This is a genomic window from Oribacterium sp. P6A1, assembly GCF_000702885.1.
Taxonomy (GTDB): domain Bacteria; phylum Bacillota; class Clostridia; order Lachnospirales; family Lachnospiraceae; genus Oribacterium.
Window position 1 is genome coordinate 57,672 of sequence record NZ_JNKO01000004.1, and the last position, 175,589, is coordinate 233,260.

The window sequence follows — 175,589 nt, forward strand, 5'->3', positions numbered from 1 at the left end:
TATCGCTGCCAAGTACATAGATTACATTTGTGACAATACAGATATCAAGGTCATCTATTTCGGTCATGACTTACATTCACTCCGTCTTATGCGTGAGTATGAGATCGATCATGATGAGAAGACCAGAGAGGATGCAGAGTACTGGCATAATGTTGAGTACGGTGTAATGCGTAAGGCTGATGCCAGCTACTTCCCTTCAGAGGTAGAAGCTGAGATTGTTCGCAAGGAGGATCCTACAATCAATGTCAAGGGTATCACTGCCTATGTATATGATGAGCCGGCGGTTCTTGACGAGGACTATGCTCACAAACAGGGCCTCCTGTTTGTAGGCGGTTTCGGACACCCGCCAAACAAGGACGGACTTCTCTGGTTCGTAAACAATATACTTCCAAAGATCAAGGCGCAGATTCCTGATATCGTGCTCAATGTAGCCGGTTCTAAGGCTGATGAGGAAGTTCTTGCACTGAATGAGCGTCCTGATGTAAATGTCCTTGGGTTTGTATCCATTGAGGAACTGGATGAGCTTTACCGTAAGAACAGGGTGGTTGTTGTACCTCTCCGTTACGGTGCAGGTGTAAAGGGCAAGGTTGTAGAGGCACTTCATGCAGGCGGAGCCATAGTCACTACCTCCTGCGGTGCAGAGGGTATACCTGAGGCATCAACAGCTCTCCGGATCCAGGATACAGAGGATGGTTTTGCAGGTGAAGTAATTAATCTTTATAACGACACTTACGAGGTGGAAAGGATGTCGCACAGAGCGGTTCAGTTCATCAGTGAATTCTACTCCCCTGAGGGAGCGTGGAACAAGATCCGTGAGGATTTTGAGACAGATTACAGAAGATAAGTGGTATATATCCGGAGAAATCCGGATATATTGATTTACAGTGTTTTAGGGGGATGGTTTTGAAAGGATATAAGCATTGCTTTGCGGTAGCTGCATACGGAGAATCAAAGTACCTTCCATATCTATTGAACTCGTTGAAGGCTCAGAGTGTGGAAAGCAAGGTTATCATATGCACTTCTACACCCAATAAATTCATAACAGCATGCAGCGCAAAGTTTGGTTATCCGGTCTATGTGAGAAATGGAAAGCACGGCCTTAAGGATGACTGGAATTTCGCCTATGAAGAGGGAAGTAAGCTGGCGCCGCTCGTGACCATCGCCCATCAGGATGATCTGTATTTTCCTGACTATACAAAGGCCCTGCTGCATGCCTACAAGAGATTCCCGGATATGTCCCTTTTCTGCTGCCGATATGACACCATAGACGGGGATGGCAATACCATCGACGGAAGTTCCGAAAGGGTAAAGCGGATTCTCAGGCTCAGGCTTCGAAATCATGAGAGAGCCCACAGGACGGATGTAAAGATGTCGGCATTGAAATACGGAAACGGTATAGGCTGTCCGACCTGCACATACAATGTGAATTACTGTCCTGTTCCTCTTTTCAGAAATGACTATAAATTTGTTATCGACTGGGCAACGCTCATCAGGCTTGCCGGAGAGCCCGGAAGATTTATATGTCTGGAAAAGTCTCTTATGGCATATCGTGTTCATGAGGGTGCTGAGACCATGAAGAACATTGAGAATAACAACAGAGAGAAGGAAGAAGCGGAAATTTTCGGACAGATGCATTCTGCTCCTGTGAAGAGTCTGCTCATGCACTTCTATAAAAAGGCCTATGGAGCGTATGAAAATAAAAAAAGTAACTAAAAATAAAGTGCAAATGGTGCTTCCTGCACTTTTTGCACTTATTTTAATTGGATTTTTTGTAAACCGGAATATTCAGATTAGAGGGCTGTATGGAGATGATCTGTATCTCTGGTCCTTTTATGGAGAAGACAGCTTCTGGAAGTTTACCTTTCCTGAGAGTACAAAGGGTAATTTCAGACCCTTCTACTGGGCCATGAGCTATCTTGAATTTATGCTAGTGGGGCGGCATGTGAATTTTTATTCTGCCTTTAACACAGCATTCAATATCCTTATTTCATTTGTGGTATATTTTTTTGCTTTGGATCTCACAAAGGTCAATGAAAGAAGGAACGGAAATAGTTTTTCTGCGGAACTGATTTCGTTTTTAGCTGCCGGCATGTATCTGGGATCCCATTTTGCGGCTTATCAGATAGGACAGGTGCTGGGACTTCTGGAATCCCTTGGACTGCTTCTTGCGATCATCGTTCTGTGGCTTCTTTACAGATTTTCCGAATGCGGAGAGAACAGGTACTATTATGGTGCTGCTTTTGCATATTTCCTTGTGATGTTCACTCATGAGAGATACATCGCACTTTTCCCGCTTTTCTGTCTTGTATTGATTTTCAGAGGTTTACAGTCAAGAGCTGATGGGATAAAAGGAAGGTGTCTTCTTAAACTGATGATACCGGTTTCGGAACTTCTGTTTTTCTTTGGCGTGCGTGTTATGGTTGCGGGACAGGCTATGCCGGCAGGTACTGCGGGAACAGACGTAACGGATACCTTCAGTATCGGCCAGGCCTTCATGTATGCTCTGCAGCAGGTGCAGTATGTTTTTGGTGTGAATGTTGGAGAAAGCTATCTTAACGGAATAACCTGGGGGGAAACACCTTTGTGGCTTCATATCTGTGTGTACCTGAGCTGGGCTGTAATTCTTGCAATGCTTTGTATATATGCTTCACAGATCAGGAAACATCCCGGGGATTTGCGGGAGATATTCCAAAATCTTCTGTTTATTGCATTCATAGCCTTATGCATAGGATGCAGTTCAATCACCATCAGATTGGAAATAAGATGGGTGTATGTGAGCTATACCGCAGCACTTCTCTATATATGCTTTATATCTGGAAAACTTGAGAAAAGACCTGTCGGGGAAATGAAAAAAGGTACTGTGAGAAGTACAGGAACCTGGAATATTTCAGCCCTTTTTGCTCTCTTGTTTTTACTTTACTGCTGTCTTATGATCCCTGTTGAACAGCTTTACAGAAGCAATTTCAGGAATATTTTCTTTATGACTGAGCTCGACAGAGTCAATTCTCTTGCGGACGAGACCATAGGAAAATACAGGGATTTTCTGGGGGTACGTCAGACATATATTTTCTATAACAGCTTCGGAATGACAGAGTTTTACGGAGAGTATTTCTATAAACCCTACGATCCCCAAAAAACGGGTCAGGGCTCTCGGCTTCATTATATTAATGATATATCTGAACTTCCGGATAGTGCGGTATATGAGAATTCCGTGGTTCTGTTGGAGACCTCCGACAGAAGAGGATATATTGATATAACAGACCAGGTATTTGGAAAGGCAGACTGGAGTGCCGTAAATGAAAAGGAAAGATAAAGTTTGAAAGTATACTTTCAAATCTGTTTGGTGGATCAGATGCGGGTTCGGATAGATCCGGCCCGGGCCTGACTCATGGAGGGAATCAATGGAAACTAATATAAAACAGGATAGAATACACATTGATAAAAGAATATGGGATCTTTTGATGTTTTGCCCTGTTTTAGGTACGTTTTTTCTTATTTTCTACGTGAAAACAGCCTCAGAAGACATAGTTTATTCTGACTATATCAGACTCATAAACAGTTATCTTCCGGATACGCTTTCACCGGAAAGCTTTTTTGTTTCCGATATACTTACCCGTATCCCGATAACCTATCCGCTGAGATGGATCAATGTTCATTTATTCGGGTATTCAGTGGATTTTGACCGTATGCTTGGACTTATGGGTATCTTTTTCACCATGCTGGTGCTGTTCCGGTACACGAAAAGAATCCGTCCGGGGTATCTGTCTATTGCCGCTCTTATGCTTGTGGGATTCAGTCTTAACAAATGGGAACTGTTGATAAACGGTTCGGGATATCCTCATTTCATAAGTTACGGACTTTTCTTCTATAATTATCTGGTAATTGAGAGAGTATTCACGGGCACAATGAACCCCCGGGATGAAATAAAACTGTTTATCTTACCTTATACAGCTCTTCTTGTTGCGGGACCGTATATAGTACAGTACTGTCTCAGTCTGATGGCTGCATTTATATATATGGGAATAATAAAGAAAGGGAATCTTTCATGGAAGCGTATAGCGGTTTATCTGCTTTCTTCCGCAATTCCCATGCTTCTTTTTCTTATAAGCAACAGCACGGCAGAGTATGAGCATAATGTAAAGGAGCAGCTTACACTTATGCAGGTTCTCTTGGGAGAAACAGGTTTTACGATACACTTCATCCTGAATGGTTTTGCATCGGAAGTGCTTTGCGGAGATGTGTGGGAAGCATTGCTTGGTTCCGGAAAGACCGGTTATGGAGTTGTTTATATGACAGGTGCTCTTGTGATTCTTTGCTATGCCTATGCACTTATACTGTACTTTATAAATGGAATCTACAGAAAAACACTGTTTCCTCTGCTGCTTATAATGAGCGGTGTATTGAGCCATCTCTTGGTATTTTGCTCAAGATATCTGTATCTTGTGGAGACCTATGCATGGCAGAGCAGATATTCCTTACAATATCTGCCGGGAACTTTCGGTATACTGATAATTTACGGTATAGTTATAAGAAGATTCTGTGAAGAGAGGAAAAGCAGAAAAATAAAGAGTACAGTTTCTGTCATTTCCTTTGGTATATCTCTGGCTGTGATCTGCATATTCATGGCAGGAAGCTTTGTTTCAACAAAAAGAGAACTCCAAAATGCGCCATATCGTAAAACATATTTTCAGTCCATGATGGATACGGCTCTTCACATTGAAGATTACACGGATGATGAACTGAACAGGATTTTTGAGTATAATCATGGTGCCGGTAAGGTCAGAGGAGCTTTTTCTATACTGAAGGAAAACGGACTCAACATATACAGCAAATGATAGGATGGTTTTTCCTTACAATTAAGTACATTTTCAGCGGAATTCCTGTATATGAATCAAGTAAATTGAAGCGGACAAAAAGATACAGAGACTCTCGCTTTGGAGGTTATATTAATGAAGGTTTTAATTTTAGCAGGTGGATTCGGAACACGTATCTCGGAAGAGTCACATCTTAAACCAAAGCCAATGATAGAAATAGGCGAGATGCCTATACTCTGGCATATCATGAAATACTATTCCAGCTACGGATACAATGATTTCATCATACTGGCAGGTTACAAGCAGTATGTTATAAAAGAGTTTTTTGCAAACTATTTCCTGCATAATTCCGATGTCACCTTCGATTTGAGCAATAATCAGATGGAAGTTCATAACAATATGAATGAGCCATGGAAGGTTACCATAGTGGATACAGGTCTCAATACCATGACCGGAGGTCGTATCAAGCGGGTACAGAAGTACGTGGGAGATGAGCCCTTTATGCTTACCTACGGTGACGGAGTTTCTGATGTGAATCTGTCTTCCCTTGTTGAGTTCCATAAATCTCATGGAAAGACAGCGACAATAACCACGGTTTCTCTTGCGCAGCAAAAGGGAGTTCTTGATATAGACGGAAACAACTGCATTAAGTCTTTCAGAGAGAAAGAGAATGAGGATGGTGCTATCATTAATGGTGGATTCATGGTATTCCAGCCCTCGGTTTTCGATTATCTTTCCGGAGATAAATGTGTACTTGAACAGGAACCTATGCACAGGCTTGCGGCAGACGGACAGCTTATGAGTTTCTATCATCCGGGATTCTGGCAGTGTATGGATACCCAGAGAGAAAAGAAGCTTTTGGAGACATTGTGGGAAGAAAACAGGGCGCCCTGGAAGAGATGGAGCTGAGTGATATCAGCATTAAGTAAATACCTCAGGGATTCTATGAAACAGTTACTGTGAATCCTAAGGGTAGTTTGTGATAAAGGAAAAAGAAATGTCTAAATTTACAGAGCTTAAAGAGTTCTATAGCGGGAAGCGGGTTCTTGTTACAGGACACACAGGTTTTAAAGGAAGCTGGCTTTCACTTATGTTGAAGCTTCTTGATGCAGATGTCTATGGCTATTCCCTGGAGGCGCCTACAGAGCCATCACTTTTTGATATTCTCGGATTAAAAGAACAGATACATTCGGAAACAGGTGATATAAGGGATTATGAACATCTGAAAAGATTTTTTGATGAAGCCAAGCCTCAGGTGGTGCTTCACCTTGCAGCACAGCCCATAGTCAGAACATCCTATGAGTTTCCGAGAGAGACCTATGAGACCAATGTCATGGGAACCGTAAATCTTCTTGAATGTATAAGAAATTATAACCTGAGTCATGAGGAAAAGGTTATTTCATGCCTTAATGTCACCACAGACAAGGTTTATGAGAACAATGATCTCGAGAATCATGCCTTCAGAGAGGATGAAAAGCTTGACGGATATGATCCCTACAGTAATTCAAAGTCCTGTTCTGAGCTGGTGACTCACAGCTACAAGAAATCATTTTTTGATCATGAATCAGGAAATGTTACCTGCATTTCCACGGCAAGAGCCGGAAATGTTATAGGAGGCGGTGATTTTGCAAAGGACCGTATCATTCCTGATTGCGTAAGGGATACTGTGGCCGGGAAAATGATACATGTGAGAAATCCGTACAGTACGAGACCCTATCAGCATGTGCTGGAGCCGTTGTATGTATATCTTCTCATAGCTATGAAGCAGGTTTCGGAGCCGGTTCTTTCAGATTGCTATAATGTCGGACCTGATGAGGAAGATGCCATAACAACAGGTGAGCTTGCGGATAAGTTTACATCCTTCTGGGGAGGTGCTTCAAAGTGGCATACTGAGGCTGAGTTAAATGCCCCCCACGAGGCAGCCTTCCTGAAGCTCGACACAGCAAAGATCAAAAAGAAATTCGGTTGGGAGCCTGTGTGGCATGTGGATGATGCAGTGGCTCAGACTGTGAAGTGGTACAGAGCATGGTATGATAAAGAGGATATGCTTTTGTTCACAAGGAATCAGATACAGGAATTTCTTTCAGAGTGATTATCCGGTTGAAATCATTGCTAAAACCTTTCCGAAGATTCGCATCGGGTGAAAAACTCCGGAAAGACAGCATTGCACAGATTAAATATAAAAGCTTGGGAGAAAAATGATGGATAATGGAATGCCTAAGCGCATGATTTGGCTTGATTCCGTACGTGGTCTCGCTATTCTTATAGTGCTGGCGGTTCATATCATACAGGCAGTGCCGAAATATCATGATGCTGTATCGGGATGCGGTAAAATGGGCGTATGGCTTCTGTTTCTGCTTACCGGTTTTTTTACATTTCGTCCATATCTTATTGATAATAAGATAAATACTGATATAAATAGCGTCAATCCGGAAGATAAAACCTTCGTGAAACAATATGTGATGGCTTCTTTAAGGTTTTATCTTAAAAGAATAATCCGCATCTACCCGGCATTTTCAGTGGTTCTGGTGTTAAGTGTTTTAATCGGATATCTTGGGATTCCGGAAGCTGTGAAGAATTTTCTGCTTCTGGAAGGAACAGGTCATTTTTGGACTTTACCGGTGGAACTTAAGTTCTATCTGGTGACACCGCTTTTCGGATTTGTATTTTCGGTGTTTAAGAAAAGAGAATATAGGATAAGTCTGCTTGTATTTACAGCTGTTATGTTTTCATTTCTTTTCTTCTATAAAAACTGTCCCGAAAACAGCATACAGCTTGGATGGTACCTTCCGGTGCTTTTGTCAGGAGCCTTACTTAACTATGTTATATGTAATGGTCATAAGACTACAGATGGTGAAAATGCTTCATTCAAGAGAAATAAAACAAGGCTTTCCATATATGATGCAGCAGCAGTAAGTATCCTTGTTTTGCTTTTTCTTATGGTTCCGGGAATAAGACATGTGATTTTCGGGATACCGGTGAGCAGATACCTGTCGGATAAATATCTGTTTTTGAGTTTGCTTTGGATGGCGTTCCTTTTTTCGATTGACAGATCTTCGTATATACTTTCATTTCTTGAAAAAAGCAGAATTCTTCCATTTTTCGGAAAAATAAGCTATTCTTTATATCTTGTTCACTATATAGTGATACAACATTTAGGATTATTCATAGAGAATCAAAAACTGAAAAGTGTAATGGCATTGATCCTGAGTCTTATTCTTTCTCTTCTTCTGGAGAGGATAATCGAAAGACCGGTCATAAGATTATCAAAGAAACTATTCAGCTGACTTAACAGACTGAACTTTTAAACTTTGTTGGCGGGTCAGATGGGAGCCAGGATGATCCCGGCCCCTGCCTGAACCAAGGAGGTAATAATGGATAAAACAGAACAGCAGGCAAGACAGGAAATACTTGATCTTGTATCTGAGTATGCAAAAAAATATAAGATGCCGGCAAAACCCTACGAGGAAGGTGACCGTATACCTTACGCAAGCCGTGTATTTGATGATAAGGAAATGGTGAATCTCGTTGACAGTGCTCTTGAGTTTTGGCTTACTGCAGGAAGATTTACAGATGAGTTTGAGAAGAAATTCGGAGAGTACCTTGGTGTAAGGTATGTGAGCCTTGTCAATTCAGGCTCAAGTGCAAATCTTCTTGCCTTCAGTACTCTTACAAGTCCGCTTTTGAAGGATAGGCAGATAAGAAGAGGCGATGAGGTCATCACTGTGGCAGCGGGCTTCCCGACTACGGTAAATCCTATCATACAGTATGGTGCGGTTCCTGTATTCGTGGATGTAACATTTCCGACCTGTGATATAGATGTGAGTAGGCTGGAAGAGGCTTACAGCCCTAAAACCAAGGCTGTTATGATAGCCCATACTCTCGGAAATCCGTTTAACTTAAAGGCGGTAAAGGAGTTCTGTGATAAGCATGGTCTCTGGCTTGTGGAAGATAATTGTGACTCTCTGGGAACCACCTATGAGATTGACGGGGAGACAAAGCTTACAGGTACCATAGGTGATATAGGAACCTCAAGTTTCTATCCGCCTCATCATATGACCATGGGAGAAGGAGGAGCCTGCTATACCAACAATCCCCTTCTTCACCGTATCATGAGAAGCTTCAGAGACTGGGGACGTGATTGCTGGTGCGCACCGGGCAGGGACAATACCTGCGGACATCGTTTTGACGGACAGTATGGGGAGCTTCCAAAGGGTTACGACCATAAATATGTTTATTCACATTTCGGATACAATCTTAAGGCTACCGATATGCAGGCTGCAGTCGGTGTTGCACAGCTTGAGAAGTTCCCTTCATTTGTTGAAAGAAGAAAACATAATTTCAGCTTCCTTAAGAAGCTTCTGGTTGAGGGCGGAGCAGAGGACAAGCTCATACTTCCGGAGGCTGAGCCCGGTTCAGATCCAAGCTGGTTCGGTTTTCTTATGACCTGCAGGGAAGGTGTGGACAGAGAGCATGTAGTCAGATATGTGGAGGACCACGGAGTACAGACAAGAATGCTGTTTGCAGGAAATTTCATTAAGCATCCATGCTTCGATGAGATGCGTAAGTCGGGAGAAGGATATCGTGTTGTGGGAAGTCTGGAAAATACAGACAGGATCATGAGAGATACTTTCTGGGTAGGTCTTTATCCCGGAATGACTGACGAGAAGCTGAGCTATATGGCTAAAGTTCTGATAGAGGCATTAAAATAATCATATGAACAATACTATAGAAAAAAATGACTGGGATTTTGACCTTGAAAAGATACACAGGGCCAATCTCGAGATACTTAAAGCCATACGGGATATATGTGAGAAACACAATATCTCTTATCTTATTGATTCCGGAACCCTTCTTGGTGCTGTAAGGCACAAGGGATTCATCCCATGGGATGATGATGTGGATCTTTGCTTCAGACGAGAAGAATTTGAAAAGTTCAAGGCCATAGCAAATCTTGAGCTTCCGGCTGAGATGGAACTGGTGATGCCTTATGAATACAGAAACGGTGAATCCTTCTATGATTTCGTTCCGAGAGTGGTTTATCTTAATTCGAGAAGACATTCGGAAGATGATGAGGATATGGAGTTTTATGAGGGTAAACTCAATCATCTGTGGGTTGACCTTTTTATAATAGACAGACTTCCTTCTGATAAGACTGAGGCAAAGCTCATGAAGCTTAAGCAGCAGATATATTTTGGACTCGGAATGGCTCACAGAAGAAAACTTGACTGGTCAAAGTATAAAGGATTACAGAAGCTGGAGGTTATGGTTCTTGTGGGACTCGGAAAGCTGATTTCCATGAATACCATATTCAAGTGGCAGGATCAGAGTGCAAGAAAGTACACAGATCTTTATAACGGGAATGAGCTTAAGGAAGAAGGACAGTCGTTTTTTTCAAATTATCAGCCTGATTTCCAGTACTGTACCGTAAAGGATTCCTGGGAGGAACCTATTCACTTTGAGTTCGAAGGAGAAAAGTTCACAGGACCGAAGGAGTGGGATAAGGTTTTAAAAATGCTCTATGGGGATTATATGAAGCTTCCTCCAGTGGAAAAGAGGCAGCCATCCCATAGCGGACGTGAACTTGAGATACTGGAAAACAGGGATTAACTTTCCGATATGGACTTTTGGAACTCACGTCATATATCGGATAATGAACAGGAGATATCATGAAACTGTTGAGCATCGTTGTTTCTGCCTACAATGAAGAGGCGGGGATAAATGAGTTTTACAGAGTTACAAGAGAATACGCAAAGTACCTGAGGGATAAGAACTGGGATTATGAATTTATCTTTGTGAATGACGGATCAAAAGATGCAACCGGGGAAATACTTCTTGAACTGTCTGAAAAGGATCCGGAGCACGTGAAGTTTATAAGTTTTTCCAGAAATTTCGGGCATGAAGCGGCTATGATAGCCGGACTTGATTATGCGGAAGGTGACGGGATGGTATTTATGGATGCTGATCTTCAGCATCCTCCCGAGAATCTTGAAAAGATAATTGATGCCTTTGATTCCGGATTTAAGGTTGTTTCCATGGTCAGAACAAGAAATGAAACAGCGGGTATCATAAAAAAGATCACCAGCGGTGGATTTTACTGGTTCATTAATAAGGTATCGGATATATACCTTGAACCCAATGCCTCGGATTTCTTTGCCATAACCCGATCTGTACAGGATATTCTGAAAAAGAATTACCGTGAGAAGGTGAGGTTTCTTCGCGGTTACGTACAGAATGTCGGGTTCAGAAAGACTACCATAGAGTATGAGGCGGCTCCGAGAGTTGCCGGAAGCAGTCATTACTCCATAAAGAAACTTTTTACCTTTGCCATGAATACCATCATGTGCTTTTCCAATGTTCCGTTGAAGCTTGGAATATTTGCCGGCTTTTTCAGCGGTTTCCTGGGCATGGTTCTTCTTATATATACTCTATGTACCCATGACGGGGCTCCGTCAGGCTATGCCACCATAGTGGTACTGTTATGTTTTATGTTTGCGGTACTGTTCATAGTCATAGGAATCATCGGAGAATATATTGCGGTTCTGTTTGAAGAGCTTAAGGACAGACCTCTGTATATTATTGAAGATATGAAGAACTTTGATAAAGAGAATGGTTTGAGCTGAACTTGCAGGCAGGTATATGGGTTTTTTAAGATGCGATATCACATATCGCATCTTTTTTTTATTAAATTAATAACATTTAATATATCAATTTAATATTCCCTGATTGCTTTCGAAAATCATCATAAAAATTCTATGGTCATCAATATATGAAAGGATTTTCAAGATTCAAAGAAGAATAATCTATTCTATCCCTTGCAGTGGATGGATATAATCTACTCAAGAAACACGGGAGAACCCGTAAACACAGAAAATCTAGGAGGATTGGATTATTATGAAGAAAGCACTTAGCATTCTCACAGTTTCAGCAATGGCAGTATCTATGCTTGCAGGTTGTGGTTCATCTAACACAGCAGCTACAACAGCAGCAGCTACAGAGGCTGCAAAGACAGAGGTAGCTGCAACAGAGGCTGCAAAGACAGAGACAGCAGCAGCTACAGAGGCAGCAACAGCCGCAGCAGCAGAGGCAGGAGCAACTGACCTTGCAGACAAGAAGGTAGGCGTTTGTATTTATCAGTTCTCAGATAACTTCATGACACTTTTCAGAACAGAGCTTCAGTCATATCTTGAGTCACTTGGATTTAAGCCTGAGAACATTTCAATCGTTGACGGTGCTAACGATCAGGCAACTCAGACAAACCAGATTCAGAACTTCATCACATCAGGTGTAGATGTTCTTATCATCAATCCTGTAAACTCTTCATCAGCAGCTACAATCACAGATATGGTTACAGCAGCTAACATCCCTCTCGTATACATCAACAGAGAGCCTGATGAGCAGGAAGAGAAGAGATGGGCAGACGAGAACATGAACGTAACATATGTTGGCTGTGATGCTCGTCAGTCAGGAACAATGCAGGGTGAAATCGTTGCAGACCTTGAGAACAAGGGTGATATCAACGGCGATGGCAAGGTTTCTTACATCATGATCGAAGGTGACCCTGAGAACGTTGATGCTCAGTACAGAACAGAGTTCTCAGTTAAGGCACTTAAGGATGCAGGCATCGAGGTTGAGGAGCTTGATGATCAGGTTGGTAACTGGGATCAGGCACAGGCTCAGTCACTTGTTGCTAACTCACTTGCTCAGCATGGTAAGGATATCGAAGTAGTATTCTGTAACAACGACGCTATGGCACTTGGTGCTCTTCAGGCTATCGAGGCTGCAGGCGAGACAGTTGGAACAGATGTATATCTTCTTGGTGTAGATGCTCTTCAGGAGGCTTGCGAGAACGTTAAGTCAGGAAAGCAGACAGGTACAGTATTTAATGACCACATCTCACAGTCACACTCAGCAGCAGATGCAGCTGTTAAGTACCTTAAGGGTGAGACAAATGATCACTACATCGGCTGTGATTATGTAAAGGTTACAACATCTAATGTTGATGACATCCTTGCTTCACTTGGCTGATTAACAAAACAGAAGTAACTAATTTAATTAAGATTATTAGACAGGAGTGCGGGTGCGAAAACGCACCTGTGCTCCTGCTTTGTAAAAAAGTAAAGATTACTGGAGGACAAAATGGCGGAATATAAACTGGAACTTAGAGGGGTATCTAAGTCATTCCCGGGTGTAAAAGCGCTGGATAAAGTCAATCTTGCTGTTCGTCCAGGTACAGTTCTCGCACTCATGGGAGAAAACGGTGCCGGAAAGTCAACACTTATGAAGTGCCTTTTTGGTATCTATCACATGGATGAAGGAGAAATATATCTGGATGGTGAGAAAGTTGAGATCGCTAACCCGGATGAAGCAGCAAAGCGAGGAGTAGCGATGGTACACCAGGAGCTTCAGCCTATCCCGGCAAGAAGTATCGGTGAAAACATGTATCTGGGCCGTTTCCCGGTTAAGAAGTACGGACCGATACAGATGATAGACCATGCTACCATGTTCGCTGAAACGGAGAAGTGGTTAAAGGAGCTGGGTCTTGAGTACAATCCAAAGGCTCTTCTCGGATCCTTATCCATAGGTCAGATGCAGCTGGTAGAAATTGCCAAGGCGGTTTCCCGTGAGGCAAAGGTAATCATCTTCGATGAGCCTACATCTTCACTTTCAGACAATGAAGTAGATTTCCTTTTTAAGGTAATGAATCAGCTCAGAGACCGTGGCGTTTCCATGATCTATATTTCCCACAAAATGGATGAGATCAAGAGAATAGCCGATGATATTCAGGTAATGCGTGACGGTACATATGTAGGAACATGGCCTGCAGCAGAGCTTACAACAGATCAGATCATCGCAAAGATGGTAGGTCGTGAACTCACTCAGATCTATCCTGAACATCAGCATGAGATCGGTGAAGTTGTCCTTGAAGTGGAAAATGTAAGTTCCATCCATGCAAAGTCCTTCCAGAATTGTTCCTTTAATATCCGTAAGGGAGAAATCCTCGGATTTGGCGGACTTGTTGGTGCACAGAGAACAGAGCTTATGGAAGGTATCTTCGGAATAAGACATCTTTCAGAAGGAACAATAAAGATTCACGGCAAGGAAGTAAAGATCACAAAACCTAAGGATGCCATGGATGCCGGTATCGGTATGATCACAGAGGATCGTAGAGGAAACGGTATCTTCGGATGTCTTTCCATCAAGGATAATGTAGGCATTTCCATTTATAACAAGCATCTTAAGGGTGGATTTGTTCTTGATCATCCGACAATAAACAAAATCGTTGATGATAGCATCAAGCAGCTTTCTATCAAAACACCAAGCATGAACCAGCATATCGAGAATCTTTCCGGTGGTAACCAGCAGAAGGTAATCGTATCAAGATGGCTGGCAAATGATCCTGACATCCTTATCATGGATGAGCCTACAAGAGGTATCGACGTAGGAGCCAAGCATGAGATCTATGAGATCATGGAGGATCTTGCAAAGCAGGGCAAAGCCATCATAATGATCTCTTCAGAAATGCCTGAGCTTCTCGGTATGGCGGATCGAGTTTATGTAATGTGTAACGGTAAAATCACCGGTCAGATAGATCAGCAGGAAGACATGACTCAGGAAAAGGTCATGACCTTTGCAACCAAGTTCTGATTGAGTATTTGAGATTAAGGGGAAAGTAAAATGCAGAAGACACAAAAACAGAAAATCACGGATTTTCTTATCAATAACGGTGTTATCATCGTAATGTTCATACTCGTAATTTATACGGGATTAACAACCAAGAATTTCTTGACACCAAACAACTTCCTGAACCTTCTTGCTAACATGTCCTACAGACTTGTTATAGCTCTTGGTATTTCAGGTGCTGTTATCACCGGCGGATGTGATCTTTCCGGTGGACGTATGGTAGGTTTTGGCGCATGTATCGCAGGTACACTTCTTCAGAAGCAGGAGTATGGCGGACGTTTCTTCCAGGAAGGCTTCCTTGCAAGCATCACACCGCTTAATCCGTTCCTGGTACTTATTATAGCAATGCTTATCTGCGGATGCTTCGGTGCAGTCACAGGCTGGTTCATAGCATTTCTTCATGTTCCACCATTCATTTCCACACTTGCAATGATGGAGATCATCTATGGTCTTGGTCTTATCTACACAGGTGCAACACCTCTTGGAGGATATGTAACCTCATACACAGGTTTCTCAACAGGCAGATTCCTGGGACTCAGCTGGCTCATCTGGATGGCAATTGCCATGGCAGGAATCACATGGTTCATTTATAACATGACCCGTCATGGTAAGTACATGTATGCTATCGGTGGCAACCCACAGGCAGCAGAGGTTGCCGGTGTACCTGTTAAGCTTACAATGGTACTCATCTATGCAAAGGCATCTGCATTCTTCGCAATGGCAGGCTTCATGCTCGGAGCAAAGGCAGGTGGTGCATCCATCAATACCGGTCTTTCATACGAGATGGAAGGTATCGCAGCCTGCGCCCTCGGCGGTGTATCTGTAACAGGTGGACGTGGTAAGGTTTCATCAGCTATCATCGGTGTAGCCGTACTTGAACTTCTGAAGGTTGCACTCCAGTTCCTCGGAGTAGATGCAAACTCTCAGTACATAGCAATCGGTATCGTAATTTTCGTAGCTATCTCACTGGATATCAGAAAGTACGTACAGAAGAAGTAATTGAGCGAAGTAAATCGATAGATTATAATGAGGTCTGTGACTTATGCCACAGACCTTTTTTATTAGTTTATGTGAGGTATTTATATGGTGATACTTGCGGAAAACCAGACAGTCATAACACAGTTTTTATCTGCCCATGCAATGCAGCTTTTTATGGGCGCGATTTTCATATACTACGCTGTAAAGCTTTTGGTATTTAAGGACGTGGATGCAGTAAGACCAAAGGAATGGGGCAAGCTTAAGGAAGAAAATGTTGAGCCTTATGCAAAAGAGATGGGAATACTTATCCTGTGCTTTGCAGCCTGTGTTTTTGTGATGGAGGTTGTGTCACAGTATGACGGACTTATGGGGATGCTGTTCCTTCTTCTGTCTATAGCTGTGGTATTTTTCAGATTTAAGAAGATAGAAGAAAAGTACGGAAACAGGAATCATATGGGAATGTGATCTAAAATAATATAAAGATATACAGATATTAAGTGAGGCAGATAGTGAGGAACGGCGAGACTAAGAATTATTCGGTTATGCTGGTGGATGATGAAGAGACAGTAATACAGGTCATCATCAATAAAATTGATTGGGAGAGTCTGGGATTTTCTGTTCAGGGATATGCCCATAACGGACTGGAGGCTCTGGAGATGGCGGAGGAAAATCAGCCTGATGTGGTCATGACTGATATCAAGATGCCGTATATGGACGGTCTTGAGCTGGCAAGAAGACTTAAGGAACAGTATCCTACCATCAAGATCATCATTTTCTCCGGTTTCGATGAGTTTGAATATGCAAAGGAAGCCATAAGACTGGAGGCTGAGGAATACATTCTGAAGCCTATAGATTCCACAGAGCTGAGTGAGGTCTTCAAAAGGATCAAAGGATCCCTTGATAAGGAATTTAACGAGAAGCAGAACATAAATATGCTCAAGAAATACTATCAGGAAAGTCTTCCCATACTTCAGGAAAATTTCTATACAGCACTTATAGAAGGGCGTGCTGATGAAGAGACATTGGCAAGAGACATGATGGATTATCAGGTCAGTCTCGATGGTCCGTACTATGATGTGGTGATACTTCACAACAGTACCTCACTTGCTCCGGAAGGAATAAACCCTCTTCTCATAACCATGTCTGTAAGAAAGTTATGGGAGGAGCATATAAGCAGGAAATGGGATGCCAGATTTTTCTCTTATCTCGGTAATGTCATAATACTTGTGAGGATGGAATCGGAAAGTGAAGTAAGGCAGCTGACGGATGAATGCCAGGTTCTGTGCAGGCTCAGCAAGCATATTTCAAAGGCTACGATAACAGCAGGAATAGGAAAGCCGGTTTCAAATATCATGAATCTTCCGAAAGCCTATACGGGAGCCAGGGAAGCTACATCCTACAGAGTGATTTACGGCCGCGGGCAGGCTATAAATATCGCAGAGATAGTTCCTGAGGATAACAGGACGGCTGACAGCATAAAGTCGGATAATACAGAAGATAAGCTCTATTCTGTATTTAAGGCCATAAAGATGGATACAGAGGAAAAGCTTGATGAGGAAATAGATAGCTTCATAACTGATGAAGCACCGGTCAATCCTTCCATCCAGGACTATAAGTTCTTTGTTATGGATCTCGTAACTGAGATATACAGATTTATGAAGGCAAATCATGTGGAACCTTCAGCAATATTCGGAAAGGATGAGGATCCCTTTGATAAGGTACAGCACTTAGATATCAGCGAACTCAAAAAATGGCTGAAAAAGACCACTCATGATATCAGGGAGACACTTCGTCTAAACCGTTCCGATACCACCAGAAGTTTTGTGTCAAAGGCTATTGACTATGTAAGAGAGAATTATGGAAACAAAGATCTTACGGTTGAGAGTATCTGTTCATATCTTGTTATAAGTTCAGCATATTTCTCCACTGTGTTTAAGAAGGAGACCGGCAAGACCTTTATAAATTATCTGACAGATATAAGGATGGAAAAGGCTGTCCGCATGCTTCTCGAAGAAAATGAGAAGACCTATGTTATAGCCGAGGCTGTGGGTTACAGTGATCCAAATTACTTCAGTTATGTTTTTAAAAAGAAATTCGGAGTATCACCTTCAAGGTATAAGATGCAGCAAAATGGATGATAATGTTCACATTAAATCAAATGAAATGAATGCGGGTGCGCCGAGGGATCAGCAGGAAGCCCGTGAGAGGGACAGACTGGTAAAGGAGAGTTTCAGAAAGACCAAAAGTGTTTTTTACAAATATATGCCCCATGATATTCAGGGCACCATACTTTTGACCTTTACCATAGTCTCCTTCACACTGCTCATGATCCTCGGAATTGTGCTGTACACCCTGTTTGCCCGGCGTATGAGCACGAGCTCCATTGAGACTACGGAACAGCTTATGAAACAGTCTGTGGTAAATCTTGAGGATTATCTTCTCAGTATGAGGCGTATTTCCGATGCCATGTACTATGACGTTATCAAGAATACAGATGTAGCCGAAGATTCCGTGGATAATGAGATGAATCTGATTTATGAGGCTCATAAGGATAATCTGGTGAGCTTTTCACTGTTTCTTAATGACGGAAGACTCGTTTCAGCCACTCCCATAGCCAAGGTCAAGGAGGACCTGGATGTAACAAGTCAGGTATGGTTCACATCAGCTCTTGAAAAGATGGAAAACCTGCATTTTTCAACGCCGCATGTGGAAAATCTGTTTCTGGATCCTACCTTCAGGTACAGCTGGGTGGTATCCCTGAGCCGGGCGGTGGAGCTTACGGAGGGCAGTAATCCTACACTTGGAGTGCTGCTTGTTGATATGAACTATTCTACCATCAAACAGATGATGGACAGAATCAACAAGGACAGTACCGGGCAGTATGTTTATCTTACTGATTCCAGCGGAAATATCATCTATCATCCCAGACAGATGCAGCTGAACTATGAGATAATCAGGGAAAACAATATTAATGAAGCCCACTATACCGACGGTCTCCATGAGGAAGTATTTCAGGGGGAGCACAGACAGGTGATAGTGGAAAGCATTTCCTATACCGGATGGAAATTAATAGCTGTTTTGCCTGAAAGTGCCTACCAGCTTGATATAAGCAATATGCGTTTTCTTGTCATACTTCTTCTTGCCTGTGTGCTTCTTATAATGATCTTTATTAACCGGATGATATCAAGCAGACTTTCTCTTCCCCTTAATCTTTTAAACAAATCCATCAGAAATATGGAAAATGGTGATATGTATCCGGAAGACATCTATGTAGGAGGTACCCGGGAGGTAGAGCATCTGGGAAGAACTCTGAGACATTCCATAGAGCGGATCAATCAGCTTATGGATGACATAGTCATAAAACAGGAGGAAAAGAGAAAATCAGAAATGGACGCTCTCCAGTCCCAGATAAACCCGCACTTCCTTTATAATACCCTGGATTCCATAGTCTGGATGATAGAAGGTGGCCATAACAAAGATGCGGTTTTCATGGTTACACAGCTGGCAAGTCTATTCCGGATCAGTCTTAGCAGGGGGAAAAACATCATTTCCCTTGAACAGGAGATACGACATGCCGAGAACTACATGAATATACAGAAAGTAAGATACAAGAATGTCTTCAATGTAGTGTTCGATATCGATGAGAAGATAAAGAACTATTCCACTATAAAACTCATTATCCAACCAATTCTGGAAAATGCCATATATTACGGTGTCGGTGATATGGATCCGGATGATGGCGGAGAAATCAGGATATCCGCAAAATTTGTCCCCGACATAGCTGGTTTTCTCACCATAAGTAATGAGAATAATGAAGTTGAATCAGGTGATGCTGAGTTTTCCCATGAGAGTAAAGGATTATCCGAAGGGGATATTTACATCGATGTCACAGATAACGGATTCGGTATGCCTCCCGAGGTGTGTGAAAATCTTCTTAATGAGGATTATGAACAAAAGAGCAGTACGGTTAAGCACGGTTCCGGTGTGGGACTAGTGAATGTAAATAATCGTATCAGACTGCGATTCGGTGAGCAGTACGGACTCAGTGCAGAATCGGAGCCTGACGAGGGAACCAGGATCACCATACATATTCCGGCGATTCCGTTTAACGAAGAGAATCAGAAGATCCTGGAAAGCGGACATTACAGAACATTGAGAAGTAAAGAAAAGAACGGTGATAAAGCATGAATGATGATCATGAAATAATTCTGCCTTTGGTTATCGGCATATTTATAGTTATCCTGTTCTGTGTGGTAATGCTTATTAAGGGTACAAATACTGAGGTATACAAGGTTTCTGTTATTGTAAGTAATTCCGCATCAGACAGATGGGTGAACTTTAAAGCAGGGGTGGAGCAGGCAGCCAAAGATAACAATATAAGACTGGATTATGTTTATACAGATTATATAGACAATATCTATACAGAAGCCTCAATTATTAATGACGAGATCAGCCAGGGTGCTCATGGTATCATAGCGGATTTTTGCCTGAGTGAAGGTGTGGAGGATGTGATTGATTCCATAAGTGCAAGAGTTCCCATTATGCTGGTGGAAACAAGTGTCAAAGCCGATGCGGATATAAGAGGTAATCACGCAACTGTGATGCCTGACAACTATGCTATTGGAAGGGCCATAGGAAATGAAATCGTCATAGACTATGGCGAAGGTCTCAAAGGAATGAAGATAGGTATAGTTGCGGGAAACCAGAATCAGTATGCCATGCAGGACAGACTTAAGGGCTTTTTGGATGCAACCGGGAAAATGAGCCCTGATGTGGTATGGTGCATTTCCGAGAACAGATATACTGAAGATGAGCTTATAAAGAGCAATGAGAAAAAATCTGCAGATATAGTGGTAGGTCTCGATAACAACAGTATGGAGACTGCAGTGGACTATTTTGTAGGTGAAAAAAGCTCCAATGTCAGATTATACGGTTCCGGATGTAGTAAAAAACTTATTTATTATATAGATGCCGGTGAAGTGGAATCCATGATAGTACCCGATGATTTCAGCATGGGTTATCAAAGTATGTCTGATCTGGCCATTAAGCTTCAGAACCGTACCTCGGCGCTAATGGACAGGGAAGTCGGCTTCAGCATAGTAAACAGGGAAAATCTGTTTGCGGGAGATAATCAGCAGATACTGTTCCCTATAGTTCAGTGATATGGTGAGATGGTATGAGGAAAACATTTATTGTTTTATTTATTATGGGAATTATGGCAGCCTGTTCCGGGTGCAGTGCGGAAGCGGCTTCGGAACAGGAGACTGACAGAGAGATCAAGATCGGTGTCACGGTTTATGACCGTTACGATACATTCATCTCCTCCATACTTGAGGATCTTAATGAAGACGTCCTGAAGGCAAGAACCGAAAAAGGACGGGGAATCGTCCTTGAAACATACAACTCCGCCCAGAGTCAGGCTACCCAGGATGATCAGGTGGAGGAAATGATCAAGGATGGATGTGATGTTATATGTGTGAATCTTGTGGATCGTACGGCTCCATCCAATATTATAGATGCTGCAAGAAACGCCAATGTTCCCATAGTATTTTTCAACAGGGAGCTTGTGGATGAGGACATGCACAGATGGGACAGGCTCTACTATGTTGGTGCAGACGCATTTTTATCAGGTGTCATGCAGGGAGAGCTGGCAGTGGATGTCATCAAAGAAAAAAATGTTGATAAGAATCATGACGGAGAGATCCAGTATGTGATGCTGGAGGGAGAGGCCGGACATCAGGATGCCATAGTGCGTTCAGAGAACTGTGTCAAAAGGATGCTGGAGCTTGGGGTAAAGCTTGATAAGCTTGGATACGCCATAGCCAACTGGAACAGAGCTCAGGCAGCGACACAGATGGAAAAAATGATAAAAAATCATGGATCAGAGATAGAATTTGTATTTGCCAACAACGATGATATGGCACTCGGGGCAATTGATGCATATACAGCCTCAGGGATAAACCGCAGCAAGTGGCCATGTATAATAGGAATCGACGGAACAGAGCCCGGACTTTCAGCGGTAAAAGACGGTACAATGGATGCTACAGTCTACAATGATGCCAGGGGACAGGCAGAAGCGATATTTCAGCTTGCCTACAGGCTTTCATGCGGTGAGAGTCTTTCGGGACTTCAGCTTCAGGGAGACAAGTATATACGTCTCCCGTATCAGAAGATAACACAGGAAAATGTGGATAAGTTCAGATAACAAACATTTGAAAAATACCATCAAAAAAACTGCCGGCCGGATTGATAATCTGACCGGTGGTTCTTTTTTATGATGGTTCCATCTCATTCCAGTATTTCACGCCGTTATCTATCATACCGGTATATGTTTTTTTCAGGACAGATCTGAAAGCTTTACAGTCATTTTCATAACCGAATTTTGAAGGTATGAAATAGCTTATGTCCAGTATATCTCCGGCTATTTTAGAGGCAAGATTTTTGTCGTTCAGTCTGATGAGACCGAAGATGGTTGAATCATAAGTCTTGTCCTCCACACAGCTTTTTATCCAAAACTTTGCGAAATCCTCCCATTCCTTAATAAGAATCTCATCCGTTGGAAAATCAAGGACACAGAGATCTTTCAAATATTGAGTGACTTCTTTCCTGATGCGCCCCTTATTTAAGAAATTGATTCCCAGACGACCGGTTATAAGAAGATTCATCCATGCCGCAATGAAATTATCCACTCGCACACCGTTTACTTTTTTTTCGGGATATCGCTTCAAAAGTATCTCCAGGCGTCTTTCATTTTGAGACAGGACCTCATTAAGACTCTGGCTGCCGGAGTCTGTTTCTTTACGTAAGTCTGATATGATTTTTTTCAGTATACGTTCTCTTTCATCTATATCAGTGATCTCATAGTAGTGCAGCGGCCAGTTCTCTTCGTAATCTGTATGTTCTTTATTATCAGTGCGTAAAAGCATTATCTACCTCCGGTATGCAAAGGAAATCCAATTTAGATCCTTTTTTTATCAGACAGCATTTATTCTATCATAAGCGCATGGAAAAATATAAATCAAATAGTCTGACATGCTTGACAGGAGAAGAACATGATGCTATCATGTTCAAAATTTGAGAGGAGAAAGAAAAAATGAACAAGAAAATCTTCGAAAATAAAGACAGAATCGACTGGATGATAACTTTGGTTCCGTTTCTTCTTATAGTGTTTCTATGTATATTGTTTTTTGTTTTCCCGGATGATTCCAATGTGGTACTTAACGGTATAAGAAATTTTCTCGGAGACAGCTTCGGAGTTTATTATCTCCTCATAGGACTTGGCACGGCCATAGCTTCAATTTATATTTCCTTTTCAAAGTACGGAAGCATTGTACTTGGAGAACAGGATGAAAAACCAAAATACAGCTTTTTTGCCTGGGGTTCCATGATGTTCACCTGCGGACTTGCGGCAGATATACTGTTCTATTCCCTCTGCGAATGGATACTGTACTGGGAGGACCCCCATACTGCGGAGCTTGGAAATCTGATGGACTGGTCATCAACCTTTACCCTTTTTCACTGGGGACCCATACCCTGGGGATTTTATCTGGTACTTGCTGTGGCATTCGGATTTATGCTCCATGTCAGGAAACGTAAGCGCCAGAAGTATTCAGAGGCCTGCAGACCGCTGCTTGGAAAGTATACGGATCTTCTTCCGGGCAGATTAATAGACCTTCTGGCGGTATTTGCCCTTCTTGCAGGAACCGCAACCACATTTTCAGTTGCGACACCGCTTTTGAGTCAGGCTATCAAATCCCTTATAGGTTTGGAAATTTCTGACAGGATCATAACCATAGTCATACTTGTGACAACCTGCATTATTTATACTTATTCCGTAATGAAGGGAATGATAGGAGTTTCCATACTTGCCAATGTCTGCACCTACCTTTTCTATGGCCTGCTCCTTTACGTGCTTCTGTTCGGCGGACAGTGCAGGTTCATAATCGAGTGCGGAGTTTCCGCCATGGGAAGACTGGCGCAGAATTTCATAGGTCTTTCAACCTATACAGATCCCACAAGATCCACAGGCTTTGCACAGAACTGGACCATATTCTACTGGGCATACTGGATGGTTTGGTGTGTTGCGGCACCTTTCTTTATCGGAAGTATATCAAGAGGACGAACAGTGAGACAGACTATCCTTGGGGGATACGTATTCGGTATGGGAAGTACCTTCGTGAGCTTTATCGTTCTCGGAAACTATGGACTGGGACTTCATATGTCAGGAAAGCTGGATGTTGTATCTTTCTATGAAAAGACGGGAGATCTTTACGTGACCATAATTGAGATCATAAATCAGCTTCCCCTGGCGCCCCTTGTGATGGTGGCGCTTATAATAGCCATGATAGCTTTTTATGCCACATCTTTTGATTCCATAACCCTGGTGGCTGCCCAGTACAGCTATAAGGATCTCAGGGAGGATGAAGAGCCTAAGGGTCCCATAAAGGCCTTCTGGTCTGTTCTTCTTATACTTCTCCCTGTGGCACTTGTATTCTCCGACAGCTCCATGTCAAACATACAGTCAGTCAGCATAATCGCGGCATTCCCTATAGGACTTGTGATAATGCTTATAACGGCGGCATTTGTAAAGGACGCGGAGTTGTTCTTAAGAGAGATTGAACAGACGGAAAAAGAAGGTGTAAAAATCTTACAGGCTCATAAGCCGGTGAAGGCTAAGGAAGAGGATGAACTCTCAGATGATAAAATAGAAGAAATCATCGAGAATTGGGAGTACATGTATGGAGATAGAGGATGATTTGTGATAAAATGCTCATGCTGCTTTTTGGCGGCATGAGCATTTTAATTTATTAACGGGAGATGATACCATGCTTCAGGGCTTTTTTAATTATGACAATCCTATCTGGCGTTTTGTAGGAAGATTAGGAGATATGATGATTCTCAATGTACTTTGGATTCTGTGTTCTCTGCCTGTATTTACCATAGGGGCATCCACGACTGCACTGTACTACTGCACACTGAAGATAGTGAGAAATGAGGATTACGGCAATATAAAGATGTTTTTTAAATCCTTCAGGCAGAATTTCAGGCAGGCCACCCTTATCTGGATTCCCATGCTTTTCATAGGAGGAGTACTGGCATTTGATTTTTATTTTTTCGGAAAGATCATGGAAAATGCCGGTGTAATGAGGATCGTCTGCCAGGCGGTGACCATCGCCATCATGGTTATCTGGCTTTTTGTGTTCCTTTATGTATGGCCGGTGCTCAGCAGATTTGAAAACACCATAAAGAATACAGTGCTTAATGCAGCCTTTATGTCCGTACGCTATCTCGGTTCCACATTGGGTATGCTCGTAAGTGATGTGATAGTTATGGGTATAGCCTATGTCTGCTTATTTTATGTAGGATGGATTACAGCTATTATGGTACTTATGGGATATCCGCTTCTTGCATGGATCAATTCCACCATGCTGGAACATATTTTCAAGAATTTTATGCCAAAAGAAGATGTAGATCACTATGAGTGATTGTTCATATAACGTTCATAATTGTTTACAATTTGTTCAAACGGAAAACATAGTTTGTTCACCGTTGACTTTTATAGTATAAGCATGATAACAAAAGTGTTATCAATAGTTAATAAGATTTTTTTCATAATACTCGGGCAGGGACCATTGGTCACCTGCCCTCCTCCCTTTTATGAGATAATTTTTGGGGGCTTACTTCCGGGTTCAGAAGTAAGCCCCCTTTCTTAAAACTGAAACCTGCATCAGTTTCGCTTTAAAGATCTGTCTCTATGGGGATAGATGCCAGAGGAGCATCATTTATATCGAGACTGTCTTCAAGATTTATATTCTTGTCCTTTTTACGATAGTCTCTGGGAGACATACCGTATGCCTTATGGAAGGCGTCTTTAAAGTAGTTTGAATCACTGAAACCGTTGTTCAGAGCTACTTCGGTTACTGTATGATCTGTGTGCGCCAGTTCTATGGCAGCTTTGTTCAGACGGACATAGGTCAGATATTCATGGACTCCTATGCCGGTATCCTCTTTGAATTTTCTTGAAAGATAATTGGGGCTGAATCCGCTTGCATCCGCTATGTCTGACAGAGATATGCGCTGATTATAATTTCTGTTTATATATGTGGCGGCGAGATTAACCTGACGGTTGGTAGTATGCAATTCGTCCATCAGGGTAGTATCTATACCTGTTGAGAAACGATTTATGATAACAATCAGCTGGATGAGACACAGAGAAAGCATGACAGGACTTATCTTTGAATCATTAAATCGCTGCTCAGCCTCCATATTACGTATAAGCTGTTCCACATGAACCTGATACATGGGAGGTATCTGAAGAATAAGCTTATGTTTTCCGTCCTTCAGCATATCACTGATAAAATTCAGATTTGAGAAGCTTACATCCGGTTCCCTGAATAAAATACTGGTTCGTACAGACTGCTGTCTTGAAGTATAATGAATGATATGGGGAGTATTTGGGGGGATGATGATGACGCTTCCGGGAACAAGATTATATGAGAGGGACCTCATAAGGAAAGTGCAGCTGCCCTTGCTAAGATAAAACAGTTCATAATGATTGTGAACATGGGGGTCCATCATCTTGTAGTCTGAGCTTCTGCTTTTTGTATCAACAAATATTCTGTTAATGGAATAACCAATGATCGGCATAAAAAACCTCGTAAATCCCAAATTGATGAAATGAAAATGAGTATTATCATCCAGGACAAATAAAAAAATAGTAAAAAATTAAAAAAAAGTATTATAGCGATAAATATTCAGTGCTTTTATAGTTTTACAACAAAAAACATATAGAATCAAATGCTAATTTATCATATTGTAATGTAGGACTTCAAAGAGTCTAACTATTCTATACTCTATACTATCAGGATTGAGACCCGATTACCCCTCACTCAAATCGGGCCTCCCGCAATCCTGGATGATTCCTGAGATTTATTTAGAAATTAAAGATTGATTTGTATTTTAAGGCACCTTTGCAGGGTGCTTTTTTTTGTATCGTGGAGAGAATATAAAGAAATAAAATACTTATAAATTTTTTGAATTATTCCGAAAGTAATGTTAGAAACCTTGTTTTTTAAGCTTTTTTTATGGGTTAAAGAGTGTTTGAAGGTAAGTATCAAGGAGCACGGTAAAGATGAAGAAAGAGTTTTTGAGTATAGGCACAGGAGTGATGATGGCAGTTATGCTGTCTTCCTGCGGAAATGTTGAGCTTCTCAAAGAACAGGTGACGAAAAAGGTATTTGGAATAGATTTGTCTGAGCCTGGCTCTGCCGCAAAGGAGGAAACCGGGGACACAGAGAGCAAAACGACTATTAAACTTTTTAACGGAAAAGCAGAGGTCGAAGCGCAGATTCAGGAGCTTGCAAGAAAATATAAAGAAGAGACGGGAATCAATGTAGAGGTTGAATCTGCCCAGTCGGGAGTAGATGTACAGGCTACACTGAAAGCCTATTATCTTTCTGATAAAATGCCGGATATATTTGTCTGCGAATCTTCAAGCTTTGCAAACTGGGAAGGTTTGCTGGAAGATATGAGCGATCAGGAATGGACCAGGGATACAGATGCTGAATATGTGGATCCTGTATACGGTACTTTGGGATTTCCCTATGCCACAGAGGCAATAGGGCTCATTTACAATGCAGATATTTTATCTAAGGCAGGAATAGATGCAGGTAGTCTGACAACTCCCGAGCAGGTAAGGAATGCTTTTCAGGAACTCGATTTGAAAAAGGAGCAGCTGGGACTTACTGCAGTGGTAGGTTATTGTGCTGAGGATAAAAATCTCAGCTGGTCGACCGGAAACCATATATTCGGAAACTATATAGATGCAGGACTTGACAGAGGGGACACCACCTATATAGATATGATAAATAACGATCAGACTCTGGATCAGGACAGAATGCTCAAGTTTGGAAAATTTATCGGACTTCTTCAGGAGTATAGTGATCCGGCCCTTCTTCTGGATGGAACCTATGATGATCAGGTTAAGAATTTTGCTTCCGGAAAATATGCTTTTGTAACCCAGGGTTCATGGATAGGTGCTGTTATGACAGGGGCATCGGCTGCTGAGTATGCCGCAGCCGGCAATTTTGAAGTCGGTATGATGCCGTATGTATTTGATGAAGGCATAGACACCATCCTTACCAATCCTCCGTCATGGTGGGCGGTTTTGAAAGAAGGAAATGTGGAAGCATCAAAGGATTTTCTTCAGTGGTGTTCAAAGGATGCCGGTCAGAAGATACTTGTTGAAGATGCCGGTTTCGTAAGTCCCTTCACTTCATGCAAATATGTGGCCAATGATCCTTTTGCCCATGTGGTTTCAAGCTATATTTCATCAGGAAAAACTTCCAGCTGGCACTGGATGAACATGAAGGAAGGAATCGCTGCCAATGCTTTGGGATCTGTATTCCACAGCTATGCTGCAGGCGGGATAAATGCTGAGGGCTTTGTTTCAGAAATCGGTCTTAAGATAAAGAATTACTATCAGGGCGGAAAGGAGGAGCAGAATGGATAACATAGAAGTTGAGAACAGCGGTAGAAAGTTGAAAGTAAGAAAGAATCCTTTGTTCTTCTGCACTATCATATTCCAGATCAGTGTCATCAACATAATCATGCTGATTGCCTTCATATTCGTTATGAGAATGCTCATAACCCAGATGCAGCAGCAGACTGTAAACAGCAGGTCCATGTCCCAGTATGTTCTGTCCCTGAGTACGGGAGAAGCACAGCTTAAATCCGATGTCATGTCCCTTTATGACCAGTCCATAGGATATGTATCTGCCACGGCAACAGAAACCAGAGTGGCATTATTACCTGAAATTCAATCCACGAGAGAGACCATCGAGAGAGACATTACCAATCTCAAGGATCATTTTGATGCAGACAGCCAGGCTGAAGCCGTCAGCACACTTCTGGAAATAAAAAACCAGTATGACCGGTTAAATGTCATAATCGATGAAGCAATAGAAAAAATAGATGCCGGCGATAGGGAAACGGCTTATGAAATCCTTTTTAACCGTGCGGAGATTCAGAAGGTGGCCATCTTCCACTCGTGTAAGGTCATAGATCAGGTGGTTGCATCAGAAGCGGATAAGAGCAATGCCGAGATGCAGAACATGATGGTGGAAGGAATACAGTCGGCTATCAGGGGTACAGGACTTTTCGTTCTGCTCATCATATTTAATTACCTGCTGAACTATTTCGGTATTGTCAGAAAGATAAAGAAGATATCAAGAGAAGTTACCGATATCATAGGTAATATAGAGAAGCATGAGGGTGATCTGACAGCAAGAATCTATACAAGAAGTGCTTCTGAACTTGTGTATATCATAAACGGAATCAACCACTTCATAGAGACTCTGCAGGCTATCATGCGGGAAGTCAAGTCAGGTGTGGAGGTGCTTAATTCATCAACGGAAACAGTCACCAGAAAGCTCAATTCTTCAAACAGCAATGTGCAGAGTACATCTGCAGCCATGGAGGAGCTTAGTGCCAGCATGCAGTCCGTATCTGAAATGGTCAACTCCATGAATACTCAGGTTGTGGATGTCAAGTCCTCCACTGATGAGATCAATTCCGAGGCCAGTGACGGATGTGACACAGCCACCGGCATAAAGAAAGAAGCGGACGAGATCAAGCAGCATGTTACCGAGAGAAAACAGAGCATGAATGAAAAGATGAGCGAGCTGAGCGCTGTTCTTGCCAAGTCTCTGGAGGATTCAAAGAAGGTAAAGGAAATCGATAAGCTGACAAAGAATATCCTCGATATCGCAGAACAGACTAATCTCCTTGCTGTCAATGCCTCCATCGAGGCGGCACGTGCAGGACAGGCTGGAAAAGGCTTTGCTGTAGTTGCTGCCGAAGTAAGCAGCCTGGCTGCAAATTCAAAGCAGACAGCGAACAACATCCAGAAGATCAGTAAGGATGTTACAAGTGCTGTAGGTGAACTTGCGGAGAATTCACAGAAGGTATTGGAATTCATAAATACGGATGTCATGGAAGATTATGACTCCTTTGTTGAGACCGGTGACAAGTACGAGCATACAGCAGATACCATGCATGAGATCCTTACATCCTTTAAGGAAAAAGCGGATCATCTGAATTACGTAATGTCAGATATGGCCAATGCCGTGGATTCCATTACAAATTCCATCTCGGAAAGCTCACAGGCTATCAAGATGTCAGCCGACAATACGATGGAAATAGTCGGAGAAATGAACGGAATTTCGGAGGCTATGGACCAGAATGTGGAGGTTACCGGAAAACTTAATGAAGCTACCGATAAATTTACACAAGTGTAGCCTGAAGGTATGCCTGTGATTAAGTGAAATTGTTAAAAAATAAGCACAAGATATCTTGAAGAAAAGAGATATCTTGTGCTATACTTTTATACGTTATGAAAACGCTTACATTATCTGGCATTTTATAATGATGCAAGCGGTAAAAAAGTGGAGTGCTGCGTTGCGGAAGCAGGCAGTTTAAAATGGAGGAAGATATGGATTTAAATTTAAGACCGGCAAACGAATGTGCATTTGAAGCAGCTTCTTTAGGTGAGGTTATGCTCCGCCTTGATCCGGGTGAAGGAAGAATCAGAACAGCAAGATCATTCCGTGCATGGGAAGGCGGCGGAGAGTACAATGTTATCCGCGGACTTCGTAAGTGCTTCGGATTAAAGACTGCAGTTATCACAGCTCTTGCTGACAATGAGGTTGGACATCTCGTTGAGGATTTCATGATGCAGGGAGGTGTTGATACATCCCTCGTTAAGTGGATGGATACAGACGGAATCGGCAGGATCTGCAGAAACGGTCTTAACTTTACAGAGAGAGGCTTCGGTATCCGTGGTGCAAAGGGATGCTCAGACAGAGCAAACACAGCTATTTCAAAGGCTAAACCGGAGGATTTTGATTTCGATTATATCTTCGGTGAGCTTGGTGTTCGCTGGCTCCACACAGGCGGAATTTATGCAGCTCTTTCAGAGCAGGCTTCAGAGACTGTGATTGAAGCTATCAAGACAGCAAAGAAGTATGGAACTATTGTTTCTTACGATCTTAACTACCGTCCTTCCATGTGGTCAGCAATCGGCGGACAGGCAAAGGCTCAGGAAGTAAACAAGGAGATCGCAAAGTACGTAGACGTTATGATCGGTAACGAGGAAGACTTTACAGCATGCCTTGGCTTCAAGATCGAGGGACAGGATGAGTCTCTTAAGGAGCTCAATGTTGACGGCTATAAGAAGATGATCAATGAGGCTGTTAAGACATATCCTAACTTCAAGGCAGTTGCCACAACACTTCGTACTGTTCACACAGCTACAGTAAATGACTGGTCAGCTCTTTGCTGGGCAGACGGTGAGATCTACAAGGCTGCAGACTACAAGGGCCTTGAGATCATGGATCGTGTAGGCGGCGGTGATTCTTTCGCATCCGGTCTTATCTACGGACTTATGACAACAGGAGATGCAGAGAAGGCTGTCAACTACGGTGCAGCTCACGGTGCACTTGCCATGACAACACCTGGTGATACAACCATGGCTACAAAGAAGGAAGTTGAAGCAGTTATGGGCGGTGCAGGAGCACGTGTTCAGAGATAATTAATACAGCTCGGTTTCATAATAAAAAAGAAGATACAGGCCTTGAAAAGGTTTGTATCTTCTTTTTTTATCTATGTTATATGTGCATTATCCTAGACAAGAGTTGAGTTGACTATAGGAACAAGTATTACTGTAAGTATGCCGGCCACACAGATGCTGAGAGAGCTCATGGCACCTTCTACTTCTCCAAGCTCAAGAGCCTTTGCGGTACCTACGGCATGAGCTGAAGTACCGAGTGCAAGACCTCTTGCTATCGGGTGATCTATATGGAATATCCTGAATATGGATTCTGCGATCATATTGCCCAGGATACCGGTAATGATGATACCCGCTACAGTGAGAGTGACTATACCGCCTGCCTCTTCAGAGACACCCATGCCGATAGCTGTGGTGATGGATTTTGGGAGAAGGGTAGCGATATGCTCTGAACTCAATCGGAAAAGCTTTCCCATAATAAATATACTCATAATGGAACAGATCGTGCCTGATGTGATGGCTGCAATGACTGCTAAAAGATTATCCTTTAGAAGCTTTAACTGCTTATACATGGGAATCGCAAGGCAAACTGTAGCAGGAGTCAGAAGATAGTTTAATAAGCCGGCGCTTTCTTTGTAGGTATCGTATGGTATCTTGAAAACCACCAGAACTGCGATGCACAGAAGAGTTGAAATCAAAAGAGGGTTTAGGATCGCAAGCCTGAATTTTGCTTTTATCCTGACAGAAAGTATAAAAAGTGCGATACTCAGTATCAGACCGAAATAATTGGAATTTATAAGAGCCTCTTTCATACTGCTGCCTCCTTATTTGCCGGTTCATCCTGGGATTTTGAATGCTTAAGGATAAATGAAGCTACAAGGCCGGTTGAGACCATAACAATAATTGTTGATATGACTATCATAACAGCATAGGGAAGAAGCACGGGAAGAAGAACATCCACAGAGCTCATGATACCTACCGCAGCAGGAACGAACATCATGGTCATGGTATCAAGAAGAAAATTACCTGTAGATTCAACATCCTGAAGCTTCAGGATTCCGGTAACAAGGGCCAGGAGCAACAGAATCAGACCGTAAACTCCTGCAGGAACGGGAAGAGGCAAAAGCTTATTGAGAACTTCGCCTATAAAAGTGAATGCAATTATCCATACAACCTCTTTTACATATTTCATATTTAACACGCTTTCTGAAATTGATTAAGGGTGATATTTTTTCTTTGTGTTGTATACAAAGAAAAATCAGAAAAAGCATAATCAAATTGATAAGGCTGTGCAATTGTTATAATGAACAAATATTTAAAAGAATTAAGAGCTGCTGTATACATTAAAAAAGCAGTGCATTGTATAAGCATTTACTACTATAAAATAAAAAAACCCGGAAATATTTGTATGCAGAATTGGGCTTGTGATTTTAGTTAAATGAATTATACTAAACTTCGGTAATGCACTTCGGACCAAAAGTGTCCTTAATTGAATATGGAGGGTAAAGATGGCAGATTTTAAACCTGTTAAGGAAGGTAAAGTACGTGAGATATATGATCTCGGAGATAAGCTGATTATGGTGGCAACCGATAGAATATCAGCATTCGACGTCATTCTTCACAATCAGATCACTGATAAGGGCAGGGTTCTTACTCAGATGTCAAAGTTCTGGTTTGATCTCACAAAGGACGTTATTCCAAACGATTTAATTTCCGTTGATAACAAAGATATGCCGGAGTTTTTCCAGAAGCCGGAATTTGACGGCAGAGCTACACTTTGCAAGAAACTTACTATGATTCCTATCGAGTGTATCGTACGTGGATATATCACAGGATCAGGATGGGAAAACTATAAGAAGGACGGCACTATCTGCGGATTAAAGCTTCCTGAGGGACTTGTTGAGTGCCAGAAGCTTCCTGAGCCGCTTTACACACCATCTACCAAGGCTGATCTCGGAGATCATGACGAGAACATTAACTTCGAGCAGTCTATCGACGTTCTCGAGAAGGCATTTCCGGGAAAGGGCAAGGAGATAGCAACCAGAATCAAGGATGCGACACTTGCTGTATACAAGAAATGTGCGGACTATGCACTTTCAAAGGGTATCATCATTGCTGATACAAAATTTGAGTTCGGTCTCGATGAGAACGGTGAAGTGGTTCTTGCCGATGAGGTACTTACACCAGACAGCTCAAGATTCTGGAGACTCGATAAATACAAAGAGGGACAGGGACAGGAGTCATTTGACAAGCAGTTCGTACGCAACTGGTTAAAGGCAAATCCTGATAACAATGCAACTCTTCCTCAGGAGATTGTTGACAAGACTGTTGACCTCTACAAGGAAGCCTACACCATGCTCACAGGCGAGACACTGTAATATTCCTAAGTGCGATAACCGGATATACGGTTAGAAAAGTATTGAAATAAAAACAAGAGCCGGTACAAGAGAATACTTGTGCCGGTCTTTTTTTGTATGGTAATATTTATGAAAATAAAGTTGCGGCACAATTAAATTTAATACATTATTTTGTGCTTATGGACAAAATAAGGCATACTTTGTGCTTTTCTGATGGATTTTGCCCGGTTTTGCTCCGGTATATTCGTTACTGTTTTAAGGGAGATATATAGTGAGTCTGTTGAATGAAGATGAGTTGAGGAATCATGAATCAAAGGAGGAGTTTACCGAAGAGGTGGATATTCCGGGGCTGGATTATGACGGAAGTCCTAAAAGCAAGGAAGAGTACAATGTAAAGTCCAATCTGGTCAGGAAGATGGAGATGCATGTTCGTACTCATGGAGAGGATATCGATGAGGAAGAGCATGAGAAGAGAGAATATTTCAATAAGATAGTGGATGAGGCTACAGGAGCCTCTCAGGTTGAACAGGGAACACCTGTCAGGGAGGCAGAGGGCTCCATTCTGTACCGTATCTGGTCAAGAGTGAATCGTGAGAGCCCGAAACCGAAAGATCATGTGGAAAAGAAGGTTGAGTACATAGAGCTTTTTTATGATCTTATTTTCGTTTACAGCCTGAGAACCATAAATGCCCTTTTTCATGGATTTGAAGACACATTTCCTCCGAAGGAGGCTATAATCACCTTTGTTTTTCTTACCGCTGTGGTCATGCAGGTATGGATGTTTACCACCATGTTTTTTAACCGTTACGGAAGAAAATCCCTGAGGGATTATCTGAGTATATTGTTGAATATGTATCTGCTCTACTATATGGCAAGCGGATCAAATATACACTGGCTGGATCACTATATACGTTATCACTCTGCCTGGGCGCTTATTATGGCAAATCTGGCGTACAGAAGCTGGGACAAGCTCCGTTTCGCGCCGAAACTGGATGAGATAGATAAAGAGATACTCAGGAACAATATCATGATTCTGAGTTTTGAGTTTGCCATTATAGCCCTTTCCATACCTATACATCATTTTACGGGTATAGTTATTTCACCTGTGGCGCTTATAGTCGGTTATGTTGGAAAACTTAAGGAGCATTCGGCATATGCCCAGAGACCCTGTGATTTTCCGCATTTTGCAGAGAGAAACCTTCTGCTTGTCATTCTGACCTTCGGCGAGATGATCATCGGCATAGGAGGCTATTTTACCAGTGAAACTCATATTTTGTTTAATGTGATGTCTTTCCTTGTGGTTATCGGTATGTTCCTGAGTTACGGGTTTTTCTATGACAATGTTCTTGACCACCATAAAAAGACATCGGGTCTTGGATTTTTGGTTATTCATGTTATCATGATCCTCGCCATCAACTCCACCACCATAGCACTGGAACTTTTGGCGAGACCTATGGTTCCTATCTTCCCGAAGACCATGTGGATGGTCATAACCATGTTCATATACTATGTCTGTCTTCTTATGACGGAAAAATACGGTAAGACACATGGAAAGCTTGGATATAAGTCCATGGGAAAGATTTTTGTAATTATGGTGGGATATACGGTCCTTATGCTCTTTGCCGGATATAATCAGCTGATAGGAGCCATCGTTACAGTAGTGTTTATATATCTTATATTCTTTATGTTCCTTCAGAGACATAATGTACATCTTAAGGAAATGAAGGTCGGTGGTTACATCGAATAAAAACTGTATAGAGTTAAAAACTCCCGGATCGTATGCTGATCCGGGAGTTTTTTTACCATGGCAGATTACCATAAGTATAAAATGGGTTATTATAAACCAGTTGAGTAGCTTTAATTAAAATGCTAATATATTCACGTACATTTGTTTGAGATATGTTCATGGGGATTCCCATAAGATAAGGATAGATATATGAAGATCATTCACTGTGCGGATTTGCATCTGGATAGTAGATTAAATACCAATTTAGACGAAAAAAAGGCTGAAGAGAGAAGACAGGAACTGCTTGGCACCTGGTTAAGGCTTCTTGGCTATGCAAATAGCCATCAGATTTCGGCAGTACTTATTTCCGGCGATATGTTTGATACCGGGGCAGTTAGTTCCACAACTGCCCAGACTATACTCGGCAGCATAAAAGGGAATCCTGAGATTGCCTTTTTTTATTTAAAAGGAAATCACGACACGGATTCATTTCTTAACAGATCGGAGCTTTTGCCTGAAAATCTGTATACCTTTAATGATTCATGGCGTATGTACAGACTCTCCGGAAATATAGTGATATCCGGCAGGGAGCTGAGCAGCAGCTTCGGAGGAGCGAAACTGCCGGAAGGCTGGGCTGCAAGGACCCTCAACATTCGTGAAGAGGATTGCAACATAGTGATGCTCCATGGTCAGGTGGTTTCTTCCCGCGGCACACTTTCTGACGGTGAAGAAGAGATATATCCGGGCGATTACGCCGGGAGAAATATTGACTATATGGCCCTTGGCCATGTTCATAAATTTATGAGCGGCCAGCTGGACGGAAGAGGCATATGGTGTTATCCCGGATGTCTTGAGGGAAGAGGCTTTGACGAGTGTTCAAAGCATGGATTTATCGTACTGGATATTGATGAAGAGACTCATAGGATAAAGAGGCAGCTTGTAGACATTGGCAGGAGACATATGTGGACTATTCCGGTGGATGTTACAGGTCTCATAAGTTCCATGGAAATGGTCAAAAGAGCAACGGCCCTGCTTGATATACTGAGCGGCATACCATCCCAGGGTGAAGAGATAAAAAACATCAGTCAGGATTCTGTGAGAGAGATAGTGGAGAGCTCCGGCGGCAGACGCCTTCATGGAGATGATATGGTAAAGCTTATTTTGACCGGGGAGCTGGATCTTGAAGCAGAAAAAAACCTGAGCTTCATCGGTACTCAGCTGAGTCCGCGCTTCTACTTTCTGAAGCTTGAGGACGAGACCCGCAGAAAGATAGATTATCAGAGTTATGTAAATGACAGATCTCTGAAGGGAGAGTTCATACGTTCGGTAAGAGATGACAGTCAGCTTTCGGAGACCGTCAAGTCGGAAGTTATCGAAGCGGGTATACGGCTTTTGATGGGAGAAGGTGTCTGATAGGGCCGGTAAAAAAGCAGCAGGAGATCAAAAGCGGAATTTTGGAAGTAAGAATATAAGATGAAATTAATTAGTGCAAAAATTGAAAATTTTGGAAAATTGCATGATACAAGCATAGATTTTAATGAAGGGCTCAATGTTTTTCTTCGGGAGAACGGATACGGAAAGTCAACACTGGCAGCATTTATAAGGGTGATGTTCTATGGACTGTCCGGAGATCGTAAGGCTACGGATGCCGGGAATGAAAGAAAGAAATACAGGCCGTGGCAGGGAGGCACATTCGGCGGAGAACTTGTCTTCAGTGTGGGGGAAGGCCTGGAAAAATTCCGTATAGTGCGTATCTTTGGAGAGAAACGGTCTCAGGATGTTTTCAGACTCTATGACGCGGATACGAATCTTGAATCCTCTGCATATACAGAAAATATCGGGGAAGAGATTCTGAAGATAGATGAAAGATCTTTCAGAAAGACTGTCTTTATAGGGCAGCAGGAGCTGGAAACAGGGGTCACATCCCGGATCAATGCTAAAATCGGAAATGTATCGGATGATCTGGATGACATGAACCGTTATGAAGCTGTTATAGAAAAGCTTAAGAATGAGATAAATGCCCTGTCTCCAAACAGAAGGACCGGAGATATTTTCAAAAAGCGTATGGATCTGGAGATATTACATTCAGAGTTGATGGATAAAACTTCCCTGGAGAAGGAACTGACTGACAGTGCCGAAAAGCTTCACGGTGCAGGGGAAGAGCTGAGAAGACTTTCAAGAACCATAGAAGGGCTGAATTCCCGCATCATGGAGATGAGTCAGTATCAGGATGCCATAAGGGAAAAGATGAGTTATGACAACCTGCTGCAGGATATAGCGGCTTGTGAGAGGCGCCTTTTGGAGGCGGAGCGGAGACATTTTGGCGCGGCATTTGAAACCATGTCACCTGAAATGAGGAACGGGGAGATAAACCGGGGGCTCAGGGAGCTTGATGATCGTTTCAGATGTGGATTGCCGGATGAAAAAGAGTTGTTTTCCATAGAAAAAAGGATAGCAAAGGTTCAGTTTCTCAGGGAGAAGCTGAACATTATGGAAGAGACCCGGCGGGGAAGCGGATTTTCGGATCATAGAGGGGGAACAGAGTCAAAAATCGTTACTGCTGTTTTGGCCGTCGTACTTATTATTACCGGAGTGTATCTTAAGATCAGCCAAAAGCCGGGGTATACGGGCGTGGCTATGGCAGCCGTTGGAGCGGCGATTATCATTATCATGACGGTAAGTGCTTTTGCCGGAGGATCTTCCGGCAGGAATAAGCTAAGAAGACAGCCCCGGGGAATTGATGAGGTTTCTGATGAGATAGAGCATTTATGCGAAGAGATTGCCGCTTTTCTTCAAAAATATTATCCAAAATATGATTTTTCCGATGCTTACAATCTTGATTTTGAACCCTTCAGAGGATTCGGAAATGATATATTGAGATATAACCGCCTGTGCGACATGAGGGGACTTGCTGAAGAACTTGTTGCGAAGGACAGGGAAAAAGCCCGGTTTGAGAACACTCATGATATGGAGAAGCTTCTCAGGATAAAATCATCCTATAGTGAAGGTTCATTTGAGTCTCTGAACCAAAAGCTTAGTGAACAGACCCGTCAATACAATGAAATGAACGAAAATATACATGGTCTGAAGCTTCGTATGAAGAATGTTGAGGATAAGCTTAAGCCCATATACGAGAAAGAAAGGCAGTATACACAGGGACTTCAGGAACTTCACAACATGGAGCAGAAGTACAGTCTCCTTGTGCTGATAAGAGATCATCTTGAAAAGGCACACAACAGTTTTACGAAAGCCTATCTTTCTCCTCTCATGGAAGCTTTTGAAAAGTACTATCGGATATTTATCAGCACATCCGGTATGGATGAAGTCCCTTATCGTATGGATGCCCGCTTCAATGTAGATCTGATAGATGAAGGGCAGTCTCACAGCACTGAGCTTTTGTCTCAGGGATACAGGAACATGGTGGAACTTGCAAGAAGGATGTCATTTATTGATGCCATGTATGAAGATGAAAAGCCCTTTATCATTCTGGATGATCCCTTTGTGAATCTTGATGAGGACAAGCTGGATGGAGCCATGAAGTTCCTGAAGGAAGCATCGAAAGCGTATCAGCTGATTTACTTCACCTGCCACGAGAGCAGAAAATGAAAGCAGGAAAGTGATACTGACAGTAGCTGCTTCCCTGTGCAGTGTAATAAGAATTTATACAGAAAAAGAGTTGAATCCTAACCGGTATGGCTGGATTCAACTCTTTTTTTCTGGCTTTGATTTTTATTCCCCCGATCAAAAAGGCCGGTATAAAGACATATATGACTTTTGATTATTAAATCACTTACGCTTCTGATTTGATCTGGCTTCAGCGGACTCACCTTCGAGGTTCTGAGAAACGGTGAGCTCCTGATTGTCGATGTGCTCCTTCATGAGAGTCTTGGCACGGATGATATCTCTGATTCTGATTGCCTCAAGAATATTCTCATGCTCGTTTATGAGAGTTCCGCGCTGAGCCTCATCCTTAATGTACTCAAGACGATAGCGGTACATCTGCTCACGAAGGTTGTTTATCATCTGTACCAGCTTATCGTTTCTGGTGGCCTTGTAGATGATGTCATGATAAGCTTCATCTGCCTCGGCAATTTCCATTTCAGTTCCGTTGTTCTCCACAACCTTCTTAAAGTGATCCTCTGCATCCGTAAGCTCCTTGAGCTCTTCTTCATTTATACGCTGGCATGCAAGATCTGTTGCAAGTTCCTCAAGAGCACCTCTGACCTCAAGAACATCCTGGAGGCTCTTGTGGGAGATTTTGGCAACCTCTGCACCTCGTCTCGGGATCATGATAACGAGACCTTCCAGCTCCAGCTTTCTGATGGCTTCTCTTATAGGTGTACGTGATACCCCGAGTTTCTCTGCAAGCTGAATCTCCATGAGACGCTCGCCGGGTTTTAATTCACCTTTGAGAATGGCCTGTCTGAGAGTATTGAAAACCAGATCTCTCAAAGGAAGATATTCGTTCATATTTACTGTGAATTCGCTCATCAAATTGTTGTCCTCCGTTGATTTATTTTAACATCTATTCTTATCAAACCGGTTCCGGATAACCGGAAACACGGATTATAGAGATGCGCCTGTCCGGGTGCACACCGGCAGTCCGGTGATCAAAGGTCAGCGCCATGGCTCTGTCAGATAAATCTGTTTTGCGAGATGTTTATGTTTTCCGAATCTCAAAGATTCATAACACTTCTTCGCCATCCTGGCATCATCAAAAATGCCGAAAACTGTTGGACCGGAACCTGACATGATAGCATTAACGGCTCCAAGATCCTTCATTACAGTCTTTATATCTTCGATTTCAGGATAATGCTTACATGTAACGCTCTCCAGAATATTTCCCATATTCTCTGCAATCTCCCTCACATCGTGCTTTTTCAGGGCTTCGATTACCGAATCAACATCAGGATGAGATGATTCCGGAAGATCGTTGACATGAAGATTCTGATACACAAACTTTGTGGATACGGATATCCCGGGTTTTGCCAGAACAATAGGGCAGGGCGGAAGCTTAGGAAGAGGTGTCAGTATTTCGCCTATTCCCTCGGAAAGAGCAGTGCCCCGCATAAGACAGAAAGGTATATCCGCTCCCAGTTTTACTCCGCGTTTTTTCAGATCATCTGAAGATAATCCAAGATTGAACAGTTTGTTCATTCCGTAAAGAACAGAAGCTGCATCAGTGGAACCACCTGCCATGCCTGCGGATACGGGAATGACTTTTTTCAGGTGCATGGATACACCTTCTTTTATATCGAATTCATCCAGTAACATCCTGGCTGCACGATACATAAGGTTATTTTCGTTTACAGGAAGAAAACTTAGATTGGTACTCAGCTTTATGCCGGGTTCCCTGGTTTTCTGCATATCTATGTTGTCATGAAGCTTAACGGTCTGCATGATCATCCTTACATCGTGATAACCGTCAGCTCTTTGTTTCAGGACATCCAGAGAAAGATTTATCTTTCCGTAAGCCTGAAGCTTAACACTGTCCATATAAAAATATTTCCTTTCCATGGAATTAGTGTCTTATTTTTTAATATAAAACGTTCTTTGTATACAATACTCGGCTATTGTAATGCATTGCCGGCCTTTAATCAAGGAATTATGTACTGATAATAATACAATAATATGAAAAATTTATAAAATCTTATTAAATATGAATTAATTAGTAAGGATTTAAGTTATGGACGGTTGACATAATGACAAGTTGTCACTATACTCGGACAAGTAAAGTGACAACTTGTCACTAAATCGAAGATGAATTCTGATATATAGTTTTATTCATCGAAGAGGAGGAATGGGGATTTAATGAAGGCTATGGAGGAAACAGATGTCAACTGAAAGGTTTGAAAAGCTTCCTGAAGATAAAAAGAAAAGAATACTTGAAGCTGCGAGAGAGGAGTTCGCAAGAGTTCCCTTTGAAGAAGCTTCTATAAATCAGATAATAAAAAATGCAGGAATATCAAGAGGAAGTTTTTACACATATTTTGAGGATAAGAATGACCTTTTAAAGTATGTTTTCCGGAAAGAAGAGGAAAACAGTAATTCATTTATGCGAGAACTGGTGCTCAAAAATAAAGGGGATTTTTGGAAAGCAACATATGAGTGGGTATACAAGGTTGCAGGATATCTGAAAAAGGGATCAATAAACCAAAGCATTAATATCCTGAAAAATTCCGGTGTTATGAAAAGAGTTGTGGACTGGGGAGAAAGAGACTGCGACTCAAAAAAACAGATGGAGAATAATCAGATTCAATGGCTTATGGAACATATAGACAGCGATCTTGTGGATATACAGGGAAGCAGAGAAAGATTTGAAGCCCTCCTTAAAGCAGTACAGATCGTTGCCACCCTCGCGGTTATAAATATCATCATGTTTCCGGAAAGGGATACGGAGATCATACTTAAACAGTTTGAAATGCAGATGAACATAATCAGATTTGGCGCTGACGCGAGAAAATGAAAAACCTATAGCCGGATATGTTTAAGACTATCTGAAAAGCAGCCTCAGCATACGGAATATGGGTATTTATAAGGCGTGATTTTATGTCTGACAGATAATTATTATGTTAATGGTTTTGACGATTTGATATATAGGACAGCAATTTGTCCGGTATCTGATTATTTAGAAGACAATAGTTCTCATATAAAGAAGACATTGGTTTTTCGGGTATGGATTTAGTTCTCTAAATCATAGGAGGATGAATATATGAAAAAAGCAGTTTCGATAATTATAGTTGTTGCGGTGATCGGTGCTTTGGGCGCCGCTGTTGCAGCAAGATTGATGAAACCAAAGGAGGAGATGCAGGTTAAAGAGCTTCCGGCGGTTACGATTACCAACCTTTCCACAGGAACAATAGAACGTGAAACTTCACTGATGGGAAAGATAGAGCCGTCTGATACATATCATGTGATGCCGAAGACCTCCGGGGAAATCATTGAAATATATGTACAGAACGGGGACCGGGTTAAGCAGGGAGATCCGATTGCGAAGATAGATAACCAGAAGGCTATAGATTCGGCAAAGGCTGCTTATGATTCAGCCAGCGCTTCCCTTCAGGCAGCTCAGGATCAGGCAAATACTGCGACAGATTCACTCAATCGTATGACTCCCCTTTATCAGGCCGGAGATGTGGCACCTCAGACATATACCCAGACCCTGAATTCTGCAAATGCCGCCCAGTCACAGGCTGCGGCAGCGAGGGCCCAGTTAAATTCCGCAAAGCTTCAGTACGATACCCAGGTTGAATATTCAACCGTGACAGCGCCTGCGGACGGTACTATTCAGAATCAGAATATGACAATTAACGGAACGGTTTCGCAGTCATCTGAACTTTGTGTTATCACCGGTTCAGGACAGAGAAAGGTTATATTCAGTGTTACAGAGGATATCCTTAACAATCTGTCTCTTGGACAGAAGGTGACTGTTGAAAAAAACAGTTCTAAATATGAAGGAACTATCTCTGATATATCAAGACTTGTTGATTCTTCTACAGGACTTTTTGCTGTGGAGGCTCAGCTTAAGAATGCAGATGCTCTTGCAGACGGCGTTGCAGCCAAGGTTCAGCTTGTATCCGCAACAGCTAAAGATGTAATAATCATACCGTCAGACTATGTATACTATTCAAGCGGAAATCCTTACGTTTATGTGTATGAGAACGGAACTGCAAGAAGAACCTTCATTACTTTGGGAATCACCGCTGATTCTGAGTATCAGGTTATAGACGGAATAACCGAAAAAGATAATATCGTGTCAAGCTGGACTGAGGATATCTATGACGGAGCCAGTGTTCGTATCATAGACGAAAACGGAAATATAGCAGCTGACTGACATCAGGGAGGAGCTTTAGAATGCATAATATAACCGAATTCGTAATCAGAAGACCGGTTACCACCTTCCTGGCGGTTATCAGTCTTATATTCTTCGGAATAATGTCCCTTTTTAGTCAGAAGATGGAACTTATGTCCAATATCGATGTTCCTATGATTATCATAACCACAACCTACAGCGGAGCATCTCCGGAGGATGTGGATGAGATCATTTCCACACCGATTGAAGAGGGCGTTTCCGTCCTTTCGGATGTAAAAAAGGTTACGTCCAAATCTTCTGAAAACTATGGATTTACCATGGTTCAGTACGAGTATGGTACTGATATGGACAAGGCTTATGATGAGCTGAAAAAGAAGATAGATGCTGTAAAGACAAAATTCCCGGAGGGCGTAAACGATCCGAATGTCCTTACCATGAACGTCAGTGAACAGCCGTCCCTTAGCCTGTCTATCGAGAACTCAGCGCAGGATAATATGTATAACTATGTTGAAAATGATATATCTCCTGAGTTTGAAAGTCTCGGAACTGTTGCCAGCGTATCTCTTTCCGGCGGACAGAAGCAGTATGTAAGCATTGAGCTTATACCGGAAAAACTGAAGCAGTACGGTCTTAGCATGTCTACGGTGGCTTCAACGGTTGCAGCAGCAGATTTCGCCCTTCCGGCAGGAACTACAAATGTAGGAAAACAAAAGCTGTCGGTCAGTACCGGAAATGACTATGATGATGTTAATTCTTTAGGCAACATTCCCATAACAACGGGAAACGGAAACACGGTTTATTTAAGTGATATTGCAAAGATAAACCTGAGCCTCAAGGATCAGGAGGCCATAGGACGATACAACGGTCAGGATACCATCATGCTGGATCTTACAAAGAAGCAGAGTGAGTCGGCTGTTAATATGTCAAAGCAGGCTAAAAGGCTTATAGAAGAGCTTGAGGCAAGAGATGAAAATCTGAAGATACACATTATCGATGATGATTCAGACAGCATTATAAACTCTCTGACTTCTGTATTCGAGACCATGATCATGGCTATAGTCATTTCCATGATTATCATCATACTGTTCTTTGGAGATTTGAAGGCATCTCTTATAGTTGGTACCTCTATCCCTATTTCCATACTTACTGCACTTGTAGCCATGTGGGCTATGGGATATTCACTTAACATGGTAACCATGTCATCCCTGGTTCTTGGCGTAGGTATGATGGTAGATAACTCCATAGTCGTACTTGAAGCCTGTTTCAGATCCATGGATAAATATTCAACAGCAGGATTAAAGACAAGACAGACTGCGGCCCTTGATTCAGTAAAGACCGTTGGTGAGTCGGTTCTTGGATCGACCATAACAACCTGTGTAGTTTTCCTTCCTCTCGGATTTATGAAGGGACTTATGGGACAGTTCTTTGCACCGCTTGGCTTTACCATTGTTTTCTGTATGCTGTCATCCCTTATTTCGGCGATATCCATAGTTCCGCTATGTTTTGTTGTATATAAACCTTCAGAGAATTCACATGCTCCGGCTCATTCTGCTATTCAAAGAATGCAGGTAGTCTACAGAAGTATAATCGATAAACTTCTTAATCACAGAGTTCTTGTTCTAGTGGTCACTATAGGTATGTTTATCGCATCTCTGGGATTTTTGAAATATATCAAGGTAGAGATGATGCCTGCAACTGACGACGGTAAGATAACCATCACTGCGGAAACGAGGTCTGGTCTTAAAATAGAGGAGATAAATGAAATACTCCTTAAAATTGAGGATGTGGTTTCGAAGGATCCGGATACAAAGAGCTACAGAGTGTCTTCGGGTGGCTCCAGTATCCAGTCCATGTATTACGGAAGCAGTTCCACTGTTACAGTTGAGCTTATCAAAAACAGAAGCATGAAGACAAAGGACAAGGCAACGTACTATCGTAAGCTTTTTGACGGTACACCTGATGCGGTTATTTCCGTAAAAGCCAATAACTCCATGTCCGGTATGTCAACTGCCAAGGATACCTACGAGGCGATTTTAAATTCATCGAACTACAATAGTCTGAAGGAGGCATCTAAACAGATAGTTGAAGAACTTCAGACAAGAACTGATGTTACTGCGGTACATTCTTCACTTGAAAATGCCGCACCGCTTATAAAGATTCATGTGGATCCCATAAAGGCGGCTGCAGAGGGACTGACACCTTCGGGAGTCGGAAATCAGCTTTATAACATGATTTCCGGTAAGAAAGCCATGACCATGCAGATAGATGGACAGAACACGGATGTTACGGTGGAATATCCAAAGGATGAGTACGATGACGTAGAGAAGATAAAAGATATCTTTCTTACAACTCCAACAGGGGCCCAGGTACAGCTTAAGGATATAAGTGATGTGGTATTTGAGGATTCACCGGCATCTATTTCAAGAGTGGATAAGAAGTACAATGTGACTATTTCCGCTGACTACACAACCAGTGCGGATCAGATGTCCAGAATGCGCATAAATCAGGAAGTCATTTCAAAGTATCTTACCAATGGCGTTACAATGGGAGTGAATTCATCAGATCAGTCACAGCAGGAAGAGTTTTCATCCTTCGGAGGAGCTCTTGTTATCGCGGTATTCCTTATATGGGTAGTAATGGCGGCTCAGTTTGAGTCCATGAGATTCTCTTTCATGGTCATGACTACACTTCCGCTTGCTTTGATAGGATCTTTTGCCCTTTTGTGGCTGTCCGATTCGTCCATTTCCATGGTTTCACTCCTTGGTTTTATGATGCTTATCGGTACAGTTGTTAATAACGGTATCCTTTATGTAGATACCGTTAATCAGTACAGAATGGCTATGCCCAGAAGACGTGCGCTTATAGAGGCCGGTGCCACAAGACTGAGACCTATTCTCATGACAACCCTTACCACAGTTCTTTCCATGATACCTATGGCTATAGGTATAGGTGATAATGGTGAGATGATGAAGGGTCTTGCCATCGTAGACGTGGGTGGTCTTACAGCATCTACCATACTGGCACTCCTTGTACTTCCTGTTTACTATACCGTTATGGATAAAAATAAGAAGAATCTGGACAAGGATGTTCCTGCTCCGGGATATATGGAAGGTAAGAAACCGTCGGAGTACTATCAGAAGAAGGCTGCTGAAGAATGGAAAAGATACGGAGCAGCTGATGATGATCCTACAGGAGATGATGACTCTCCGGTGGATGATGGAGACTTCACAGATGGTTTTCCGGACTAATGATCATAAATATACTACTGACTTTTAACACTTGCTCACCATGTGTTTTGTATTATTCAATCAGGTAAGCAGTGTTTGAATGAGATATCCCGGAAAAACATTTTTCGGGATATCTTTGTTTATTTAACATAGAGTAAACATTTATTGACTAAGATGCTTCATGTGAGCCAATAAAACTGTTCTTAACAGGAGGGTTATAATGATATTTAGTGAAAAAAAACTGGCTATAGCCATGGTGGGTGTGATGGTTATGGAGTCGTTTGCGGCAGTTGCCGCAGAACGGGCCACAATAGACTATGCTCCGAGACAGACTTCCTATGAAAGAGAAAGAAGTGCTGAGGAGTGGGCAAAATTAAGGGATGATAACCTTGAATGGGATGAGATCCAGACTCTCGTTCATGAGTATAATCCCACGGTTTCCGCCATATGGATCAATTACAGGGATAATAATGATACAGGAACCTATGATCTTGATTATGATGATGTAATAAGTAACATTGAAAGCACATATGATGCTGCCGTAGGAATAAGCGATGCAGGGGACGCCGCTGCTGAACTTAAGAGAAAACAGTCTTTGGCAAGTGTGGATACCGTGATACAAAACTCTGACAGGGAGGTAGTGACTCTCGGTTATAAAAAAACAGAGGTAACTACAGCAGAAGCCATAAAGCAGCAGATAATCGCAATTTATACAGGAGAGCTCACAACTAAGCTTGATGAACTGACAATTCAACAGGACCAGAATCTTCTTCAGCAGGCTCAAAGAAAGCTGCAGGTTGGAAGCGGTACTGAACTTGATGTGCTTACAGCGGAAAAAACACTTAAGGATGCTGAAGCTGCTCTTCAAAAGGATAAAGCGGCTCAGGTAAAGTCGAAGCAGACTGTACTGGTTAATCTTGGGTGGAAATATGATGCAGACCCGGTTATTTGTCAGGTACCGGAAGTTACGGATGAGATGATCAATGCTATAAATCTTTCGGAAGATATTTCTAAGGCAATGGGAAACAGTTATACTCTTAAAATTGATGAGAGAAAACTTGCCCTGGCAGAAGCGGATGGAACCGTAAGCAGCACAACTATCACTCTTAGTACTGATAAAAACCAGGTACAGTCGGATATGACTGCAAAGTACAATGCTCTCATTACAGCTCAGAATAGCTTCGCAAAGCAGCAGCTTAACGAAATGAGCCTTATGGAAACATATATGAAGGTTCAGAGAGGCTATGCAACCGGAGCATCAAGCCTTAGGGAATTGGAGACTGCACAGTATGATTATGAATCTGCAGTCATCAATACACAGTTAAAGAAATATGCACTTCAGGGCGCGTATTTTACATATATTTCCTACAGAGACGGACTTGCGGGAAGCGGTTCCAATGGATAAAGGTTTGATGTGTGAAATCATGAGGAAATGAATGCGGACAGAGAAGCAGCCTCATTACAGGCTGAACAGGTGTGAGAAGCTTTTATTCAAAAAGTGTCATAAAACGGAGTGGAATATGAAAAAATACAGACTCATGGCAGGTTTCGTGAGTGCGTCAATGGCTTTGACATTGGCAGCGGGAATCGCATACGGTGAAGAAAAGATGCCGGGTATAAGAACTACCTACAATGTTACAGCTCCGGGTGAACCGGAGCAGAGTCTTACCGGTGTGGATTCGAATGGAAGACCTAACGGGATGGATGATGCTGCCTGGGCACGGCTTCAGGATGATGTTATAGATTATGATGAAATACAGAATCTGGTGGAGTACAAAAGCATTATTGCAAAACAGCAGACGGCTGCTGTTGATAACTATGCGGTAAACATGAATCAGATAGTTGATTCCATAAGTGATTCCATAAGTGATATCAGAGATCAGATATCAGATCTCAAGGAAGCAAAAAATGATGAAACAGACGCAGCGAAAAAGGCAGAGTATGATGCTCAGATAAAAATATTGAATAAAATTATAACAAACAGTGATTCGGATGCGTATGAATCAACCCTTAGCGTTCAAAAGTCAAATGCGAAGACTTCTTTGACCCAGCTGGTTTCAAGTATTAAGAAGAACATGCATGCCACTAAAGTCTCTGTTACTACCGGAATGTACTCTGCGTTTATAGGATATCAGACCCTGGCAGAGCTGAATAACATGTATCAGAAACAGGCAGATATGTATCGTGCCATGTATGAAAGAACTTTGAGACAGCAGGCGGTCGGTGCGGCTACAGCAATTGATGTGAAGAATGCAGAGGTAAAGCTTAAGGATGCAGAACTGAACTTGAGCACAAATGCTGAGTCCATGAGGACCATAAAGGAAAACATGGCACTGGTACTTGGATGGGATCATGCGGCAGTTCAAAATGTTTCCATAGGTGTGCTTCCCGAGTACGATGCGAATTACATCAATACAAGGGATCTTAATGCTGATATTTCTGAGGCTCAGCTTCACAATGTTGATTACGGAAGCGCTCAGTCTATGGCGAAACCTGATATCACCGGATATGGAGAGGTTGATATCAAGAGAAATTCAACGAGACAGAATCTGAATATAACTATGACGGAACTCTATAATGGGGCTCTTGAAGCCGGAGCCGAATATGAGTCGGCTATGGCAGGATATATGGTTGCCAAAAGACAAAAAGAAGCTTCGGAAAGAAGTTTTGCCTCAGGGCTGGTAAGTGCCACCGATTACTATGGGGCTGTAACAAAGTATATAGCTTCCGAGGCACAGGCCAATATTTCAGCAATCAATGCAGTTGGAGCAGTTTTGAATTATCAGGCGGCATTAAAAGGGTTTGTATAAATAATAAATAAAAGAGGATGATTCAGAAACGGGATCATCCTCTTTTGTTCGCGATAAGGCCGTCACGCGTGCGTTGTGCTTTTGTACAAGCACATGTGACAGCCAACGCGGAATCGAGTAGGGGCACCCTGCTCGATTTTTTGCATGACTTAGTCTTGGTATGGTCGTTTTTTAGAGTATATTATTGGGCTTTAGCCTGTGGTATACTCCTTGACAGCAGAGTAAATAAAGCTTAAAATACAAAATATCACAAAACATATGTTTTACGGAGGACAGACATGGCTAAGACCAGTAAATCCGCGGTCAATACGAACCAGGATCATGAAGAAAAATTAAAAGCACTTGATGTTGCTTTGACACAGATAGAAAAAAACTTTGGTAAAGGCTCTATTATGAAGCTCGGAGATTCTGTTGCAAGCCTCAATATCGAGACGGTACCTACAGGCTCCCTTTCCCTTGACATAGCTCTCGGAGCGGGAGGTTTTCCAAAGGGAAGAATCATAGAGATATACGGACCTGAATCTTCAGGTAAGACAACTTTGGCACTTCATGCTGTAGCTGAAGTACAGAAGCGCGGCGGTATAGCGGGATTTATTGATGCGGAGCATGCTTTGGATCCCAAGTATGCACAGGATATCGGAGTAGATATAGATGATCTTTACATCTCTCAGCCGGATTCCGGAGAGCAGGCGCTTGAAATTGCGGAAACCATGGTGCGTTCAGGAGCTATGGATATTCTGGTCATCGACTCTGTTGCGGCCCTTGTTCCGAAGGCGGAGATAGATGGAGAGATGGGAGATTCCCATGTTGGACTCCAGGCGAGACTTATGTCTCAGGCTTTACGTAAGCTTACATCCATTATTTCCAAGTCAAATTGTATCCTTATCTTCATTAACCAGCTTCGTGAGAAGGTGGGAGTTATGTTTGGAAGTCCTGAGACCACAACAGGCGGACGTGCCCTCAAGTTCTATGCATCTGTAAGACTTGATATCCGCCGGGTTGAGACACTTAAACAGAACGGGGATGCTTCAGGAAACCGCGTTAGAGTAAAGGTGGTAAAGAACAAGATAGCTCCGCCTTTCAAGCAGTGTGAATTTGATATCATGTTCGGCGAAGGTATCTCCAAGTCCGGAGATGTACTTGATCTTGCGGTAAATGAAAATATCATTGATAAGTCAGGTGCATGGTTCTCTTATAACGGAGAAAAGATCGGACAGGGACGTGAGAATGCCAAGGAATACCTTAAGGCAAATCCCCGTATCATGGCTGAGGTAGAGAGTAAGGTACGTGAAAAGTACGGTCTGCCCAAGGATGAGTATGAAGAAGCTGAGGCGGAAGAGTCTGAGGAAAACGAAGACTGAAACAGTTAAATGTAAAAATCATAAAATAAGTGGCCGGACATCCCGAAGGGGTGCTCCGGCTACCGTTTTATAACGCTATAGCATAAAACAGACGGAGAAGATAAGTGAAAACAGTAGATGATTTTTTAAATGAGCATCCTGATGAGGTATCGAAATATAATCTGGACCCTCTTAAGCTATCAGAAAGAGACAAGCTCAGAAACCGATGTAAGGAACGTAGTCTGTACCTTTTGGAACGTGCTCCTAAGACTGAATTAAAGCTAAGAGAGAAGCTTTTAAGTTCAGGGAAATATGATGAAGAAATCGTGGATGAGACCATGGATTTTCTCAAAAAATACGGCTATGTGGATGATCTGAGATTTGCGGAGCAGCTTATAAAACAGTATTCCGGGACGAAGTCAATACGAGAGATAGAACAGAAGCTGTATCAGAGAGGTGTGGAGCGGAATTGCATAAAGCAGGCTATGTCCGCATTTAAAGAAGACGAGGAGCTTTCCGGTGATTCCGAGCTGAAAGCAGTAAAAGCTGCTATAAGAAAAAAGTGCAGAGACACAGAAGCTTTGAATCCGGACAGTAAAAGAAAACTCTATGCATCACTTATGAGAAAGGGTTTTTCCTACAGCACGGTTACAAAGGCACTTTCCATAGATGAGGATTTCTAAAGTGGGAAAAAGGGAATTAAAAAATAAAAAAACGGAATCAGCGATCCACGACAGGTTTATCATTCTGACGGGACTTATACTTACAGCCATGGAAATATGGAAGCAGCTTACACTCTGGCTGGTGGAGTTCGGAGGAAAATATAATGTGTGGTACTTTCCGTTTCAGCTTTGCTCCATGCCCATTTATATCACTATACTTTATGGTTTCCTTATGGGATTTAAGAAAAGCAAACGGGTGGACCCCGACAGCGTGAAAAAGATACTGCTTACATTTCTTCAGGATTACGGATTTCTGGGAGGAGTCATGTCTCTTATTGTTCATGATGGACTCATACATCCGGGATATGTACTGCTGACGCTGCACGGATTTGTGTGGCATATACTTCTTGTGATTTTGTCTTTGTATATATCCATAAACAGGCTTTCACTTCCGGGATGGAGAGGCTTCCTTAAAACGGTTCCTCTGTTCGGAAGTTTTGCGTTCCTGGCGGAGCTGATAAATGTGCTTTTACACAAGTATGGTGACTGCGATATGTTTTATATTTCTCCTTATCACATCAGTTCACAGCCGGTTTTTTCTTATATAGACATGATAGCAGGCAGAGGAACGGGGATAGCTGTATATCTGTGTTCGGTTATTATAGGTGCCCTTTTTATGCATATGTTTCTGGAAAACGCAAATAAATTGTTGACAATCTAATTTAAGTTGTGTACAATCTAATCATGAATTAAATATAGTATTTAAATTTTTCGGGTCAGAGAAATCCCGATAAATGTAAACATCCCGATGATGTGTATTTCGTCGGGCTGACATTCCAAGACATGGAGGATCAGATATGTATGATGTAATCATTGTAGGAGCCGGTACTGCCGGACTATCGGCGGCCATATACGCAGTCAGGGCCGGAAAGTCAGCACTGGTTATTGAAGCAGCCTCATACGGCGGGCAGATTATTAACACACCTGATATAGAGAATTATCCGGGTATTGCTCATATCTCGGGCTTTGATTTTGCTACAGGACTTTACAATCAGGCAAAGGATCTTGGAGCAGAAGTTAAATTTGAAAGAGTTACTGAGATAGCTGACGAAGGAAGCATTAAGAGAGTCAGAACTTCTCAGGGCCAGTATGAGTGTAAAGCTGTCATTCTGGCCACAGGAGCAAAGAATCGCCCCCTGGGACTTCCCAATGAAAAGGAACTGGTGGGAAAAGGGGTTTCCTACTGTGCTACCTGTGACGGAATGTTCTACAGAAACAGAGTCGTTGCGGTAAACGGAGGTGGAAATACTGCTCTTGAGGATGCCCAGTTCCTTTCAAACTATTGTTCAAAGGTGTACCTGATACACAGAAGAGACAAGTTCAGGGCTGATGAAAAGGAAGTTGAACGCTTAAAGGCAAAGGATAATGTTGAATTTGTGCTGAACAGCACCATAAGTAAGCTTAACGAAGATGAGACAGGACTTGTATCCATCGATGTTACAGATAAGAACAGCGGTGAAACAAGAAACATAGAGGTTTCCGGTCTTTTCGTAGCCATAGGTCAGTCTCCGGATAACATTGCCTTTGAAAATGTGGCTGAACTGGACGAAAAGGGCTACATAAAGGCCGGTGAGGATATGAAGACCGGAACAGAAGGAATCTTTACAGCGGGAGACTGCCGTACAAAAACAGTAAGACAGCTCACAACTGCAGCATCAGACGGAGCTACTGCTGCACTTCAGGCATGCGGATACATTGATTCCCTTTCATGAATCTTTATTTAAGGAAGAGAATCATAGGAAAAGTAAATTTATATTAAACATTTAACGGCCTCCGGAAGGAGGAATTCAGGAAAAGGAGAAAAGAAATGGCAAATATTTTTGATATCAGGGTTTTGGATAAGGATAAAAACGAAACAACACTTGAAGCATATAAGGGAAAAGTTCTTCTTATTGTGAACACAGCAACAGAGTGCGGATTTACACCACATTATGAGCAGTTACAGGATATGTATGAGAAGTATCGCGACAAAGGACTTGTTGTTCTTGACTTCCCTTGTGATCAGTTCGGACATCAGGCACCCGGAACAGAACAGGAGATAGCAAAGTTCTGTTCAAGCAGATTCGGAGTAAACTTCCCGATGTTTGCAAAGATTGACGTAAACGGTGAGAACGAGACAGAGCTTTTCAGATTCCTTAAGGAAGCTCAGGGCTTCAAGGGCTTTGGAGAGGGACAGCAGGCTGACTTCATGAAGGATTTTGTGGGAAAGGCTCATCCTGACTATGAAAGCACATCAGATATCAAGTGGAATTTCACAAAGTTTTTAGTGAATCGTGAGGGAGAGGTTATTGATCGATTCGAGCCTACCATGGATATGGCAGAGGTAGAGGAAAAGGTTGCTGCAGTGCTCTGATGGAACAAAAAAGTCCTTTGTTTTATACGAATCAATACATATTTCCATATAAAATAAGGATTTATAGAAATTTAATTGCAAGAAAATTGGTAATGTGATAATATATCGGCGTTTTCGAGAGATTTGCATAACAAATTATGTGTTGTGCCGAAACCACATTCGGAGGATATGATGACAGATAATTATGAGTCATTGAAAATAGAAAATCAGTTATGTTTTCCGCTCTATGCGTGCGCCAAAGAGGTTGTCAGACGTTACAAGCCGTTTTTGGATAAAATCGATCTTACATATACACAGTATATAGTTATGATGGTTATGTGGGAGAAAAAGCGGGTAAATGTTAAGGAACTGGGAGAAATACTTTATCTTGATTCCGGTACTCTGACACCGCTCCTCAAGCGTCTTGAAGCCAAGGAACTTATCAAGAGAGAGCGTTCTCATGAGGATGAGCGTGCGCTTGATGTAAGCATTACCAAAAAGGGTGAGGAGCTTAAGGATAAGGCCCTGGAGGTTCCGAGAGAGATGGGCAGCTGTATCAAACTGTCAAAAGAGGAAGCTGCTACATTATATAATTTGCTTTACAGAACCCTTAACTGTGTTGAAGAGTCCATGAGATGATTTAAGAATGTGAAATGCCGTTAAATCCTTGATTTAACGGCATTTTTTCGTGCTTTTTGGAGCTTGGGGACACACGCCTTTTTATTGACAGTGAATGGTATTTTATATAAAATATAGTGGTTAAGTTAATGATTATATTGTTGGCAATATAAAATTATATATAAATGGAATTGGACGGAGCTTAGTCGGAAAACCGGCGTTTATGGCTTTTTTACATATCTGTTTGTACATTAACAACAAAATAGTGAAGGAGGTACACAAGGTGTCCCCAGTAGTAATTGCTGCTGTTATAGCAGTTGCTGTTGTTGCGGGTGTCATCATGTTTATTGCTGGTCAGAACAAAGCCAAGTCCGACTACGAAAAGGTGGTGGGTTCCGCTGAACAAAAGTCCAGAGAGATCATTGATGATGCTATCAGAACGGCTGAAAATAAGAAACGTGAAGCTCTTCTTGAGACAAAGGAAGAAGCATTGAAAGCAAAGAATGATCTGGATAAGGAGATTAAGGATCGTCGTAAGGAAGTATCAGATCTTGAACACAGGATGCTGAAGAGAGATGAGGCTTCGGAGAAAAAGGCGGCAAATCTTGAACAGAAGGAGCAGGAGCTCCAGAAGCGTCAGGAGAAGATCAACAAAAGAGAAACTGAGGTTGAAGAACTTCATAATCAGAAAGTCACTGAGCTTGAAAGAATTTCAGGTCTCACCAGAGATCAGGCCAAGGCAGAACTTCTTAAGTCATTGGAAGAGGATACAAAGCATGATTATGCTATGATGGTCCGTGAGCTTGATAATCAGGCCAAGGAAGATGCTGAGAAGAATGCAAGAAATTATATTGTGGATGCAATTCAGAGGTGCGCAGCGGATCAGGTTACTGAATCAACGGTTTCCGTTGTACAGCTTCCGAACGATGAGATGAAGGGTAGAATCATCGGACGTGAAGGACGTAACATCCGTACATTGGAGCAGCTTACAGGCGTTGAGCTCATTGTTGATGATACACCGGAGGCAGTTGTTCTTTCTGGATTCGATCCTATCAGACGTGAAGTTGCAAGAATTGCTCTTGAGAAACTCATAGTAGACGGACGTATCCATCCGGCAAGAATTGAAGAGGTTGTTGAGAAGGCCCAGAAGGAAGTAGATGAAACTATCCGTGAAGAGGGTGATGCAGCTGTGCTGGAGGTAGGAGTACACGGTCTCAACCCTGAGCTTGTCAAGCTTCTTGGACGCATGAAGTTCAGAACATCTTACGGACAGAATGCATTGAGACATTCGGTAGAGGTTGCTCAGATTTCAGGATTGCTGGCAGAAGAGCTGGGACTGGATGTGCGTATGGCAAAGAGAGCCGGGCTTCTCCATGATATCGGAAAAGCTATTGACCATGACGTTGAGGGTACTCATGTACAGCTTGGTGTTGAGCTTTGTAAGAAGTATCATGAGCCGGAAATAGTTATAAATACTGTTGCCTCCCATCATGGCGGCACAGAGCCCACTTCTCTTATAGCATGCATAGTCGCTGCGGCAGATGCTATTTCGGCTGCAAGACCAGGTGCGAGACGTAAGTCACTCGAGACTTATACAAATCGTCTCAAGGAACTTGAGGATATCACAAACTCTTATAAAGGTGTTGAGAAGTCTTTTGCGGTACAGGCCGGAAGAGAAGTTCGTATCATGGTAGTTCCTGATCAGGTATCAGATGATGATATGACTATCATGGCACATGATATGGCAAAACAGATTCAGGATCAGATGCAGTATCCGGGAGTTATAAAGGTAAATATCATTCGTGAATCAAGAGCCGTGGATTACGCAAAGTAATTAAGTTTAAAACAGTAAACGGATAAACAGGTCTGCTCGCCTTGCGGCGCGGCAGGCCTGTTTTTTAGTGATAATGAGCCTGGTGATTGGCTAATGTTGAATACAATCATATTACTTTTTATCAAACCATTGCCTTTTTATTCACTGTTTGATAAAAAGAGTTGTATAAATGAGGAGACCCCGGAAGGCTTTCGCCTAACCGGGGCAATTATGAAAAATTTATATTGGAAAAATAACCAAGAATAGAAGTTAAAAAGCAACGTGTTTGTTAACTTTTTACTATATTTAGAATATAGTATTGAATTATGAACAAATTATGAATAATTTTTTTACAATATGTAAATTATAAAAAGTTTCTAAAAATTGGTGTTTTTGATAATTACAGTTAAAGACAGGAGGACTTATGGCAAAAGAAAAAAACAAGATACAGCATAACACAGAACGGGAAGTGCTGGTAACCGGTCACAGGAATCCGGATACAGATTCAATCTGTGCAGCTATAGCATATTCAAGGCTTAAAAACAGGATAACGAAGTCAGAGAGATACATTCCCTGCAGAGCCGGTGATCCATCAAGAGAGACTGCCTTCGTCCTTGACTATTTCAAGGTTCCGGAACCAAGGCTCATTACATCTGTAAAAACTCAGGTTTCCGATATAGAGTACAGAAAAACACCGGGTGTAGACAGAGACATGTCTCTTAAGAAGGCATGGACCATGATGAATGAGGATAATCTGGTTACCCTGCCGGTGCTTACTTCCTACAATTCACTTGAGGGTGTTATAACCATCGGTGACATAGCGAAATCATATTTTAATGTCTACGATTCCCACATCATTTCCAAGGCTCACACCAAGTTTGCCAACATTCAGGAGACACTGGAAGCAACTGTGGTGACAGGAGACATGAGCCGCTGCTGTACTGAGGGTAAGGTGCTCATCGCTGCCGCAAATCCTGAGATGATGTCGTATTATATAGAAAAGCATGACATAGTTATTCTCGGAAACAGAGCTGAGAACCAGCTTTCAGCCATGGATAACGGTGCAGATTGTATCATTATCTGCGAAGGTGCCAATGTTTCTCCCACCATCAAGAGTCTTGCCGAAGCAAACGGCATGATCATCATGGTAACAAGCTATGACGCATATACGGCTGCCAGACTTATCAACCAGTCTATGCCTATTAGCTACTTCATGACTACAGACGGCCTTATAACCTTTACAGAGGATGACTATGTAGATGACATGAGAGATATCATGGCATCCAAGAGACACCGTGATTTCCCTATCATGGCAAAGGACGGCACTTATCTCGGCATGGTATCCCGCAGAAATCTCCTTGGAAATCATGGAAAACAGGTTATCCTTGTTGACCACAACGAGCCGGGACAGGCTGTGGAAGGTATAGAGGCTGCTGATATTCTTGAAATCATCGATCATCACAAGATCGCTACAGTTCAGACCATGTCTCCTGTATATTTCAGAAATCAGCCCCTCGGATGCTGCTCAACCATCATTACCCAGATGTATAAGGAGAACAACATCGAGATCGACAAGCAGACTGCAGGACTTCTTATGTCGGCTATCATTTCCGATACATTGCTTTTCAGATCTCCTACCTGTACGCCTCTTGATGAGAAGACAGGAAGAGAGCTTGCGGAAATTGCAGGTGTGGATATCGAGAAGTACGCTTTCTCCATGTTCTCGGCAGGATCAAACCTTAAGGGAAAGACTACAGAAGAGATATTCTACCAGGATTTCAAGCACTTTACTGCCGGAAAGATCGAATTTGGTGTCAGCCAGGTGACAAGTCTCAACAAGGATGAGCTTGAGGCGATGAAGGACGACCTTGAGAATTTTGCAAACAAGGCACTCAAGGTAGAGGGTATTGATATGAGCTTCATCATGCTTACTAACATCCTTGACAGAAGTACCGATCTTTTGGCTGTGGGTCAGGGAGCAGGTAAGCTTATTGCCAATGCTTTCGGCGTGGAACCTGTCAAGAGAGAGAACAGTGAAGGCAACCTGGAGGACTGCTGGTCAGTTGTACTCTCGGGAGTTGTTTCCAGAAAGAAGCAGCTTGTACCACCTCTTACTCTTTTCGGAGAACAGATGTAATATTGTTCCGTACAGTGCCGGTCTTTTGGGCGAAAACCCAGGGGGCCGGCATTATAAACATATTATTGGCAGCTGGGAATCTGCTGACTTATTAAACTTCGGAGGACATTACTTTTATGAATATCACAATGATAGGGATGCCGGCCTGTGGAAAATCCACAATCGGCGTAATGCTGGCAAAAAGATTCGGTATGAGCTTTGTGGATATCGATATTCTGATTCAGGAAAAGACAGGAAAGCTTTTAAAGGAAATCATAGCTTCGGAAGGAAATGATGGATTTCTTAAAATAGAAGGAGATATCGCGGCAGAACTTAATGTGAAAAACTCAATTATCGCTCCGGGAGGATCAATTTGCTATGAAGACTGGGCCATGGAGCATCTTAAAGCTATAGGCAGGGTGGTTTATCTCAAGATCTCATACGAGGAGATGGAGAAGCGTATCGGTAATGTTGTTGACCGGGGAGTCGCTATTCCTGAAGGCTATACTCTGAGGGACCTCTATAATGAAAGAACTGCCCTCTATGAGAAATATGCGGATGTCACTATAGATGAAGCCGGAAAAACTCCGGCTGAAATAGTCAATGAGCTTAAACTGTGGCTGGAGAAACTGTGATGCCCGGGAGGATACATTTTGGAGGAGAATATTAAGAAACGCCTTGTTATAGGAATACTGGCTCATGTTGATGCGGGAAAGACGACATTGTCCGAAAGTATCCTTTTTGATGCCGGAAAAATCCGGAGTCTGGGACGTGTGGATAACGGTAATGCTTATCTGGATACAAATCATATGGAAAAGGAAAGAGGAATCACCATCTTTTCAAAGATGGCAACCTTTGACCTTAAGGATATAGAGGTATCCCTGCTTGATACTCCGGGACATGTGGACTTTTCCGCGGAAATGGAAAAGACTCTTTCGGTGCTTGATTATGCCATACTTGTAGTGAACGGAGCCGATGGAGTTCAGGGGCATACGGAGACACTCTGGAAGCTGCTTGAAAGGTACGGCGTTCCTGTCTTTATCTTTGTGAACAAAATGGACCAGCCCGGAACGGACAAGGGAGTGCTGCTGGAAAATCTGGAAAAGCATTTTGGAAATGCCGCAGTGGATTTCAGTGATGCGGGAGTATATTCCATGTCTGAAACTCTGAAGGAAAACATTGCCATGTGCGATGAGCGTATCATGGAAAAGTATCTTGATAAGGGCGAGCTGGATCCGAAGGATATCAGGAACATGATTTGGGACAGGAAGCTGTTCCCTGTTTATTTCGGATCTGCCCTAAAAAATTTCGGAGTTAAAGAATTTCTGGAGGGGATACACACCTTCACGGAAATTCCGCTTTATCCCGATGCTTTCGGCGCAAAAGTCTTTAAAATAGCCAAGGATGATTCCGACAGAAGACTTACCTATATGAAGATAACAGGTGGAGAGCTAAAGGTAAGGACTGAGATAGTTCCGGATGAAAAAGTATCTGAAATAAGAGTATACAGCGGTTCGAAATATGTTAATGTGGACACCGCGGAGGCAGGCACGGTATGTGCGGTTCTTGGAGTCGGAAGTCTCAAAACAGGAGATGTACTTGGATGTGAGCCAAAGGGAAAAGAGATGTCACTGAAGCCGGTTCTGGACTATCAGGTGATTTCAAAAGATGTGGATTCACAGGAACTATACAGAAAGCTGGGCACCATCTCGGACGAATTTCCGGAGCTTCATATAAGCTGGGACAATGCTTTAAAGGAGATACACGTTCATCTAATGGGTGAAGTACAGATAGAGATCCTGAAAAGAGTTGTGAAGGAACGCTTTGACCTAGAGCTTGAATTGGGAGAAAGCAGGATACTCTATCTTGAGACTATAGCGGAACCGGTACTGGGTGTTGGCCACTTTGAACCCCTTAGACATTATGCCGAGGTACATTTGCTTATGGAGCCCCTTCCGAGAGGCTCGGGTCTTCAGTTCCGGGCAGACTGTTCAACGGATGATCTGGCGCTTAACTGGCAGCGACTGGTACTTACCCACCTTAGAGAAAAGGAACATGTGGGGGTTCTTACCGGGAGCGGTATAACGGATATAAGATTTACTCTGGTGGCCGGAAGAGCACATAACAAGCATACAGAAGGCGGTGATTTCAGAGAGGCAACCTACCGTGCTGTAAGACAGGGACTCAGAAAAGCGGTAAATGTTCTCCTTGAGCCGTATTATGCCTTTACCCTTGAGATACCGAAGGATTTTGTGGGAAGAGCCATGACGGATCTTTCCAACATGAATGCTAAATTCAATCCTCCTGAAATAAAGGGTGACAGTTCGGTCATAGTGGGAACAGCCGCTGTAAAGGCCATGAGGGACTATCATAAGGATGTTATGGTTTACAGCAAGGGAAGAGGTCATCTGTTCTTAAGGTTCAGCGGCTATGATAAGTGCCATGATGCGGAGGAGGTTATATTTAACAGCGGCTATGATCCGGATGAAGACATACTGAATCCAAGCTCTTCTGTTTTCTGCGCCCATGGATCGGGATATATCGTTCCGTTTGATCAGGTGGAAAGATATATGCACGTGGAATCACCTGTAGATGTTTATGAAAATACGGAGAAGAGAGATTTTGAGACTGATGCTGTCCGCATGGAGCGAAGTCAGGAAAAGAAAAACGAGCGGAAGTTTAAAAACAGCGGTCAGTATATAGCGGATCAGGAGCTTGAAGATATTTTTATACGTACCTTCGGACCTATAAAAAACCGGGCCAAGGAAGTTAATCTTGCCAGCGCAAGGACCATAAGAGCAAAGGAAAAAGAGGCCAATAAGGCTGAGAACCGGCGTGAGATAAGGACCGTGGAAAAGAAAACAGAGTATCTTCTTGTGGACGGATATAACATCATATTTGCATGGGATGATCTTTGTGATCTTGCAAAAACCAACCTTGACAGTGCAAGAGGGAAGCTTCTTGATATAATGTCCAACTATGCGGGATTCACCGGAAAGTCGGTCATCGTAGTATTTGATGCATACAGGGTGGCAGGACATCAGGTGGAACAGATAAAGTATCATAACATCTATGTGGTCTATACCAGAGAAGCCATGACTGCGGACGAGTACATAGAAGAAGAGACCCATGAACTGAAAAAGCAGTATAATGTGACAGTTGCCACCTCTGATAAGGTGGTTCAGGTCATAACATGGGGAAAGGGTGCTGTTATACTGAGTGCAAAAAATCTTCTGGAAGAGGTGGAACGTACCGTTAATACCTTAAGAAGAGAGCATCTTGACAAAGATCCCATGTCCGGACATATAGGAACAAAGCTGGATATACCTTCGGGAAAGGAAGAATAAAAGGTTATCCGGAAAGGATGTGAAGGGAGTATGCTGAATAAAATATGGCTGAGACTATCCATAGACAAAAAGGTCAAAAGCTTTGCTCTTGTGGTCGTGGTCATCATACTGGTATCATCGGGCTTTTCCATGCTTACCATGAGCTTTTCTCTGAAGGACTACAGCGAAATACTTGATGATAATAAGATATGTCAGGAATTTATGAATGCTATGGAGTCTGAGGGTAATGCTTTTCATGCCTATATTGCCCAGCGGTCTGACATCAGCAGAGATAATCTTAACAGTGCCATGGCCCGTACCGAAAAAAGCGTCAATGAGCTTCCGTTTGATTATGAGACCATTGGCTCAGAAAGATATGCCCGCACCTGGAATATCAAAAGCGCTTACCTGCAGTACAAGGAATTCAGGGATGATATGATGAGCATAGGAGTCAATAAGCCTGGATTTGTCAGCCGCTTAAGTGAATACAACAGACGGGAAAAGTATCTGGAACAGTATTCAAGACGACTTTTGCAGCTTACTGTTGAGGCGGGGTCCGATATTTATACGGACAAACTCCCCACCTTCAGGATGCTTCCCTTCCTGCTGGCCAATTTCACCCTTATAATGCTTTTCATAGTGTTCAGCGTAAGCCGTGCCATGACTGAATCCATAGTTGTACCCGTGCTGAAACTGTCTCAGGAGGCAAGACGCATAGGGCAGTCTGATTTCAGCGGGGAAGACATCAGCATAGAAAATCAGGATGAGATAGGAGATCTGGTGAAGATCTTTAACGGTATGAAGCATGCCACTGAGGACAATATCAATACCATTCAGGAAAATCATCGTATGACTGAGCTTCTGCAGCAGGAAAAGATGGAAAATATCGAGATGGAAAAACGTCTTGATATGAACAGACTTGAACTTCTGAAGAGTCAGATAAATCCCCATTTCCTGTTCAATACACTTAATATGATCGGATCCATGGCGGAACTTGAGGAAGCTGATACCACGGTAAAGATGACTCACTCTCTGGCCCAGCTTTTCAGATACAATCTCAGCACCAAGGAACAGGTGGTGCCCATAGAATCCGAGCTTATGATAGCTGAAAATTACATGTACCTGCAGAAAATGAGATTCGGCAGCAGGGTTCAGTATGAGCTTGTGAGACCGGAGGATATAAGCGGTATAAGCATACCCTCATTCACCATGCAGCCTTTGGTGGAGAATGCCATAGTTCACGGAATCTCCAAAAAGGAGCAGGGTGGGAAGGTGAGCGTAAACATCAGCCTTAAGGATGCCGGAATGGTGGAGATAATCATCTCCGATGACGGACTCGGAATGAAAAAGGAAGTCCTGGACAAGCTTTTGGAGAGATTGAGAGATCCGGAGGAGAACCGCACCGCCAAAATAGGAATCGGTCTCGGAAATATTTATAGACGTATAAATACGCTGTATAAAGGGAAGGGCGGACTTGAAATTCAATCAGAGGAGGGAGCTGGCACCAGAATAGTTCTGAGTATCCCTCAGGAGGCAATTTAATGTACAAAATACTTGTGGCAGATGACGAGAATATAGAGAGAAAGGTTCTTCTCAAAAAATTACGGACTAAGTATGAAGGAATAGCATTGATTTATGAGGCAGAGAATGGAAGGGAGGCTCTCAGCAAATACAGAGAAGAAGATGTGAAAATCCTCATACTCGATATAGAGATGCCGGGCATAACAGGACTTCAGGCTGCGGCGGAGATAAGAAAGGAAGATAAGGATGCGGTTATAATATTTCTCACAGCCTTTGATGAATTCAGCTATGCCAAAAAGGCGGTATCGGTACATGCACTTGACTATCTTCTGAAGCCTTATGATGAGAAAGAACTGTTCCTGTCTGTGGATACAGCCATGCATTATGTGGATGAAATAAATCAGGGAAAACTCAGGTCACTGCCGGTGATGGAAGGAGAGACCCCGAAGCAGGATCCTCAAATGCCGGAAAAAGATGTCCGGGAGCCGGAAAACCCATCACTGAGGAACGGACAGAAGCTAATGATGGATTATGTGGAAAAACACTATATGGAGGATGTGTCGGTTCAGGATATAGCAAAAGCACTTAATTACAGTGAGGCATATTTTTGCAAGCTTTTTAAACAGCAATTCGGAACCAATTTTATATCTTTTCTTTCGGAGTACAGGATCAAGAGAGCGAAGGAGCTTCTTTCCGGAACCCATGTCAATATAAAAGATATAGGAAGAACTGTGGGATATCCGGATTCCAATTACTTTGCCAAGGTTTTTAAACGTATCACAGGAAGGAGCCCTTCTGAATACAGGGCGGATTACTATTCTTAAATATGAAAACAAAAGCGTATCTCTTTGCTTCTTCAAAGGGATGCGCTTTTGTTTAATCTGCATACTTATCACAGGGATTAATGACAAAAAAATAACTAAACAGAAATAATGCACAAATAACCGGGCTATAAGTTGTGCAAACTGTAAGTAGTGAATAATAAAATTCGTCAAGAAGTTAAAATTCTTCTACAAATCCAAAAAATTTACCATCGAACAATGTAAGTGCTTACCATATAATTTTAACAGATAAACAAAGTGCCTTGGAGATAAGGCATAGGTTGAATATTGGAGGAAGTAAAGTATGAAGAAGAGAATTTTAAGCTCAGTTCTGGCAGTGACGATGGCAGCTACAGCCCTTACAGCATGTGGCGGTTCACAGAAGCCGGCAGAAACAGCTGCACAGACACAGGCAGCAGAGACAAAAGCTGCAGAGACTAAGGCAGCAGAGGAGACCAAGGCAGCAGAAGAGACTAAGGCTGCAGAGGAGACCAAGGCAGCTGAAGAGACCAAGGCAGCAGAGGGCGGAGAGTACAAGGTGAATGAGGCAGCAGCAGCCGATCCTGCAGTAGTACTCACAATGGCTGAGGTTAATCCTGTAGATGATACAATTTGCGGAAAGATGGATAAGAAGTTCATAGAAGCTGTTGAGGCTATATCCGGCGGATCAATCACCATTGATCTTCAGGGATCCGGCGTACTCGGAGCTGAGTCAGACGTTCTTGATTCTATGCTCGGCGGCGGCGGAGACATCGATATCTCACGTATCTCAGCATTTGCACTTACCTCTTACGGCGCAAAGAAGTCAGTACTTCTTTCACTTCCATACACATTTGAATCAAGAGAGCATTACTGGAAGTTTGTAAACAGTGATCTCGGCAAGGAGATCCTTGATGAGTCAGAGAAGGAGGGCATCGGTGTTAAGGGCCTCTTCTATGGCGAGGAAGGTTTCAGACACTTCTTTACAGTAAAGGATAAGCCTGTTTCATCAGTTGATGATCTTAAGGGAATGAAGATCAGAGTATCCAACGACCCTATCATGGTAAAGATGGTTGAGGCACTTGGCGCTACAGCAACATCAGTTTCCATGACAGAGCTTTACTCAGCACTTCAGACAAACACTGTAGACGGTGCAGGTCAGCCTATCGTAAACTACGCATCAAACAGATTTGATGAGGTTGCTCCAAACCTTACACTTGACAGCCACACACTTGGTGCAATTGAGGTTGTTATCGCTGAGGATTCATGGAACAACAAGCTTACAGATAACCAGAGAGCTGTAATTGAAGAGGCTTCAAAGATCGCATCTGATTACTGCCACACAATCGCAGTTGAGACAGAGGCCAAGGTTCTTGATGAGCTCAAGGCTCGCGGATGCAATGTTATCGACATCAGTGACATGGCTCCATGGGAGGAAGCTTGTAAGGCTATCGCTGAGGAAAATGCACAGGGAGATCTTGCAGACGTATATGCACAGATCAAGGCTCTTGCATAATTCTGTAATCTTAATTCACAAAGCATGAGTTAAGGTGCTCTGCGACATACATATGTCGGGAGCACCTTTTTTAAGAGAGGTGGCAGTTAGTCTATGAAATCTTCGAACGCAGCGTCGGTTCTTGAAAAGCCCGGTTCTGACGTTTCAAAAACAGAAGGGGGCTCTATGGCAGCAATACTTGAATTTTTAAAAAGAGCAAAGCCTGTATATGACATGGTGTACAAAACCACCATGCTTATATGTAAGTTGCTTTTGGTGGCGGACATAATCATCATGACATGGGTGGTTATCGCCAGATATCTTACATTCTTCCCTGCACCGAACTGGGGCGAAGAAGTGATACTTACACTTATGGCGTACATGTCGGTTCTTTCAGCATCCCTTGCGATACGTCGCAATGCCCACATCAGGATGACGACCTTTGACCGTTATCTTCCGGTAAGTCTGGTGAAGTCTCTTGATCTTCTTTCGGATCTGTTTGTTATGGGACTTGCCCTTGTGATGCTGGTGGTTGGCTGGAAATATGCTACGGGAATCGGAGCAAAGGGAACATATATTTCCATGCCATGGCTCAGCAAGACATGGATGTATATGCCTATTCCTCTTGCAGGAGTAGCTATGATATTTTTTGAGATTGAGAGACTGGTTATTGATGTAGAACACATTCTTGATAAGAATTATGTTCCTGATCTTGGATTCGAACTTGACGAAAAAAAGGAGGATAAATAATTATGACAGCTAACACAATGGCGATAGCAGTTCTTCTGATATCCTTCTTTGTGATGATACTGCTTCGCTTTCCTATTGCCTATGCAGTTGCATTGTCATCTATCTTTTGTCTTACATATCAGGGTATACCCCTCAATACGGTTGCACAGCAGATGGTTAAGGGAATTTCTTCATTTTCCCTTATGGCGGTTCCGTTCTTTATCACCATGGGCGTACTCATGGGCACCGGCGGAATCTCGGAAAAGCTTCTGGATCTTGCGGATGCATGTGTGGGCTGGATGACCGGGGGACTTGCCATGGTAAACATCGTGGCTTCATACTTCTTCGGAGGAATCTCCGGTTCTGCATCAGCAGATACAGCATCCCTTGGTTCCCTTGAGATTCCTATGATGGTTGACAGAGGATACGATGTTGATTTTGCAACTGCTGTTACAATTGCATCTTCAGTAGAAGGAATGCTGGTACCTCCGTCACATAACATGGTAATCTATGCTACAACAGCAGGCGGAATTTCAATCGGTGCACTTTTCCTTGCAGGTTATCTTCCGGGAGCAGTGCTTGCTGTTTCTCTTATGGTAGGTTCTTACATAATCTCATTAAAGAGACATTATCCAAAGGGAGAACCTTTCTCTGTAAAGATCCTTTTCAAGCAGCTTACTACATCGGTTTGGGCTCTTCTGTCCATTCTCATTGTTGTGGTAGGTGTAGTGGCAGGTATCTTTACAGCTACAGAGTCTGCGGCCATTGCAGTAATCTACTCACTTTTGGTATCCCTCTATATCTATAAGGGAGTGACATGGAAGGGAGTCTGGAAGTGCCTCAATTCATGCATCGATACATTGTCAATTGTGCTTATTCTTATTTCCACATCTTCGGTATTCGGATATTGCCTCACAAGACTTCATGTACCTGATCTTGCCGCAAACCTCATCACCGGTGTTTCGGATAATCCTATAGTTATAGCTATTCTTCTTAACATCATCCTTCTTGTGCTTGGATGTATCATGGATATGGCGCCTATCATTCTTATCTCAACACCGATCCTCCTTCCTATTGCTCAGTCCATAGGAATCGACCCGGTTCAGTACGGAATCCTTCTGGTTCTTAACTGTGGTATAGGACTTCTTACACCCCCTGTAGGAGCAGTGCTTTTCATCGGATCAGCCATTGCCCACAGACCTATAGAAAAGGTGGTGGTTGCCATGGTTCCGTTCTATGCAATGATGGTTATCGCTCTCCTTTGCATAACATTTATTCCTGAAGTATCTCTCTGCATTCCGAAGCTCTTTGGATATGTTCAGACAGGAACGGGAATTCTTGCAGCCATGGGTTGATAAAGGAGACCTGATCAGCAGGTTTAATCATAGTTTGCTCACTTTTTTTCATAAAACTTCTCGGACAGGGCAGCGGAACAGTATTCCGCTGCCCTGTTGCTTGGTGAGTTTCACACAAAATAGTGGTAGAATGTTCGGTGATTAAGATGGTATCCGGAAAAAGGAACCATCGGCAGTTTCATCAGAAAGAAAACTATATGAATAAACATTTGAAATTAAGGATTCGAAGAATTACAGCTTTTTCTACAGCGGTGCTGTGCGGGATGATGACTTCGGGCTGTCATACCGCTTCCGGACAATCATATCCATTTGATAAAAAAGCAGAAATAAACCCTGACTATGTTTTTACCTATGCTGAGAATCAGACCAGCGATTATCCCACTACCCAGGCGGCCAGATATTTTGCCGGTCTTGTCAATGAAAAAACGGAGGGACGCATAGAGATAATAGTATATCCGGGGGCAGAGCTTGGAGATGAGGTTTCCACTATGGAGCAGATGAAGTACGGAGGTATAGATTTTGCCAGAGGCTCTTTGTCCAGTCTTGCAGATTACAGTCCGGAATCGGTGGTCCTTCAGATGCCGTATCTATATAAAAACGCAGACCATATGTGGAAAGTACTGGAGGGTGAAATAGGTGCGGATATAATGAAATCCTTTGAAGGCTCGGGACTGAAGGCCCTGGCATGGTTTGACGCCGGAGTAAGAAACTTTTACACCATAGATAAACCTATAAGCACACTTGAGGATATGAGAGGTCTTGAGATACGAGTTCAGGATTCGGCCCTTGCAAAGGACATGATAAAGGCTCTTGGGGCGACCCCGGTTCCCCTTGTATATGAGGATGTGGCAGATGCCCTCCAGACCCATGAAGTTGATGGGGCGGAGAACAACTGGTCCTCCTATGAGGCCATGAAACACGATGCTTATGCCCGGTACTACACGCTTGATGAGCATATGAGGATTCCTGAACTCCTCATCATGAGCGAAGTTACATGGGGAAAGCTTTCTTCCGGGGATCAGGATATAATCCTGGAATGTGCATTGGAAGCAGGTGACTATGAAAGGAAGCTCTGGAAAATGAGAGAGGACAGTTCCAGGCAGAAATGCATAAAATCAGGAACGGTGGAAATATCACTTTCCGACAGGGAAAAACAGAGGTTCAGAAGCGAAATGAATGAGCTGTATGAGAAGTATTGCGGTCAGTACATGGATATCATAGAAAAGATAGCTTCGGCTGCTTCCCTTGCGTAATGCTGTACCCGATGATATAATCTGTGAATTATGACAGCGCATAGCTGCAGGAAAACAAATTGAAAAAGTACGGATTACTACATAACCTGTACTTTAGACACTTTCAAAGTAAGAAGGTATATATATGTATCAGATTAAATTCGATGAGCCTGTACATGTTCATTTTATTGGTATCGGCGGTATATCCATGAGCGGTCTCGCAGAGATCCTTCTTTCGAGGCATTTTACTGTATCGGGTTCAGACAGCAAGGAATCCGGGCTTACAAAAAAGCTGGTGGAGGAAGGCGCTGTAGTGAACTATCCTCAGAAAGCCGAGAATATTACGGATGATATTGATGTGGTTGTTTATACCGCAGCTATCCATCCGGACAATCCGGAGTTTGCGGCTGCAGAGAAGGCTGGTATCCCCATGCTTACAAGAGCCCAGCTTCTGGGTGAGCTCATGCGTAACTTTAAGCAGGCTATCAATGTTTCCGGCACCCATGGAAAGACAACAACAACATCCATGATCACCGAGATCCTTCTTGAGGCAGATGCTGATCCTACAGTATCCGTAGGCGGTATGCTTAAGGACATAGGCGGGAATATCCGCGTGGGAGGTCAGGACACATTTGTTGTAGAGGCATGTGAATATACAAATTCATTTCTCTCATTCTTCCCGACCATAGAGGTCATACTCAATGTTGAAGCCGATCACCTTGATTTCTTTAAGGACATAGATGATATCCGTCACAGCTTCAGACTTTTTGCCGAGAAGCTTCCTGAAGACGGACTTTTGGTTATAAACAGCGATATAAAGCACTATGACTACTTCACATCAGGATTAAAGTGCAGATGTGTGACCTATGGTCATGATAAAGATGCAGACTACACCGCTAACTTTATAAGCTATGATAAATTTGCTCATCCTACCTATACACTCTTTTATAAGGGATCGGAGATAGCAAAGGTGGAGCTTGGAGTTACCGGCGAACACAATATTTACAACTCCATGGCAGCCATCGCCGTATGCAGAGATCTGGGAATCGAAATGGATGCTATACTGAGAGGTCTTCGCCGTTTTTCCGGAACAGACCGTAGATTCCAGAAAAAGGGTTCTGTAAACGGATTTACGATTATTGATGACTATGCTCATCATCCCCAGGAGATTGCCGCCACCATTGAAGCTGCAAAGAAGTATCCTCACAGAAAGCTCTGGATAGCTTTCCAGCCTCACACATACAGCCGTACAGCGGCGCTTCTGGACGATTTTGCCGGAGCCCTCAGCCAGGCTGATGAAATAGTGCTGGCAGACATCTATGCGGCCCGTGAGAAGAACACCATCGGAATAAGCTCCGATGATCTTCGGAAGCATATGCTGGAGCAGAATACCAATGTATACTATATTCCTGAATTTTCGGATATTGAGAAGTTTCTTCTTGAGCATGTAAAAGAGGGGGATGTTCTCATTACCATGGGTGCCGGTAATATTTATGAAGTTGGAGAGGATCTTCTCAGATTGCCCGGAGCGGTTGTTGAAGAGTGATAAATCAGATTTTTTTTATATTGAAGAGAAGCGGTATATCATGCCGCTTCTTTTTTTGTGTAATTTAAGAATAATCCACAAATGATGGATTCTCTTAAAAAAATGGTTAAAAAATGTGAAAAATTGGGACGCGGTGTAAAAATTGCCCATAAAATGACTATATTCGCACCACTATAAGTGCTTTTAAAAATAAAAAATAATTTCCATTCCACACAAAATCAAGGAATTCCACCGTCAAAATGTGGATAACTCAAGATTGTACTTTAAAAGTACAATTATATGTGGGGCTTGACATTGATATTGCGTGATATTGCAGATTGTATTTAGATTGTGGACAAACTAAAATGATTGTAGGACACTTGACTTTTTAGTAGTGCACATTATCCACAGCAATGTGGATAAGTATGGTGGATAAAGTTGTGGACTGGGCTTATTGAAGCCCCAATTTTAGTGTGTTAATATCTAGGCACTGATGAGGGAGCTATGTCTGTATTGCAGTACAGGCATGTTTGCTCCGTATGTTTTGGGGGTTTATGAGATGGGCACAAATATTGTTGATAATCTTGCAGTTCATGCGACATGCATATCGGATGACTTTTTGGATAAGTATCTTGGAACTGCCAATGGCGACTATATTAAGGTCTATTTATATATATTGAGACACAAGGGCGAGAAGTATTCCATTGAGGAAGCTGCGGATTCTCTTAATCTTACAGATAACGACATAGAGAGAGCTGTAAGGTATTGGGAAAAGCTGGGAGTGTTCAAGAATGCAGATGCGCCGGCAGTGACAAAAAAAGAAGCAGAAGATGAAGAAGAAAAAGAAGCTGCTATGCTCCGTATGGAGAGTCAGTTCATGAAAGCCGATGAGGCCATTGAGCAGCTTAGAGGCACTGTGGATGATATTCAGGATGATGAAGAGTTCAAGGGTATACTTTTTGTGGCCAAGCACATTCTTCCGTCACTGCCAAGTATCAAGCAGATCGAGGTTCTTGAGTATATGTATAGGGACCTTGAGATGTCGGCTGATGTGATAGAGTATCTCCTTGAGTATTGTGCCAGCATAAAGAAGACAACCTATAAGTACATGCAGGCGGTTGCCATAAACTGGCATGAGCAGGGGGTTGTAACATTGGAGCAGGCAAGGGAGCTGGTGAAGTCCTTTGAAGGAAAGGCAACAAAGAAGGCTGCACCAAAGCCTGTTGCAAAGACAAATAAATTTATAAATTTCACACAGCGTGCCGATGACCTTGATGGAATAGTACAGACACGTTTGCTGAACAGGATGAATCATGTCATTGACTAATGCACAGTACAATCAGATAATGCGGGTTTACGATGAGCGCCGGATGGAAAATAACAGAAATCTGGAGAACAGACGTAAGAAGGCATATATGAATCTTCCGGAGCTTAAGGCTTTGGAAGATCTGGTACGCTCGGAGTCATTAAAAACACTGCATCTTATGAAAGAGGGAAGAAAAGAAAAGCTTACAGAGCTGAAAGCTTCCATAGAAAAGATCGGTGAACGTAAAAGAGAGATCCTTTTGAGAAATGGTTTTCCGGAGGATTATCTGGAGCCGGGATACACCTGTCCGGATTGCAAGGATACCGGATTCATAAACGGGAAGAAGTGCCATTGCTTTATTGAGATGCAGATGAAGTATCTGTATCAGCAGTCAAATATCGACAAGATCGTAGAAAAGCAAAACTTTGATTATTTTGATATTAACCGCTACGATAATAAGGTTCCCATTCTTGCAGATGGAAGAACCAACAGAGATTATATGGCGGCGAATCTTGCATTTTTGAAGCAGTGGATAAGGGATTTTGATAAAAAGGGCGGAAGCCTCATGTTTACGGGCAGTACCGGAACAGGAAAAACCTTTTTGATAAACTGTATTGCCAAAGCCCTTATGGACAGTTTTCATTCGGTTATATATCTTACAAGTACAGATCTCTTTGAAAGCTTTTCCAAAGCCATGAAAAAAGATGATGAAGAACAGCAGGAAATTCAGGAAGCCATATTGAATTGTGATCTTCTGGTCATAGATGATTTGGGTACAGAATTAAATAACAGCTATACTACTTCAAAATTGTTCTATGTGCTTAATCAACGTATGGTTTTTCATAAATCTGTGATCATTTCCACTAATTTAAGTCTGAATATGATCAGAGATACCTATACTGAACGTATTTCTTCACGAATTATCTCCGATTATTGCATCATTCCTCTATACGGAAATGATCAAAGACTGTATTGACAGCAATCAAACGATGAAGTAATTTATCTAGTGGTTATCGGACAGATATTAGAAAAAATCTGTATTTTTGTTGATTAATTCGAAAATTTAAGATGCTTACAGATAACTGTTTTCATGATTAATGCAGGATTTGTTTTAGGACAGTTCTTAAGGAGGAGAAGAAGAAATGTCAGATTCCAGAACTTCAGAGTTTATTGAGCGCATCCCGGTTGGACCTCTTGCACTTATGCCACTTGACTCTATTATGCCTCTCGGAAAGAGAGTTGATGAGTATTTGTCAAAATGGCGTGGTCAGCGTGAGAGTGAGCATAAGGAGACTATTGCTTTCAACGGTTACCAGAAAGACAGCTACATTGTAAAGTCAAAGGTATCACGTTTCGGTTCAGGTGAAGCAAAGGCGAACATTTTAGAGACGGTTCGCGGCGTTGATCTCTACCTTATGGTTGATGTTATGAATTATTCACAGACATACAGCCTCTTCGGTCAGATCAATCACATGTCTCCGGACGACCACTATGCTGATCTTAAGAGAGTTATCGCGGCTACTACAGGTAAGGCGAAGCGTATCAATGTTATCATGCCATTTATGTATGAGTCCCGTCAGCATAAGCGCACAGGACGAGAGTCTCTTGACTGCGCTATCATGCTTCAGGAACTTCATGAAATGGGTGTTGAGAATTTCATCACATTCGATGCACATGATCCGAGAGTTATGAACGCTATTCCTCGTGACAGCTTTGACAACATTTCATGTTCCTACCAGTTTATAAAGGCTATACTCAACAGTATCGATGATCTGGATATCGACAAGGACCACATGATGATCATTTCTCCTGATGAGGGCGGCATGGGAAGAGCTATCTACTATGCAAACGTTCTCGGAATCGATATGGGTATGTTCTACAAGCGCCGTGATTATGCCCAGGTTGTAAACGGACGTAATCCTATCGTTGCTCATGAGTTCCTTGGAACAGATGTTGAAGGTAAGGATGTATTTATCATTGATGATATGATCTCCTCCGGTGAGTCATTGATCGATACAGCCAAGGAACTGAAGGAGCGTAAGGCCAAGAGAGTATTTGCATGCTGTACTTTCGGTCTCTTTACTTCAGGCTTCAACAAGTTCGACCAGGCTTATGCAAACGGCACACTTAACGGTGTATATACAACAAACCTTATCTACCAGCAGCCTGAGCTTCTTACAAAGCCATGGTACAGAAGCGTAGATATGTCTAAGTATATTGCTCTCCTCATAGATAACCTGAATCACGATATGAGTATTTCTCCTATTCTTGACACATCAACAAGAATCAACCAGAAGGTTGCGGCATACAGAGAGCATCGTGCAGGCGTTAACAAGCAGATGGAACTGTCATTTGAATAAAATTGTTATATAATGGTACAAGACCATGGATTCTAAGAAATGAAAGAACTTTGGCTTTGTACATAGATGAAGGGTCGTCCGTATAAGGGCGGCCTTTTCTTTTTTACGGATAAAGGATGAATTTTGGCAAAGAGTGGTTTTTCAAATAAGGTATATATCTACACATTTATAATGAGTGTTCTTGTGGTGCTTGTGCATGCTGTGAATTTTGCATCTGACAACAGCACTCTGCTTTTGATGATCCAGTCTTCGGATCTAAATTGTATAGATCTCGGAGGAATGACGGGAATTTCCGCACATATAGAGAATTTCTTTTCCAATGCCCTTGGGCAGGCAGCTGTTCCGGGATTTTTCATGATGTCAGGATATCTGTTTTACAGAACGATGACGGGAATAAAAGATATAGGAAAAAAATGGAAGAGCAGATTTTCTTCCATTGTGGTTCCCTACGGTGTGTGGAATGTCATCTACTATCTGGTGTATGTTGCACTGGGCAGGGCGGCTTTCTGCATAAATGAACTGAACAGCGCCGTGACTGTTTATAAATATAATCCTCTATTCTGGTATTTATATCAGCTTATATTACTTTCGATTCTTGCTCCGGTATTTTATATACTGCTGAAAAACAGGATAATTGCTTTCGCGTCATTTTTTCTGTATCTGGGTTTTCTGATAAAGGGAGGAGATTTGCCCCTTATCAATGAAGATGCGGTTATATATTACTTTGCAGGGGGCCTGATGTCCCGGTTCTGGACGGCTTCCTTTGAAAAAGGAAAGAAATCAGGGATTATTCTTGGAACATTTCTCATAGTTCTTACATGGAGTACTCAGATATTTACCACTGTGGGAATGCAGAACTTCGTTATTGCACCCATAGACCTTCAAAAAATGGAAAGCCTGTCATTCTGGTATTTTGGCGGGAGAGTTTCTGAGGTTTTGGGGGCTTTGATTGTTAAACTTCCTGAATATGTACTTATATATATATTGTCCCCGGGAGGACAGCTGGTGGTAAATGCTTTAAGAAGGCTTTTTTTGTGCCTCGGAATATGGCTTATCCTTTCCGGCAAGATGCCGGAGGCGAAGGGGTATATGAAAAACAGTTTCTTTTTATATGCAGTGCATTTCCCGATTGCCAGAGGGGTTATATTTATGTTAGAGTACATGAACGTCGGCTATCATGGCACCGGTGAACAGGTGTTAAGACTTGTTGCGTACTTTGCCACACCAGTGATAAGCATAGCCGTTGCTGATGGATTAAAGCAGATACTGAAAAAATATATTCCTTTTTCGTGGAAACTACTCAGTGGAGGGAGATAAACAGATGTTTATAGCAGATCATTGGAAAGATTATGAAGTGATAGACACAAGCTCAGGTGATAAGCTGGAAAGATGGGGCAAATACATCCTCAGAAGACCGGATCCTCAGGTTATCTGGCAGACACCGCTTAAGAATGCAGCATGGAAGAAACTTAACGGGCATTATCACCGCTCGGATAGAGGAGGCGGAGAGTGGGAGTTTTTTGATCTTCCGAAACAGTGGAAAATCTCTTATGTCCTTGGGGGAACAGGGAATAATCCATCGAATTTTGCAAAGGAGTCAGGAGAGACCTACAGACCTGTGGAGCCTGTATATGAAAATCTTTCAAAGCTTTCTGAGAAGGAAAGAACTCTCACGTTCCATCTTAAGCCCTTCGCATTTAAGCATACAGGTCTTTTTCCTGAGCAGGCCGCTAACTGGGACTGGTTTGCCAATGAGATAACAGGTGAAACAGAGAGACGCAAGAAGCTGGGAATAGATGAGCCTGTCAAGGTACTCAATCTTTTTGCGTATACAGGCGGAGCTACTCTTGCGGCAGCTGCAGCAGGAGCACATGTGACTCACGTGGATGCCTCAAAGGGTATGGTGCAGTGGGCAAAGGAAAATGCCGAGGCATCAGGACTTAATAAGGCACCTGTAAGATGGCTTGTGGATGACTGCATGAAGTTTGTTGAAAGAGAGATTCGCCGCGGTAATAAGTATGATGCAATCATCATGGATCCGCCTTCCTATGGAAGAGGACCCAAAGGAGAGATATGGAAGATTGAGGATGCAGTATATCAGCTAATCAAACTGTCAGCTGAACTTTTGTCCGATAAGAGCATTTTCTTCCTTATTAATTCGTATACTACAGGTCTCCAGCCCGCAGTAATGAGCTACATGCTTGGAGTTCTGATCAAAAAGAAATTCGGCGGAAGCATACATTCGGAAGAGGTAGGGCTTCCTGTCAGTGAAACCGGACTTGTTCTTCCCTGCGGATGCTCCGGAAGATGGGTAAAAAACGGCTGAAAGGTCTGAAGATACAGGGGATTAGGGGATTTCCGGGTGTAAGATAATCGTAATTTTTTAATATTCATTGTTAATGGAATAGAAATTGCTTTTGATAAACCCGAAAGTTATTATTATTACATAAAGCATTGAAAATGAAAAAGACTCAAGGCTGACTAAGGATTGGATGGTGATTCCTCCGGGGGATCATCAGGAGGGTGTTATATGTTAAAAGAGAAACTTGCAAAACTGATGCTTGTAACGGGGGCATTGGCAGCAATTTCTGCCATAAGTGTTTATGCGGCAGGATGGACAACAAATTCAAGCGGTGAGCAAGTATATGTTCAGGACAGCGGAAGCGTTGTTACAAATTCATGGATTAAAGCCAGCAGCAACGGTCAGGTTATTTGGTATTATGCGACACAGGACGGAACACTTCGCAAAAGCGGTTGGCAGACTGTGAATGGATACAGATATTATTTCGACGAGAACGGCATCATGCAGACAGGCTGGATAGAGGATTACAAGTATTATTGTGATCCGAATTCAGGTGCAGCGGCATCAGGGTGGAAGTACATCCCTATACCGGATGAACTTAGCTATTATTACAGCAGCAATTCACATTTCTCAACCGGCTCTTATGCATGGTTCTATTTCAATACCAGCAACAACCAGAAGTATTGTGCCGAGAATGAAAATGTTACGGTAAAGACTATTGATGGCGTAAAGTATGGTTTTGATGAGAATGGCGTTATGCAGCTTGGCTGGGCCAAGGTTACGGATGCCACACCTGAGATTTCGGGATATATGTATTTCTCAGAGAAGTCTGACGGTAATTTTAAGCAGGGTCAGCAGATTTCCGGAACATGGTACACTACGGTAGGTCCTATGGAGGCTTCCGGATCCGGTTCTTATGATGAGAATCTTTCAACAGGAGATGTGGAGTATTTCTACTTCAAGGGTAACGGATATGTTGCAGCAGGTTCGAATTCTACCTACCTTGTACAGTCCATTAATTCAAAGAAATACCTCTTCAATGAAAAGGGAAATCCTGTATATGGAATGCAGAAGGGCTATACCGAGAATGACAGCGAAAGCTACTATTATTATTGCGGCTCTTCAAAGAATGACTGTTCGGTAAAGACCGGAAGATTTTCCATGACTGAGGCAGATGGCGATAGAATCACATTCTATGCACAGTCCAACGGAAGAGGATATACCGGAGTAAAGGACGGTTACCTCTATTATAATGGTAAGCTTCAGTGTGCAGAGTCTGATTGCAAGTATATGGTATGTACCGTTAATGGTAAGGATTATGTGGTATCCACCAGCGGAGTGGTTCAGAAGAATAAAACAAGCCTCAAAGATGCAGATGGAAATAAAGTATCGACAAACTCAGACGGTACATTAAAATCAAGCATCGATGGAAGCTTCTCTACACTTACAGCTACATCCCCTGACATTGATGAGATTGATTAATGAAAGATTGCAAAGAATGAGTTAAAGAGTCCGGCAGAAGCCGGGCTCTTTTTTCATGATAAAGACGTCACATGTGCGCAGGACTTATACAAATGCGCATTTGACGGCCGGCACTAAATCCACCAGGGGGGACAGTACTCCATAACTTTTTCTAAAATGAAGCAAATAGGGGCTTGCAAATAAACAAAGCTGATGATATTATATGACACGCACGGCAGGGTGTGACCCTGCTGGGCGGTACATTAACAAAGATACGCACGGCTAGGTGGAAAATGCATAGGATTTTATACATTTTTTAGGAAAAACCGCTTGAAATACAAAAAAGCCTGTGTTATCTTAGTATTCGCTGTGACATGATAGCAATGAAATGAAGATTACTTGCATGGACGAAAGCCAAGATCCGTACAGTATTATCTGAAAAGATCCAGTGAACCTCCGGGTTCCGACTGAGAACTGATACGGCAACCAAGTATAAGACATGTAAGAGAACTTCATGGAGCGAATGTCTAGTTTAGAAACTGACGGCAGGTCACTGTACTACAATTTAATCCATTAAACAGCAAATGGATTTTGATGCACGCAACATTTATCTCACGATTGTTTTGCATGCATGTTAATGTACAGTCACCGACTTATCGTCAAATAACCGATAGGAGGCGACTTTTTTTATGGCAAGTCAAGTAATGAGAATCACACTCAAGGCATACGACCACACACTTGTGGACGAATCAGCCGCAAAGATTGTGGAGAACTGCAAAAAGACAGGTTCACAGGTTTCCGGACCGGTACCTCTTCCAACAAAGAAGGAAGTTGTTACAATCCTTCGTGCTGTACATAAGTACAAGGATTCTCGTGAGCAGTTTGAGCAGAGAACTCACAAGAGACTTATCGACGTTATCAGTCCTAACCAGAAGACAATGGATGCTCTTCAGAGACTGGAGATGCCTGCAGGCGTTTACGTTGATATCAAGATGAAGAATAAGTAATGATTCTAGGATGAGTCTGAGACATCGGACTCCGCTGTAGAAAGGAGAACACATGAAGAAAGCTATTTTAGCTACAAAAGTAGGAATGACACAGATCTGGGATGCAGATGGCGTGCTTATTCCAGTAACTGTACTTCAGGCTGGTCCTTGTGTAGTAACACAGGTTAAGACAGTAGAGAATGACGGTTACGCAGCAATTCAGGTAGGCTTCCAGGACAAGAGAGAGAAGCTTGTCAACAAGCCACAGAAGGGTCAGTTTGATAAGGCTGGCGTTCCTTGCAAGAGATTTGTCAAGGAGTTAAGACTTGAGGACGCTGAGAACTACAACGTTAAGGATGAGATTAAGGCAGACATCTTCGCTGAGGGTGACAAGGTAGACGTTACCGCTATTTCAAAGGGTAAGGGATTCGAGTCAGCTATCAGAAAGTATGGTCAGCACAGAGGACCTATGGGTCACGGTTCCAAGTTCCACCGTCATCAGGGTTCTAACGGTACATCTGCTACACCTTCAAGAGTACTTCCTGGTAAGGGAATGCCTTCACACATGGGTGCAGTAAAGGTAACAACTCAGAACCTTACAATCGTTAAGGTTGATGTTGAGAATAACCTGCTTCTTATCAAGGGAGCTGTACCGGGACCTAAGAAGGCTCTTATTACTGTTAAAGAAGCAGTAAAGGCCTGAGACGAAAGAAAGGAGGAACATATAGATGGCTAACGTATCAGTATTTGATATGCAGGGTAAGGAAGTTGGCAAGATGGATCTCGCAGATTCCGTATTTGGAGTTGAGGTTAACGAGCACCTTCTTCACCTCGCAGTTGTTGCTCAGCTTGCTAACAAGCGTCAGGGCACACAGAAAGCATTAACTCGTTCTGAAGTTTCAGGAGGCGGAAGAAAGCCTTGGAGACAGAAGGGAACAGGACATGCAAGACAGGGCTCTATCAGAGCACCGCAGTGGAAGGGCGGCGGAGTTGTATTCGCACCTACACCACGTGATTACACAACAACAATGAACAAGAAGGAAAAGAGAGCAGCTCTTAAGTCTGCACTTTCCAATGCCGTTCTTGAGAACAAGCTTATCGTAGTAGATGAGATCAAGTTCCCTGAGATCAAGACCAAGAACTTCCAGGCTATGCTTGATGCTCTTAAGGTTAATAAGGCATTCGTTCTTCTTGATTCTGCAGATAAGAACGCAGTTCTTTCAGCTAGAAACATCGAAGATGTTAAGACAGCCGGTGTTAACGAACTCAATGTTTATGACGTACTTAAGTACCAGACAGTAGTTGCTACAAAGGCAGCTGTTGAGAAGATTCAGGAGGTATACGCATAATGGCAGATATCAAGTATTATGACGTTATTCTTCGTCCGGTAGTTACTGAGAAGTCTATGGGCGAGATGGCATCCAAGAAGTATACATTCCTTGTAAATCCTGAAGTAACAAAGTCTCAGGTTAAAGAGGCCGTTGAGAAGATGTTCGAGGGAGCAAAGGTAAAGGCTGTTAACACAATGAACGCTGACGGTAAGACAAAGAGAAGAGGTCTTAAGTTCGGCAAGACAGCCAAGACAAAGAAGGCTATCGTTACATTGACAGAGGAGTCAAAGGATATTGAGATCTTCAAGGGTCTTTGATTTCCAAGTTGACATAGCAAACACAGTCACGTGAAAAATTCTCTATTATACGTGACAACATAAAAGGAGAAAACAAGTCATGGGTATTAAGACATATAAACCTTATACACCTTCGAGAAGAAACATGACCGGTTCAGACTTTTCTGAGATTACAAAGAAGACTCCTGAGAGATCACTTCTTTCTACAGTTAAGGAGAACGCTGGTAGAAACAATCAAGGTAAGATTACTGTTCGTCACCAGGGTGGTGGAAACAGACAGAAATACAGAATCATCGATTTCAAGAGAAACACAAAGGATGGAATTCCTGCAACTGTAATCGGAATCGAGTATGATCCTAACAGAACAGCTAACATTGCTCTTATCGCTTATGCTGATGGTGCAAAGGCATATATCCTTGCTCCTAACGGTCTTACAGACGGTATGAAGGTAATGAGCGGCCCTGATGCAGAGGCAAGAGTAGGTAACTGTCTTCCTCTTTCAAAGATTCCTGTAGGTACAAACGTACATGCTATCGAGCTCCTTCCTGGTAAGGGCGCACGTATGGTTCGTTCAGCAGGTAACGCTGCTCAGCTTATGGCAAGAGAAGGAAAGTATGCAACACTTCGTCTTCCATCAGGCGAGATGAGAATGGTTCCTATCGAGTGCCGTGCAACAATCGGTGTTGTAGGTAACGGCGATCACAACCTTATCAATATCGGTAAGGCTGGTAGAAAGAGACACATGGGATGGCGTCCAACAGTTCGTGGTTCTGTTATGAACCCTAACGATCACCCACACGGAGGTGGAGAAGGTAGAGCACCTATCGGTAGATCCGGACCTTGCACACCTTGGGGTAAGCCGGCACTTGGTCTCAAGACACGTAACAAGAAGAAGGCTTCTAATAAGCTTATTATCAGAAGACGCGATGGTAGAGCCATCAAATAATTGAGGAGGAGAGAAAAATATGGCACGTTCAATTAAAAAAGGACCATTCATCGATGCTTCACTTAAGAAGGCAGTTGATGCAATGAATGCTTCCGGAAACAAGGCCGTAATTAAGACATGGTCTCGTCGTTCCACAATCTTCCCATCTTTTGTTGGTCACACGATTGCGGTTCACGATGGAAGAAAGCACGTTCCTGTATATGTTACAGAGGACATGGTTGGTCATAAGCTTGGTGAGTTCGTTGTAACAAGAACTTTCCACGGCCACAGCGGTAACGAGAAGAGAGCTTAAACTCGCGCATATTTGAAAGGAGGACATTTTAACAATGTCAAAAGGTCATAGATCTCAGATTAAGAGAGAGAGAAATGCAAATACTGTAAAGAGACCTTCAGCTACTCTTTCATATGCAAGAGTATCAGTTCAGAAGGCATGCTTCGTTCTTGATGCTATCAGAGGCAAGAATCTTGACGAGGCACTCGGTATTGTTTCATACAACCCTAGATATGCTTCTACATTAGTAAAGAAGCTTCTTGAGTCTGCTGCTGCTAACGCAGAGAACAACAACAACATGAACAGAGATAACCTCTATGTTGCTGAGTGCTATGCTGGTGCAGCTCCAACAATGAAGAGAATTCATCCAAGAGCACAGGGCAGAGCTTATAGAATCTTAAAGAGAAACTCACACATTACTGTAGTTTTAGACGAGAGAAAGTAAAAGGAGGCATATAAATGGGACAGAAAGTCAATCCGCACGGCATTAGAGTCGGCGTTATAAAAGATTGGGATTCCAAGTGGTATGCTGACAAGAAGAACTTTGGCGATACACTTGTTGAGGACTACAATATCAGAAAATTCCTGAAGAAGAGACTTTATTCTGCAGGCGTTTCAAAGATCGAGATCGAGAGAGCTGCAAACGACAAGGTTCGTGTAGTTATCTTTACAGCAAAGCCTGGATTCGTAATCGGTAAGGGCGGCGCAGAGATCGAGAAGGTAAGAAAAGAAGTTCAGAAGTTTACTTCAAAGAACGTAAACATCGATATTAAGGAGATCAAGAGACCTGATCGTGATGCTCAGCTTGTAGCAGAGAACATCGCACTTTCTCTTGAGAACCGTGTATCTTTCAGAAGAGCAATGAAGCAGGCTATGCAGAGAACTATGAAGTCTGGCGTTCTTGGTATCAAGGCATCAGTTTCAGGTCGTCTTGGCGGTGCTGATATCGCTAGACGTGAGTTCTATTCTGAGGGTACAATTCCTCTTCAGACTTTAAGAGCTGATATCGACTACGGCTTTGCCGAGGCTGATACAACATACGGTAAGCTCGGTGTTAAGGTCTGGGTATATAAGGGAGAAGTTCTTCCTGCCAAGAAAAACAAGGAAGGGAGCGATAAGTAATTATGTTAATGCCAAAGAGAACGAAGTATCGTAAGCAGATTCGTGGTAACATGAAGGGCAAAGCTACCAGAGGAAACAAGATTTCTTATGGTGAGTTTGGTATTGTCGCAACTGAGCCTTGCTGGATCAGATCAAATCAGATCGAGGCAGCCAGAGTAGCCCTTACAAGATACATTAAGCGTGGCGGTCAGGTTTGGATCAAGATCTTCCCTGATAAGCCAATCACAGCAAAGCCACTCGGAGTCAGAATGGGTTCCGGAAAGGGTGCTGTAGAATATTGGGTAGCAGTTGTTAAGCCAGGTAGAGTAATGTTTGAGATAGCAGGCGTACCTGAGGAGATCGCAAGAGAGGCACTTAGACTTGCATCACACAAGCTTCCTTGTAATTGCAAGATCGTTTCCAAGGCAGATCTGGAAGGCGGTGATAACTAATGAAGAAGAAAACCTACTTAGATGAGTTAAAGGCAAAGTCAACAGAGCAGCTTAATGCTGACCTTGTTTCAGCCAAGAAGGAACTCTTTAACCTGAGATTCCAGAACGCAACAAATCAGCTTGATAATACAGCTAGAATAACAGAGGTTCGTAAGAACATCGCGCGTATTCAGACAGTTATCACAGAGAAAGCTAAAGCGTGAGAAAGGAGAGCACAACAATGGAGAGAAATCTTAGAAAGACACGTACCGGTAAGGTCGTTAGTGCAAAGATGGACAAGACCATCGTTATCGCTATCGAAGATCACGTAAAGCATCCGGTAATCGGTAAGATCGTTAAGAGAACAGTTAAGATCTATGCTCATGACGAGAACAACGAGGCTGGTGTTGGCGATACAGTTAAGGTTATGGCTACAAGACCACTGTCAAAGACCAAGAGATGGAGACTGACAGAGATCGTTGAGAAGGCTAAATAATTAAGAGGCAAGGAAGGAGCATTATATGATTCAGCAGGAAACAAGACTTAGAGTTGCTGATAACACAGGTGCAAGAGAGCTTCTTTGCATCCGCGTTATGGGTGGCTCAACCAGAAGATATGCTGCAGTCGGAGATACAATCGTAGCATCTGTTAAGGATGCAATCCCTGGCGGACAGGTAAAGAAGGGCGATGTTGTTAAGGCTGTTGTTGTTAGAACAGTTGATGATATTCGTCGTAAAGATGGTAGTTACATCAAGTTCGATGAGAATGCAGCAGTTATTCTCAAGGACGATGGAACACCAAAGGGAACTCGTATTTTTGGACCGGTAGCTAGAGAGCTTCGTGATCATGGTTACATGAAGATCGTTTCACTCGCTCCGGAAGTACTGTAAGGAGGTTACCAGATGCGTAGAATTAAGAAAGACGATATGGTACAGATCATTGCCGGTAAGGACAATGGTAAGCAGGGCAAGGTTCTCAGCTTTGACCCGGCAACCAATAAGGTAGTCGTTGAAGGCTGCAATATGGTAACCAAGCACCAGAAGCCATCCCAGGCTAATCCTCAGGGTGGCATCCTTCACAAGGAAGCAGCTATCGACGCTTCTAATGTTATGCTCGTTGTAGACGGACAGCCAACACGTGTTGGTTTCGAAGTAAGAGATGGCAAGAAGGTTAGAGTTGCTAAGAAAACTGGTAAGGTTATTGACTAAGAGAAAGGAGGAATTTTAAAATGGCTAGATTAAAGGATCTTTACAATAGCGAGATTAAGGATGCTATGGTTAAGAAGTTCGGTTACAAGAATGTAAACGAGATCCCAAAGCTTGATAAGATCGTTATCAACATGGGAGTTGGAGAAGCTAAGGAAAATTCCAAGGTTCTCGACAGCGCAGTTCGTGATCTTGAGATCATCACAGGTCAGCACGCTGTAACAACTAAGGCAAAGAAGTCAGTCGCAAACTTCAAGATCAGAGAGGGACAGGCAATCGGTTGCAAGGTTACTCTTCGTGGTGAGAAGATGTATGAGTTTGCTGACAGACTTATCAATCTTGCGCTTCCTCGAGTAAGAGACTTCAGAGGCGTAAATCCTAATGCATTTGATGGCAGAGGAAACTATGCACTTGGACTCAAGGAGCAGCTCATTTTCCCTGAGATCGAGTTCGATAAGGTTGACAAGGTTAGAGGTATGGATGTTATCTTCGTAACAACAGCTAAGACTGACGAAGAGGCAAGAGAACTTCTCAGACTTTTCAACATGCCGTTCGCAAAGTAATCGGAGGGAAATATGGCTAAGTTATCAATGAAGTTAAAGCAGCAGAAGGCACCTAAGTTCTCTACCAGAGCTTATACAAGATGCAAGATCTGCGGAAGACCACACAGTGTACTCAAGAAGTATGGCATCTGCCGTATCTGCTTCCGTGAGTTAGCATACAAGGGTGAGATTCCAGGAGTTAAGAAGGCTTCTTGGTAAGTCTTTAAAACTCTAAATAGAGCCGATGGCAATGTTTTGGATATATTCCAAAATGTTGTCAAAGGTGATAATTTCTGGATTGTATTCAAGGAAATACAAAAATATTTCTAAAAGATACGCCAGACCGGGTTGAAACTCGGAATAAAATGGTTATAATGTAAATGTTGCGCCACAGGAAGTGCAGATTCAGTTCTGTACCATTCGATTAAGCATTTATTTTCTTTTGGAAAAGAGATGGACTGGTCGGGTGAGAACAACCTGGAGACGTGGCATTTGCTTTGTCCGAAAATATTTCGGATTTGTAACAAATTATTTTTACACTATTTGAGAAAGGATATCCGTAAAAATGAGTATGAGTGATCCAATCGCAGATATGCTTACAAGAATTCGTAACGCAAATACTGCAAAGCATGACACAGTAACCATCCCATCATCAAAGATGAAAGTAGCTATTGCTGACATCCTTGTAAATGAGGGTTACATCGCAAAGTATGAGCTGGTTGATGGCGGAAAGTTTAAAGACATCAAGGTGACTCTGAAGTACGGCGCTACAAAGAACGAAAAGATCATCAGCGGAATTCGCAAGATTTCTAAGCCTGGTCTTCGTGTATACGCAGGCAAGGAGAACATGCCTTCTGTTCTTGGCGGTCTTGGTATTGCAATTGTTTCTACAAATCAGGGCGTTATGACTGATCGTGAGGCAAGAGCTAAGGGCGTTGGTGGAGAAGTTCTCGCATTCGTTTGGTAATTCATTGCTGACCGGATTTGGAATTTAACCACAAATTGAAACTATTAACATCTGAAAACTGTCATTAGACAGAGAATTTAAGAGAGAGGAGACATAGTATGTCACGTATCGGAAAATTACCGGTAGCTATCCCAGCAGGCGTTACTGTTGAGATCAAGGACAACAACCTCGTAGTTGTAAAGGGACCTAAGGGTTCTCTTGAGAAGACTTTTGCATCAGAGCTTACTCTTGAGCAGAAGGACGGAGAAGTTGTTGTAACAAGACCTAATGATAATAAGAAAGAGAAGTCCCTTCACGGACTTACAAGAGCACTTCTCCAGAACATGGTAGACGGTGTTTCTAACGGATTCGAGAAGAAGCTTGAGATCAACGGTGTTGGTTACAGAGCTGCAAAGCAGGGTAAGACACTTACACTTACACTTGGCTATTCTCATCCTGTAACAATGGAGGATCCAGAGGGCGTTGAGACTGTTCTTGAGGGTTCAAACATCATCTTCGTTAAGGGTATTGACAAGGAAAAAGTTGGCCAGTACGCTGCTGAGATTCGTAGCAAGAGAGGACCGGAGCCATATAAGGGCAAGGGTATCAAGTATGCTGACGAGACCATCAGACGTAAGGTTGGTAAGACAGGTAAGAAGTAAGTAGGAGGAAAGTGAAATGGTAAGTAAGAGAAATAAAGCTGAACTTCGCCAGAAGAAGCACATGAGACTTAGAAACCGTTTATCTGGTACTCCAGAGAGACCACGTCTTAGTGTATTCAGATCTGACAAGCATATGTATGCACAGATTATCGATGATGTAGCAGGCAACACACTTTGCGCTGCTTCAACACTTGATAAGGATGCTAAGTTAGAGATTACAAATAACATCGAGGCTGCTCAGTACGTTGGTAAGGCCATTGCTGAGAAGGCTATGGCTAAGGGAATTAAGACTGTTGTATTTGACAGAGGCGGTTTCCTTTATCACGGTAAGGTACAGGCTCTTGCAGATGCTGCCAGAGAAGCCGGCCTTGAATTCTAATCGAGAGGAGAAACAAGCAAGATGAAGCGTGAAAGAATTGATGTAAATCAGTTAGAATTAAACGACAATGTCGTAGCCATCAAGCGTGTTGCGAAGACTGTTAAGGGTGGTCGTACCATGAGATTCTCTGCTCTCGTAGTAGTTGGTGATGGCAATGGTCATGTAGGTTGTGGTATTGGTAAGGCAGTTGAGGTTCCTGAGGCTATCCGTAAGGCACGTGAGGCTGCTTGCAAGGCTATCGTTACAGTTCCTGTAACAGATGAGAAGTCTGTACCACACGATTATGTTGGTAAGTTCGGAAGTTCAACAGTACTTCTTAAGAAGGCACCTGAAGGAACCGGTATCATCGCCGGCGGTCCTGCCCGTTCTGTTCTTGAGCTTGCTGGTATCAGAAACATTCGTACAAAGTCTTTAGGTTCAAACAATAAGACAAACGTAGTTCTCGCTACACTTGAGGGTCTTACAGCAATGAAGACTCCTGAGGAGTTTGCTGCACTTCGTGGTAAGACAGTAGCTGAGATTACAGGTTAATTAGGGAGGGTAAAGTAATGGCAGATAAGAAGTTAAAGATTACACTTGTAAAGTCTCCAATCGGTGCTATCCCTAAGCAGAGAGCAACTGTTCAGGCTCTTGGTCTCCGTAAGATTCGTCAGACTGTAGAGCTTCAGGACAATGGAGCTACAAGAGGTATGATTCAGAGAGTCAACCATCTTGTAAAAGTTGAAGAAATCTAAGGAGGCATACAATGGAGTTAGCTAATTTAAAGCCGGCTGACGGCGCTAAGCAGTCAAAGAACTTCAGACGTGGCCGTGGTCATGGTTCAGGAAACGGCAAGACAGCTGGTAAGGGCCATAAGGGTCAGAAGGCAAGATCTGGAGCACCAAGACCTGGTTTCGAAGGTGGTCAGATGCCTTTATTCAGACGTATTCCTAAGAGAGGATTTACGGATCGTAATTCTAAGGTTATCACAGGTATCAACCTTTCAGTTCTTGAGAACAAGTTCAACGATGGTGAGGAAGTTACTATCGAGGCTCTTCTTTCAAAGGGCGTTATCAAGAAGGTTAACGATGGTGTTAAGGTTCTTGGAAATGGTGAGCTTACAAAGAAGCTCAACGTTAAGTTAACAGCATTCTCTGCATCTGCAAAGGAAAAGATTGAAGCTTTAGGCGGAACCTGTGAGGTAATCTAATGTTCAAATCACTACTAAATGCATTTAAGGTTAAGGATTTAAGAAATAGACTTATATTCGTTTTCCTGATGCTCGTAGTAATTAGGTTTGGATCGAATCTTCCTATTCCGGGTGTAAACTCAGAGTATTTTGCCGAGCTGTTCAACAGCATGGCTAACAATGATGCATTTGGTTGGTTTAATACGATGACTGGCGGCTCTTTTGAGCAGCTGTCAGTCTTCGCATTGTCAATCACACCGTATATTACTTCATCCATCATCATCCAGCTTCTTACAGTTGCCATTCCGGCACTTGAAGAGTTGCAAAAGGATGGTGAAGAGGGAAGAAAGAAGCTTACTGAGTATACCAGATACGTAACTATCGGACTTGCTCTTATAGAGTCAAGTGCTATGGCTATCGGATTTGGAGGACAGGGGCTTCTCATCGGTTACGCTGATGCGAGCACAGTGAGAAAGATCGCTGATGTTGTTATCGCTGTAATAACGATGACAACAGGTTCGGCGCTTCTCATGTGGATCGGTGAGCAGATTACAGATAAGGGCATCGGAAATGGTATATCTCTGGTGCTTCTTTTCAATATTCTTTCATCGGTTCCGAGTGATTTCCAGACTCTGTATGTAAGATTCATACAGGGAAAGAATGTTGCAACAATGGTTGTTGCTGCTATTATTATTGCAGCATGTCTTATAGCTCTTGTTGCATTTACAGTCGTTTTGACTGACGCAGAACGCAAGATACCGGTACAGTATAGCCGTAGAGTACAGGGTAGAGGTCTCGTTGGAGGACAGTCTTCATCAATTCCTCTCAAGGTCAATACAGCAAGCGTAATGCCTGTTATCTTTGCAAGTTCACTTATGACTATGCCGGTTGTAATTGGACAGGTTCTTAATGTTAATTATGGTACAGTTGTCGGACAGATCATAAGAGGTCTGAATTCAGGCTCATGGTGTGATCCTGATGCTCCTATTTACAGTGTGGGACTTATAGTTTATATACTGCTTCTGTACTTCTTTGCATATTTCTATACGTCGATTTCTTTTAATCCGTTGGAAGTTGCAAATAATATGAAAAAGCAGGGTGGTTTCATTCCGGGTATTCGTCCGGGTAAGCCTACCAGCGATTACCTTGACAGTATTCTTACTTATATTATTTTTATCGGTGCTTCCGGCCTTGCTATCGTTGCAATCATTCCGATATTCGTATCCGGAGTGTTCAATGTAGGAAGAATCTCTTTCGCAGGAACTTCACTGATCATCATAATCGGTGTAGTACTTGAGACATTGAAGGCTATTGAGTCACAGATGGTTGTAAGAAATTACAAGGGATTTTTAAACGACTGATTATAACAAAGCCTCCTCTGAAACAAGATTTCGGGGAGGCTATAAGTGTTTATTTATTAGACATTATTTGGAGGCCTAAATGAAGATCGTTATGTTGGGAGCACCTGGTGCCGGAAAAGGCACACAGGCAATAAAGATTGCAGATAAGTATGGTATTCCACATATTTCAACCGGAGACATTTTCAGAGCTAACATCAAAGGCGGTACCGAGCTTGGAATGAAGGCAAAGTCTTACATGGATAAGGGTGAGCTTGTTCCTGATGAAGTTACCATCGGTATGCTTCTTGACAGAATTGCTCAGGATGACTGTAAGGATGGATATGTACTTGATGGTTTCCCACGTACTATTCCACAGGCAGAGAGTCTTACAAAGGCACTTGCTGAAAAAGGTGATAAGATTGATTGCGCTATGGATATAGAGGTTCCTGATGAGGCTATAGTTAAGCGTATGTCAGGAAGAAGAGCATGTCCTAAGTGCGGAGCGACATATCACATTGTCTATGCTGCTCCTAAGACAGAGAATGTCTGTGACAAATGCGGATCGGAATTGATCATTCGTTCCGACGATAAGCCTGAGACAGTTCAGGATCGTCTCAATGTTTATCATAAGCAGACAGAACCACTTATTTCTTATTATAAGAACGCCGATGTACTTCGCGAGGTCGACGGTACAAAGGAGCTTCAGGAAGTATTTAATGATGTGGTTGCGATTCTTGAAAATAAATAAATGTAACACTTTGAGGGTATGATTCGGTCCTCACGGTGATGAGAACCGGGTGGTATCCCCTTTTCTAAGTTTTTGAGTCGGAAAGAAGTTATAAATGATAGAAATCAAATCAAAGCGAGAAATCGAATTGATGCGTGAGGCAGGAAAGATTCTTGCTGAAATGCATGAAAGAGTTGGTGAGAAGATCGCTCCCGGTATCAGTACCGGAGAACTTGATGAGTTTGCGGAGAAGACAATGCGCAAGCTTGGCGGGTTCCCAAGTATGAAGGGGCTTTATGATTTTCCCGGATGCTGCTGTATATCATTAAATGAAGTTGTCATTCACGGTATTCCTGATCGCCATCGTATTTTGAAAGACGGTGATATAGTTTCTGTAGATACATGTACGAGCTATCATGGCTACAACGCAGATGCCACCAGAACATGGGCTGTGGGTGATGTTTCCGATGATGCAAAGAAGATCATGAAAGTCTGCTATGATGCATTCTGGAAAGGTGCGGAGCAGGCAGTGGAAGGAAATCATTTGAATGATATCTGTGCCACGATCGGAAGATATGTAGAGTCTCAGGGCTGCGGTGTCATAACCGATTATTGCGGCCATGGTATAGGATCTGAGATTCACATGGATCCGGAGGTTCCAAACTACGATCTTCGCAGAAAGGGACCGAAATTGTGTGCAGGCATGGTTCTTGCGGTTGAGCCGATGATAACATTGGGTTCACCGGATGTGCACACAGGCGCTGACGGATGGGCGGTTATCCCTGACGATGGCAGCTTATCATGCCACTATGAGAATACGATTCTTATTACAGAGAATGGACCTGAGATCCTTACTCTGATTAAGTAAATAAGAAGAAAATGATTAAAATAATGAAGAGGAGAACTGAATGTCAAAGTCAGATGTAATTGAGATTACCGGTAAAGTGATCGAAAAACTTCCGAATGCAATGTTTCAGGTTGAGCTTGAGAATGGCCATCAGGTGCTTGCACATATTTCCGGAAAGCTTCGTATGAATTACATTAGAATTCTTCCGGGTGACAAGGTGACGATTGAACTTTCACCGTATGACCTTTCAAAGGGCAGAATCATCTGGAGAGACAAATAATGCTGTAAAAATCATTCTTACATTAGTTGAAAAAAGTCTTTACAAGTAAAGATGCTTTTGTTAGAATAATACGGCAACTTTGTTCGAATTCGTTATTAGAAAGGGGAATTACTATGAAGGTAAGATCATCAGTAAAGCCTATCTGCGAGAAATGCAAAGTCATTAAGCGTAAAGGCTCTATCAGAATTATCTGCGAAAACCCTAAGCACAAGCAGAGACAAGGTTAATTTTAACAGGAGGAAACAAAAATGGCTCGTATTGCAGGTGTCGATTTACCTAGAGAGAAGCGTATCGAGATTGGTCTGACATATATCTATGGTATCGGACAGTCTTCAGCTGATAAGATTCTCAAGGCAACAGGCGTTAACCCTGATACACGTGTTAAGGATCTCACTGACGATGAAGTAAAGGTACTCGCAAACTATATTGCAGAGAACCAGGTAGTAGAGGGTGATCTCAGAAGATCAACAGCTCTTGATATCAAGAGACTTCAGGAGATCGGATGCTTCCGTGGAATCCGTCACAGAAGAGGTCTTCCGGTTAGAGGTCAGAAGACAAAGACCAATGCCAGAACACGTAAGGGACCACGTAAGACTGTAGCTAACAAGAAGAAGTAATTAACTTCATCTTGAAGGTAAGAAAGTCCGGATCAGGAATGATCCATCTGATTTTAAATCAGAAGTAACTATTGTGATCTTCATGTTTTAAATACAGGAAGACAGTTAAAGGAAAGTAGGTTAGTTTTAATATGGCTTCAGGTAAGAGAATAACAAAGAAGCGCGTAAAGAAAAACGTTGAACGCGGACAGGCACATATTCAGGCATCTTTCAACAACACTATCGTTACACTGACAGATGCAGAGGGTAACGCTCTTTCATGGGCAAGTGCCGGTGGTCTTGGATTCAAAGGTTCAAGAAAATCTACTCCATATGCAGCTCAGATGGCTGCTGAAACTGCTGTTAAGGCAGCTTTAGTACACGGCTTAAAGTATGTGGATGTTAGTGTTAAGGGACCAGGATCAGGACGTGAGGCAGCTATTCGTGCACTTCAGGCAAATGGTCTTGAGGTAACATCTATCAAGGATGTAACACCAGTTCCACACAACGGATGCCGTCCACCAAAGCGCAGAAGAGTATAATCTTTTTTTGGATTAGCTTAACGCAAAACTTAAAAGACATAGGCCGTAGTATGTATAAAATAACGGCAAATCTGTCCGAAGAAGTCTTAGGATGTAAAGGACGTATCACGTAATTTTTCATGATATTAATAAGGAGAGAGAATTATGGCAGTTGATAAAACTCCCGTACTTAAAAGATGCAGGTCACTTGGACTTGACCCTGTATTTTTAGGAATTGATAAGAAGTCAAACAGACAGCTCAGAAATCCTCGTCGTAAGATGTCAGAGTATGGCACTCAGCTTCGTGAGAAGCAGAAGGCTAAGTTCATTTACGGCGTACTTGAGAAGCCTTTCAGAAACTACTATGCAAAGGCTAACAAGATGAAGGGCCAGACAGGTACAAACCTTATGGTACTTCTTGAGTCTCGTCTTGATAACGTTATCTTCAGAATGGGTCTTGCACGTACTCGTCGTGAGGCACGTCAGATCGTTGGTCACAGACTCATTACTGTAAACGGTAAGGTTGTAAACATTCCTTCATACCTTGTATCAGCAGGTGATGTAGTTGCTGTTAAGGAGAACAAGAAGTCTCTTCAGAGATTTAAGGATATCCTTGAGGTAACAAACGGTCGTTTAACACCGGCTTGGCTTGATGCAGATCAGGAGAACTTAAAGGCTACTGTAAAGCAGCTTCCTACTAGAGAGGAAATCGACGTTCCGGTTAACGAGATGCTTATCGTCGAGTTGTATTCAAAATAATTAGCCTGCAATAAAGGAGGCATTGCATGTTCGATTTTGAGAAACCAAACATTGAGATTGTTGAGATTTCAGATGATAAGAAGTACGGCAGATTTGTTTGTGAGCCTTTGGAAAGAGGCTATGGAACAACTCTTGGCAATGCTTTGAAACGCATCATGCTTTCTGCATTACCTGGTACTGCGGTATCTCAGGTGAAAATCAACGGCGCAGACAAGGATAGTGATACTATTCGTGGTGTCAAGGATTCCCTGACTGAGGTTATCATGAACCTCAAGAGTCTTGAAATTAAGAACACATCGTCCTCCGATGACCCGAAGATTTTATATCTTAACTTTGATGGTGAGGGTGTTGTTACAGCATCCGATATCCAGCTTACAGAAGATATTGAGATTCTTAATCCGGATCAGAAGATTGCTGCTACTGATGGTACAGCGAACTTCGAGATGGAGATAACTGTTACTTCGGGCAGAGGCTATGTTGGTGCAGACAGATCAAAGACATCTGACCTTCCAACAGGAGTGATCGATGTTGACGCAATCTATACACCAGTTGAACGTGTAAATATGTCTATAAGCAATACTCGTGTCGGCAACATGACTGACTATGACAAGCTTACTATTGATGTATTTACAAACGGAACTATGAGTCCGGACGATGCTGTATCTGATGCAGCAAAGTTCCTTTCAGAGCATTTGTCTTTCTTTGTTGAGCTCTCACAGAACACTCAGAATGCTGAGGTTATGGTTGAGAAGCCTGATGACGAGAAGGAGAAAGTGCTGGAGATGAATATTGACGAACTTGAGTTATCAGTTCGTTCATATAACTGCCTTAAGAGAGCCGGAATTAATACGGTTCAGGAGCTTTGTGCAAAGACTCCTGAGGACATGATGAAGGTTCGTAACCTTGGTCGTAAGTCTCTTGAGGAAGTACTTGCAAAACTTAAGGAATTAAATCTTAGCCTTACAATCAGAGAAGAGTAATCTTCTCTGATTGTATGTAATCTGTGAAAGGCCACAGACGCTGAGAAGTATTTACCGGTAAGACTAAAAAGCACGGTGGAGGATTATAAAAATGGCAAAATACAGAAAGTTAGGTAGAGAGTCAAGACAGAGACAGGCTATGCTTCGTGCTCTTACAACATCTCTTATTCATAACGGAAGAATTTTTACAACTGAGGCACGCGCTAAGGAAGTTCGTAAGCAGGTTGAGAAGCTTATCGCTCTTGCAGTTAAGGAGAAGGACAACTTCGAGGAAGTAACTGTAAAGGCTAAGGTTGCTCGTAAGGATGCTGAGGGCAAGCGTGTTAAGGAAGTTGTAGACGGTAAGAAGGTTACAGTTTATGACGAAGTTGAGAAGACAATCAAGAAGGACAAGCCTTCAAGACTTGCTGCTCGTCGTCAGATCCTTGCATACCTTTACCCTGTAACTGAGGTTCCAACTGCTAAGGCTGGTCAGAAGAAGAATACCAAGAAGGTAGATCTTGCTGCTAAGCTTTTCGATGAGTACGGTGCTAAGTATGCTACACGTAACGGTGGTTATACACGTATCGTTAAGGTTGGCCTTAGAAAGGGCGACGCTGCAATGGAAGTTCTTCTTGAGCTGGTTTAATCAGATCTGGAACGCCAAAGCGTTATGAGAAATTAAGAGAATCATCCTCGTGATGGTTCTCTTTTTTTGTGATAAGGCTGTCTCGCGTGCGTTGTACTTGTACAAAAAGATTATACATATTAAAGGATTTGTAATTCAAATGCTCAGGTACATAAGCTATACTTATTTTATATAGGACTGTGTATAAACAGGAGAGGGTTATGAGTTATAAAAAAACTTTAAATGCTGCCATATTCATGCTTGTACTGACGATATTGGTCATGAGTTTATCCGGTATTTCCTTCGCGGGAGATACCAGCGTAAGAATCAGTTCGGTCCGTATAACAGTATCGGATTATTTAAAGACTTTGGAACTGGACGGTAATGATCAGATTCCGTCTCTGTCGGAAAGTGATTTTTCGGTTCCTGATAATAATCAGTATGAAATCAGTAAAGTGACATGGTTAGGCAATGATACACTCAATATCGGAGGTACACCCAATGTGGAGGTGTATCTTACATCATTGGAAAAGGAACGTTCAAACGACTATTATACTTACTACTATTTTAGCGGCACCTACGACAGTACAAATGTGCATGTAAACGGAGGTAATTTTGTATCTGCGCGAACAGAGGGAAACTATGCCCTGAGAGTTGTAATATCTCTTAAAGGTTTAAAGGGGACATATCAGTCTCCTTCAGCACCTGTATGGAGTAATTCAACTTTGGGACTAGCCATGTGGACAGCTCCCTCCAATACATCAGGATACTACAAGGTGAGTCTGTATAGGGACGGCGTTAAGGCTGCGAATCTGATAACAGACCAGACAGCTCTTAATCTTTATCCCTATATGACTAATACCGGTTCATATAGCTTTGAGGTTTCCACAATTCCATATACAGCATTACAGAAAAACGGAAAAGAGTCATCTGCAGTTATATCTTCAAATCTTAATATAAATGCCGGGGAAACATCAGACGGAAGCGGACAGTATACTGATTCAAAATATCTTTTGTACAGCAACAATGATTTAAACGGATCACAGATTGCTGCAGGATCTTCAGGATCCACTGCAGCTATAAATGATTACAATACAGGGTCTGCATATACTGTTTATAATTCAAACAATGGTCAGACAACTGTTTTACCCGGTTATGAAAACGGTGCCTCATCAAGCGGAACAGTTACAACAAATTCAGGATCATATACAACCGGAAGCTGGTTCAAAGAAGGCAATTACTGGTATTTTAAGACAAGCAACGGTTCAGTGGTATGCGACGGATGGCTGATGTGGAAAAATGCATATTATCGCTTTGACTCTGAAGGTAAGATGCTGACCGGCTTTTATCATAAGGATGATTACTGTACCTACTATCTATCAAACAGCGGAGCCATGAAGACCGGCTGGGTCCTTATTAACAACACCTGGTATTACATGAATCCTCAGGCAGGAGAGTATTATGGACTCATGTATAGAAACTCAGTTGTGAACATCGGAGATAAAAGCTATTACTTTGATGCAGATGGTAAGATGAGAACCGGCTGGGTAATAATTAGATATGATAGCGGTATTGATCAGTATTATTACTTCTATCCCAAGACTGCAGAAAACGGAAATAATTACGGACATATGGCAAAGGGGACGACCATACTTGACGGTCTTACTATTGCTGCTGACGGACACTGGGTACGCTGATTTGAGGTATAAAATATACCAATTCAGTTATCGGAAAAATAATCATTAATTGAAGATAATAAAAATAGAAACAAGCTTGAATTAAGTACAGCTAAGGTATATGTATATAGGGCAGACCCAGAGGTCTGCCCTTGTATTTTGCAGTCAATTCAAATATACTAAATCAGATTGACAACTATTTAAATTGAAAAAGTTGACTTTAATCTGCTTAGAACTAAAGCATCATATAAACCGGGAGAAAAAAGTGAAAATCATAGAAGCGATACATTTGGCATATGATTATATACGTACTGACGAAAACGACAAAGTAGTAGAGAAAAACCGTGCATTGAACGACGTAAATCTGTCTATAGAAGAAGGAAGTTTTGTCTGTGTATTAGGACACAACGGATCCGGAAAATCCACCCTTGCAAAGCTTATAAATGGTCTTAACCTGCCTTCAGAAGGTACCATGCTGGTAAGTTCCAGGGATACTAAAAACGAGAAGGAATTATGGGATATAAGAAAAGAAACCGGTATGGTTTTTCAGAATCCGGACAACCAGATCATTGCATCTGTTGTTGAGGAGGATGTAGGTTTCGGCCCTGAAAACATAGGAATCCCAACAGGAGAAATCTGGGAAAGGGTCAACAAAGCTCTGAAGGCAGTAGGTATGGAGGCGTATCGAATGAAGTCTCCGAACAGACTCAGCGGAGGACAAAAGCAGAGAGTGGCCATAGCAGGGACCATGGCCATGATACCCAAAACCATAGTTCTTGATGAACCTACAGCCATGCTGGACCCAAGCGGTCGTGCAGAGGTCATTAAGACAGTTAAAGAATTAAATAAGACCCAGGGCGTGACGATAATTCTTATTACACATTACATGGAAGAAACAGTAGATGCCGATCGTATCATCGTTATGGATAAGGGCAAGATGGTCATGGATGGGTCACCGAAAGAGGTTTTTAAAAATGTTAAAGCTCTTAAGGAAATAAGAATGGATGTTCCTGAGGTTACTGAGCTTGCATGGATCCTTAAAAATGAAGGTATGCCTGTCCCTGACGCTGTTCTCACAAGAGAGGAACTGGTTACATATCTTCAGAAGTGCCTCCCTAAGCAAGTGGATTTTCAGCCTGATTTTGTAAAGAAAAATCCAAAACATATGGAAATAACAGATCCTGTGATGCGTATTCGTAACCTGAGTCATGTTTATCAAAAGGGGACTGCCATGGAGAGCTATGCCCTTAAGGATGTCTCCTTTGATATTCAGAGGGGCTCTGTGGTTGGTTTTATAGGACATACAGGATCCGGCAAGTCAACATTGACACAGCACCTTAACGGGCTTATAAAGGCCACAGAAGGTACTATAGAGGTGAATTTTCGTGACAATACAGCGCTTTTAAAAAGCAATGTAAAGTCAGGAAAAAAATCTGATACAGGAAGCACTTCTTTCCGGGGAGGAAAGCTCATTTCAGATATGTCAGAGAGCATAAAGATGAATCCTGACAATACATGTAATGAAGGAGCAGATAAATCGAAAAATATCGCTGTTTACAGACAGAGTCCTCTTCATGAAGAAAATGAAAAGGGAACAGGATTTATCAATATATACAGCGAAAATCTGGATATGAAGCAGCTGAGGTTTAAGGTCGGTCTTGTTTTTCAGTATCCGGAATATCAGTTGTTCGAAATAGATGTATTGACAGATGTTATGTTCGGCCCTAAAAATCAGGGACTGTCTCAGGAAGAAGCTCAGAAAAGGGCTGAAGAGGCACTCAGTATGGTTGGACTTGGAAAAGAATTCTGGAAAAAATCACCTTTTGAACTAAGCGGAGGCCAGAAGAGGCGAGTTGCTATAGCCGGAGTACTGGCTATGCATCCCGAGGTACTCATTCTTGATGAGCCGACTGCAGGACTTGATCCTGCCGGAAGAGATGATTTATTCACACAGATAAGATCCCTTCATGATAAGGTTGGAATGACTATAATCCTTGTATCTCATTCAATGGATGATGTAGCAAGATATACAGACCAGGTAATAGTTCTCGATCATGGAGAGCTCAGGATGACCGGTACTCCGGAAGAGATATTCAAGAGATACAAAGAACTGGAGGAAATGGGCCTTGGAGCACCGCAGATGACTTATCTTATCCACGATTTAAAGGATGTAGGTATACGTTTTGAGGACAGACCTGACACGGTTGAAGAAATGGCACATTGCATAGTTGATCTTTGGAAACGTTACAATAAAGAGGAACTCGCGGCAGACAAGGCTTCCGGAAAGGAGGCTCTGTGATGTTCAGAGAAATAACACTAGGACAGTATTATCCTGTAGATTCCATTATTCACAGACTTGACCCCAGAGTTAAGCTTATGGGAACACTGGTTTTTCTTGTTGCGCTGTTTATCGTGAACAGCTGGACCATGTATGGTGCTGCGGCGATTGTGCTTGCCATACTTATAAAGTTAAGTAACGTTCCATTCAAATTCATGACAAAGGGTCTCAAGAGTATAGTTATTCTGCTTTTGATATCAGTCAGCTTTAATCTTTTCCTTACTCCCGGAGAGCCTTTGGTGCAGTTTGGAATCCTGAAGATTTCACGGGAGGGACTTGAAATTGCACTTAAGATGGGAATAAGACTGGTACTTCTGGTTTTAGGCTCATCGCTTATGACATTGACCACAACACCTAATCAGCTTACTGACGGTATGGAAAAGGGACTTGGAGTATTCAAGAAGATAGGAGTTCCGGTGCATGAGATTTCCATGATGATGTCTATAGCCCTTAGATTTATCCCGATTCTTGTTGAAGAAACAGACAAGATAATGAAGGCCCAGCAGGCAAGAGGTGCTGACTTTGAGTCCGGAAATATCATAGAAAGGGCAAAGGCTATGGTCCCGATTCTTGTTCCACTGTTTATCAGCGCATTCAGAAGAGCCAATGACCTTGCCATGGCTATGGAAGCCCGCTGTTATCATGGAGGAGAGGGCAGAACAAAGATGAAGCCTTTGAAATATGCGGCGAGAGACAGGGTAGCATACCTTCTTATGATAATGTATCTGGCTGTGTGTATCGCTTCGAGATTTGTAAATCTTATATAACGAAAAAATGCGATGTAAAAATCATCGCCTGAATGGGGAGCGGATTTTGTGAATAGACGTATAAAACTGACAATTTCATACGACGGCAGTAACTATAAAGGCTGGCAGATACAAAATCCAACCGAAGAAAAACCGGAGGGAGACAGGCCGACTGTTCAGGGAATGCTTACTCTTGCCATAAGGAATCTGATTAAAGGTGAAGAAATTCAACTGATCGGAGCCAGCAGAACCGACAGTGGAGTGCATGCAAAGGGGAATGTTGCTGTATTTGATACAGAGTCATCCATACCTGCGGAGAACTTCCCCTTTGCCATAAACAGCTTTTTGCCGGATGATATCAGAGTTATGAAAGCAGAAGAAGTGGATTTGGACTTTAATCCGAGATTTGTACCGCATAAAAAGACCTATGAATATAAAGTGGATAACAGCCTTATCCAGCTGCCTGTGAACAGACTGTATACATACAATTTCACCTATGGGCTTGACCTCAAAAAGATGAAAAAAGCTGCAGATTATCTTGTTGGAGAACATGATTTTACAAGCTTTGTGAATCCCGACAGTCAGGTTTTTGAACACGGCGGAGATGCTGTAAGAGAGATATACAGTGTCGAAATCCTTGGACAAAAGGAAAGTACGGTAGATAATTACGGTACTGATGAAAAGTCAGAAAATACGGAATTAGGCCATAAAAATACTTCTGTCAGCAGAAGGGTCAAAACTTCGGAAGAGCAATTGATAACAATACGCATAAGCGGAAATGGATTTTTGTATCACATGATACGCATCATAGTAGGTACACTTCTGCAGGTGGGAAACGGAAAAAGAGAGCCGGAAGAAATAAAAGACATTCTGGAGGCCAGGGACAGAACAAAAGCAGGTCCTACAGTGCCTGCAAAGGGACTGTGTCTTGTGGAACTGAATTACCCTTAAAATAGATGAGTGCTTGGATCTGAGGGGCTCGGATCACAAGCACTCCATTTTTATAGGTAAATTCTTCGTGATTAACTAAAATGATAAAGCTATAAGAGGGAAAAAGGAAAACTTGAATATGAAATACGATGGGATTAAAGGGTTCATCTTTGACATGGACGGAACCATGTTCGATACGGAAAGGGTGTATTATAAATTCTGGAAAATTACGGCAGAGGAGCGAGGATTTATCATTACAGATGAAATGATAGATAAGATGAGAGGCGCATCCGTTGAGAATATAGGGGTACTATTCAAAAAGGTCAATCCGGATTTTGATTACATGGAGGAACGTTCTGTCAGAAAGAGACATATCTATGACTATTTAAAGGTGCATGGAATACCAAAAAAAGCTGGACTTGATGAACTTTTTTCATGGCTTAAGAAGAAAAATTACAGGCTTGCTCTTGGTTCTTCCTCAATTAAGGAACAGGTTATGATGTACCTTGATAAAACGGACTATACTGGAAAATTTGACTATATATGCGCCGGAGATATGATAAAAAACGGTAAGCCGGCACCGGATATTTATCTTCATTGTGCTGAAAAGCTGGGTTTAAAGCCAGAAGAGTGCATAGTAGTTGAGGATTCTCCGAATGGAATCAGGGCAGGCTACGCCGCCGGGTGCCGGGTCTTCGGAATTAAGGATATGAGCGAGCTTGATGAGGTTCGGGATATGCTTACGGAAGAGCCGGAGACATTGACAGATATCATAAGAATATTTGAACAAGAGTAGACTTTAAACTGGTGACAAGTAAGAAGGATGCTTGTTCGTTTCTTATTAGAGGGTGCTGAGTAGATATAAACTCTAATGAAGGAATTTTGACTAATGCAGTAATGCATTTAATTAATGTAGGAATACATTTAACTGATGTAGGATATATTTGATCAATGTAGGAATGTATTTGATTAATGCAGGAATATATTTGACTTTGGGGATTTTTTCTGAAGAGCGTTTAGATAGATAGCAGATTGTAAAGAGAAAATAAAATGTTTTCTGTTGTATTGACAGCATTTACGATTCAAAATATAATACATGATGCTGTCTGATAAAAAGGCGTGGTTTCTATGCCTTTAAGACAGGTAACTATTTACAGCAGGGTTCGAAACAGGGCCCGGGCTACATTAAATACTGAAATCAGTCTCAGAGTGGACCACTTGCAAAACTGATAAGTTGTTTCGACGACTTATCATTCGGCCAGCCATAAGCTTTCTGTCAGAAAGCAGGCATATAACCCAATGCAGGCAAGCCGGCAGAAGTTCTGTTTTGGACAGAGACCAGAGTAAGTAGCCTTATAACAGGAGGTTGTTATGAATTCATACGTAGCTACAGCTTCTACTATTGCACAGGACAGAAAGTGGTATGTAGTAGACGCAGAGGGTAAGACACTTGGTCGTCTTGCATCAGAAGTTGCTAAGGTTCTTCGCGGAAAGAACAAGCCAACTTACACACCATTCCTTGATTGCGGAGATTACGTAATCATCGTTAACGCAGAGAAGATCGCTGTTACAGGTAAGAAGCTTGATCAGAAGATTTATCGCACACATTCCAGATATGTTGGTTCAATGCGTGAGACAACTCTTCGCGATCTTAAGGCTAAGAAGCCTGAGAAGGTAATCGAGTATGCTGTTAAGGGTATGCTTCCTCACGGACCATTAGGCAGACAGATGTATAAGAAGCTTTTCGTATACGCTGGCGCAGACCACAAGCACCAGGCACAGAAGCCTGTTGAGCTTACAATCTAAGGGAGGATATCAAAATGGCTACAAACAGAAATTACGGAACAGGTAGAAGAAAGTCTTCTGTTGCAAGAGTTTACATTATGCCTGGAACAGGTAAGATCACAATCAACAAGAGAAGCCTTGACGAGTACTTCGGTCTTGATACACTGAAGCTTATCGTTAATCAGCCACTCGTTCTTACACAGAATGTTGGCAAGCTTGATATTCTTGTTAACGTACATGGTGGTGGTACAACAGGTCAGGCTGGTGCTATCCGTCACGGTATCTCAAGAGCACTTTGCGAGATGGATATCGAGTACAGACCAGTTCTCAAGAAGGCTGGATTCCTTACAAGAGATCCAAGAATGAAGGAGAGAAAGAAGTACGGTCTCAAGTCTGCACGTCGTGCTCCTCAGTTCAGCAAGCGTTGATCAGTTCTCTTCAAGAGAATATTCAAGATCCAATTCCCGGAAGTCAGCTATGGCTTCCGGGCTTTCTATTAGGCATAAAATCAAATTGGCACTTCTGTTGCCGTAAGTATTTTCATTTCATCAAATTGGCACTTCTGTTGCCATAAGTATCTTTATTTCATCAAATTTGTGCGCCTGTTGGCGTGGGTTTCTTAATTATCTTGACCGTAAATCCAGGTTACTTTATATAAAGAGAACAAAAAAGCTCTCCGGTTTTACGGAGAGTTTTTGATTTCAATTATGATTTTTAATAATGTCTTTGACCCACAATCCCACCGGAGTGAGATCGCCATCGGTAAATGGCTGTGATGGTACATAGGAAGTGGAGAACAGGGCTGAGGTTTCGGCCTTGTTAGACAGATTCCATACTGTAAAGCTGATACCGTTATCTTCTAAAAGCTTAAACCATACGGCAGCTGAATCAAAATCAGCATAACCGTTTCCGCTGGCCTCTGAAATACCGCATTCAGATACGAAAACCGGAAGACCTCTGTTATGAGCTTCAATCAGCACATCCTGAAGTTCCTTTTTGTGTGTGGAAACGTAAAAATGAAGAGCATACATTATGTTGTCATAATCAAGGGGGCGATTTGATACTTCCAAAAGCTGCTGTGACCAGAAGGGAGTGCCGACTATAATGACGGACTCGGGACTGTTACTCCTTATGGCAGGAATAATGTTTTCTGAATACTCATAAATATCATTCCATGTAGTAGAACCGTTAGGCTCGTTACAGATCTCATAGATAATATTCGGACAGTCCGGATACTTGGAACTGATATATCTAAAAAATTCGTTGGACTGATTTTCGTATATCTTGGGATTCGAATCATTTAGTATGTGCCAGTCAACAATTACATACATATCATGGTTAATGGCATATTCGATGCCCTTTTCCATAAGCTGAAGGCTCCCGGACGGATTTTGCACATATATTTCTGAGTACATGGCTAGTCTTATGAGATCACAATCCCAGTCGGTAGATAGTTGTTTGAAAAAGTTATCATTAATAAAATCCGGAAACCAGGTAAGACCATGGGTGCTGAGACCTCTCAGCATAACTGCCTTTCCGTTTTTATCAAGCAGCCTGGTACCGTGAACACTTAGTTTTCCGTTGACGGAAGGCCTGGGGTGTGCAAATGTCTCCGATTCAGAGGCTAATGAAATAACACCAGTACACGTACTACCGATCATAAATACTGACAATAAAAGTATCGAAAAAAATCGAATTAATTTAATCATATAATTTTCAATGTTCATGATTGCTGTTTGATGGTTAAGAGCGACTTTATCTTTTACTCCATAGCCATGTCGTACCTCCTTATCACATGATTTTTATATAGCCTTGTTTTGATTTCACAAAAAGCTGTTCAATCTAACTTCGGAAATAAATACCAAAATATAAGAAGGTTCGAAAAATATCATCATGAATTGAAAAGCGATCCATGGCCCGGAATGATTATAACTGGTTTCCCTCAAGCAGAGTCTGCCCGGGAAGTATATCTGTCGGAATCACGATATGCTTATTTGGAACAGGCTCGCCCTTTATGAGATGGAGCAGCTGGTCGCAGGAGCACTGGGCAAGACGCCTGGTATTCTGTTGAACACTTGTGATATTTACGCTTTTGCAGGCGAGGGAGATACCATCGAAACCAATGATGCAGATATCTTCAGGAACCCGTTTGCCCATGCTGATAGCGCCGGTATAAGCTCCCAGGGCCCGCCAGTCACTGATGGCAAAGACACTGTCGAATTCCACCCCCTTAGCTATAAGATAACGTATTGCTTCACGGCTGTCTGAAAAACCGTCCTTTGATGGCTCGACTTCAACGATGTTCTGTGAAGTCAGTTCAATGCCTCCGCGCTTGAATTCATCGAAAAATCCCCTTTGGCGTTCCTCACTTCTGATACTTTTTCTTGTGCTCATGATCATAATGGGTTTCCTGCAATTTTGATTCAGCAACGCCCTCGCGGCCAGACAGCCTGATACATACTGATCACTTTGCACTGTGCAGATATCGTTGGTGGCAGAGGGGGCATCATTACAATCTATCCAGACGTGAGGAATGGAAGGCTTGAGGATATCTTTGATGGAAAGGTAATCGCCACTGATGATAATGATGCCCGAAACGTTGGAATCATAAAGCGCCAGCAAGGTGTCCTTAAGATTGAAGCGGCCTTGTACCATACTGCAGTTTAGTACAGTATATTCATAATCTGCCAGATAGTTGGTTATTTCGCTTAAGAGGCTGGCAAAATAATCCTGGTTGCTTATGCTTGTGATGACGCCTATCTTTTTACGTTTAGTGTCGGCAGTTTTTTCCGGAAACCTGTAATTGTAAGTATTGCAGGCTTCAAGGACCTTTTGTCTGGTGCTTTCCGAGACCTTTGGATCGTTATTAAGAACCCGTGAAATAGTGGCGGTGGATACACCGCATTTCTCGGATATAAACTTAACGGAAACGTTCTTTCTTTTGCTCATTTATATACTCTCTCAATGTTGTATTTTATAATTCATGAAAATTTAGTTTTATTTAATAGGACATTTTTGGCTTTTTTAATATGACATTTGCAGTTCATGAAAAGTGTTTTATACCCTTCGGTGTCTGATTTTTGAATTAAGCGTCCGGTAATCTCTGATAATAGGATAACAAATAAAAATGTAACGTTACATAGGAATAATGCATAAAACTGGGGACAATTATTGTAAATTGTAACGAAATGATGTAAATAAACGAAATAATCGTTGAAAATATACAAATATAAACATAATATGTGCATGTAACAACATGAAATTAATGTAACGTTACACGACGCATCGCTGCATTCCACAATGTGAAACTATGTAACGCGATGCTGAACAGAAAAGAAATATTTATGAATTGTTTTTTTATATAAGAAAGGGGAATTGATGACGACAAAGGGATTTCCTGAAGGGTTTCTATGGGGCGGAGCCACAGCAGCAAACCAGTGTGAAGGCGGTTACGATCAGGGGGGCAGAGGCCTCAGCAGCGTAGACGTGGTTCCTTTCGGACCGGACAGAATGAAGGTGGCAATAGGAGAGCGGAGGATGCTTTCCTGTGAGGAAGGATACAGCTATCCATCCCATGAAGCCATAGATATGTATCATCATTACGAAGAAGATATCAGGCTTTTTGCGGAAATGGGATTCAAGTGCTACAGACTTTCCATTGCATGGACAAGAATCCTTCCTAACGGAGATGATGACACTCCGAATGAAGAAGGACTCAGATTTTATGAAGATATCTTCAAACTCTGCAAAAAGTACAGTATAGAACCTTTGGTAACTATTGACCATTTTGACACACCTATCGCACTTATCGAAAAATACGGTGGTTGGCGTGACAGAAAGATGATAGATGCCTATGTGAAATATTGCGGGGTAATCTTTAACAGATATAAAGACTTGGTCAGATACTGGATCACATTTAATGAGATAAATATGCTGCTCCATATGTCCTTTATGGGAGCGGGAATCGTATTTAATGAGGGAGATGACAGGCAGAGTGTTCTTTACAATGCTGCTCATCATGAACTTCTTGCCAGTGCAAGGGCGGTAAAGCTTGCCCATGAGATCATGCCTGACTGCATGATGGGATGCATGCTTGCGGCAGGCCAGTTCTACCCCTATTCCCCGGATCCGAAGGATATCTGGGACGGTTTTGAGAAGGACAGAGACAACTATTTCTTCATAGATGTTCAGGCCCGCGGAAGTTACCCCGTTTGGGCATGGAAGAGGATGGAGGCCGCAGGAGTAAAGCTGGATCTCCGTGAAGGCGATGAGAAAACACTGGCGGAAGGTACAGTGGATTACATTTCCTTTAGTTACTATGCATCCAGATGCACAACAGCTGATCCTGAGATATTTGCAAAGCATCAGAGACCGGGAAATGCGGTGTTCAAGGCAGTTGTCAATCCGTATCTCAAGAATACAGAATGGGGCTGGCAGATAGATCCCCTTGGACTCAGAGTGACTATCAACACACTTTATGACCGCTATCAGAAGCCTCTGTTTATAGTAGAGAACGGCCTTGGGGCAACTGACAAAGTTGAAGAGGACGGAAGCATTCACGATCCGTATCGCATCGATTATATGCGTCAGCATATTGAAGCTATGAGGGATGCTGTCAATGTTGACGGTATTCCTGTTCTTGGCTACACCTCATGGGGCTGTATCGATCTTGTATCTGCATCGACCGGAGAGATGAAAAAACGCTACGGCATGATCTATGTTGATAAGGATAATGAAGGCAACGGTACTCTTAATAGAATCCGTAAAGACAGTTTTTATTGGTATAAAAAAGTAATTGAAACCAATGGTGCGGATCTCAGCTGGGAAGAATAAGCCGGATCAAGGATTTTTTATATCTTTAAATCGCTGAAGCATTATTGAGAAAGTACTGTGGACAAAGCTTAAAGAAGTAATAATTTTTAGAAGAATATACACAGTATTCTAAATATAAAGAGAGCTTCAAAAATGTAAATAATCTGCCATATAGAGCAGGAATCAATATAAAAAGGGGAGAAATACAATGAATTACAAAGATCTCGCCGCAACGATAATAGAGAATATCGGCGGCAAAGAAAATGTTAATCAGGTAGTGCATTGTGCTACCAGACTGCGCTTCCGTCTCAAGGATGACAGTAAGGCAAATACAGAAGTGCTTAAGAAAACAAACGGAGTACTTTCTGTAATCAATGCAGGAGGCCAGTATCAGATCGTTATCGGACCTGATGTTGCTCAGGTTTACCAGGAGGTTGTGGAGCTTGGCGGATTTGAGGCATTGGCACAGGTTCCTGATGATGAGCCAAAGAAGAATCAGAGCAAGCTGAGTGCGGCTCTTGAATTCGTGGCAAGTATGTTCCAGCCTATCATCCCGCCTATTACAGCCGGCGGTCTTATCAAGGCAATAATGGCACTTCTTGTTACATTGAATTTACTCGATAAGACAACTCAGACCTATGCGCTTCTCAATGCATTTGCCGATGCACCATTCTATTTTCTTCCTATACTTCTGGCATCAAGTACAGCTAAGAGATTTAAGTGCAATCAGTTCATGGCAATGACCCTTGGCGGTATTCTTATTTATCCGTCATTTATCACCATGGTATCTGAGGCAAAGGCAGCAGGTGCAGGAATTGCAATGTTCGGAATTCCTATCACACTTGCAAGCTACAGCTCATCGGTAATTCCTATTATTCTGGGTGTATGGTTCATGTCTTATGTAGAGAAGTTCATGAACAAGGTTTCTCCCAAGGCTATCAAGTTCTTCTCAGTTCCTATGGTTTCACTTGTTGTATCAGGAATTGTGACACTTTCAGTACTTGGACCTATCGGAACATGGGTTGGTAACCTTCTTGCAGCATTCTTTACATGGCTCAATGCTACTGCAGGATGGGCAGTACCTACACTTGTGGGAACATTATCACCGCTCCTTGTTATGACAGGAACACACTACGGACTTATTCCTATCGGTGTAAATAACCTTGCGACAACAGGATTTGATACAGTTGTCGGACCCGGAATGCTTTCATCAAATGTGGCACAGGGTGCAGCAGGTTTCGCAGTTGCTGTTCGTTCAAAGAATAAGCAGACCAAGGAACTTGCAGCTTCAGCAGGTCTTACCGGAGTACTCGGTATCACAGAGCCTGTACTTTACGGAATCAACCTTAAATTCGTTTATCCGCTGGTAGGAGCAATGATCGGTGGTTGTGCAGGCGGATTATATATGGGTGTCACAGGTACAGGAAGATTTGCGGCAGGTTCACCGGGACTTCTTGTTCTTCCTGGATATATCGGCGGTGAAGGCATGACAAACTTTACCAATGCCTGCATCGGAACAGCAGTGGCTGCAGTGGTATCATTTATCGCAACCTATATACTTTTCGGAATCTATGCCCGTCAGGGTAAGCTTGATTCTGAAGAGACAGGAATCGTAACACCACAGAATGAAACAGTTCTGGAAGCACATAAAGACACAGACATCGTTTCAGTAGCAGATGGAAAGATTCTTGATAAGGAAGAAATCAAGGATGATATGTTTAAGGAAGAGGCTATGGGCCAGACTATAGGCGTAGAGCCTGCAAATGGCATCATCGTAAGCCCTGCAAACGGAACACTTGAAATGGTGTATGAGACAGGACACGCATTTGCAGTCAGAACTTCAAATGGAAGAGGACTGCTGGTTCATATCGGAATCAATACCGTTGAGCTCAAGGGAAAAGGCTTCACACCGCTCAAGAAGCAGGGAGAAGCTGTTAAGGCCGGAGAACCTGTTATAAAGGTGGATTTAAACGAAGTAAAACATTCAGGATATTCGATGCAAACATTTACGGTAGTGACAGAGGCAGAAGATGGCGATGAGATAACATTTACAGCATCAGGAAATGTTACAAAGGGCCAGACCATCAATGCATAAGCAGTAAATACCCGGAAACTTAGGGGGTATAATCCGAAATACACTTAAAAAACATGGAAATGGAGCCGGATTTACATCATGCCGTGATGGCTATCTGTATGGTTTTGAGGGAATAAAAGAAATCAAAATCATTTTACAAATAAAGAAGACCGATTAGCGTATTTGAAAAGCACGCTAATCGGTCGTTTTTTAGTATAAGAGATAGAAAATTATAATGTAAAAAATATTATAGAGAGGTAAAAATTTTATGAAAAGGTAAAATGCACAAAAATGCAGGGCACAATTCGGTTAAAAATACGAGGAGATTGATAAGGTACTAAATATGTAAAAAATATGTGTAAATTTAAGAAAAAGCGCTTAAAAATGAGTCTATAGTGGAGAAAAGGAAAGTGTAAAAAACAGAAAAGGAGGTGTGAGTATTTGAAAAAACGAAAAATAAGCAGTCCGGTACATGCAGTATGAAGAAGTTCTGAAAGTCTCAAAAACAGAATATATGTTTTGTAAAAATGCAGATATTTTGTGCTGTAAAAAAGGAAAGCGTAAGAAGCCGCGAAATTCCGTGACCGGGACAAAATTTACAAAGCAGATAATTTGTAAAATGATGAGATAATGACCAGAACAGAATGAAAATTCAGTAATGGAATTTTGGAAAGTATAATTTTTCTCTTCTCGTAGAAAACAGAAGAAAATGAGATAATTTAATAGTGAAATAAGGGGGTAAAATTTGACAGGATTTTCAAGTGATGGGTAAAGAGATGGTTTATGAAGTGAAGGACTGAAGAATTACAGATCGATTTTTGGGGCTTTAATAGGGCAAAAACTCGAAAAAAGCGATTAAACCGCATAAATACGTGATTTTTTAAATTAAGAGGATAAAGACTGAAAAAAACGAAATAATTGAAACGAAGAATTTAAAGAATAAGAAGATACCTTGATGAAATCCGGAATTTCGCGCCATTAAAACATGATTTAGTCCGGAAATAAGTTTCATTCCTCAAAAATATTAAGAAGTGCCAGATTATAATAAAATTTAATAATTAATCAAGGCTAAGTGAAACGCTGTGGGAGAGCAGAAGCCGATTAGAAAAACTGAAATCTTATGTAATAATCCGTTATGAAAAGGTTTTAAAGGTAATAAATAGTGTATGTTAAAAAATAACACTGTCAGAGGTGGAAAAACACATAAATAATGACATGAAAAAACCATTCCTTAGGAAGAGATGGATTTAACGGAGATGTTTTCTGAATATTGATATAAAAGATGATAATGGAATTAACAGGAAAAACGGATTTAAGAAATATTGGAATTTCAAGGATCTATCGTATGTACGGTTATGGAATATATTGAGGATATGAAACGAAATGTAGCTGTAATGGATATAATTCTTGTGAATAAAGTGAACGAAAAATGCCCCAAAGAAAGTAGATTTAATCAGAGAACAGAAGTGAAGGATATATAACTATAAATAAATAATAAAATGCATAAAGAGGGAAATTGTACTAAAAAAATACCGGAAGATGGTAAAATGTAAGTAGAGATATAAGGCGTTGAAAATCCTATTATTAAGTACATACTTCTTGCAAAACAGGAAATAACACATGCAGCATAAATTTTGAAAATGGACGTGATTTTCTAAAATTTATTTGAAAGTCTCAAGATGGCTGGTCTGGGGAAGTCTCTAATATAAACGAAAAAAGAGACAAATACTTAAATTATATAGCTATTAGGATAAAATTAATAAATATTATTTGGTTAAAGCGTAATATTGGTAAGACTTCGGATTTTTACTATGCATGAAGAAAAATTCATTGAATCCTGTAAAGCTATGGATTTTAAAGGTGTATAACCCGGTAAGGAGAGGATATTTACTTTTACGGCAATTAATACCATTTACTATTTTGAACTCACAGCAGGCTGTTAAATGAAGACATGGTTAAATAGATAATTATGCATTCAGAAAAAATATAAAACCTTAATTTTGCCATAGAGAAAAGAAGCAGGCTGATTATATAGTAAATTCAAGAAATTCTAACTTTAACGTGGGAGATAAATTTGAATACTAATCCCATAAAACAAATTGAACAGGATAGAATAGGGAGAATCTATAGTCACTAAAAGAATTAACCGTATGGCGATTTTTGAAGCATAAAAATTATATAGTATTCATAGCTTTAAAGCTTAAATAGAAACATAGGATACATAATTATCGGGATAAGCGGCTAAAAATGATGAAAATTGTGGGTGAAAACCACCGGCTGTATAAACATCCTGTTTAAGGATTTTTTGATCTGAAATAGGTAAAATTTGAAAAAATGAGAAATTATTTCCATTTTTGTGCAAACGTATATTTACTTTAATTGCATGAAAATGGTGCCTCAGGGCAGCGTGGATACAAAAATCCCTTAAGTTGAACGGAAAAGAATGGGATTATGTTCGGGTAAAGAACTTTTAAGAGCTAAAAATAGAAATAATTTGAATTAATGTCCCTTGAATGCTTTGAATTATCAAAAGCTATAGCTTTTGATATATACGTTTATAATTAACATCCGGTAAAACGGTATAGAATTAAAGGGTGTTGATGGAAACTTTATCTGAAGCAGGAATACAAAAAATCGGATGGCGGAAAATACGGAAAATAAAGATATTTTAAGTGTGTGCTCATGTGAAATAATTATATTCAAAAGCTGTTCTATGTTCTTTTTGGGGATAAGAATAGATGATTTAAAAATGTGCGAAATATTAGCTTTCAGAATGATGTAAGCCGGGTCCCGAATGTTTCAGGATATGCTCCGAAGTTCCGGGGAAATATATATAAAGGATATAAATAGTGTTAAAAAACTGTGGAAAAAGCATTTGCTGCCGGTGATGTATTATGGACGAAAAAAATATATTATTAAGCGTCAATGCCTTGATTGGAGCAATTTTTCACTGATTATTATGTGATTTTTGATTATGCCCTGACTTCGAAGGGGCAGTATTCCGGAGTAATTGTGTAAAACTATGTGGATAAACGGCATGAAAATGTGGATAAATCATCTTTGATAAGCAGAGAAAAACAAGGACCAAAAACCGGGAAAAGAACAGGCAAAATTAAAGGAATAAAACACTGAATCCCAAAAGAATCACCCTGGAATTATTAAAGACAGCTGAATGTTTATCAGAGGAAATATTACTTTAAATACAGTTACGTATAAATACGGTATTAAATTTAGCTGAAAGAACGGGATTTGATCATGACATATAAATCGAAAAGGAAATATCAAATATTAAGGAAATACAAGCATGAATTATGATTACAGCATGAATGATTTTAGAAGCCGTATGACTGATATGTGATAAAAGGGATGAATATATATTAATAATTACAGAGATAAATTCATTCTCTTTTTAAGATCCGGATTTTAACTGTGGAAGCATTTCAAAGAACATCTTTATATAGAAGATATAACTCTAAGAGAATAAAGATACGATCTAATCATGATCTTAAATATAATTGATGGTATGAGGTACCTGTTTATTCTGAATAAAATTTAATACACATTGTTAAAATTGTGGCATTTAGGAAGACCATGTGCTACTCTAAGCACACTGTATACAAAAAGGTTAGGACAAACTAATTTACGAAGGATAAATCCGACACCCCTGACCGGACAAGAGATGCAGAGAATTTCAACAGGTAAAAGCATATTGCTAAATGATAGCTTAAGTTGATTATGAGAAATGGAGAGCAGGATGAATTATGTAAAAACTTTGATATCGGCAGTTTTGGCCGGAATATGTATAGGTATAGGAGGAGTGGTTTTTTTGTCAGTGGAAGACAAGCTGGTGGGCTCATTCTTCTTTACAACGGGGCTTTTTGTTATTTGTACCATGGGATTTCATCTTTTCACCGGTAAGGTGTGCTACGTGTTAAAGAATGACAGGACATATGCATTTCAGCTTCCTGTCATCTGGATCGGAAACCTGATGGGTACCACCCTGGTGGCTAAACTCGTATCTATGACCAGGATTTCAGGCATAGCACAGAAGGCAGCTGCATTATGCGATACAAAACTTTCTGACAGCTGCATCAGCCTTTTCATACTGGGTATCTTCTGTAATATGCTTATTTACATTGCAGTTGAAGGATACGGTAATATCCCGCACGAAACAGGCAAATATCTGGCGCTTTTCTTTGGTGTGATGGTATTTATACTTTGCGGATATGAGCACTGTGTGGCGGATATGTTCTATTTTTCTGCGGCAGATATGTGGAGCTCTGAGGCAGTGATGCGGCTTTTGGTCATTACACTTGGTAATGTGGTCGGCGGCGTGGCATTTCCTATATGTAGGGCTTGTATGGCGAAAATAAAATAATAGTAATAAAAAAGAAATGAAAAAGTAAGAGGGTAAAAGCAGAAAATGTCTGTTTTTTACCCTCTTTAATTTTAAGAAAAGCTTCTTTATTAAAAGAAAAGTACTGCCTGAAAATATACACAGGGGGAATATACAGGGGATTTGATATGCGTAAAAAACAGTAAAAATAGATAAAAAATAAGTGAATATAAAAAACGTGATATTCCTTATTACTACAGGCAAAAGCGCGATATAAATATATGATGTAATCTTTAACAGTATTATATTCATTCGTAATAAAAATATATGAAAATAGTACAAAAAGATGGTTTTTAAATATAGACGGCTTTTCGGATTGCGGTTATAATTCAAAATAACAGCAAAATATTACCCCATAAAAAAGCTGTAGATTCAAGGGAGGATGAGGAGGCAGCTATGAAACTATACAAGAGACAGTATTATCTGAAAAAGATCCGAGAGTTCTATCAAGACAAAGAGCTGATAAAAGTCCTGACCGGAATAAGGGGCTGCGGCAAAACCTGCATGATGGAGATGATCATCAACGAGCTCCGGTGGAGGGGCAATGCTGCAGTGAATCTTATTCACATTGATCTTGATACGAAGGAATTCAGAAATATCAAAAACATTGAAAAGCTCCGAATCGCTATCAAGGAAAAGATGGTCCCATCCAAGGAAGGAACGATTTATCTTTTTATTGATGAGATACAGATGATAGATGATTTCGAAACTCTTATCGAGACGCTGTATAAGGAAGGGAGATATTCCATTTTTCTTTCCGCTTCAAGCTCGTATCTTTTGAGTGACAGCTTTAAGAATAAGTTCGAGAGCCATTACAAGGTATTTGAAATATTCCCGCTGTCTTATTCGGAATATGAGGGTATGAAGGATTTCATGAGCATGAAGAAGGAGGATAATCCTTTGCTGGAGTTTGCACGCTATGTACATGACGGCGGTCTTCCGAAGGTCCTTCAGTGCGATAATGCTCAGGAGAAGCAGAAGTATATTCTTTCGGTGCTTGAAGAGATATTCAAGAAGGATATCGCAAAGATGGAAAAAATCCGCCATGTTGTGTACTTCAAGCAGGTGCAGGATTACATCATTGACACCTTCGGCGAAAGCATCAGCATGACCAGGCTCACAGACTATTTCAGAAACTATGTGAGGATCCCTGTGAAGAGGGAGACTCTGGAGAGATACCTGGAACTTCTGGAGAAAGCAAAGCTTGTATACAGATGCAATCGTTTTGATATAAAGACCGAGAAGGAGCTTCAGGGAGATCAGAGATATTATCTTACTGATCTAGGGTTCTATTTTGCAAAGAAGACCGATTCAAAAGTTGATTACGGCCTGATCATGAAGAATATCATCTATATGTATCTGAAGAGCCGTGAGTACAACATCGCAACAGGACGAATCGGTAAGAGAGAATGTGATTTCGTACTGGCTGACATTGTAAATGCAGCTGAGCTTGATATGGAAGATGCGGAAGATACAAAACCTGTCAAGGCAGATAAAACAAAGAGCGGTTCAAAGGGCAACAAGGTAGTTGCTCAGGAAGTAAACAGAAATTCCATTACTGAGCGCATTAGACAGTTTAAGGCCAGCAGAAGTGCGGCAGCTGCAGCAGCAAAAGCTTCCGGTGCAGGTACCGTGGATAAATCACAGGATATGAAAGTTTCTGTCAGGGTAGATGATGAAGCTGCCGTATCAAATTCCATGTCGGATGCTCTCGCAGAGTATCTTGAGTCAAAGAAGAAAGGGAAGACCGGGAAGCTTACAGAACAGGCAGAAACTGCAGGAAAGGCCGAAGAGTTACTGCCTGAGGCTAAAGCCTTTGAAGAAGATACTGATGAGGGGTCAGTATCAGAGATAAGATCAGAGTTTAAGCCTGAAAAGGAGACCATCGAAGTTGATGATGAGATCTTTGAGGGAGCTGCAGAGGCGGAGCCGGTTGATGATTTTGAAGACCTGATAGAAGAGGAAGAAGAACCGGAGTTTGTTCTTACAAACTTCAGATACATTAAATTCGCATTATCTACAGCTGATCCGTACAGAGAGCAGGTAGAATATGCAGCACTTGACAGCATTCGTGACAACTATCCGAAGTTTATGCTCACACTTGATTCAAAGCCACAGGAGCATAACGGCATAGTTCATCTGAATGCAATCGAAGCACTGAAAGAGGAGAAGGAGTTTTAAATACATTAGAAGGTCTGTCCTGGGGGACAGACCTTTTGCTTTGAGAACAAATTCATTTTCATATAATTTCTAGAAATATTCCCTGATAAAGAAATGTTTATCCGGATAGTAGAGCCAAATAAAATGGTAGAAATAGAAGGAAATGTATGTTGTATAGGACATGAAAAGAGGTATTGGAATCTTGATACCGGATGGCAGTTGAAATATAATGTTGACTGATTGCATTATAAGTCAATTACAGGCTGCGGAAGACCGATCTGTCGGTGCCCGGAGTCAGAGTGCAGACGGAACTACCGCCTGTATCGGGAGGAAAATCATGAAAAAGAATGTATTTTTAAAGAAGGTACTGGCCGCTATGGTAGCCGGTGCGATGCTTACAGGCTGCGGCAGTTCAACTGCAGCTACAGGTGCAGCAACAACATCTGCAGAGACAAGCCCCGCAGAGACAACAGCGGCTCCTGAAACAAGTAAAGAAGCTGAAACAGAAAAGGCAGCAGAAACCGGGGCTGCAGCAGAGACAACAGCAGAAGAGAGCAGTGCGGCAGAGTCTCAGGAAGCGGCAAAAAGCGAGAGCGCTGCAGAGACTGAGGCCTTCGGAGACACCTCTGACGGTGCCATGAAGATTGGTTCACTTAAGGGACCTACCACCATGGGACTTGTCAATCTTATGAATGAGGTTGAAAACGGTGATAAGAGCGGATATCTCTTTGAGATGCAGACACAGCCGGATGTTATTCTCGGAAAGCTGGTGGCAGGAGAGCTCGATGCTGCCCTTATTCCTGCAAATCTTGCGGCTATAGCCTACAACAAGACTAATCAGGGAGTAAGCGTCGTAGACATTAACACACTGGGCGTTCTTTACTGCGTTACTGCAGATGAAAGCATCAAAAGTGTAAAGGACCTTTCCGGAAAGACGGTTCTTTCTACAGGACAGGGCGCCACACCGGAGTATGCCCTCAACTATCTTCTTGAGAAGAATGAGGTTACGGATTGTGACCTTCAGTTCAAGTCTGAAGCAACGGAGATTGCAGCAGTGCTTTCAAAGGATCCTGCACAGATTGCTGTTCTTCCGCAGCCCTTCGTAACAGTGGCTATGGCTCAGAATCAGGATCTTAAGATTGCATTCTCACTTACAGAGGAGTGGGATGCGGTTTCAGAGGATTCAAAGCTACTTACAGGTGTCACAGTGGTAAGAAATGATTATCTCGAGAACAATGAAGATGCGGTTAAGGCATTCATTGAGGACCACAAGGCAAGCACCGAAAAGGCGGTTTCCGATGTTAAGGGAACAGCCGGACTGGTTGCAAAGTACGGAATCATTCCAAAGGCTCCTGTAGCGGAAAAGGCACTTCCCCAGTGCAATATCGTAGCTGTTACGGGTGAAGAGATGCAGAAGAGCCTTTCCGGATATCTCAAGGTGCTCTTTGATCAGAATCCTAAGTCAGTAGGCGGAAAGCTTCCTGAGGATGGTTTTTATTACGTAAAGTGATATAGTCATGTAAAGTGTCACAGTTTAGAACAGAGGGTTCTTACTGTGGCACTTTTTTGCTAGAATATAAAGAATCTAAGACTGACTCAGGAACGAAAGTTTGAAAGAGAACTTTCAAACTTAGCTGGTGGGTCATATACGAGCTCGGATGAACCCGGCTCGTGCCTGACCCATGGAGATAATAATGAAAGAAAACAGCAGTAAAGAGGCTATTACTTTTTTGAAAAAAATAGGAATCATACTATTGTGGCTTATTATATGGCAGCTGCTGAGCGCCGCCATTCATAACAGCATCCTTATGGCAGGCCCCATTGAATCAGCGGCGGCCTTAAAGCAAATGATTTTAACGAGGGAATATTGGAACTCGGTTTTATTCTCTCTTCTCAGGATCATGGGAGGCTTTTGCTTCGGCTCAACAGCCGGAATCATACTTGCCTTATTGTCTTATCGGGTGAAGTTTATGGAGGATTTTCTTAAACCGGTCATATCTGTTTTAAAGGCAGTTCCTGTTGCGAGCTTTGTCATCATTCTGCTTATCTGGGCAGGCAACAGGATATTATCCTTTTATATAAGCGGGCTGGTTGTGCTTCCGCTTATATATATAAATACCCTGGGAGGGCTCAATGCAACGGATCCGAAGCTTCTGGAAATGGCGGAGGTATTCAGAATGCCGGGCATCAGACGGCTAAGATACATTTATCTGCCTTCGGTTTACCCTTATCTTTACAGCGCTTTTCAGGCGTCCATCGGTATGGCATGGAAAAGCGGAGTGGCGGCGGAAGTTATAGGCCAGCCCCTTGGATCCATGGGAAACGGACTTTATCAGGCAAAGATATATCTTGAAACAGCTGATCTTTTCGCCTGGACCGCTACCATAGTGCTGGTTTCATTTCTGCTTGAAAAGCTTATTCTCGGGGCCATGGGATTCTGCTTCGGAAGAGTGAAGTGAATTCCTGTGAATGTAAAATGCGTTAAGGAAAGATTGATTACTGCATGGAATACAAAGTTTCACGAGTTTTGTGGATTGCTGGAAAAAAGATGATCAAATTGATATTCATATATTAGAAATCAAAGTTATTTCATGAGGTATTAATCTAAAAGGAAACATGGAATATGCAGATATATTTCAAAGACATAACAAAGACCTATGATGGGAAAACTGTCCTTGATCATGTGAATCTTCACATTGATACGGGGTCAGATAACAGAGATGTGCTTCTAAGGGGGCCATCAGGCATAGGAAAGACGACGCTCTTAAGGATCATCGCCGGCCTCGAAAAGGCAGACAGCGGCAGTACAGAGATAAGCATGGGAGAGGCGGCCCACGGCGGAAACAGTCTTAAGGTGGGGATGGTATTTCAGGAGGACAGGCTTTTGGAAAAGCTTACGGCGGTTGACAATGTCTCCCTGGTGGACCCTGCCGTTTCCCGGGAGAGGGCGAGAGAGGCTCTTTCAGAGATACTTCCGCCGGAAGCATTGGACAAGCCTGTAAAAGAGCTTTCCGGAGGAATGAAAAGGAGGGTGGCCATAGTAAGGGCCATGCTTCCGCCGTCGGATATGCTGGTAATGGACGAGCCCTTCACGGGGCTTGACCCGGATACGAGAGAAAGAGTCATCGCTTACATCATGAAAAGTAAAGGAAAACGTCCACTGATTCTGGCTAGCCATGAGGTGGAGGGACTTCCGAAGATGAGAGAGCTGATTCTGGAACAAAAATAAAAAAAGATCTGTATAAAGATTATTGAGGCAAATCTGCCCGGTTAAGGCAGGTTAGATTAAGCGGCAAAAGGCCATAAACAGGAGATTTAAGAATGTACGAAATAGGACCTTACACCATAGAGGATAACCAGAAAAGAGAAGACAGAACGGAGCTTATAGACGGATATATCTATAAGATGAAGGCGAATCTGCCGATTTACGGAGTGTATCTCAGAAATCTTTACGGCATGATCACACAGGCCTTAAATGGTACCGAAGAATATGCAAGAGCCTTCATGTATGTGGGGGTACGTCTTGATAAGGATGAGAAGACCTGCATAGTACCGGACATCTGCGTGGTCAGGGATGAGCAGCAGGTTGCGGGAGGTAAGTTTGTGGAAGGGGCTCCCGATGTGACCATTGAGTTTCTGGGAAGCGATCTTGAGGACAGAAAACGGGATCTGTTCCTGAAACTTACAAAATACAGAGATGCGGGAGTGAAAGAGTACTGGATCATAGATGTGGAGCATAAAGCCCTTATGGTCTACGATTTCTCTGATGTCACTCTTCCGAGGCACTATAGCTTTGATGATGAAGTACCGGCGGAAAGCATTGTGCCGGGATTCAGTATAGACTTTAAAGAACTGGAAGAGAAGGTAAAGAAATTCTATGAGATGGCGGAGTTTACCAGAAAGATGAAGGAAAAGAAGGCGCAGCAGGAAAAATAAATCTGCCACAAATCTGCCACACCGATAATCTAGTTTAGCCCACAGGACCTCAGCTAATATAACCGGGAGCTCAGAAAGAGCAAATACAAAAACAACAGGATTTGGTTGATTAGGAGGTCAAAAAATGATCGCAAATAAAAACAGCAGGAAGAAATGGATCCCGACTATGGGAAAAACAGTTCTTGCGGCAGGTGCACTTGCAACAATTATGGCAACAGGAGCCATGGCGGCAGGCTGGCAGCAGGAGGGTGACGACTGGTATTATCTCGACAGCAACGGAAATTACGTCACAGACAGCTGGAAGGTTTCAGACGGTAAATACTACTATCTCGGCTCAGACGGAACTCTGGCTAAGAACACACTCATCGAAGACGGTGATTACTACTATTATGTAGGCTCAGACGGTGCCATGATCACAAATTCATGGAAGGCCGTTGCAACAGACGACGAAAATTATGACGGTTATGCATGGTACTACTTCCGTGAGACAGGTAAGGCATATGAAGATACATCAAGCCCTGTTACCATCAGCGGCAAAAAGTACATGTTCGATGACGAAGGAAAGATGCTTTACGGCTACGTTGATGAAAACGGTGAAATGATCGACGTTTCCGAGGATGCCCAGGCAGTTTATGAGGCTGTATGGTACTTCGGAGATAAGGACAGCGGCGCCATGGTAACAGGCTGGCACCAGTATGAACAGGATCTCTCAACATCGGATGAGACCTATGAGGACTACACAGCTATCTGGTTCTATTTCAAGTCTGAGAACGGTAAGAAGCTTACAGATACCACAAAGGTAATCAATTCCTACAGATACACCTTCGATTCAAACGGTGTCATGGTTTCAGGATGGGATGAAAATGCTTCTTCATCAACAACATCATCAACCTCAAACGTTTACAGATATTCAGATCTCACATCAGGTTCCATCAAGAAGAACTCATGGGTAAAGGCTATACCTAGTGAGGAAATGGACGAGGATGATTATAATGACGGCACATATCGCTGGTTCTACACAAACAGCTCAGGCTATGTGGTAACAAGCCAGGCAAAGAAGATCAACTCCAAGTGGTACTTCTTCAACGAATACGGCATCATGCAGAGCGGACTTCTTGTACTTGATGCAAGCTCCATCTCAAGCTGCAGCTCTATAGTTGAGGACCTTGACGAGGATGAAATTACAGCCGCTGATATCTATTCACTTGGTGAGACAAACGGAGGAGATCTCAATCTCTACTACTTCGGAGATGAGACAAGCGGCGCCATGAAGAAGGACGGTACAGTAAGCATTACCCTTGAAGACGATACTTACACCTTCTACTTCAACTCAAACGGTAAGGCATACAATGGTATCAAGAGCAAGAAGTACTATAAGTACGGTATCCTTCAGAAGGCAGCAAGCGATACATATTATGAACTGGTTGAGTACGGCACAACGGGAACATATGTACTTGTAAGTAAGGCAGGCTCCATCGTGACAAGCGGTTATGTAAAGGATGCGGATGATAACTACTATGCTATCCACGATGGTAAGGTAGCTTTCATCGAGACCGATGACCTTGCTTCAAAGGCAGCTGCAGCATATAAAGCAGGAAATGATACATTCACATACAGCTCAACAACTTATGACACAGCTGACTATGTATCTGCAGAGTATACACTCTACGACTAATATTTAACGCACAGATTAAATTTAAAAAATAAAGCACTCTCCAAAAGATTACAAAAGACTTTCCTCAGGCTAAGCAGGAAAAGTTTTAAGGGGTAATAATGCTTCTGCCCCTGAATAAGACCTCCGGTTCGAAAGGACCGAAGGTCTTTAATTTTATGCAGATAAAGGCTTCAGCCTCATTTCAGAAAGAAATGATAGAATCTGCGAAAATATGCGCTTAATACGGTGCGGATGGAGAAAATATGGACGAAATACTTATCTATGTTGTGGATGATGAAAAAGATATAAGGGAAATGGAAAAGACCTTTCTGGAAAATGAAGGCTACAAGGTTGAGACTTTTGCCAATGCTGACGATGTGATGGCGGCATTGGGAGTTTCGCTTACAGAAAAGGGGAAAGAAGCTTCATCGGAGATTGACATCAACGAACCCTTATGGATCAGAAAGCCGGATCTCATTATTATGGACATCATGATGCCGGGAACCGGAGGGTTGGCCGCATGCAGCAGGATTCGTAAGTCAGAGGATACACTGTTAAAAGCCATGCCTATAATTCTGGTTTCGGCAAAGGATACCCCTCTTGACAGAGTGACGGGGCTCACAATGGGAAGCGATGACTATCTGGTCAAGCCTTTTCTTCCCCTGGAGCTGGTGGCCAGGGTGAAAGCTCTTCTCAGACGCTCTGACATACTGAGAGATCAGCTTCTGAGTGGTGGGGGAAATACGAATGTCACTGCAGAAGAGACCGGGAATAGGGGGATGAATAGCCTTAATGGGGTAAAAAATTCACCTGATGTGGGAGAAATCCCGCTTAAATGTGGAAATCTTCTGGTGAATTTCTCAGCTCACAGGGTATATGTTGAAGAAAGCGTATCAAAGCCGGATAAAACGGGAATGAGTGAAGTCGGAAATGTGGAAAACATTTGCATCAAAAACGTGGATGTACAGGTGACTCCCATGGAATTTGACTTCCTTCATTTTATTATGCTCAGAAAAGAAACGGCAGTTTCAAAAGCAGAGCTTCTGGCAGGAGTCTGGAACCTCCCTGATGCCGGGCTTCAGGAGGATGTGAGAATGACCGATGACCTGGTGAAACGTCTCAGGAAAAAGCTGAGAGCAGCGGGATCTACAGCCAGGGTGGAAACAGTATGGGGATTTGGCTACAGAATGACTGAAAACTAAAAGGAAAGTTCTACGGAGCTTGATGCTGATTTTTGATACATACCTGAACCTACAGGGTATGTAAATTCTGAGAGAGTAATATAGAAAGACGGAAATTTAATGGATAATAAAATTAACTGGCTCTTTAGGAGACTGAGGATACTGCTTCCGGTACTTATGGTGCTCATATGTTTTTCCTGGTCTGTATGGTTTGTGATCGGGAAAGGCGCCAATAACTATCTTTCTTTCACTGCGGAGATGGATGTGGACCGTAAACTTCACGATGTTATGAAGGAAACAGAAAAGCCCCATAAAAACGGTACTGATTTACAGAACTCTGTAAAGAAACATTTCAGCTTTGAACCGGGGGAGGTACAGCTTTTGGTATTTGATGAAGAAGGTGAAGAGGTATTTCATTCTTCCGGAAGGAATTACAGCAGGGAACTTGCAAAAGAGCTGAAAAACGCCCTTACAAAAGGCGAAATCGGAGAGAAAACGGTCTCTTTGAATATAGATGAGGACATGTACAAAGTCGCGGTGTTTAAAGCCGGGAAATCAGAAAAGAGCTACATCCTCTACAAGAAGGTTGAAAATGCCGGAATTCTGCTTCGGCAAATGCGGTACTACATTCTGTGGATCACAGCCCCGATGCTTCTTATAGCGGCAATAGCCATCTTTTATCTGTCCAACAGGCTGGAGAAGCGTGAAAGGGAAATGGAGAGACAGAGAGAACATGAAAAAATGATACTGGAGGCACAGCGCGAAAAAGAAAAACTGACTGCGGAAATGGAAAGGGAACGAGCTGACGAAGCGGCAAAAAACCAGGCAGAAAGAGAAAAGCTTTTCAGAGACATTTCGCATGATCTGAGAACACCCCTTGTGTCCATAATAGGATATGCGGACGGAATTAAAAGGGGAATAATCAGCGATACGGAAAGGGCAGCGGCGGTTATCGTGAGAGAAGGGGAACGGATTCAGAGACTGCTTGAATCAAGCCTCACTTTATCCAAGCTCGATTCGGATTCATGGCCCGGAAACAAGGTTACATTGTCTCTTAACGAGCTTATATCGGAACAGGTGGAAGCCCTGGAAAAGCTTGATGACAGCAAGAAACTGGTGTTTGAAGAGACGGAAGAGACAGCGGATGATATATTCATGACAACGGATCCGGATCTTCTCATAAGAATAGTCCAGAATATCGTTTCCGACTGCATGAGATACGCAGAAACAGCGGTGGAGATTAAGCTTATGGGGGGTGAATTTGCCCATATAACCATATCGGATGACGGCCCCGGGATAGCAGAGGAGGATCTGCCCCACATGTTTGAACTCTATTATAAGGGAAAGGATGGAAAATATGGCATAGGATTGTCCGTGGTTGCCAGTGCCGTAAAGTATCTGGGAGGCTCCATAACAGTGAAAAATAAGGAATTTCCCGGGCACGGAGCGGTGTATTCACTGATGCTGCCCCTTGCTAAAAATGCTTAAATTAATACGATAATGCTGCGTAATTAATAAAAATACAGTGAATTTATCAAAATACTGCGATTACAGACAGTTTTGATGAAATGTGGAAGTTTGCGGAAAAAATCGGGAAAACGGCCGATTTGAGGCTTCTGTTGAGGCACTGATAAAGGGATAAAAGGGGATAATTTGATTATTCAAAAAACAGAGATGCTCAAAGGGCAGAAATGAACTTTGAGCATTTCTTTCTTTTATTTTTTTGTAAATCGGAAGGGGAAGTATACCGGTTGTCCGCCGTTTGGGAAGGAAAGCAGTAAAAAACCATGGCGAAAAGATAAGAAACAGTATCAGGTACTATTAATTTAAAAACTGAGCCGGATATACCGAAAAAACCTCAAAAAATGCTGATTTAAAAGGAGAAAATATAAATCAGAAAGGCGGTTTATGATGTAAAATTTGGGGCAATTTTAGAAGATTTTGGGGAGGGATAAAAAATATAAAATTTATATAAAAAATTATGAGATAAAAATAAATAAAAAGTAATCTCCAAATGAAAAATAGGTGAAAAGAAACTTAATTATTAAATAAATAACCCTACTTTAAAAAATTATAGTTAAGTTCCTGCATAAAGATATGACCAGTGGGATTTAATGATTTTTGAATGTAAAATACAGTATAAAGTGTCAGAATAAAGCATTACCATATATAGAAGAGAAACGTAGATAAACACAAAATACAGATTAATATCGAATATATGTTCTTATATAAACTCATAAAAATATATTCCGTAAAATTATAAGTGAGAAAAACAACATTTCAAAAGGGCATGTTCGTGGTTCAAAAGGTAATATAGAGGATAAAAATCCGGCGATTTTTGGCCTGAAAAAATAAAATGCCGGTTCCGGATGAAGTTTATGTATCCGATTACCTCATTAATGAGTCATTTCAAACATCGGTGTATTAATTTAAATAAAAAAGCTGTATTTTGACCATGAATTTCTAAGACAACGGAAATGGACTCTAAGAGTTTGCGGGACATGGCGTAATTCCGGACAAAATCCTCTCCTAAAAATTATGTTTTTATTTAAAGGTAGAAAATATTGAATGATTTTTGGGGTCTTCACCATACCTTGAGGTCTTATTTTTGCAACTGGACCTGGTGATCACCTTTTTTTGACAAATCCGAAGGGAAATTCTATATTCTAAGTAGCGAATTTCACTGTGAGGAGCGGAAAAATTATGAAGATCAAATTGGCTAAGTATATAGCAGAAAAACTGGTAGAGAACGGCATAACCCAGAACTTCTCGGTTACGGGAGGCGGTGCCATGCATCTCAATGATGCTTTCGGACATCAAAAAGGGATGCACACTCTTTATCAGCATCATGAGCAGGCCTGTGCCATGGCGGCAGAGAGTTACGCCCGCATATATAACAGACCGGCTCTTCTTTGCGTGACATCAGGCCCCGGCGGTACCAATGCCATCACCGGAGTTCTGGGAGCATGGCTGGATTCCATTCCTATGATAGTTATGTCAGGACAGGTTCGCTATGACAATACCGCAAGATGGGCTTCGGAGCAGAACGGAACACGTCTTCGTGCCATGGGAGATCAGGAATTTGAGATCACAAAGTCCATATCCTGCATGACGAAGTACGCTGAGATGCTCAGTGACCCCATGAGAGTGCGCTACGCAGTGGAAAAGTGCATTTACCTTTCCCAGACAGGTCGTCCCGGTCCTGTGTGGCTTGATATCCCGGTGGATGTTCAGGGAACAACCATAGAAACAGATGAGCTTGTGGGCTTTGACAGAGAGGATTATGAAGCCGGAGGAGACGGCTGGGCAAAGAACAGCGCAGATAAAGCTTCGGGTAAAGCCGGTGCCGATGCCGGAGTTAAAGCTGCATCCCGGGAAAATGAGGATGTTCAGGCGGAAAGCATTGGCATAAACCCTCATAGGATTCCTGCAGACATTGATACCACAAACCGAGAGACACCGGTGCCGTCACTGGATCCGGCCGTTCCCCTCAATATAATAGAAAAGATTCGTAAATCAGAGCGCCCCGTTTTCTACACGGGAAACGGAATCCGAATCGCCGGCGCAGAGACTCTTTTCCTTGAGGTGGCTCACAGACTCAATATCCCTGTAGTTGTTGGCTGGAACGGCCCGGACATCATCCCCACGGAGGACCCTCTTTATGCAGGACGTCCGGGAGGAAGAGGAGACCGTCCCGGTAACCTTGCGGCCCAGAATGCAGACCTTATCTTAAGCATTGGCTCACGACTCAACATCCGTCAGGTTGGATACAACTTTAAAACCTGGGCAAGGGATGCCTATGTGATAGTCAACGACATAGATCTGGAGGAGCTGAAGAAACCATCTGTTCACTGCGACATGCCGGTTCATGCGGATGCAAGAACTCTTCTCAAGGCTCTGCTTCATGAACTTGACAGGATGGGCATCACGAGAGACGAGCCTCTTTTTAAGGGTGGCAGGGGAATACTGAGAGAGGATGCCCTGAGTATCTGTCACAATGAAAATGCAAAGGCCGTGGCAGAAGCTGCTTCCCATAATCTCAGCTGGCTTGAGACCTGCGCCTTTTACAGAGAGAACTATCCGACGGTGCTTCCGGAGCATTTCGAGCCAAACAGCGAGGATCCAGACAAACAGGACGATCCGGAGAATCGTGCCAATGTCTATGCCGTGATTGATATCATTTCCCGTCTGGCAGAGCCCGGCCAGGTAACCGTGGTAGGAAACGGATCTCCATGTGTTGCGGGAGGACAGGCCTACATCATTAAGAAGGGCACAAGATTCATATCCCAGGACGGAGTTGCATCTATGGGATACGGACTTCCGGCGGCCATCGGGGCAGCGGTGGCGGTTCATTCGGTGAATGCAAAGAATGATCCTTCATATTATGAAACTGCGGATGAGCGCCTTAAGGCGGAGATTCATGATGAGTACTGGACAGGAAAGGATGAGACCTATCCGCCCTATGAGAAGCACGATATCATCCTTTTGACAGGAGACGGCTCCATACAGATGAACCTTCAGGAGCTCCAGACCATAATCAGCCACAGGATGCCTATTAAGATATTTGTCATCAATAACGGGGGATATCACTCCATAAGACAGACCCAGACAAATCTCTTCTGGGGAGAACCTCTTGTGGGAATAGGGGTTGATTCCGGCGTGGATGGCATAAATGACTTAAGCTTCCCGGATATGGAAAAGCTTGCGGCAGCCTACGGATATCCTTTCCTGAGAGTGTCTCACAATCAGGATCTGGAGGAGACTTTCAAAAAGACTCTTGAAACAGAAGGACCTGTTATATGTGAGATCATGGTTACCATGTCCCAGCAGTTCCTGCCGAAGTCTGCAGCAAAAAAACTGCCGGACGGAAGCCTGGTAAGCCCTCCTCTCGAGGACCTTGCTCCGTACCTTTCCGACGATGAAATGAACAAAATAATGCTTGTCAAACGTATATAAAGGGGTATTATTAGGAAAGGCGGTAAGCCTAAAGAGTATAGGGGAGAGGGGAACACCGTATGAAAGTACTAATTACCGGAGTCACCAGCTTTCTGGGGGTATATACAGCGCTCCAGCTTTTAGGAGAAGATCATGAGGTGATCGGGGCAGTGAGACCCGGAAGTAAAAATGAATCCGTACTGGAGGAAAGGGGTATTACAAAGTACCCGAAGTACCGCACAGTATATATGGATTTTGACGAGTTGCCGGATGCAGAGTGCGGAGAGGAACACTTTGCTGAATTTGTTGAAAAGTCCGGAGATGACGATAAAGTCATCGATGTGTGGCTGCATTTTGCCTGGGACGGCATAGGTTCCGCAGGCAGAGAGAACACGGATATACAGATCCAGAACATTGAAAATGCTAAAAAGGCCTATATCATGGCGAAGCTCCTGGGGGCAAAGAAGTTTATATTTGCCGGATCCCAGGCGGAATACGGAGACGGAAATCACCGTGCGCCGAGACCCATAAGTCCTTACGGAAAGGCAAAACGTGCCTTCGGACGATGGGCTACAGAGCAGAGTCTTCTCGGCCAGATCTATGACAAGGATGCCATGCAGTTCATTCACATGCGCATTTTCAGCGTGTACGGAGACGGAGATCACAAGACAAGCCTGGTAAACACGGTGCTTAAGGGCTCTATAAGGAAAACTCCCGTAGTTCTGGGACCATGTGTACAGAGATGGAATTACCTTGAAGTACGTGACTGTGCGAGGGCCATAAGCATTCTTATAGATTCCAAAGAGACACGCACAGATGTTTATGATATTGCGGGAGATGATTCAAGAGTTCTGAAAAAGTATGTTCAGGCCATGAATGAAATAGCCGGCGGCGGAGCTGAGCTTGAGTTTGGCATCCGAAGCAATAACGCCGAGGGAGGCTACAACATGTCTCCGGAGATTCTTAAGATTCAGAGACTTGGCTTCAGACAGGAGATATCCTTTGAAGACGGAATCGGCGAGCTGGTTGAAAAGAAACGACTGGAGCTGGAAGCCGGGTGAAGGGAAGACAGCTGATGGGAATTACCCACGGCTGTCTTTTTTTTTACATTATTTTGAGGCTAATTAACCCTGACCATGACAGCGGTTACTCAGGTAACAGCACTTGCAAACGGCGCTTCTCAGAGGGTTTATACAGTCAGCGGTGATGTTTCAGGTCTTACATTTGCAGGAGTAGGTACAGTTTCTGCTGACGGAACTGCACTTACGACACCTGAAGGACAGACATATTTGGTAACAAGCGCACCGATGATGATTGTTACAAACGCAGATGGTACAACAGTTGGATGTTTCGTTGATCCTGTAATAGGACAGCCTGTTGCGTTTGGCTATGATACTGTACTTATGCAGTTAGGTGCTGATGGACAGATGCATGCACACTGGATAAAGGCAGACGGCACCTTCTATACAGGAACGGTTGTCATGAATGGTATGATGACTGTATTCAATGAGGAAGGCGTAATGGTATCCTATTCATTGCTTGCTATGTAATCAAAACAGTTCAGGCATAGGAGAACATGTTTTTTTCGAATATGCTGATGTAGGGATTCCGGTTTACCGGCGAACCTGAGATTTAACCCTTAAAACGGAAAAGATTTAAAGCTGTTCACTGAGAAATCGGTGAGCAGCTTTTTTCAGGTCTCTAAAGCTTTTTGGGGTTTCCATATAGATTTTGATACTGATTGTCGCAGTAAAAAAGATAGTTATAAAGCAGGGATAATAGACGAAGTAATTAAAAGGATAGTTTTTCCTTTTAGAAGAAAAATGTGAAGAACAGATTTTTATCACTATTTGTGCCGTCACGAAAAGGCGGCGGAATGGAGATTTATATGAAGATAGCAAAGAAACTGGCTTGTTTACTTTTGACAGGAATGATACTTTTGGCTCAAGTTCCGCTTACTTCCTTTGCGGGTACATCTGAATCAGGTGAAAATGCCGGAGATTTTTATTTTACTGAAAATACATTAACTATAACTTCAAAAAACGGTTTTGAACTAAATGATTATCTGCTAAATGATGTATCGTCTCAGGTCTTATATGATGTCATAGATGGTGATGTAATCAAGGTTGATGAAAACGGTAATGTAACTGTAGTTGGAAACGGCGGACCGGTCACAGTTACAGCAAGAGCCGAGATGAAAGGAGAAGATACGAAAATATGCACCATAAGTACTATAAGTACCCTTGAAAACGGACAAAGTACCAGAAGTGAGATAAGTACAACCAGTACCGTTGAGGTATTGTATAAATACACTACAACAATGAAAATCAAAGTAAACCTTCCTGACGAAGAATCTTCCGGTGATGATTCGAGCAGTGGCGGTTCTTCCGGCGGTGGCGGAGGCAGATCCGGTCTCAGCGCTGCGGCAAATGGAGGAACCTTCCAGTCGTCAAGCGGCGCAATGGTAACTATATCCACTCATTATCTCGGGAATGGAGTAAGACTTATTACCGGTACTATCTCTTTAGGCGGAAAGACTATAAATGTGCAGGATAAGATAACACCAATGCCGGATGGCTCCATCGTGCGCCTGTATTCTGTGGATGGCGACATGTCAGGACTTACATTTGCAGGCGGAGGTGTAGTTTCTGAAGACGGCGCCACTATAAAAACACCGGAGGGGAAAGTCTTCATGATGACATATGCGACTATGTGCATCGTAACCGATGTGAACGGTGTCAGCACCGGATGCTTCCTTAATCCTGAAACGGGACAGCCTGTGGCTTTTGGCGAGGATACTGTCCTTATGCAGCTTGGACTGGATGGCCAGGTGCATGCCCATTTCATAAATCCTCAAGGATATTTCTATACAGGTACAGTGACTATGAATGGAAGTACTTTCGCCTTTAACGAAGAGGGCATCATGATTTCTTATGTTTAAAGAGCGTGAAATAAAGTGCTCAATCTTGTATTTACGGCTTAAATAAAGATAATACATGTCTTGAGATAAGCTGCCCGAGAAAACCTGCGGCAGCTTATTTCTGATGTCATAAGAACCCTTAGGTTATGGAGAATCATGAAAATTATGAAGAATTATGAAAACGTATTGAATTATGAAGAATTATGAAAGTATAATTCAATTATGAAGAATTATGAAAACACATTGAAATATGAAAGCTTGATTCAATTATGAAAATCAGGAAAGAGAGGCGCCGGGGATATGAAAAAAGATAATCCGTTTACTCTGACTTTTGGGCGGCAGCCAAGTGAGTACATTTCCAGATACGAAAATATGGATATGATACTCAGTACATTTCAGGCTGACAATCCTATAAGTCAGGCGTATCTTATAGAAGGCATACGAGGAAGCGGCAAAACTGTTCTTATGACTGCAGTGGCCAACGAACTTAAGAAAAATAAGGAATGGGTGGTTGTGGATCTTAATTCCACTCAGAATCTTATAGAAGATATGGCCATGAGACTTATTGATTCCTGTAAAAAAATCCCCGATATTCTTAAACAGGGGTTCAATGTTACTGCGCTGGGGTTTGGAGTGGGAGTGAATGCTGCTCAATCGGCGCAGGATCACATTAGTGTCATTGAAGAGACATTGGCATCCCTCAGGAAAAAGGGAAAGAAAGTGCTGATCACCATAGATGAAGTTCAGCATGATGAAAACATGCGTAGATTCGCCAGCCAGTATCAGATTTTCATCAGAAAAGATTATCCTGTATATCTTCTGATGACAGGACTATATGAGCATATCTATGCTATACAAAATGATCCGGCTCTTACATTTCTCCTCAGAACTCCGAAGATCAGTCTGGAACCTTTAAGCCTGCATCAAATAGCAAAACAATATAAAAAGATATTTGCAATCGGCGATGAGGAAGCGGGAAAGCTTGCAGGAATAACGAAAGGATATGCATTTGCGTTTCAAGCCCTGGGGATGCTTTACTACGAATACAGGGACGAAATGAATATGGATGATATCCTGTCAAAACTGGATGATATGCTGGATGATTTTGTGTATAAGAAGATTTGGGAGGCATTATCTCAGAAAGACAGGGAGATCGTCGCTGTTATCGATTCCGATGGTACAAAGGTGCAGCAGATCTGTGAAAGAGTTTCAATGACATCACAGGTTTTCTCAAAATACAGAGAGCGGCTTATGAAAAGGGGAATCATTTCGGCTCCGGCTCATGGGTATGTTACGTTAACGCTGCCGAGGTTTGAGATTATAGCGAAGTCGTATGCTATGTTTTAGAAGGATATAATGATATGGAAAAGAAGTGTATCGCCTGCGGGCACGAATTAAAGAAACTGATGACTTTTTCTGATATGCCGGCATCGGCACAGAATATACCGGATGAGTCGGAACTGAAGGACGATCACCCTATAACGCTGGAACTATGCCAGTGCCCCGAGTGCGGCCTAGTGCAGTTCGACTGTGAACCTGTGGACTACTATAAAGATGTTATACGTGCCGGAGGCGGAACCAGGACCATGACGAGACTCCGTCATGAAGAGTATGCAAGGCTTCTCACTTATATGCAGGAGTATGGCATCAAAGGCAGAAATATCGTTGAAGTCGGCTGCGGAAGAGGTGAGTTCCTCAGGATGTGGCAGAATCTTTCGGAGTCGGAAGAAGGGGCGGCAGCTCTTGGAAAAGATCTGGAAAAGGATGCTCTTTCGGGGCAGCCAAAGGCAGCAGCACTCAGGCTTACAGGAATCGAACATAAAAGGGAGCTGGTGGAAGAGGCAAAAAGAATAGAGGCTTCAGCGGAGCAGTGGTCACGCGCAGAAAACGGAGCAACTACTTCAGTGAAATCCTGTACATGTATTGCAGGAATCAATTCAGAAGAGTTCAGGTATCAGGTAGTTGAGGGCTTTGCCGAAGGCGATTATATGTATCCAAACGGTCCCTTCGATGCCTTTGTGCAGTTCAATTTCCTGGAGCATCAGCCATATCCTAAAGATATGCTTCAAAACATTTGGCACAATTTGAAACCAAAGGCCCTGGGGCTCGTTACTGTGCCAAGTTTTGAATACATACTGAAATATAACGGCTATTACGAGCTCCTTCGTGACCATATCGCAAACTATACAGAGTTCACTCTGCAAAAGCTGTTTCAGGATAACGGCTTTGAGGTCCTTGATATGAGGATAGTGAACAGAGATACCATCGAGATAATCGTAAAAAAGGCAGAGCCTGATGAACTCACAAGTCTGAGATATAACGGCGCTCTCATAGATGTTTCAGCGCTGAAATCCAGCTTTGAGAGACTGAATGAGGAGGTCAATGCTCATATCGCACATCTCACCGGCACCGGAAAGACCATTGCCATCTGGGGAGCCAGCCATCAGGGCTTTACCCTTGCGGCAACCACAGAGCTTGGGGGCAAGGTAAAGTACATCATTGACTCTGCAAAGTTCAAGCAGGGAAGGTACTCACCGGCTTCCCATATACCTATAGTCTCACCGGAGCATTTCCATGATGAGCCTGTGGATGAGATACTCGTTGTGGCACCCGGATATACTGATGAGATTGCATCGATCATCCGGGAAAGATTCGGAAATAAAGTAAAGATACTTGTTCTTAAAACGGACAGGATAGAAGGGTATACCTCGGATTCTTCCGAACAGGGGTGAAAAGCCTGTTATTCAGCAGGGACATAATATGATATAAGTGAGAACGCAAAGCGCGAAACGATCCTGTATCGACTTTGATACTCACGTCATATATGACAGTCTGAGGTTCCCGGGGAATAATTATATGGAGACGAAATGAAAGCGCTGGTTTTAAAAGGAAAAGGAAAAATAGAATATATTGAAAAGGTGACACCGGTTCTTTTGGATGAACATGGCGTTCTTCTTGAGCCGGTGCTGGTATCACCCTGTACTTCCGATGTTCATACCATCTGGCAGGGCAGTCCAAAGAGGGACAATCTTACCCTTGGACATGAAGTCATCGCCAGAGTAAAAGCAGTGGGATCCGAGGTAAAGGATTTTAAGACGGGAGAGACAGTTGCGGTATCGGCCATAACCCCGGACTGGAGCCAGCCTGATGTGGACGTGAATTATGCCCACGCCGGACACAATTTCAGCGCCCACATGATAGGAAAATCCATAGACGGAGCCTTCCAGAACCTTTTTTATCTTCCCTATGCAGATAAAAACCTCGCTCACATCCCTGCCGGCATGAGCCTTGAGGACGCTCTCATGTGCGTTGATGTGGTGCAGACCGGATTCACTGCAGTTGAGGAAGCCGGAGTGAAATCCGGGGATACAGTGGTGGTTATGGGTATCGGCGCCATAGGTCTGGCTGCCATAATGGGCAGCAAGCTTGCCGGGGCCCGAAGAATCTTTGCGGTAGGGTCAAGAGCAGACAATGTCCGCATAGCAGAATCCATGAGCGATGAAAACTGCTCTGTGGAAGTTCTTAATTACAGGACTCTCAACTGCGGCCTTCCGGAGGAAATGTATCCTCTTGCGAACTCCACAGGTTCAGCTGTTGTGAACTATGTGCTTTCTGAAACCGCTACTAAGGGCGCAGATAAGGTTCTTATATGCGGCGGAAATGACTACACCCTCCCCCAGGCCATCGACATGGTGAAATACGGTACGGGAGTTGTTTCCAATGTTATGTACTTCGGCGCAGACACTGAAGTTCAGGATGAGGAATACAGAAACCTGACGGATAGCAAGAGCGCAGAAGACGGCGAGCTGGAGAGACCGAATAGCGCAAAACCAGAAAGAAAAATAAATACTGTCATCGACTCTATCCTGATCCCTAAATTCTCCATGGGACGCGGAATGGCGGGAAAAACTCTGAAATTCTCCCTCAGCAAAGGTGGCCGCGAGAATCTTGAACATGTTATGAAACTGATCCTGGATAATGATTTACATCCGTCAGAATTCATTACCGGGAGATACAGAGGAATAGATAAGATCGAACAGGCCATATATGACATGAAGGACAGAAAAGCCATAAAGATAGCAGTGGAGATGAATTAAAACTATTGCTGTTTGTTAGTGGGGCAGGAAATGTGGAGTTATACTAATACATTGACGTGTAAATTATACGGTGCTATGCTGTAACTATAAATTAGTTACAGAGAGTGAGGCATATGTCAAAGAAAGAAGACTTAATACGTAAATTATTGAGTAAACCCATGCCAACAAATTTCACAACACGAGAACTGGATGGTCTTATGAAGAAATGTGGTTGTAGTAAATTTGAAGGAGGGAGAGGGTCCGGGATTGGATATGTACATGATAAAACGAAACGAATTGTTCAATTTGATGGACCACATCCTGGCAATGAATTATATCGCTATCAAATTAAAATGATAATTAATTTTTTGAAAGAGATAGGTGAAATATGATGATTAGCTCATTGATGGAATATGATGGATATCATGCAAAAATAGAATTCGATCAAGATGATCAGATTTTTGTTGGACATGTTTTGGGAATAAATGATTCTATAAATTTTCACGGACAGTCTGTGGATGAGTTGAAGTCTGAGTTTCAAAATGCTGTGTTGAATTATCGAGAGTATTGTGAAAAAATAGGGAAGGCTCCTGAAAAAGAATATAAAGGAGCTTTTAATGTACGTATACGCCCGGAACAGCATAGGAAAGTTGCGTTACGAGCTGCAAGTGAAGGGATAACTATAAATCAGTTTGTATCAAGAGCAATTGACGATGAGCTGACAATCCTTGAGGGTTAAAACATAGGTAGAAGAACAGAGGAAAACATTTTGAAAACAATCAGCATAGTAGTGCCATGCTACAACGAGGAAGAGAACGTGGTGCCTCTTTACAAGGCCATCAGAGCCATGTTCGAGGAAAAACTTCCCAGGTATAAATATGAAATCATATACATCGACAATGATTCCAAAGACAAAACCAGAGAACTGGTGAGAGGACTCTGCAGCGAAGACAAGGATGTAAAGGCTATTTTCAATGCCAAAAACTTCGGGCAGTTCAACAGCCCCTATTACGGCATGCTCCAGTCAACAGGAGATGCCACCATGCTCATGGCTGCGGACTTCCAGGACCCTGTGGAGATGATCCCTGAGTTTGTAAAGGCCTGGGAGGAGGGCTACAAGATAGCCATTGGAGTAAAGACCCACTCCCAGGAAAATCCTCTTATGTACTGGATGAGAGGCCTTTACTACAAATTTATAAAGAAGATGTCATCGGTAGATCAGATTGCCCAGTTTACAGGCTTCGGACTCTATGACAAGGCATTTATCAATGTCATGCGAAATCTAAACGACCCTACCCCGTTCCTTCGTGGAATCGTAGCGGAGCTTGGCTTCCGTCGTAAGGAAATTCCTTATACCCAGCCCCGCCGTCGCGCCGGCATAACCCATAACAACTGGTACTCCCTCTATGATGCCGCCATGCTAAGCTTCACAAGCTACACCAAGGTGGGCCTCAGAGTTGCGGTATTCTTCGGAGGAGTGTGCAGCGCCGTAAGTATGGCCATCGCAGTCATCTATCTCATCATGAAACTCATCTGGTGGGACAGATTCCCTGCAGGTATGGCGCCAATGCTTATAGGCATGCTTTTTCTCGGATCCATTCAGATCTTCTTCATCGGACTTCTGGGAGAGTACATCCTTTCCATAAATCAGAGAGTCATGAAGAGACCTCTGGTAGTTGAAGAAGAGCGTCTCAATTTCGGAGATGCCCCCAAATACCGTGGAGTTAAGGATATGGAGAAAAATTAGTTATGCGTTATAAAGTAGATGTTGCAGTGTCAAGAGAAGGAAAGATAACCTTCCTTGGATGGGCATTCGGCAAGAATCCGGAAACTCCGGTGAAGTACACCGTCCTTGACGGGGAGAGTAAAGAGGTTGAAGGAACCGTCATAGAGTCTGTAAGACGAGACGAGGTTGTAGAAGCCTTTTTCAAGGATTATGAAAAAGAGCATGGTCCCATCAAAAGGGAACTGGGCTATGACATTAACACCCCTTACAAAAAAGGAGAGACCAGATATCTCGTTATAGAGGTGGACGGAAAGACAAAAAAAGTAAAGTTTGACGACCGCATACTTGAGTCCTTCAATTCTGTTGCCCATAAAAAAAGAGAGAAGCTCATGGCGCTGTTCCACTGGGAAACGGTGGAAGTGGCATGGGAATATTTCAGGGACCACGGCTTCAGGGCCCTGTGGAAGAAATCAGTACATCGTTTAAAAGGCATTCAGGAAGATTACGATTACAACGAGTGGTATAAAAAGGTAAAAATCACTGAGGAGGAACTGGAAAAGCAGAGGAACACTGTCCTTCCGGTTCAGCCCAAATTCTCCATCGTGATTCCCGTATACGAGACCCCTGAGAAGTTCCTGAGAAAAATGCTTACATCCATTGCGGATCAGACCTATGGAAACTTTGAAGTCTGCGTTGCTGACGCCACACCATACGAAAAGTACGGGAATGCTGAAGCGGCAGGGAAGCTTCCGAAGGAAGTGCTTAAGGAGTATCAGGACAGAGACCTCAGATTCAGATTCAAGGTTCTGGAAAAGAATCTCGGCATTTCTGACAATACCAATGCCGCCATCAACATGGCAGAAGGGGACTTCATCGTATTCGCGGATCATGATGATGAGCTGGAGCCCAATGCTCTTTTTGAATGTGCAAAGACCATAAATGAGCATCCTGATTGCGTGATGATCTATTCCGATGAGGATAAGATTGATTTTGAAGATACCTACTACTTTGAGCCTCATTTCAAGAGTGATTTCAATCCGGATCTGCTTCGTTCAGTGAATTATGTATGTCATCTCATGGCTTTTAAGAGAGAGCTTCTTGATTCCATAGCGGAAACAGATGAAGATGGCAGCAAGGTTTATGAAAGAAAGGCCTATGACGGAGCCCAGGATCATGACCTCATTTTGAGAGCGGTAGAAAAAGCTCAGGAAATGGAAAGGGAGAAAACAGGCGGAGATTTGGAAAAGCTTTCGGAAGAGGACAGAAAACTCCTGAGAGAAGGACGTTTCACAAGTTCAAACATCTGTCACATTCAGAAGTCTCTTTATCACTGGAGATCCCACCAGGCTTCCACGGCACAGCATCCTGAGGCAAAGCTTTATGCCTTTGATGCGGGAGCAAGAGCTGTTTACGATCACTGTAAGAGACTGGGACTTCCTGTAAAGAAGGTGGAGAAGGGCATAACCTACGGCTTCTACCATACAGTTTATGAGAATGCTAAGCCTCTCATATCCGTGATCATCCCCAACAAGGATCATACTGCGGATCTTGATAAGGCAATCCGGTCCCTTGCAGGAAGCAATTACAAGAACCTTGAGTTCATAGTGGTTGAAAACAATTCCGATCAGGAAGAGACCTGGAAGTATTACGCCGATATTCAGAGAGAATTTCCAGCAGAGGGCTTTATTGATAAGACTCCGGAGGAAATAAAGAATGAGGGACAGACAGAACTGCCAGGTTCAAATCAGAATTCAGCACTCGGAGCTGCCACACCTACAGTCCGCGTTGTAAAGTGGCAGGGCCCCTTCAACTATTCCGCTATCAACAACTTCGGTGTGAAGTTCTCAAGGGGAGAGTATCTTCTTTTCCTTAATAACGACATCGAACTTATAGACCCGGATTCCATCGACGAGATGATCGGCTATGTTCAGCGTGAGGATGTAGGCATCTGCGGAGCCAGACTCCTTTATCCTGATGAGGATATCCAGCATGCCGGAGTCATTATGGGAATGGGCGGAATCGCAGGAGCCGCATTTGTCCGCACCCATGACGCTGAGCTTTCCTACATGCACAGGGCCAAGTGCGTTCAGGATTATTCCTGCGTAACGGCGGCCTGCCTTCTTACGAAGAGAAAGCTTTTTGATGAAGTTGGCGGCTATACGGAAGAACTGGCGGTGGCCTTCAATGACGTTGACTTCTGCATGAAGATAAGAGCTCTCGGAAAACTGGTGGTATATAACCCTTATGCCAAGTTCTATCACTATGAATCAAAGTCCAGAGGCATGGAAGACACACCTGAAAAGGTAGCCCGTTTCAACAGCGAGATAGTGAAATTCGCCAAGCGCTGGCCGGAGTGCCTGAGATACGGCGATCCATATTACAACCCGGCACTTACTTTTATGAAGTCAAACTTCACCCTGAAGAATCTTGACAAAGAAAAGGTGGGAGAGCCCTTCAGAATGGATATCTTGAAGGACATAGTTTGATTGAACCACGGGATTTGAATCCGTGGAAGATCCCAACATAGTTCAGGGGTCAGTGGCGGAAATGTAAAGATGATAGCTACACCGCATAAGAAACCAAAAAACCTAAACCAAACGAGGATGCTGCATGAAAACGGCACCCTCGTTTTTTCTATTAAGAAAATTCTAATATCATTTTTATGGAAATTTTTGAAAACGGGAGTATACTTCCATTATGATTAAAGACAACCAACAATTTTTAAACCACTTTCACGTGGTTCTTGATGCAGTGGTTATAGCCACCGCTTACGCCCTTGCGTGGTACCTGCTTATAGCTTCGCCTATTTTTCCCGAGGGACACGGAGTACTCCCGCCGGATGTTTATTTCAGGGCGCTTATTCCGGTGGTTCCGGGATATATGATCCTGTATTGGGTATTTCATCTGTATGAGCCCAAAAGGACCAGGACAAAAAGAAGAGAGTTTATCAATATAGTTGAGGCTAATGTCGTTGGCCTCATGCTTTTTGCGTCCGTTCTTTTCGCTTTCAGGCGGTCAGGATACTTCGCAAACTTCTCCACAAGGATGATCACAGCCTTCTGCGTATTCAATATCATTTTGACCACGGTAGAAAGATTCGGAATAAGATTCATCCTTACCAGGATGCGAAGAAACGGCTTCAATCAGAAACATATCATGCTGGTGGGATTTTCAGACGTTTCCGATCTGTTTATTGATGCCTGCCGAAGAAATCCGGACTGGGGTTACAAAATCTACGGAATAGTTGATGACATTACAGAGACCGGAGTTTCCTACAAAGGTGTAAAAATAGTGGGAAAGATAAAGGATCTGGAAACTATACTCGCAGGAAACAATATAGATGAAATAGCCATAACCCTTCCTCTTGCGGCCTATGAAAAGCTTGGGGGCATAGTGGCGGTGTGTGAGAAATCCGGAGTTCACACAAAGTTCATACCGGATTACAACAACATAATCCCATCAAGACCTGTAACCGAGGACATGGATGGACTTCCGGTCATTAACATCAGAAATGTTCCACTTACGGATCCGGTGAAGGCAGCAGCCAAAAGAGTCATAGATATCATAGGATCCCTCTTTGGAATCATCATTTTCAGCCCCATTATGCTTACGGTAGCAGTGCTTATAAAGCTTTCATCTCCCGGGCCCATCATATTCAAACAGGAAAGAGTGGGACTTCACAATAAACCCTTTATGATGTACAAATTCCGTTCCATGGTGGAACAGAAGCCGGAAGATGAGAAGAAGGGCTGGACCACACCGGGAGACCCCAGAGTCACTAAGGTGGGTAAATTCATAAGAAAGACTTCCATAGATGAATTCCCCCAGTTCTTTAATGTATTTATGGGAAGCATGTCTCTTGTGGGACCGAGACCTGAGCGCACCCAGTTCGTTGAGATGTTCAGAGAAGAGATTCCCCGCTACATGATAAAGCATCAGGTGAGACCCGGAATGACAGGCTGGGCCCAGGTCAACGGCCTGAGAGGAGACACCTCCATTCATGAACGTGTAAGATACGACATCTGGTATATAGAGAACTGGAGCATGGAGCTTGATATCAAGATCATGTTTTTGACCATATTTAAAGGATTCGTGAATAAAAACGCCTACTGATCTTTAAACGGGCAGATAGTGTTTGCCGAATCACTTTATATGTGATAAAATGCCGATGTTTTGTAAACTTAGAGCATTTCTGCTCTGAAAATAAGGCTATCAGAAAACTTGAAATTTTCTGATATATTGCCGGACACTATGAGGAATTATAGATGGCATTAGATAATGGCAAGGAGACCAGACGCCCCCACTCCCAGGAGGATACGGACAGACGTCAGAGGGAACTTGAAGATAAGATAGTTAATGACAAAAATATGGGGGATAAGCTTATGGCAAACGCCATGAGGCCCCAGAGAATGATAAGGACTGATGAGATAGTTATTCCTGATGAAGCCTTCAGAAGAGGCGGTTCAAGCGGAGACATCTCAGGCGTAAGGGGTGCAACAGGCGATGGAACTTCAAGTTCCGGCACTACTGTACGGAGAGAAACCTCATCACCACGGAAGAGTACTGATGCAAGCCGGAACCTGTCTGTCTCGGATGTGATGAAGGTCGGAGATCCTCACAGACGTACATCCGAAAGACCGGCTCCGAAGGCCCCATTAAAGGGAGATTCTATCAGAACCGCTTCCCAGAGACAGGCCAAATCTTCAGTGATAACACTCAACGACACATCGGAAGTTGAACATGACATCGAATTCGCCAAAAAGATGCGTGACAAGAAAAAGAAAGCTGTTCGCACAAAGATTTTTATCATGGCAGTGGTTGAGATACTTACACTTATCTGTATCTTCGGTTTCGGCTCTGTATACAGATACATGAATATGACCCAGGCTGTCGAATTCGATGTATCCAAGGTTCAGAACAACAACATTGACATAACACAGAAACAGAAGATGTCCGGCTACTGGACAGTTGCGGTGTTCGGTGTAGACTCCCGTGACGGAGGAGTAGGAAGAGGCGCCAATGCTGACGTTCAGATCATCTGCAACGTGGATATGGCCACCGGAGATGTGAAGCTGGTTTCTGTCTACAGAGATACTTATCTTAAAACAGGAAAGAGCAACAGATATGCAAAGATAAATGAAGCCTATGCCATAGGCGGACCTGAGCAGGCAGTTGCGGCTCTTAACAGCAACCTGGATCTGAACATTGAAAACTATGTAACCTTCAACTGGAAGGCAGTGGCAGATACTATCGACATGCTGGGAGGCGTTGACATAGATATCACAGATAAGGAATTCTACTATATGAATGCCTACATCCATGAGACCTCTGTTAAGGCCGGTATCAACGAGAAGAATCCTGCAGCCAACTATATAAAGAAGGCAGGACCTCAGCATCTTACGGGTGTACAGGCTGTTGCTTATGCGAGACTCAGATATATGGACAGCGACTTCGAAAGAACAAGACGTCAGAGAGAAGTTATTTCCCAGTGTCTTGACAATGCCAAGAAGGCAGACCTTGCAACACTCACGTCCATCATAGATACAGTGCTTCCTCAGGTGGCATTCAACATCGATGCGGGAGATATAGTAGAGCTTGCTAAGGGAATCTCAAGATACAACATCAAGGAATCTGCAGGTTTCCCGAAGGATATCAAGGATCAGATGATGGGCAAGAAGGGAGATTGCGTAATCCCTGTAACCCTTACATCTAATGTAAAGTGGCTTCACAGCGTGCTTTTTGGCGACGAGGACTATAAGGTATCAAGCGCGGTGGAGACCTACTCTCAGAAGATAGCTGACGATTCAGGCTACTATGCAAGCCATAAGGATGAAACCTCAAGCACAAAGAAGGAAAGCAGTACTGAAGCTGAGAAGGATGAGGATGATTCCGGGTCCGGAAGCAGCAAGAAGTCCACAAAGGAAACTGATAAGGATGGTTACATCATCACCGGAACAGATGAGGATGGTAATGCCATATATCAGACCGACGAAGACGGAAACAAGGTGAAGGCTTCCGACAAGACAAAGAACAAGTCTGAAAAATCCGAAACTGAGGAGGGTGCAGAAACCGACGAGGATGAGGATACAGAGGAAACTGAGGCGGAGACCGATGAGGACGGAAATGTTATAGAGACTTCAAAGTCCACCAAGGAATCTACAACAGAGCATGGCCCTGCAGGTGAAGAAACTATATCTGATAAGGATAAGAAGGAAACAAAGTCCTCTGATAAGGAGACTTCATCAACAGATGAAACCACAAAGGCGCCTTCAAAAACAGAAGAAACAACCTCCGGCGAAGTTATAGAACCGGGACTTGTGGACGACGATGACGATTCAGGCGCAGGCCCCAGCGGTGGAAATACATCATCTTCAGATTCTTCAGGCCCGGGAGGGGTGACGAATGTTGAAGAAATCGAGATAGGACCGGCAGTGGGACCGTCTTAATACCGGTTGAAAAAATATAGTTTAATAGTGATCAGGTAAAATGATCGTCAAGAGATAACGTTATATCTTTTGGCGATCATTTTTAAATTTATGAAGAAAAGAATATGAAGTTCTTAGGAATTTCTTATTTTTTGATTCGAGGTATCTTAATAAATGCGTAAGAATCTGAAATCTTTTAGTTATGTACTTAGGGCAACAGCTATTGTATTATGCTTAATGTAATCGAAATGGGATTTTCATTTTTCGTACATTCCCTTGGGGTTATTTGAGAAAAGACTTGAATAATCATTGAGTCAGGGGTATAATCCCATCGTAATTGAGCTAAAAATAGCTCTAAAACAAAAAGGAGAGTGCATTTATTATGAAGAAGCAGACAAAGTTATTTACAACTCTTTCAGCTGCAGCACTTCTTACTATCGGCGTTTCTGCTGTATCTATGGCCGCTGGTTGGGACAACTCAACAGGCGAGTGGAGATACCTCAACAGTGATGGTACAGAGGTAACTGACGCTTGGAAGTCAGCAAACGGAAATTGGTTCTATCTTGGATCAGATGGTGTTATGGTTACTAACCAGCTCATCGAGGATACAAACAACACAACAACCCGTTACTACTATGTAGACCAGTACGGTGCTATGGTCAAGAACACTTGGAAGGCTGTAGCGTTAGATGATAGCTCATCTGGCCTTGATGCTGAGTATTACTGGTACTATTTCGGCTCTGACGGAAAGGCTTATACATCTAAGGATGAGCTTGGTCAGAATGAAATCAAGACAATCAACGGTCTGAAGTATGCTTTCGATTCAGAAGGACATATGCTTTATGGATGGATTAATCCAGATAATGTTGAGCAGCAGGATGGCGATGACTCAGCTTGGGAGACATCACAGTATTTCTTCAATGGTTGGAATGATGGTCATATGCAGACAGGTTGGGCTCAGCTTACTGTAGAGGATGATAATGAGACCAAGGAGTATTGGTTCAACTTCGGCAACGATGGTAAGAAGGTTGGCTACAAGGACGGTAAGAGAAAGAAGATTAACGGATCTTTCTATCACTTTGCAGCAGATGGTCATATGATTACAGGTTGGGGCACAGCTACTCAGTCTGTAAAGGATGCAAATGCTACATCAGGTCAGCTTAATTATCTCAATGGCGATGGATCAGAGAGAAAGAACAAGTGGGTATGGGCTGTTCCTGATGAGGATTCAGTAGAAGATGATCTTAAGAAGGATTACAACGATGACGAGTATTCATGGTGGTACTTCAACAATAGTGGTAGTCTCGTTGTAAATCAGATTAAGAAGATCAACGGCAAGGAGTATGCATTCGATAAGTATGGTCGTATGTTAAAGGGCTTCGTATGCAATTATGACTCTGATAATGATGGTAAGGTAGATAGCATCGAAGATGCTGGTAATCCAGGAGATTGGAAGAGAGAAGAAATCATCGCTGGTGCAACAGATGATGGTAAGTATGCAGTAGATGGAGATTTCTACTTCTTCTCAAATGATAAGGAGAAGGATGGATCAAAGAAGAAGGGCTACCAGACTCTTGAACTTGATGATGGAAGCTATCAGTTCTACTTCAATACATCTAATGGTAAGGCATATACTGATTATGTATCAAAGATCAGAAAGTATGTAAAGAACGGACTTGTTCTTCAGCCATCAAATGATGATGACAGAAACTATGCTGGTATTGTGGTTACTACTGGTGACAAGCCTGTAGATATGGTATTTGGTTCAGATACTGTTGGTAATATTCTTGTTAATAAGTCAGGTAATGTAGTTAAGAAGAAGGCTAAGATTAAGGATTCAGATGATTCTTACTATATCGCTGATGCAGCTGGTCGCGTAGTTGCATTCTTCGAGACAGAAGATGAATACAATAACTATGTAGGATATAAGGTTGAGGGCTCTGATACTCTTAAGTGCCTTAATATCAAGGCTGATTGGCTCACAAAGGGAATTACTAAGGATCAGCTTAAGACAAAGATTAATACAGAGATTGGTAAGATCAAGAAGGCAACTCCAGTAGAAGCTTAATTTTGAGATTATTGTAATCATGAAGAGGAATCGATGCTTTGTATCGGTTCCTCTTTTTAGTGATTTGCTTAAGACAATGAATTTGTCTTATATGTGACAGTCCCTTTTTGTAGTGTGATAAAGTGTACTTATTGTTGCTTTAAGTAAGGTGTGTTATCATTATGTGGCATGAAAGGATATCAAACAATGGTTGGTGAATTGAAACATAATAAGAGATGGTTAGTTTATGTAATAACATACATATTCTTTTTTTTATTCTATTGGAAAGTAAGTCCTATTATGCCATTTGATACTGATGACTGGTATTATATGGGTTACTTTAGATATCCGGTGCCTATGTGGGGAGATTGGAATCCTACAAGAATATTACCGGAAATGATGATGCCAAATGTGTCATTATTGGCAGCTACAGTTATTTTTCCTGTAACGGGGGATTACATTGGATCAATGGTTATCATGTATGCTGCGGTAATGGCAGTGATACTTACTGTACTATGTGTTGAATTACATAAGTTATTTGATTCAATAACATCATCTAAAATCGTTTCTGCCGGACTGACATGTTTATGGATATGTCTGCATTTTACTTTATTGGTCAATGCGTATTCTGATAACACATGGCTATGGAGCAGTATCACCGCAGCCTGTTATTTCTACTACACGATACCTGCAATATTAAATGAAATTGTAGTAGTTTATATGCTGAGAAAACGAAATAGAATTTCAAAAAGAGGCTGGTTGTTTCTGGCAATAATGGGATATTTTGGGATTTTCTCTAATTTATTTCCTGCAATAATACTGGGAGCATATGCTGGTATAGAATTCTTGTTTCATATATCAAGAATTATTGTCAATAAAGAGAGTAATTCAATACATATAAATAAAAACAGAATCAATAGAAATAATACTGGACTCCTGACAAGAGTAATGAAGGAGAATAGTTATAATATATATATTATAATATTGTTTTTAATAAGTGTTTATTTTGAGATGTATGGAGGGAGAGCCTCTGGCTTTGAGGGATTTGATCTAATAGGAACACTGAAAAAATTATTGGATACAGTTTTGGCTTACAATAAGATTGTGATTTGTTCGTGCTTGATAATTCTCTTTTTTGCTATTTACAAATATATAAAAATTAGACCTTCAAGAAATGATTATACTAACTGGATTCGTATACTATCTATGACATTTCCAGTGGTTCTATTTTTAGTATTGGTATGTTCTAAGACCGGTAGCTGGTACATAGGAAGAGCCGATGTACAGTTAGTGATATTATTCTTTCCTCTTCTTGCGGTTTTTGTCTTTATTGCGAACAGTTTGCGCGACATTGAAGAGAGGCCCAAACAAGTATGTATGCTATTTCTGCTTGCAATAGTATTAAATATCATTGTCCTAATACCGTTTAATGAAAAGTATTATAAGCCCACCAACATTAGTTTATTGAATCCTGAAGTATGCAAAAAGATAGATGAGGATATAGTGACTCAAATTTTGGATGCAGAAAACCAAGGGGCTCTAGAAATGGAACTGCATGTTCCTAAGTTTACTACTGATGATAACTGGCCCATGGCTACATATTCTGGAGGAAGTGTAAGCCGATTCCCATATACTTTATGGCGACATGGACTTATAGATAGTGGAATTTATATTACAGTTGTCCCGGATGAGGACAAAAATATAGAGTTTGGAATTTCATGAAAAAAGGTTGTAATACAAAATGTATAATACTAATAAATATTGCAGGTTAATTATCGTTATTCCGTGCTATAACGAAGAAACTGTACTTCCTTTAATCGCACCTCAGTTCTTGAAGAAACTGTATTGTCTTATAGAAAATGGCAAAATCAGTAATGAAAGCGGTATATTGTTTATCGACGATGGTTCAAAAGATAAAACCTGGCTTATAGTGAAGGAATTATGCTTAAAGGATATCCATTATAACGGGGTGTCATTGTCTCGTAATAGAGGGCATCAAAATGCGCTTATGGCAGGGTTGATGGAAGCAAAAGATAGCTGCGATATTACTGTATCTATTGATTGCGATGGACAAGATGATTTAGATGCTATAGATAGAATGATCGAAAAGTATAAGGATGGTTATGAGATTGTTTATGGTGTCCGTAGTAAGCGAGATAAAGATACTTGGTTTAAGCGAACTACAGCAGAAGCATTTTACCATTTTATGAATTTTATGGGAGTGGAATCTATATATAATCATGCAGATTTTAGATTGGTATCATCAAGGGTTTTGAATGAATTTGAGAAGTTTCATGAAGTAAATATCTATCTGCGCGGAATGATACCTATGGTAGGATTTCCGAGTACCAGTGTATATTATGAAAGAAAAGAGCGATTGGCAGGAGAATCGCATTACCCTTTTTCTAAAATGCTTTCATTGGCTTTTGATGGGATCACAAGTTTGTCAATAAAGCCGATCCATGTGATAACTTCTGTTGGTTTTGCAATAACTATATTGAGTGTTTTGGCGGTATTATGGGCTGTCTTTTGCAGGTTTACTGGAAAGACAGTGTCAGGTTGGACAAGTTTGATTTGTGTTATTTGCTTTTTTGGAGGAGCTATATTGACATCACTTGGAATAATCGGAGAGTATGTCGGCAAAGCTTATATGGAAGCTAAGGCAAGACCGAGATACATTATAAGCGAAAGAACATATTCAAGGCACAATATCAACTATTCAGAAAGAGAAGATGTTGAAAATGAGTAGCCTATTAAGGAAAAATTCTATAGAAAAAAATATATAAGAGAGACTATTATGAAGTTGAAACTTTCATCTGAAGAGAAAAAAACAGGAAACGTAAAAAATGAAGCACAAATAAAAAAGCTCTTTCGGAAACTGACGAGAGGACTTATGGATATATATGTTTTGTTTTATCTTTGTATATTTCCGTTGTGCATGAGGGACAAGTATTTTGATATATTGACCTTCAGATTTGAACTGTTCTGGAAGCCGACTTTTGTGTATGGTATTATTTTCGTAATTTTGGGATTGTTGTACCTGATTAGTGATGCCTTATATAACGGAGGAGCGATTCGTAGAAGGTTTTTAACAGGATTAAAAGAAGTTCGAGAAAAGGGAAACAGTAATGGATTCTTTGGACGAGTAAAATCTATATGCAGATATCTTCATATCAGCATAGTTGACATAGCAATAACAGTGCTTATCATACTTTTTGCCATTTCAACAGCTCTTGCAGAGTATCCGTATGAGGCTTTCTGGGGCGATAGAGGAAGAAATCAGGGACTTCTTATTTGGATGATGTTCTACCTCGCATATATATTAATAAGCAGATTTTACAGATATAAAAAATGGCATATTTATGCGTATATGCTTTTTTCAAGTATCGTATGTGTATGGGGGATTTTAAATTTCTTTTTGATAACTTTTGGCATGTTTGAAAATGCGGATGATATATTTAAATATACATTTGCATCATCCATTGGAAATATAAATACTTATACAAATTTTACAGCTATGCTATATGGTGTAACTGTTGCTGTATTTATAAGTAGTGAAAAAATAATTGAAACAATATTTGCCTTTGCTGTTCTCCTGATAGCAAGCTTTGCCCAGATAATGGGTGTAAGTGATAATGTAGTATTATCAACCGGAATTGTTCTTGCGATGGCACCTGTAGTTTTATGGAAGAATAAACAGAGTATAATAAAGTATGTTGTGGTTTGTCTGACTTATTTATCGGCGCTGAAAATCACTTCCTGTATAGTAAAAACCGGGATAAAGACAATGAACAAAACTAAGGAAAGTGTCCAGATAAGCCTTGCCGGTACCGGATTTATGAGCATACTGATTGCATTGTTTGCAATTATACTTGTTGTATTAGTTCTGACAGAGTTTAAATCCTTGTCAAGAAAAAAGGCTGAAACTGTGATGGATGATGATACAGGAAGAATTAAGACATTGCGACACATCTGGCTTATATTTGTAACATTAGGTGTGTGTGCAGTCGTAGTTGTACTATATCTCGCGAATACAGGTTGGCATGAAGAAATCTGGAAGCCGTTCAGCAATGCTATCATCATAAATGATGAATGGGGTACGGGAAGAGGTTTAAACTGGAGGCTCGGAATGGAGTACTGGAAGAATGATGCCACATTACTTCAAAAGCTTTTTGGATATGGCCCAGACACATATTACATCATAACCATGGATAGGTTTATGAATATAATGCAGGATGCGGGTTATGGAATGTTTGACAGCGCTCATAACGAATATTTTGAGTATTTTATTACTGTTGGAATACTGGGTCTTGCGGCGTATCTTGTGTTTTTGTTTACGGCACTGAAAAGAATGATAACATCTATAAATACTGCATCAAAGTATATGGCGATGGGAGTGCTGGGCTATGCTTTTCAGGCTGTTATAAATATCGCAGTTCCTATCACAACACCGATATTTATGATACTGCTGTTTATAGGAATAACAGTTTCCAAAGATGAAAAAGCATATTGCTGAATCGTGAAGAAGGAACATTGGGACAGACTACATTTCGGAAATAAAAAGTTCCATCGGATGGAATTGTAATAAAATAGTAGATTGATTCATATCCTCAAAAATGTTATCATCATCGACATGTGAAAATAGGATTTAAGTGAGGAGAACTATGAAGAAAATATATATAATAGCAGTTATGTGCACAGTTGTGGCTTTGTCAGGCAGTCTCGCTGGCTGTAAGAAAAGATATGTATCACCATTGGAGACACCTTCTATGACAAAGGCGGCTGCAGATAAGGCATATGATTTTGATTTTGATCAATTAAACAACGATGTTATAGATGAACTGCAGGATAAGGAAATCTATAGTTTTGTAAAGGCAGTTGATGTTTCTGGCGATAATGAAAAGAAGGAGATCGTTCTCACTATAGATATCGATAAGGATGTTTCAGATGATGCTGTAGAACTCCTTCTCACTGATGCAACAAAGGCTATAGTAGATGGAGTTCAGATTCAGGATTTTCGTATCGATGGATGGAATGAGGAAGGCTTTGGAAACCTGTTTGATCTATATGGATATACATATAAGGTTACAAGCGGCGATGAGGTAGTGAGAGAGGAAACTCTTAATGTTGGAGACAGCGTACCATTTGATCCTACTTTGACACTGGAGCAGGTTATTGGTTAAATAAAGAACAACTGATATAATAAAGGCTATCGTGTAAACGATAGCCTTTTTGTGATTTAACTGCCTTTCATATCAGATATATACACATGTATATATCTGATATGAAAGGCAGAATCGAGAAGAGCGTTCTTTTATACTTAATTTTGATCTATTAAACTTGGTATAAATATAATAGGAATTATTGAATGAACGTACAGTATTCAGTATTAATGAGTGTTTACTATAAAGAAAAACCGGAAAATCTGAGAGAAGCCATGAACAGCATATGGAATCAAACTGTAAAAACGGATGATTTTGTACTTGTTTGTGATGGAAACCTTACCGAGGGACTTGATCAGGTTATACAGGAAATGCAAGATCTCCATCGGGAACTGAATGTTGTCAGGCTTAGTTCTAACAAGGGGCTCGGTACTGCTCTGAACATCGGGATGAAAAGGTGTAAAAATGATTTGGTTGCACGCATGGATAGTGATGATATAAGCAGGAAAGACCGGTGCGAAAGGCAGATAAAAGTGTTTACGGAACATACAGATGTAAGTATATGTTCGGGGACAGTTGAAGAGTTTACAGAGGATATAAAAAAAGTCAGTTCAAGACGTGTTCTGCCTGAAACAAATTCTGAGATTATGGAATTTTCAAAACATAGAAATCCTTTCAATCATCCATGTGTGATGTACAAAAAATCCGAAGTTGAAAAGGCTGGCGGTTACAAGGACTTTTACCTTTTGGAGGATTACTATCTTTGGATAAGGATGCTGCAGATAGGGTGTGTTGGGTATAACATCCGTGAACCGCTGCTGTGGATGCGTGGCGGGGCTGAGATGTATAAACGGAGATCGGGATTTCGATATGGTTTGAGCCAGGGAAGATTATTTTCATACATGAAGAATACAGGTTTTATTAGCTTTTCCGATTATATGAAAGCAGTAATTCAAAGGATGATTGTGTCGCTAGTTCCTAATCGGGTAAGACAGATTGCATTTGGAGCATTTTTGAGAAACGATTTGGACTCAAAATAGTATTGAATTTACTGAAAAAAACACTTGATTATATGGAGAGCGGACAAAATTTATCGTGGCGTGATGGAAATAAAGATAAAAATGTTTGATTCAACGGTGGAAGAGGAATGGCGAGAGGAAGTATCAAAAAAAATTTCATACTGAGTGTCAGTAATCAGCTGATGAATATACTGGCACCGCTTATCACGACACCCTACGTATCAAGAGTGCTTGGGGTAGAAGGGATAGGCAGATACTCCTATCTTGAATCCATAACATCATATTTTGTGCTTTTTGCGATCCTTGGAACGGCGACATATGCACAGAGAGAAATATCCTATGTTCAGGATGACAAATATGAAAGAAGTAAAGTATTTTACAGCACCTTAATCCTTAGATGTATAACGACAGTGGCAATGCTGATTGCATATTTATTCGCATTCCGTGAAGATGTTCTATTAAAAATATTTGCGGTCAATATCCTGACTGTAGCCATGGATATCACATGGTTCTTTCAGGGCATGGAAGATTTCGGAAAGATAATGCTGAAAAATATGGTGTTTAAGGTTCTCAGCATTATTTATACATTTCTTTTCATCCGGGCGGAAGAGGATTTACTCATATATGCTGCTGGAATGGTATCTTTGAATTTATTAGGGGCAATATCGATGTGGAGTAATATCGCACGATATATAGAGCAGCCCAGGCTTTCTTTTATTAGGCCGTTTAAAGATATAAATACGATTTTATCTTTGTTAATTCCGACTATAGCTATACAGATTTATACGATATTTGATAAAACCATGCTTGGATTATTCACAGCTACTTCATATGAGAATGGGTGCTATGAGCAGGCTATGAAGGTGGTAAGGGCGATTCAGGTTATAGTTTCGGCAGTGGGGACTGTTATGGCTCCCAGAATAGGATACTATTTTGCCAGATCCGATAGTGAAAAGGTGAGAGAATATATGCTTAAATCATATAAATTTGTATGGTTTATAAGTATTCCTTTGTCTTTTGGAATCATCGGAATATCGGATAATATGGTTCCGTGGTTTTTTGGTCAGGGATATGACAAAGTTAAGATTCTTTTAAAAATACTTCCTGTTTTGGCGGTTATCATAGGGATGAGTAATGTTACAGGAATACAGTATCTGGTGCCGACGAAAAGACAAAATATACTGACTAAAACAGTTGTTGCCGGTGCTATAGTCAATTTTTGTTTGAACATCCTCTTGATTCCAACCTTTTATTCAGTGGGTGCGGCTGTGGCGTCAGTAGTGGCAGAAATGACTATTTCTATACTGCAATTCAGATATGTCAGAAAAGAAATCGATATTAAAAGTGCTGTACTATCCGGGACAAATTATGCTGCTGCAGGAATGATTATGTTATGTGTTCTTAGATTTGCAAGTAAATCCTTGGATTCATCAATCAAGAATACACTTTGCCTGATAGCGATTGGTGTTATGGCATATGTTATATTTCTTATCATGCTTCGTGATAAGTATTTTTTTGATAATATAAAGCAGCTCGCTAAAAAGTTTAATAATGAGAAAAAATAGAATTTTGTTGGGGAATAATGACAAATGAAGAAATGGCTTACTGTAGTTGTGCCATCGTACAACGCGGAAAAATATTTGAAACATAATCTGGACTCACTATGTTTGGAAGAAGTGCTTGAGGATCTGGAAATTATCGCAGTTGATGACGGGTCAACCGATACTACCGGAAAAATCATAGATGAATATGCTGAAAAGTATCCTGATACAGTTGTGCCTGTGCATAAGGAAAACGGAGGGCATGGCTCGGGAATCAATGCCGGGATAAAAAATGCCACCGGCAAGTATTTCAGAGTGATGGATGCGGATGACTGGGCAGATGGCGAGGATTTGAAGGAACTGATCAAATACATAAAGAATCAGGAGACGGAGGAAAGATATAATGGTCGGACTCAGGGTATAGATGAATGCTCATGTGTGAGAGGAAGCCTTAGAAGTGATGAAGAGCCGGAAAGTTTGGGATATGATGAGAAATCATGTAAAGCGGATACATCTTTGGAAAATACAGAGGCAGATATCATCGCAGGTGGATTTTATTGGGTATATGGTCACGATGATACAGCACCGAAAAAAACAGAGTTTGATAAGCCGTTTGAAGGGGTGCAGTATGGTCATGTTTATAGGTTTGATGATATAGCAGATAAAGCATATATAAAAATGCATTCCATGACTATACGAACTGAGATACTAAAGGAGCAGGATATAAAGATAGATGAACACTGCTACTATGTAGACACGGAATATATCCTCTACCCAATTCCATATGTGGAAACTGTGGTATTTCTAGATGATCATCTATACAGATACAGCATAAGTCGTGAGGGACAGAGTATGAATCCTCAGCAGATGATGAAGAATAGGGCACAGTATGATAAAGTACTTCAGTCGTTGTATGTTTTTTATAGTAAGGTTTTAGAGATGGAAGACATCTCGGACGGAAAAAGAATTTACATCGAGCATCTCATCTCCAGAGTTTACGCAAGCCGTATAAAGATACTGCTATGGGACAAGATATGTCCTGAGACAAGAAAAGAGCTGATAAAAATGGAAGAGCAACTTAAGAGGAATTTCCCGGGAATATTTAACAGTAATCTTAATAAAGCGGTAAAACTGCTTAGGGCGAGTGGATATCTGCTGTACTATCCGGCAGCGTTGATTAGACGACTTTGAAAGAATCAGAAGAGGTAAGCGATTTGTTGGAAATAAGAAAGTATAAAGATACAATCGAGATTTTTCTTGAGTATGTTTTGGTTACTGCTATCATACTGGAATGTAATTCTCTGCTTCGCCTCGCTTCCTGCGAAGAGAGCAGTGTGAATATGAATTATGTGTTTGCGATGCTTATAGGTGGAGCCGGCTTGTGTCTGGTGGCTATAAAGATACTTAACAGTAAAATCAGGGAACAGTTCATAAAAGAATTTTTGCCGATACTGTGTGCACTGGAAGGATTTGTTTTTGCTTATTTTATACTGGGAGTTCTTTCGACTGAAGGAATGAAGAGCAAAGCTGATTATATAGCTAAATTTATTATCATGCTTCCGCTACTCTCTTCGTTGTTTTTTTTGGAAAGAAAAGAAGGGCATGGGGTGAGGCTATGGAATCGATTCTCCATTGTTATGAGTTTAATAGCAGCTCTTAATCTGGCGGTGTACTATACTTCGACGCTGCATACAAATGAACTGTACTCGGAACAGGTATACCTGCACTGGTATAATCGTGGAAAGCTTTCATACCTTGTAAATTGCCTGAATGTGTGTTTCTTGCTGCCAGGAACGATGGCTCAGTCATTTAATCTGCAGTATTTAAGAGATTTTGGACCATTCTCTGAACCCTTGATGTTTCTTATCCCTTTGGGAGTGGCTCTCTTTACGGAGATGTTTTTACGTCCTGAAAGTGACAGGTGGTGTTTTTGGAAACAGATTGTTTTGAGTCTTACGATTTTTACAGTTCAATCCACTAATGGACTGATTCTACTTGTTGCTGCATGGGGATTAAAGGTTATATCTATGTGCAATAAAAAAGAGGCAAGGATAGTACTTATCCCCATGGCTATACTTGTGGTAGCAGGAGCAGGATATTTCATAAGATATAAAGCTTTACAGAAAAACTATGGTGATGTAATAGCGTACATAATGCAGAACAAGCATTTCACGGATTATGTGTTTGCGATTAAAGCTTTTTTGAATAAACCGCTTTTAGGAGGAGGATATCTAAACGAGGATTACATTTATTCCTTTTTTACTGAGGAAGCAAAAAGAGATGCGGGGCTTAGTAATACGATTTCGGTAGTACTCGGACAAGGGGGCATCATGCTGGGGCTCCTCTGCATGATGCCTTTTTTGATATGTCTGGTTCAGATTTTTAGACAGAATAACAAAAATATCGCTTTCTGGGCACTTGGTCCGCTGTATCTCTATAGCGTTACAATTTTTCATTACAGATTTTTCCTTATTATGATTTTAGCCTTTGGGTACTCGCTGCTTGAGTTAGATAGAAATTCTAAGGTAAAAAAAGTTTGGCCCCAAAGTATAGTAGTTCCGCAGAATCAGATTTTAAATTATGGTGAAAGAGGAGATTCATTTGTAGAAAACCTAAAGGCGGAATTTAATAATGTTTGCTGGAAGCTGCCTTTGGTTCTTCTTTTTGGAATGATTTATTTTATATGGAACGGAACAGAAATATGGAATAATTCTTTTGAAATTCTATGGAAGTATCAACTTACTGTGGGACAATCAGCCATAAGAGTTATGTATGTGGTCATATCTCTGATTGCATGTCTTGTATGCCTAAGATTTATCTTGGGAACAGCAGGTTCTATTACTGAAAAATGTCTTTCATTTATACTGTTCGCTACGGCTCAAATAGGATATGCGTTGTATTATTCGACCATTTATTCATATGTTGATACAGCAATATCCATATGGGCAAAAGATGTAGATTTTATAAGAGAAACTTTGGTGCTGGGGTTGTATCTTATTTATTTGATACTGATTTTAGTTCTATGTAGCGTGATAAACACGATAAAAAAAGAAAAAAGAGTTGTTCTCGGAAAGAGGTCTGCCATAACCATGACAGTGATGGCGGTTATCGTAGTGCTGGGGATATCTTTAATAAACATCAAAATGAATTCCAAGCTATATTTGATCGATGACCAGCTGGAACCCCTCAAGAAGGTTCTGGAAGTGTCAAAAGGAAAAGTATATTCTGATGAGCTTCCGTTGTTGTATAAAAAGGCTCTTCCGGATATGTCCTGTGCGGTTATGAGAGGAAACGGTTATAGGCTTCAGGAGAATGCCAGTATCCTTGAACCTATGGGGAAAGAACTGACCACTCTTTTTAATGAAGGATATCAGGTGACACAAATAAATGATGACCATATCCTATATACAAACAATCAGAATGTGATTTCTGAATTGTCAGGAGAAGGGCATACGTTTTACAGATACTATGCTTTCGAGAGGGAGTATAGCCTTTTGGAAGCTGTCCGGATTAACGATTTGGAATATTCTCAGGATACAGAGGAAGAGACATTGACTTTGGAAGGAAACGAACATTCCATCGTTAGCGGTCCAGGTGACACATGGCAATCGGGGAGATATACAGTGACCTTCAATTTGAGAATAGATCCTGAAAAGTACAAGGATGTGGATCCTGATACAGTCATTTGCAGAACTCAGGTCAGACATGATAAAGGTGAAAAGACAGACCAGACTGTGGATGTAACCAAGGGAGATTTTGACGAGGAAGGGAAAGCAGAGATCAAGAATATTCTGTCTATAGGTTCTGTCACAGAGGGATATGAGTATCTCGTACTTGCGGAAAATGATTATCAAGTTGGCATTCGTAAGATAAGTTATCAGCAGACACCGACGCAGATAACACTTTCAAGGAATAACGTTCATCAAAAGCCGATTTATGAAGCCTACTATGATAAGGATGGTAATCCGGTATATACTTCCCAAGGGTATGCGGCAAGAAGATGCAGCTACAATTCTGCAGACAGGGTAACTGAAGTAAAGTATCTCGACGAAGGAGATAAACCCGTTATCACCACCTATGGTTATGCTGAAATAAGATACGAGTATGATGACAAAATGAATCTCATAAAAGAAGCTTACTTCGATACGGAGGGTAAGCCGATAGCGCTGGAAAAGGGATACTCAGAGATCCTATACTCATATGATGACAGAGGAAACAGGAGTGAGTATCGTTACTGCGATGCAGAGGGGAATCTCGTTGCTCAACCTAATGGAGTAGGGATGATGCGGTATAAGTATGATGATAAGCATCGATGGATAAGATGTGAGTACTACGATCAGAATGAGAATAAATTGCTCCTTGAATCGGGATACTGTACTGAGGGAAGAGAGTTAAATGAAGATGGACTAACGGCTGTTACGAGATATTTTGGCCTTGAAGATGAACCGGTTCTCAGAACAGAGTTGTTTGCAGAGATACATTACTTCTATGATGAGCAAAAAAGGGTTATACGTCAGGAGTACTATGACACTGAGGGAAAGAGAACTTTGAAGAATTCCGGTATTTCGGCATTTATTTATGAAAGAGATAGTAACGGAAACGTTACAGATGAGCAGTACTTTGGCGTTAATGATGAGAGGATTCTAAATGCGTCGGGCATCGGAGAAATCAGGAGAAAATTTAACAGTTTAAATCAGAAGATTTCAGAAGAGTTTTTGGGTACTGATGGAGAAGCTGTGATTATCTCCGAGAAGTATTCCATAGTGGATTATGCCTATGATGAAAGCGGCAGACTTGTAAAGAGAACATATAAGGATGCTGCCGGAAATGTGGTAGAGGAAACGGAGGTGTAGTGATAGAATAATGGGAGCTGTCGGAAAAGGGATATAAAATCTCAAAACCGATAACGCCATTTTTTATTTTTTGAAGGATGAGTGAGAAAACAGATTTTTATCGATATTTATGCCGCAAGGCGAGGATGACGGAATAGAGAATTAAATGATTAATGGGGGAAATATAATTTATGTCTAAAAAGGACAGTGTTAAAAATAATATCAGGCTAATGTATACATCTGTTAGTATGATACTGGCATTTATATCGGCTGATCTTATCTGGTACTGGAATGTGGCGCCGGGGTGGAGTGAAGGTTTCTTTGGGTACAGGGCGCTGACGCTGGTGGGGCTGATGTTCTGTATCGTATATTTCTTTTTTGCCAAGATGTATAATGCCCATAAAATCGGACTTTACAGGCTGCAGGAGCTGGCGTTTTCGCAGATGCTTTCCTATTCCATCGGAGATTTTTGTCTGTTTGTGGCTGCTTTCTTTTGGTTTCATAATTTTAGCCGCATAAGGCTAGGCTTTTTTCTTTTAGGCTTTTTGCTTCAACTTACAGTTATTCTTGGGGCGACCTTTATCTGTAACCGCATTTATGCAAGGTATGATGAGCCTAGAAGCATCATGATCGTATATGGATCCCAGGATTATCTTCGTCTCATGGAAAAGATGCGGGAGAAGAAAAAACGCTATCATGTGGTGGCAACTTATGATGAAAGTACAGAAATCGCGAAGATAATAAAAACTCTTGAAGGATGTAAAGATATATATCTTTGCGATGTATCAAGGGAAGTCAGAAAGAAGATACTGCTTTACTGCGATGCTCACAGGAAGGATGTACATATCTCTATGGATATGGCGGATCTTTTGGGATTTAACAGTGAGGTGTCCCATACTTTTGATACGCCTTATCTGAGAAATAAGAAGATGCCGGAAGCTTGGTACTACAGTATAGTAAAAAGGATGGCGGATATAGTGATTTCACTTACGGCTATAATGCTTCTTGCACCTATTCTGCTTGTGACGGCTATACTTATAAAGCTTGAGGACGGCGGTCCAGTGTTCTATACTCAGAAAAGGCTGACAAGGGATGGTAGAATTTTTGATATCTACAAGTTCAGAAGCATGAGGGAAGATTCGGAGAAGGATGGAGTACGGCTTTCTTATGTAAATGATGACCGTGTCACACCGGTTGGTAAAGTCATAAGGAGGCTAAGGATAGACGAACTTCCGCAGCTTTTTAATGTGCTTAAAAATGATATGAGTATAGTTGGACCAAGGCCGGAACGTCCGGAAATCGCAGCCGAATATGAAAAAGAGATACCGGAATTTAGACTTAGACTAAAGGTTAAGGCAGGACTTACCGGATATGCCCAGATTTATGGGAAGTACAATACAACACCGCTTGATAAGCTGAAGCTTGATCTCATCTATATTGCCCAGAGGTCTGTACTTTTTGATCTGAGAATACTGTTTTATACAGTTAAGATAATTTTCACTCCCGAGAGTACTGAAGGGGTAGCAGAAGGGCAGAAAACAGCTCTTGAGAATAAGGCTTAAATATATGAGCAGGATGGCTTAGGACAAGCTGTCTTGCTCATTTTTATTGTGGAAGAATAGTAAATATGATAGAATCAAAAAGTTTAGTAAATTGAATTTGGGAGAAAAGACTATTATGAAGTCGATTATTTTAAATACTGACAGAAGAAAGTATCTGGAAAGACTTTTAATGATTGTACTTGCGGATGCCTTCACTATCGCATTCTCGTATTTTGTTGCGATGTGGATAAGATATGATTTTTCCATAAACAGGATACCGAAGAACTTTATCGAAAATTTGATAGCGTTTGTACCCTGCGCGGTTCTTTTGCATTTTGCGGTTTACTATATTTTTAAGCTATATCACAGTATCTGGCGATTTGCCAGCGTGTCAGAGGTTGCTCATACCATGATGGCATATAGTGTTCTTGCGGTGATACTTCCTATATTTAATATGCTAGTGCCTTTTAGGGTTCCTAGAAGTGTACTTCTTATGGCTTATATCATAAGCATGTTTTTCTGCGTACTGATACGTTTTGGTTATCGAATCTTAAGGTACATAAAGAATGACGATCGATTTGTTCAGGATGATGTAGACATTGACAATGTTCTCCTGGTGGGGGCTGGTCAGGCAGCAAGGGCCATACTCAAGGAACAGCAGCTGAGCGGAAAAAGAGATTTTGTCGTTAAGGCAATGGTAGATGACAGTCTATTAAAGCAGGGGCGATATCTGGAAGGACACAAAGTTGAGGGAACAAGAAAAGATATCCCTGAGCTGGTTAAAAAGTATAATATAAACAAAATAATATTTTCTATTCCTACAGCAAAACGAAAGGATAAGGCTGATATACTAAACATTTGTAAGGAAACCGGCTGTAAGGTTCAGACGGTGCCGAGCATAGGACAGCTTGTTAATGAAGAGGTAAGCATAGCGAAGGTTCGCGACGTTGAGATCACAGATCTTTTGGGACGAGATGAGATACATATAAATCTTGACGAGATTTTCGAAGCTATAAAGGGTAAGGTTATCATGGTTACCGGTGGGGGAGGATCTATCGGATCAGAGCTTTGCAGACAGATAGCTGCAGCGAAGCCAAAACAGCTTATTATCTTTGATATCTATGAGAATAACGCCTATGCCATTGAACAGGAGCTGAAAAGAAAGTATCCTAACCTTGATTTGGTAACACTCATTGGCTCTGTAAGAAATGAACTGAGAATCGAAAGTGTTATCAAGGAGTATCATCCTGACGTTATTTATCATGCGGCGGCCCACAAGCATGTTCCTCTTATGGAAGTAAGTCCAAATGAAGCTGTAAAGAATAATGTTATGGGTACCTATAAAACTGCTAAAGCGGCGGCTGAAAACGGAGTTAAGAGATTTCTTCTTATTTCTACCGATAAAGCGGTTAATCCTACATCTCTTATGGGTGCCACCAAGAGAATCTGTGAGATGATCATACAGATGATGAGCAGGAAATATCCATCTACAGTGTTTATGGCGGTTCGATTTGGAAATGTTCTTGGGTCAAATGGATCTGTTATACCGCTATTTAAAAAGCAAATAGCAGAAGGTGGGCCGGTAACTGTTACGGATGCAAATATCATAAGATATTTTATGACTATCCCTGAGGCAGTGTCTCTTGTACTTGAAGCAAGCCACTATGCAAAGGGTGGTGAGATCTTTGTTCTTGATATGGGTAAGCCTGTAAAAATCCTTGATCTTGCAAAGAATATGATCAAACTTTCAGGATTCACTCCTGATGAAAATGGTATACCTATCAAGATAACAGGACTTCGTCCGGGAGAAAAGCTCTATGAGGAACTCCTAATGGGCGAAGAGGGTATGCAGAAAACAAAGAATGAACTTATATATATAGGGCATCCGATTGAAATGGATGATGAAGAGTTCATGAAGAATCTTATGAAGCTTGACAATGAGTCAAAGCAGGAGTGCGCTGAAATAAAGAGAATTGTCAAAGAAGTAGTTCCTACTTATAAACTGGGTATATAGGGAAATAGTAAGAAGACAGCATGACTTTTGGAGCATGCTGTCTTCTTTTCTATAACTTGACATTTAAGGGCATACGGTATATTGTCTAGAGACGTGTATAGTTATGTTTTTGAATAGGAGAAGCAATAAAATGGCTTTTAGATATGATAAAGATGTACAAAAGTTTCCTGAAAAAGTCTGGCTTTCAAGCCCTACCATGCATGGGGATGAAGCTAAATATATGATGGAAGCCTATGATACAAACTGGATGAGTACCGTAGGAAAAAATATAGATGAAGTAGAAAGACAGATTGCTGAGTATGTAGGTGTAAAATACGCAGTTGCTCTAAGCGCCGGTACTTCGGCACTTCATCTCGCGACAAAGCTTGCCGGAGAGAAGGTTTATGGTCAGGCAAGACCCTATGAAGGAACACTCAAGGGTAAAAAGGTGCTGTGCTCAGACGTCACCTTTGATGCCAGCATTAATCCTGTTGCTTACGAAGATGGCGAAGCGGTATTTATAGACACAGAGTATGATACCTGGAATATGGATCCAGTGGCACTTGAAAAGGCATTTGAAATCTATCCTGAGGCAAAGATAGTTGTACTTGCACATCTCTATGGAACTCCCGGAAAGATAGAAGAGCTTCGTGCAGTTTGTGAAAAGCATGGCGCACTTATCATAGAAGATGCTGCAGAGAGCCTGGGAGCCAAATATCTTTATAAAGGCGAGTGGAAAGAAACCGGATCTTTCGGTGACTATAACTGTATATCATTTAATGGAAACAAAATAATCACAGGTTCAAGCGGCGGCATGTTACTGACAGATTCGAAAGAGGATGCTGATAAGGTCAGAAAATGGAGTACACAGTCCCGCGAAGATGCTCCATGGTATCAGCATGAGGAAATCGGATACAACTACCGAATGAGTAATGTTATCGCAGGAGTTGTCCGCGGACAGATACCATATCTTAAGGAACATATGGATCAGAAAAGGGCAATTTATGAAAGATATAAGGAAGGATTTAAAGATCTTCCTGTAAAGATGAACCCTTATGATGCTGAGAAATCAGTTCCTAACTTCTGGCTCAGCTGCATGATTATTGATGAAGATGCCATGTGTCAGCAGGTAAGAGATGATAAACAGGCTCTTTTCACACCGGAAAAAGGAAAGACCTGCCCTACAGAGATCTTACAGGCAATCGCTTCAATAAACGCAGAAGGAAGACCTATCTGGAAGCCTATGCATGCTCAGCCTATATACAGAACACATGCATTTGTTACAGCAAGAGGCAATGGCCGCGGACAGAGTAATGCTTACATTGATAAAGGTAAGGCAATGGATGTAGGTATGGATATATTTAACAGAGGACTGTGTTTGCCGAGTGATAATAAGATGACGGCGGAGCAGCAGGATGAAATAATTGAGATTATTCATATGTGCTTCAAATAAAATAGAGATTAAATTTTTATTGTATTATTTGAATGCAAAATGTGAATAAAAGGTCTGACATCATTTGAGAATTAGATGAGGGGTAACAACAAATAAGGAAATGCAAAGGAAGTGTTTAGATGTATGCTGAATTCTACAAGAGAATATTAGATTTTATTTTGGCGTTTTGCGCAATAATAATTCTTTTGCCGTTACTGTTGGCTTTAACTATCATTGGCACTATAAAAATGAAAGGTAATCCTTTTTTTACTCAAGAAAGGCCAGGATTGCATGAAGAAGTGTTTAAACTAATAAAGTTCAGGACAATGACTAATGATAAGGATAAAGATGGTAATTTTCTTCCAGATGAAATTAGACTTAATGGGTATGGGAAATTTTTAAGGAGTACAAGTCTAGATGAACTTCCGGAATTATTAAATATTCTGTGTGGTCAATTATCGATAGTAGGACCTAGACCTTTGCTAGTAAGTTATCTAGATTACTATACGGAAGAAGAGCATCACAGGCATGATGTCAGGCCAGGACTTACAGGATATGCTCAGGTTCATGGAAGAAATTATGTAACATGGGAAGAGAAATTCAGGATGGATTTGTGGTATGTTGAGCATATTTCTTTTGTGACAGATTTGCAGATTCTTTTAGATACAGTTTTAGTTGTTTTTAAGAGAGAGAATATTGAGACGGCGAGTAAGATTGTACATGATGGTGTCACGTATCAGCCTTTAGATATAGAAAGAAGTAAGAAGAGGAATAAATAGAATGGCGAAACAAAATGTGCTGGTTTTTCCAAGTGCAACATATCCGGCGATGCAGATAATAGATTGCTTAAAGAATAATCCTAGGTTTCATGTTATTGCTGGTGGAAGTTATTCAAATCATGCAGAGTATGTATGTGACGATATAATTGATGATATTCCGTATATTATTGCCCCGGATTTTTGGTACAGTTTTGAGAAACTGATAGAAGACAGAGATATAAAATACGTCATTCCGACAGATGAAACAGCTGCAATGTTGCTGAAAGAAAAAGAATCAGAGCTTTCGGCAGTTGTGGTATGTTCCCCATATGAAACAACGAAATTGTGTCGCTATAAGAGCTTGACTTATGAAGCGCTTAAAGGTGAAAGATATGTGCCGTTTGTATATGAGATAAATCATATTGGTGATATAAATGAATTCCCTATATTCATAAAACCCGATAGTAGCCAAGGTTCGAAAGGAGCAGCATTAATAAAATCTAAGGAACAATTGGCGGAGATAGAAAACCTCAATGATTATGTACTATGTGAGTATTTGCCTGGAGAAGAGTATACGGTTGATTGTTTTACAGACAAGAGTGGAAAACTTCTTTTCTGCAATCCACGAGTCAGAACCAGACTTATGAATGGGATTACTGCTCGCGGACACAATATTGATTTGACTTCTGAATTTGAAGATGTAGTAATATCCATTAATTCGAAAATTCGATTCAGAGGATATTGGTATTTACAGCTGAAGCGAGATAAGGATGGGCGGCTGAAGTTGCTTGAGATTTGTACGAGATTTGCTGGATCTTTTGCTATAAGTAAGGGGAAAGGCGTAAATCTTCCATTGCTTGCACTCTGTGACTTTTCTGGGCTGGATACAGAGATAGTTCAAAATGAATATGTTGTAGAGTGTGATAAGACATACATTGATCGATATAAGCTGAACTTTGAATATAATCATGTATACATCGACTATGATGACACGGTTACTTCAAAAGAAGGCAAAGCTGTAAATCCTTATGTCATTGCATATCTTTATGAATGTAAATACAAGGGGAATAAGATTTCATTGATTACACGGCATAAAGATACATTTAATGAAGAATTAAAAGATAGCTTTAAAAGATTATCAATATCAGAAAGTCTATTTGATGAAATAATTGAACTTCACTGGAATGAAAACAAGAAGGATATCATCAAAGAATCTGATGGCAGCATCTTTATTGACAATAGTTTCAAAGAAAGAAAAGAAATCCAAGAAGCACTTGGAATTCCAGTTTTTGATATTTCAAATATGGACTGTCTGTTTGATTGGAGATTTTAGACAAATGAGGGAAATAGGCAGTGAGTTTTGGAATGTACCAACATGCAATTTAGAGAGTAAGTTATTTCCAGATTCAGTACAGTGGTTTCTTTCGGGACGAAGTGCATTACAGGCAATTATCAGTGACTTGAAAAACTGTTGCACAGTTTCGATGCCTTCATGGTGCTGTGACAGCATGGTGAAGCCCTTTATTGACGCAGGGATTAATGTTCGCTTTTATCCTGTGTACTACGATGGAGAATTAGTACAAGAGGTTAAATTTGACTCTGACATCCTATTCCTGATGGATTACTTTGGGTATTCATCCCATTTGCTAGACTTAAGTAGATATAATGGTGTGGTCATTCGTGACTTGACGCATAGTATTTTCTCTGCCACATATTCAGATGCTGATTACTATTTCGGCTCTCTCCGTAAGTGGTGTGGTGTTTTGACCGGAGGATATGCTTGGAGTAAAGATGGTCACAAGATTGAGATTGAAACAGAGCGCAACAGTGGTGAGTATATATCATTGCGTGAAATAGCAATGTCTAGGAAAGCTGAGTACATAAGCGGTTTGAGACAAGATAAGGAATACCTCAATATGTTCAATGAGGCTGAAGAGTTGTTAGAAAATGCTGGCATAGTGATGGCTGACGAAAGGGATATTAAACTGGCAATGATGCTTGATACGGACTATATAAGGGCACAGAGGAGAGCTAATGCGGCTGTACTAAGAGCAGAATTGGATGGTATTCTCATCTTTAGTGAGATGAAAAATCAGGATACACCAATGTTTGTACCTATCCTAGTACGTGATGGTAAAAGGGATGAACTTCGCCGCTATTTGATTAACAATGAAATATATTGTCCCGTTCATTGGCCTGTGAGTAAATATCACAAATTGGATGAGAGGACTGAATTTATATATAAGAACGAGTTAAGTCTTGTTTGCGATCAAAGATATACAAAGGAAGACATGTATCGGATGGTTGATGTAATAAAACGGTTTTGGAAGGAGGCGTAACGGTGCTTGCAGTTTATAACTTAGAACAGGCCGAACAGTGGGATTTTGTTGTTCGCTCCTTTAAAGAATACGATGTTTATTGGCTGAGTGGTTATGTAAAGGCTTTTCAGATACATGGCGATGGAGAGCCGTTGTTGTTTCATTATGAGAGCAGTGTATGCAGAGGCATCAATGTAGTTATGAAACGCGATGTGGCTGATGATCCACATTTTAAGGATAAGATAGAAAGAGACAGGTACTTCGACTTTGCTACTCCATATGGATATGGAGGATGGATTATCGAGGGGGAGGATACAGCGGGGCTTTATGAAGCTTATAGTGAATGGATTCGTAAGAATGGGGTCATCACCGAGTTTGTTCGTTTCCATCCGATGCTCCAGAATCAGGAGAAATGTCGAGATTTCTACAATGTCACTCAGCTAGGTGAAGTTGTTCATATGGATCTCAACAGTCCTGAGGATATATGGCAAAACATTACCAGTAAGAACCGAAATATGATTCGAAAGGCTATAAAGAATGATGTAGTTATCTACAACGGACGCTTTCCCGAAATATATGAGAAGTTCCGAGTGATCTATAACAGTACAATGGATAAAGATGATGCTGAGGAGTATTACTACTTTGAGCCTGAGTTTTACAAGTCAGTACTTACTGATCTCCCCCAAAATGCACAAATTTTCTGGGCTGAGAAAGAAGGGAAGGTGATTGCTGCTAGTATAATGCTTGCTACAAATGGGCGTATGAATTATCATCTGAGTGGAAGTCTTAGAGAGTTTAGTAATATAGCGCCCACAAACCTGCTATTGTATCATGCCGCTCTGTGGGGGAATACGAATGGATATAAGACGTTGTATCTCGGAGGAGGGGTTGGCTCCGGGGAAGATAACTTATTTAAATTCAAACGAGCATTCTACAGAGGCGATTTGAATCGATTTCATATTGGAAAGAAGATATATGATGTTCAGAAGTATGATATTTTATGTGAGAAAGTTATGAAAAAAAGTAATAGCGAGAATGTAAAAGAATCTGGGTATTTTCCCGAATATAGACAATAGGAATTGAATATGATAAAAGGATCACCACTGATTTCAATAGTAGTGCCCATGCACAATTCAGAGATGTATATATCGAGATGCATCAAATCGATTATAAAGCAAGATTATGATAATTTTGAACTATTACTGATTGATGATCATTCTAGTGATGATACGATTGGAGTTTGCCAAAAGTTTGTAGGCGATTCAAGAATTAGAATAATAATAAATGATGGGAAGAAAGGCGCTTCAGCAACTAGAAATATAGGAATTAAAAAAGCAACGGGAGCCTATTTGACGTTCATAGATTCTGATGATGTTGTTGCCCACAATTATCTAAGTACTTTACATAGAATTGCTGAGCGAAACCTTGACTATCTTGCGACCTGCGGATACATGGATTTTTCTGACCCAGAGATTCTGTTTCAGGAAAAAGATGGAGTTGAAGAAGAATTGGTTTCATCGAGTGTGTGTATTTGTAATATTTTTTATTATCATTCGTCAGCTTGCGCCTGTCTTTTTAAGACAAATATTATAAAGCAATATAATTTATTTATGGAAGAAAAGGCGAGCTTTAATGAAGATGTATTCTTTACATGCAAATATTTGAGTATATGCAAAGGTGCAGCAATTACAAAGGATAAACTTTATGGATATTATATCAATCCTTCAGGGATAGGTGCACATAAGGATCATGCGGATTTGACATTAGCGGATGTTGATCATAGGGCTGAGGGTTATATTGCCTTACAAGATGCAATAAGATTTACAGAACATAATGCACCTGATATGAAAAAATACATTCAAATAGGGTATGTTTTCATTGCGGCAGAGGTCAGACTTACAGCGGCAAGGGCTAATGTGCAAAATTATACTCATGATAAAGAGATAGCTAGATATCTGTCTGTTAAATATAGAATTTTATTTAATAAATATGGAAAGAATATTATGCAAAAGATGCTAGTAAATGGAATTGCAATTAGCCCCAAATTTGTAAAATTCATTCTTGATGATTTAAAATTGTTATCACTTGTTAAGTGAAATAAATAGGATGAAAGCGTAAAGTATAATTAGAAGTTGAGAGTGAGGATAGTTGATGAAATATGATATTGCATTTCTGTCAGTCATCATACCAGCAGAAATGGAAAATGAAGTTAGATCAAAATCTATTCGAAGAATGGAAGATGCCGCTATCGCATGGCAAAGACATATTATTGCAGGTATAGAAGAAATAAATAATGGTCCGGTCAATATAATAAATGTATTACCAGTAGAGGCATATCCAATGGGCTACAAAGATGCAACAATTAAGAAGTATAATTTTGCACATACAGAGGGCGCTTCAGATATCAATGTTGGATTTTGCAATATTAAAATAATAAAAAGAATAGTTCAATGGTGTCCGATTTTTCGTGAAGTAGAGTTATGGGCAAGCAAGGACAATGGAATGCCTAAAGTTCTTGTTGCTTACACTATGTATCCAGAATTTATGAGAGCTATTTCATTTGTTAAAAAGGTATATCCCGATATTACAACAATAGATATTGTTGTGGATTTACCTCAATTTATAGCATTGGCTGAAAAACCGCTTTCACCATTAGGAAAATTATATCAACAATGGAGTGAAAAACAAGCTAAGAAGAATATACATAATGTCGATGGCATTGTTGCAATTACCAAGCAAATGGCGCAATTAATATCAAAAGATAAGCCGTATGAGATAGTTGAAGGGATTAGTACACCTGAATTTCCCGAATTAAATCCACAAAATGATGATAATATAAGAATAATATATGCTGGGTTGTTGCATAAAAAGTTTGGCATTATGAAACTATTGGATGCATTTGCTAGAATTGAGGAGAGCAATCTTAATTTGGTTATATGTGGATTAGGTGAAGCTGAGGACGAAATAATATCAAGATCAAAAGATGACAATAGAATTCAGTTTCTAGGCCAGTTACCACGCGAAAAAGTGCTTGATATAATGTCTGGATGTGATGTGATTATAAATCCGAGGGAAAATACAGGAGAATATACTAAATATAGCTTCCCATCAAAAGACCTTGAGGCATTATCATCAGGTATTCCGTTTATAGGGTATAAATTAGATGGTATTCCGGATGAATATGATCAATTCATAAATTATCCTATGAATGATTCTATAGATGCACTTGCACACTGTATTGTTAATGTTGGAAAAACATGTAATAAACAAGCACGCGAGAAAGCCAATCGTGCAAAGATTTGGATTATGGAAAATAAAAGTCCATCATGTCAGGGAACAAAAATATTTGAGTTGATAAATCGAATTCGCTCTTCAAAGTAAAGTAAAAAATGGGGAATACAAAATGATTGTAGTAATTACAGCGAGTTCAATAGCCTTATTGCTTGTATATTTTGGGAAATATGAAAAAAGGATAAATTGGCTTAAAGTAGCCTTTATAATAACTACGTTTGTGGCTTGCATACATTACAATTATGGCAATGACTACAAAGGCTATTTTTATAATTGGAATGTGATAAGTAAAAATTCAATCAGTGCATTGTTGGTGTTAGATAGATTTAATTTTTTTAACAACGCAAAGCCTGAAATTGGATGGATTATCTTAAATAGAATTTTTGGGTTTGAAAATGGCTTTTATTATATGGTTGCTACCATCAATATTGTGGAAAGTGTTATATGGTATAAGTTTATTAAAAGACTAGTTCCTGTGAGGATATATGTTTGGGCTTTTTTTATATATATTTTTACATATAAGTATTATCTATTGAATTTCTCAATGATGCGGCAAGGTTTAGCTATGTCACTTTTGATTTTATCTGTGATGTACTTTATAGATGAAGACTATAAGAGGACCTTCATAATTATTGCAATTGCAAGTAGTTTGCATACCTCAGCTGCAGTGATTATACCATTTCTGATTATATGTAAATTTGAAGAGAAAATTAATTTTAGAGTTTTTGGAACTATAGTGCTGGTAATTACGTTCCTGCTTTTTTTATTATCTAACTTATCAAGTGGAATTTTCAATTTAATTATATCTTTATCGGTGTTTGAAGATTATAAAAGGTTTTATGCAGGACGTTTATCAACGAATTCGATTGGGTTTGGTTTTTTGTTATTAGTAGTTCCATATGTAGTTATGATTTATTTTATGATATTTAAGCCAAGAGTTCTTTCAAAAGAAGAGAAATGTCTGGTTATTTTAGCATATATTGCGTTATTGACTAAGCCATTTGAATTTGTTGGTGCAGCGTTGATATCGAGAATTGGTTATAATTTCTCGATGTTTGATATTGCAATTGTTCCAATTATATATAAGAAAATCAACAAACAGATACCCAGAATGATGTTATTCTTTGTATTGGTATTTATTACTATCTACACATATGTTGCTTTTTTTAATGACCCAACTTACCATGATTCATTTGCTGAATTTCATACAATATTTGAATTACTCAAATAAAATCATCATAAAGGAAGGGGTGTTTGTGTGAAAATACTATGGATTTGTAATAAGATGCCACAGCCTTTAGCCAAACTGCTGAGTATAAATGTTTCTGCATTTGGAGGGTGGTTAGACTACTTGTTTCAACGAATAATGGAATCTTCGGAAGTCGAATTTGTGATTGCGTTTCCTGGGAAGACTTTTTATCATGAAAAAACTGATTTGATTTCCTATTATTCATTTAAGGAAGATAGTAATACAGGTTTTCAGCCTATTATTGAAAATGAATCACCAGATGTTATTCATATTTGGGGGACTGAGTTTATTCATAGTTATAATGCTCTTAAAGCAGCTAATCAAGCTGGATTAAATGATCGATGTATTATTTCTATTCAGGGGCTTGTCTCGATATATGGGAAATATCATTACACAGAGGGCTTACCTAATAGAGTCATAAATAATTATATGCCTAGAGATTTATTTAGGCCTTCTAGTGTTATCCAAGGGAAGAAGGACTATTTAAAAAAAGGACAATATGAAATAAAATCTATCCAATTGGTGCCGTATGTAATAGGGAGAACGGATTGGGATAGGGCTATTTCTTATTTGATGAATCCAAAATTGAAGTACTATCACTGTAATGAATGTCTAAGAGATAGTTTCTATCACCAAAAGTGGGAAATTGATAGTATAGAGAGACATTCTATATTCGTAAGTCAGAGTGATTACCCAATAAAAGGATTTCACTATATGCTAGATGCGTTGAACTATATTGTTAGATATTATCCAGATGTTGTACTTTACACAACAGGAAAAGACTTATTGCATCTTAGTGTGATTGATCAGCTCAAGATAACAACATATCAAAGATATATTATTCAATTGATAAAAAAATATGGCTTAGAAGAACATGTGCGATTTCTTGGAACACTTTCCGAAAGTGATATGTGTGCTAGGTATTGTAAATCTCATGTGTTTGTTACTCCTTCGACTATAGAGAATTCTCCGAATTCGCTAGGAGAAGCTATGATGTTAGGTTGCCCAGTTGTATCGGCGGATGTCGGAGGCGTTAAAAATATGATGGAGCATGGGAAGGAAGGCTTTGTTTATCAATCATCGGCCCCCTATATGTGTGCTTATTACGTAATGTTGTTATTTGAAAGTAATGAGCTTGCTGTTTCATTTTCTAGAGCAGAGAGAGAGCATGCAAAGAAGATATTTGATAGAGATACTAACTATAATGAACTTATTGGAATATATAATGATATTATCATCAATAGTCAGGATAAATGATGCCGATTATTCAATATTATAATTTGGTAATGGCAGCTTAGATAAAAAGATTATCGTACCAAGCAAACAATTGAGATTCTATTTGAATTATACAAAAAATCATTATCAATAATTATATATATTGTTATAAGTATTCACTGTGCGAGTTATACTAATGCTAATTTTAAGATTTTTAGTACCATCTAATTGTTGAATTAGTTAAATGTCTGTAGCCGTATTTGTGTTAGAAATAATGAGATTTGGTTTCTCTACCATTATTGTACAAGAACTTATTTCTCGAGCCGAATAGAGAAAGTATTTTTTTACATTTCCCTAGGTTTATGTTTCATCACCCCACTGTTATGCTTAGTGATTATACACATTGACGCCTACTTCATTGCATAATATTACACAAATAGTATTTATTATTACTGTAATAATCATACTATTTGTGTTTGACAATGTTTATGTCTAATTAAAAGACTGCAACTTCTTTTAGAAGCACCGCCAATAATAAAAGACAAATAGCTAGAGGCAAAGATAATCACCGTAAATGAAGATATTATGTCAAAATGATAGTATCTTTTGAATATTTTGTTGCGTGCATATCTATTATCTATCAATAAATCATTTCGGAAAAATAGTTAAAAATGAAGGAATAGCAATGAAAAAAAGATTTTATAGAGAACTAAGATTACGAATAAGTAGTATTGTTAATTATTGGAGAATAGTTTTAGTGTGGTTGAGAAAGAGGCTAAAATTATTTATATTTTCTAATGGTGGCTTTATAAAGAAATATCCATCAACGATTCAGTTACCAATTACATATAAATGTAATTTTAATTGCAAAATGTGCGGAATGCAAAAGCTTATAAAGAATAAGGATTATTCAGTTGAAGAACTTGAACAAATACTTAACGATAAGCTTTTTAGGAAGGTAATAGCAGTTGGGCTAAATGGTGGTGAACCTTTTCTCCGTGCAGATTTAGTTGATTGCATAAATGTTATGCTTAAAACATTGCCTAATTTGAAGAGATTCAACATTATATCAAATGGTTATTTTACTGATATAATAAGAGATAAATTAACAGTAATATATGAAATCGCGAAGAAAAAAGGGGTTTCTGTAAATCTCTCGTTATCTGTAGATGGTGTGGGACAGATGCAGGATTTTATGAGAGGACATCATAACGCTTGGGAAAAGGTTTGCAAGACACTAGACTTGATTTTAATAAAAAAGGAGCGCTATTGTGATTCTTTAGGAGTGATATGTACTGTGACACGATTCAATGTATATAATCTTGAAGAGGTAGAAGCTTGGAGTAAGAAGAATAATATTTTGGTAAGATATAATATTGCAACAATTAATGCAAGAATTAATAATGACGATAGATATGAGGATTTTTCTATTTTCTGTGATGAAAAAGCAAGGTTAGTCGCACAAGAATTTTTTTATAAGAAGGCTATTAAGGAGTGCTCAGAGACATATTTTGGAATATTTCTATATATAAGAGACAGAAAGAGATATGCTGATTGCCCATGCCGGCATAATGACTGGGTGACACTTGTGCCAAATGGAAATATTTCGTATTGCGCAACATATAGCAACGAGTTGGGAAGTGCTTTAGAGAAGTCAGCCTATGATATTTTCAATGGGAATATTCAGATACTACATGAGATTACGACAAATCATTGTCAAAGCTGTTCACATTATATTAGTCAGCTAGACAGTGTGGGCTTAAGATTATTTTATGAAGAATTATTAAAGAATAATGGAATAGTATTCTAGGAGTGTTGGTAAAAATGAATATATGTATACTTGGTTGGTATGGTACGGAAACTTTAGGTGACCGTGCCATACTAGATGGAATCATTAAAATATTCGAAGAAAAAAACGAGAACAATAAATATTTCTTAGGTTCATTATTTCCTTTTTTTTCACAAAGAACACTTTATTTAGATGCTGATAATTATTCTTTTGGGAAAAAACTGAATATAGAAATATTTTGCGAAAAAGATATTAATATATTGAAGGATAGAATACGATGCTCTGATTATGTAATTATGGGCGGAGGGCCTATAATGGATATACCCGAAATACTTATAATTCGAAAGGCTTTTAAACTCGCAAAAAAGAACAAAATTACAACTGGATTGATAGGTTGTGGGTTTGGACCGTTTCATGATGAATACTATGAGTCTATAGCTAAAGATATCCTTAATTATTCAGATGTTACTATTTTTAGAGATGAGATATCAAGTCAGCGTGCTTATATGTGTAATAACGGAATAAAGGCTGTAACGCTGAGTGATCCTGCAGTTATTTCAGCTTTAGTATATAGAGAGAATACTATGGTTAATAAAGCTGATTATATAGCTATTAATTATAGGGATACGCGGTTTAAGGTATATCAGGATAGTATAGTGGATTTAATGAGTGAGTTGTATGAATTTACGGCCAATATTGCAAATTCATTTTCTGAGGTCAAATTAGTTCCGATGCATTCTTTCTTTTGGGGAGGAGATGATAGGGGTTATTTTGCAGAGATGATGTTAGATAGAAACATTGGTAATGTTAATATTGTTTTTGAACCTCAATCATTATATGAGCTATATGACTGTTATTCAGCTGCAGTTGGATGCGTAGGCATGCGATATCATTCAATAATTCTACAAACTATATTAAATGGTAATAATATCATATTAGATTATACGGAAGGAAAAACAGGTAAGATTTCTGGCTTTATGAAAGAATTGGATGGTAATTTTTACTCTAATAGGTACGTAAATATTTATGATACTAATTGGGTGGAACGATTGTCTCCAGTAGATGTTCTTAGTTCAAACATGATCTATGAGTATTCCAAGAAGAGTCATGAATTGATTTTAAATTATGTTAGAGAAATATTTTAGTAATGATGGAAAGTAAATTTCGAAAAACTTCATTTGTTGCCATTACAGCGGTAATCAACAATTTATTAATGATGTTATACGGACTAATATACAACAAGTTAGTTATAGTCCATTATGGTTCTTCTACTACTGGTTTAATTGCTACTCTTTCTCAATTTGCAGCGATGTTTACAATAATTGAGGGTGGTTTTACATTAGCAGTGGTAGTAGCTACTTATAAACCAATAATAAATGAAGATTATGATGAATTAAATGCTATTTTGTATACTGCAAAAACTTATTTTAATAAAATAACAGTTATATATGCAAGCATTGTTATGATTAGTGGGGGGATGTATGTATATTACTTAAAATCACCCATAGGATTTGTCCATTCGCTTGTACTATTAGGACTTACGACATTCACCACTGCATTATCAATTGGAGGCACGGCTAAATATACAGTTGTATTATCGGGAAATAATAGGCAATATATTACAAGTATTATCAGTTTATTAGTTAAGACTATTACATGGATTATATCTCTTGTAATGGTGATTAATGACATAAGTATAATATTAGTATATTCAATTAACGTATTAAATGTAATACTAAATATTCTTGCTTTAAAGGTATATGAGAAAAAGAAGTATCCGTTTATCACGTATAGGGGAAATTATAATCTTGATAAGATTAATGGCGTTAAGGACATAATGTTTCAGAAAATTGCGTCAACAATCTTTACATCTACGGATTTAGTTTTAGTATCCTTGGGGTTAAGCCTTTCAAAAGCAAGTGTTTACTATGTATATAATCAAATATTTCAAGGGGTTTTTTCATATTTATCATCATTTGGAAATGCACCAATAGATTCATTCGGACATCTTATTAGTTCAGGAAATAATGAAAATGCGAAATATATTTTTGAGATTTATAAAAAGACTATAAATTTGATGTCTACTATTTTTTTCTCAACAGCAGCAATTATGATTATCCCATTTTTGAAAATATATACAAGAGATGTTAAAGATGAGAATTATATAATACCGAGTTTGGCTACAGTATTCTTTACTTATAATTACTTAAAACTTAATAACTTACCTTATGGGATGATAATCAATGTATCTGGCGAATTTAAGAAGCAAAATATCCAAACAGGAATTGCTGCAGTTTTAAATATTGGACTATCAATTATACTTATGAGATTTATAGGATTGAATGGTATTATAACCGGTTCGGCGATAGGTACACTTATAATTATTGTTGTAAACGTAATTAAAGCAAAAGAAGTTCTTGCGTTTGATTTAAAAAAGGATATTGTAATTCTAATATTTAATTATATGCTTGCTTTATTTATGATTATCAATAGTATATATTTCGTTAGTATTTCGGCCAATAACTATTTTATTTGGTTATTAAAGTCTATTGTTATTCTGATTGCAGTATTATTAATAGTGGTGGTTTGTAATATATTTATTGATAGAGTGGAAATGCTAACCTGTATTAGGTTTTATCTAGCGAAACTGGAGAACCATAGAAAAAAGAAGTAGGTAAACAAGTCCCGACGTCAGATTGTGGGAGGCGATAATTGTTAATAATTTTAGGCAGATAGGCTAAGATGGCACGTACGGTCAACAAGGATGCATTGAACGATAAGATCACTAAACTTGAAAAAGCGATCAGCAAAAACCGGCAGCAATACGAAAAGATGACAGCTGAGATGAAGAGGCTACTGGATATGAGGAAATCAATACAGAGCGATGAACTGTTCAAGGCCTATGCCTCTAGCAAGAGAAGTTTTGAGGACATTATGCGTTACATCAAGAGTGATCCGAATAAGGATGGTTCAGATGGTCAGTAAAGAAAACAATAACCGGAGGGTAACAAAGCCGGAACTAAAGGCAAGGATCAAAGAACTGGAAAAACGCCTGATGTTTATAGATGTTTTTTGCAAGCCCTTTTTGCATAAAGTTGCAGACCAAAAATGTAGGTTGTTGCAATCCTTTTTTGTAGGTTGTTGCAAGGGACCTGCCGGCCTGTTTTAGACCGGCACATCCAATGCTGACATATAGTTACAAAGTTACTTTTATAAGTCAAAGGGAAATACGGAATCATCATCTTGTGGTTCCACAAAATCAGGTCCCTTTGTCGGAGGTTCATCATCTCTCCAGCCCATGTATTCCATCAGGTAGGCCTTTTGTTCCTCCTTGCTCATTCCTTTCATGTCACGTTGGATCTCCTTATCCATACGATATAAGGT

Annotated in this window: 149 protein-coding genes (1 of these 149 only partly in view); 141 read left to right on the top strand and 8 right to left on the bottom strand. The window is 41.3% G+C overall.

What is annotated here, in order from left to right; genetic code table 11:
• From T515_RS03850 to T515_RS03935, 18 genes are all read left to right on the top strand, one after another.
• Positions 1–844 carry the 3' portion of a glycosyltransferase gene (locus tag T515_RS03850; RefSeq protein ID WP_036607794.1) on the top strand. It extends 2,858 nt beyond the left edge of the window, so the window shows 844 of its 3,702 coding nt (coding positions 2,859–3,702); the start codon falls outside the window, past its left edge; its stop codon occupies positions 842–844.
• 59 nt (positions 845–903) lie between these two features.
• Complete coding sequence (locus T515_RS03855) at positions 904–1,713, top strand: glycosyltransferase family A protein (RefSeq protein WP_051671410.1); 810 nt, start codon at positions 904–906, stop codon at positions 1,711–1,713.
• On the top strand, positions 1,691–3,313 hold the full coding sequence (locus T515_RS03860) for a hypothetical protein (protein WP_155988254.1): 1,623 nt from the start codon (positions 1,691–1,693) through the stop codon (positions 3,311–3,313). The genes T515_RS03855 and T515_RS03860 overlap by 23 nt, the downstream gene beginning before the upstream one ends.
• An 88-nt stretch (positions 3,314–3,401) precedes the next feature.
• On the top strand, positions 3,402–4,835 hold the full coding sequence (locus tag T515_RS03865; RefSeq protein ID WP_036607802.1) for a hypothetical protein: 1,434 nt from the start codon (positions 3,402–3,404) through the stop codon (positions 4,833–4,835).
• Between the two features lie 114 nt (positions 4,836–4,949).
• Positions 4,950–5,723, top strand: a complete 774-nt coding sequence (rfbF, locus tag T515_RS03870; RefSeq protein ID WP_036607805.1) for a glucose-1-phosphate cytidylyltransferase — start codon at positions 4,950–4,952, stop codon at positions 5,721–5,723.
• 88 nt (positions 5,724–5,811) lie between these two features.
• Positions 5,812–6,906: a CDP-glucose 4,6-dehydratase gene (gene rfbG / locus T515_RS03875; protein WP_036607807.1), complete on the top strand. Its 1,095-nt coding sequence runs from the start codon at positions 5,812–5,814 to the stop codon at positions 6,904–6,906.
• A gap of 106 nt (positions 6,907–7,012) precedes the next feature.
• On the top strand, positions 7,013–8,101 hold the full coding sequence (locus T515_RS03880; protein WP_081832658.1) for an acyltransferase family protein: 1,089 nt from the start codon (positions 7,013–7,015) through the stop codon (positions 8,099–8,101).
• Between the two features lie 87 nt (positions 8,102–8,188).
• A complete protein-coding gene (rfbH, locus tag T515_RS03885; protein ID WP_036607812.1) occupies positions 8,189–9,526 on the top strand; it encodes a lipopolysaccharide biosynthesis protein RfbH in 1,338 nt (445 codons plus the stop codon).
• Between the two features lie 4 nt (positions 9,527–9,530).
• Positions 9,531–10,424 carry a LicD family protein gene (locus T515_RS03890; protein ID WP_051671411.1) on the top strand — a complete coding sequence of 298 codons (894 nt, stop codon included), beginning with the start codon at positions 9,531–9,533 and terminating at the stop codon, positions 10,422–10,424.
• Positions 10,425–10,480: 56 nt separating this feature from the next.
• Positions 10,481–11,437: a glycosyltransferase family 2 protein gene (locus T515_RS03895; protein ID WP_036607815.1), complete on the top strand. Its 957-nt coding sequence runs from the start codon at positions 10,481–10,483 to the stop codon at positions 11,435–11,437.
• 271 nt (positions 11,438–11,708) lie between these two features.
• Positions 11,709–12,842 carry a galactose ABC transporter substrate-binding protein gene (locus T515_RS03900; protein ID WP_036607818.1) on the top strand — a complete coding sequence of 378 codons (1,134 nt, stop codon included), beginning with the start codon at positions 11,709–11,711 and terminating at the stop codon, positions 12,840–12,842.
• A 111-nt stretch (positions 12,843–12,953) separates the two neighbouring features.
• On the top strand, positions 12,954–14,462 hold the full coding sequence (locus tag T515_RS03905; protein ID WP_036607820.1) for a sugar ABC transporter ATP-binding protein: 1,509 nt from the start codon (positions 12,954–12,956) through the stop codon (positions 14,460–14,462).
• Positions 14,463–14,492: 30 nt separating this feature from the next.
• Entirely contained in the window at positions 14,493–15,497 is a 1,005-nt protein-coding gene (locus tag T515_RS03910) for an ABC transporter permease subunit (protein WP_036607822.1), read from the top strand.
• A gap of 84 nt (positions 15,498–15,581) precedes the next feature.
• Positions 15,582–15,941 (top strand): hypothetical protein, encoded by a 360-nt coding sequence (locus tag T515_RS03915; protein ID WP_051671412.1) that lies wholly within the window; start codon positions 15,582–15,584, stop codon positions 15,939–15,941.
• A gap of 44 nt (positions 15,942–15,985) precedes the next feature.
• Positions 15,986–17,614 carry a response regulator gene (locus T515_RS03920; protein ID WP_330372634.1) on the top strand — a complete coding sequence of 543 codons (1,629 nt, stop codon included), beginning with the start codon at positions 15,986–15,988 and terminating at the stop codon, positions 17,612–17,614.
• Complete coding sequence (locus T515_RS03925; RefSeq protein ID WP_242839322.1) at positions 17,607–19,664, top strand: cache domain-containing sensor histidine kinase; 2,058 nt, start codon at positions 17,607–17,609, stop codon at positions 19,662–19,664. The genes T515_RS03920 and T515_RS03925 overlap by 8 nt, the downstream gene beginning before the upstream one ends.
• On the top strand, positions 19,661–20,638 hold the full coding sequence (locus T515_RS03930) for a sugar ABC transporter substrate-binding protein (protein ID WP_036607824.1): 978 nt from the start codon (positions 19,661–19,663) through the stop codon (positions 20,636–20,638). The genes T515_RS03925 and T515_RS03930 overlap by 4 nt, the downstream gene beginning before the upstream one ends.
• A 14-nt stretch (positions 20,639–20,652) precedes the next feature.
• Positions 20,653–21,681 carry a galactose ABC transporter substrate-binding protein gene (locus tag T515_RS03935; protein ID WP_036607827.1) on the top strand — a complete coding sequence of 343 codons (1,029 nt, stop codon included), beginning with the start codon at positions 20,653–20,655 and terminating at the stop codon, positions 21,679–21,681.
• Positions 21,682–21,748: 67 nt separating this feature from the next.
• Here T515_RS03935 and T515_RS03940 read toward each other — a convergent pair whose 3' ends face one another.
• On the bottom strand, positions 21,749–22,402 hold the full coding sequence (locus T515_RS03940; RefSeq protein WP_036607829.1) for a DUF6553 family protein: 654 nt from the start codon (positions 22,400–22,402) through the stop codon (positions 21,749–21,751).
• Positions 22,403–22,569: 167 nt separating this feature from the next.
• On the opposite strand from T515_RS03940, the gene T515_RS03945 reads away from it, so the two are divergent.
• Both T515_RS03945 and T515_RS03950 read left to right on the top strand, forming a co-directional pair.
• Positions 22,570–24,231, top strand: coding sequence for a BCCT family transporter (locus T515_RS03945; RefSeq protein WP_081832659.1), 1,662 nt, complete (start codon positions 22,570–22,572; stop codon positions 24,229–24,231).
• Between the two features lie 70 nt (positions 24,232–24,301).
• A complete protein-coding gene (locus T515_RS03950) occupies positions 24,302–24,961 on the top strand; it encodes a YesL family protein (protein ID WP_081832660.1) in 660 nt (219 codons plus the stop codon).
• Positions 24,962–25,214: 253 nt separating this feature from the next.
• On the opposite strand, the gene T515_RS16385 is transcribed toward T515_RS03950, so the two are convergent.
• Entirely contained in the window at positions 25,215–26,123 is a 909-nt protein-coding gene (locus T515_RS16385) for a helix-turn-helix transcriptional regulator (protein ID WP_051671413.1), read from the bottom strand.
• Positions 26,124–26,607: 484 nt separating this feature from the next.
• Here T515_RS16385 and T515_RS03960 point away from each other — a divergent pair, with 484 nt between their 5' ends.
• From T515_RS03960 to T515_RS03970, 3 genes are all read left to right on the top strand, one after another.
• On the top strand, positions 26,608–27,987 hold the full coding sequence (locus T515_RS03960; protein WP_036607831.1) for an ABC transporter substrate-binding protein: 1,380 nt from the start codon (positions 26,608–26,610) through the stop codon (positions 27,985–27,987).
• Positions 27,980–29,773, top strand: coding sequence for a methyl-accepting chemotaxis protein (locus T515_RS03965; RefSeq protein ID WP_036607833.1), 1,794 nt, complete (start codon positions 27,980–27,982; stop codon positions 29,771–29,773). The genes T515_RS03960 and T515_RS03965 overlap by 8 nt, the downstream gene beginning before the upstream one ends.
• A 194-nt stretch (positions 29,774–29,967) precedes the next feature.
• On the top strand, positions 29,968–31,065 hold the full coding sequence (locus tag T515_RS03970) for a sugar kinase (RefSeq protein WP_036608148.1): 1,098 nt from the start codon (positions 29,968–29,970) through the stop codon (positions 31,063–31,065).
• 92 nt (positions 31,066–31,157) lie between these two features.
• On the opposite strand, the gene T515_RS03975 is transcribed toward T515_RS03970, so the two are convergent.
• Positions 31,158–31,853 (bottom strand): LrgB family protein, encoded by a 696-nt coding sequence (locus T515_RS03975; protein ID WP_036607835.1) that lies wholly within the window; start codon positions 31,851–31,853, stop codon positions 31,158–31,160.
• Positions 31,850–32,233: a CidA/LrgA family protein gene (locus T515_RS03980; protein WP_036607838.1), complete on the bottom strand. Its 384-nt coding sequence runs from the start codon at positions 32,231–32,233 to the stop codon at positions 31,850–31,852. Before T515_RS03980 ends, T515_RS03975 begins: the two co-directional genes overlap by 4 nt.
• A 316-nt stretch (positions 32,234–32,549) precedes the next feature.
• On the opposite strand from T515_RS03980, the gene T515_RS03985 reads away from it, so the two are divergent.
• From T515_RS03985 to T515_RS04000, 4 genes are all read left to right on the top strand, one after another.
• The gene (locus T515_RS03985; RefSeq protein ID WP_036607840.1) at positions 32,550–33,419 is read left to right on the top strand and encodes a phosphoribosylaminoimidazolesuccinocarboxamide synthase; all 870 of its coding nucleotides are present in this window, start codon (positions 32,550–32,552) and stop codon (positions 33,417–33,419) included.
• Positions 33,420–33,669: 250 nt separating this feature from the next.
• The gene (locus tag T515_RS03990; protein WP_036607843.1) at positions 33,670–35,145 is read left to right on the top strand and encodes a low temperature requirement protein A; all 1,476 of its coding nucleotides are present in this window, start codon (positions 33,670–33,672) and stop codon (positions 35,143–35,145) included.
• Between the two features lie 189 nt (positions 35,146–35,334).
• Positions 35,335–36,537 (top strand): metallophosphoesterase family protein, encoded by a 1,203-nt coding sequence (locus T515_RS03995; RefSeq protein WP_036607845.1) that lies wholly within the window; start codon positions 35,335–35,337, stop codon positions 36,535–36,537.
• A 60-nt stretch (positions 36,538–36,597) separates the two neighbouring features.
• On the top strand, positions 36,598–38,730 hold the full coding sequence (locus T515_RS04000; protein ID WP_036607847.1) for an ATP-binding protein: 2,133 nt from the start codon (positions 36,598–36,600) through the stop codon (positions 38,728–38,730).
• Between the two features lie 180 nt (positions 38,731–38,910).
• On the opposite strand, the gene T515_RS04005 is transcribed toward T515_RS04000, so the two are convergent.
• Both T515_RS04005 and ispE read right to left on the bottom strand, forming a co-directional pair.
• On the bottom strand, positions 38,911–39,615 hold the full coding sequence (locus T515_RS04005; RefSeq protein WP_330372635.1) for a GntR family transcriptional regulator: 705 nt from the start codon (positions 39,613–39,615) through the stop codon (positions 38,911–38,913).
• Between the two features lie 126 nt (positions 39,616–39,741).
• Positions 39,742–40,620, bottom strand: a complete 879-nt coding sequence (gene ispE, locus T515_RS04010; RefSeq protein ID WP_036607851.1) for a 4-(cytidine 5'-diphospho)-2-C-methyl-D-erythritol kinase — start codon at positions 40,618–40,620, stop codon at positions 39,742–39,744.
• A gap of 337 nt (positions 40,621–40,957) precedes the next feature.
• On the opposite strand from ispE, the gene T515_RS16390 reads away from it, so the two are divergent.
• From T515_RS16390 to rpsI, 66 genes are all read left to right on the top strand, one after another.
• The gene (locus T515_RS16390; protein WP_051671414.1) at positions 40,958–41,590 is read left to right on the top strand and encodes a TetR/AcrR family transcriptional regulator; all 633 of its coding nucleotides are present in this window, start codon (positions 40,958–40,960) and stop codon (positions 41,588–41,590) included.
• A gap of 246 nt (positions 41,591–41,836) precedes the next feature.
• Entirely contained in the window at positions 41,837–42,958 is a 1,122-nt protein-coding gene (locus T515_RS04020) for an efflux RND transporter periplasmic adaptor subunit (RefSeq protein WP_036607853.1), read from the top strand.
• A 20-nt stretch (positions 42,959–42,978) separates the two neighbouring features.
• A complete protein-coding gene (locus tag T515_RS04025; RefSeq protein WP_081832661.1) occupies positions 42,979–46,185 on the top strand; it encodes an efflux RND transporter permease subunit in 3,207 nt (1,068 codons plus the stop codon).
• Positions 46,186–46,384: 199 nt separating this feature from the next.
• On the top strand, positions 46,385–47,569 hold the full coding sequence (locus T515_RS04030; protein WP_036607855.1) for a hypothetical protein: 1,185 nt from the start codon (positions 46,385–46,387) through the stop codon (positions 47,567–47,569).
• Between the two features lie 115 nt (positions 47,570–47,684).
• The gene (locus T515_RS04035) at positions 47,685–48,974 is read left to right on the top strand and encodes a TolC family protein (protein ID WP_155988255.1); all 1,290 of its coding nucleotides are present in this window, start codon (positions 47,685–47,687) and stop codon (positions 48,972–48,974) included.
• Positions 48,975–49,252: 278 nt separating this feature from the next.
• Complete coding sequence (gene recA / locus T515_RS04040; protein ID WP_036607860.1) at positions 49,253–50,335, top strand: recombinase RecA; 1,083 nt, start codon at positions 49,253–49,255, stop codon at positions 50,333–50,335.
• Positions 50,336–50,439: 104 nt separating this feature from the next.
• Positions 50,440–50,997 carry a regulatory protein RecX gene (locus T515_RS04045; RefSeq protein WP_036607862.1) on the top strand — a complete coding sequence of 186 codons (558 nt, stop codon included), beginning with the start codon at positions 50,440–50,442 and terminating at the stop codon, positions 50,995–50,997.
• A 1-nt stretch (position 50,998) separates the two neighbouring features.
• Complete coding sequence (locus tag T515_RS04050; protein ID WP_051671415.1) at positions 50,999–51,697, top strand: TMEM164 family acyltransferase; 699 nt, start codon at positions 50,999–51,001, stop codon at positions 51,695–51,697.
• 136 nt (positions 51,698–51,833) lie between these two features.
• Entirely contained in the window at positions 51,834–52,748 is a 915-nt protein-coding gene (trxB, locus tag T515_RS04055) for a thioredoxin-disulfide reductase (RefSeq protein WP_036607864.1), read from the top strand.
• A gap of 95 nt (positions 52,749–52,843) precedes the next feature.
• Complete coding sequence (locus T515_RS04060) at positions 52,844–53,389, top strand: glutathione peroxidase (RefSeq protein ID WP_036607867.1); 546 nt, start codon at positions 52,844–52,846, stop codon at positions 53,387–53,389.
• A 171-nt stretch (positions 53,390–53,560) separates the two neighbouring features.
• On the top strand, positions 53,561–54,007 hold the full coding sequence (locus T515_RS04065; RefSeq protein ID WP_036607870.1) for a MarR family winged helix-turn-helix transcriptional regulator: 447 nt from the start codon (positions 53,561–53,563) through the stop codon (positions 54,005–54,007).
• Positions 54,008–54,269: 262 nt separating this feature from the next.
• Positions 54,270–55,820, top strand: coding sequence for a ribonuclease Y (gene rny, locus T515_RS04070; RefSeq protein WP_036607872.1), 1,551 nt, complete (start codon positions 54,270–54,272; stop codon positions 55,818–55,820).
• Positions 55,821–56,223: 403 nt separating this feature from the next.
• Positions 56,224–57,936 (top strand): putative manganese-dependent inorganic diphosphatase, encoded by a 1,713-nt coding sequence (locus T515_RS04075; protein ID WP_036607874.1) that lies wholly within the window; start codon positions 56,224–56,226, stop codon positions 57,934–57,936.
• Positions 57,937–58,052: 116 nt separating this feature from the next.
• Complete coding sequence (locus T515_RS04080; protein ID WP_036607876.1) at positions 58,053–58,550, top strand: shikimate kinase; 498 nt, start codon at positions 58,053–58,055, stop codon at positions 58,548–58,550.
• Positions 58,551–58,568: 18 nt separating this feature from the next.
• Positions 58,569–61,262: a translation factor GTPase family protein gene (locus T515_RS04085; protein ID WP_242839323.1), complete on the top strand. Its 2,694-nt coding sequence runs from the start codon at positions 58,569–58,571 to the stop codon at positions 61,260–61,262.
• Between the two features lie 30 nt (positions 61,263–61,292).
• Entirely contained in the window at positions 61,293–62,783 is a 1,491-nt protein-coding gene (locus tag T515_RS04090) for a sensor histidine kinase (RefSeq protein WP_036607879.1), read from the top strand.
• Positions 62,783–63,586, top strand: coding sequence for a response regulator transcription factor (locus T515_RS04095; RefSeq protein ID WP_036607882.1), 804 nt, complete (start codon positions 62,783–62,785; stop codon positions 63,584–63,586). The genes T515_RS04090 and T515_RS04095 overlap by 1 nt, the downstream gene beginning before the upstream one ends.
• Positions 63,587–63,887: 301 nt before the next feature.
• Positions 63,888–65,078, top strand: coding sequence for a TRAP transporter substrate-binding protein (locus tag T515_RS04100; protein WP_036607884.1), 1,191 nt, complete (start codon positions 63,888–63,890; stop codon positions 65,076–65,078).
• Positions 65,079–65,243: 165 nt separating this feature from the next.
• Complete coding sequence (locus T515_RS04105) at positions 65,244–65,807, top strand: TRAP transporter small permease (protein ID WP_051671435.1); 564 nt, start codon at positions 65,244–65,246, stop codon at positions 65,805–65,807.
• Positions 65,808–65,809: 2 nt separating this feature from the next.
• Positions 65,810–67,141, top strand: a complete 1,332-nt coding sequence (locus T515_RS04110) for a TRAP transporter large permease (RefSeq protein ID WP_036607886.1) — start codon at positions 65,810–65,812, stop codon at positions 67,139–67,141.
• Positions 67,142–67,338: 197 nt separating this feature from the next.
• Positions 67,339–68,394, top strand: a complete 1,056-nt coding sequence (locus T515_RS04115; protein WP_051671436.1) for a TRAP transporter substrate-binding protein — start codon at positions 67,339–67,341, stop codon at positions 68,392–68,394.
• Positions 68,395–68,518: 124 nt separating this feature from the next.
• On the top strand, positions 68,519–69,919 hold the full coding sequence (murC, locus tag T515_RS04120) for a UDP-N-acetylmuramate--L-alanine ligase (protein WP_036607890.1): 1,401 nt from the start codon (positions 68,519–68,521) through the stop codon (positions 69,917–69,919).
• Positions 69,920–70,457: 538 nt separating this feature from the next.
• Positions 70,458–71,225 (top strand): DnaD domain-containing protein, encoded by a 768-nt coding sequence (locus tag T515_RS04125; RefSeq protein ID WP_051671416.1) that lies wholly within the window; start codon positions 70,458–70,460, stop codon positions 71,223–71,225.
• Complete coding sequence (locus T515_RS04130) at positions 71,212–72,180, top strand: ATP-binding protein (protein ID WP_036607892.1); 969 nt, start codon at positions 71,212–71,214, stop codon at positions 72,178–72,180. The genes T515_RS04125 and T515_RS04130 overlap by 14 nt, the downstream gene beginning before the upstream one ends.
• Positions 72,181–72,346: 166 nt before the next feature.
• The gene (locus T515_RS04135) at positions 72,347–73,564 is read left to right on the top strand and encodes a ribose-phosphate pyrophosphokinase (RefSeq protein WP_036607895.1); all 1,218 of its coding nucleotides are present in this window, start codon (positions 72,347–72,349) and stop codon (positions 73,562–73,564) included.
• 123 nt (positions 73,565–73,687) lie between these two features.
• Positions 73,688–74,881, top strand: a complete 1,194-nt coding sequence (locus T515_RS04140; protein ID WP_036607897.1) for an acyltransferase family protein — start codon at positions 73,688–73,690, stop codon at positions 74,879–74,881.
• A gap of 4 nt (positions 74,882–74,885) precedes the next feature.
• Entirely contained in the window at positions 74,886–75,890 is a 1,005-nt protein-coding gene (locus tag T515_RS04145; RefSeq protein ID WP_036607899.1) for a class I SAM-dependent methyltransferase, read from the top strand.
• 204 nt (positions 75,891–76,094) lie between these two features.
• Complete coding sequence (locus T515_RS04150; protein ID WP_036607902.1) at positions 76,095–77,348, top strand: hypothetical protein; 1,254 nt, start codon at positions 76,095–76,097, stop codon at positions 77,346–77,348.
• A 668-nt stretch (positions 77,349–78,016) separates the two neighbouring features.
• Positions 78,017–78,334, top strand: a complete 318-nt coding sequence (rpsJ, locus tag T515_RS04155) for a 30S ribosomal protein S10 (protein WP_029199705.1) — start codon at positions 78,017–78,019, stop codon at positions 78,332–78,334.
• A gap of 52 nt (positions 78,335–78,386) precedes the next feature.
• Positions 78,387–79,016 (top strand): 50S ribosomal protein L3, encoded by a 630-nt coding sequence (gene rplC / locus T515_RS04160; protein ID WP_036607906.1) that lies wholly within the window; start codon positions 78,387–78,389, stop codon positions 79,014–79,016.
• A 25-nt stretch (positions 79,017–79,041) separates the two neighbouring features.
• Positions 79,042–79,662, top strand: a complete 621-nt coding sequence (gene rplD / locus T515_RS04165; RefSeq protein ID WP_036607908.1) for a 50S ribosomal protein L4 — start codon at positions 79,042–79,044, stop codon at positions 79,660–79,662.
• Positions 79,662–79,961: a 50S ribosomal protein L23 gene (gene rplW, locus T515_RS04170; RefSeq protein ID WP_036607910.1), complete on the top strand. Its 300-nt coding sequence runs from the start codon at positions 79,662–79,664 to the stop codon at positions 79,959–79,961. Before rplD ends, rplW begins: the two co-directional genes overlap by 1 nt.
• Before the next feature lie 79 nt (positions 79,962–80,040).
• The gene (gene rplB / locus T515_RS04175) at positions 80,041–80,886 is read left to right on the top strand and encodes a 50S ribosomal protein L2 (protein WP_036607913.1); all 846 of its coding nucleotides are present in this window, start codon (positions 80,041–80,043) and stop codon (positions 80,884–80,886) included.
• 19 nt (positions 80,887–80,905) lie between these two features.
• Positions 80,906–81,178: a 30S ribosomal protein S19 gene (rpsS, locus tag T515_RS04180; protein WP_036607915.1), complete on the top strand. Its 273-nt coding sequence runs from the start codon at positions 80,906–80,908 to the stop codon at positions 81,176–81,178.
• Between the two features lie 34 nt (positions 81,179–81,212).
• Positions 81,213–81,602 (top strand): 50S ribosomal protein L22, encoded by a 390-nt coding sequence (gene rplV, locus T515_RS04185; protein WP_036607917.1) that lies wholly within the window; start codon positions 81,213–81,215, stop codon positions 81,600–81,602.
• A 14-nt stretch (positions 81,603–81,616) separates the two neighbouring features.
• Positions 81,617–82,279 carry a 30S ribosomal protein S3 gene (gene rpsC / locus T515_RS04190; protein ID WP_036607919.1) on the top strand — a complete coding sequence of 221 codons (663 nt, stop codon included), beginning with the start codon at positions 81,617–81,619 and terminating at the stop codon, positions 82,277–82,279.
• A 2-nt stretch (positions 82,280–82,281) separates the two neighbouring features.
• Positions 82,282–82,710 carry a 50S ribosomal protein L16 gene (gene rplP / locus T515_RS04195; protein WP_036607922.1) on the top strand — a complete coding sequence of 143 codons (429 nt, stop codon included), beginning with the start codon at positions 82,282–82,284 and terminating at the stop codon, positions 82,708–82,710.
• A complete protein-coding gene (rpmC, locus tag T515_RS04200; protein ID WP_029199696.1) occupies positions 82,710–82,913 on the top strand; it encodes a 50S ribosomal protein L29 in 204 nt (67 codons plus the stop codon). The genes rplP and rpmC overlap by 1 nt, the downstream gene beginning before the upstream one ends.
• A 17-nt stretch (positions 82,914–82,930) precedes the next feature.
• A complete protein-coding gene (gene rpsQ, locus T515_RS04205; protein WP_036607924.1) occupies positions 82,931–83,185 on the top strand; it encodes a 30S ribosomal protein S17 in 255 nt (84 codons plus the stop codon).
• 25 nt (positions 83,186–83,210) lie between these two features.
• A complete protein-coding gene (gene rplN / locus T515_RS04210; protein ID WP_036607926.1) occupies positions 83,211–83,579 on the top strand; it encodes a 50S ribosomal protein L14 in 369 nt (122 codons plus the stop codon).
• A 12-nt stretch (positions 83,580–83,591) separates the two neighbouring features.
• Positions 83,592–83,897, top strand: a complete 306-nt coding sequence (rplX, locus tag T515_RS04215) for a 50S ribosomal protein L24 (protein ID WP_036607929.1) — start codon at positions 83,592–83,594, stop codon at positions 83,895–83,897.
• Positions 83,898–83,917: 20 nt separating this feature from the next.
• Positions 83,918–84,457: a 50S ribosomal protein L5 gene (gene rplE / locus T515_RS04220; protein ID WP_036607932.1), complete on the top strand. Its 540-nt coding sequence runs from the start codon at positions 83,918–83,920 to the stop codon at positions 84,455–84,457.
• A 12-nt stretch (positions 84,458–84,469) separates the two neighbouring features.
• Positions 84,470–84,655 (top strand): type Z 30S ribosomal protein S14, encoded by a 186-nt coding sequence (locus T515_RS04225; protein ID WP_029199691.1) that lies wholly within the window; start codon positions 84,470–84,472, stop codon positions 84,653–84,655.
• Positions 84,656–85,001: 346 nt separating this feature from the next.
• The gene (rpsH, locus tag T515_RS04230) at positions 85,002–85,403 is read left to right on the top strand and encodes a 30S ribosomal protein S8 (RefSeq protein WP_036607934.1); all 402 of its coding nucleotides are present in this window, start codon (positions 85,002–85,004) and stop codon (positions 85,401–85,403) included.
• 98 nt (positions 85,404–85,501) lie between these two features.
• Positions 85,502–86,044, top strand: a complete 543-nt coding sequence (gene rplF, locus T515_RS04235) for a 50S ribosomal protein L6 (protein WP_036607937.1) — start codon at positions 85,502–85,504, stop codon at positions 86,042–86,044.
• A gap of 16 nt (positions 86,045–86,060) precedes the next feature.
• Positions 86,061–86,423 (top strand): 50S ribosomal protein L18, encoded by a 363-nt coding sequence (gene rplR / locus T515_RS04240; RefSeq protein ID WP_036607939.1) that lies wholly within the window; start codon positions 86,061–86,063, stop codon positions 86,421–86,423.
• Between the two features lie 21 nt (positions 86,424–86,444).
• A complete protein-coding gene (gene rpsE / locus T515_RS04245; protein ID WP_036607943.1) occupies positions 86,445–86,954 on the top strand; it encodes a 30S ribosomal protein S5 in 510 nt (169 codons plus the stop codon).
• A gap of 17 nt (positions 86,955–86,971) precedes the next feature.
• Entirely contained in the window at positions 86,972–87,157 is a 186-nt protein-coding gene (rpmD, locus tag T515_RS04250) for a 50S ribosomal protein L30 (protein ID WP_029199686.1), read from the top strand.
• An 11-nt stretch (positions 87,158–87,168) separates the two neighbouring features.
• On the top strand, positions 87,169–87,612 hold the full coding sequence (gene rplO / locus T515_RS04255; RefSeq protein WP_036607945.1) for a 50S ribosomal protein L15: 444 nt from the start codon (positions 87,169–87,171) through the stop codon (positions 87,610–87,612).
• Positions 87,612–88,952, top strand: a complete 1,341-nt coding sequence (gene secY, locus T515_RS04260; protein ID WP_036607948.1) for a preprotein translocase subunit SecY — start codon at positions 87,612–87,614, stop codon at positions 88,950–88,952. Before rplO ends, secY begins: the two co-directional genes overlap by 1 nt.
• Positions 88,953–89,031: 79 nt before the next feature.
• Positions 89,032–89,679 (top strand): adenylate kinase, encoded by a 648-nt coding sequence (locus T515_RS04265; RefSeq protein WP_036607951.1) that lies wholly within the window; start codon positions 89,032–89,034, stop codon positions 89,677–89,679.
• Positions 89,680–89,773: 94 nt separating this feature from the next.
• Positions 89,774–90,526 (top strand): type I methionyl aminopeptidase, encoded by a 753-nt coding sequence (gene map, locus T515_RS04270; protein ID WP_036607954.1) that lies wholly within the window; start codon positions 89,774–89,776, stop codon positions 90,524–90,526.
• A 40-nt stretch (positions 90,527–90,566) separates the two neighbouring features.
• Positions 90,567–90,785, top strand: coding sequence for a translation initiation factor IF-1 (gene infA, locus T515_RS04275; RefSeq protein ID WP_007157657.1), 219 nt, complete (start codon positions 90,567–90,569; stop codon positions 90,783–90,785).
• A 113-nt stretch (positions 90,786–90,898) separates the two neighbouring features.
• Entirely contained in the window at positions 90,899–91,012 is a 114-nt protein-coding gene (rpmJ, locus tag T515_RS17015; protein WP_003022746.1) for a 50S ribosomal protein L36, read from the top strand.
• A gap of 21 nt (positions 91,013–91,033) precedes the next feature.
• Positions 91,034–91,402 (top strand): 30S ribosomal protein S13, encoded by a 369-nt coding sequence (gene rpsM, locus T515_RS04280; RefSeq protein WP_036607957.1) that lies wholly within the window; start codon positions 91,034–91,036, stop codon positions 91,400–91,402.
• A 131-nt stretch (positions 91,403–91,533) separates the two neighbouring features.
• Positions 91,534–91,923 carry a 30S ribosomal protein S11 gene (gene rpsK / locus T515_RS04285; RefSeq protein WP_036607960.1) on the top strand — a complete coding sequence of 130 codons (390 nt, stop codon included), beginning with the start codon at positions 91,534–91,536 and terminating at the stop codon, positions 91,921–91,923.
• Positions 91,924–92,067: 144 nt separating this feature from the next.
• Positions 92,068–92,661: a 30S ribosomal protein S4 gene (gene rpsD, locus T515_RS04290; RefSeq protein ID WP_036607961.1), complete on the top strand. Its 594-nt coding sequence runs from the start codon at positions 92,068–92,070 to the stop codon at positions 92,659–92,661.
• A gap of 26 nt (positions 92,662–92,687) precedes the next feature.
• Complete coding sequence (locus T515_RS04295) at positions 92,688–93,641, top strand: DNA-directed RNA polymerase subunit alpha (protein WP_036607963.1); 954 nt, start codon at positions 92,688–92,690, stop codon at positions 93,639–93,641.
• Between the two features lie 91 nt (positions 93,642–93,732).
• Positions 93,733–94,269 carry a bL17 family ribosomal protein gene (locus tag T515_RS04300; protein WP_036607965.1) on the top strand — a complete coding sequence of 179 codons (537 nt, stop codon included), beginning with the start codon at positions 93,733–93,735 and terminating at the stop codon, positions 94,267–94,269.
• Between the two features lie 200 nt (positions 94,270–94,469).
• Entirely contained in the window at positions 94,470–95,945 is a 1,476-nt protein-coding gene (locus T515_RS18175; RefSeq protein ID WP_036607967.1) for a hypothetical protein, read from the top strand.
• A gap of 244 nt (positions 95,946–96,189) precedes the next feature.
• On the top strand, positions 96,190–98,223 hold the full coding sequence (locus tag T515_RS16395) for an energy-coupling factor transporter ATPase (RefSeq protein WP_051671417.1): 2,034 nt from the start codon (positions 96,190–96,192) through the stop codon (positions 98,221–98,223).
• The gene (locus tag T515_RS04315; protein ID WP_036607969.1) at positions 98,223–99,029 is read left to right on the top strand and encodes an energy-coupling factor transporter transmembrane component T family protein; all 807 of its coding nucleotides are present in this window, start codon (positions 98,223–98,225) and stop codon (positions 99,027–99,029) included. Before T515_RS16395 ends, T515_RS04315 begins: the two co-directional genes overlap by 1 nt.
• A gap of 48 nt (positions 99,030–99,077) precedes the next feature.
• Positions 99,078–99,959: a tRNA pseudouridine synthase A gene (locus tag T515_RS04320; RefSeq protein WP_036607971.1), complete on the top strand. Its 882-nt coding sequence runs from the start codon at positions 99,078–99,080 to the stop codon at positions 99,957–99,959.
• A 118-nt stretch (positions 99,960–100,077) separates the two neighbouring features.
• On the top strand, positions 100,078–100,734 hold the full coding sequence (locus T515_RS04325; RefSeq protein ID WP_036607974.1) for an HAD family hydrolase: 657 nt from the start codon (positions 100,078–100,080) through the stop codon (positions 100,732–100,734).
• Positions 100,735–101,309: 575 nt separating this feature from the next.
• The gene (gene rplM / locus T515_RS04330) at positions 101,310–101,744 is read left to right on the top strand and encodes a 50S ribosomal protein L13 (RefSeq protein WP_036607976.1); all 435 of its coding nucleotides are present in this window, start codon (positions 101,310–101,312) and stop codon (positions 101,742–101,744) included.
• Between the two features lie 14 nt (positions 101,745–101,758).
• A complete protein-coding gene (rpsI, locus tag T515_RS04335; RefSeq protein WP_036607980.1) occupies positions 101,759–102,151 on the top strand; it encodes a 30S ribosomal protein S9 in 393 nt (130 codons plus the stop codon).
• Between the two features lie 273 nt (positions 102,152–102,424).
• Here the strand turns inward: rpsI and T515_RS04340 are convergent, their stop codons facing one another.
• Together T515_RS04340 and T515_RS04345 are read right to left on the bottom strand one after the other, a co-directional pair.
• The gene (locus T515_RS04340; protein WP_197026390.1) at positions 102,425–103,384 is read right to left on the bottom strand and encodes a glycoside hydrolase family 5 protein; all 960 of its coding nucleotides are present in this window, start codon (positions 103,382–103,384) and stop codon (positions 102,425–102,427) included.
• A gap of 265 nt (positions 103,385–103,649) precedes the next feature.
• Positions 103,650–104,672 carry a LacI family DNA-binding transcriptional regulator gene (locus T515_RS04345; RefSeq protein ID WP_036607983.1) on the bottom strand — a complete coding sequence of 341 codons (1,023 nt, stop codon included), beginning with the start codon at positions 104,670–104,672 and terminating at the stop codon, positions 103,650–103,652.
• A gap of 429 nt (positions 104,673–105,101) precedes the next feature.
• Here T515_RS04345 and T515_RS04350 point away from each other — a divergent pair, with 429 nt between their 5' ends.
• The 48 genes from T515_RS04350 (at position 105,102) to T515_RS04585 (ending at position 175,190) form a co-directional block, all read left to right on the top strand.
• The gene (locus tag T515_RS04350) at positions 105,102–106,556 is read left to right on the top strand and encodes a 6-phospho-beta-glucosidase (RefSeq protein WP_036607986.1); all 1,455 of its coding nucleotides are present in this window, start codon (positions 105,102–105,104) and stop codon (positions 106,554–106,556) included.
• Positions 106,557–106,743: 187 nt separating this feature from the next.
• Positions 106,744–108,630 carry a beta-glucoside-specific PTS transporter subunit IIABC gene (locus T515_RS04355; RefSeq protein WP_036607988.1) on the top strand — a complete coding sequence of 629 codons (1,887 nt, stop codon included), beginning with the start codon at positions 106,744–106,746 and terminating at the stop codon, positions 108,628–108,630.
• Between the two features lie 3,733 nt (positions 108,631–112,363).
• Complete coding sequence (locus T515_RS04360; RefSeq protein WP_051671419.1) at positions 112,364–112,987, top strand: formate/nitrite transporter family protein; 624 nt, start codon at positions 112,364–112,366, stop codon at positions 112,985–112,987.
• 414 nt (positions 112,988–113,401) lie between these two features.
• Positions 113,402–115,186 (top strand): ATP-binding protein, encoded by a 1,785-nt coding sequence (locus T515_RS16400; protein WP_051671420.1) that lies wholly within the window; start codon positions 113,402–113,404, stop codon positions 115,184–115,186.
• 316 nt (positions 115,187–115,502) lie between these two features.
• Positions 115,503–116,675: an ABC transporter substrate-binding protein gene (locus T515_RS04370; RefSeq protein WP_036607994.1), complete on the top strand. Its 1,173-nt coding sequence runs from the start codon at positions 115,503–115,505 to the stop codon at positions 116,673–116,675.
• A 184-nt stretch (positions 116,676–116,859) separates the two neighbouring features.
• Complete coding sequence (locus tag T515_RS04375) at positions 116,860–117,624, top strand: ABC transporter permease (protein ID WP_051671421.1); 765 nt, start codon at positions 116,860–116,862, stop codon at positions 117,622–117,624.
• Positions 117,625–117,788: 164 nt separating this feature from the next.
• Positions 117,789–118,394, top strand: a complete 606-nt coding sequence (locus T515_RS04380) for an ATP-binding cassette domain-containing protein (RefSeq protein ID WP_036607997.1) — start codon at positions 117,789–117,791, stop codon at positions 118,392–118,394.
• Positions 118,395–118,486: 92 nt separating this feature from the next.
• Positions 118,487–119,101: a Uma2 family endonuclease gene (locus T515_RS04385; RefSeq protein WP_051671422.1), complete on the top strand. Its 615-nt coding sequence runs from the start codon at positions 118,487–118,489 to the stop codon at positions 119,099–119,101.
• 124 nt (positions 119,102–119,225) lie between these two features.
• Positions 119,226–120,776 (top strand): hypothetical protein, encoded by a 1,551-nt coding sequence (locus tag T515_RS16405; protein WP_051671423.1) that lies wholly within the window; start codon positions 119,226–119,228, stop codon positions 120,774–120,776.
• Positions 120,777–121,018: 242 nt separating this feature from the next.
• The gene (locus T515_RS17555; RefSeq protein WP_036608000.1) at positions 121,019–121,957 is read left to right on the top strand and encodes a response regulator; all 939 of its coding nucleotides are present in this window, start codon (positions 121,019–121,021) and stop codon (positions 121,955–121,957) included.
• A 99-nt stretch (positions 121,958–122,056) separates the two neighbouring features.
• Positions 122,057–123,424, top strand: a complete 1,368-nt coding sequence (locus T515_RS04400; RefSeq protein WP_036608002.1) for an ATP-binding protein — start codon at positions 122,057–122,059, stop codon at positions 123,422–123,424.
• Positions 123,425–124,639: 1,215 nt separating this feature from the next.
• A complete protein-coding gene (locus T515_RS04405) occupies positions 124,640–126,892 on the top strand; it encodes a thiamine pyrophosphate-binding protein (protein ID WP_036608005.1) in 2,253 nt (750 codons plus the stop codon).
• A gap of 59 nt (positions 126,893–126,951) precedes the next feature.
• Positions 126,952–127,932 (top strand): NAD-dependent epimerase/dehydratase family protein, encoded by a 981-nt coding sequence (locus T515_RS04410; protein WP_036608008.1) that lies wholly within the window; start codon positions 126,952–126,954, stop codon positions 127,930–127,932.
• A 75-nt stretch (positions 127,933–128,007) separates the two neighbouring features.
• Complete coding sequence (locus T515_RS04415; RefSeq protein WP_036608010.1) at positions 128,008–128,421, top strand: hypothetical protein; 414 nt, start codon at positions 128,008–128,010, stop codon at positions 128,419–128,421.
• A gap of 338 nt (positions 128,422–128,759) precedes the next feature.
• The gene (locus T515_RS04420) at positions 128,760–129,812 is read left to right on the top strand and encodes a hypothetical protein (protein ID WP_036608012.1); all 1,053 of its coding nucleotides are present in this window, start codon (positions 128,760–128,762) and stop codon (positions 129,810–129,812) included.
• Between the two features lie 279 nt (positions 129,813–130,091).
• Positions 130,092–131,138, top strand: a complete 1,047-nt coding sequence (locus tag T515_RS04425; protein ID WP_036608014.1) for an AAA family ATPase — start codon at positions 130,092–130,094, stop codon at positions 131,136–131,138.
• 14 nt (positions 131,139–131,152) lie between these two features.
• Positions 131,153–132,523: a class I SAM-dependent methyltransferase gene (locus T515_RS04430; RefSeq protein ID WP_036608015.1), complete on the top strand. Its 1,371-nt coding sequence runs from the start codon at positions 131,153–131,155 to the stop codon at positions 132,521–132,523.
• A 135-nt stretch (positions 132,524–132,658) separates the two neighbouring features.
• Entirely contained in the window at positions 132,659–133,888 is a 1,230-nt protein-coding gene (locus T515_RS04435; RefSeq protein WP_036608016.1) for an alcohol dehydrogenase catalytic domain-containing protein, read from the top strand.
• A gap of 113 nt (positions 133,889–134,001) precedes the next feature.
• The gene (locus tag T515_RS04440; protein WP_036608017.1) at positions 134,002–134,259 is read left to right on the top strand and encodes a type II toxin-antitoxin system HicA family toxin; all 258 of its coding nucleotides are present in this window, start codon (positions 134,002–134,004) and stop codon (positions 134,257–134,259) included.
• A complete protein-coding gene (locus T515_RS04445) occupies positions 134,256–134,606 on the top strand; it encodes a type II toxin-antitoxin system HicB family antitoxin (protein ID WP_242839324.1) in 351 nt (116 codons plus the stop codon). The genes T515_RS04440 and T515_RS04445 overlap by 4 nt, the downstream gene beginning before the upstream one ends.
• Before the next feature lie 30 nt (positions 134,607–134,636).
• Positions 134,637–135,614, top strand: a complete 978-nt coding sequence (locus T515_RS04450; RefSeq protein ID WP_036608020.1) for a glycosyltransferase family 2 protein — start codon at positions 134,637–134,639, stop codon at positions 135,612–135,614.
• Positions 135,615–135,616: 2 nt separating this feature from the next.
• Positions 135,617–138,079, top strand: a complete 2,463-nt coding sequence (locus T515_RS04455; RefSeq protein ID WP_036608029.1) for a glycosyltransferase family 2 protein — start codon at positions 135,617–135,619, stop codon at positions 138,077–138,079.
• A 211-nt stretch (positions 138,080–138,290) separates the two neighbouring features.
• Positions 138,291–139,706: an undecaprenyl-phosphate glucose phosphotransferase gene (locus T515_RS04460; RefSeq protein WP_036608036.1), complete on the top strand. Its 1,416-nt coding sequence runs from the start codon at positions 138,291–138,293 to the stop codon at positions 139,704–139,706.
• 152 nt (positions 139,707–139,858) lie between these two features.
• A complete protein-coding gene (locus tag T515_RS04465) occupies positions 139,859–142,039 on the top strand; it encodes an LCP family protein (protein WP_051671424.1) in 2,181 nt (726 codons plus the stop codon).
• Between the two features lie 361 nt (positions 142,040–142,400).
• Positions 142,401–144,086, top strand: a complete 1,686-nt coding sequence (locus T515_RS04470; RefSeq protein ID WP_051671425.1) for a hypothetical protein — start codon at positions 142,401–142,403, stop codon at positions 144,084–144,086.
• 186 nt (positions 144,087–144,272) lie between these two features.
• Positions 144,273–145,787 carry a hypothetical protein gene (locus T515_RS04475; RefSeq protein ID WP_036608040.1) on the top strand — a complete coding sequence of 505 codons (1,515 nt, stop codon included), beginning with the start codon at positions 144,273–144,275 and terminating at the stop codon, positions 145,785–145,787.
• A 19-nt stretch (positions 145,788–145,806) separates the two neighbouring features.
• Positions 145,807–146,814 carry a glycosyltransferase family 2 protein gene (locus T515_RS04480; RefSeq protein ID WP_036608043.1) on the top strand — a complete coding sequence of 336 codons (1,008 nt, stop codon included), beginning with the start codon at positions 145,807–145,809 and terminating at the stop codon, positions 146,812–146,814.
• Positions 146,815–146,862: 48 nt separating this feature from the next.
• The gene (locus T515_RS04485) at positions 146,863–148,581 is read left to right on the top strand and encodes an O-antigen ligase family protein (RefSeq protein ID WP_036608046.1); all 1,719 of its coding nucleotides are present in this window, start codon (positions 146,863–146,865) and stop codon (positions 148,579–148,581) included.
• A gap of 148 nt (positions 148,582–148,729) precedes the next feature.
• On the top strand, positions 148,730–149,248 hold the full coding sequence (locus tag T515_RS04490; protein WP_051671426.1) for a hypothetical protein: 519 nt from the start codon (positions 148,730–148,732) through the stop codon (positions 149,246–149,248).
• A 185-nt stretch (positions 149,249–149,433) separates the two neighbouring features.
• Positions 149,434–150,267, top strand: a complete 834-nt coding sequence (locus tag T515_RS04495) for a glycosyltransferase (protein WP_036608047.1) — start codon at positions 149,434–149,436, stop codon at positions 150,265–150,267.
• A 107-nt stretch (positions 150,268–150,374) separates the two neighbouring features.
• Positions 150,375–151,811, top strand: coding sequence for an oligosaccharide flippase family protein (locus tag T515_RS04500; protein ID WP_036608049.1), 1,437 nt, complete (start codon positions 150,375–150,377; stop codon positions 151,809–151,811).
• Positions 151,812–151,835: 24 nt separating this feature from the next.
• Complete coding sequence (locus tag T515_RS04505; protein ID WP_036608052.1) at positions 151,836–152,978, top strand: glycosyltransferase family 2 protein; 1,143 nt, start codon at positions 151,836–151,838, stop codon at positions 152,976–152,978.
• Positions 152,979–153,001: 23 nt separating this feature from the next.
• Complete coding sequence (locus tag T515_RS04510) at positions 153,002–156,640, top strand: RHS repeat domain-containing protein (RefSeq protein ID WP_155988256.1); 3,639 nt, start codon at positions 153,002–153,004, stop codon at positions 156,638–156,640.
• A gap of 170 nt (positions 156,641–156,810) precedes the next feature.
• Positions 156,811–158,181, top strand: a complete 1,371-nt coding sequence (locus T515_RS04515) for a sugar transferase (protein ID WP_036608059.1) — start codon at positions 156,811–156,813, stop codon at positions 158,179–158,181.
• A 115-nt stretch (positions 158,182–158,296) separates the two neighbouring features.
• Entirely contained in the window at positions 158,297–160,174 is a 1,878-nt protein-coding gene (locus T515_RS04520; RefSeq protein ID WP_036608066.1) for a polysaccharide biosynthesis protein, read from the top strand.
• A gap of 130 nt (positions 160,175–160,304) precedes the next feature.
• Positions 160,305–161,606 carry a DegT/DnrJ/EryC1/StrS family aminotransferase gene (locus T515_RS04525; protein ID WP_036608069.1) on the top strand — a complete coding sequence of 434 codons (1,302 nt, stop codon included), beginning with the start codon at positions 160,305–160,307 and terminating at the stop codon, positions 161,604–161,606.
• 119 nt (positions 161,607–161,725) lie between these two features.
• A complete protein-coding gene (locus T515_RS04530; protein ID WP_036608073.1) occupies positions 161,726–162,364 on the top strand; it encodes a sugar transferase in 639 nt (212 codons plus the stop codon).
• A 1-nt stretch (position 162,365) separates the two neighbouring features.
• Complete coding sequence (locus tag T515_RS04535) at positions 162,366–163,676, top strand: ATP-grasp domain-containing protein (RefSeq protein WP_036608076.1); 1,311 nt, start codon at positions 162,366–162,368, stop codon at positions 163,674–163,676.
• A gap of 4 nt (positions 163,677–163,680) precedes the next feature.
• Positions 163,681–164,682, top strand: coding sequence for a hypothetical protein (locus tag T515_RS04540; protein WP_036608079.1), 1,002 nt, complete (start codon positions 163,681–163,683; stop codon positions 164,680–164,682).
• Positions 164,683–164,684: 2 nt separating this feature from the next.
• A complete protein-coding gene (locus tag T515_RS04545; RefSeq protein WP_036608082.1) occupies positions 164,685–165,737 on the top strand; it encodes a GNAT family N-acetyltransferase in 1,053 nt (350 codons plus the stop codon).
• Between the two features lie 9 nt (positions 165,738–165,746).
• Entirely contained in the window at positions 165,747–166,757 is a 1,011-nt protein-coding gene (locus T515_RS16410; protein ID WP_051671427.1) for a glycosyltransferase family 2 protein, read from the top strand.
• A 55-nt stretch (positions 166,758–166,812) separates the two neighbouring features.
• The gene (locus tag T515_RS04555) at positions 166,813–168,042 is read left to right on the top strand and encodes a glycosyltransferase (RefSeq protein WP_036608084.1); all 1,230 of its coding nucleotides are present in this window, start codon (positions 166,813–166,815) and stop codon (positions 168,040–168,042) included.
• 22 nt (positions 168,043–168,064) lie between these two features.
• Positions 168,065–169,183, top strand: coding sequence for an EpsG family protein (locus T515_RS04560; protein WP_036608087.1), 1,119 nt, complete (start codon positions 168,065–168,067; stop codon positions 169,181–169,183).
• Between the two features lie 27 nt (positions 169,184–169,210).
• Positions 169,211–170,458 carry a glycosyltransferase family 4 protein gene (locus T515_RS04565; RefSeq protein WP_036608090.1) on the top strand — a complete coding sequence of 416 codons (1,248 nt, stop codon included), beginning with the start codon at positions 169,211–169,213 and terminating at the stop codon, positions 170,456–170,458.
• Positions 170,459–171,101: 643 nt separating this feature from the next.
• On the top strand, positions 171,102–172,226 hold the full coding sequence (locus T515_RS04570) for a radical SAM protein (protein ID WP_036608093.1): 1,125 nt from the start codon (positions 171,102–171,104) through the stop codon (positions 172,224–172,226).
• Between the two features lie 14 nt (positions 172,227–172,240).
• Positions 172,241–173,350, top strand: a complete 1,110-nt coding sequence (locus tag T515_RS04575) for a polysaccharide pyruvyl transferase family protein (protein WP_051671428.1) — start codon at positions 172,241–172,243, stop codon at positions 173,348–173,350.
• A 2-nt stretch (positions 173,351–173,352) separates the two neighbouring features.
• Positions 173,353–174,879, top strand: a complete 1,527-nt coding sequence (locus T515_RS04580; RefSeq protein WP_036608094.1) for a polysaccharide biosynthesis C-terminal domain-containing protein — start codon at positions 173,353–173,355, stop codon at positions 174,877–174,879.
• 68 nt (positions 174,880–174,947) lie between these two features.
• Entirely contained in the window at positions 174,948–175,190 is a 243-nt protein-coding gene (locus T515_RS04585) for a hypothetical protein (protein WP_036608096.1), read from the top strand.
• Positions 175,191–175,589: the final 399 nt, after the last annotated feature.

Excerpts from the sequence above, each read along its gene's own strand:
- rfbG (WP_036607807.1), top strand. The coding sequence starts at position 5,812 with ATGTCTAAATTTACAGAGCTTAAAGAGTTCTATAGCGGGAAGCGGGTT.
- T515_RS04585 (WP_036608096.1), top strand. The coding sequence starts at position 174,948 with ATGGCACGTACGGTCAACAAGGATGCATTGAACGATAAGATCACTAAA.
- T515_RS03865 (WP_036607802.1), top strand. The coding sequence starts at position 3,402 with ATGGAAACTAATATAAAACAGGATAGAATACACATTGATAAAAGAATA.
- rpmD (WP_029199686.1), top strand. The coding sequence starts at position 86,972 with ATGGCAGATAAGAAGTTAAAGATTACACTTGTAAAGTCTCCAATCGGT.
- T515_RS03930 (WP_036607824.1), top strand. The coding sequence starts at position 19,661 with ATGAATGATGATCATGAAATAATTCTGCCTTTGGTTATCGGCATATTT.
- T515_RS04265 (WP_036607951.1), top strand. The coding sequence starts at position 89,032 with ATGAAGATCGTTATGTTGGGAGCACCTGGTGCCGGAAAAGGCACACAG.
- T515_RS04480 (WP_036608043.1), top strand. The coding sequence starts at position 145,807 with ATGTATAATACTAATAAATATTGCAGGTTAATTATCGTTATTCCGTGC.
- T515_RS04360 (WP_051671419.1), top strand. The coding sequence starts at position 112,364 with ATGAATTATGTAAAAACTTTGATATCGGCAGTTTTGGCCGGAATATGT.
- T515_RS03860 (WP_155988254.1), top strand. The coding sequence starts at position 1,691 with ATGAAAATAAAAAAAGTAACTAAAAATAAAGTGCAAATGGTGCTTCCT.
- rplM (WP_036607976.1), top strand. The coding sequence starts at position 101,310 with ATGAATTCATACGTAGCTACAGCTTCTACTATTGCACAGGACAGAAAG.
- T515_RS04370 (WP_036607994.1), top strand. The coding sequence starts at position 115,503 with ATGAAAAAGAATGTATTTTTAAAGAAGGTACTGGCCGCTATGGTAGCC.
- T515_RS04145 (WP_036607899.1), top strand. The coding sequence starts at position 74,886 with ATGTTTATAGCAGATCATTGGAAAGATTATGAAGTGATAGACACAAGC.
- T515_RS03965 (WP_036607833.1), top strand. The coding sequence starts at position 27,980 with ATGGATAACATAGAAGTTGAGAACAGCGGTAGAAAGTTGAAAGTAAGA.
- T515_RS04375 (WP_051671421.1), top strand. The coding sequence starts at position 116,860 with ATGAAAGAAAACAGCAGTAAAGAGGCTATTACTTTTTTGAAAAAAATA.
- T515_RS04515 (WP_036608059.1), top strand. The coding sequence starts at position 156,811 with ATGTCTAAAAAGGACAGTGTTAAAAATAATATCAGGCTAATGTATACA.
- T515_RS04380 (WP_036607997.1), top strand. The coding sequence starts at position 117,789 with ATGCAGATATATTTCAAAGACATAACAAAGACCTATGATGGGAAAACT.
- T515_RS04400 (WP_036608002.1), top strand. The coding sequence starts at position 122,057 with ATGGATAATAAAATTAACTGGCTCTTTAGGAGACTGAGGATACTGCTT.
- T515_RS03995 (WP_036607845.1), top strand. The coding sequence starts at position 35,335 with ATGAAGATCATTCACTGTGCGGATTTGCATCTGGATAGTAGATTAAAT.
- rpsC (WP_036607919.1), top strand. The coding sequence starts at position 81,617 with ATGGGACAGAAAGTCAATCCGCACGGCATTAGAGTCGGCGTTATAAAA.
- T515_RS03975 (WP_036607835.1), bottom strand. The coding sequence starts at position 31,853 with ATGAAAGAGGCTCTTATAAATTCCAATTATTTCGGTCTGATACTGAGT.
- T515_RS04525 (WP_036608069.1), top strand. The coding sequence starts at position 160,305 with ATGGCTTTTAGATATGATAAAGATGTACAAAAGTTTCCTGAAAAAGTC.
- T515_RS16405 (WP_051671423.1), top strand. The coding sequence starts at position 119,226 with ATGATCGCAAATAAAAACAGCAGGAAGAAATGGATCCCGACTATGGGA.
- T515_RS04130 (WP_036607892.1), top strand. The coding sequence starts at position 71,212 with ATGTCATTGACTAATGCACAGTACAATCAGATAATGCGGGTTTACGAT.
- T515_RS04475 (WP_036608040.1), top strand. The coding sequence starts at position 144,273 with ATGGTTGGTGAATTGAAACATAATAAGAGATGGTTAGTTTATGTAATA.
- T515_RS16385 (WP_051671413.1), bottom strand. The coding sequence starts at position 26,123 with ATGCCGATCATTGGTTATTCCATTAACAGAATATTTGTTGATACAAAA.
- T515_RS04225 (WP_029199691.1), top strand. The coding sequence starts at position 84,470 with ATGGCTAAGTTATCAATGAAGTTAAAGCAGCAGAAGGCACCTAAGTTC.
- rpsQ (WP_036607924.1), top strand. The coding sequence starts at position 82,931 with ATGGAGAGAAATCTTAGAAAGACACGTACCGGTAAGGTCGTTAGTGCA.
- rplX (WP_036607929.1), top strand. The coding sequence starts at position 83,592 with ATGCGTAGAATTAAGAAAGACGATATGGTACAGATCATTGCCGGTAAG.
- T515_RS04465 (WP_051671424.1), top strand. The coding sequence starts at position 139,859 with ATGGCATTAGATAATGGCAAGGAGACCAGACGCCCCCACTCCCAGGAG.
- T515_RS04555 (WP_036608084.1), top strand. The coding sequence starts at position 166,813 with ATGAAATATGATATTGCATTTCTGTCAGTCATCATACCAGCAGAAATG.
- T515_RS04020 (WP_036607853.1), top strand. The coding sequence starts at position 41,837 with ATGAAAAAAGCAGTTTCGATAATTATAGTTGTTGCGGTGATCGGTGCT.
- rpmJ (WP_003022746.1), top strand. The coding sequence starts at position 90,899 with ATGAAGGTAAGATCATCAGTAAAGCCTATCTGCGAGAAATGCAAAGTC.
- rpsH (WP_036607934.1), top strand. The coding sequence starts at position 85,002 with ATGAGTATGAGTGATCCAATCGCAGATATGCTTACAAGAATTCGTAAC.
- T515_RS04295 (WP_036607963.1), top strand. The coding sequence starts at position 92,688 with ATGTTCGATTTTGAGAAACCAAACATTGAGATTGTTGAGATTTCAGAT.
- T515_RS17555 (WP_036608000.1), top strand. The coding sequence starts at position 121,019 with ATGGACGAAATACTTATCTATGTTGTGGATGATGAAAAAGATATAAGG.
- T515_RS04455 (WP_036608029.1), top strand. The coding sequence starts at position 135,617 with ATGCGTTATAAAGTAGATGTTGCAGTGTCAAGAGAAGGAAAGATAACC.
- T515_RS04560 (WP_036608087.1), top strand. The coding sequence starts at position 168,065 with ATGATTGTAGTAATTACAGCGAGTTCAATAGCCTTATTGCTTGTATAT.
- T515_RS04485 (WP_036608046.1), top strand. The coding sequence starts at position 146,863 with ATGAAGTTGAAACTTTCATCTGAAGAGAAAAAAACAGGAAACGTAAAA.
- T515_RS16400 (WP_051671420.1), top strand. The coding sequence starts at position 113,402 with ATGAAACTATACAAGAGACAGTATTATCTGAAAAAGATCCGAGAGTTC.
- T515_RS04435 (WP_036608016.1), top strand. The coding sequence starts at position 132,659 with ATGAAAGCGCTGGTTTTAAAAGGAAAAGGAAAAATAGAATATATTGAA.
- T515_RS04025 (WP_081832661.1), top strand. The coding sequence starts at position 42,979 with ATGCATAATATAACCGAATTCGTAATCAGAAGACCGGTTACCACCTTC.
- rpsJ (WP_029199705.1), top strand. The coding sequence starts at position 78,017 with ATGGCAAGTCAAGTAATGAGAATCACACTCAAGGCATACGACCACACA.
- T515_RS03915 (WP_051671412.1), top strand. The coding sequence starts at position 15,582 with ATGGTGATACTTGCGGAAAACCAGACAGTCATAACACAGTTTTTATCT.
- rfbF (WP_036607805.1), top strand. The coding sequence starts at position 4,950 with ATGAAGGTTTTAATTTTAGCAGGTGGATTCGGAACACGTATCTCGGAA.
- rplO (WP_036607945.1), top strand. The coding sequence starts at position 87,169 with ATGGAGTTAGCTAATTTAAAGCCGGCTGACGGCGCTAAGCAGTCAAAG.
- secY (WP_036607948.1), top strand. The coding sequence starts at position 87,612 with ATGTTCAAATCACTACTAAATGCATTTAAGGTTAAGGATTTAAGAAAT.
- T515_RS04110 (WP_036607886.1), top strand. The coding sequence starts at position 65,810 with ATGACAGCTAACACAATGGCGATAGCAGTTCTTCTGATATCCTTCTTT.
- rplV (WP_036607917.1), top strand. The coding sequence starts at position 81,213 with ATGTCAAAAGGTCATAGATCTCAGATTAAGAGAGAGAGAAATGCAAAT.
- trxB (WP_036607864.1), top strand. The coding sequence starts at position 51,834 with ATGTATGATGTAATCATTGTAGGAGCCGGTACTGCCGGACTATCGGCG.
- T515_RS03970 (WP_036608148.1), top strand. The coding sequence starts at position 29,968 with ATGGATTTAAATTTAAGACCGGCAAACGAATGTGCATTTGAAGCAGCT.
- T515_RS03925 (WP_242839322.1), top strand. The coding sequence starts at position 17,607 with ATGGATGATAATGTTCACATTAAATCAAATGAAATGAATGCGGGTGCG.
- T515_RS04345 (WP_036607983.1), bottom strand. The coding sequence starts at position 104,672 with ATGAGCAAAAGAAAGAACGTTTCCGTTAAGTTTATATCCGAGAAATGC.
- T515_RS03935 (WP_036607827.1), top strand. The coding sequence starts at position 20,653 with ATGAGGAAAACATTTATTGTTTTATTTATTATGGGAATTATGGCAGCC.
- infA (WP_007157657.1), top strand. The coding sequence starts at position 90,567 with ATGTCAAAGTCAGATGTAATTGAGATTACCGGTAAAGTGATCGAAAAA.
- rfbH (WP_036607812.1), top strand. The coding sequence starts at position 8,189 with ATGGATAAAACAGAACAGCAGGCAAGACAGGAAATACTTGATCTTGTA.
- T515_RS03905 (WP_036607820.1), top strand. The coding sequence starts at position 12,954 with ATGGCGGAATATAAACTGGAACTTAGAGGGGTATCTAAGTCATTCCCG.
- T515_RS04500 (WP_036608049.1), top strand. The coding sequence starts at position 150,375 with ATGGCGAGAGGAAGTATCAAAAAAAATTTCATACTGAGTGTCAGTAAT.
- T515_RS04075 (WP_036607874.1), top strand. The coding sequence starts at position 56,224 with ATGGCAAAAGAAAAAAACAAGATACAGCATAACACAGAACGGGAAGTG.
- T515_RS04355 (WP_036607988.1), top strand. The coding sequence starts at position 106,744 with ATGAATTACAAAGATCTCGCCGCAACGATAATAGAGAATATCGGCGGC.
- T515_RS04080 (WP_036607876.1), top strand. The coding sequence starts at position 58,053 with ATGAATATCACAATGATAGGGATGCCGGCCTGTGGAAAATCCACAATC.
- T515_RS04125 (WP_051671416.1), top strand. The coding sequence starts at position 70,458 with ATGGGCACAAATATTGTTGATAATCTTGCAGTTCATGCGACATGCATA.
- T515_RS04415 (WP_036608010.1), top strand. The coding sequence starts at position 128,008 with ATGACAGCGGTTACTCAGGTAACAGCACTTGCAAACGGCGCTTCTCAG.
- T515_RS04005 (WP_330372635.1), bottom strand. The coding sequence starts at position 39,615 with ATGAGCGAATTCACAGTAAATATGAACGAATATCTTCCTTTGAGAGAT.
- T515_RS04000 (WP_036607847.1), top strand. The coding sequence starts at position 36,598 with ATGAAATTAATTAGTGCAAAAATTGAAAATTTTGGAAAATTGCATGAT.
- T515_RS03900 (WP_036607818.1), top strand. The coding sequence starts at position 11,709 with ATGAAGAAAGCACTTAGCATTCTCACAGTTTCAGCAATGGCAGTATCT.
- T515_RS03880 (WP_081832658.1), top strand. The coding sequence starts at position 7,013 with ATGATGGATAATGGAATGCCTAAGCGCATGATTTGGCTTGATTCCGTA.
- map (WP_036607954.1), top strand. The coding sequence starts at position 89,774 with ATGATAGAAATCAAATCAAAGCGAGAAATCGAATTGATGCGTGAGGCA.
- T515_RS04090 (WP_036607879.1), top strand. The coding sequence starts at position 61,293 with ATGCTGAATAAAATATGGCTGAGACTATCCATAGACAAAAAGGTCAAA.
- T515_RS04575 (WP_051671428.1), top strand. The coding sequence starts at position 172,241 with ATGAATATATGTATACTTGGTTGGTATGGTACGGAAACTTTAGGTGAC.
- T515_RS03980 (WP_036607838.1), bottom strand. The coding sequence starts at position 32,233 with ATGAAATATGTAAAAGAGGTTGTATGGATAATTGCATTCACTTTTATA.
- T515_RS04105 (WP_051671435.1), top strand. The coding sequence starts at position 65,244 with ATGGCAGCAATACTTGAATTTTTAAAAAGAGCAAAGCCTGTATATGAC.
- T515_RS04540 (WP_036608079.1), top strand. The coding sequence starts at position 163,681 with ATGAGGGAAATAGGCAGTGAGTTTTGGAATGTACCAACATGCAATTTA.
- rplR (WP_036607939.1), top strand. The coding sequence starts at position 86,061 with ATGGTAAGTAAGAGAAATAAAGCTGAACTTCGCCAGAAGAAGCACATG.
- T515_RS04495 (WP_036608047.1), top strand. The coding sequence starts at position 149,434 with ATGAACGTACAGTATTCAGTATTAATGAGTGTTTACTATAAAGAAAAA.
- T515_RS03950 (WP_081832660.1), top strand. The coding sequence starts at position 24,302 with ATGCTTCAGGGCTTTTTTAATTATGACAATCCTATCTGGCGTTTTGTA.
- T515_RS04315 (WP_036607969.1), top strand. The coding sequence starts at position 98,223 with ATGTTCAGAGAAATAACACTAGGACAGTATTATCCTGTAGATTCCATT.
- T515_RS04135 (WP_036607895.1), top strand. The coding sequence starts at position 72,347 with ATGTCAGATTCCAGAACTTCAGAGTTTATTGAGCGCATCCCGGTTGGA.
- rpsK (WP_036607960.1), top strand. The coding sequence starts at position 91,534 with ATGGCTTCAGGTAAGAGAATAACAAAGAAGCGCGTAAAGAAAAACGTT.
- rplD (WP_036607908.1), top strand. The coding sequence starts at position 79,042 with ATGGCTAACGTATCAGTATTTGATATGCAGGGTAAGGAAGTTGGCAAG.
- T515_RS04505 (WP_036608052.1), top strand. The coding sequence starts at position 151,836 with ATGAAGAAATGGCTTACTGTAGTTGTGCCATCGTACAACGCGGAAAAA.
- T515_RS03910 (WP_036607822.1), top strand. The coding sequence starts at position 14,493 with ATGCAGAAGACACAAAAACAGAAAATCACGGATTTTCTTATCAATAAC.
- T515_RS03890 (WP_051671411.1), top strand. The coding sequence starts at position 9,531 with ATGAACAATACTATAGAAAAAAATGACTGGGATTTTGACCTTGAAAAG.
- T515_RS04470 (WP_051671425.1), top strand. The coding sequence starts at position 142,401 with ATGAAGAAGCAGACAAAGTTATTTACAACTCTTTCAGCTGCAGCACTT.
- T515_RS04440 (WP_036608017.1), top strand. The coding sequence starts at position 134,002 with ATGTCAAAGAAAGAAGACTTAATACGTAAATTATTGAGTAAACCCATG.
- rpsS (WP_036607915.1), top strand. The coding sequence starts at position 80,906 with ATGGCACGTTCAATTAAAAAAGGACCATTCATCGATGCTTCACTTAAG.
- T515_RS04535 (WP_036608076.1), top strand. The coding sequence starts at position 162,366 with ATGGCGAAACAAAATGTGCTGGTTTTTCCAAGTGCAACATATCCGGCG.
- rplN (WP_036607926.1), top strand. The coding sequence starts at position 83,211 with ATGATTCAGCAGGAAACAAGACTTAGAGTTGCTGATAACACAGGTGCA.
- recA (WP_036607860.1), top strand. The coding sequence starts at position 49,253 with ATGGCTAAGACCAGTAAATCCGCGGTCAATACGAACCAGGATCATGAA.
- rpsI (WP_036607980.1), top strand. The coding sequence starts at position 101,759 with ATGGCTACAAACAGAAATTACGGAACAGGTAGAAGAAAGTCTTCTGTT.
- rpsE (WP_036607943.1), top strand. The coding sequence starts at position 86,445 with ATGAAGCGTGAAAGAATTGATGTAAATCAGTTAGAATTAAACGACAAT.
- T515_RS03960 (WP_036607831.1), top strand. The coding sequence starts at position 26,608 with ATGAAGAAAGAGTTTTTGAGTATAGGCACAGGAGTGATGATGGCAGTT.
- rplW (WP_036607910.1), top strand. The coding sequence starts at position 79,662 with ATGGCAGATATCAAGTATTATGACGTTATTCTTCGTCCGGTAGTTACT.
- T515_RS04030 (WP_036607855.1), top strand. The coding sequence starts at position 46,385 with ATGATATTTAGTGAAAAAAAACTGGCTATAGCCATGGTGGGTGTGATG.
- T515_RS04520 (WP_036608066.1), top strand. The coding sequence starts at position 158,297 with ATGAAGTCGATTATTTTAAATACTGACAGAAGAAAGTATCTGGAAAGA.
- T515_RS04570 (WP_036608093.1), top strand. The coding sequence starts at position 171,102 with ATGAAAAAAAGATTTTATAGAGAACTAAGATTACGAATAAGTAGTATT.
- T515_RS04100 (WP_036607884.1), top strand. The coding sequence starts at position 63,888 with ATGAAGAAGAGAATTTTAAGCTCAGTTCTGGCAGTGACGATGGCAGCT.
- murC (WP_036607890.1), top strand. The coding sequence starts at position 68,519 with ATGTATCAGATTAAATTCGATGAGCCTGTACATGTTCATTTTATTGGT.
- T515_RS04095 (WP_036607882.1), top strand. The coding sequence starts at position 62,783 with ATGTACAAAATACTTGTGGCAGATGACGAGAATATAGAGAGAAAGGTT.
- T515_RS04405 (WP_036608005.1), top strand. The coding sequence starts at position 124,640 with ATGAAGATCAAATTGGCTAAGTATATAGCAGAAAAACTGGTAGAGAAC.
- T515_RS16390 (WP_051671414.1), top strand. The coding sequence starts at position 40,958 with ATGTCAACTGAAAGGTTTGAAAAGCTTCCTGAAGATAAAAAGAAAAGA.
- T515_RS04445 (WP_242839324.1), top strand. The coding sequence starts at position 134,256 with ATGATGATTAGCTCATTGATGGAATATGATGGATATCATGCAAAAATA.
- rplE (WP_036607932.1), top strand. The coding sequence starts at position 83,918 with ATGGCTAGATTAAAGGATCTTTACAATAGCGAGATTAAGGATGCTATG.
- T515_RS04350 (WP_036607986.1), top strand. The coding sequence starts at position 105,102 with ATGACGACAAAGGGATTTCCTGAAGGGTTTCTATGGGGCGGAGCCACA.
- T515_RS04060 (WP_036607867.1), top strand. The coding sequence starts at position 52,844 with ATGGCAAATATTTTTGATATCAGGGTTTTGGATAAGGATAAAAACGAA.
- T515_RS04460 (WP_036608036.1), top strand. The coding sequence starts at position 138,291 with ATGATTAAAGACAACCAACAATTTTTAAACCACTTTCACGTGGTTCTT.
- rpsM (WP_036607957.1), top strand. The coding sequence starts at position 91,034 with ATGGCTCGTATTGCAGGTGTCGATTTACCTAGAGAGAAGCGTATCGAG.
- T515_RS04580 (WP_036608094.1), top strand. The coding sequence starts at position 173,353 with ATGATGGAAAGTAAATTTCGAAAAACTTCATTTGTTGCCATTACAGCG.
- T515_RS04325 (WP_036607974.1), top strand. The coding sequence starts at position 100,078 with ATGAAATACGATGGGATTAAAGGGTTCATCTTTGACATGGACGGAACC.
- T515_RS04300 (WP_036607965.1), top strand. The coding sequence starts at position 93,733 with ATGGCAAAATACAGAAAGTTAGGTAGAGAGTCAAGACAGAGACAGGCT.
- T515_RS04150 (WP_036607902.1), top strand. The coding sequence starts at position 76,095 with ATGTTAAAAGAGAAACTTGCAAAACTGATGCTTGTAACGGGGGCATTG.
- rplP (WP_036607922.1), top strand. The coding sequence starts at position 82,282 with ATGTTAATGCCAAAGAGAACGAAGTATCGTAAGCAGATTCGTGGTAAC.
- T515_RS04425 (WP_036608014.1), top strand. The coding sequence starts at position 130,092 with ATGAAAAAAGATAATCCGTTTACTCTGACTTTTGGGCGGCAGCCAAGT.
- rplF (WP_036607937.1), top strand. The coding sequence starts at position 85,502 with ATGTCACGTATCGGAAAATTACCGGTAGCTATCCCAGCAGGCGTTACT.
- T515_RS04490 (WP_051671426.1), top strand. The coding sequence starts at position 148,730 with ATGAAGAAAATATATATAATAGCAGTTATGTGCACAGTTGTGGCTTTG.
- T515_RS04430 (WP_036608015.1), top strand. The coding sequence starts at position 131,153 with ATGGAAAAGAAGTGTATCGCCTGCGGGCACGAATTAAAGAAACTGATG.
- T515_RS04410 (WP_036608008.1), top strand. The coding sequence starts at position 126,952 with ATGAAAGTACTAATTACCGGAGTCACCAGCTTTCTGGGGGTATATACA.
- rpmC (WP_029199696.1), top strand. The coding sequence starts at position 82,710 with ATGAAGAAGAAAACCTACTTAGATGAGTTAAAGGCAAAGTCAACAGAG.
- ispE (WP_036607851.1), bottom strand. The coding sequence starts at position 40,620 with ATGGACAGTGTTAAGCTTCAGGCTTACGGAAAGATAAATCTTTCTCTG.
- T515_RS18175 (WP_036607967.1), top strand. The coding sequence starts at position 94,470 with ATGAGTTATAAAAAAACTTTAAATGCTGCCATATTCATGCTTGTACTG.
- T515_RS03945 (WP_081832659.1), top strand. The coding sequence starts at position 22,570 with ATGAACAAGAAAATCTTCGAAAATAAAGACAGAATCGACTGGATGATA.
- T515_RS04115 (WP_051671436.1), top strand. The coding sequence starts at position 67,339 with ATGAATAAACATTTGAAATTAAGGATTCGAAGAATTACAGCTTTTTCT.
- T515_RS04340 (WP_197026390.1), bottom strand. The coding sequence starts at position 103,384 with ATGATCGGTAGTACGTGTACTGGTGTTATTTCATTAGCCTCTGAATCG.
- T515_RS04420 (WP_036608012.1), top strand. The coding sequence starts at position 128,760 with ATGAAGATAGCAAAGAAACTGGCTTGTTTACTTTTGACAGGAATGATA.
- T515_RS03940 (WP_036607829.1), bottom strand. The coding sequence starts at position 22,402 with ATGCTTTTACGCACTGATAATAAAGAACATACAGATTACGAAGAGAAC.
- T515_RS04385 (WP_051671422.1), top strand. The coding sequence starts at position 118,487 with ATGTACGAAATAGGACCTTACACCATAGAGGATAACCAGAAAAGAGAA.
- rpsD (WP_036607961.1), top strand. The coding sequence starts at position 92,068 with ATGGCAGTTGATAAAACTCCCGTACTTAAAAGATGCAGGTCACTTGGA.
- T515_RS04065 (WP_036607870.1), top strand. The coding sequence starts at position 53,561 with ATGACAGATAATTATGAGTCATTGAAAATAGAAAATCAGTTATGTTTT.
- rplB (WP_036607913.1), top strand. The coding sequence starts at position 80,041 with ATGGGTATTAAGACATATAAACCTTATACACCTTCGAGAAGAAACATG.
- T515_RS04035 (WP_155988255.1), top strand. The coding sequence starts at position 47,685 with ATGAAAAAATACAGACTCATGGCAGGTTTCGTGAGTGCGTCAATGGCT.
- T515_RS04530 (WP_036608073.1), top strand. The coding sequence starts at position 161,726 with ATGTATGCTGAATTCTACAAGAGAATATTAGATTTTATTTTGGCGTTT.
- rplC (WP_036607906.1), top strand. The coding sequence starts at position 78,387 with ATGAAGAAAGCTATTTTAGCTACAAAAGTAGGAATGACACAGATCTGG.
- T515_RS16410 (WP_051671427.1), top strand. The coding sequence starts at position 165,747 with ATGATAAAAGGATCACCACTGATTTCAATAGTAGTGCCCATGCACAAT.
- T515_RS03985 (WP_036607840.1), top strand. The coding sequence starts at position 32,550 with ATGGCAGATTTTAAACCTGTTAAGGAAGGTAAAGTACGTGAGATATAT.